Origin of the sequence: Limnohabitans sp. 2KL-3, assembly GCF_001269405.1 — a bacterium.
In the GTDB taxonomy this organism is placed as follows: domain Bacteria; phylum Pseudomonadota; class Gammaproteobacteria; order Burkholderiales; family Burkholderiaceae_C; genus Limnohabitans_A.
The window spans coordinates 1-230,686 of the sequence record NZ_CXON01000003.1; the positions used below are offsets into that span (position 1 = coordinate 1).

198 protein-coding genes, 1 tRNA gene and 1 other RNA gene (1 of these 200 cut by a window edge) are annotated in these 230,686 nt (G+C 58.6%); 89 read left to right on the plus strand and 111 right to left on the minus strand.

The window, feature by feature from the left end:
• Positions 1–259: transposase (locus AMM41_RS04765; protein WP_194944613.1), on the minus strand; the 259-nt coding region annotated here is incomplete at its 3' end.
• A gap of 328 nt (positions 260–587) precedes the next feature.
• On the opposite strand from AMM41_RS04765, the gene AMM41_RS04770 reads away from it, so the two are divergent.
• From AMM41_RS04770 to AMM41_RS04780, 3 genes are all read left to right on the plus strand, one after another.
• Complete coding sequence (locus tag AMM41_RS04770; RefSeq protein WP_194944614.1) at positions 588–1,628, plus strand: S1C family serine protease; 1,041 nt, start codon at positions 588–590, stop codon at positions 1,626–1,628.
• A gap of 270 nt (positions 1,629–1,898) precedes the next feature.
• Entirely contained in the window at positions 1,899–3,587 is a 1,689-nt protein-coding gene (locus AMM41_RS04775; RefSeq protein ID WP_089953747.1) for an N-acyl-D-amino-acid deacylase family protein, read from the plus strand.
• A gap of 11 nt (positions 3,588–3,598) precedes the next feature.
• Entirely contained in the window at positions 3,599–4,564 is a 966-nt protein-coding gene (locus AMM41_RS04780; protein ID WP_089953750.1) for a Bug family tripartite tricarboxylate transporter substrate binding protein, read from the plus strand.
• A 373-nt stretch (positions 4,565–4,937) separates the two neighbouring features.
• Here the strand turns inward: AMM41_RS04780 and AMM41_RS04785 are convergent, their stop codons facing one another.
• Entirely contained in the window at positions 4,938–6,137 is a 1,200-nt protein-coding gene (locus AMM41_RS04785) for a CaiB/BaiF CoA transferase family protein (RefSeq protein WP_089953752.1), read from the minus strand.
• Positions 6,138–6,339: 202 nt separating this feature from the next.
• On the opposite strand from AMM41_RS04785, the gene AMM41_RS04790 reads away from it, so the two are divergent.
• From AMM41_RS04790 to AMM41_RS04800, 3 genes are read left to right on the plus strand one after another with little or no spacing between them, the layout of a single operon-like run.
• Entirely contained in the window at positions 6,340–6,933 is a 594-nt protein-coding gene (locus AMM41_RS04790) for a lysophospholipid acyltransferase family protein (RefSeq protein WP_089953755.1), read from the plus strand.
• 6 nt (positions 6,934–6,939) lie between these two features.
• Positions 6,940–8,853 carry a PhoX family protein gene (locus tag AMM41_RS04795; RefSeq protein ID WP_089953757.1) on the plus strand — a complete coding sequence of 638 codons (1,914 nt, stop codon included), beginning with the start codon at positions 6,940–6,942 and terminating at the stop codon, positions 8,851–8,853.
• A gap of 26 nt (positions 8,854–8,879) precedes the next feature.
• Entirely contained in the window at positions 8,880–9,872 is a 993-nt protein-coding gene (locus tag AMM41_RS04800; protein ID WP_089953760.1) for a glycerophosphodiester phosphodiesterase, read from the plus strand.
• An 891-nt stretch (positions 9,873–10,763) separates the two neighbouring features.
• Here AMM41_RS04800 and AMM41_RS04805 read toward each other — a convergent pair.
• From AMM41_RS04805 to AMM41_RS04820, 4 genes are all read right to left on the minus strand, one after another.
• The gene (locus AMM41_RS04805; RefSeq protein WP_089953763.1) at positions 10,764–11,516 is read right to left on the minus strand and encodes a 2OG-Fe dioxygenase family protein; all 753 of its coding nucleotides are present in this window, start codon (positions 11,514–11,516) and stop codon (positions 10,764–10,766) included.
• Positions 11,517–11,607: 91 nt separating this feature from the next.
• Entirely contained in the window at positions 11,608–12,627 is a 1,020-nt protein-coding gene (locus AMM41_RS04810; protein WP_089955184.1) for a methionine synthase, read from the minus strand.
• Between the two features lie 26 nt (positions 12,628–12,653).
• Positions 12,654–13,673 (minus strand): LLM class flavin-dependent oxidoreductase, encoded by a 1,020-nt coding sequence (locus AMM41_RS04815; RefSeq protein ID WP_194944615.1) that lies wholly within the window; start codon positions 13,671–13,673, stop codon positions 12,654–12,656.
• Positions 13,674–13,714: 41 nt separating this feature from the next.
• Positions 13,715–15,430: a long-chain fatty acid--CoA ligase gene (locus tag AMM41_RS04820; protein ID WP_089953765.1), complete on the minus strand. Its 1,716-nt coding sequence runs from the start codon at positions 15,428–15,430 to the stop codon at positions 13,715–13,717.
• Positions 15,431–15,620: 190 nt separating this feature from the next.
• Here AMM41_RS04820 and AMM41_RS04825 point away from each other — a divergent pair, with 190 nt between their 5' ends.
• Complete coding sequence (locus AMM41_RS04825; protein WP_089953768.1) at positions 15,621–16,241, plus strand: response regulator; 621 nt, start codon at positions 15,621–15,623, stop codon at positions 16,239–16,241.
• Between the two features lie 37 nt (positions 16,242–16,278).
• On the opposite strand, the gene AMM41_RS04830 is transcribed toward AMM41_RS04825, so the two are convergent.
• Genes AMM41_RS04830 through AMM41_RS04845 form a run of 4 tightly spaced genes read right to left on the minus strand, consistent with a single transcriptional unit; the run spans position 16,279 to position 19,979 of the window.
• Positions 16,279–16,584 carry a YciI family protein gene (locus AMM41_RS04830; protein WP_089953770.1) on the minus strand — a complete coding sequence of 102 codons (306 nt, stop codon included), beginning with the start codon at positions 16,582–16,584 and terminating at the stop codon, positions 16,279–16,281.
• A gap of 42 nt (positions 16,585–16,626) precedes the next feature.
• On the minus strand, positions 16,627–17,523 hold the full coding sequence (locus tag AMM41_RS04835; protein ID WP_089953773.1) for a dioxygenase family protein: 897 nt from the start codon (positions 17,521–17,523) through the stop codon (positions 16,627–16,629).
• Entirely contained in the window at positions 17,520–19,151 is a 1,632-nt protein-coding gene (locus tag AMM41_RS04840; RefSeq protein WP_089953775.1) for a class I adenylate-forming enzyme family protein, read from the minus strand. The genes AMM41_RS04835 and AMM41_RS04840 overlap by 4 nt, the downstream gene beginning before the upstream one ends.
• Positions 19,152–19,169: 18 nt before the next feature.
• Positions 19,170–19,979 (minus strand): citryl-CoA lyase, encoded by an 810-nt coding sequence (locus AMM41_RS04845; RefSeq protein ID WP_089953778.1) that lies wholly within the window; start codon positions 19,977–19,979, stop codon positions 19,170–19,172.
• 214 nt (positions 19,980–20,193) lie between these two features.
• Between AMM41_RS04845 and AMM41_RS04850 the strand changes: the two genes are divergently transcribed.
• The 7 genes from AMM41_RS04850 (at position 20,194) to AMM41_RS04875 (ending at position 26,902) form a co-directional block, all read left to right on the plus strand.
• Positions 20,194–21,387 (plus strand): amino acid ABC transporter substrate-binding protein, encoded by a 1,194-nt coding sequence (locus AMM41_RS04850; protein WP_089953781.1) that lies wholly within the window; start codon positions 20,194–20,196, stop codon positions 21,385–21,387.
• A gap of 1 nt (position 21,388) precedes the next feature.
• Positions 21,389–22,240, plus strand: coding sequence for a branched-chain amino acid ABC transporter permease (locus AMM41_RS04855; RefSeq protein ID WP_089953783.1), 852 nt, complete (start codon positions 21,389–21,391; stop codon positions 22,238–22,240).
• Positions 22,233–24,017, plus strand: coding sequence for a branched-chain amino acid ABC transporter ATP-binding protein/permease (locus AMM41_RS04860; RefSeq protein WP_089953786.1), 1,785 nt, complete (start codon positions 22,233–22,235; stop codon positions 24,015–24,017). The genes AMM41_RS04855 and AMM41_RS04860 overlap by 8 nt, the downstream gene beginning before the upstream one ends.
• Before the next feature lie 2 nt (positions 24,018–24,019).
• Positions 24,020–24,724: an ABC transporter ATP-binding protein gene (locus AMM41_RS04865; RefSeq protein WP_089953789.1), complete on the plus strand. Its 705-nt coding sequence runs from the start codon at positions 24,020–24,022 to the stop codon at positions 24,722–24,724.
• Between the two features lie 80 nt (positions 24,725–24,804).
• On the plus strand, positions 24,805–25,032 hold the full coding sequence (locus AMM41_RS21750; RefSeq protein WP_194944616.1) for a hypothetical protein: 228 nt from the start codon (positions 24,805–24,807) through the stop codon (positions 25,030–25,032).
• Positions 25,033–25,223: 191 nt separating this feature from the next.
• Positions 25,224–26,588, plus strand: coding sequence for an acyclic terpene utilization AtuA family protein (locus tag AMM41_RS04870; RefSeq protein WP_089953795.1), 1,365 nt, complete (start codon positions 25,224–25,226; stop codon positions 26,586–26,588).
• Positions 26,585–26,902 (plus strand): AtuA-related protein, encoded by a 318-nt coding sequence (locus AMM41_RS04875; protein ID WP_089953798.1) that lies wholly within the window; start codon positions 26,585–26,587, stop codon positions 26,900–26,902. The genes AMM41_RS04870 and AMM41_RS04875 overlap by 4 nt, the downstream gene beginning before the upstream one ends.
• 100 nt (positions 26,903–27,002) lie before the next feature.
• On the opposite strand, the gene AMM41_RS04880 is transcribed toward AMM41_RS04875, so the two are convergent.
• The 10 genes from AMM41_RS04880 to AMM41_RS04925 all read right to left on the minus strand — a co-directional run bounded on the left by AMM41_RS04880 (position 27,003) and on the right by AMM41_RS04925 (position 38,959).
• Complete coding sequence (locus tag AMM41_RS04880) at positions 27,003–28,064, minus strand: LacI family DNA-binding transcriptional regulator (protein ID WP_228769102.1); 1,062 nt, start codon at positions 28,062–28,064, stop codon at positions 27,003–27,005.
• 43 nt (positions 28,065–28,107) lie between these two features.
• Positions 28,108–29,004: a glycoside hydrolase family 16 protein gene (locus tag AMM41_RS04885; RefSeq protein ID WP_194944617.1), complete on the minus strand. Its 897-nt coding sequence runs from the start codon at positions 29,002–29,004 to the stop codon at positions 28,108–28,110.
• A complete protein-coding gene (locus AMM41_RS04890; protein WP_089953803.1) occupies positions 28,988–30,073 on the minus strand; it encodes a hypothetical protein in 1,086 nt (361 codons plus the stop codon). Before AMM41_RS04890 ends, AMM41_RS04885 begins: the two co-directional genes overlap by 17 nt.
• Positions 30,074–30,345: 272 nt before the next feature.
• Positions 30,346–31,128, minus strand: coding sequence for a hypothetical protein (locus tag AMM41_RS21755; protein ID WP_194944618.1), 783 nt, complete (start codon positions 31,126–31,128; stop codon positions 30,346–30,348).
• Between the two features lie 124 nt (positions 31,129–31,252).
• Positions 31,253–33,511, minus strand: a complete 2,259-nt coding sequence (locus AMM41_RS04900; protein ID WP_194944619.1) for a glycosyl hydrolase — start codon at positions 33,509–33,511, stop codon at positions 31,253–31,255.
• An 18-nt stretch (positions 33,512–33,529) separates the two neighbouring features.
• A complete protein-coding gene (locus AMM41_RS04905; protein ID WP_089953810.1) occupies positions 33,530–34,612 on the minus strand; it encodes an ABC transporter ATP-binding protein in 1,083 nt (360 codons plus the stop codon).
• Positions 34,599–35,939, minus strand: coding sequence for a GH1 family beta-glucosidase (locus AMM41_RS04910; protein WP_089955194.1), 1,341 nt, complete (start codon positions 35,937–35,939; stop codon positions 34,599–34,601). Before AMM41_RS04910 ends, AMM41_RS04905 begins: the two co-directional genes overlap by 14 nt.
• 13 nt (positions 35,940–35,952) lie before the next feature.
• Positions 35,953–36,612: a carbohydrate ABC transporter permease gene (locus AMM41_RS04915; protein WP_228769103.1), complete on the minus strand. Its 660-nt coding sequence runs from the start codon at positions 36,610–36,612 to the stop codon at positions 35,953–35,955.
• 182 nt (positions 36,613–36,794) lie between these two features.
• Positions 36,795–37,718: a carbohydrate ABC transporter permease gene (locus AMM41_RS04920; RefSeq protein WP_089953812.1), complete on the minus strand. Its 924-nt coding sequence runs from the start codon at positions 37,716–37,718 to the stop codon at positions 36,795–36,797.
• A complete protein-coding gene (locus tag AMM41_RS04925) occupies positions 37,718–38,959 on the minus strand; it encodes an ABC transporter substrate-binding protein (protein WP_089953815.1) in 1,242 nt (413 codons plus the stop codon). The genes AMM41_RS04920 and AMM41_RS04925 overlap by 1 nt, the downstream gene beginning before the upstream one ends.
• Positions 38,960–39,147: 188 nt before the next feature.
• On the opposite strand from AMM41_RS04925, the gene AMM41_RS04930 reads away from it, so the two are divergent.
• On the plus strand, positions 39,148–39,363 hold the full coding sequence (locus tag AMM41_RS04930; protein WP_089953818.1) for a hypothetical protein: 216 nt from the start codon (positions 39,148–39,150) through the stop codon (positions 39,361–39,363).
• Positions 39,364–39,571: 208 nt separating this feature from the next.
• Here AMM41_RS04930 and AMM41_RS04935 read toward each other — a convergent pair whose 3' ends face one another.
• From AMM41_RS04935 to AMM41_RS04945, 3 genes are all read right to left on the minus strand, one after another.
• Positions 39,572–40,537 (minus strand): Bug family tripartite tricarboxylate transporter substrate binding protein, encoded by a 966-nt coding sequence (locus tag AMM41_RS04935; RefSeq protein WP_089953820.1) that lies wholly within the window; start codon positions 40,535–40,537, stop codon positions 39,572–39,574.
• A 78-nt stretch (positions 40,538–40,615) separates the two neighbouring features.
• Positions 40,616–41,590 carry a quinone oxidoreductase family protein gene (locus AMM41_RS04940; RefSeq protein WP_089953823.1) on the minus strand — a complete coding sequence of 325 codons (975 nt, stop codon included), beginning with the start codon at positions 41,588–41,590 and terminating at the stop codon, positions 40,616–40,618.
• 10 nt (positions 41,591–41,600) lie between these two features.
• Positions 41,601–42,572, minus strand: coding sequence for a Bug family tripartite tricarboxylate transporter substrate binding protein (locus AMM41_RS04945; RefSeq protein WP_089953825.1), 972 nt, complete (start codon positions 42,570–42,572; stop codon positions 41,601–41,603).
• A gap of 316 nt (positions 42,573–42,888) precedes the next feature.
• Here AMM41_RS04945 and AMM41_RS04950 point away from each other — a divergent pair, with 316 nt between their 5' ends.
• Entirely contained in the window at positions 42,889–43,155 is a 267-nt protein-coding gene (locus tag AMM41_RS04950; RefSeq protein WP_089953827.1) for a hypothetical protein, read from the plus strand.
• Between the two features lie 318 nt (positions 43,156–43,473).
• On the opposite strand, the gene AMM41_RS04955 is transcribed toward AMM41_RS04950, so the two are convergent.
• From AMM41_RS04955 to uvrB, 10 genes are all read right to left on the minus strand, one after another.
• Positions 43,474–43,548, minus strand: a tRNA-Val gene (locus AMM41_RS04955).
• 81 nt (positions 43,549–43,629) lie between these two features.
• A complete protein-coding gene (gene dnaQ / locus AMM41_RS04960; protein WP_089953830.1) occupies positions 43,630–44,340 on the minus strand; it encodes a DNA polymerase III subunit epsilon in 711 nt (236 codons plus the stop codon).
• A 16-nt stretch (positions 44,341–44,356) separates the two neighbouring features.
• The gene (fdx, locus tag AMM41_RS04965) at positions 44,357–44,695 is read right to left on the minus strand and encodes an ISC system 2Fe-2S type ferredoxin (RefSeq protein WP_089953833.1); all 339 of its coding nucleotides are present in this window, start codon (positions 44,693–44,695) and stop codon (positions 44,357–44,359) included.
• Positions 44,696–44,726: 31 nt separating this feature from the next.
• On the minus strand, positions 44,727–46,592 hold the full coding sequence (hscA, locus tag AMM41_RS04970) for a Fe-S protein assembly chaperone HscA (protein ID WP_089953836.1): 1,866 nt from the start codon (positions 46,590–46,592) through the stop codon (positions 44,727–44,729).
• Between the two features lie 58 nt (positions 46,593–46,650).
• A complete protein-coding gene (gene hscB / locus AMM41_RS04975; protein WP_194944644.1) occupies positions 46,651–47,166 on the minus strand; it encodes a Fe-S protein assembly co-chaperone HscB in 516 nt (171 codons plus the stop codon).
• 24 nt (positions 47,167–47,190) lie between these two features.
• Positions 47,191–47,514 (minus strand): iron-sulfur cluster assembly protein IscA, encoded by a 324-nt coding sequence (iscA, locus tag AMM41_RS04980; protein ID WP_019425275.1) that lies wholly within the window; start codon positions 47,512–47,514, stop codon positions 47,191–47,193.
• A 1-nt stretch (position 47,515) separates the two neighbouring features.
• On the minus strand, positions 47,516–47,902 hold the full coding sequence (gene iscU, locus AMM41_RS04985) for a Fe-S cluster assembly scaffold IscU (protein ID WP_062405706.1): 387 nt from the start codon (positions 47,900–47,902) through the stop codon (positions 47,516–47,518).
• A gap of 32 nt (positions 47,903–47,934) precedes the next feature.
• The gene (locus tag AMM41_RS04990; RefSeq protein WP_089953841.1) at positions 47,935–49,152 is read right to left on the minus strand and encodes an IscS subfamily cysteine desulfurase; all 1,218 of its coding nucleotides are present in this window, start codon (positions 49,150–49,152) and stop codon (positions 47,935–47,937) included.
• A gap of 20 nt (positions 49,153–49,172) precedes the next feature.
• Positions 49,173–49,709, minus strand: coding sequence for a Fe-S cluster assembly transcriptional regulator IscR (iscR, locus tag AMM41_RS04995; RefSeq protein WP_089953845.1), 537 nt, complete (start codon positions 49,707–49,709; stop codon positions 49,173–49,175).
• A gap of 112 nt (positions 49,710–49,821) precedes the next feature.
• Positions 49,822–51,939 carry an excinuclease ABC subunit UvrB gene (uvrB, locus tag AMM41_RS05000; RefSeq protein ID WP_304438324.1) on the minus strand — a complete coding sequence of 706 codons (2,118 nt, stop codon included), beginning with the start codon at positions 51,937–51,939 and terminating at the stop codon, positions 49,822–49,824.
• A gap of 128 nt (positions 51,940–52,067) precedes the next feature.
• On the opposite strand from uvrB, the gene AMM41_RS05005 reads away from it, so the two are divergent.
• The 3 genes from AMM41_RS05005 to rsxB all read left to right on the plus strand — a co-directional run bounded on the left by AMM41_RS05005 (position 52,068) and on the right by rsxB (position 55,783).
• Positions 52,068–53,264 (plus strand): amino acid aminotransferase, encoded by a 1,197-nt coding sequence (locus AMM41_RS05005; RefSeq protein ID WP_089953851.1) that lies wholly within the window; start codon positions 52,068–52,070, stop codon positions 53,262–53,264.
• 165 nt (positions 53,265–53,429) lie between these two features.
• Positions 53,430–55,088 (plus strand): polyhydroxyalkanoate depolymerase, encoded by a 1,659-nt coding sequence (phaZ, locus tag AMM41_RS05010; protein WP_089953853.1) that lies wholly within the window; start codon positions 53,430–53,432, stop codon positions 55,086–55,088.
• Positions 55,089–55,093: 5 nt separating this feature from the next.
• Positions 55,094–55,783: an electron transport complex subunit RsxB gene (gene rsxB, locus AMM41_RS05015; RefSeq protein ID WP_089953855.1), complete on the plus strand. Its 690-nt coding sequence runs from the start codon at positions 55,094–55,096 to the stop codon at positions 55,781–55,783.
• A 121-nt stretch (positions 55,784–55,904) separates the two neighbouring features.
• Here the strand turns inward: rsxB and AMM41_RS05020 are convergent, their stop codons facing one another.
• From AMM41_RS05020 to scpA, 9 genes are all read right to left on the minus strand, one after another.
• Entirely contained in the window at positions 55,905–56,387 is a 483-nt protein-coding gene (locus AMM41_RS05020; RefSeq protein WP_089953858.1) for a VOC family protein, read from the minus strand.
• Positions 56,388–58,436, minus strand: coding sequence for an acetyl-CoA carboxylase biotin carboxylase subunit (locus AMM41_RS05025; RefSeq protein ID WP_089953861.1), 2,049 nt, complete (start codon positions 58,434–58,436; stop codon positions 56,388–56,390).
• 81 nt (positions 58,437–58,517) lie between these two features.
• Entirely contained in the window at positions 58,518–60,050 is a 1,533-nt protein-coding gene (locus AMM41_RS05030; protein ID WP_089953864.1) for an acyl-CoA carboxylase subunit beta, read from the minus strand.
• A gap of 18 nt (positions 60,051–60,068) precedes the next feature.
• On the minus strand, positions 60,069–61,091 hold the full coding sequence (gene meaB / locus AMM41_RS05035; RefSeq protein WP_228769104.1) for a methylmalonyl Co-A mutase-associated GTPase MeaB: 1,023 nt from the start codon (positions 61,089–61,091) through the stop codon (positions 60,069–60,071).
• Between the two features lies 1 nt (position 61,092).
• Positions 61,093–61,806 (minus strand): DUF5677 domain-containing protein, encoded by a 714-nt coding sequence (locus AMM41_RS05040; RefSeq protein WP_089953869.1) that lies wholly within the window; start codon positions 61,804–61,806, stop codon positions 61,093–61,095.
• Complete coding sequence (locus AMM41_RS05045; protein WP_089953872.1) at positions 61,803–62,207, minus strand: type II toxin-antitoxin system tRNA(fMet)-specific endonuclease VapC; 405 nt, start codon at positions 62,205–62,207, stop codon at positions 61,803–61,805. Before AMM41_RS05045 ends, AMM41_RS05040 begins: the two co-directional genes overlap by 4 nt.
• Positions 62,207–62,461 carry an antitoxin gene (locus tag AMM41_RS05050; protein ID WP_089953875.1) on the minus strand — a complete coding sequence of 85 codons (255 nt, stop codon included), beginning with the start codon at positions 62,459–62,461 and terminating at the stop codon, positions 62,207–62,209. The genes AMM41_RS05045 and AMM41_RS05050 overlap by 1 nt, the downstream gene beginning before the upstream one ends.
• Positions 62,458–62,841 carry a hypothetical protein gene (locus AMM41_RS05055; protein ID WP_089953877.1) on the minus strand — a complete coding sequence of 128 codons (384 nt, stop codon included), beginning with the start codon at positions 62,839–62,841 and terminating at the stop codon, positions 62,458–62,460. The genes AMM41_RS05050 and AMM41_RS05055 overlap by 4 nt, the downstream gene beginning before the upstream one ends.
• A gap of 51 nt (positions 62,842–62,892) precedes the next feature.
• The gene (gene scpA / locus AMM41_RS05060; protein WP_089953880.1) at positions 62,893–65,070 is read right to left on the minus strand and encodes a methylmalonyl-CoA mutase; all 2,178 of its coding nucleotides are present in this window, start codon (positions 65,068–65,070) and stop codon (positions 62,893–62,895) included.
• A gap of 186 nt (positions 65,071–65,256) precedes the next feature.
• Here scpA and AMM41_RS05065 point away from each other — a divergent pair, with 186 nt between their 5' ends.
• Positions 65,257–65,892, plus strand: a complete 636-nt coding sequence (locus tag AMM41_RS05065) for a GntR family transcriptional regulator (protein ID WP_089953883.1) — start codon at positions 65,257–65,259, stop codon at positions 65,890–65,892.
• A 175-nt stretch (positions 65,893–66,067) separates the two neighbouring features.
• Here the strand turns inward: AMM41_RS05065 and dusA are convergent, their stop codons facing one another.
• The 6 genes from dusA to AMM41_RS05095 all read right to left on the minus strand — a co-directional run bounded on the left by dusA (position 66,068) and on the right by AMM41_RS05095 (position 71,707).
• On the minus strand, positions 66,068–67,096 hold the full coding sequence (gene dusA / locus AMM41_RS05070) for a tRNA dihydrouridine(20/20a) synthase DusA (protein WP_089955205.1): 1,029 nt from the start codon (positions 67,094–67,096) through the stop codon (positions 66,068–66,070).
• A gap of 372 nt (positions 67,097–67,468) precedes the next feature.
• Positions 67,469–67,612 carry a transposase gene (locus tag AMM41_RS21760; RefSeq protein ID WP_146186236.1) on the minus strand — a complete coding sequence of 48 codons (144 nt, stop codon included), beginning with the start codon at positions 67,610–67,612 and terminating at the stop codon, positions 67,469–67,471.
• Between the two features lie 205 nt (positions 67,613–67,817).
• On the minus strand, positions 67,818–69,146 hold the full coding sequence (locus AMM41_RS05080) for a TRAP transporter large permease (protein WP_089953888.1): 1,329 nt from the start codon (positions 69,144–69,146) through the stop codon (positions 67,818–67,820).
• Positions 69,143–69,709 carry a TRAP transporter small permease subunit gene (locus AMM41_RS05085; protein ID WP_089953890.1) on the minus strand — a complete coding sequence of 189 codons (567 nt, stop codon included), beginning with the start codon at positions 69,707–69,709 and terminating at the stop codon, positions 69,143–69,145. The genes AMM41_RS05080 and AMM41_RS05085 overlap by 4 nt, the downstream gene beginning before the upstream one ends.
• Before the next feature lie 90 nt (positions 69,710–69,799).
• Positions 69,800–70,870: a C4-dicarboxylate TRAP transporter substrate-binding protein gene (locus AMM41_RS05090; protein ID WP_089953893.1), complete on the minus strand. Its 1,071-nt coding sequence runs from the start codon at positions 70,868–70,870 to the stop codon at positions 69,800–69,802.
• Between the two features lie 84 nt (positions 70,871–70,954).
• Positions 70,955–71,707, minus strand: coding sequence for a TetR/AcrR family transcriptional regulator (locus AMM41_RS05095; RefSeq protein WP_228769106.1), 753 nt, complete (start codon positions 71,705–71,707; stop codon positions 70,955–70,957).
• Between the two features lie 86 nt (positions 71,708–71,793).
• On the opposite strand from AMM41_RS05095, the gene AMM41_RS05100 reads away from it, so the two are divergent.
• The 4 genes from AMM41_RS05100 to AMM41_RS05115 are packed head-to-tail and all read left to right on the plus strand — an operon-like array spanning position 71,794 to position 76,366.
• A complete protein-coding gene (locus tag AMM41_RS05100; protein ID WP_089953899.1) occupies positions 71,794–72,462 on the plus strand; it encodes a CoxG family protein in 669 nt (222 codons plus the stop codon).
• 49 nt (positions 72,463–72,511) lie between these two features.
• A complete protein-coding gene (locus AMM41_RS05105; protein WP_089953901.1) occupies positions 72,512–73,387 on the plus strand; it encodes an FAD binding domain-containing protein in 876 nt (291 codons plus the stop codon).
• A gap of 19 nt (positions 73,388–73,406) precedes the next feature.
• A complete protein-coding gene (locus tag AMM41_RS05110) occupies positions 73,407–73,919 on the plus strand; it encodes a (2Fe-2S)-binding protein (protein ID WP_089953903.1) in 513 nt (170 codons plus the stop codon).
• Positions 73,916–76,366, plus strand: coding sequence for a xanthine dehydrogenase family protein molybdopterin-binding subunit (locus AMM41_RS05115; RefSeq protein ID WP_199233454.1), 2,451 nt, complete (start codon positions 73,916–73,918; stop codon positions 76,364–76,366). The genes AMM41_RS05110 and AMM41_RS05115 overlap by 4 nt, the downstream gene beginning before the upstream one ends.
• A gap of 214 nt (positions 76,367–76,580) precedes the next feature.
• On the opposite strand, the gene AMM41_RS21765 is transcribed toward AMM41_RS05115, so the two are convergent.
• On the minus strand, positions 76,581–76,799 hold the full coding sequence (locus AMM41_RS21765; RefSeq protein WP_146186235.1) for a hypothetical protein: 219 nt from the start codon (positions 76,797–76,799) through the stop codon (positions 76,581–76,583).
• A gap of 299 nt (positions 76,800–77,098) precedes the next feature.
• On the opposite strand from AMM41_RS21765, the gene AMM41_RS05120 reads away from it, so the two are divergent.
• Both AMM41_RS05120 and AMM41_RS05125 read left to right on the plus strand, forming a co-directional pair.
• Positions 77,099–77,518, plus strand: coding sequence for an NfeD family protein (locus AMM41_RS05120; protein ID WP_089955213.1), 420 nt, complete (start codon positions 77,099–77,101; stop codon positions 77,516–77,518).
• A gap of 36 nt (positions 77,519–77,554) precedes the next feature.
• The gene (locus AMM41_RS05125) at positions 77,555–78,472 is read left to right on the plus strand and encodes an SPFH domain-containing protein (protein ID WP_089953906.1); all 918 of its coding nucleotides are present in this window, start codon (positions 77,555–77,557) and stop codon (positions 78,470–78,472) included.
• A 105-nt stretch (positions 78,473–78,577) separates the two neighbouring features.
• Here the strand turns inward: AMM41_RS05125 and phbB are convergent, their stop codons facing one another.
• From phbB to AMM41_RS05140, 3 genes are all read right to left on the minus strand, one after another.
• Entirely contained in the window at positions 78,578–79,315 is a 738-nt protein-coding gene (gene phbB, locus AMM41_RS05130) for an acetoacetyl-CoA reductase (protein WP_089953908.1), read from the minus strand.
• A 117-nt stretch (positions 79,316–79,432) separates the two neighbouring features.
• A complete protein-coding gene (locus tag AMM41_RS05135; protein ID WP_089953910.1) occupies positions 79,433–80,614 on the minus strand; it encodes an acetyl-CoA C-acetyltransferase in 1,182 nt (393 codons plus the stop codon).
• 24 nt (positions 80,615–80,638) lie between these two features.
• The gene (locus tag AMM41_RS05140; RefSeq protein ID WP_089953913.1) at positions 80,639–82,357 is read right to left on the minus strand and encodes a PHA/PHB synthase family protein; all 1,719 of its coding nucleotides are present in this window, start codon (positions 82,355–82,357) and stop codon (positions 80,639–80,641) included.
• 91 nt (positions 82,358–82,448) lie between these two features.
• Between AMM41_RS05140 and AMM41_RS05145 the strand changes: the two genes are divergently transcribed.
• Complete coding sequence (locus AMM41_RS05145; RefSeq protein WP_089955218.1) at positions 82,449–82,754, plus strand: hypothetical protein; 306 nt, start codon at positions 82,449–82,451, stop codon at positions 82,752–82,754.
• Here AMM41_RS05145 and pgeF read toward each other — a convergent pair.
• A complete protein-coding gene (pgeF, locus tag AMM41_RS05150) occupies positions 82,668–83,510 on the minus strand; it encodes a peptidoglycan editing factor PgeF (protein WP_368664961.1) in 843 nt (280 codons plus the stop codon). The genes AMM41_RS05145 and pgeF overlap by 87 nt on opposite strands.
• On the opposite strand from pgeF, the gene aat reads away from it, so the two are divergent.
• Genes aat through AMM41_RS05165 form a run of 3 tightly spaced genes read left to right on the plus strand, consistent with a single transcriptional unit; the run spans position 83,509 to position 85,842 of the window.
• Positions 83,509–84,276: a leucyl/phenylalanyl-tRNA--protein transferase gene (gene aat, locus AMM41_RS05155; protein WP_089953917.1), complete on the plus strand. Its 768-nt coding sequence runs from the start codon at positions 83,509–83,511 to the stop codon at positions 84,274–84,276. The genes pgeF and aat overlap by 2 nt on opposite strands.
• Positions 84,273–85,010, plus strand: coding sequence for an arginyltransferase (locus tag AMM41_RS05160; RefSeq protein ID WP_089953919.1), 738 nt, complete (start codon positions 84,273–84,275; stop codon positions 85,008–85,010). Before aat ends, AMM41_RS05160 begins: the two co-directional genes overlap by 4 nt.
• A gap of 52 nt (positions 85,011–85,062) precedes the next feature.
• Positions 85,063–85,842 (plus strand): IclR family transcriptional regulator, encoded by a 780-nt coding sequence (locus AMM41_RS05165; RefSeq protein WP_089953922.1) that lies wholly within the window; start codon positions 85,063–85,065, stop codon positions 85,840–85,842.
• Positions 85,843–85,882: 40 nt separating this feature from the next.
• Here the strand turns inward: AMM41_RS05165 and AMM41_RS05170 are convergent, their stop codons facing one another.
• The 6 genes from AMM41_RS05170 to AMM41_RS05195 all read right to left on the minus strand — a co-directional run bounded on the left by AMM41_RS05170 (position 85,883) and on the right by AMM41_RS05195 (position 93,117).
• Positions 85,883–87,004 (minus strand): serine hydrolase, encoded by a 1,122-nt coding sequence (locus tag AMM41_RS05170; protein WP_194944620.1) that lies wholly within the window; start codon positions 87,002–87,004, stop codon positions 85,883–85,885.
• 125 nt (positions 87,005–87,129) lie between these two features.
• On the minus strand, positions 87,130–88,668 hold the full coding sequence (locus AMM41_RS05175; protein WP_089953925.1) for a 2-isopropylmalate synthase: 1,539 nt from the start codon (positions 88,666–88,668) through the stop codon (positions 87,130–87,132).
• 198 nt (positions 88,669–88,866) lie between these two features.
• Positions 88,867–89,688: a CDP-diacylglycerol--serine O-phosphatidyltransferase gene (gene pssA / locus AMM41_RS05180; protein ID WP_089953928.1), complete on the minus strand. Its 822-nt coding sequence runs from the start codon at positions 89,686–89,688 to the stop codon at positions 88,867–88,869.
• Between the two features lie 115 nt (positions 89,689–89,803).
• Positions 89,804–90,820 (minus strand): ketol-acid reductoisomerase, encoded by a 1,017-nt coding sequence (gene ilvC, locus AMM41_RS05185; RefSeq protein WP_019425312.1) that lies wholly within the window; start codon positions 90,818–90,820, stop codon positions 89,804–89,806.
• Positions 90,821–90,859: 39 nt separating this feature from the next.
• Positions 90,860–91,351 carry an acetolactate synthase small subunit gene (ilvN, locus tag AMM41_RS05190; protein ID WP_089953931.1) on the minus strand — a complete coding sequence of 164 codons (492 nt, stop codon included), beginning with the start codon at positions 91,349–91,351 and terminating at the stop codon, positions 90,860–90,862.
• Between the two features lie 2 nt (positions 91,352–91,353).
• The gene (locus AMM41_RS05195) at positions 91,354–93,117 is read right to left on the minus strand and encodes an acetolactate synthase 3 catalytic subunit (RefSeq protein WP_089953934.1); all 1,764 of its coding nucleotides are present in this window, start codon (positions 93,115–93,117) and stop codon (positions 91,354–91,356) included.
• A gap of 304 nt (positions 93,118–93,421) precedes the next feature.
• Here AMM41_RS05195 and AMM41_RS05200 point away from each other — a divergent pair, with 304 nt between their 5' ends.
• The 6 genes from AMM41_RS05200 to AMM41_RS05225 all read left to right on the plus strand — a co-directional run bounded on the left by AMM41_RS05200 (position 93,422) and on the right by AMM41_RS05225 (position 96,792).
• Positions 93,422–93,988 (plus strand): RNA polymerase sigma factor, encoded by a 567-nt coding sequence (locus AMM41_RS05200; protein ID WP_089953937.1) that lies wholly within the window; start codon positions 93,422–93,424, stop codon positions 93,986–93,988.
• Entirely contained in the window at positions 93,985–94,431 is a 447-nt protein-coding gene (locus AMM41_RS05205) for a DUF3619 family protein (RefSeq protein ID WP_089953940.1), read from the plus strand. Before AMM41_RS05200 ends, AMM41_RS05205 begins: the two co-directional genes overlap by 4 nt.
• Before the next feature lie 184 nt (positions 94,432–94,615).
• On the plus strand, positions 94,616–95,116 hold the full coding sequence (locus tag AMM41_RS05210) for a DUF3106 domain-containing protein (protein ID WP_158273214.1): 501 nt from the start codon (positions 94,616–94,618) through the stop codon (positions 95,114–95,116).
• Between the two features lie 90 nt (positions 95,117–95,206).
• A complete protein-coding gene (locus AMM41_RS05215) occupies positions 95,207–95,776 on the plus strand; it encodes an RDD family protein (RefSeq protein ID WP_089953945.1) in 570 nt (189 codons plus the stop codon).
• A 6-nt stretch (positions 95,777–95,782) separates the two neighbouring features.
• Complete coding sequence (locus tag AMM41_RS05220; protein ID WP_089953948.1) at positions 95,783–96,187, plus strand: diacylglycerol kinase; 405 nt, start codon at positions 95,783–95,785, stop codon at positions 96,185–96,187.
• Positions 96,184–96,792, plus strand: a complete 609-nt coding sequence (locus AMM41_RS05225; RefSeq protein ID WP_089953951.1) for an LOG family protein — start codon at positions 96,184–96,186, stop codon at positions 96,790–96,792. The genes AMM41_RS05220 and AMM41_RS05225 overlap by 4 nt, the downstream gene beginning before the upstream one ends.
• Before the next feature lie 94 nt (positions 96,793–96,886).
• Here AMM41_RS05225 and AMM41_RS05230 read toward each other — a convergent pair whose 3' ends face one another.
• Together AMM41_RS05230 and AMM41_RS05235 are read right to left on the minus strand one after the other, a co-directional pair.
• On the minus strand, positions 96,887–97,225 hold the full coding sequence (locus tag AMM41_RS05230) for a P-II family nitrogen regulator (protein ID WP_089953953.1): 339 nt from the start codon (positions 97,223–97,225) through the stop codon (positions 96,887–96,889).
• A gap of 35 nt (positions 97,226–97,260) precedes the next feature.
• Positions 97,261–98,934: an NAD+ synthase gene (locus tag AMM41_RS05235; protein ID WP_089953956.1), complete on the minus strand. Its 1,674-nt coding sequence runs from the start codon at positions 98,932–98,934 to the stop codon at positions 97,261–97,263.
• Positions 98,935–98,938: 4 nt separating this feature from the next.
• Here AMM41_RS05235 and AMM41_RS05240 point away from each other — a divergent pair, with 4 nt between their 5' ends.
• The 3 genes from AMM41_RS05240 (at position 98,939) to AMM41_RS05250 (ending at position 101,011) form a co-directional block, all read left to right on the plus strand.
• Positions 98,939–100,138: a GNAT family N-acetyltransferase gene (locus AMM41_RS05240; RefSeq protein WP_228769108.1), complete on the plus strand. Its 1,200-nt coding sequence runs from the start codon at positions 98,939–98,941 to the stop codon at positions 100,136–100,138.
• 256 nt (positions 100,139–100,394) lie between these two features.
• The gene (locus AMM41_RS05245) at positions 100,395–100,721 is read left to right on the plus strand and encodes a type II toxin-antitoxin system RelE/ParE family toxin (RefSeq protein ID WP_089953960.1); all 327 of its coding nucleotides are present in this window, start codon (positions 100,395–100,397) and stop codon (positions 100,719–100,721) included.
• Positions 100,718–101,011, plus strand: coding sequence for an addiction module antidote protein (locus AMM41_RS05250; RefSeq protein WP_089953964.1), 294 nt, complete (start codon positions 100,718–100,720; stop codon positions 101,009–101,011). Before AMM41_RS05245 ends, AMM41_RS05250 begins: the two co-directional genes overlap by 4 nt.
• A gap of 77 nt (positions 101,012–101,088) precedes the next feature.
• Here the strand turns inward: AMM41_RS05250 and ppa are convergent, their stop codons facing one another.
• Positions 101,089–101,619, minus strand: coding sequence for an inorganic diphosphatase (ppa, locus tag AMM41_RS05255; protein WP_062405772.1), 531 nt, complete (start codon positions 101,617–101,619; stop codon positions 101,089–101,091).
• Between the two features lie 202 nt (positions 101,620–101,821).
• Here ppa and AMM41_RS05260 point away from each other — a divergent pair, with 202 nt between their 5' ends.
• The 4 genes from AMM41_RS05260 to glp all read left to right on the plus strand — a co-directional run bounded on the left by AMM41_RS05260 (position 101,822) and on the right by glp (position 106,598).
• Positions 101,822–103,255, plus strand: coding sequence for an aldehyde dehydrogenase family protein (locus tag AMM41_RS05260; RefSeq protein WP_089953967.1), 1,434 nt, complete (start codon positions 101,822–101,824; stop codon positions 103,253–103,255).
• Between the two features lie 223 nt (positions 103,256–103,478).
• Positions 103,479–104,627 carry a GTP 3',8-cyclase MoaA gene (gene moaA / locus AMM41_RS05265; RefSeq protein WP_089953971.1) on the plus strand — a complete coding sequence of 383 codons (1,149 nt, stop codon included), beginning with the start codon at positions 103,479–103,481 and terminating at the stop codon, positions 104,625–104,627.
• Positions 104,628–104,632: 5 nt separating this feature from the next.
• On the plus strand, positions 104,633–105,256 hold the full coding sequence (gene mobA, locus AMM41_RS05270) for a molybdenum cofactor guanylyltransferase MobA (RefSeq protein WP_089953975.1): 624 nt from the start codon (positions 104,633–104,635) through the stop codon (positions 105,254–105,256).
• 16 nt (positions 105,257–105,272) lie between these two features.
• Positions 105,273–106,598, plus strand: a complete 1,326-nt coding sequence (gene glp, locus AMM41_RS05275) for a molybdopterin molybdotransferase MoeA (RefSeq protein ID WP_228769109.1) — start codon at positions 105,273–105,275, stop codon at positions 106,596–106,598.
• An 89-nt stretch (positions 106,599–106,687) separates the two neighbouring features.
• Here the strand turns inward: glp and AMM41_RS05280 are convergent, their stop codons facing one another.
• From AMM41_RS05280 to AMM41_RS05295, 4 genes are all read right to left on the minus strand, one after another.
• On the minus strand, positions 106,688–109,771 hold the full coding sequence (locus AMM41_RS05280; protein ID WP_089953981.1) for an efflux RND transporter permease subunit: 3,084 nt from the start codon (positions 109,769–109,771) through the stop codon (positions 106,688–106,690).
• Positions 109,758–111,155: an efflux RND transporter periplasmic adaptor subunit gene (locus AMM41_RS05285; RefSeq protein ID WP_089953986.1), complete on the minus strand. Its 1,398-nt coding sequence runs from the start codon at positions 111,153–111,155 to the stop codon at positions 109,758–109,760. The genes AMM41_RS05280 and AMM41_RS05285 overlap by 14 nt, the downstream gene beginning before the upstream one ends.
• 139 nt (positions 111,156–111,294) lie before the next feature.
• The gene (gene rnhA, locus AMM41_RS05290; RefSeq protein WP_089955233.1) at positions 111,295–111,741 is read right to left on the minus strand and encodes a ribonuclease HI; all 447 of its coding nucleotides are present in this window, start codon (positions 111,739–111,741) and stop codon (positions 111,295–111,297) included.
• Positions 111,728–112,567, minus strand: coding sequence for a class I SAM-dependent methyltransferase (locus AMM41_RS05295; RefSeq protein WP_089953990.1), 840 nt, complete (start codon positions 112,565–112,567; stop codon positions 111,728–111,730). Before AMM41_RS05295 ends, rnhA begins: the two co-directional genes overlap by 14 nt.
• Between AMM41_RS05295 and gloB the strand changes: the two genes are divergently transcribed.
• Positions 112,566–113,339: a hydroxyacylglutathione hydrolase gene (gene gloB / locus AMM41_RS05300; RefSeq protein WP_089953993.1), complete on the plus strand. Its 774-nt coding sequence runs from the start codon at positions 112,566–112,568 to the stop codon at positions 113,337–113,339. The two genes, AMM41_RS05295 and gloB, sit on opposite strands and share 2 nt — an antisense overlap.
• The gene (locus AMM41_RS05305) at positions 113,336–114,898 is read left to right on the plus strand and encodes a transglycosylase SLT domain-containing protein (RefSeq protein ID WP_089953997.1); all 1,563 of its coding nucleotides are present in this window, start codon (positions 113,336–113,338) and stop codon (positions 114,896–114,898) included. Before gloB ends, AMM41_RS05305 begins: the two co-directional genes overlap by 4 nt.
• 23 nt (positions 114,899–114,921) lie before the next feature.
• On the opposite strand, the gene AMM41_RS05310 is transcribed toward AMM41_RS05305, so the two are convergent.
• The 4 genes from AMM41_RS05310 to dnaX all read right to left on the minus strand — a co-directional run bounded on the left by AMM41_RS05310 (position 114,922) and on the right by dnaX (position 119,217).
• The gene (locus tag AMM41_RS05310; RefSeq protein ID WP_228769110.1) at positions 114,922–115,971 is read right to left on the minus strand and encodes an ABC transporter substrate-binding protein; all 1,050 of its coding nucleotides are present in this window, start codon (positions 115,969–115,971) and stop codon (positions 114,922–114,924) included.
• A gap of 99 nt (positions 115,972–116,070) precedes the next feature.
• Positions 116,071–116,661: a recombination mediator RecR gene (gene recR / locus AMM41_RS05315; RefSeq protein ID WP_089954004.1), complete on the minus strand. Its 591-nt coding sequence runs from the start codon at positions 116,659–116,661 to the stop codon at positions 116,071–116,073.
• 17 nt (positions 116,662–116,678) lie between these two features.
• Positions 116,679–117,002, minus strand: a complete 324-nt coding sequence (locus AMM41_RS05320) for a YbaB/EbfC family nucleoid-associated protein (protein WP_089954010.1) — start codon at positions 117,000–117,002, stop codon at positions 116,679–116,681.
• Positions 117,003–117,045: 43 nt separating this feature from the next.
• Positions 117,046–119,217 carry a DNA polymerase III subunit gamma/tau gene (gene dnaX, locus AMM41_RS05325; protein WP_089954013.1) on the minus strand — a complete coding sequence of 724 codons (2,172 nt, stop codon included), beginning with the start codon at positions 119,215–119,217 and terminating at the stop codon, positions 117,046–117,048.
• A gap of 99 nt (positions 119,218–119,316) precedes the next feature.
• Here dnaX and ffs point away from each other — a divergent pair.
• Positions 119,317–119,413, plus strand: an RNA gene (ffs, locus tag AMM41_RS05330) — signal recognition particle sRNA small type.
• 594 nt (positions 119,414–120,007) lie between these two features.
• Here ffs and AMM41_RS05335 read toward each other — a convergent pair.
• From AMM41_RS05335 to AMM41_RS05400, 12 genes are all read right to left on the minus strand, one after another.
• Positions 120,008–121,693, minus strand: coding sequence for a ShlB/FhaC/HecB family hemolysin secretion/activation protein (locus tag AMM41_RS05335; protein ID WP_194944621.1), 1,686 nt, complete (start codon positions 121,691–121,693; stop codon positions 120,008–120,010).
• A gap of 11 nt (positions 121,694–121,704) precedes the next feature.
• Positions 121,705–122,481 carry a type II secretion system protein gene (locus tag AMM41_RS05340; RefSeq protein WP_089954022.1) on the minus strand — a complete coding sequence of 259 codons (777 nt, stop codon included), beginning with the start codon at positions 122,479–122,481 and terminating at the stop codon, positions 121,705–121,707.
• Complete coding sequence (locus AMM41_RS21770; RefSeq protein WP_194944622.1) at positions 122,478–124,199, minus strand: tetratricopeptide repeat protein; 1,722 nt, start codon at positions 124,197–124,199, stop codon at positions 122,478–122,480. Before AMM41_RS21770 ends, AMM41_RS05340 begins: the two co-directional genes overlap by 4 nt.
• Positions 124,196–125,044, minus strand: a complete 849-nt coding sequence (locus AMM41_RS05360; RefSeq protein ID WP_194944623.1) for an ExeA family protein — start codon at positions 125,042–125,044, stop codon at positions 124,196–124,198. The genes AMM41_RS21770 and AMM41_RS05360 overlap by 4 nt, the downstream gene beginning before the upstream one ends.
• Positions 125,045–125,050: 6 nt before the next feature.
• Entirely contained in the window at positions 125,051–126,529 is a 1,479-nt protein-coding gene (locus tag AMM41_RS05365) for a type II secretion system protein GspD (protein ID WP_089954045.1), read from the minus strand.
• The gene (locus tag AMM41_RS05370) at positions 126,526–126,969 is read right to left on the minus strand and encodes a hypothetical protein (protein ID WP_089954050.1); all 444 of its coding nucleotides are present in this window, start codon (positions 126,967–126,969) and stop codon (positions 126,526–126,528) included. The genes AMM41_RS05365 and AMM41_RS05370 overlap by 4 nt, the downstream gene beginning before the upstream one ends.
• On the minus strand, positions 126,966–127,400 hold the full coding sequence (locus tag AMM41_RS05375; protein ID WP_089954056.1) for a hypothetical protein: 435 nt from the start codon (positions 127,398–127,400) through the stop codon (positions 126,966–126,968). The genes AMM41_RS05370 and AMM41_RS05375 overlap by 4 nt, the downstream gene beginning before the upstream one ends.
• Before the next feature lie 17 nt (positions 127,401–127,417).
• Complete coding sequence (locus tag AMM41_RS05380) at positions 127,418–128,974, minus strand: type II secretion system protein (protein ID WP_089954061.1); 1,557 nt, start codon at positions 128,972–128,974, stop codon at positions 127,418–127,420.
• Positions 128,971–130,182 (minus strand): type II secretion system F family protein, encoded by a 1,212-nt coding sequence (locus AMM41_RS05385; RefSeq protein WP_089954065.1) that lies wholly within the window; start codon positions 130,180–130,182, stop codon positions 128,971–128,973. The genes AMM41_RS05380 and AMM41_RS05385 overlap by 4 nt, the downstream gene beginning before the upstream one ends.
• Positions 130,179–131,816, minus strand: coding sequence for a GspE/PulE family protein (locus AMM41_RS05390; RefSeq protein ID WP_089954070.1), 1,638 nt, complete (start codon positions 131,814–131,816; stop codon positions 130,179–130,181). Before AMM41_RS05390 ends, AMM41_RS05385 begins: the two co-directional genes overlap by 4 nt.
• A complete protein-coding gene (locus tag AMM41_RS05395) occupies positions 131,813–133,384 on the minus strand; it encodes a hypothetical protein (protein ID WP_089954075.1) in 1,572 nt (523 codons plus the stop codon). The genes AMM41_RS05390 and AMM41_RS05395 overlap by 4 nt, the downstream gene beginning before the upstream one ends.
• Positions 133,385–133,495: 111 nt before the next feature.
• Entirely contained in the window at positions 133,496–134,359 is an 864-nt protein-coding gene (locus AMM41_RS05400; protein WP_194944624.1) for a type II secretion system protein, read from the minus strand.
• Positions 134,360–134,500: 141 nt separating this feature from the next.
• On the opposite strand from AMM41_RS05400, the gene AMM41_RS05405 reads away from it, so the two are divergent.
• From AMM41_RS05405 to AMM41_RS05430, 6 genes are all read left to right on the plus strand, one after another.
• Positions 134,501–135,361: a hypothetical protein gene (locus AMM41_RS05405; RefSeq protein ID WP_089954081.1), complete on the plus strand. Its 861-nt coding sequence runs from the start codon at positions 134,501–134,503 to the stop codon at positions 135,359–135,361.
• Positions 135,362–135,439: 78 nt separating this feature from the next.
• The gene (locus AMM41_RS05410; protein WP_089954084.1) at positions 135,440–136,270 is read left to right on the plus strand and encodes a SapC family protein; all 831 of its coding nucleotides are present in this window, start codon (positions 135,440–135,442) and stop codon (positions 136,268–136,270) included.
• An 85-nt stretch (positions 136,271–136,355) separates the two neighbouring features.
• Positions 136,356–158,807 (plus strand): leukotoxin LktA family filamentous adhesin, encoded by a 22,452-nt coding sequence (locus AMM41_RS05415; RefSeq protein ID WP_089954089.1) that lies wholly within the window; start codon positions 136,356–136,358, stop codon positions 158,805–158,807.
• Positions 158,808–158,819: 12 nt separating this feature from the next.
• The gene (locus tag AMM41_RS05420; protein ID WP_089954093.1) at positions 158,820–159,257 is read left to right on the plus strand and encodes a hypothetical protein; all 438 of its coding nucleotides are present in this window, start codon (positions 158,820–158,822) and stop codon (positions 159,255–159,257) included.
• A 23-nt stretch (positions 159,258–159,280) separates the two neighbouring features.
• Positions 159,281–160,108 (plus strand): peptidylprolyl isomerase, encoded by an 828-nt coding sequence (locus AMM41_RS05425; protein WP_108377330.1) that lies wholly within the window; start codon positions 159,281–159,283, stop codon positions 160,106–160,108.
• 27 nt (positions 160,109–160,135) lie between these two features.
• Positions 160,136–160,819 carry a response regulator gene (locus AMM41_RS05430; RefSeq protein ID WP_089954102.1) on the plus strand — a complete coding sequence of 228 codons (684 nt, stop codon included), beginning with the start codon at positions 160,136–160,138 and terminating at the stop codon, positions 160,817–160,819.
• Here AMM41_RS05430 and AMM41_RS05435 read toward each other — a convergent pair.
• From AMM41_RS05435 to AMM41_RS05445, 3 genes are all read right to left on the minus strand, one after another.
• Positions 160,778–163,015 carry an ATP-binding protein gene (locus AMM41_RS05435; RefSeq protein WP_089954106.1) on the minus strand — a complete coding sequence of 746 codons (2,238 nt, stop codon included), beginning with the start codon at positions 163,013–163,015 and terminating at the stop codon, positions 160,778–160,780. The two genes, AMM41_RS05430 and AMM41_RS05435, sit on opposite strands and share 42 nt — an antisense overlap.
• A gap of 189 nt (positions 163,016–163,204) precedes the next feature.
• A complete protein-coding gene (locus tag AMM41_RS05440) occupies positions 163,205–163,498 on the minus strand; it encodes a hypothetical protein (RefSeq protein ID WP_089954113.1) in 294 nt (97 codons plus the stop codon).
• Between the two features lie 68 nt (positions 163,499–163,566).
• Positions 163,567–164,892, minus strand: a complete 1,326-nt coding sequence (locus tag AMM41_RS05445) for a TIGR03862 family flavoprotein (protein ID WP_089955236.1) — start codon at positions 164,890–164,892, stop codon at positions 163,567–163,569.
• A 101-nt stretch (positions 164,893–164,993) separates the two neighbouring features.
• On the opposite strand from AMM41_RS05445, the gene trxA reads away from it, so the two are divergent.
• The 5 genes from trxA (at position 164,994) to AMM41_RS05470 (ending at position 170,443) form a co-directional block, all read left to right on the plus strand.
• Entirely contained in the window at positions 164,994–165,326 is a 333-nt protein-coding gene (gene trxA / locus AMM41_RS05450; protein WP_089954116.1) for a thioredoxin TrxA, read from the plus strand.
• A 250-nt stretch (positions 165,327–165,576) separates the two neighbouring features.
• Positions 165,577–166,839, plus strand: coding sequence for a transcription termination factor Rho (rho, locus tag AMM41_RS05455; RefSeq protein WP_089954120.1), 1,263 nt, complete (start codon positions 165,577–165,579; stop codon positions 166,837–166,839).
• Between the two features lie 85 nt (positions 166,840–166,924).
• Entirely contained in the window at positions 166,925–167,188 is a 264-nt protein-coding gene (locus tag AMM41_RS05460; RefSeq protein WP_019425345.1) for a type B 50S ribosomal protein L31, read from the plus strand.
• 140 nt (positions 167,189–167,328) lie between these two features.
• Positions 167,329–169,083 carry a hypothetical protein gene (locus tag AMM41_RS05465; RefSeq protein WP_089954123.1) on the plus strand — a complete coding sequence of 585 codons (1,755 nt, stop codon included), beginning with the start codon at positions 167,329–167,331 and terminating at the stop codon, positions 169,081–169,083.
• 4 nt (positions 169,084–169,087) lie between these two features.
• Positions 169,088–170,443, plus strand: coding sequence for an MATE family efflux transporter (locus AMM41_RS05470; RefSeq protein ID WP_089954126.1), 1,356 nt, complete (start codon positions 169,088–169,090; stop codon positions 170,441–170,443).
• Here AMM41_RS05470 and AMM41_RS05475 read toward each other — a convergent pair.
• Positions 170,428–171,525: a magnesium transporter CorA family protein gene (locus tag AMM41_RS05475; RefSeq protein WP_089955240.1), complete on the minus strand. Its 1,098-nt coding sequence runs from the start codon at positions 171,523–171,525 to the stop codon at positions 170,428–170,430. The genes AMM41_RS05470 and AMM41_RS05475 overlap by 16 nt on opposite strands.
• Positions 171,526–171,674: 149 nt before the next feature.
• Here AMM41_RS05475 and ppk2 point away from each other — a divergent pair, with 149 nt between their 5' ends.
• Positions 171,675–172,583 carry a polyphosphate kinase 2 gene (ppk2, locus tag AMM41_RS05480; RefSeq protein ID WP_089954129.1) on the plus strand — a complete coding sequence of 303 codons (909 nt, stop codon included), beginning with the start codon at positions 171,675–171,677 and terminating at the stop codon, positions 172,581–172,583.
• A gap of 16 nt (positions 172,584–172,599) precedes the next feature.
• On the opposite strand, the gene asd is transcribed toward ppk2, so the two are convergent.
• The gene (gene asd / locus AMM41_RS05485; protein WP_228769111.1) at positions 172,600–173,478 is read right to left on the minus strand and encodes an archaetidylserine decarboxylase; all 879 of its coding nucleotides are present in this window, start codon (positions 173,476–173,478) and stop codon (positions 172,600–172,602) included.
• 53 nt (positions 173,479–173,531) lie between these two features.
• Between asd and AMM41_RS05490 the strand changes: the two genes are divergently transcribed.
• Entirely contained in the window at positions 173,532–175,163 is a 1,632-nt protein-coding gene (locus AMM41_RS05490) for an aminotransferase class III-fold pyridoxal phosphate-dependent enzyme (RefSeq protein WP_228769112.1), read from the plus strand.
• Between the two features lie 44 nt (positions 175,164–175,207).
• Here the strand turns inward: AMM41_RS05490 and AMM41_RS05495 are convergent, their stop codons facing one another.
• Entirely contained in the window at positions 175,208–175,816 is a 609-nt protein-coding gene (locus AMM41_RS05495; protein WP_089954137.1) for a hypothetical protein, read from the minus strand.
• A 146-nt stretch (positions 175,817–175,962) separates the two neighbouring features.
• On the opposite strand from AMM41_RS05495, the gene AMM41_RS05500 reads away from it, so the two are divergent.
• Positions 175,963–177,165 carry a glycosyltransferase family 4 protein gene (locus AMM41_RS05500; RefSeq protein WP_089954143.1) on the plus strand — a complete coding sequence of 401 codons (1,203 nt, stop codon included), beginning with the start codon at positions 175,963–175,965 and terminating at the stop codon, positions 177,163–177,165.
• A gap of 1 nt (position 177,166) precedes the next feature.
• On the opposite strand, the gene lplT is transcribed toward AMM41_RS05500, so the two are convergent.
• From lplT to AMM41_RS05550, 10 genes are all read right to left on the minus strand, one after another.
• Positions 177,167–178,393 carry a lysophospholipid transporter LplT gene (gene lplT / locus AMM41_RS05505; protein WP_089954146.1) on the minus strand — a complete coding sequence of 409 codons (1,227 nt, stop codon included), beginning with the start codon at positions 178,391–178,393 and terminating at the stop codon, positions 177,167–177,169.
• Complete coding sequence (locus tag AMM41_RS05510) at positions 178,386–179,846, minus strand: UDP-glucose dehydrogenase family protein (protein WP_089954150.1); 1,461 nt, start codon at positions 179,844–179,846, stop codon at positions 178,386–178,388. The genes lplT and AMM41_RS05510 overlap by 8 nt, the downstream gene beginning before the upstream one ends.
• A gap of 758 nt (positions 179,847–180,604) precedes the next feature.
• The gene (gene phoR, locus AMM41_RS05515; RefSeq protein ID WP_089954152.1) at positions 180,605–181,954 is read right to left on the minus strand and encodes a phosphate regulon sensor histidine kinase PhoR; all 1,350 of its coding nucleotides are present in this window, start codon (positions 181,952–181,954) and stop codon (positions 180,605–180,607) included.
• A gap of 3 nt (positions 181,955–181,957) precedes the next feature.
• Positions 181,958–182,653, minus strand: coding sequence for a phosphate regulon transcriptional regulator PhoB (phoB, locus tag AMM41_RS05520; protein WP_089954154.1), 696 nt, complete (start codon positions 182,651–182,653; stop codon positions 181,958–181,960).
• Positions 182,650–183,348, minus strand: a complete 699-nt coding sequence (phoU, locus tag AMM41_RS05525) for a phosphate signaling complex protein PhoU (protein ID WP_089954157.1) — start codon at positions 183,346–183,348, stop codon at positions 182,650–182,652. Before phoU ends, phoB begins: the two co-directional genes overlap by 4 nt.
• Before the next feature lie 13 nt (positions 183,349–183,361).
• A complete protein-coding gene (gene pstB, locus AMM41_RS05530) occupies positions 183,362–184,135 on the minus strand; it encodes a phosphate ABC transporter ATP-binding protein PstB (protein WP_089954159.1) in 774 nt (257 codons plus the stop codon).
• Positions 184,136–184,189: 54 nt separating this feature from the next.
• A complete protein-coding gene (pstA, locus tag AMM41_RS05535) occupies positions 184,190–185,044 on the minus strand; it encodes a phosphate ABC transporter permease PstA (RefSeq protein WP_089955248.1) in 855 nt (284 codons plus the stop codon).
• A gap of 7 nt (positions 185,045–185,051) precedes the next feature.
• On the minus strand, positions 185,052–186,041 hold the full coding sequence (gene pstC / locus AMM41_RS05540; protein WP_089954161.1) for a phosphate ABC transporter permease subunit PstC: 990 nt from the start codon (positions 186,039–186,041) through the stop codon (positions 185,052–185,054).
• Positions 186,042–186,120: 79 nt separating this feature from the next.
• Complete coding sequence (pstS, locus tag AMM41_RS05545; protein ID WP_089954165.1) at positions 186,121–187,140, minus strand: phosphate ABC transporter substrate-binding protein PstS; 1,020 nt, start codon at positions 187,138–187,140, stop codon at positions 186,121–186,123.
• A gap of 239 nt (positions 187,141–187,379) precedes the next feature.
• Positions 187,380–187,688, minus strand: coding sequence for a hypothetical protein (locus AMM41_RS05550; RefSeq protein ID WP_228769113.1), 309 nt, complete (start codon positions 187,686–187,688; stop codon positions 187,380–187,382).
• A 128-nt stretch (positions 187,689–187,816) separates the two neighbouring features.
• Between AMM41_RS05550 and AMM41_RS05555 the strand changes: the two genes are divergently transcribed.
• Positions 187,817–189,781: a PhoX family protein gene (locus AMM41_RS05555; RefSeq protein ID WP_228769114.1), complete on the plus strand. Its 1,965-nt coding sequence runs from the start codon at positions 187,817–187,819 to the stop codon at positions 189,779–189,781.
• Positions 189,782–190,117: 336 nt separating this feature from the next.
• Here the strand turns inward: AMM41_RS05555 and AMM41_RS05560 are convergent, their stop codons facing one another.
• Complete coding sequence (locus AMM41_RS05560; protein WP_089954172.1) at positions 190,118–191,236, minus strand: glycosyltransferase; 1,119 nt, start codon at positions 191,234–191,236, stop codon at positions 190,118–190,120.
• A 166-nt stretch (positions 191,237–191,402) separates the two neighbouring features.
• Between AMM41_RS05560 and AMM41_RS05565 the strand changes: the two genes are divergently transcribed.
• The 3 genes from AMM41_RS05565 to AMM41_RS05575 all read left to right on the plus strand — a co-directional run bounded on the left by AMM41_RS05565 (position 191,403) and on the right by AMM41_RS05575 (position 192,937).
• The gene (locus tag AMM41_RS05565) at positions 191,403–191,678 is read left to right on the plus strand and encodes a hypothetical protein (protein WP_089954175.1); all 276 of its coding nucleotides are present in this window, start codon (positions 191,403–191,405) and stop codon (positions 191,676–191,678) included.
• Positions 191,679–191,712: 34 nt separating this feature from the next.
• Complete coding sequence (locus AMM41_RS05570; RefSeq protein WP_089954180.1) at positions 191,713–192,342, plus strand: ParA family protein; 630 nt, start codon at positions 191,713–191,715, stop codon at positions 192,340–192,342.
• Between the two features lie 67 nt (positions 192,343–192,409).
• Entirely contained in the window at positions 192,410–192,937 is a 528-nt protein-coding gene (locus AMM41_RS05575) for a TlpA family protein disulfide reductase (RefSeq protein ID WP_194944625.1), read from the plus strand.
• Positions 192,938–192,955: 18 nt separating this feature from the next.
• Here the strand turns inward: AMM41_RS05575 and AMM41_RS05580 are convergent, their stop codons facing one another.
• A complete protein-coding gene (locus tag AMM41_RS05580) occupies positions 192,956–195,181 on the minus strand; it encodes a PhoX family protein (RefSeq protein WP_089954188.1) in 2,226 nt (741 codons plus the stop codon).
• A gap of 215 nt (positions 195,182–195,396) precedes the next feature.
• Between AMM41_RS05580 and AMM41_RS05585 the strand changes: the two genes are divergently transcribed.
• The 5 genes from AMM41_RS05585 to AMM41_RS05605 all read left to right on the plus strand — a co-directional run bounded on the left by AMM41_RS05585 (position 195,397) and on the right by AMM41_RS05605 (position 200,438).
• Positions 195,397–196,440 (plus strand): ArsJ-associated glyceraldehyde-3-phosphate dehydrogenase, encoded by a 1,044-nt coding sequence (locus AMM41_RS05585; protein ID WP_089954192.1) that lies wholly within the window; start codon positions 195,397–195,399, stop codon positions 196,438–196,440.
• A gap of 1 nt (position 196,441) precedes the next feature.
• Entirely contained in the window at positions 196,442–197,692 is a 1,251-nt protein-coding gene (gene arsJ, locus AMM41_RS05590; RefSeq protein WP_089954196.1) for an organoarsenical effux MFS transporter ArsJ, read from the plus strand.
• A 23-nt stretch (positions 197,693–197,715) separates the two neighbouring features.
• Positions 197,716–198,048, plus strand: a complete 333-nt coding sequence (locus AMM41_RS05595) for an ArsR/SmtB family transcription factor (protein ID WP_089955257.1) — start codon at positions 197,716–197,718, stop codon at positions 198,046–198,048.
• A gap of 134 nt (positions 198,049–198,182) precedes the next feature.
• Entirely contained in the window at positions 198,183–199,685 is a 1,503-nt protein-coding gene (locus tag AMM41_RS05600) for a Ppx/GppA phosphatase family protein (RefSeq protein ID WP_089954201.1), read from the plus strand.
• A 168-nt stretch (positions 199,686–199,853) separates the two neighbouring features.
• Positions 199,854–200,438 carry a hypothetical protein gene (locus tag AMM41_RS05605; protein WP_228769115.1) on the plus strand — a complete coding sequence of 195 codons (585 nt, stop codon included), beginning with the start codon at positions 199,854–199,856 and terminating at the stop codon, positions 200,436–200,438.
• Between the two features lie 4 nt (positions 200,439–200,442).
• On the opposite strand, the gene AMM41_RS05610 is transcribed toward AMM41_RS05605, so the two are convergent.
• The 5 genes from AMM41_RS05610 to AMM41_RS05630 all read right to left on the minus strand — a co-directional run bounded on the left by AMM41_RS05610 (position 200,443) and on the right by AMM41_RS05630 (position 205,642).
• A complete protein-coding gene (locus tag AMM41_RS05610; protein WP_089954205.1) occupies positions 200,443–200,913 on the minus strand; it encodes a SixA phosphatase family protein in 471 nt (156 codons plus the stop codon).
• Positions 200,910–202,994 (minus strand): polyphosphate kinase 1, encoded by a 2,085-nt coding sequence (ppk1, locus tag AMM41_RS05615; RefSeq protein WP_089954209.1) that lies wholly within the window; start codon positions 202,992–202,994, stop codon positions 200,910–200,912. Before ppk1 ends, AMM41_RS05610 begins: the two co-directional genes overlap by 4 nt.
• Before the next feature lie 217 nt (positions 202,995–203,211).
• Positions 203,212–204,153: a UDP-2,3-diacylglucosamine diphosphatase gene (locus AMM41_RS05620; protein WP_228769116.1), complete on the minus strand. Its 942-nt coding sequence runs from the start codon at positions 204,151–204,153 to the stop codon at positions 203,212–203,214.
• On the minus strand, positions 204,153–204,998 hold the full coding sequence (locus tag AMM41_RS05625) for a GNAT family N-acetyltransferase (RefSeq protein ID WP_089954213.1): 846 nt from the start codon (positions 204,996–204,998) through the stop codon (positions 204,153–204,155). Before AMM41_RS05625 ends, AMM41_RS05620 begins: the two co-directional genes overlap by 1 nt.
• Before the next feature lie 68 nt (positions 204,999–205,066).
• A complete protein-coding gene (locus tag AMM41_RS05630) occupies positions 205,067–205,642 on the minus strand; it encodes an HD domain-containing protein (RefSeq protein WP_089954218.1) in 576 nt (191 codons plus the stop codon).
• A 110-nt stretch (positions 205,643–205,752) separates the two neighbouring features.
• Here AMM41_RS05630 and phnC point away from each other — a divergent pair, with 110 nt between their 5' ends.
• From phnC to AMM41_RS05670, 8 genes are all read left to right on the plus strand, one after another.
• Positions 205,753–206,598 (plus strand): phosphonate ABC transporter ATP-binding protein, encoded by an 846-nt coding sequence (gene phnC / locus AMM41_RS05635; RefSeq protein WP_089954225.1) that lies wholly within the window; start codon positions 205,753–205,755, stop codon positions 206,596–206,598.
• A gap of 24 nt (positions 206,599–206,622) precedes the next feature.
• Positions 206,623–207,573, plus strand: a complete 951-nt coding sequence (phnD, locus tag AMM41_RS05640; protein ID WP_089954229.1) for a phosphonate ABC transporter substrate-binding protein — start codon at positions 206,623–206,625, stop codon at positions 207,571–207,573.
• 2 nt (positions 207,574–207,575) lie between these two features.
• Positions 207,576–208,397, plus strand: coding sequence for a phosphonate ABC transporter, permease protein PhnE (phnE, locus tag AMM41_RS05645; RefSeq protein ID WP_089954233.1), 822 nt, complete (start codon positions 207,576–207,578; stop codon positions 208,395–208,397).
• The gene (locus tag AMM41_RS05650; RefSeq protein ID WP_089954238.1) at positions 208,373–209,464 is read left to right on the plus strand and encodes an iron-containing alcohol dehydrogenase; all 1,092 of its coding nucleotides are present in this window, start codon (positions 208,373–208,375) and stop codon (positions 209,462–209,464) included. The genes phnE and AMM41_RS05650 overlap by 25 nt, the downstream gene beginning before the upstream one ends.
• Positions 209,461–210,576 (plus strand): TIGR03364 family FAD-dependent oxidoreductase, encoded by a 1,116-nt coding sequence (locus AMM41_RS05655; protein WP_089954241.1) that lies wholly within the window; start codon positions 209,461–209,463, stop codon positions 210,574–210,576. Before AMM41_RS05650 ends, AMM41_RS05655 begins: the two co-directional genes overlap by 4 nt.
• Positions 210,573–211,394: a phosphonoacetaldehyde hydrolase gene (gene phnX / locus AMM41_RS05660; protein WP_089954244.1), complete on the plus strand. Its 822-nt coding sequence runs from the start codon at positions 210,573–210,575 to the stop codon at positions 211,392–211,394. The genes AMM41_RS05655 and phnX overlap by 4 nt, the downstream gene beginning before the upstream one ends.
• A 6-nt stretch (positions 211,395–211,400) precedes the next feature.
• Entirely contained in the window at positions 211,401–212,285 is an 885-nt protein-coding gene (locus tag AMM41_RS05665; RefSeq protein WP_089954248.1) for an NUDIX hydrolase, read from the plus strand.
• Positions 212,286–212,383: 98 nt separating this feature from the next.
• Positions 212,384–212,686, plus strand: a complete 303-nt coding sequence (locus AMM41_RS05670; RefSeq protein WP_089955267.1) for an antibiotic biosynthesis monooxygenase family protein — start codon at positions 212,384–212,386, stop codon at positions 212,684–212,686.
• Positions 212,687–212,694: 8 nt separating this feature from the next.
• On the opposite strand, the gene AMM41_RS05675 is transcribed toward AMM41_RS05670, so the two are convergent.
• Positions 212,695–213,132, minus strand: coding sequence for a MarR family winged helix-turn-helix transcriptional regulator (locus AMM41_RS05675; RefSeq protein WP_089955270.1), 438 nt, complete (start codon positions 213,130–213,132; stop codon positions 212,695–212,697).
• Positions 213,133–213,230: 98 nt separating this feature from the next.
• Between AMM41_RS05675 and AMM41_RS05680 the strand changes: the two genes are divergently transcribed.
• The 6 genes from AMM41_RS05680 (at position 213,231) to AMM41_RS05705 (ending at position 218,132) form a co-directional block, all read left to right on the plus strand.
• Positions 213,231–213,926 (plus strand): fumarylacetoacetate hydrolase family protein, encoded by a 696-nt coding sequence (locus AMM41_RS05680; RefSeq protein WP_089954252.1) that lies wholly within the window; start codon positions 213,231–213,233, stop codon positions 213,924–213,926.
• 204 nt (positions 213,927–214,130) lie between these two features.
• Positions 214,131–215,162, plus strand: coding sequence for a TRAP transporter substrate-binding protein (locus AMM41_RS05685; protein WP_089954256.1), 1,032 nt, complete (start codon positions 214,131–214,133; stop codon positions 215,160–215,162).
• Positions 215,163–215,298: 136 nt separating this feature from the next.
• The gene (locus tag AMM41_RS05690; protein WP_089954260.1) at positions 215,299–215,787 is read left to right on the plus strand and encodes a TRAP transporter small permease; all 489 of its coding nucleotides are present in this window, start codon (positions 215,299–215,301) and stop codon (positions 215,785–215,787) included.
• Positions 215,784–217,100 (plus strand): TRAP transporter large permease, encoded by a 1,317-nt coding sequence (locus AMM41_RS05695; RefSeq protein ID WP_089954264.1) that lies wholly within the window; start codon positions 215,784–215,786, stop codon positions 217,098–217,100. Before AMM41_RS05690 ends, AMM41_RS05695 begins: the two co-directional genes overlap by 4 nt.
• A 114-nt stretch (positions 217,101–217,214) precedes the next feature.
• Positions 217,215–217,763 (plus strand): NUDIX hydrolase, encoded by a 549-nt coding sequence (locus AMM41_RS05700; protein WP_089954268.1) that lies wholly within the window; start codon positions 217,215–217,217, stop codon positions 217,761–217,763.
• Positions 217,764–217,844: 81 nt separating this feature from the next.
• The gene (locus AMM41_RS05705; protein WP_089954272.1) at positions 217,845–218,132 is read left to right on the plus strand and encodes a hypothetical protein; all 288 of its coding nucleotides are present in this window, start codon (positions 217,845–217,847) and stop codon (positions 218,130–218,132) included.
• A 182-nt stretch (positions 218,133–218,314) separates the two neighbouring features.
• On the opposite strand, the gene AMM41_RS05710 is transcribed toward AMM41_RS05705, so the two are convergent.
• Entirely contained in the window at positions 218,315–219,973 is a 1,659-nt protein-coding gene (locus AMM41_RS05710; protein ID WP_089954279.1) for an acyl-CoA synthetase, read from the minus strand.
• A 136-nt stretch (positions 219,974–220,109) separates the two neighbouring features.
• On the opposite strand from AMM41_RS05710, the gene dnaG reads away from it, so the two are divergent.
• Entirely contained in the window at positions 220,110–222,206 is a 2,097-nt protein-coding gene (gene dnaG, locus AMM41_RS05715) for a DNA primase (protein WP_089954284.1), read from the plus strand.
• Positions 222,207–222,281: 75 nt separating this feature from the next.
• Here the strand turns inward: dnaG and cysE are convergent, their stop codons facing one another.
• Both cysE and AMM41_RS05725 read right to left on the minus strand, forming a co-directional pair.
• Positions 222,282–223,049, minus strand: coding sequence for a serine O-acetyltransferase (gene cysE, locus AMM41_RS05720; RefSeq protein WP_089954288.1), 768 nt, complete (start codon positions 223,047–223,049; stop codon positions 222,282–222,284).
• Positions 223,050–223,060: 11 nt separating this feature from the next.
• Positions 223,061–223,792, minus strand: coding sequence for an RNA methyltransferase (locus tag AMM41_RS05725; protein ID WP_089954291.1), 732 nt, complete (start codon positions 223,790–223,792; stop codon positions 223,061–223,063).
• 98 nt (positions 223,793–223,890) lie between these two features.
• Here AMM41_RS05725 and AMM41_RS05730 point away from each other — a divergent pair, with 98 nt between their 5' ends.
• The 3 genes from AMM41_RS05730 to AMM41_RS05740 all read left to right on the plus strand — a co-directional run bounded on the left by AMM41_RS05730 (position 223,891) and on the right by AMM41_RS05740 (position 225,501).
• Complete coding sequence (locus tag AMM41_RS05730; protein WP_089954295.1) at positions 223,891–224,121, plus strand: addiction module protein; 231 nt, start codon at positions 223,891–223,893, stop codon at positions 224,119–224,121.
• 12 nt (positions 224,122–224,133) lie between these two features.
• Positions 224,134–224,322, plus strand: coding sequence for a hypothetical protein (locus AMM41_RS22180; RefSeq protein WP_228769117.1), 189 nt, complete (start codon positions 224,134–224,136; stop codon positions 224,320–224,322).
• Between the two features lie 216 nt (positions 224,323–224,538).
• On the plus strand, positions 224,539–225,501 hold the full coding sequence (locus AMM41_RS05740; protein WP_089954299.1) for an inositol monophosphatase family protein: 963 nt from the start codon (positions 224,539–224,541) through the stop codon (positions 225,499–225,501).
• Positions 225,502–225,583: 82 nt separating this feature from the next.
• Here AMM41_RS05740 and AMM41_RS05745 read toward each other — a convergent pair whose 3' ends face one another.
• Together AMM41_RS05745 and AMM41_RS05750 are read right to left on the minus strand one after the other, a co-directional pair.
• Complete coding sequence (locus tag AMM41_RS05745; protein WP_089954303.1) at positions 225,584–226,915, minus strand: hemolysin family protein; 1,332 nt, start codon at positions 226,913–226,915, stop codon at positions 225,584–225,586.
• 103 nt (positions 226,916–227,018) lie between these two features.
• Complete coding sequence (locus AMM41_RS05750) at positions 227,019–227,366, minus strand: rhodanese-like domain-containing protein (RefSeq protein WP_089954307.1); 348 nt, start codon at positions 227,364–227,366, stop codon at positions 227,019–227,021.
• Positions 227,367–227,617: 251 nt separating this feature from the next.
• Here AMM41_RS05750 and mutS point away from each other — a divergent pair, with 251 nt between their 5' ends.
• Entirely contained in the window at positions 227,618–230,278 is a 2,661-nt protein-coding gene (mutS, locus tag AMM41_RS05755; RefSeq protein ID WP_089955272.1) for a DNA mismatch repair protein MutS, read from the plus strand.
• 12 nt (positions 230,279–230,290) lie between these two features.
• Positions 230,291–230,686, plus strand: partial view of a proteasome-type protease gene (locus AMM41_RS05760; protein ID WP_089954311.1) — the 5' end (the start) only. The gene runs 432 nt beyond the window's last position; only the first 396 of its 828 coding nucleotides appear in the window; it begins with the start codon at positions 230,291–230,293; its stop codon lies beyond the right edge, outside the window.

The following is a 230,686-nucleotide window of genomic DNA, read 5'->3' on the forward strand; positions in this document are numbered from 1 at the left end:
GCGGGATGATTGGAACACTGGTGGTCTGAGCAGATGCGGGCGGTGTGCTTGGGAAATGTGGGACATGTGAGGCGTGTTGGCGGTGCTTTTGGAGCCAGCGGCGCAGTACGTTGGCATTCATGCCGTGGGCTGCCGCGATGGCACTGACGGATGCGCCGGGGAGTTGGCAGGAGGCCACCAATTCAGACTTGAACTGAGTGCTGTAGATGCGACGCGTGCGCGAAGGCGTTGAAGGGGTAGGAGTGTCTTGATTCATCATCGTGTCCACGTTGTTGTTGTGTGGCCAGGATGTTGCCGGGATGGCATTTGAATCTCAAGATGGGTTCACCGGACGCTTACGCTCCTACAAGGGAAGGCCCTGCTTTTGTGAGCGCCCCTTCATTTTGTGGGAGCCCCGCCCTCGGGGCGATGGGTGGTGGTCTGCGAGGCTTTTCGCGGCGGGGGCGTCGCTCCTACAAGGGAAGGCCCTGCTTAAGCGTTCGTGCCAACATCATTGGGCAAAGTAGGCTCCCAGGACATGGGGTTAAGGGGCACAGCCCACAATCAGGTGGCGCTGCTTGAGCGCACCTTTTTTCAAGGGGATGACCATGCGCCACCCGTTTGTCATGGCTTTGTGTGCCTGTCTGTTGTCTTGCAACTTGGGCTGGGCGCAAGCTGCCGGGCAGACGGCTTCGGCACACAACAGTACCGACCACACCCACCAAGCCTTGCCGCCCGAGCCACTGCAGCGGGTGCTGCAGTCGGTGGTCACCGTGCAAAGCCGAAGCCACGCGCAGGCCAACACCAGCCGCACCCTGGGTCAGCGCCGCGAAGGCTCGGGCGTGGTGATCGGCCCCGACCTGGTGCTGACCATCGGCTATCTGCTGCTCGAAGCCGAAAGCGTGGACCTGATCGACCACCAGGGCCGCCGCATTCCAGGGCAAGTGCGGGCGGTGGACAACCTCAGTGGTCTGGGCCTGATCCGCGCCTTGGTGCCACTGCGCCTGGAATCGGTGCCGCTGGGCGACTCGGACAGCCTGCCCACCCCCGGCAAGCTCTGGACCCTGGGTCAAAACGAAACCGCCCCGACGGCCCTGGAACTGGTCTCCAGAAAGGTCTTTGCGGGCGGCTGGGAATATTTGCTGGAAGCGCCTTTGATGACGATGCCAGCAGTGAACAACTGGAGTGGTTCCGGTCTGTTTGATGATCAGGGCCGACTGGTGGGCATTGGCTCTTTGTTGGTGCAAGACGTCTACGGCGACCAAGTGCCGCTGCCGGGCAATTTGTTTGTGCCGGTGAACCTGCTCAAAGACCCCCTGCCCGACTTGCTGCGCAGCGGCAAGCGTCCTGGCCCCGGCACGCCTTGGCTGGGCATCACCAGCCAGCGCCTGCCCAGCGGCGGCTTGGCCGTTTTGCGCGTCTCGCCAGGCAGTCCCGCAGCGCTGGCGGGCATTGCCGTGGGCGACACCTTGCTGGCCCTGCAAGGCCAAACGCTGCAGGACTTGCCCGACTTTTATCGCCGCCTGCGGGCCTTGGGGCCTGCAGGCAGCCCCTTGACCCTCACGGTGCGCAACAAGGGCCAAAGCCGCGATGTGGATTTGCTCAGCACCGACCGTGCAACAGCTTTGAAACGACCCAGCGGAATTTAACGGCGTTTGGGGTTTGAAAGCCCTGCATTTTTTTGGGGCCACCATTTTGGGGGGCTTCGCATTTTGTGGGAGCCCCGCCATCGGGGCGATGGGTGGTGGTCTGCGAGGCTTTTCGCGACGGGGGCGTCGCTCCTGCAGGGACCATGCCTTGCGTCTGGAAAACCCTGATATCCACTGCGCGACAGGCTCAGGCGAGCAACTGCCTATAGTCCCCAAAACGTTGGGCATCCCCCACACGTCTGGCTTTCACTGCAGCAAGGTTTTTGACAGATGCACGATTTGATCATCCGCAACGCTCAGGTTTATGACGGCTCCGGTGCGCCCCCGGTGCAAGCCGATGTGGCCGTCTCGCAAGGCCGCATCACCCACATCGGCACCGTCGAAGGTCCGGCACAGGAAACCGTCGATGCCCAAGGCCTGGCTTTGATGCCCGGCATCGTGGACCTGCACACCCACTACGACGCGCAGGTCACCTGGGACCGAACCATGTCGCCTTCTCCCGCACTGGGCGTGACCACGGCGGTGATTGGCAATTGCGGTTTTGGCATCGCGCCCTGCCCTGCGCCGCTGCGCGAGACCATGCTGAAAAACTTGTCGGTGGTCGAAGGCATGGACTTGCAATCCTTGCTCACCGGTGTGGACTGGCAGTTTGAATCCTTTGGCCAATACATGGACCAGCTGCGCCGCATCGGCCCTTACGTCAACACCGCCGTGTTCGCAGGCCACTCGGTCATCCGCACCGCCGTGATGGGTGCAGACGGCTCTGCCCAGGTCGATCCCACAGAGGATCAACTGCAGACCATGCAAGCCTTGGTGCGCGATGCCATGGACCACGGTGCCATTGGGTTTGCGTCTTCGTTTTCGCCCAACCACAGCGGCTTTGGCGGGATTCCCATGCCTTCGACCATTGCCTCCGAAAATGAGCTGCGGGCTTTGGCCGGTGTGCTGGGCGAAAAAAACAAGGGCGTGTTCATGATGGCCACTGGCACCCGCGCCAGCCCCGACGTGATGGAGTCCATCGTGCAAGACACGGGCCGACCCGGTTACATCTCTACGGTGCTGACCATGTACAACGAGGGCAACCCCGGCTTGGGGGCCACCTATTACGAGCGCTGTGCCCAAGCCCTGGCGCGCGGCCACGAGCTGTATGTGCTGACCAGCTGCCAGCCGCTGTCGTTTGACTTCACCTTGACCGATCCCTATGTGCTGCTGAGCCATGCGGCCTTTGATGCGGTGAAGACCGCAACGCCAGACCAATTGCCAGCGCTGTACCGATCGCCCGAATTCCGCGAAGCCTTTCGCCAGAACCTGCGCCAGCCCAAGGCGGGCATTTTGTTTCTGGGCAACTGGCGGCACATCGAAGTGGGCCAAACCGTGCGCCCAGAAAACCAGGCGCTCGAAGGCGTGAGCATCCAGGCCCTGGCCGACCAGCGCGGCCTGGACCCGGTGGATGTGTTCTTTGACCTGGCCCTGTCCGAAGACTTGGGCACGCATTTTGTGGGCAAGTTTTTCAACAACAACGACGACGGCGTGGTCCCCTCGCTCAAACACCCGGCCAGCGTCATCACGCTGTCGGACGCGGGCGCCCACCTCACCTACATGTGCGACGCAGGCTTTGGCCTGTACTTTCTGGCGCACTGGGTGCGCGACACCGGCCACTTCACCTTGGCCGAAGGCGTTCGCCGCCTGACCAGCGAACCTGCAGACCGCTTTCGCATTCCCGACCGAGGCCGTTTGCAAGTGGGCCTGCCTGCCGATTTGCTGCTGTTCGACCCGGCCACCGTGGGCATCTCCAAACCCTTGCCACGCCAGGACTTGCCTGGTGGCGGCACGCGCATGGTGCGCGAAGCCACAGGCGTGCATGGCGTCTGGGTCAATGGCGTGAAAGTACACGACGGTCAGGACTATGTGGACCATCCACACGGGCCAGGCCAAGTGCTCGACCAATTCAATTCATAAGGAGTGTGTTCATGTCCATCCAACGTCGTATCTTGACCGGCCTCTTGCTGGCCTTCATGGCCAGCAGCATCTGGGCCCAAAGCTGGCCCAACAAGCCCGTGCGCATGATCATCGCTTTCCCGCCCGGCGGCCCCACCGACCTGGTCTCAAGGGTGCTGGCACAACGCCTGTCTGAACAACTGGGTCAACAAGTCATCGTCGACAACAAGCCCGGCGCGGGTGGCAACCTGGCGGCCGAACTGGCCGCCAGAGCCACACCCGATGGCTACACGATTTTCTACAACACATCGGCCATCGTGATTGGCCCAGCCTTGTACGGCAAAGTGAACTACGACACCCTGAAAGACTTTGCGCCCGTGGCCCTGACGGCCAGCGTGCCCATGGTGCTGGTGGTTAACCCGCAACTTCCAGCGCGCAGCGTCAAGGAGTTTCTGGACCTGGCCAAATCGCGCCCCGGTGCACTGAACTACAGCTCATCCGGCACCGGCACCATCACGCATTTGGCCAGCGCCATGATGTCCACCCAAACCGGCGTGTTGACCCAGCACATCCCCTACAAAGGCAGCGCCCCGGGCTTGGTGGATCTGGCTGCGGGCCAAACGCAATTCATGATCGACACCATCAACACGGTCTTGCCTTATGTGCGTGACAACCGCCTGCGCGGTCTGGCGGTGACCAGCATCAAGCGCTCCAGCCTCTTGCCGGACCTGCCCACGCTGGCTGAATCGGGCATGCCCGGTTTTGATGCCGCCGCCTGGCAAGGCATCGTGGTGCCCACCGGCACCCCGGCCGACATCATTCAAAAGCTCAACACCGAAGTGAACAAGGCGCTGGCCCACCCCGATTTACGCGCCCGCTTGGCCGCACAAGGCGCTGAAATTCTGGGCGGCACGCCCGCCGAATACGCGGCCCACCTGCGCACCGAAATGCCGCGTTGGGCCAAGGCCGTGAAAGACTCGGGCGCCAAAGCCGAGTGACCCTCGGGGCCAGCCAAATACAGGGCATTCCCCCGTAGGAGCGACGCCCCCGTCGCGAAAAGCCTCGCAGACCACCACCCATCGCCCCGAGGGCGGGGCTCCTACAAAATGCAGGGCATTCCCCAGTAGGAGCGACGCCCCCGTCGCGATCAGCCCCGCAGACCACCACCCATCGCCCCGAGGGCGGGCTCTTACAAAATGCAGGGCATTCCCCTGTAGGAGCGACGCCCCCGTCGCGATAAGCCTCGCAGACCACCACCCATCGCCCCGAGGGCGGGGCTCCTACAAAATGCAGGGCATTCCCCTGTAGGAGCGACGCCCTCGTCGCGATAAGCTCCGCAAACCGCCAAGAATCGCCCCGAGGGCAGGGCTCCTACAAAGGGGCGGGTCCCATCGCCAACAGCGCTTGCACCGCCTCTTCGCTCAGACCCGCCTCACGCAGCACCTCGGCGCTGTGCTGGCCCAGACGTGGGGCTGGTTTTTGCACGCGCAATCCAGGCGTACCAGAAAAACTCACGGGCACTCCAATCTCATGCACCCGCCCCTCACTGGGGTGGTCCACTTCCTGCAGCATGCCCACCGCCCGCAAATGCGGGTCCTGCAACAAACTCTCGACATCGTGCATGGGCATGCACGGGATATCGGCCTGATCGAGCAGCGCCATCCAGTGTGCGGTGCTTTGCGTGGCCATGGCATCGGCCACCATGCGGTACAGGTCGTTGATGTGCCGGGTCCTGACCCCAATGCTGCCAAAGCGCGGATCTTGCGTGAACAAATGGCCCTGGCCCAGAAGTTCCAGAAATTTTTGCCAATGGCGGTCGGTGTAAATCAACACGCACAAATGGCCGTCCGTGGTGGGATAAGGCCTGCGCTCTTGCACCAGCAGTCGGGCGTAGCCGGTCGGCCCCAGCGGTGGCTCGAAAGTGGCACCCGCCATGTGCTCGCCCAACACATACTGCGCCATGGTTTCAAACATGGGCACCTCCACCGCCTGCCCCAAGCCCGTTTGGTAACGGGACAGCACCGCCGCCAAAATGGCGTTGCAGGCCATCAGTCCCACAGTGCGATCGGCCAAGGTCAGCGGCACATAACGCGGTGCACCACCACTGGCGCGGCTCATCAAACTGGGCACTGCAGCCACGCCTTGAATCAAGTCGTCGTAGGCCGGTTTGCCCGCGTAGGGGCCTTTTTCGCTGTACCCATAGAGCCCGGCATAAATGATGCGCGGGTTGATGGCCTTGAGGCGCTCATGATCGATGCCCAAGCGCTGCATGGCCTGCGGCCGAATGTTGTAGACCACCACATCGGCGGTTTCCGCCAGTTTAAAAAACGCCGCCAGGCCCTCGGGCTTTTTCAGGTCCAGCACCACGCTGCGTTTGTTTCGGTTGACATGCATGAAACCCGAGCCCATGCCGGGGTTGCGCATGGGTCCAATGCCGCGCACCGTGTCGCCTGTGGGTGGCTCGATTTTCACCACATCGGCGCCCATGTCGGCCATGAGTTGGGTGGCGTAAGGCCCCATCAACACACTGGTCAAGTCCAAAACGCGCAATCCACTCAGGGCACCAGCCATGGATCTTCCTTCACAATGATCGGTTGAAAAAACCAGGCAGTGCACCCCACGCTGCCCCCTTGATTGATCCATGATTATGTCTGCCACAAGCGCCCAGGGCTGTCACGCACAGTGCCACTGCAGCGGCAAAAAACAGACAACCCTCGCCACTTGACGCTCGCGGGTCACCGAAGACCCACAGGCTTGGGCGATACTCCCAAGCATGCAAAGAACCATCTTCACCACTCCGGTCGTCAACACCTTGCTGAGGTGGTTTTCCATCGGTTTTTTACGCCTCAAAGGTTGGCGTGTCGAAGGGGCCTTGCCGCCCGCCGGCCACAAAAGCGTGCTGATTGCGGCACCGCACACCAGCAACTGGGACCTGCCCTACACCCTGATGGTGGCCTTTGCCCTGCGCCTGACCCCTTACTGGATGGGCAAAAAAAGCATTTTTATGTTCCCATTTGGACCCCTCATGCGCTGGCTGGGCGGCATTGCGGTCAACCGCGAACAATCGACCAATTTGGTCGCCGCTTCTGCGCAAGCCCTGGTGCAAGCACAAGGGCCTGTGCAACTGATAGTGCCCCCCGAGGGCACACGCAGCAAAACCCGCTATTGGAAAACCGGCTTTTATTACATTGCCCTGCAAGCGCAAGTGCCCATCGTGCTGGCGTACATGGACTACAGCACCCGCCGCAGTGGCCTCGGGCCCGTGTTCACCCCAACGGGGGATGTGGAGGCCGACATGGCGAGCATCAAAGCCTTTTATGCGCCATTCAAAGGCAAAAACCCTGACCAATTCAACAGCAAGGAGTAAAGCATCATGGCCAAAGACTTCAGCACCCTGGAAGACAGCAACCGCTCGACCAACCCCGACATCCACCAGGTGATTGCCGCCTCGCGCCGCCGTTTCTTGCAAGGCGGTGCGGCCGTGACGCTGGCCTCAGTGTTGGCCCCCTTGGCCGGATGTGCGGCCTTGGGCCAGGGGCAGCCCAAACTCGGCTTCAAAGGCATCCCGGTGGGCATGGGCGACCGGCTGGTCGTGCCCGAGGGCTATGTGGCCAGCGCCCTGGCCGCCTGGGGTGAACCGGTGGGGATTGCGGGCAACATGCCCGCCTTCAAGATGGACGGCTCCAACACCGCCGACGAACAAGCCGCACAAATGGGCATGCACCACGACGGGCTGGCCTACTTTGCGCTGGACGGCTCGCGCCGAGGCCTGCTGGCCATCAACCACGAATACACCGACGATGGCTTGCTGCATGTGGGCGGCTTCAACGCCATGAACCCCGAGAAAGTGCGCAAATCACAAAACGCGCACGGCCTGTCGGTCATCGAAGTCGAGCTGAAAAACCAGCAGTGGCAGATGGTGCGCCCCTCGCGCTATGCCCGCCGCCTGCCCATGAGCGCCCCTTTCAGCGTGGGCGGCCCAGCCGCTGGCCACCCCCTGATGCGCACGGCTGCCGACCCCGAAGGCCGCACCGTGCTCGGCACCCTGAACAACTGCGCCAGCAGCAAAACCCCATGGGGCACCTACCTGTCGGGCGAAGAAAATTTTGCCTTTTACTTTGGCGGAGCCGACAAGCCCACACCCGACCAAAGCCGCTGGGGTGCCCGCAAAGATGGCTTTTACGCTTGGGACAAACACGATGCCCGTTTCGATCTGAAACAAAACCCCAACGAATACCACCGCTTTGGCTGGGTCGTCGAACTCGACCCCATGGACCCCACCAGCACCCCTGTCAAACGCACCGCACTGGGCCGCGCGGCGCACGAAGGCGCCTGGGTGGGGGTGACGCGCGATGGCCGGGCCGTGGTCTATTCGGGCGAAGACGCCCGCTTTGAATACATCTACAAATTTGTCAGCCGCGACAAAATCGCGCCCGCTGGCAACGGCCTGACACAAGCCCAAGCCAATCGCGAACTGCTGGACCACGGCACCTTGTACGTGGCCCGCTTCGACGCCGATGGCCGGGGCCAATGGCTGCCGCTGGTGCATGGCCAGGGGCCGCTGACGGCCGCCAATGGCTTTGCCGACCAGGGCGAGGTCGTCATCAAGGCCCGCCAGGCCAGCGACCTGTTGGGTGGCACCAAAATGGACCGCCCCGAGTGGCTCACCATCGATCCGGCCAATGGCTGGGTGTATTGCACCCTGACCAACAACAGCCAGCGCGGCACCGCCGGCAAGCCGGGCGTGGACGCGGCCAACCCCCGCGCCAACAACGTCATGGGCCAAATCATCCGCTGGAAAGATGAAGGCGATTTTGACGGCCGCCGCTTCGAATGGAACCTGATGGTGCTCGCGGGCGACCCTGCCAACGAACGCGCCGAAGCCAAAGGCAACATCAAGGGCGACATGTACGCCTGCCCTGACGGCATCACCTTTGACCAGCGCGGCGTGCTCTGGATCCAGACCGACGCCCACGCCACCCAGATGTACCAAGGCGAGTTGGCCCGCATTGGCAACAACCAAATGCTGGCCTGCGACCCCGCCACAGGCGAGACCCGCCGCTTTCTCACCGGCCCCACCAACTGCGAAGTCACAGGCGTGGCCCTGACACCGGACGGCACCACCATGTTCGTGAGCATCCAGCACCCGGGCGAAACCCCTTCTGACCGCAGCGACCCGGCCCAGCCTGCCAAATACTCCAACTGGCCTGACTACGCAGCGGGCGGCCGTCCACGCTCGGCCACGGTGGTCATCCGCAAACTCGATGGTGGTGTGATCGGCACCTGACCCTGTTACACATGCCAAGGCTGAGGATGAATTTCCAACGAATCGGGGGCCGAGCCCTTCTGTGCTGGGCCTTGCTGCTGGCGGGTGTGCCCAGCCTGGCGCAACGCACCGTTGACCTGCAAGGCCACCGAGGGGCACGGGGCCTGCTGGCCGAAAACACCCTGCCCTCCTTTGCTCTGGCGCTGCAAACGGGCGTGAGCACGCTGGAGCTGGACGTGGTGGTCACGCGTGACGATGTGCTGGTCATCAGCCACGACCCGGCCTTGAACCCCGACATCACCCGCGACGCGCAAGGCCAGTTTCTGCGCGACAAAGGCCCCGACATCCGGCAGCTCACGTTTGAACAACTGCAAAGCTACGATGTCGGGCGCATCAAGCCCGGCTCGCGCTACGCCCAGACTTTTTCAGCGCAAAAGGGCCACGACGGCGTGCGCATTCCCCGGCTCAAGGACCTGTTTGCGCTCGTCAACGCCCAGGGCGACACGCAAGTCCAGTTCGCCATCGAAACCAAAATCACGCCACAACGCCCGGACCAAACACCCGACCCCGAGCGCTTTGTGCAGCTGCTGCTGCAGGAGGTGCGTGAGCACGGCCTGCAAGGCCGGGTGCAAATCCTGTCGTTTGACTGGCGCACCCTGCAAGCGGTGCAAAAACTCGCCCCCGGCATGCCCACGGTGTACCTCACCGCGCAGTTGCCCACGCTGGACAACCTGGGCATCCGGTCCGGACAGGCTTCGGCCTGGACGGCAGGCTTTCAACATGCCCAACACGGCTCGGTGCCGCGCATGATCCAAGCTGCAGGCGGCTCGCATTGGTCGTCGTTTTGGCGCGAACTCGATGCACAAAAAGTACGCGAGGCGCAAAGCCTGGGCCTCAAGGTGCTGGCCTGGACGGTGAACGACCGCCAGAGCATGGGCCAGATGCTGGACCTGGGCGTGGACGGCCTGGTGACCGACCGCCCGGACATCGCCGCTGAGCTGCTCAAGGAACGCGGCATCCGCTGGACTAGCCCGCGTTGAAAGGCCGTTGATTGATCCCGGCCCTGTGAAGTTTGAATACCTGCCTTTGTGGGAGCCCTGCCCATGAGGCAATGCCCCGCATTTGTGGAAGCCCTGCCCAGTCGCAGATACTGCGTTTGTGGGAGCCCCGCCCTCGGGGCGATTCTTGGTGGTCTGCGAGGGTGATCGCGACGAGGGCGTCGCTCCTACAGGGGGATACCCAGGATTTTTGCGAGCCCCGCCCAATGGACAGTGACCTGCCTTTGTGAGAGCCCTGCCCAGTGGCAGTTACCTGCCTTTGTGGGAGCCCCGCCCTCGGGGCGATTCTTGGTGGTCTGCGAGGGTGATCGCGACGAGGGCGTCGCTCCTACAGGGGGATACCCAGGATTTTTGCGAGCCCCGCCCAATGGACAGTGACCTGCCTTTGTGGGAGCCCTGCCCTCGGGGCGATTCTTGGTGGTCTGCGACGGTGATCGCGACGAGGGCGTCGCTCCTACAGTGAGATACCCAGGATTTTTGCGAGCCCCGCCCAATGGGCAGTGCCCTCCCTTTGTGAGAGCCCTGCCCAGTGGCAGTTACCTGCCTTTGTGGGAGCCCTGCCAAGTGGCAGATATCTGCGTTTGTGGGAGCCCCGCCCTCGGGGCGATTCTTGGTGGTCTGCGAGGGTGATCGCGACGAGGGCGTCGCTCCTACAGGGGGATACCCAGGATTTTTGCGAGCCCCGCCCAATGGACAGTGACCTGCCTTTGTGAGAGCCCTGCCCAGTGGCAGTTACCTGCCTTTGTGGGAGCCCCGCCCTCAGAGCGATTCTTGGTGGTCTGCGAGGGTGATCGCGACGAGGGCGTCGCTCCTACAGGGGGATGCCTGCGTCGGGGCTGAAGCCATTGACCAACCGCTTTCAGACGTGCTGTTTCATGACCTCGCCACCGGATCGTCCAGAAAACTGCCCGAACGCAAAGTGACCACCAGCGTATCGCGCCAACCGCCCGCCTGCTCAGGCTGAATGGGCGTGGTTTCGTGGATCACGCGGGTGTCGTCCATCAACAGCAAGGACCAAGGCTCGCTCAGGGTAAAGCGCTGACCTCGTGGACTGTCCACATCAAAGACCCGAGTTTCGCCGCCTTTGATGCCATGGCGGCCAATCAAAAACACCGCCACCCAATTGACGCCATCCCGGTGCGCCCCTTCCGGTGTGGGTCGGCCAATGCCATCGGTAGTGTCGATGCGAAATTGGTGCGCCTCGGTGAACCAGGTCTGCGGCCCTTGCGCCGCCGATGCCACACGCGCCAGCCATTGCAGCAAGGCCGACCAGGCCGTTTGTTGCACCACCTCGGCAGCCATGGGGTCGAACCAGCGCTGCATGCCGCCGTGCAAGGCGTTGTAAGACAGCGGCTGCCAGTGAGCGCGATGCGGCACGGGCTGCGAAGCCTGTGCCGTCACTTCAAAACTCGCATGACGCCTGCGGCGATAGCGTCCACCATCTTTGAGGTGCTGATCGGGTGGTAAATCGTTCCAGCTCGACTCCAAAGCCTGCAAGTCCTGCGGCTCGACCCCGGCCAAAGCGCACACAGCGCCAGCCCCCAGGAAGGCGAAACCCTGCGCTTGCAAGGTGGCGTTGAGTTGTTCGGGGGCGGTCAGTGGCGGCGGCAGTGAGTTTTGAGGCATGAAAACGTCCGTGCAATCAGGCAAAGAGTGCAAGCATAACGCCCTCTAGCCCAGCTCAGGGAGGTGAGCTGGGTCTCGCCACTGACTGCGCTCAGGCGTAGCGCTGGCTGGCCAGCTTGGCGCCTTCGGCCAAGGCCTTGAGCTTGGCCTCGGCCACAGCGCGGCTCATCGGGGCCAGGCCGCAGTTGGTGCAAGCAATCAGGCGGTTCTTGGGCACGAACTGCAGGGCACGGCCGATGGTGTCGGCGATTTCTTCGGGCGTTTCAATGACTGGGTTGGCCACATCGATCACGCCCACCATCACATCCTTGCCCTCCAGCAGCTTCATCATCTCCATCGGCACATGTGAGTGCATACACTCCAGGCTGACCTGTTGAATGCTGCTCTTGGCCAAGGCCGGAAAGACTTTTTCGTACTGACGCCACTCATGGCCCAGGGTTTCTTTCCACTTGTTGTTGGCTTCGATGCCGTAGCCGTAGCAAATGTGCACGGCGGTGGTGCAGGTCAGACCCCGGGCGGCCACCTCGAGTGCCTTCACACCCCAGTCGGCCGCATCGTCCATGTAGACGTTGAAGGCGGGCTCGTCGAACTGGATGATGTCCACGCCATCGGCTTGCAGCGCCAGCGCTTCTTGGTTGAGCAACTCGGCAAAGGCCATGGCCATCTTGACCTTGTCGCCGTAAAAGCGGTCGGCCACGGTGTCCACAATCGTCATCGGGCCAGGCAAGGTGAATTTGAGTTTTTTCTTCGTGTGGGCACGGGCGAGTTGGGCTTCAAAAGCGTGCACGCGGCCCTTGAGGCGCAACGGCGCAATGACTTGCGGCACCTGCGCGTCGTAGCGGTTGTTGCGGATGCCCATGGTGACTTTGTTCACAAAGTCGATGCCCTCGACCTGCTCGACAAAACCATGCACAAAGTGCTGACGGGCCTGTTCGCCGTCACCGATCACGTCGAGACCTGCGTCTTCTTGCGCCTTGATCCACAGCAGCGTGGCGTCGGCCTTGGCTTGCTGCAGCTCGGGGCCTTGGGTGGTCCACTGGGGCCAGAGTTTTTCGGTTTCGGCAAGCCAAGCGGGTTTGGGCAAGCTGCCAGCGATTGCGGTGGTGAACATGTCAAAAATCCTGAGGGTTTCAAAAATCAAAGCGTGGAGTTTGCCGCAAGCGCAAATTCTTGGGCGAGCAGTTCATACGATCGGCATTGGGCGGCGGGGTCATGCGTCCAGGTGATGACCACCAGCTCGTCGACCTCCAGACGCGCCGCCAATTGGCGCAGCTTGCGGCCCACCGTGGCGGCCGAGCCGATCAAGGCCCCATCACGCAGGCGTTGGAGTGCGAACTCTTCGGCCGGGCTGTAGTCACGCGCTGCTTCTTCGGGTGGCAACAGCACCCCAATGCGACCCAGGTTGCGGTCCATCTTCCAGCGGGCGCGGCTCTCGAACAGGCGCAGCGCTTCTTCGTCGGTGTCAGCGGCCAGCGCCCAGACACACAAGGCGGCATGAGGCTTGCTCAAGCCTGCACTGGGGCGGAATGTTTCGCGGTAGATCTGCAAGGCTTCGTCTGCGCCATGCCCATCGGTGATGAAGTAAGCAAACGCATACGGCAGACCCAGGTGTGCGGCCAATTGGGCGCCATAGTCGGAGCTGCCCAGCATCCACACCGTGGGCGCGGTGTCCGACTGCGGGTAGGCGAACACGTTGTGCCCCGGGTGGCTGGGTGGCAGGTTGTGGCCACTCACCCAAGCTTGCATTTCCATGGCCTGCTGCGGAAAACGCTCAGAGGCGCTGCGATCGGGGTTGAGCAACTGCGCGGTGCGCCCGTCGCTGCCGGGGGCGCGGCCCACGCCCAGGTCGATGCGACCGGGGGCCAGGGCGTCCAGCACACGGAACTGCTCGGCCACTTTCAGGGGCGCGTAGTGCGGCAGCATCACCCCCGCGCTGCCGATGCGGATGCGCTGGGTGCGGGCGGCAATCGCGGCCATCAAGACCTCGGGGGCACTGCCCACGATGCTGGGGTGGCTGTGGTGCTCACTCACCCAAAAGCGGTCATAACCCCAGGCCTCGGCTTTTTGCGCCAGGTCCAAGGTCTGGCGAATGGTCGCGTCCTGGCCGCGCCCGGTGGCAGCGGCAGACTGGTCAAGGATGGAAAGTCTCAAGCTCATTCGGCAATTTTTCTGGGATGGGCTTTGGCGGCGGGTCGGACTCAGCCCTTTGCAGGTGCGCCCAAAGCGGCCATTTCGGCCTCTTGCAGGGCCCGCCACATGACTTTGCCACTGCCGCTCTTGGGCAGCGCATCGACAAAACTCACAGCGCGGGGCATTTTGTAAACGGCCATGTTCTCACGGCACCAGTCGATGATGTCTTGCTCAGAGACCTTGCCCTTGTGGTCTTGCCGCAAAACCACCACCGCCTTGACCGACTCGCCCCGATAGGCATCGCGGGTGGCGATGATGCAGGCCTCTTGAATGGCCGGATGGCGGAACATCAGGGCCTCGACCTCGGCAGGCCAGACCTTGAAGCCACTGGCGTTGATCATGCGCTTCAAGCGGTCGGTCATGAAGAAATAGCCTTCCTCATCGACCCGGCCCATGTCGCCCGAGCGGAAAAAATGAAACCCATCGCGGTCAAAGAAAGCTGCGGCAGTGGCCTCGGGGCGCTTCCAATAACCCTTGAAAACTTGGGGGCCACAAATCACGATCTCGCCCGACTCGCCTGTTGGCAATTCGGCCAAGGTGTCTGGATCAACGATGCGGGATTCGACACTCATGAAGGGGATGCCCAGGCACTGTTTTTTGGGTGCGTCGGGCGGGTTGGTGTGCGAAGGTGCCGCCGTTTCGGTCAGGCCATAACCCTCCACATAGCGCAGGCCAAACTGGTCCAGCAAACGTTGCGCCACAGCTTCGGGCATGGCGGCACCACCACCGCCGATGTAGGTCAAGCTGTTCAAGTCATAACGGTCCATGTGAGGACTGCCCAGCAGGTCAATCACCATGGTCGGGATGTTGGTCCAGTGGGTGACACGCCATTTGGAGATCAAATGCCCGGCCACATCGCGGTCCCAACGCGGCATGATCACCAAGCTGGCCCCCAACAAAATGCTGGTGTGCATCACACTGACCATGCCGGTGATGTGGAACATGGGTACCACACACAAGGTCACGTTTTCGGGGGTGCCATTGCCCCACAAACCGCTGGACATGGCGTTGTGCATGATGGTGCCATGTGTGTGCATGCAACCCTTGGGCAGACCGGTGGTACCACTGGTGTAGGGCAAGATGGCCAGATCGTCGGGCTTCGCCTGGGGCGGCGGCAGGTCCATCGCAGGCGCTGCCATCAGGTCGGCCCAGGCGTGCACCGGCCCTGAAGTCAAAACGGGCAAGGCCCGGATTGGCAACAACCACGGCCGCCAAGCCTCGGGCATTTCATCGGGCCCGACCGTTGCCGGATCAAAGACATCGGTGAATTGCGTGACCACCAGGTGTTTCAGCCGCTGCTCAGCGGGCAAGGCTTCACTGGCCAGCGCCAGGTCAGGAGCCAAGTCAGCGGTAGTCACAGCGACTTGGGTGTCAGGGTCGGTGATGTAGTGCTTGAGTTCTTCGGCCCGGTTCATCGGGTTGACCGGCACCACCACCGCATCGATGCGCAAAATCGCAAAGTGGGTGATGACCAACTGCGGGCAGTTTTGCATGTCCAGGACCACACGGTCCCCGGCCTGCACCCCCAAAGCCTTGAGCTGCCCGGCCAATTGTTCGGCACTGGCCATCAATTGACGGTAAGTCCAGACCCGCCCCATGAAGACCAGTGCAGCCTTGTCGGGATAACGCAGGGCACTGACTGCCAGGTTCATCCACAAAGACGTGGCGGGCGCGTTGATTCTGGCGGGCAGACGCGCTGGCCAAACGGCAGCATGTGCAGACATTGAAGGTCTCCTTGAGTTGGTGCGCAATGTTAATCGTCACCTTGCGCCGCGCCGCACAGTCCTTTGTCACAGGCGGGACCATCACAGAAATCTGGCCCCACCTCGTTTAAATTGTGTCTATTTGTTTTAAAGTCCGTATTAAAGTACTATTTTTAATCTTGTTTCACACTTTTATCATTAAAATAAAGTCATGCAAACACACCACACGCCCGACACGCCAGAAGACTACTGCGGCACCACCTATGCAGCCAAATTGCTCGGTTTGTCCGTGGGGACCATCCAGACTTTGGTCGAAAAAAACGAGCTGCAGGCTTGGAAAACCCAAGGGGGTCATCGCCGCATCTCCATGCCCTCCATTCGGGACTACCAAAAAAAGCACAACATGCTGATGAGCCCGATTGAAAGCCGTGAATACCGGCTCAGGGTGTTGTTGGTCGAAGACGACCCGGTCACGCGTGACATGGTGCGGGACTTTTGCAACCGTTGCGAAATGCCGGTCGATTGCACCGCCATGTCTTCGGGGCTCGAAGCCCTGATCGACATGGCCAGCATCCAGCCCGATGTCCTGATCGCAGACTTGAACATGCCCGGCGTCGATGGGTTTGAGTTGTTGCGCACCCTCAAACATTCGGCCCAGTTCCAACGCATGACTTGCTTGGTCATTTCTGCCTTGTCACAAGAAGAAATTGCCGCCAAGGGTGGCCTGCCTGAAGGCACCATCTTCATGGCCAAGCCCGTGAACATGCAATGGTTCAATGGCTTCTTCACCGCCCTCATTGCCGGGCGAAAATTTGACCATCACCCTGCCTGATGCCTCAGGCAAGCCTAGCCCCAGGCGACTTTGGGGTTCAACTTGGCTTTGGAAAACCCACCTTTTGAGGCCATAGATTGACAAACGCGTGCACGGCAGTGCTGCCGTAAAGCCCGGCTTTGGTGAAAGGCTCTTGGGCAATCCAGGCGTGCGCAGCGTCTCGGTCGGGAAAATCAATGACCAGCAGGCTGCCCAGCATGGTCTGTCCGTCATCATGGGTCAAAGGCCCGGCAAAGGCGATGCAGTCCGCCATGTCTGACAAATAGGCCTTGTGCTCGGGTCGAACGCGTTGACGCAGTTCGGCACTTTCAGGTTTGTCAATCAAGATGAATGTAAACAACATGGCTTGTTTCTGTCTCGAGAATGAGTGGGGTCAGAAATTCGATCAAGCCAGGGCGTCGGTCATGATGAAGTTGTAATCCAGCGTGAAGAAGTCCCGATCCATGCGTTTGCCGTCCGGTGCCTGTCCTGGCGTTTGGGGTTTGAAGTCGGCAATCAGGGATGGGCGGACGCCAAATACGGCATCGCTGTCCAGGTTCTTGCTGTTGCGGTCAAAAATGTGGGTGATCAGGGGCCGTTGACCCGGGGCCTGAATGCGAAAGTGCAGATGTGCAGGACGCCAGCTTCTGCCGGTGGTGGCTTGGAGCATCTGAATGGCGGTGCCGTCTTGCGGAACGGGATAGTCCACGGGCAACACAGACCAGAAGCTGTAGCGACCATCGGCGCCTGTGGTCAATTGTGCGCGAGCCCAGGGGCCTTTTTCTTCCATGCCGTCTTGCACGTCGTACAAACCCCGATCGTCGGAGTGCCAGACATCGATCACGGCATGGGCCACGGGCTGGCCGTGCATGTCCAGGATCTGCCCTTGTGCATACATGGGCGTACCTGCTGCGCCTGCGCTGATGTCTTCGCCCATGGCAAATTCAGGCGCATTCTCCAGCAAAAAGGGGCCCACCAGCGTGGGTTCTGTGGCGTGTTCAGGGCGGGGGTAGTCTTGCGTCACGGTCAACATGGACAGACCCAAAGCGTCTGAAAAAATCATGAACTCGTTGCGACCAGGAGAACACCATTGGCCTGTCTGCTCAAGAAAATTCATGGTGAAGGCCCACTCCTCAGAAGTGAGTTTGACTTCTTTGGCAAAGCTGTGAATGTGTTTGATCAAAGAGAGCATCAACTCGCGCAATCGCGGGTCGGGCGTTTTGGCATAGCGTGCCAGCACTTCATCTGTGATCAGGTGCAAAGCGTCGTAGCGCTGTTCGGTGGTGTTGGGGGTGTCGCTCATGGTTGAACTTCCTGCAATGAAAAATCGGTGGCTTGTCGGCGCAAGTGGTCTGCGGGTTTGAGTCTGAATTTGGCAATCTTCATGGAGCCAGTGTGGGGCAAGCTCTCGACCATGACGATGTAACGGGGCCGCTTGATGGGCGACAGCTGCAATTGGGCATAGGCATGCACTGCTTCGGGCGTGATAGTGGTGCCAGGGCGAGGCACCACGGCCAACAAAATTTCTTCTTCGCCCAGGTCAGACGCCACACCGATTGATGCGCATTCGAGGATGTCCGGGTGGCTGCCGATGGCCGAATCGATTTCGGCCCCCGAGATGTTTTCGCCGCGGCGGCGGATGATGTCTTTCTTGCGGGTGAAGAAAAACAGAAAATCGTCGGCATCGCGGCGCACCAGATCGCCAGTGAGGAACCAGCCATCCTTGAAGCTGGCCGTTGTCTGTTCGGGGTCTTTGAAGTAGCCCTGCATCAGGGTGGGCGTCTTGACGGCCAGCTCACCCACTTCACCCATGGGCAGATCCTGGCCGTCCTCATCGATCACCCGGACCTGTGGACGCTCAATGGCGGGATCGGGATGGGCAGATATGCAGCCCATGCTGCCCAGTTTGTGAGGTCCCATGAAAGGGTTGCTCAGCACGCCGGGAATTTCGGTCATGCCATAACACTCAATCAGCACTGGCACATGAAAGCGTTGTTGGAAGGTGTCCAGCAAATCGCGGTTCAGCGGTGCCAAAAACATCTTGCGGATGCTGTGTTGTGCGTCAAATTCTTGGATGGGCCTGCGGGCCAGAATGGCCGCTGCGGACATGATCACATTGACTTCGGTGGCGCGGGTTTGGGCGGCCTGTTGCCAGAAGGTGGATGCCGAGAAGCGGCGGATCAAAATCAAAGTGCCACCACACGCCATGGCGCCGCCCAGCGAGTACATCAAGGCATTGATGTGAAACAGGGGCAGCACACACATGAGGCGCTCATCGGGCTGCAGGTACATGCGGTGCACAAACGCTTCGGCCGTGAGCAAATAACTGCGCTGGCTGTGCATCACCCCTTTGGGAAATCCTGTGGTCCCTGAGGTGTAGATGATCATGCAAGTACTGTCGGCGGTGCCTGTGCGCGTGAGCAGGTCTGGGGGACTGCACTGCCACTGCAGCAGCAAGGACATTTCACCGTCGGGCTGGTCTTGCTCGATCACGACTTGCCAGGGCGCAGGGCTCATCAGACAGGTAGCCTCTTGGACTTTGCTCAGTGCTTCGGTCGAGCAGATGACCCCCCGCACGCCTGCGTGTTCAAAAATATATTGGGCTTCACGCGCTTCAAATTCGGGGTTGCAGGGCACCAGGATGGCACCCACGCGTGCGCAGGCGATGAGTAAAACCACCGTCGCTGGATGGTTGTAGGCCATCAGCCCGATGCGGTCACCCGCTTGCACGCCCCTGCCCAACAACCAGCCCACAGCGTGGTCGGCTTGTTCGGCGCATGATTGCCAGGTGGTGACGCTGCCCTGGTACTCCACCATGGGCTGCTCGCTCAATCGGCGAAGTCGTGCCTGAAAGAATTGATCGATCGAGAAGTCATGCGCATCGAATAGGCGCAAGACTTCCAGTGGCGACAAGAGTGTGGGCGTGGCCATGGTGTGTGCTTGCAAAATTCAACGGGCCACGGGTGGGCCGTCGTAAGTCATGGCATGCTCGGCCGCACTGGCGAGTTTGAAGCCGATAGGTCGGGTTTGCTCTTCCAGAATGTGTGCCACCAGAGAGGCGGTGCGGGCCAGCAAGGGGATGCCTTTGAGTGCACCGGCCGGGTAGCCCGCATCCAGCAAGACAGCGGGGATCGCCGCCGACACGTTCATGGGAAAGGGCCGGCCATACACGCCTTCGACTTGAGAGGCGAGCGCCTCGAGAGCACGTACATGCGCACCTGCCACACCCCATTGCCGAGCCAATTCAATCAGTTTGGTCGCGCGTGGATCGCCGAGTTTGTGCACCGGGTGCCCAAAGCCAGGCAGGGCTTGCTTGGCGGTGCGAAAGGCTTGCAGGCGTTCGCGAGCCACAACCTCTAAGGTTTGGCCTTGTTGCGTTGACTGGGCGAGCATTTCGATCAACAGGTGTCCGGCTGTTTCAGAAGCACCCAAGATCACAGGTCCGCAGCCCAGCAGACCTGCAGCCACTGCGCCTTGCACCGACTCGGGTGCTGCCGCCAAGGTCATGCGTGCGGCTTGAACCGAGGGCACCAAGCCGTGTTCGGCCAAGGACACCATGGTGGCATCGGCCACACGCACCAAGTTGTCGCTGGGTGTCTCGCCCGTCAACAAAAACAAAAAATAGGCGGTGAACGATTGCTGGCCAATCACATCGCGGCAGAGGTCTTTGCCGCGCACCACGATCCGGTCCACTTCGGCAATCGCCATGTGTGTGGAGCCCGAGGGCGTGAAGGCGCTGGAGGCGGGGGGTGTGCTCATGGGTGGTGGGCTCTTGTGAATAATCAAACAAACGAATTGGCTTGGTGCGATCTCGCCGCACTTCGGTGCACTGTGAATTGCAGGAGCGCTAGTTCGCAAGCGCGTTGGCGACAGCACGTCAGCGGGTTATTCCCAATGGGCGAATGAGCGCTGGATTCCATAATGGATTTTCAATTTTTGCGATTTTCATCTACACAGTTTTGAGGAATCAAACATGCAAAAGCGGCCTCTTTTGAAAGCACTGGGTTCGTCCTTGTTGCTCGCATCGACTTCGACATGGCTGCATGCGCAGACCAAACCGATCCGGGTGGGCAGCACCTTGTCCTTGACGGGCCCATTGGCAGGGACGGCGGTGATGCACAAAATTGCCGGTGAAATCTTCATAGAACAATTGAATAAGCGTGGCGGCTTGTTGGGCCGCCCCGTCGAATGGGTGGTCAAAGATGACCAATCCAAACCCGACCTCGCACGCACCTTGTATGAGCAGTTGATTTCAGGTGAGAAAGTTGACTTGCTGATGGGGCCCTATGCCACAGCCAACTCGCTGGCGGCCATGGGCGTGGCCCAACGCAACGGCAAAGTCTTGATCACCAATTCGTTTGGTATCCCATCGCTGGCCAAATACGACATGCACTTTCCTGCGTATGTCATGGGCATCGACCCGGGCACCACGGTGCCCAACACCTTGCTCGATGCGATTGCGGCCAGTGGTGCAAAACCGCAATCTGTGGCCATGGTCAGCAGCAAATTCCCCTCGGTGGTTTTTTTATCGGTAGGTGCGCGTGAAGTGTTCAAAAAGCGGGGGCTGCGTGAAGCCTTGTGGCTGGAGTGGGAGTTTGGCAACCGCGACTTTGGGCCGATTGCGTCACGCTTGAAAGAGGCCAATGCCGATGTGGTTTGGATCGGCTCGATCGGAGCAGAAAGCCTTCAGTTGCTCGAGGCGATGAACAAGATCGATTACAAACCAAAGATCCATTTCCATGTCTATCCCACTCCAGGCCCTCTGGCGCAATCACCGCTGGCTGCCAATGCGCTGACCTTGACCACTTTCGAGCAGCATGCGCCCTTCACCAACAACCCGGCTTACGCCGAAGCGATCAAGTTGTACAACGAGCGTGCAGCCAAAGCCAATTTACCCGACACCGTGTTCGAGTTGCAAGCGGCCAACGCGTTCACTGGCTGGCAATTTCTGGAAGCCGGTGTCAAAGGTTCAGGCAGCCTGGAAGACGCCAAAATTTCTGCATGGCTCAAGAAAAACCGCTTGGACACCATCGTGGGCAAAGTCCGATTTGATGGACCTAACAACTATGGCGATGACTTGAACCGGATCAAGCAATTGCAAGGTGGCAAATGGGTCGTGATTCACCCCAAAGACGTTGCTCTGCCTGGCAGCAAGATGAATTTTTAACATGCCCAGCGCTGGGCTTTTACTTCAAGCGCTCGCCTCCGGCGTCTTTCTTGGTGCCCTGTATGGCCTGATCGGTCTGGGCATCGGTTTGGGCTGGGGCTTGCTGCGGCAAATCAACTTGGCGCACTTCGCCTGGGTGTTTTTGTCGGCCTACATCACCTACGAGCTCAAGACCCGGTTGGGCGTTGACCCCTTGATCTCGTTGCTGGTTTTGGTGCCGCTTTTTACCTTATTGGGCATGGGTTTGCAGGCTGTTTTCGCTCGATTTGCCATCACGCCCTTCAACTCATTGCTGGTGACTTTTGGCATCACCGTGTCCGTGGAGGCTTTGCTGCAGTGGATCTGGAGCGCCGATTTTCGCCGCATGGCCTCTGTCTACGATGAGCATAAATTCCGTCTGGGCAGCGTGGTGGTGACCTACTCTGAAGCCTTGACCTTGGCCATGTCTTTGACCGCTGTGGGCCTGGTGTGGTGGATGCTGCACCGCACCGACATGGGCAAGTCTGTGCGTGCCAGTGCCGAGGATCCTGCAATTGCCACGGCTTTTGGCATCAATGCCAAGCGCTTGGCTATTTTGATGGCGGGTTTGTGTGCAGCACTGGCCGCGTGTGCGGGTGTTTGCGTGGCCTTGACTTTCACTTTAGCCCCCTCGCAGATATTTGCTTGGGTGGGTGTGGTGTTTGCGGTGGTCATGATTGGGCGGCTGGGTTCGGCTTTGACGCCCTTGCTCGGTGGCTTGGCCATTGGCATCAGCGAGTCCATGACCCAGGCTTTGATTGCCCCCACTTGGGCACCCTTGGTGGCGTTCACGGTATTGATCCTGATTCTTTTACTCAGGCGTGGTGATGAATAAGATTCAGCGATTTACCCTTTTATTCGTGTTGTTGGTGGTGCTTTTTGCGGCACCTTACATGGGCTTGCCCGTGCACCTGCAGTCCTTGTTGTACGTGATCTTTTTCTGGATGACGCTGGCCACCTCCTGGAACATGCTTTCGGGCTACTCCGGCTATTTTTCATTTGGCCATGGAGCGTTTTTTGGTGTAGGCATGTACGGTATGGCCACGTTGGCCACCAAGGCTGACTGGCCTGTGGTGCCCGCTGCGCTGGGCAGTGGTGTACTGGCCTCGCTGCTGGCATTGGCCATTGGGGCGCTGGTGTTCAATGTGCGCAAAATCCGCGGTGAATCCTTTGCCCTGATCACGTTGGCGGTGGGCTTTGTTTTGGCCACCGTGGTGGTGAACACGCCCATCGATGGTGGCCCAGGTGTGTACCTGATGGGAATCAATTTGCCACAGTGGGGTCCCAAACCGGCCTCCACTTTTTATTACGCCAGTCTGGTACTGACGGTCTTGTGCGTGTTGGCTGCATGGTGGTTGTTCCATGCCCGCGCTGGTTTGGGCTTGCTGGCCATCCACGACGATGAGGACGCCGCTGAGGTCAACGGTGTTCCTACCTTTTGGCTCAAGATGGGTGCTTTTGCCTTGTCGAGTTTCTTTGCCGGCGTCATGGGTGCCATCCATGCTTTGTATGTTTCTTACGTCACGGTGGGCGAGACCTTCAACATCACCGTACCCTTGACCGTAGTGCTCATGAGTGTGCTGGGTGGAAGCCGCCACTGGGCAGGCCCCATGTTGGGCGGCATCTTGATCACACTCTTGCTTCATGCGTTCACTGCCGGTGAAAGTGCGCTGATTGGCAAAGTCATCATTGGCTTGGTGTTAGCGGGCGCAGTGCTGATCATGCCGAGGGGCATTTTAGGCACATGGCAGTTACGCCAGCACAAACGACTGATTCAACGGACCCAAGACTTGTCTGGCGATGTGCATGCGTCAGAACATACCAGCGAAGACAGCTTGGTGATTGAACGTCCTTTATCGCGACCAGCCGACTCGCCAGACCGTCAAAAAGTGCTAGAAGTGCGCGGTCTGAGCAAACACTTTTCTGGCATCCGAGCCTTGAATCAGGTTGACCTCGATTTGTACCGTGGCGAAATTTTGGGGCTGCTCGGACCCAACGGCTCAGGCAAATCCACCTTCATCAACGTGGTCACAGGCCATTACCGCCCCACTGCGGGATCGGTGCTCCTGCGTGGCCAGTCCTGCGCGGGCTGGGCTGCCCACCGCATCCGTCGTCAGGGCTTATCGCGCACCTACCAAATTCCCCGTCCATTCAACGGTTTGACCGTGTTGCAAAACGTCACCCTGGCAGCGCATTACGGCGGCGCACGTTTAACTGACGCACAGGCTCTGGCCGAGGCCCGTGAGTGGATGCTGTTCACCGGCCTGCAAGACAAGGGGGATCATTTTCCGGATGAACTCAATTTGCACCAGCGCAAGTTCTTGGAGTTGGCTCGAGCGCTGGCAGCGCGGCCCCAAGTGCTTTTGCTCGATGAGGTCTTGTCGGGTTTGACACCTTCCGAGATGAGCGCTGCAGTCCAGACCATCCGACGCATCCGTGAGCGTGGCACTTCCATTGTGTTTGTTGAACACGTCATGAGCGCCGTGCTGGCCTTGTCTGATCGGCTGGTGGTGCTCAATCAAGGTGAAGTCATTGCCGAAGGCCATCCGCAGGATGTCATGTCACGCCCCGAGGTGGTCAGGGCTTATCTGGGTGATGAGGCGGCGGTTTAAACATGCTCCAAATAGAACAAATTCAAGTCAATTACGGTGCGGCCCCCGCACTTTGGGATGTGTCCATGCAGGTCAATTCCGGAGAGTTGGTCTCAGTCATTGGGCCCAATGGCGCGGGCAAGACCACATTGATCAATGCCATCATGGGCCTGAGCCCGCTGAAATCCGGCCAGATCGTTTGGGAAGGCCAGACCGTCTCGTCACTGCCGTCGCACCGGCTGTGTGAAAAAGGCTTGGCCTTGGTACCCGAAAGCCGCAGATTGTTCACGGGCATGACGGTGCGGGAAAACCTGGAACTCGGAGCCATGCACCCAGCTGCCCGCGCCGTGCGTGAGCAAACTTTTGAGAAGGTGTGTGAACTTTTTCCAGCCGTCCGCGCCAAGCTGGGCCAAGTTTCCGGGACTTTGTCGGGCGGTCAGCAGCAAATGGTCGCCATTGGCCGGGCCATGATGGCCTTGCCCCGTCTGCTTTTGCTGGACGAGCCCTCTTTGGGCTTGGCCCCCAGCATCGTGGGCGAGATGTTCCGGGCCATCGAAGCCATCCACCAAAGTGGCACGGCCGTGATGCTGGTGGAGCAAAACGTCAGCCGCGCTTTGGCGATTTCTCAGCGCACCTATGTGCTCGAAAACGGTCGCGTGGTCACCTCGGGTGTCTCATCCGAGTTGAGCCGGAGGGACGAAATCCGCAAGGCTTACTTGGGGATTTGATCTGTCGTCTCAACAGGAATTGCTGCCGTTCATGACCAGCGTGTCCCCATCCAAAAGTTGGGCCGAAGGCCCCTACTGATGTGATTGATTTAGCAATGGGCTGTGCACAAGTTGGCGCCAAGGCCAACACGTCAACTGTTTCTTTGGACCAATTCGACAATGAGCGCCAGCACGAAAAAAACTGCAGAAAAAATGCCGATGCCTACAGCGTAATAGCCAGCAGAGAGATTTCTGATCTTGGTGATTTTGAGTTTGTTCATCATTCATTTCCATTCAAGAGAATTCATTATGACCTTGATGTGCGTTGATGTGAATCGTTTTGTTGAGGTCAACGCTCCAAATTCAACCGCCAGGATGGCAAATTTGTCGTGAGTCTTGCACCACACACAAGCGTAGACTTCATTTGATCAATGGTTCAAGCTCAAGGTAGAAATTTAGTTTTACAAGCCCTGCGGACCTTTGCAAAATCATTCAACTTTTCAACACAACAGGTCTTCGAATGCAAGCATTGGCAGTGGGCTGTGGCGCAGGTTTTTCAGGTGATCGTGTTGATGCGGCTATTCCTGTGGTCAAAACGCTGATCGCCCGCGGTGGGCCTGCTGCCTTGATGTTTGAAAATCTGGCAGAGCGTACTTTGGCCCATCAACACCTGATTCGCCGAGCCCATCCCAATTTGGGTTATGAGCCCTTGCTTGAATTGGAGTTGGGGCCCATCCTGGCCGATTGTTTGCATCACCGCATTCCCATCATTGGCAACTTCGGTGCTGCCAATCCGCAGGGTGCAGCCTTGTGCATCCTGAGATTGGCCGAAAAACTGGGCTTGCCCAAACCTCAGATTGCGGTGGTCATGGGCGATGACCTGTCCACACCCGAGGGCCGCGACCTGGTCAAACAGCATTTAGACACCGCCTTTGAAGAAGCTCGTTTTGTCTGCGCCAACGCTTATCTGGGAGCCTTCGAAATTGCAGCAGCCCTCCAACAAGGCGCTCAAATCGTGGTCACGGGCCGTGTAGCCGACCCCTCCTTGTTGCTGGGGCCTGCCATTGCCCACTATCGGTGGCATGAACACGATTGGGACAAACTGGCGGGGGCCACCATGGCCGGGCATCTGCTGGAGTGCGGGGCGCAGGTCACTGGCGGTTACTTTGCCGATCCGGGCAAAAAAGAAGTTCCGGGTCTGGAAAATGTCGGGTTTCCAATTGCAGAGATATTTGCGGATGGCTCCTGTGTGATCAGCAAAGCGGATCACACCGGTGGCTTGGTCGATTGCCGCACCGTCAAAGAACAACTGCTGTACGAAGTGCATGACCCAGCCCAATACATCACCCCCGATGTGGTTGCTGACATCACCCAAGCCAAAGTTGAACAAGTAGGACCTGATCGCGTTCGACTCTCTGGTGTAAAAGGCCATGCCCGAACCAGCACCCTCAAAGTACTGGCCTATTTTGAGGGTGGCTGGCTCGGTGAAGGTGAAATTTCATATGCAGGACCCAACGCCGAAGGGAGGGCTCGGTTGGCCATGCAAGTCATGCAACAACGCATGGGCCTTCAGTTGCCACTGCGCTTTGACTTGATTGGCATCACCAGCATCTTGGGCGATGACGCAGGCAGCATGTTGGCTCAAGCCCCCGTGACCCACTCCATGGATGTCCGTTTGCGGGTCGCATCCAGACACGAATCCCTGCCCATGATTGAGTTGTTGTTGCAAGAGCTGACCGCCCTGTGGACAGGTGGGCCTGCTGGGGGTGGGGGTGTACGGGTCGCCAAACGCCAAAGATTGTCCAATTTGGCCTGCCTGATTCCACGTGAAAAAATTCCTGCCAGTTTTCAATTGATCTCATCTCTGCCCCACATTGCCCTATGACCCACATTGCGCTTTACGACCTGGCCCATGCTCGAACGGGTGACAAAGGCAACCATGCCAACATCAGCTTGATTGCTTACAAGGAGGAAGACTTTGATTGGTTGGTCCATCAGGTCACTGCAGAAAAAGTGGCACTTCATTTCGGGGCTCGCAAGCCCAGTCAAGTGCGCCGCTATGTTTTGCCCAACTTGGGTGCCATGAATTTTGTGCTCGACAACGTGTTGGATGGGGGTGTCAACGACTCTTTGAACCTCGACATGCATGGCAAATCTTTGTCTTTCCACTTGCTGACCCTGCGCATTGAAAAACCTTGAAAATACCTTTCAAAAATACGGAAACGACAAGGTAAAAACTGCGTGATTTTTTAACCAAAGACACCCAAGGATTGGCAACACCAGTGACATCAGCCTCTTTTCAACGCCGATAAATACGGGTTGATTCCCTGATGACCAACTCGGCCTCCACGAGCCTGGGCGGTGATTCGGTTTTATTCAATAAATCAAACATGGCTTTGGCCGCCGAAGTTCCTATTTCATAAACAGACTGCCGCACAGATGTCAGTGGTGGCAAAGTGAATGCCGAGTGTGGCAAATCATCAAATCCAATCAAAGACACATCTTCCGGCACCCTCAAACCTGCGCGATGCAATGCCAACCGAGCACCATAGGCCATTTGGTCGTTGGCAGCCAGAACAGCGGTAAATTGAACCTGCTTTTCCAGCAAAGCGTTCATCGAACGAAAGCCGCCCGTCTCTTGGTAATCGCTGGTGATCACAAGCGCATCGTCCACATCCATGCTGCGATGCCGCAATTCAGAGCGGTAACCTTCAAGCCTCTGCATGGCATCAGGATGATCCATAGGACCTGAAATGAACGCCACACGGCGGTGCCCCAAGGCGTGCAGGTGCCGCACAGCCAAGCTGGCACCTTCGGCGTTGTCAAAGTCAATACTGAACAAATTTGGAGCACTCAAACGCCGCCCAGTGACCACCACAGGAATGTTGGCAGCCATGTCCACCAAGGTTGCGTCAGCCAATTTGCCTGTTAGAACAATGATTCCGTCCACCTTCCGTTCTTGAAGCAAGAACAATCTATTTTTCTCTTCCGCCTCGTTCCAATGGCCACTGACAAACAAAGGCACGTAATGGGCCTTGTGCAACTCGTCCTCGATCCCTCGCAATGCTTCACCATAGTAGGGGCTGTCGATAAACTGGGTCAGAACACCGATGCTCATGGTGCGCCCGCCCGCCAGACTGCGGGCGGCAGGATCAGGTCGAAAATCCAACTCTTCGATGACCGCTTTGACCAAGGCCTGCTTTTCTTCGCTGACTTGAGCCGTTCCATTGAGGATGCGCGAGACGGTACTCGGAGAGACGCCCGCACGCTCGGCCACCATGGTCAAGGTGGCACGGGTTTTGACAGGTGTCGAGCGCAATGAGGCCGAGTGTGGCATGACACGTTTGGATGAAATGCTCATGTTCTTCTGATTCTTTTGTACATTGAAATCAGATTATCGACGGCTAAGGATTTTGCCAGACCTTGACGTAGTCGACCTGCAAGGTCATTGAGGGCAAGTCATTCAAATTCACTGCACCACCTAAATTTCCACCGACTGCGACGTTCAGCAAAATATGGGCTTGTTGATCAAACGGCCACTTGTCAGTGTTGGCATTGCTGGGTTTTTTATAGGAAAAAGTCGGGACATCGTCCACGCCGATGAGAATTTCGTTGACTGTCCAATGCAACTGAAAGCGATGAAATTCACTGCACATGGTGCTCACATTTTGTTTGGCAAATAGTGCCGTGATGCCATAGTTGTTCGATGTGTGCACCGCAGATTGAACTTGGTTAGGCTGAGCCGTGAAAAAAGCCCCGAACCACTCCATGATGTCGATCTCACCTCGGGCAGGCCAATCACCGTTTCGACCCATCATCCAGATCGCAGGCCATGCACCGGCCACACAGGGCACTTTTGCCCTGATTTCATAAAAACCATACGGTGTTGAGTTCAAGGCGTTGTAATAGGCTGCTGTATCGGTTTTGATTCGGGCTGAGGTCGCCAGCAGTCCAAGACCTGTAGGTGCATCCACAGGCACCCCTTGTACAGGCTGAATGGTCAACACCCCATTTGCGGCCATCACGTTGGCAGCATCGCTTGTATAGAACTGTTTTTCGTTGTTACCCCAAACAGTTCCACCCAACAATGGAGACCCCAAGTCATAGGTCCAAGCCGGCCCAGGGGAACCCGGGGTGTCGAAGTCGTCAGACCATTTCAAGACATAACTGTCGGGTTTGGTCAGGGTCAGGGCTGGCGGCGTCATGGACACAGTGTTTCCACCGCCCCCACCGCACGCCACCAAGGCGGCCATCACACCCGTTGCATAACCGCCTTTGAGCCATTTAGAAAGTGTAGACAAGGCCTGCCCCCAGCCAGTTGCCCGACTTCGCAACACGAGAATCGACACCTGTAAACGCGGCATGCGCCGGCATACTCAATGGGGCCAAGCCCTTCTGGCCAAAATTGACCATGCCCGCAAAACCGTAAACCGAGAAACCTGGTTGGATTTCGTAACCGACACCGACCGTGTTGAGCAACATGGTGTTGGATTGGCCCCGTTCCACCGGGTTTTGGGTACTGGCTTTGCCCAGATACACCAGACCTGTATTGACATTCCACTTGGGCGCAAATCTGTAAACTGCCCCCAAGCTGATGTCGGTTGAGCTTGCGCTGTAAGCCTTGTTGGCCACGGCGTCGACGCCATCCACGTTGAACATGCTGTTCCACAAGGCATTTGGCGCAACGTAACCCGTGACCACAGCTTTGTGACCACTCCAACGGTTGTGACGAATACCTGCATAAAGGTCCGTCTTGGCGTTCAACTGGTAACGCGCCATCAACATCACAATGGATTGCTGATTGCCATCCACCACATTGCCTTCGAAGGGGTCAGAAGTGGCCACCCCAATGAATGGACCATGCCCCCAAGAGATGGCTTGACCGTTTTTAGAAGACTGGGCAACGGCATCGACCATCCACGGACCTTTGACAAATTTGGCATGCAGCTCCAACAAAGCAGGTTGACGAACCTTGGCTTTGGAGCTACCTGCATCGTAGGTGGCCTCTAGGTAGACATCCCCCCCTGCCACATCCAACAACGGAGATCCATAGCGTACGGCCTGCGTCAACAAACCATAACCAGCACCACTGGAGGCCCAAGCGTCTGCGATTCCAAGACGCGTTCCATATGGGTAATCGGCCAGACTCCAGCTTCGGGTTGGGAATGCACCCAACTGCACCAGACCATGGTCTTCATGCAGCAGGGTGGCATTTTTTTCGTACACAACGCCCGCAATGTCTGGCTTGCCGTCTCGCCAACGCTGGCTCAACAAACCCTTGACCTTGAAACCACCACCCAGATCGAATTCCTTCGTGCCGATGTAAGGCTGAAACAAAGTCAGGTGACTGCCTGAAGTGCCGTAAGGCACGCCTTGAGCCAGTTCATCGGCCCAAGGACGATGCCTGTCCTCATTGGCATTGAGCTGGCAATTGCTGCACTGATTGGAGGCTCTCGATGTCTCTATCTTTGCAAATCCAGTGAGAGTAAATGGTCCAAAATCAACAGCAAAAACAGAAGTCGTCGTTAATAGCGAGCTTATCGCAATTGCATTTATTGCGCACTTATTCATTTACAAAGCTTTCATAAAATTAAATTTAAAAATATTATTTTATTTGAATCAATCAAATATCATAATATAAATTAATTTTTACTAAATGCAATAGGACCAAGAGTAATCAATGTTTCTGTTGAATCACCTGAAGCCGCATCACTAGGCAAGTTGTTATCTCCAGGCAAAACTTTAACAACAACTTGATTTAAGCTTGATTTAAGATTGGTTAATGAACCAGAATCACATGTAAAACTAGCCAGACTGACTGCATATGTGGTGATATTGTTATTGTTATCTTTATCTCTTAAAGAAATTCTAGACTTGCAGCTGTTTGAATAATTAAATCCTGATGCCGTTCCTCCTTCCAAAAACACAGTCACCTCTTTGTGTGTATTTGCAGCAGATCCGATTTTATCATTACCTAAAGAAATCAATAAATTATCGGTTGCAGAAATATCAACGGAACCTGTAGTGCGAGGTGTAACTTTGTAATAAATGTAACTATCATTGGTCAATGCAGCAAGATGTTTAAAGAGCACACCACCACCGCCAAAAAAGTCGATTGCACCCTGACCAATATCGAACCGGTTGTCAGTTTGCTGAAAAATTCCGAAACCGCCATAACTCCAACCACCACCAGAGCCAATGTGAACCTTACCACCTTGCTTTGTACTGTATTTCAGATCTGGATCATTCGCATCAAAGGGAAGCACTGAATAACCCATTGCGAACAAAACATGCTCGCTCGGTGCCACGACGTTTGCAACCGTGCTCGTGATCCCCCCTCCTCCGCAAGCGACCAATGTCCCAACAATGCCCAGTACGCCCATGCTGAACGATTTGCCGATGTAACCCATACGAAGATTTGCCATGTCAGTCTCCTGTTGAAAAAATGATGAAGCCTGAAAGCGCTTTCTGAAAACGCTTTCACACCAAGATTAAAAAACTCTGCGAACTTCCAATCAACTGGCGTTTACCCTTGGTTTTACAAAAAACTTAACGTTGTACCGTTAACTTTCCGGGCTGAGCCTGAACCGTCACACCATCACTGAACTTGACCGTGCGAGTTTGGGCCTCGGGGTTGAAAACCATGTATGTTTTGCCCTTGTCTGCATGCCTGAATACGGCATAGAAGTGGGTGTCGGCGGTCACACCCAGATCAGGTGGACCCGCAGCTTCCAAAAATGAGAGCCAATGCTGCGCGTGGGTACGTGTATCGCCAAGCTCGACCGATCCCCATTCATCCCACCGGGCTCGGCCCTTGGCAGGCTCAACCAACGCCACATATTTGGCAAACAAGTCTTGCCAGATGTCATGTGGCTTGGCACGCTTGCCTCGACTTTCATAAATCTTGATCTCACGATCAAGCGCTGCCATATTCTTATGCACAAACGTCGGACTTTCGGCCAGATAGGTCGAGCTTGCAGTCAACGGCAACAAGTTGATGCCGTGAATTTGACGAGGTTCGTCTATCCACCATGTGTTGTGCGCGAGCTTGCCGCCAAACAACATGCTCACCTCTGCGTTTTGATATTCCTTGGGCAAAGTCAAACCATGGATGTCAAACCAATAATGGTTGATGGCCTGGATTTCCGTGGTGTACAAGTAAGTGCCTAACTCCACCAATTCTGGTCGCCCTTGTAATGCCCCCCAAAGCATCAAGCCCGCCCAAGCATTGATGGCCTCTGAAGATGACTCTTGGTTGTTGCCGTCGGGCGAAAGCGCTACACCCGAAGCCCATGAGTGGCCTTCATAGGGGTCAAAGTTGCGCAAGTAAGGAAAGTCTTTTCGACCGCGCTCTGCCGTGGCGATGTCGGCCACCAACAAGTCAATCATGCCGCCCCAACGCTCAGACTTGATCCACTGCGGATCACGCAGTCCAATGTCAGCAGCGGCACGAATCCAGTAACCGTAATGAAAGTGGTGGTCGTTCATGTCCTTGACCGCGTCATACTCTTCTGGGTAGCTGACCACGGTACCCAAGGTTGGGCTGTAATGAAAATAAGTGCGCTTGCTTTGCCCTGAAAGCCACTCTTCAAACCTCCCTTTGACCAGCGCCAGCAATTCATCACGCGTTTTTGTATCACCCTGCGCATCTGCCACACCCATCAGTTGACTGATCCGTTGCAGGCCCTTGCCTTGCCAATAGGGTCCTTGTCCAATTTCGAGCATCATCCGACGAGCCCGCCTGGCCTCCTTAGACAGATTGCCAAGAATGGCTTTGCTTTGGACTTCATCCTGAACGCCTGGCCATTGAGGCACAAATCCGGTGTGCCGATAACGCGTTTCAAAATGGTCGCTGGCAAATAATCGAATGTCTCCCCTGATGCTGCCCAAACTGCCCACTGATTTTCCCGGGAGCAACTGATTTTGGTGCCAATGGTGAGGATACAAACCCATTACGCCAGTGCCAGAGGGGCCCTCAAATGTCCGGGTCTTGACTTTGAATCCAGTGACCACTTCACTCTTTTGTCGATCAACGCGGTATTCGGCGCGTGTATCAACAATGTGGCTATATGCTTGAGCCAAAAATTCTCGGATGGTGCTTTCTTGGTCGTTTGGCAAAATGGCCAGTGATGCATATCGACGCTCTACGGGCATTTGCATTTGCCAGGAGGCCCCCGTCTGCACCCATTGCGCACCCGTTGGCGCAAATGCAGCATAGGTCTTGATGGCATCGCGAATCAACAAAACACGCGGATCGGCTGGCCACAGGCGACCCGTCAAAGAACCGGCCAAATCCAAGGACAAATCGCCCTGAGAAATCTGGGCGTAAACGAAAGGACTGCCATGCGCCAATGTGGTCAGCATGGTGCTTTTTTCTGCCTCAAAAGCAATGTCAACAGCCCAATCCGAATGACCAGCCAACAGCGCTGCCTTGGGCTGAAAACCCAATGGGCGGAGCGTGATATCGGCCTTGTGGGGGTAAAGAATCTCGACGTCCTTGCGCTCGGTTGGAACCACTGTTTTTTGTGGAAAACCGACTTCAAGTCCCTGTGCGCTGGCCTTGGCCGTCAAAGGAACCGCATGCAACACCTCTGACCAACGGGTGAACATGACCGACGAATACCACTGATTCGTGGGGGCTGCACGCTCCAGCATGGCTGGTGTGCGAAATGGTGCAGACGGAACAGGGTTGTCTGCTGAACTGACCTGTGCGCGCCAAGCCCCTGAGCCTCGCTGAACAATCTCCGAGGCTTGTGCCATGCTCAGGGTCATACTCAATACAACGCCCACCCACTGATAGAAATTCATGATGTTCAATCCTTTGACTCAGGTCATTCTTCGGCCATCTGACCCAAAAATGAGGGTGCTGGACCAATCCGGCAACAAACCAACGCGTTGACCAAGGTCCCATTTCAGAAGGTCCGGTCTCACCTTGATACGAACAGGCTCCGTCAAGCCCTCGACCTTTGCATAAACCACCATCACATCACCCAAGTTCTCCAGGAACTCGATGACACCGGGAAGTCCCCTGTCTTCGGTCGTCAATTCCATGCATTCGGGTCGAACACCAAGATGAATGCCATTTGCAAGCTCGCCGTGCAGCGCCTTTGCCAGGGTCTGGTCAAGGCGTAATTTTTGCGAACCAACACGCACCTCGAGAGAGGCACTCTCCCATTGATAAGGCAACAGATTGATATTGGGCGTGCCCAAAAACTGCGCCACAAACGTGTTCACCGGGGCACGGTACAAATCCATCGGTGCCCCCACCTGTTCAATTCGCCCCTGATTGAACACAGCAATCCGATGACCCAGGGTCATGGCCTCCGTCTGGTCATGGGTAACGTAGATCATGGTGGTTTTCAAATCGGCGTGAAGCTTGGCCAGCTCGATGCGCATTTGTACGCGCAGCGAAGCATCCAGGTTGGACAAGGGCTCGTCGAACAAAAACACTTTGGGTCTGCGCACAATGGCTCTGCCAATGGCCACACGTTGCCGCTGTCCACCCGACAACTGTTTGGGGTAGCGCTGCAGCAAAGGCGTGAGTTGCAAACGTTCGGCCGTTGCCAGTACCTGTCTCTCGGTTTCACTTTTGGAGGTACCCGACATGCGCAAGCCAAAGCCCATGTTTTGCGCCACCGTCATATGTGGGTACAGCGCATAGCTTTGAAACACCATCGCGGCACCTCGGTCTGCAGGCCCTTTCGCCGAGACATCTTCGCCATCGATGCAGATCTCGCCACGGGTCATGTTTTCCAGTCCAGCAATCATGCGCAACATCGTGGATTTGCCACAACCTGAGGGACCGACAAACACCATGAACTCACCATCATGAACGCGAAGGTCTAAGCCCGGAATAACGACCGTCTCACCAAAATGTTTTGCGACCCCTTTGAGTTCAATTGCTGCCACGGCTTTTCTCACTCAAAAAATGTTGGTACCAAATCGCGCTGTTTTTGAGGGTCCGCTTTTGGGTTTCAAAATCAACATGGACCAGACCAAATCGCTTGGCGTAACCACTGGCCCATTCGAAGTTGTCCAATAAACTCCACGCGAAATAACCACACACAGGAACACCTTGCTCTATTGCCGCGCGAGTTGCAGCAATGTGCTCGCGTACGTAAGCCAGACGTGATTCATCATCGATGACACCCTCTTTGTATTCGTCCTTGAATGCAGCACCGTTTTCGGTGACCATCAGCACCTTGGGTTGGTAATCTTGGTGGAGTCGACACAAGAGTTCAGTCAAGCCTTGTGGATAAACTTCCCATCCCATGTCGGTCACTTGATTTCCGGTGGATGCCACATCCCACGGGTTGCCGCAGGACGAGAAGTTGCGCGTGTAGTAATTCACGCCCAAAAAATCCAGCGATTGCGCGATGGTGGCCATGTCCCCGTCATGCACCACGGGGGCGTCTTCTGCCAGATGATGGATCACGTCTTGCGGATAGGTTGCCCGATAAAGTGCGTCCATGTACAAGCGCAAAATCAAGCCATCGTCGAGTTTCGCCTTGGCGATGTCTTCGGGCGATTCGCTGGCTGGGTAAATGGGTGACAGATTCAGCACTATGCCCATGGGCGTTGACAGCCCTAGCGCTCGCATGGCTTGCAATGCCATGCCATGGCTTAAGAGCAAATGGTGCATGGCTTGCATGGCTTGGGCCCTTGACTGGATACCGGGTGCAAATATGCCTTGCTCATAACCCAAAACGGCAATCACCCAAGGCTCATTGTGTGTGCAGATACTGGCCAAACGAGAACCAAATCGGCGAGCTACCTCGGTCGCATAGCGCGTGAAGTGGCCACAAATTTTGCGGTTGGCCCAACCGCCCTCATCTTGCAAGGCTTGAGGCAAATCCCAGTGGTTCAAGGTCAAGTGCAGCGCCACACCCTGGGCATTCAAGGCATCAATCAACCGTTCATAAAAAGCAAATCCCGCCTCGTTCCATTCTCCCCGTCCATCTGGCTGAACGCGCGGCCATGACATGGAAAATCGGTAGGCATTGACGCCCAATCCGGCAATCAACTCGACATCTTCCTGCCAGCGGTGATAGTGTTCACAAGCCGCATGGCCGTTGCTGCCGTCGGCGATTTTCCCCTTCTGATCACAAAAAGTGTCCCAAATGGATGGCCCTTTGCCATCCGCTTGATGTGCACCTTCTATCTGAAAGGATGACGTGGCAACGCCCCAGATGAAATCGTTGGGAAATTGTTCTCGGGATGGTTTTGGATAAGTCATTTTTTTCAAAGTTTCAGCCGCGCACAGCACCCGCTGTCAGGCCTTCAATTAATCGGCGAGATGAAAAAACAAAAATAATGAGCAATGGAATCACTGCGATGGCAGAACCCGCCATCAAAGCCCCCCATTCGGTGTCCACAGGGCTTTGTACGCTGCGCAGGGCAATTGGAAAGGTGTACATCTCTACCGAGCGCATGACCACCAAAGGGCCAATGAAGTTATTCCATGAAGCGATGAATGCAATCAGACCCAAGGTGCCAAATGCCGGTCCTAGCAAAGGCACCACCACACTCCAGTAAATTCGAAACTCACCACAGTGGTCCATGCGAGCGGCTTCGATGAGTTCTTTTGGTATCGCGGATGCAATGTATTGCCGCATCAAAAAAATGCCCATTGCAGGTGCCGCACCCGGCAAATACAGGGCCCTGGGTTGGTCTATCCAGCTGAGGGCATCCATGATCAAAAACGTTGGAATCATGCCCAAAAAAGAGGGTACCAACATGGTCCCCATGACCAAGCCAAACAACCATTTTTTGTAACGAAACTCATAGACGGCAAAGGCAAATCCCGCCATGGAGCAAAACAGCAGCGTCAGTGCAGTGCTCATCAGGCCCACATACAAGGACCAACCCAAATTGGTCCAAAAAGGAATTTTGGCCATCAGGATTTTCATATTCTCCAGAAAGTGATCACCAAAAAACAAAGGGGGGGGGACGCTGAAAATGTCTGTTTTCGATTGAGTGGCAAAAACAAACATGAAATAAAACGGCCCCAGCATCAGCAGTGCCCCAATAATCAGAAACACCCAACCAACCAGCCCCAGACTGGCCTGGTCGTCACGCATCATGGATTGGCTCATGACTGCCCCTCTTTGCTTTTGAACGCTTTGTTCGTGATGAGCGTCATGAGCAAGATGATCACAAATAACATCCATGAAATCGCGCTGGCCAGACCGAAGTCGTTGAAGTCAAACGCTGTTCTGTACATGTACATGGCAGTCGTCATACCGGCATACTCGCTGCCGCCTTTACCGCCCGTCAAGATAAAGGGCTCTTCGAACAACTGCAGACCTCCAATCACTGTCAAGGTGACACCAAAAAACATGATGGGCTTGAGTTGCGGCAGTGTGATGTAAAAAAACTGCTGCCAATTTTTGGCACCATCCATTCGAGCAGCCTCGTACAAGTCTCTGGGGATGCTTTGCATGGCCGCCACATACAAAATCACGTTAAAGCCCAAATAGCGCCAAAAGACCACTGCAGAGACCACGGGTTTGATGGCTTCAGGACTGCCCAGCCAATCAATGTTTTTTCCAGGCAGCAACAACTCCAATACAGGCCATTGGGCCATCTCAACCAAGGCCGCGTTGACCATGCCGTAGTCAGTAGAAAACAATGTGCTGAACATGATGGCAATGGCCACAGTTGACGTGATGTAGGGCAAGAAATACGCCCCCATGGCTGCATTGCGCCAGCGACCCAATTTTTCATTGATCAAATAGGCCAACGGAATGGCCACCAAATGCTGCGGTAATCCGGAAGCCAATGCCATCCACAAAGTATTGCCCAATGAAGTCCAAACCAAAGGATCTTCGATGGCAAAAATCAGGTTCTCCAAACCCACAAATTCCATCGACCCCAAGCCTTGAACAGGGTCCCACATGTGGAACATGAGAACAAACGAAAAAACGATCGGGAACAAACCAAAGACCAAGAACAGCACCAAGAACGGACTGATCAGCACATAAGGTGCAACATCAGGCTTCAACCAAACTCGCATCAGCGACCTGCCCTTCTTTGCACCAATCGATGCGCATCTTTGAGGGCCTGATCAATGGACTTGTTCTTGTTCAGCACCAAGTCCAATTCAGCATTGACGATTTCTTCGGCCACTGAGTCACTTTTGAACACCATGGTCGGTTTGATCTGTAGCGCTGTTGCTCGCCACTCGGGTCTGGCTTTTTGCCCACCCAAGAAGGCCACAGGTTGGTCAAAAAATGCACCGCTTTGTGCTTCCAACAAGGCCGGGAATGCGTTGTATTTCTCAAACGCCAGCTGTTGTTGTTGACGATCGAGTGTCAAGTACTTGATCAAGTCCCATGCAATGTCTTTGTTTTTGGCGTTTTTGGGAATGGCGTAAAAAGTTCCTCCCCATGACGTGGCAATGCCTTCGGGCAGCACGGTCGAGCGCCACAAACCCGATGTGTTCGGTGCAAGCCAGTTTTGCAAATGTCCGCCCAACCATGCGCCCATCATCTGAACGGTCACATTTCCACGCTTGAGCGACTCTCCCCACTCGTTGGACCACGGGTTGATTTTGGCATCCAGGCCTTGGACCCTGATTTTTTGGGCCATCTCAAATCCACGTTTAAATCGTGCGGAGGTGGAGATCACTGATTGCCCTTTGTCATCAAAATACACCCCGTGACCTTCAGGAATGCCGCTGCGGATGACGATGTCTTTCACATCACGCGCATGTGCCACCAAGTAAGCCCCACTGGCTTTTTTTATCTTTTCGCCACTTTGCACAAAGGCATCCCAAGATTGGGTTAACTCCGATTCTTTGACTTTGGCTTTTTCTAGGATGTCTTTTCTGTAGAACATGGCACCTGGACCAATGTCCGTGGGCATGGCCGTGAGTCCATTTGCGACTGTCCGCCCTTGTGCCAGGGCAAAACCAACCAATTTGGATGCATGCTCTTGCGCCTTGTAAGGCGGTTTATCCAAGTCTTCGAGACCGCCACTTTGAGAAAACCTGCCAAGATATCCGTACTCAATGGTCATGACATCAGGCAATCCCGTTGAAGTTGCCAAAGCCGTGGTCATGGCCGTGTGGTGATCACCGTATTCGCGGCTGACCACCTTGACTTCGACATTGGGGTTTTTCTTTTGCCATTCTTTCAATGCCGCCTTCACGATGTCATCAACCGCCGGATAGGCAGCGACGGTGATCGTCGTTTTCTGCGCATGGGCTGAATGCATCAGGCAAGCGAAAAGCATCATCGAGAGCATTTTTTTCATGGCAACCTTGTATCTTGAAAGCGCTTTCATTTTCAATTTAGCTCATTCAAGTGTCAAGTCATCCAAGGGTATCCACTGATCCTCAAAAATCGAAGTTAAGAAGAATCGGGGGCCTTGAAGAGCATGTTCTGGATTTCTTCGCAAGCAGGCCAGGGAGTTGGTGTCTTTAAACCCACCAATGCGCCACCGTGATCAATCTGCTGAGTACAAAACCATCTCAGCTTGAGATCGCCCGCATCTCCGATGGGGTCAAAGCCTTGATTGCAGCCAAGCTGTTTGTGACCCGATGGATCACAACTGACGCGGCACAGGTGTTGCAGTCCATCTTTCACAAGCACTACAAGCTGCGTCGATCATTGGTGATGACCTCCATCAGAACTGGGGCATGTATTTGGGAAACATGACCATGATCAGCACCATTTTTGATCAGCTGATACACCACGGCACGATATTGGAGTTTGAGCACAATCGCTAGAGGCCCAAGAAGGCGGCAGATTGAGAATAGGACTGCAAAACCAAATGTAAAAAACGGGCAAGCGCCCTCCTGCTGCCAGAAGTTGAGTGCAAATCAATAGGCCAGAGAGTCAGGCTTGACTTTGGATTCCACTGTATTCATTCGGCCTTGATGTTGGCTTCCTTGATGACTTTGCCCCACTTGGCGTGGTCACTCTTGACCTTATCGACAGTCTGCGCGGGGGTCAGAAATTCTGCGTCGCAACCCAGCTGCTTGAATTGCTCTTGCAGATTTTTGTCCTCTCCCGCCTTGAGCAGCGCCTGTGACAGTCGCGTCACAACCTCCGGTGCCATGCCCGCCGGGCCCATCAGTTCAAACCAACCGGTGGAATCAAAACCTTTGTAGCCGAGCTCGTCCATGGTCGGAACATCCGGAAATGCGCCTGAGCGTTTTGGCGAAGTCACTGCCAAGGCACGCACCTTGCCGGACTTGTATGGCCCCACTGCCGCCGTCAATGAAGAAAAGAGCATGGGCACTTGGTTGCCCATCAGGTCAGTCATAGCCGGTGCTCCACCTTTGTAAGGAATATGCAACAGGTTAATGCCGGTAAAACTCTTGAGCAGTTCACCGGAAAAGTGATGCGGACCTGCAATGCCTGAGGTGCCGTAGCTCCATTTTTCCGGTTCCTTTTTTGCAGCGGCCACCACGTCGGACACGCTCTTGAACGGCGAAGAGGGATGCACCACCAAGACGCTTCCAGTGCTGCAAACATGGCCGATGTGGGTGAATGAGTTCAGGTGGTGGTACCCCACTTTGGTCAGGTGTGGCGCAGTGGTGAAGGGCCCGCCATCGGCAAAGTAAAGGGTGTAACCGTCAGGTGGTGCCTTGCTGATGAACTCTGCGGCCACCCCGCCAGCGGTGCCCGGTTTGGGTTCCACAATGATGGCTTGCCCCAGCAGCGGCTCGAGCACCCGCATGAGAGGACGGGCGGCAGCATCAGCAGCGCCGCCAGCGGTGTAGCCCAGCACGACGCGAATGGGTTTGTTGGGGTAACCCTGGGCTTGAGCTTGTGTGACCCCAACAGTGGCAAGGGTCAGCGCAATGGCGGTTATTTGCTTGATCATCCTGTGCTCCGAGTGGTTTGAGGGATAAAAATTTAGCCGTTTGATGAACCAATGCACCGAGTCTGCAAGAGCCGCGGATCAGTCGACTCGGACCACCAGCTTGCCAAGATGCTGGTTTCCCTGCATGCACTGCTGCGCAGCCGGCAGGTCATCGAGCGCGAAAACTTGGTCGACCAACGGCGTCACACGGCCATCGGCCAACATGGGCAGCAGGTCGCGCTCCAGGGCTTGAGCCGCAGCAATGCGGTGAGACATATTGCGCATCTTGTTGGATACACCGAACAGCTGCAAGCGCTTGCTGTGCAGCGCCCCGAGGTCGATGCGCGCGTCAACCTGGCCGTCGACATAGCCCACCATGGCCAGCCGTGCTTGGAAGCCCATGGCTTCGATGCATGCGGCAAAGACACTGCCGCCGACGGTGTTTACCACCAGGTCCACGCCCTGGTTTTGGGTGGCTTGCATGACGGCTGGGACGAAGTCGGGCGCTCGGGTGTGCAACGCAACGTCAAGGCCCAGCGCCTTCAGGCGCTCGAGTTTTTCCAGCGACCCAGAGGTGCCGATCACTCGCGCACCCAGAGCCTTGCCCACCTGCAGCGATGCCACACCCACGCCCGACGAGATGCCAGTCACCAGCATCGTTTCGCCTGCAGCCAAGCGGCCATGCGCCATCAAAGCTTCGTACACCGTGAGGAACACCACCGTTGTGGCGGCCGCCTGTTCCCAGGTCAGGCGCACGGGCGCTGAAAACACTTCCTCGGCATTCATGCAACCGTGTTCGGCAAAAGCGCCGTCGCAGCGGCCCATGACCCGATCACCCAGTTTCCAGCGCGTGACACCTGCGCCCAGCGCCGTCACTTCGCCCGCTGCCTCGAAACCCGCAGGCCGTGCCGTAGCCGCCGTGTGCAGGCCGTGGCCCGCGATGAACTCACCACGGTTGAGAGCAGCCGCTCGGATGCGAATGCCCACCTGACCGGGCCCTGGTTGCGGTACAGGTACGTCTCGCATGTCGAGCGACATTTCTACACCGGCTGTGCGGATCCACCAAGATTTCATGTTGTTTCTCCTATTCGCGTGGAATTTTCGCTTCGCGGATGACGCGCGTCCAGCGATCAATGGCTGCGCGCAGTTCAGCTCCGAAGTCGTCGCCGATGCTCGGCTCCACATCAAAACCTGCGCTGCGCAGTTTGTTCAGCAACTCTGGATCTCGCAGCACCTGCGCAGACGCCAGTTGCAGCCGGGTGATGATGGGTCGCGGAACGGCAGAAGCTGCCACCACGCCGTACCAGACTTCGTAGCGTTGCATGTTCAAGCCCGATTCGACCAGTGTCGGCACATCTGGCGCCTGCGGTGAGCGCTTGTCACCGGTGATGGCCAGTCCGCGCAGTCGGCCTGAGTTGAAGTGCGGCACCATCGGTGACAAGGTCGAGATGATGAAGTCCACCTGTCCTCCCACCGCATCCGCCGTTGCTGGCGCGGACCCTTTGTAGGGTATGTTGGTGAATTTCGCACCAGTCTGGATCGCAATCAGCTGCCCAAACAGGTGAGGGCCGGTGCCAACGCCGGGCGAAGCGTAATTGAGGTTTTTGGTCCGACCCATGGCGATCAGCTCTTGGATCGTCTTTACCCCTAGGCTGGGATGTACCGCAATGGCGGCGGCATTGCTGGCCACCTTGGCGATCGGTACGAAGTCTTTGAGTGAGTCGTAGCGGATCTCCTTGAACATCAGCGGGTTGGTGGCCAAGAACTCGTTGGCGAAAAGCAGCGTGTATCCGTCGGCAGGCGCTCGTACCACCAGTTCGGCACCGATGTTGCCGCTGGCTCCTGGCTTGTTGTCGATCAGCACTGGCTGCCCCAGCAGTGCCGACAACTTCTCTGCGTACGTTCGAGCGGCGACGTCTGCACCACCGCCTGGAGGGAATGGGACCACCAGTTTGATCGGCCGATCGGGCCAATTTTGGGCCGATGCACCCATGGCCATGGTGGCAAGGAGAATCATCAGTCCACGGCGGCTGCGGTGGAAAATTGGATACAACATGGTTGATCTCCTGTGAGCGATTCAGCCCATTACCGGAATTTTCTCGTCTACGGTGTAGAAAAAACTTAAGCGATCAAATCCATTATTGCACCGATTTTGAAATCCCAAGAACCATCTTTCAAGTTGCACATCGGGGTTGTGTTGCCCCTAAGGACTCAAAAATAGTAAGCCCGCAGTGCGTTTTCGTCGGGGTTGCAAGGTCTGGTTGCTGGACACCCTACAAAGCAAACGCAGCGCGTCCACCAGCAAGTTTCTACACTATTGCCAAAATTAGTGATTTTTGTTAATTTGTAGTTTTTTTGCTTGCGGGACACCTATGCGAAATTTGATCGGCTTGTTTTCGGTCGCACTCATCACAATGAGTTCATCTGCTTTTGCCGCCACATGTGATGCACAAGCTGCCGAAAAGAAACTGGTGGGTGCTGCCAAAAACAGCTATGTCACCAAATGTGAAAAAGACGCAGCAGCAACTCTCGCCACTGCCACATCCACATGTGAAGCACAAGCCTCTGAGAAAAAGCTGGCGGGTGCTGCCAAGAACAGCTTCACAAAGAAATGCATCAAGGATGCAACGGGTGGTTGATTTTTAAGGGGCAGACGGGCTTCAAAAAAGCCACGAGCGCTTTTCTTCTTGGCCTCTCTGGGCCGAGTACTGGACTCGCTCGGATACTCGCATTGTTTTTGAAGCAAGGCACAGCGCTTGCTGATTCAGAGCAGGGGCAATAAGCCATGAAGCATCGACACAATGCGAGCGTCACTGCTCAGACATTGAATGCTGGATGCTTGACTGTTCCGTCATCTATCGAAAAAACCGTGCTCCGAAGTGAACCTGAATGCATCACTCTGGAATAAAAAAAGCACCTTGAAAAAAATTTCAAGGTGCTTTTTGATCGGGTGTTTTTGGTGGGCAGTACAAGTTTCGAACTTGTGACCCCTGCAGTGTGAATGCAGTGCTCTACCCCTGAGCTAACCGCCCTACGCCTCTCAGCGAAGAATTCGATTATGGCATAAAAAAATTCGATTACAGAAAACAGGCTTCAAAATTTCAGCAATTTTTTTAAACCGCCGCAAGTTGACGCCATACGGTTTTTCCTCCGCTCGATTTATCAAGCTGGACCAAGACCTCATCGTGCGCGGCCAACTCCTGAACATTGGCGGGCAACACGGGCAAGACATAGGTGCTCAAATCGACCTGCACCACCACAGTCTGCGTATCAGTGGGCGTGTCACCTGCATCGATCAACAATGCCTCTTGCCCCCGAGTCATGTTGATGTAGACATCGGCCAGCAGCTCGGCGTCGAGCAAAGCGCCGTGCAGGGTGCGACCGGAATTATCGACTTCGAGGCGGTCACACAGCGAGTCGAGGCTGTTGCGTTTGCCGGGGAACATTTCCTTGGCCATGGCCAGGGTGTCGATGACGCCGCTGACATAAGCCTTCAAAGGCTTTTTGCCAACGCGTTCGAGTTCCTTGTTCAGAAAGCCAATGTCAAACGCGGCGTTGTGGATGATCAATTCCGCATCGGCCAGGTAATTCAGGATGTCATCGGCCAACTGAGCGAACTTGGGTTTGTCTCGCAAGAACTCGTTGCTGATGCCGTGCACTCTGAGGGCGTCTTCGTGGCTGTCGCGCTCGGGGTTGAAATAAAAATGCAAGTTGTTGCCGGTGAGCTTGCGGGCATACAACTCCACACAACCGAGCTCGATGATGCGGTCGCCGCCCTCGGCTGAGAGGCCGGTGGTTTCGGTGTCCAGAACGATTTGACGCATGGCTTGCAGCTCCGGCTCAGTGCAGTTCTTTGGCGTGGTTGATGGTGTAGCGCGGGATCTCGATGACCAGATCGCTCTTGGCCACAAAGGCCTGGCAGCTCAGGCGCGAGTTGGGCTCCAGGCCCCAAGCGCGGTCAAGCAGGTCTTCTTCGGTTTCTTCCATCTCATTGAGGCTGTTGAAGCCTTCGCGCACCACCACATGGCAGGTGGTGCAGGCGGCGCTCATGTCGCAGGCGTGCTCGATGTTGATGTGGTTGTCGAGCAGCGCTTCACAGATGCTGGTGCCCGCTGGCGCGGTGATCTCGGCACCTTGGGGGCAATACTCGGCGTGGGGCAGGATTTTGATGACGGGCATAAGAGTCTTCTGAATTCAGGACAGGTCGGGCTTACAAGGCCTGGATGTTTTGACCGGCCAGGGCTTTCTGGATGCTGTGGTTCATGCGCTCAGCGGCAAAGGCTTCGGTGCCTTTGGCCAGCGCTTGGGTGCAGTCTTCCAATGCCTTGGCGTCTTGTTCGGTTTGCAAGGCGGCTTGCAATGTGGCCATGAGTGCGTCGATGGCGCTGCGCTCTGACGCTTGCAGCAAATCGCCGTCGGCTGTCAAGGCGCTGCGCGTGGCCAGCAGCATGCGATCGGCATCGACCCGCGCCTCAACCAAGGCACGCGCCTTCATGTCGGCTTGCGCGGTGGTGAAGCTTTCTTGCAGCATGGTGGCGATCTGGTCGTCGCTCAGGCCATACGAGGGCTTGACGTCGATGCGCGCTTCGACACCGCTGATTTGCTCTTTGGCACCCACGTTCAGCAGGCCATCGGCGTCCACCGTGAAGGTCACGCGGATACGGGCGGCGCCTGCGGCCATGGGCGGGATGCCGCGCAGCTCAAAGCGGGCCAGACTGCGGCAGTCTTGCACCAGGTCGCGCTCGCCCTGCACCACATGCAGCGCCAGCGCGGTTTGGCCATCTTGGTAGGTGGTGAAGTCCTGCGCCATGGCGGTGGGAATGGTCTGGTTGCGCGGGATGATGCGCTCGACCAAACCGCCCATGGTTTCGATGCCCAACGACAGCGGGATCACATCGAGCAACAACAATTCGCCTGCGGCGTTGTTGCCTGCCAGCTGGTTGGCCTGAATGGCCGCGCCCAAGGCCACGACTTCGTCGGGGTTGAGGTTGTTGAGCGGGGCTTGACCAAAAAAGTCAGCCACGGCTTGCTGGATTTGCGGCATGCGGGTGGAGCCGCCCACCATGACCACGCCTTGTACATCGTCTTTGGCCAGCTGCGCATCGCGCAGGGCCTTGCGCACGGCGGTGACGCAGCGGGCCGTTAGGGCCTGGGTGGCTTGCTCGAAATCAGCGCGGCTGATTTGCGCCGACAAAGCGCCAGTGGACAGGACCACATCCAGGCTGGCCGTGTCTGCGCTGGTCAAGGCTTCTTTAGCCGCACGGGCTGCCCCCTTGAGCCGGGTTTTGTCTTCGGCCGTAGCGGCTTGCAAGCCGGGCTGCTGGGACATGGCGAAGTCGGCCAAGGCCTGGTCGTAATCGTCACCGCCCAAGGCCGAGTCGCCGCCTGTAGACAGCACTTCAAATACGCCTTGCGTGAGGCGCAAGATGGAAATATCGAAAGTGCCGCCGCCCAAATCGAACACGGCATAGACACCTTCGCTCGCGTTGTCCAGGCCATAGGCAATGGCCGCTGCGGTGGGTTCGTTGATCAGGCGCAGCACATTCAGGCCCGCCAGTTGCGCGGCGTCTTTGGTGGCCTGGCGCTGGGCATCGTCAAAGTAGGCGGGCACGGTGATCACGGCGCCGTACAGGTCGTCGTTGAAGGTGTCTTCGGCGCGGTAACGCAAGGTGGCCAAGATTTCGGCGCTCACCTCGACGGGCGACTTGGGGCCTTGCACCGTCTGGATGGAGAGCATGCCTTGCTCACTGGCAACGAACTCATAAGGCAGTTTGCTGCGGTCGGCGATGTCGTTCAGGCCTCGCCCCATGAAGCGCTTGACCGAAGCGATGGTGTTGACCGGGTCGGAAGCGGCAGACGCCACAGCGTCAAAACCGATCTGGCGGCCCTGGCCCGGCATGAAGCGCACCACCGAAGGCAAGATCACCCGACCATCGTCGTCGGGCAGGCATTCGGACACGCCATTGCGCACCGAAGCCACCAGCGAGTGCGTGGTGCCCAAGTCAATGCCCACCGCGATGCGGCGCTGGTGCGGGTCGGGCGACTGGCCCGGTTCAGAAATCTGCAGTAACGCCATGGTCAATCAGGGATGGTGTTCAAGTCGCCCACCTGCATGAGGCGCTGCGACCCGAGGGTCAAGTCAATCGGTCGAGTTTAGCGTTCACTTCTTGCGTGAAGCGCTCAATGAACATGAGCGCCCTCACCTGCCCCACGGCCTGCGCAGGGTCTTTGGCCACATCCAGCAAATCGCCCAGCGTTTGCTGCACACGGCGCTGCTCGGCAGCCACTTCCTCCGCCAAGGATTCGAGGCCTTGGGCGCTGCCCGTGTCTTCGAGGTTTTCGCGCCATTCCATTTGCTGCATCAAGAATGCGGCGGGCATGGCCGTGTTGTTTTCGGCCTGCACGGGCGCACCTTGTAACTCGCACAAATAGGCGGCACGTTTGAGCGGGTCTTTCAGGCGCTGGTACGCCTCGTTGATGCGCACCGACCACTGCATGGCGATGCGCTGGGCGGCTGCGCCTTCGGCCGCAAAGCGGTCGGGGTGGGCTTCGCGTTGCAAGGCCTTCCAGCGGGCGTCGAGCTGAGCGCGGTCCTGTGCGTACTGCACCGGCACATCAAACAGCTCGAAGTCGTTGGCTTGGAGGGAAATCACGCGCAAAAACTCACACTCGGCTCAAACACGGAACGACTCACCGCAACCGCAACGGTCACGCTCGTTGGGGTTGTTGAAGCGAAAGCCCTCGTTCAGGCCTTCGCGCACAAAGTCGAGTTCGGTGCCGTCGATGTAGGCCAGGCTTTTGGGGTCCACCAGCACCTTGACGCCGTGGCCTTCAAAGACCACGTCTTCCGGGGCGATCTCGTCCACGTACTCGAGCTTGTAGGCCAGGCCCGAGCAGCCCGTGGTCTTGACCCCCAGGCGTACACCAACACCCGAGCCACGTTTGGCCAGGTATCGGGTCACATGCCGAGCTGCGGCAGCAGACAGTGAGATGGCCATGTCAGTTCAGGTGTTTCTTTTTGTAGTCGTCCACTGCAGCCTTGATGGCGTCTTCGGCCAAGATGGAGCAGTGAATCTTGACGGGCGGCAGCGCCAGCTCTTCGGCGATCTGGCTGTTCTTCAGGGCTGCCGCTTCATCCAGCGTCTTGCCCTTGACCCATTCGGTGACGAGTGAGCTGGAGGCGATGGCCGAACCGCAACCGTAGGTCTTGAAGCGTGCGTCTTCGATCACGCCGGTTGTCGGGTTGACCTTGATCTGCAGCTTCATCACGTCGCCGCAAGCCGGTGCACCGACCATGCCGGTGCCCACGCTGTCGTCGCCCTTGTCAAAAGAGCCCACGTTGCGGGGGTTTTCGTAGTGGTCAACCACTTTTTCAGAATATGCCATGGTGTTTTCTCCGTATTCAGGTCAGTGTGAACTCAGTGGGCAGCCCACTGGATGGTGCTCAGATCGATGCCATCTTTGTGCATTTCCCACAGGGGGCTCAAGTCACGCAGCTTGGCCACATTCTCGCGGATGGTCTGGATCGCGTAGTCGATGTCTTCTTCGGTGGTCCAGCGGCCAATCGTCATGCGCAGGCTGCTGTGGGCCAGCTCGTCGCTGCGGCCCAGGGCGCGCAAAACATAGCTGGGCTCCAGGCTGGCCGAGGTGCAGGCCGAACCGGACGACACCGCCAAGCCCTTGATGCCCATGATCAGCGATTCGCCTTCGACGAAGTTGAAGCTCATGTTGATGTTGTGCGGCACACGCTGGGTGGCGTGGCCATTCAAAAACACCTGCTCCATGTCGCTCAGGCCGTTGATCAGGCGGTCGTGCAAGGCGCGGGCTTTGGCGTTGTCTTGCGCCATTTCCAGTTTAGCGATGCGGAACGCTTCGCCCATGCCCACGCACTGGTGGGTGGGCAAGGTGCCCGAGCGCATGCCGCGCTCGTGACCACCGCCATGCATTTGTGCTTCCAGGCGAATGCGCGGTTTGCGGCGTACATACAAAGCGCCGATGCCTTTGGGGCCATAGGTTTTGTGCGAGGCCAAGCTCATCAAGTCGATGGGCAGTTGGGTCATATCGATCTCGACCTTGCCCGTGGCTTGCGCCGCATCGACGTGGAAGACGATGCCTTTTTCGCGGCACAGGTTGCCAATGGCGGTCACGTCCTGGATCACGCCGATTTCGTTGTTCACGAACATCACGCTGATGAGAATGGTATCGGGGCGGATGGCGGCTTTGAGCGCATCCATGTTCAGCAAGCCATCGGCCTGCACATCGAGGTAAGTGACTTCAAAACCCTGGCGCTCGAGCTCACGCATGGTGTCCAGCACGGCTTTGTGCTCGGTCTTGACGGTGATCAGGTGCTTGCCGCGCGACTTGTAAAACTGGGCTGCGCCCTTGATCGCCAGGTTGTTCGATTCGGTGGCACCGCTGGTCCAGACGATTTCGCGGGGGTCGGCACCAATCAGGTCAGCCACTTGCTCGCGGGCGGTTTCAACGGCCGCCTCGGCTTCCCAACCCCAGGCGTGGCTGCGGGATGCTGGGTTGCCAAAGTGCTCACGCAGCCAAGGGATGATAGCGTCCACCACGCGGGGGTCACAGGGATTGGTCGCGCCGTAATCAAGGTAAATGGGGAAATGAGGTGTAGTCATGGTCTGGTCTGCTTCGGTAATCAGGATTTGGCGAACATATTGCCCAAGTCAAAGACCGAGTTGGGCACATTCACACGGATCGGTTGGCTGATGGGCATGGGGGCAATGGCACGCTTGAGGCTGGGCTTGTTTTCAACGACCAAGCCTTTGGCCAATTGATCGTCCACCAGCTTTTGCAGCGACACCGAATCCAGAAATTCCACCATTTTGGAATTGAGGGAAGCCCACAGGTCGTGCGTCATGCAGCGGCCATCGCCGCCGTTGCAATTTTCTTTACCGCCGCAGTGGGTGGCGTCAATCGGCTCGTCAACCGACAAAATGATGTCGGCGACAGTGATTTCGGTGGATTTGCGGCCCAGGGTGTAACCGCCGCCGGGTCCACGGGTGGACTCGACCAGGTTGTGGCGGCGCAGCTTGCCAAACAATTGCTCTAGATAAGACAGTGAAATCTGTTGACGCTGGCTGATGGCGGCCAAGGTCACGGGGCCAGCGTCTTGGCGCAGAGCCAAATCGATCATGGCCGTCACGGCAAAACGGCCTTTGGTGGTTAAACGCATGGCAGACTCCTGAGGTGGGGGGAAGGTCGTCGAAGCCTGACTGATCAGGTTCCCGACTAAACGAGTCAAGTATACCCCAATCCCGATTAAATCACTCGGGTTATAGGGTCATTCAGGCCCGGATCAAAGGCACGATGTTGTCGCCACCGGTTGCACCAAAGGCCTGCTCTTTCAAAATGGTCAACTGGTCCCGCACTTGGGCGGCTTTTTCGAACTCCAGGTTGCGGGCGTGCTCCATCATCTGCTTTTCCAATTGCTTGATGGCCCGGGCAATGTCTTTCTCGCTCATGTCTTCGACTTTGGCTTTTTGCATGGCCGCTTGTTCCAGACGCTCAGCCTCTTTGCCCGATTTTTCGCTGTAGACACCGTCGATCAGGTCTTTCACCTTTTTCACAATGCTCTTGGGCGTGATGCCCATGGCCTCGTTGTGCGCCAATTGCTTAATGCGGCGGCGCTCGGTCTCGCCCATGGCTTTTTTCATGGACTCGGTGATGCGGTCAGCGTACAAAATCGCCCGGCCGTTCAGGTTGCGGGCTGCGCGGCCAATGGTCTGGATCAGGCTGCGCTCGGCCCGCAAAAAGCCTTCTTTGTCGGCATCCAAAATGGCGACCAGCGATACCTCGGGAATGTCCAGGCCTTCGCGCAGCAGGTTGATGCCCACCAGCACATCAAAAGCGCCCAGGCGCAGGTCTCGCAAAATCTCGACCCGCTCCACCGTGTCCACATCGCTGTGCAGGTAACGCACCTTCACGCCGTTGTCGCTCAAATATTCGGTCAACTGCTCGGCCATGCGTTTGGTGAGGGTGGTGATCAGCACCCGTTCGTGCTTTTCGACCCGGATGCGGATTTCCTGCAGCACGTCGTCCACCTGGTGCGTAGCGGGACGCACCTCGACCTGCGGGTCCACCAGGCCTGTGGGGCGCACGACTTGCTCGACCACTTTGCCCGAATGCGTCTTTTCATAATCAGCGGGAGTGGCCGAGACGAAGATGCATTGGCGCATGCGTTTTTCAAACTCTTCGAATTTGAGCGGTCGGTTGTCCAGCGCGCTGGGCAGGCGAAAGCCGTATTCGACCAGCGTGGTCTTGCGGGCCTTGTCGCCGTTGTACATGGCATTGAGCTGGCCGATCATCTGGTGGCTTTCGTCCAGAAACATGATCGCGTCGGGTGGCATGTAGTCGGTCAGAGTGCTGGGCGGGTCACCGGGGGCAGCGCCCGACAAATGGCGGGTGTAGTTCTCAATGCCTTTGCAGTGGCCGACTTCGGACAACATTTCCAAATCGAACCGGGTGCGCTGCTCCAGGCGCTGGGCTTCGACCAGCTTGCCCATGCCCAACAATTCTTTGAGGCGCTGGGCCAACTCCAGCTTGATGGTCTCCACCGCCGCCAGCACCTTGTCACGCGGCGTCACATAGTGGCTGGACGGGTAGACCGTGAAGCGCGGAATCTTCTGGCGGATGCGACCGGTGAGCGGGTCAAACAGCTGCAAGCTCTCGATCTCGTCGTCAAACAGCTCAATGCGGATGGCCAGCTCGGAGTGTTCGGCTGGGAAAACGTCGATGGTGTCGCCCCGCACCCGGAACTTGCCGCGTGAAAACTCCATGTCGTTGCGCTGGTACTGCATGCGGATCAGCTGGGCGATCACATCGCGCTGCCCCAGCTTGTCGCCGGTGCGCAGCGTCATGATCATGCGGTGGTAGCTCTCGGGCTCGCCAATGCCGTAGATGGCCGACACCGTGGCCACGATCACCACATCGCGCCGCTCCATGATGCTTTTGGTACACGACAGGCGCATCTGCTCGATGTGCTCGTTGATCGCGCTGTCTTTCTCGATGAACAAATCGCGCTGCGGCACATAGGCCTCGGGCTGGTAATAGTCGTAGTAACTAACGAAATACTCGACGGCGTTCTTGGGGAAAAACTCGCGAAACTCGCTGTACAGCTGCGCCGCCAGTGTCTTGTTGGGCGCGAACACGATGGCCGGACGCCCCAGCTGGGCGATCACATTGGCCATGGTGAAGGTCTTGCCCGAGCCGGTCACGCCCAGCAGGGTCTGGAACACCTCGCCGTCATGGACGCCTTCAACCAGCTGCTCAATGGCCACGGGCTGGTCACCTGCAGGCGGGTAAGGCTGGTAGAGCTCAAACGGAGAGCCCGGGTAGCTGATGAACTTCCCCTCAGCGTACTTGTCCACATCAGACACAACTTCTACAACGGGGGCTTCGGGCACGGTGGTCATCTTTGTAAGGACCGCCTGGCCAAACCAGACGGCGGGGGCCGTTAAAATCAGGGTCAACCCGAAAGCCTAACCGAGGAACGGGTTTTCTGCCACCACTGAACACAATCCAAGGACTTTCCATGTCTCTGTTTTCCGCCGTCGAAATGGCCCCCCGCGACCCGATCCTGGGTCTGAACGAGCAATACAACGCCGACACCAACCCCAACAAAGTGAACCTGGGCGTGGGCGTGTACTTCGACGACAACGGCAAACTGCCCCTGCTGCAATGCGTGCAAGCGGCCGAGAAAACCATGATGGCCACCCCCACCGCCCGTGGCTACCTGCCGATTGACGGCATCGTGGCCTACGACAACGCCGTCAAGGCGCTGGTGTTTGGTGCTGAATCTGACGTGGTCAAGTCCGGTCGCGTGTCCACCGTGCAGGCCATCGGCGGCACGGGCGGCCTGAAAATTGGTGCCGACTTCCTGAAGAAAGTCAGCCCCAATGCGAAAGTGCTGATTTCTGACCCCAGCTGGGAAAACCACCGCGCCATTTTTGTGAACGCGGGCTTTGAAGTCGGCACCTATGCCTACTACGATGCCGAAAAACGCGGCGTGAACTTCGACGGCATGCTGGCCAGCTTGAACGCTGCTGACGAGGGCACCATCGTTGTGCTGCACGCTTGCTGCCACAACCCCACGGGTTATGACATCACCGACGCCCAGTGGGACCAGGTGATTGCGGTGGTGAAGGCCAAGAGCCTGACCGCCTTCCTCGACATGGCTTATCAAGGTTTTGGCCACGGCATTGCCGAAGACGGTGCCGTGATCGGCAAGTTTGTGGCTGCGGGCCTGAACATCTTTGTGTCGACCTCTTTCTCCAAGAGCTTCAGTTTGTACGGCGAGCGCGTGGGCGCCCTGTCGGTGGTGGCTTCTGACAAAGAAGAAGCATCCCGCGTGCTGTCGCAATTGAAAATTGCCATCCGCACCAACTACTCCAACCCACCCATCCACGGCGGCGCGGTGGTGGCGGCTGTGTTGAACAACCCTGAGTTGCGTGCCCAGTGGGAGCAAGAACTGGCCGAAATGCGTATTCGCATCAAGGCGATGCGCCAAAAACTGGTGGACAGCCTCAAAGCAGCGGGTGTTCAGCAAGACATGAGTTTCATCACCAGCCAGATCGGCATGTTCAGCTACTCGGGCCTGACCAAAGACCAGATGGTGCGTCTGCGCAGCGAGTTTGGCGTGTACGGCACCGACACCGGCCGCATGTGCGTGGCCGCGCTCAACAGCAAAAACATCGACTACGTGTGCGCAGCCATCGCCAAAGTCGTCTAAATCCCGCTTTAAGCTGACATTCGGCTTGCAACCGCCCCTGACGGGGCGGTTTCTTTTTGGTCGGTCAAGAAGGTGACTCCCAATTAGGGGGAGTACTCAAAAAATACTGCACAGTCTCCTGTAGTATTGTTGCACCGCACCATTTGTCTCAAGGGAAACTGTCACATGCTTTACCAGATTTTTGAAACACAACGCTCGATCATGGAGCCTTTTTCCGATCTGGCCCAAGCTGCTGCCAAGTTGTTCAGCAACCCCTTGAACCCCATGTCGCAAACGCCTATGGCTCAGCGCACATCGGCAGGCTATGCGCTCATGCATCGGCTGGGCAAAGATTACGAAAAACCAGAATTTGGCATCAGGACCGTCAAGGTCAACCGTGTCGATGTGGCCATCCACGAGCGCATCGAAATCAACAAACCCTTTTGTGAATTGCGCCGTTTCAAGCGCTTTTCTGACGACGCGGCCACATTGACCCAGCTCAAGGCCCAACCAGCGGTGCTGATCGTGGCACCGTTGTCGGGTCACTACGCCACGCTGCTGCGTGACACCGTCAAAACCATGTTGCAAGACCACAAGGTCTACATCACCGACTGGAAAAACGCACGTTTGGTCCCTCTGTCCGATGGTGAGTTCCACCTGGACGACTACATCAACTACGTGCAGGAATTCATTCGTCACCTGCAATCCATTTATGGCAATTGCCACATCGTGAGCGTCTGCCAGCCCACGGTGCCCGTCATGGCCGCCGTCTCTCTCATGGCCAGCCGTGGCGAAAAAACCCCACTGACCATGACCATGATGGGCGGTCCCATCGACGCACGCAAATCACCCACATCGGTGAACAACTTGGCCACCAACAAGAGTTTTGAGTGGTTCGAGAACAACGTGATTTACCGTGTGCCTGCCAACTTCCCGGGTGCGGGTCGCCGTGTGTACCCCGGCTTTTTGCAATACACCGGTTTTGTGGCCATGAACCCCGACCGCCATGCCACCAGCCATTACGACTATTTCAAAGACCTGATCAAAGGCGACGACGCCAGCACCGAAGCACACCGCAAGTTTTACGACGAGTACAACGCGGTGCTCGACATGGATGCCGATTACTACCTTGAAACCATCGCCACCGTGTTCCAGGACTTCAAACTGGTCAACGGCACTTGGGACGTCAAGGGCGTCGATGGCAAAGTTGAACGCGTTCGCCCCCAGGACATCAAGGGCACGGCCCTGATGACCGTTGAAGGCGAGTTGGACGACATCTCGGGCTCAGGCCAAACCCGCGCAGCGCAAGACCTGTGCAGCGGCGTGCCCGCCAGCGAACGTCAGCACCTTGAAGTGCCCGGTGCTGGGCATTACGGCATCTTCAGTGGCCGCCGTTGGCGCGACATTGTGTATCCAGAGCTGGTCAAGTTCATTTCGAGCCATGCACGGCAAACAGCGGTCAAAACCGCTGCGGTCACCGCTTCACCCGCCCCCGTGGCTCCCGAAGCCCTGGCTCAAGCGGACACCCCGCCGCTTGCAGTGGCGCAAGCCAGCGCACCCACCAACGTTGGCGCATCCAATGCGACCCCCGTCTCGCCAGCCAAGCCTGCTGCCAAATCTACGGCCAAGCCCGCAGCCCCTAAGGCAACCGTGGTCAAGGCAAAACCTGCGGTGACCCCATCAGCCCCCTCCGTGGCCAGCAAGCCTGCAGCCAAAGCTTCGGCAAAAACAGCGGCAAAATCACCTGCCAAATCGGCATCGGCTCCGCTGAGCAAGACATCTGGCAAGTCGGCTGCCAGCACTTCGGTCAAAACCACTTGGGTTGACCCTTCAAGCAAAGCCTGAGGCCCATGCCCCACTTAAACCGAACAGCGCCTGAGACCCAGGCGCTTTTCTTATTGCTGAGCGATGCCTTGCCCCAAACGCAGTGCACGCGTTGTGGCTTTCCAGACTGTGCCAGTTATGCGCGGGCCATGGCCGAGGGACAAGCGGCCATCAACCAGTGCCCGCCCGGAGGGCAAGAGGGCATCGAACGGCTGTCTGCACTGACGGGTTTACCCAGCTTGCCCCTCAACCCCGATCACGGCACCGAAGGCCCTCGGCATGTGGCCATCATCGACGAAGCCTGGTGCATCGGCTGCACCTTGTGCATCAAGGCTTGCCCGACCGATGCGATTTTGGGGGCCAACAAGTTGATGCACACCGTGATCGAGCCTTGGTGCACGGGCTGCGAGCTGTGCATCCCGGTGTGCCCGGTGGACTGCATCGCACTGGAGAATGTGACGGGCGCAGATACTGGCTGGGCCGCTTGGTCCGCCGAGCAAGCCGACACATCCCGCACACGTTTTGAATCTCGCCAACGACGCCGGGTTCGTGAAGAAGCCGCACACCACAAGCAATTACAAGCCAAGGCCGAACACAAACTGGCCGATTTGGCCGGACATACCAAGGGCACAGACAACGCGCCCGAATTGGACCGCAAACGCGCCATCATCGAGGCGGCACTCGCCAAAGCAAAAGCCCGCCAAGCGGGAGCTTGACGGGCTTTTGAAGCGCATGTCGGGACTAAAGCCACCGACACCGACCTGCGAGACAGTCTGTTGTAGGTCGCAGGCTTCAGGCGAGACAGGTTTTCAATCGGACCTGATGGTCCGAATCAACTCAATGTGCGTTGGCAGCCAAAGCTGCAAACGCCTTGACCACCTCGGGCGGAGCCTGCACCAACTCGATCAACACGCCCTCCCCGCCAATCGGGAACTCTTCATTCGCTTTGGGGTGTAAAAACGTGATGTCAAAACCGGCTGCACCTTTGCGGATTCCACCGGGCGCAAAACGCACACCTTGGGCCGTAAGCCACTCGACCGCCACCGGCAGGTCGTCAATCCACAAGCCGATGTGGTTCAGGGGGGTGCTGTGCACGGCAGGCTTTTTCTCGGGGTCCAGCGGCTGCATCAAATCGACCTCAACCTTGAAGGGGCCGGTGCCGATGGCGCAGATGTCTTCGTCCACGTTCTCGCGTTCACTTTTGTAGGTGCCCGTCACTTCCAGACCGAACATGTCGACCCAGAGTTTTTGCAGGCGGGTCTTGTCAGGCCCGCCGATGGCGATTTGCTGGACGCCCAGCACTTTGAAAGGGCGCGTCATTTATTCAAACTCCACAATCATCTGGTCCACGGTGAGCGATTCGCCTTTGGCAGCCACCACCTTCTTGACCACACCGTCTTGCGCCGCGAACAGCACGTTTTCCATCTTCATGGCTTCGATCACGGCCACACGCTCACCCGCCTGAACTTTCTGACCCGGCTGCACCGATACGTCCACCAACAGACCGGGCATGGGCGACAACACAAAACGGCTCAAATCCGGTGGCGCTTTGTAAGGCATGAGCTTGTGCAGCTCGGCCATGCGGGGCGACATCACCAACGCTTCGATGCGGGTGCCGTTGTGTTGCACTTGCAGGGCCAGCGGGTTCTTCAAGGTGCCGCGTTCAATTTGTGCCGTGAACGGTTGGCCATTGCAAGTGCCTTCGATGCGGATGTCGTTCAAGCGTGAGTTGCTGGCGATGGCATAGGTTTTGCCATTGACCGTGATGTGCGCTTCACCGTGTTTGCCTGAAAATTCGGCCACATGCACGGGCACATAGCGGTTCTGGCCTGCTTTGCCCAGTTCCACCACGGCATAGTCTTGACCCACTTTGACGTCGTAACCTGGCAGCTGTCCACTCAGGTTGGCGGCACGCTCACGCGACTTGCGTCGCACAAAAGCCGCCAAGGCCGCCAAAAAGTCGTGGTCGTCGTGCGGCACGTCTTCGGCGCGGAAGCCCTGGCTGTACTGCTCGGCAATGAAGCCGGTGTTGAAGTCGCCCGACACAAAACGCGGGTGCGCCAGCAAAGCGGCCTGGAAAGGGATGTTGGAGCTGATGCCGCGAATGACAAAACCATTCAAGGCTTCGCGCATCTTGGCAATGGCGTCGTTGCGGTCCTTGCCGTGCACGATCAGCTTGGCGATCATCGAGTCATAAAACATCGGGATCTCGCCACCGTCTTGCACACCCGTGTCCACGCGCACGCCATACAGGTCGGTGGTGTTGCCTTGGAACATGGTTTGGCGGGGCGTCTGGAAACGCACCAGTCGGCCGGTGGAGGGCAAAAAGTTGCGAAACGGGTCTTCGGCGTTGATGCGGCACTCGATGGACCAACCATTGCGTTGCACGTCTTTTTGCTCGATTGGCAATTTCTCGCCAGCCGCCACGCGGATCATCATCTCGACCAAATCGAGCCCGGTGATGGCTTCGGTGACGGGGTGCTCCACCTGCAAACGGGTGTTCATCTCCAAGAAGTAAAAGCTCTGGTCCTTGCCGACCACAAACTCCACCGTACCGGCCGACTGGTATTTCACCGCCTTGGCCAGTTGCACGGCTTGCTCGCCCATGGCTTTGCGGGTGGCTTCAGAGATGAAAGGCGACGGTGCCTCTTCGATGACTTTTTGGTGGCGGCGCTGGATCGAGCACTCGCGCTCGTTCAGGTACACCACGTTGCCGTGGCTGTCGCCCAACACCTGGATTTCGATGTGGCGGGGTTCTTCGACAAACTTTTCGATGAACACACGGTCATCACCAAAGCTGTTGCGTGCTTCGTTGCGGCACGACGTAAAGCCTTCAAAAGCTTCTTTGTCGTTGAAGGCCACACGCAGGCCTTTGCCACCGCCGCCAGCGGAGGCTTTGATCATGACGGGGTAGCCAATGCCCTTGGCGATCTCAACCGCTTTTTCGGCGGTCTCAATCGCATCGTTCACGCCGGGAATGCAGTTCACGCCCGCAGCACCCGCCAGCTTTTTGGATTCGATTTTGTCGCCCATGGCGGCAATCGAAAAGTGACGTGGGCCGATGAAGGCAATGCCCTCGTCTTCGCAGCGCTTGGAGAACTCGGCGTTCTCGCTCAGGAAACCATAGCCGGGGTGGATCGCTTGTGCGCCAGTGGCCTTGGCGGCGGCGATGATTTTGTCAGCGACCAAATACGACTCGCGCGACGCGGCTGGGCCAATCAACACAGCCTCGTCGGCCAGTTGCACATGGCGGGCTTCTTTGTCGGCTTCGGAATAAACGGCCACGGTTTGGATGCCCATTTTGTGGGCGGTGGCGATGACGCGGCAGGCGATTTCGCCGCGGTTGGCAATCAAAATTTTCTTGAACATATGGAATCCTTTTATCTGTCATCCCGGGCTTGACCCGGGATCCATGGCTGGCGAATCAAGTCCGCCATAACGGGGTGCCGATCAAAGCGGAATGTTCCCGTGCTTGCGCCAGGGGTTCTCGATCTTTTTGTCCTTGAGCATGACCAAAGAACGGCAAATCCGCTTGCGGGTCTCGTGCGGCTGGATCACGTCGTCGATGAAGCCGCGAGCACCTGCCACAAAGGGGTTGGCAAAACGGGCTTTGTATTCGGCTTCTTTGGCGGCCAGCTTTTCGGGGTCACCCTTGTCTTCACGGAAGATGATTTCCACCGCACCCTTGGCACCCATCACCGCGATTTCAGCGTTGGGCCAGGCAAAGTTCACGTCGCCACGCAGGTGTTTGGAGGCCATCACGTCGTACGCACCGCCGTAGGCTTTGCGGGTGATGACGGTGATTTTGGGCACCGTGCATTCGGCATACGCGTACAACAACTTCGCGCCGTGTTTGATGATGCCGCCGTACTCTTGAGAGGTGCCTGGCATGAAGCCGGGCACGTCTACAAAGGTGACCACGGGGATGTTGAACGCGTCGCAAAAACGCACAAAGCGGGCAGCCTTGATCGAGCTCTTGATGTCCAAGCATCCGGCCAAGACCAAAGGCTGGTTGGCCACGATGCCCACGGTTTGGCCTTCCATGCGGGCAAAGCCGATCAGGATGTTCTTGGCGTAGTCGGGTTGCAGCTCAAAGAAGTCACCATCGTCCACGGTCTTGACGATGAGCTCTTTCATGTCATAAGCCTTGTTGGGATTCTCCGGCACGAGGGTGTCCAAGCTCATGTCCATGCGGCCCGATGGGTCACCGCTGGGGCGCACAGGTGCCTTCTCGCGGTTGTTGAGCGGCAAGTAGTTGTACAGGCGGCGCAGCATGAGCAGCGCTTCCACGTCATTCTCAAACGCCATGTCGGCCACGCCGCTTTTGGTGGTGTGTGTCAGGGCGCCGCCCAACTCTTCAGCTGTAACTTCTTCATGCGTCACGGTCTTGACCACTTCGGGGCCTGTCACGAACATGTAAGAAGTGTCCTTGACCATGAAGATGAAGTCGGTCAAAGCAGGCGAATACACCGCGCCACCTGCTGAGGGGCCCATGATCATGCTGATCTGGGGCACCACGCCGCTGGCCATCACGTTGCGCTGGAACACATCGGCATAACCGCCCAAGGACGCCACGCCTTCTTGAATTCGGGCACCGCCCGAATCATTCAGGCCAATCACCGGAGCACCGACCTTCATGGCCTGGTCCATGATCTTGCAGATCTTCTCAGCGTGCGTCTCCGACAAAGCGCCGCCGTACACCGTGAAGTCCTGGCTGAACACAAAAACCAAGCGGCCGTTGATCATGCCGTAGCCGGTGACCACGCCGTCACCGGGGATCTTGTTGTCCTGCATGCCGAAGTCGGTGCAGCGGTGCTCCACGAACATGTCCCACTCTTCGAAGGTGCCTTCGTCCAGAAGCACTTCGATGCGCTCACGCGCGGTGAGCTTGCCTTTGGTGTGCTGCGCGTCAATGCGCTTTTGCCCGCCGCCCAAGCGGGCCGCAGCGCGCTTTTTTTCCAGTTGTTCGATGATGTCTTGCATGGTGGCTCTCTCTTTTCTTCAGGAAGATGGGGTTTCACTCTGCGCCTGGTAAGCGCCGAGCAGTTGACGGGCCGCTGTAGACGCGGCGAGCTGGCCCGCAGCGACTTGTTGGCTGAGTTGGGGCAGCAGCGTTTGCACACGCGGCTGCGCCCGGAAGTTTTGTTTAAGACCGGCGTCAATGCGTTCCCACATCCACGACAGGGCTTGTTGTTGGCGTCGCGTGGCAAAGCGGCCGTTGCGGGTTTGCAGGTCCTTGAACTCGCTGACCGCCGCCCAAAAGCTGTCCACGCCCTGGCCCAGCAAAGCGCTCAACTGCACCACCTTGGGGTGCCACTGGGTGGTGTCGGCATGAGCGTGGCCCGAACCGCCGTGCATGCCCAAGAGCTGCAAGGCGCTGGTGATTTGCAACTCGGCACGGGTGGCCGCGATGGCATCGATGTCGGCCTTGTTTATGACCACCAAATCGGCAATTTCCATCACGCCTTTTTTGATCGCCTGCAAATCGTCACCCGCATTGGGCAGCTGCATCAGCACAAACATGTCGGTCATATTGGCCACCGCGGTTTCGCTCTGGCCCACGCCCACGGTCTCGACGATCACCACGTCGTAGCCAGCGGCCTCGCAGACCAACATGGACTCGCGGGTTTTTTCGGCCACGCCACCCAAGGTGCCGCTGCTGGGGCTGGGGCGGATGTAGGCGCGCTCGTGCACGCTGAGCAACTCCATGCGCGTTTTGTCGCCCAAGATGGAGCCGCCCGACACGGTGCTCGACGGGTCCACCGCCAACACCGCCACGCGGTGACCTTGACCGATGAGGTACAGGCCCAGCGCTTCGATGAAGGTGGACTTACCCACGCCTGGGACACCGCTGATGCCTAAGCGGAAAGATTTCCCGGTGTGCGGCAGCATGGCAGTAAGCAACTCGTCGGCCAAAGCACGGTGGTCGGCGCGGGTCGATTCGAGCAGCGTGATGGCTTTGGCCATGGCGCGACGCTGCACGGGGGCGGTGCCGTGCAGAATGCCTTGAAGGAGATCAACCATATCAAGCATTCGCAGCCTTTAACCTATTCATTACCAAATTCAAATCATGCCCAGCAGATCGAAGCCAGGCTGTCGCGCATTCATAAATTTCTGACTCACAAGAAAAGGGAGATTTTTCATTCGAGAAAAGTCGCTTGTGCAAATAACCCAAATCAGAATGAGCGGGAGGACAGAGCTCTCGATAATAAGAATACGCTGGCAGAGCTTCAAATTCGCTGTCTTTTAATGCGATCTGCGTTAGCAATGTTTCTATTTTGTGGAAATCTTTAGGAAGTGGTTTGCCAAATTTAGCTTTTGCTTCTCTTGCATCCTGAATAGGCTTTGGTTCGTTACCATCTACCTTCAAGCGATCAGGCCACGCTTTGAAAGCATCCATATACCTTGAAATATAAGAATTCAGATCAGTATATCGAAGGTTCTGGAATCCATCATCAAAAAGCACAAGGTATTTAATACGAACAACACACTCCAATAAGCTTCTCAATAAAGTCATTTGGCTACTGGAAGACTTTCCATTGGTATGCAAAGCCTTTAATCCCCGACCAAAATCAAAAGACTGAATTGCCAAACACAAAACCGCTACAGCCTGAGGATCCTTCTTTTTATAACTGTTAAATTTATCTTCCTTGGCAAAGCAGAATTTTTGAAATTGATCCAGCTCGACGCAAAATAATTGAAAAAAATCATTCACGGATGTGTTGTGTTGCGCTGTCATAACACCCAGTTCTCCAACTTCAAGCCCTCAATCCGCTCAAACTCCCGTGTGTTGTTGGTCACGCAAACGGCATCCAAAGCCAAGGCGTGACAGCCAATCAACAAGTCCAACTCACCAATGCTTTTGCCAGTTGAGCGCAGTGAGTGTTGTTGGCGGGCGTAGTGCCACATGGCGTCTTGCGTCCAGGGCAAGACGCGCACTTCGCTCAGGAACAATTCCAGCACCTTGCGGTTGCGCGCTTTTTGATCGCTCTTTTCCACGCCATAAGCCAACTCGGCGGCAACAAGCGCTGACAACACCACACGGTCAGACCCCAGTTCATTCAGGCGCGCCGCAACATTGGGCACGCCACGCTGGATGTAGATCACCATGTTGGTGTCGAGCATGTACAGGGAAGACATCAGTCGAGGCTTTCGATGTCGTCCAGTGGCAAGGTGTGCTCGCGCTCGATTTCTTCAGGCATGCCTTCCCAGCCGCTCAAAATGGCTTGCAAGCGCGTACCCCACTCGCCGGGTTCGTCCTTTTTGGGCCGAAGGATGACGCTGTTGCCCACCTTCTCAATGAACACCTCGGCGGTGTCAAAGCGATAGGCTTTGGGCAGGCGCACCGCTTGGCTGCGGCCTGTGGTGAAAATTTTGGCGGTGTCTGTGATCATGGTGCCGACCTCTTTTTGGTAGATACCAAATCATACCTACCATTTTGAGAATCACCAACCGCTTGTGGTGACTCTGTGGGCACCCACTGGCGTCCTTGTCTTTTGGCCTCTTGATAGGCCAGCCAATCGTCTTGGTTTGATACGCGCTGGGCCTTGAGCTTGGAACGGATGGCCAACTTGGTCGCCGACAGGTGCTCCATGCTTTCTGGCAAAACTTCCCCGTGCCGTGATGGCTGAAACGGCAAGCCGTCTTCTTTGGCTTGCGCCAAAGCCTGCTCCACCGCCGAAACGATGAACTGAGACGGGCTCACACCCAAACGACGAGCGGCCTGTTCCAGCTCAGTTTCGAGCAAGGGTTCAAGTTGAACGGAGTACAGCATGGAGAACCGTTGGAATCTGTAGTCAATACCGTTTCAGGGCATCCGCCAGCATCAAGCCAAAGCCTTCTTGATCTGCTCCAGCACATCCTTGGCGCTGACCGGGATCGGGGTGCCGGGGCCGTAGATGCCTTTGACGCCGGCTTCGTAGAGCATGTCGTAGTCCTGGCGCGGGATCACGCCGCCCACGAACACGATGATGTCGTCTGCGCCCTGCTTTTTGAGCTCGGCAATGATGGCGGGCACCAGAGTTTTGTGGCCTGCGGCGAGCGTGCTCACGCCCACGGCATGCACATCGTTTTCAATCGCCTGGCGGGCGCACTCTTCCGGCGTCTGGAACAGCGGGCCCATGTCCACGTCGTAACCCAAGTCGGCAAACGCGGTGGCCACCACTTTGGCCCCACGGTCGTGGCCGTCCTGGCCGAGTTTGGAAATCATCACGCGGGGGCGGCGGCCTTGCGCTTCGGCAAAGGCTGCGATGTCGGCCTTGAGCTGGTTCCAGTACTCCATGGTGTCGCCCACGTTTTCGCCGTCGTCATAGGCCGCGGCGTACACGCCCGTCACTTTTTGTGTGTCGGCGCGGTGGCGACCAAAGGCTTTTTCCAGCGCGTCGGACACCTCACCCACCGTGGCGCGCAGGCGCACGGCTTGGATGGACAAGTCAAGCAGGTTGCCCTGGCCCGATTCAGCGGCTGCGCTCAGTGCGTCCAGCGCGGCCTGTACCTTGGCGCTGTCACGCGTTGCACGAATCTTGTTCAGGCGTTCGATCTGGCCGTCGCGCACCCGCACGTTGTCGATAGACAGCGTCTCGATCGGGTCTTCTTTGGCCAGCTTGTATTTGTTCACGCCCACGATGACGTCTTTGCCGGAGTCGATGCGGGCCTGCTTTTCAGCGGCCGCCGCTTCGATCTTGAGCTTGGCCCAGCCGCTGCCCACGGCTTTGGTCATGCCGCCCATGGCCTCGACTTCTTCGATGATGGCCCAGGCCTTGTCGGCCATTTCTTGCGTCAGGCTCTCCATCATGTAAGAACCCGCCCAAGGGTCGATCACGTTGGTGATGTGCGTCTCTTCCTGAATGATGAGCTGCGTGTTGCGCGCGATGCGCGAGCTGAATTCGGTGGGCAAGGCAATCGCCTCGTCAAACGAGTTGGTGTGCAGCGATTGGGTGCCGCCAAACACGGCCGCCATGGCCTCGATGGTGGTGCGCACCACATTGTTGTACGGGTCTTGCTCGGTGAGCGACCAGCCCGAGGTCTGGCTGTGCGTGCGCAGCATGAGGCTCTTGGGGTTCTTGGCGTCAAAGCCTTTCATGATGCGGCACCACAGCAGGCGGGCCGCACGCATCTTGGCGATCTCCAAATAGAAGTTCATGCCCACCGCCCAGAAGAAGGACAGGCGACCGGCGAACTCGTCCACGTCCATGCCCTTGGCAATCGCGGTCTTCACATACTCTTTGCCGTCGGCCAAGGTAAAGGCCATTTCCAGCGCTTGGTTGGCACCGGCCTCTTGCATGTGGTAACCCGAGATCGAGATCGAGTTGAACTTGGGCATGTTCTTGGCCGTGTACTCGATGATGTCGCCGATGATCTTCATCGACGGCTCTGGCGGGTAGATGTAGGTGTTGCGCACCATGAACTCTTTCAGAATGTCGTTCTGAATGGTTCCTGAGAGTTTGTCTTGCGAGACGCCCTGCTCTTCGGCCGCCACCACGTAGCCCGCCAGCACGGGCAACACCGCACCGTTCATGGTCATCGAGACCGACACCTTGTCCAGCGGAATCTGGTCAAACAAGATCTTCATGTCCTCGACCGAGTCAATCGCCACACCGGCTTTGCCCACGTCGCCGGTTACACGCGGGTGATCGGAGTCGTAACCGCGGTGCGTGGCCAAGTCAAACGCGACCGACACGCCCTGCCCGCCTGCGGCCAAGGCCTTGCGGTAAAAGGCGTTGGATTCCTCGGCAGTGGAGAAGCCTGCATATTGGCGGATCGTCCAGGGGCGCACGGCGTACATGGTGGCCTGAGGGCCGCGCAAGAAAGGCTCAAAGCCCGGCAGCGTATTGGCGTAAGGCAAGTTGGCTGTGTCTTCGGCGGTGTAGAGCGGCTTGACGACGATGCCGTCGGGCGTCTTCCAGTTCAGGGCGTTCACATCGCCACCGGGGGCTGATTTGACCGCTGCTTTTTGCCAGGCTTCCAGGTTGGAAGCGTTGAATTCAAAGGATTTTGACGACATGGCTCACCACTTTCGAGACAAATATTACTTGTGCTGATTTTGGCAGCTGATGGCTGCCTACCGGCTTACAAGTACTGTGATTCATAATTATTGATGCAGAATATTTTAACCGGCTTACAATTCAGCATCTGAAACGCCTGAAATACTTTGGGCCACGCCCGAACAGCATCCCGTCTAAAACAGCCCATGTCCGCCCTGTCACTCGCCCCCCGCGCCCTGTACGAAGAAGTTGCCGAACTGTTGCGGCAGCGGATTTTTGCGCGCGAACTGGAGCCGGGCAGCTGGATCGACGAGTTGCGCATTGCAGAGGCGCTGGGCATCAGCCGCACCCCGCTGCGCGAAGCGCTCAAGGTGTTGGCGGCCGAAGGCCTGGTGACCATGAAGGTGCGCCGGGGCGCTTATGTGACCGAGGTGAGCGAAAAAGACCTGCGCGATGTGTACCACCTGCTGGCCTTGCTCGAATCGGATGCAGCGCGTGTGGTGGCGCAAAACGCCAGCGCCGAACAAATTGCACAGATCACCTCTTTGCACGCGGACCTGGAAAAAGCCACTCACGACCGAGACCGCTTTTTCGAGATCAATGAAGGTTTTCACATGCTGCTGCTGGAATTGGCCGACAACCGCTGGCGCGACCAGATGGTGGCCGACCTGCGCAAGGTGATGAAGCTCAACCGCCACAGCTCGCTGTTCAAAGAGGGCCGCATGGAGCAATCTCTGGCCGAACACCGCGCCATCGTGCAGGCCTTGACCGAACGCCAGCCCGAGCAAGCGGCCGAGCGCATGTCGGCGCATTTCATGAACGGCTTGCAGGCCGCGCAATGAGCACCCCTCGTCTGTAAAGGGCCCCGAATCCCGACCTGGGTCTTATCAACTGCATGGCGGGCTCCTGAGAAACCGCTCAGCCGTAGGTCGGTGGCTTCAGCCACGACATGGGACATGAGCCGAAGCATGCATCGTCGGAGCTGAAGCTCCGACCTACAGGACACGGCCCAAGCCTTCAATCGTGAATCACCGCCCCCCGCGCCAACGCCGCGCGAGCCAGCTGCCAGACTTCACGCGGTGGCAAAGGCTTGAGTTTGTGGTCGCTCCAGACCTGTCGCCACAAACGCCCACCGCGCTGGCCGTGGTACAGGCCCAACATGTGCCGGGCAATCGCGTACCAAGGGCAGCCGTCTTCGGCAAAGGCACGCTCCATGTAGGTCACCATGGCCTCTTCCACCGCCTCGCGACTGGGCACCTCGTGGGAATCGCCATAAAACGCAGCGTCCCAGCTGCCCAACAGCCAAGGGTTGTAGTACGCCTCGCGTCCGACCATCACGCCATCAGCGTGCTGCAGATGCAGAGCAATCTCTTCGTTGGTCTTGATGCCGCCGTTCACGGCGATCAGCAACCCCGGAAAGTCTTTCTTGAGCTGGTAGGCCAGCTCGTAACGCAGAGGCGGAATCTCACGGTTTTCTTTGGGGCTCAGGCCGTCGAGCCACGCATTGCGGGCGTGCACGATGAAGACTTTGCAACCGGCATCGCTCACGGTGCCTACAAAGTCGCGCACAAAGTCGTAGCTCTCAATGCGGTCAATGCCGATGCGGTGCTTCACCGTCACCGGCACATCCACCACATCGAGCATGGCTTTCAAGCCATCGGCCACGGTGCGCGGCTCGTTCATCAGGCAAGCGCCAAATGCGCCACGCTGCACGCGGTCTGAGGGGCAGCCGCAGTTGAGGTTGATCTCGTCATAACCCCACTCTTGCCCCAGCTTGGCGGCGTGGGCCAAATCGGCCGCGTCGCTGCCGCCCAGTTGGAGGGCCACGGGGTGCTCTTCGGCGTTGAAGCGCAGGTGCCGCTGCACGCTGCCGTGGCGCAAGGCACCGGTGGTCACCATCTCGGTATAAAGCAAGGTGTGGCGGGTCAGCAGGCGGTGGAAAAACCGGCAGTGCCGATCGGTCCAATCCATCATGGGGGCTACACTGAGCCGCCAAGGGCTAAATTGTTGATTGATACCGATTTTATTTTCTATCGAATGCTGCATTTCGGCCATTATTTACATGAAGTGCATACACATTGCACACAAGGTGAACACCAGGAACACAATGTGTTCATCAATCTCTACACACAGATCGCACTCACTCGCAACATTTTCGCAGCTACCCGCTTGAAAATGGAGAGTAAAGGTTAGTCGGCAGGGACTCTCTCGATGTTCAATCTTCGATACCAAACGTGAAACCAAGAACTGGTCAACGGGAATGGCATCAAAAGCAAACCAGATTGCCAGTTCTGGATTTTCTCCCATTCCCAAAGGTGCTGCTGCCAGAGACCTGATTGGAAACCACACCGAAACAATCAAAAAGACCTACGGCAAAACAAAAACGACAAGCCTTGAGATGTTGAAACACGCACTCTGTCACGAACCAAGGCGCGAGCGCCATTGATAAAAGATCGGCTGGATAAAGCCTTCTGAGCAGCAAATGTCTTGGATGGACACGCCTGCTTCGGCTTGCTTGGAGAATCCGATGATCTGCTCACCGGTGAACCGTGTGGTCTGCATATCCGCCATTTTCCAAATTGAGCGGACTTGGCTCCATCGATTTGGAAAGACTCAGCCGGGGGCAGATCAAACCGTCGAGCAGGTGCAATCTAAATATCCTTCGGATCTTGAGATATAAGGTTTTGTCATTGGATTCCAGCTGTTCTGTGACTGCTGCATCCGCCCAGGGGTCTGGCCTGGATGGAGGTTGCTACACAGACACGCCTTAGATCAGCGCCAAGGACAGCCAGGGGAATGCGCAGACCAAGACCAGCACGCCCAACATCGCCCCGAGAAAGGGCATGCATCCGGCAAAGATGCTTTCCACTGAGATATTGGGGTCGTTCAAGGTTGATTTGACCGTGAACACCGAGATGCCGAATGGCGGTGTCAGCAAGCCCATCTCAACGGCAAGCACGGTGATGACGCCAAAATGGATCAGGTCGAAACCGAAGCTCGCTGCAATAGGTGCAGCGACTGGGGTCATGATCAGCAAGATGGAGCTGGAGTCCAAAATCATGCCTAGAAGCAGCACGATCCCGATATACAAGGTCAAAAACCCATAGGGCCCAAGACCCGCGTCACGAACCAGATCACTGATGGCCACAGGCACACCCGCCACACTGAGCATGCGGCTATAAAAGCTGGCCGCCACCAGCAGGATCAAGATGGTGCAAGACACGCTGCCGGTTTCATGCAAAACCTGCCAAAGCTTGCCTTTGCCCAACGAACGTCGCATCAGGGCAATGACCAGCGCACCAAACGCCCCCACACCACCGGCTTCGGTGGGTGTGAAAAAGCCACCGTACAGCCCGCCCAACACCAAGGCCACCAGCGCAGCAATGGGGACCAGTTTAGTGAACATTTGCAGCTTGGTCAGTGTGACTTGAATCTGTCGTCCCCGCAGCAACTGAGATTGCTGCAAAGGATCAAAGACTTGTCCTGGCGTGAATCGCGCCATGAGCATGATCATCATGGCGAAAACCATGGCCAGCAAAAACCCGGGGATCACGCCAGCCACAAACAATTTGCCAATGGATTGTTCGGCCAGCACGCCGTAAATGATCATCAGCAAGCTGGGGGGGATCATCATCCCCAACACAGAGCTTCCAGCCACGGTGCCGGTGGCAAAGGTGGTGCGATAACCGTGTTTGACCATTTCGGGCACGGCCACGCGGGTGAACACCGCAGCCGACGCGATGGAGACCCCTGTGACCGCTGCGAAAACCGTGTTGGCGGCAACAGTGGCCACACCGAGGCCTCCTTGAAGCTTGCGAAGCAAGACTTCCGCGACCGTGAAGGTATCCTTGCCCACGTTGGAAATGCTCACGAGCAGTCCCATCAGCACAAACAGCGGAATGGTCGCAAACACATAGTCGGCTACGCCGTTGTAGGCCGACATGTAAAACAATTTGATGGCCATGTCGAGGTTGTCTCGCACCAGCCAGACGCCAGCAAAACCGACCGCCAGCAAGGCCACACCAATGTGCACGCCAAGAAGAACCAGCATGACCAGCACGCCAATGAGCAAACCGCCCATGCCCAAATCGCTCATACGCCACCTCCCAATGGATCGTCAGCAGGAACTGGGGATCCTGGTTGTTTCAAGATGCCGGGGATGCTCATCAAATAGCACAAAGCACCCACGACAGATCCTGCAACGAGCAGGCCACGGAACGGCCAGGCCGGAACGCTGTAGACGCCCTGCACGCCATAGAACTCGTTGCTTGTCCAAGAGTTGCTGAATTCAGACCAACCAATCCAGGCCAAAGCTGCAAACAATCCAGCACCCACCAAGGCATTGAAGACATTGAGTGCCACGACACCTTTGGCCGAGCGCTTGCCGATCAGGTTGAGCAAAAAGTCACTGCGCGTCATCCGGTTGCTGCAAACGGCAGCGGCCAGTTGAAGAAAAACAATGGAACCGACCGAGCGTGATGAAAACTCAGCCACACCGGTGATGGGGCTGTCCAGAAAATCACGACCGATCACGTCCGCGACCACCAACGCCATGATCAAAAAGATCCAGACGGTCCCGATGGAGGCGAGCAAATTGGCTGGAAACTCCAAGGGATGCCGTTGTGAGGCAGGTGTTTGTGTTTGGGGATCGGCATGCAAGATGGGCTCCTTTGATGGATGACAAGGCAGGCCTGCAGGGCCTTCAGCTGAAAAAAGATCCTGCAGGCATCAACATGGGCGCGTGGGCCGTCAGCGGGCCGCTTTGTCCCAGTCGCGCAGAGGCTTCACACCGCGAGCGCGCAATTCGTCAAAATAGGCGCGAAGCACGGACTTGCCAGCATCGCCTGTGGTCTGCAGCCATGGCGTAACGATGTCGGGCAGGCCGTTGATCCACTTGGCACGCTCAGCGGCTGGAAGATCAGACACCTGCAGGCCTGCGGCGCGCATGGTTTCCATGGCCTTCACAGCGGAATTGGTGACATGCTTGCCGTGGGCGACCGATGTGGCCTTGCCAGCCTTGGTGAAGGCTTCTTGAACTTCCTTGGGCAGTTTGTCAAAGAAGCTTTTGTTAGCTGCAACGCTGCCGAAATACATGGCACCCACATCCACGCGTGTCAAATGCTTGGCCACTTCGTAGACCCGCGCAGGACCAATGCCACTGGCAAAACTCAGGGCACCTTGGGTCACACCTGTTTGAATATTGGTGTAATAAGTGGTCAAAGCGCCCTCAACCGGTGTGGCTCCAGTGTCGCGCATCCAGTTGGCTGATGTGCCTGGTGCATGGATTTTCTTGTTTTGCAGCGAGGCCATGTTGGTCACAGGGAAGTTGGCATAGATGTCGTAGCTGTCAGTAATGAGAGACGACAAGGGCACCATGTTCTGCGCAGTCCAGCTGGCCTTGAGCGCTGGGTGCGTGTCGTTGAGTTTGTCGAAAATGCTGATCAGCATTTCGTGGTTGGTGGTGGCAAACGGCGTGAAATAAGTGACGTTTTGCAAAGGCATGGCTGAGTTTTCCCAGACGGTGCCGACCATGCCCACGTCAACAATGCCGTCCTTGACGGCAGCGCGTGTTTCAGAAAACTTGTAAAGCGTTCCGCCGTAACTCTCACGCCAGCGCACTTCATACTTACCTCCGCCTTCCTTGAGCAGCCGATCAACTTCGGGCTGGAACACCTCTTTCATGGCGTAGGCCCAGATGTTGGTGGTCGGATGACTTGCACCGATGTTGACGTTGATGCGCTGTTGGGCGACTGCATTGCTGGCAGCAGTTGCGCAACCGATCGCGATCAACCCGGAAAGGGCCAACTTGTTGAGTTTCATGCGTTCTCCTTTTGGTTGAATAGCGGCAGTCCATTGCCGCGCGTAAATGCCTTAGCCGGTAGGCTGCAGCGGGGTGAAAAAATTTCATGGATTCCGTTTTCTTGTGCCGGCACTGGTCTTAGAGGCTGCCGAAATATGGGCTTGGCCGAACAATGTTTGACTGGCAATCAAATAGCCCAGCACGCGATCATGGACAAGGGAATGGCTGAAACGTTCGGGGGCTTGATCGTTGGCCACACCCTGACCGTAAATCCAGCGCCGCATCGCGATGTAAAAAAAACCACCGTGTAACCCCATTAACAGTTCCAACTCACGTTCACTGGATTTGGCTCGACTGCTCAAGCCGCGAAAGCGTCTTGTCTCTCGAATCAGGCGAGGGAACAGCCGCTGGCGAAGAAGCGAAAAGAACCTGTCGGTGATGGCGTGATCGGAAAGGCCCGAAAACACCAAGATACGCGTGAACTCACGGTTCAACGCTGAGTTGATGTAATCGTCGTAAAAGCCGGTGAGTTTTTCTTCAGGCGTTTTCTCAGGGTCATCCAGCAAGGCTTCCCATTCGGGATTCCAACGCCCTTCGAAAACCTCCAAGTAAACCCGGTCGATCAAGGCTTGTTTGGTGGGAAAGTAATGGTAAAGAAGCGCATGTGTGACACCGATGCTGCGGCCCAAATCTCGTAGTTGAGCACCGAATCCGTTTTGTGCAAAAAAACCAATGGCACCTTCCAAAATCTGACGCTCACGTTCGGCAACACCCAACCGCCGCCGCATTCGCGGAGGCTCGGGCGCTAACCCGGCAGCGGGGTCAAGCGCCCGCTCAGGGTTTGTCTGTATGGGCATGCTATTTACCGTATGGTCAATTTGGAATAGGATTATTGAACGCATGGTAAACAAAACAACCCCGTGAAAACCCCAAAGATGACCCCATGGAATTGACAGGCGACGTTGTAATTAACGCGACTCGAGCGCGTGTTTGGATGGCACTGAATGATCCAGCTGTCTTGACGGCTTGTATTCCCGGCTGTGAAGCTGTGGAGCAGGTCGGCCCTCTTGAAAAGACCGCTCGCATGATGGTCAAGGTGGGGCCGGTTCGTGCCAAGTTCAGCGGTCGCATTTTGATGAGCGACGTGATCGAGGCCGAAAGTTGCGCCATGACTTTCGAAGGGTCTGGCGGTGCAGCCGGTATGGCCCGGGGTCGCTCGCAAGTCAGTCTCAGTGATGAAGGCGAGAACACACGTGTGCATTACACGGTTCAGGCCTCGGTGGCTGGCAAGCTGGGCTTGGTTGGGGGGCGCATGATCGATGGGGCCGCCAAACAGATGGCGGATCAGTTTTTTAATGCCTTTCAGTTGCACCTTGCGCCGACTCAACCGGATGCCGACAAGCCACTAACAGAGTCACATACGCCTGAAGCGGTCCCAGTGAGCCCCTCGGCCGCCCATACCCCAAGCGCAGATTTGCCCTTGGCTGGAGCGGCTGTTGCGCAGCCACCAACCCGTCCATTGCCAAACGACATGGAGTGGTTGCGCGTGAAATGGTTTGCCTTGGGGGTCTTGGCCACAGCCGTTGGCGTGTGGCTCGGCGCTCAGCTCTGAGGCGGGCCTTGTTTGGCCGATATTGAACACACAAACTGGAAGACCCACCGTGAAATCAGCTGCATTTGATTACGTCAAGCCCGCCGCGATGGCCGAGCTCTTCGAGCTGCTTCAAACCCACGGGGACGACGCCCGAATTTTGGCGGGGGGACAGACCCTGCTGGCCACACTGAACATGCGTTTGTCCGAACCGCAACTGGTGATTGACATCACGGGCCTGAATGAGCTGCGGGGCATTCGCCAAGAGGGCGATCGCCTCTACATTGGCGCACTGACCACGCACACTGACATTGAAAACAGCGCCTTGGTCAGCCTACATGCCCCGATGCTGGCCATGGCTGCACCTCATATTGCTCACCGAGCGATTCGCAACTCGGGAACTTGGGGCGGCTCGATTGCTTATGGGGACCCGGCAGCTGAATGGCCGTGCTGCCTTTGCGCCATGGATGGGCAGATTCACCTGCAAAGCCCCAAGGGCCTTCGCAAGATCTCGGCCACTGATTTTTTCGTAGACCTGTACACGACAGCTCTCGCGCCTGATGAAGTCGTTGTGGGGGCCGATGTGCCTCTGGCGGGTCAGTCGGACTGGTTTGCTTTCGATGAACTGGCAAGACGTCACGGCGATTACGCGGTGGCAGGTCTGGCGGTGGCCGCCCACTTCTCCGGCACGGTGGCCCAGCGTGTGAATCTGGCTTTCCTGGGCATTGGTGCGATTCCTTGGCGTGCACGCCGAACCGAAGCCTTGCTTGTGGGCAAGACGCTGGATTCTGCAACGGTGGAGATTGCGGTGGCTTCGCTCAAAGCCGAGCTCGATCCCCTTCCTGATCTAACCCACAGCCCCGAAACCAAGCGGCACTTGGCCACCGTACTGGCTCGCCGTTTGCTATCGGCTGCGCAGGCCAGCCGCAGCGCGATCGCTGTCTGATTTATTCCGGGAGAAACGCATGGCATCTCTTCAAACACTTCAAGTTGAAGTCAACGGTCAACCGCAAGTGCGCAGCGTGGCACCACGCCAGCACCTGGTCGACTTCATTCGAAACGAACTGGGCCTCAAAGGCTCGCATCTGGGTTGCGAACATGGTGTTTGTGGCGCATGCACCGTGGAGGTGAATGGACGCATCGTGCGCGGTTGCCTGACGCTGGCCGTTCAAACCCAGGGCGGCAAGGTCCGCACGATCGAAGGCCTCAGTGCCGATGGTGATGTGCGTGATCTGCAGGATGCCTTTGTGAGGAACAACGCCTTGCAGTGCGGGTTTTGCACGCCGGGCATGGTGATGGCCGCCAAGGAGTTGCTGGAGGTCAAACCCGATGCGACCCGGGAAGAAGTGCGTGAGTGGATGAGTGGCAACTATTGCCGCTGCACCGGCTACCACGCCATTGTCGATGCCATTTGCGAAACCCTGGCCGAGCGCGCCAAGAACGCGTCCAGCCGTCCTTCCGAAAAGGTGAGCGCATGAACACCATGACACATAACTTGTCGGGCACTGCAGGCCCTGAAGTGGAAGATTCGCCAAAAGTCGACCACGAAGAAAAGCCTTTGCATGCCTTGACTGAGGACCCCCGCTACATTGGACAAAGCGTTGAACGCCCCAGTGCCCGCAAATTGGTTCAAGGTCAAGGCACCTACATCGACGACATTGAATTGCCCCGAATGGCCCATGTCGTGTACTGGCGCAGCCCCGTCGCGCATTGCAAGATCACCCACATCGATGCCACTGCTGCTCGCAGCATGCCCGGGGTGATTCTGGTCGCCGATGGCCATGACCTGGCCAAAATATGCAAGCCATGGGTGGCGGTTCTGGGCCATCTCGCGGGCATGAAATCGGCACCGCAGTATCCACTGGCCCTGGACCGTGCCTGCTGGCAGGGTGAGCCGGTGGTGGCCATCGTTGCAGAAACCCGCGAGCAGGCCGAGGACGCGCTGCAGCTGATCCACGTCGAGATCGAACAATTGCCAGCGGTGGTGGACATGGAGACCGCGCTCGACCCTTCGACGCCACTCATTCATCCGGAGCTGGGCGACAACCTGTGTTTTACCCGCAAGCTGAATGTGGGCCAGGTTGACGAGGCTTTTGCCAATGCCGATGCAGTGGTTGAGACCACTTTTGAATTCGGGCGACACACGGGCGTGACCTTGGAGCCCCGTTGTCAGATTGCCGATTGGAATGTTGCCGATCAGAAGCTCACCGTGTACCACTCATTCCAGGCACCGCACATGATGCAGGACCTGTATGCCAGGCAGTTTGATCTGCCTGAACACGCAGTGCGGGTGATTTGCAAGGACGTGGGCGGCTCTTTTGGCATCAAGGTGCATGCTTATCCAGATGACTTTGCCACGGTGGCCTTGTCGATGATGTGCCGACGCCCGGTCAAGTTTGTGGCCGATCGCATGGAGAGTTTCACCAGCGATATTCACGCGCGTCACCACTTGGTCAAGGCACGCATTGCCGCCAACAAGAGCGGAGAGATCCTCGCTTTCGAGATGAATGACCTGACGGGCATTGGTCCGTATTCCATGTTCCCGCGCACCAGCGCGATCGAGGGCAATCAGGTGGTCAATTTGGTGGGTGGCCCCTACAAACACGCCAACTACCGGGCGCACTTGGACGTGGTGTTTCAGAACAAGACGCCCACTTGCCAGTACCGCGGGGTGGGTCACCCCATCGCCTGCGCAGTGACCGAAGGATTGGTTGACCAAGCGGCGCGGGCCATCGGCATGGACCCGCTGGAGTTTCGCAAGAAGAACGTGATTCCCGACGACGCTTATCCCACCACAGGGGCCAGCGGCATCAAGCTCGAAGTCTTGTCGCATGAGGCCTGCCTGAGCAAAATCGAACAGATGATGGATTACCCACGTCTCAAGGCGGAGATTGCCCAGCTGCGTGAACAAGGCATTTACCGCGGCATTGGCTTTGCGACATTGATTGAGCTCACAAACCCGAGTGCGGCTTTTTATGGGGTGGGTGGCGCGCGCATCGCTTCTCAGGACGGCTGCACCATCCGTCTGGACCCCTCGGGTGCCATCAGCGTGAGCGTGAGTGTGGGCGAACAGGGCCAGGGCAATGACGGCATTTACCGACAGATTTCGGCGGATGGTGTTGGCGTAGATCTTGAAAAAGTGCGACTCATCATGAGCGACACCGATGTCACGCCCTATGGCGGAGGCACATGGGCTTCGCGCGGTGCGGGTGTTGGCGGTGAGGCGGTTTTGCTGGCCTCCCAGGCGCTGCGCGCCAACATCCTCAAGTTGGCCGCTGTCATCCTCAAGCGCAGCGAGGCTGAATTGACCGTGCGCCGTGGCCATGTGGTGGACGCCCAGACGCTGGAGTCGGTGCTGGACTTTGCCGAACTTGGCCGCATTGCCTACTTCCGTTCAGACCTTTTGCCCAATGACTTCACGCCGGAGCTGATGGTGACGCGCCACTATGCTCAGCGCGACTACCCCTTCATCTTCACCAATGGTGTGCAGGCCTCTTATGTTGAAGTGGACCCGGACACCGGCTTTGTCAAGCTGCTCAAACACTGGGCGGTCGAGGATTGCGGTCGTGTTCTGAACCCCAAACTCGTGGACGAGCAGATTCGGGGAGCCATTGTGCAGGGCATCGGCGGAGCCCTTTTTGAAGAGTGCCTGTACGACGATGAGGGGCTGATGCGCAATGCCAACATGGCCGATTACCTGGTGCCCATGAGCGGTGAAATGCCCGACATCGAGGTGGCGCATGTGCAGACACCCACGCGCTCCAGCCAGCTGGGGGCCAAAGGCGCAGGCGAGGCAGGCACTGCGGGTGCACCTGCTGCGGTCATGAACGCGATCAACGACGCCTTGGCGCCGTTCAAGGCGGAGCTCTGGTCGCAACCGATCACGCCTGAGAAAGTGCTGCGCGCCTTGGGTCGAGTGGCCTGAGCGCGCGTCTCTGTGATCCGTATGGGGTTCTTCTGAATGGGCCCCTTATCGGTGACACTCACTACCACACGGCGCACCTGGCACGTCATCAACTCGCTGCGCAGCGCCTCAGCATCGGCCAGCCCCATTTCGCGGGTCATGCACTCCGACTGCATAGTTTCCAAGACTTGTGCAAAGCACGCCCAAACGGCATCGCGTACTGCACCAGGGATCATCACGCTGTTGATGGCCACCAACTTTCGACGTAAAAGATGAATGACGCCACGCCGGATGAAAAATACATGTCTTGTGCTGCGTTGCAGGCAATCTGCACGTGTTCCACCAAGCCACCTTCAGCACCTGCGACCAACATTTCATCTTTCTTTGACGTTAATTCAAATCCAATAAAAATAACAAAAGAAAAATAATCCCCACGAAATTCACTGAAAAACATGTGCCAAAGCATATCTGAGGCATTGGGATCAGCTGGGTCAACAACTGTTTACATGATCAATTAGCCATCAGCCACGCCCACAGATACACGATGATTGCATTCCAGCTTAACAACGCAATTGATCATCAATTAGACACGGAACCCCTAGAGTCCTCACCAATCATGGTTAAGGTTGTCCTTTGAATTTGGGGGCTGATTATCCTTGGCTTGTGACGGACTTGCCCCAGGCGATGGGTGGTCGGCGTATAAAGACAGAAGTTCAAGCCCGACAATACGCGGATGAAGCTGAAGGAGGCGAAATGAGCAATGCAACGATGTGGTGGGTGCTGACCGGCGTGCTGGTGGCGCTGGAGTTGGTAACGGGCACCTTTTACCTGCTGATGCTGGGTCTCGGGTCTGTGGCCGCTGCGCTGGTCGCATTGGCTGGTTATGGCCTGAGCACCCAACTGGTGGCAGCGGCCATCGTCGGCGGCTTGGGGGCTGTGCTGCTGGGCCAATGGCGCATGCGCCAAACCACCACGCCACAAGAAGCCCAAGACCAACACTTGGACTTGGGTGCCACGGTGCAGGTCGATGCTTGGGACGCGCAAGGCACCGCACAAGTCAAACACCGGGGCGCGGCCTGGACCGCGGTGCTGGCCCCGGGCCAGACCGCCACGGCTGGCATTCACCGCATTCAGGCCATGGCGGGCAACCGCCTGGTCCTCGAGAAAATCTGAGCACACCGCTCACTACACCGAAAAGGGAGAAAAACCATGGAAGTCGCTGCCATCCTCGTGATCATCGCGGTCCTGTTCATCATCAAGACCGTCAAGGTCGTGCCGCAACAAGAGGCCTGGGTGGTCGAAAGGCTGGGCAAATTCCACGCCAGTCTGGCCCCGGGCCTGAACTTTGTGGTGCCCTTTGTGGACAACGTGATCCAGAAACACAGCCTGAAAGAAATCCCCCTGGACGTGCCCAGCCAGATCTGCATCACGCGAGACAACACGCAGCTGCAGGTCGACGGCATTTTGTACTTTCAAGTCACCGACCCCAAACTGGCCAGTTACGGCTCGTCCAACTACATCGTGGCCGTGACCCAGCTGGCACAAACCAGCCTGCGCAGCGTGATCGGCAAATTGGAGCTCGACAAGACTTTTGAAGAGCGCGACATCATCAACGCACAGGTGGTGGCTGCCATCGACGAAGCGGCGCTCAACTGGGGCGTGAAGGTGTTGCGTTACGAGATCAAGGACCTGACACCGCCCAAAGAAATTTTGCTGGCCATGCAGTCACAAATCACCGCCGAGCGCGAAAAGCGCGCGCTGATCGCCGCATCCGAAGGCCGCCGTCAGGAGCAGATCAACATCGCGACGGGCGAGCGCGAGGCCTTCATTGCCCGCTCAGAAGGCGAAAAACAAGCCGCCATCAACAAAGCCCAAGGCGATGCCGCCGCCATCACCGAAATGGCCAATGCCACGGCTCAGGCGATTGAGCGAATTGCCACCGCCATCCGCCAGCCCGGAGGCGAACAAGCCGTGCAGCTCAAGGTGGCCGAGCAAGCGGTGCAGGCCTACGCCAAGGTGGCGCAAGACGCCAAGACCACGCTGATCGTGCCGGGCAACATGAGCGAAGTGTCGGGCCTGATCGCCTCGGCCATGCAAATGGTGAGCACGAGCAAACAAGCGGATTAAAGCCGACCGGCATACGCAAAAAACCCGCCGAGGCGGGTTTTTTAGTAGGCACTGCTGGCTTGAATGGTCCAGCTTGGCGTTGCCAAACTGTGCCAGAAACAAGCATCAACCCATGTGCAAACCGCCGTTGACGGCGAAGTCAGCACCGGTGGTGTAGCCACCATCTTCGCTGGCCATCCATGCGATGATGGAGGCGATTTCGCTGGGCTTGCCCAAGCGCTTGACGGGCACGGTGGCAACGATTTTTTCCAGCACATCAGGGCGAATGGCGTTGACCATGTCGGTGCCGATGTAGCCTGGTGACACGGTATTGACCGTGACGCCTTTGGTGGCCAGCTCTTGGGCCAAGGCCATCGAAAAACCGTGCATACCGGCTTTGGCAGCCGAGTAGTTGGTCTGACCGGCCTGACCTTTTTCGCCGTTGACCGAGCTGATGTTGATGATGCGGCCCCAGCCTTTTTCGACCATGTCGGCGACCACTTGCTTGGTCACGTTGAACATGGAGTCCAAGTTGGTGTTCATCACGGCTTGCCAGTCTTCACGCGTCATCTTCAGGAACATTCGGTCCTTGGTGATACCGGCGTTGTTGACCAAGACGTCGATCGGTCCGTGCTCGGCTTTGGCCTTGGAGAAGGCTTCCACGGTAGAGTCCCAGTCACCCACGTTGCCCACCGAGGCGTAAAAGGTGAAGCCCAAGGCTTTTTGCTCGTCCAGCCATTTGGTGAAGTCGCGTGTAGGGCCGCAACCGGCGATGACTTTGAAGCCTTCTTGGTGAAGGCGCTGGCAAATCGCGGTACCGATGCCGCCCATGCCACCTGTGACGTACGCTACTTTTTGACTCATGATTGTCTCCTTGTTATGAGTGAAGTGAAATGAAGTGAAGGCACTCACATCCTTTGGAAGGGCTGCCCTTATACAGCTGGGCAGTGTGCCAATCCAAGGCGGCGGCGTGCCTGGTTTTTAAACGCGTTCGATGGCCAGCGACACGCCCATGCCGCCGCCGATGCACAGCGCGGCCAAACCTTTTTGGGCCTGGGTGCGCTGCATTTCGTGCAACAAAGTCACCAAGATGCGACAACCGGATGCGCCGATGGGGTGACCGATGGCGATCGCACCGCCATTGACGTTGACCTTGGCCGGATCGATGTCCAAGGCCTGGTTCACGGCACAAGCTTGTGCGGCAAAGGCTTCGTTGAGTTCGAACAGGTCAACGTCTTGTGCTTTCCAGCCGGCGCGGGCCAGCGCTTTTTGCGACGCAGGCACAGGGCCCATGCCCATGGTGGCCGGGTCCAGACCGCTGGTGCCAAAAGCGGCAATGCGAGCCAGGGGCTTGAGGCCCAAGGCGGCGGCCTTCTTGGCCGACATGACCATCACGGCGGCCGCGCCGTCATTGATGCCCGAGGCGTTGCCTGCGGTCACGCTGCCGGTCTTGTCAAAGGCAGGGCGCAAGCCAGCCAACACTTCCACCGTGGTTTTCTTGTTGATGAACTCGTCGGTGTTGAACACCAGCGCGTCACCTTTGCGCTGTGGAATCAGCACGTCGACGATTTCGTCCTTGAACTTGCCCGCGTCTTGTGCGGCTGCGGCCTTGCGTTGGCTGCCTGCAGCCAGGGCGTCTTGCATGTCACGGGTGATGCCGTGGGCCTTGGCCACGTTTTCGGCGGTGATGCCCATGTGGTACTGGTTGTACACGTCCCACAAGCCGTCCACGATCATGGTGTCGGTCATCTTCCAATCGCCCATGCGCTGGCCGTCGCGGCTGCCGTTCAACACGTGCGGGCTGGCGCTCATGTTTTCCTGACCACCGGCGATGACGATCTCGCTGTCGCCCCAGGCCACGGCCTGCGCGGCCAGCATCACGGCCTTCAGGCCCGAGCCGCACACGGCGTTGATGGTCAGCGCCGGTGTTTCCTTGGCCACACCGGCTTTCATCATGGCTTGGCGGGCGGGGTTTTGGCCCACGCCTGCGGCCAGCACCTGGCCCATGATGACTTCACCGATGGCGTCCACCGGCAAGCCGCTGCGCTCGAGCAGGCTCTTGATGACGATGCTGCCCAGCTCAGTGGCGGGCGTTTTGGCGAGCGAGCCGCCAAATTTGCCCACGGCGGTGCGGGCTGCTGCAACGATGACGATGTCTTCCATTTTTGTCTCCAATAAAAAAACGAATCAGGCCTTGGCCTTCACATAGCGACCGGGGGCCGCCTCGATGGCTTTGAATTGGCTGGCTTTGCCGTAGGCTTTGGGCGCGGCAATTTGCTTGCCGGCATGGCCTTTGAGCCAGTCTGACCAATCGGTCCACCAGCTGCCGGGCACCTCTTGGGCGCTGGCGATCCAGTCGTTCACATCGGCTGGGAATTTCGTGCCTTCACTCAACCAGTGACTGCGCTTTTTGGCCGCTGGCGGGTTGATCACGCCCGCAATGTGGCCCGAAGCCCCCATCACAAAACGCTTCTTGCCCGGCAACACTTGTGTGCTGGCATAAGCCCCACCAATCGGCACGATGTGGTCTTCGCGAGAACCGTAGATGTAGACAGGCAGATCGACCTTGCCCAGATCGATGGCCTCGCCACACACGGTGACTTTGCCAGGTTGAACCAGCTTGTTTTCGAGGTAAGTGTTGCGCAAATACCAGGCGTAAAACGGGCCAGGCAAATTGGTGGAATCGCTGTTCCAGTACAAGAGGTCAAAAGGCGGCGGTGTCTCACCCTTGAGGTAGTTGCCCACCACATAGTTCCAGACCAGGTCATTCGGGCGCAAAAAGCTGAAAGTGGATGCCAGATCCTGGCCTTTGAGCAAGCCGCCTTGGCCCATTTGCTGCTCGCGGAACTTGACGAAGTTCTCGTCAATGAACACGTCCAGAATGCCGGTGTCGGTGAAGTTGATCAGCGTGGTGAGGAAGGTGGCGCTGGCCACCGGCTTTTCTCCTCGAGCGGCCAACACGGCCAAAGCGGTCGACAAGATGGTGCCTCCCACGCAAAAGCCCAAAGCATTGATTTTGGGCGCACCGGTGATGGCCTGCACCGTGTGGATGGCCTCGATGGCGGCGTGCTCGATGTAGTCGTCCCAGGTCTTTTGCGCCATGGACTCGTCAGGGTTGCGCCAGCTCACCACAAAAGTGCGGTGGCCTTGGCTCACAGCGTAGCGAATCAGCGAATTTTCGGGCTGGAGATCGAGGATGTAGAACTTGTTGATGCAAGGGGGCACCAGCAAAAACGGCTTGTCGTAGACCTTGGCGGTGAGCGGCTTGTATTCGATGAGCTGGAAAAATTCGTTTTCAAAAACGACAGCACCTTCGGTCGTGGCCACGTTCTTGCCCACTTCAAACAGGCTCTCGTCGGTCATCGAGACATGGCCCTGCTGCATGTCGTGCATCAAATTCTGGATGCCCTTGGCGATGCTTTCGCCTTTTGTCTCGATCGCTTTCTTTTGGGCTTCGGCATTAAAGGCCAAAAAGTTGCTTGGGGACGAAGCGGCCACCCACTGCTCAATGGCAAAGCGGATGCGGGTGCGTGTTTTGGCATCGGCGTCCACCGCATCGGCCAAGCCCATCAGGGTGCGGGCATTGAGCAGGTAAGTGGCCGCATTGAACGCTGCCACAGGGTTGGAGGTCCAGGCATCACCCGAAAAACGCCGGTCTTTGACTTGCAAACTGTTGCTCAGGCTTTGATTCCACAAATCTGAGGCGTCTTTGAAATACTGCCCCTGAAGGGCCTGAATCTTTTCCGGAGAGAATTTGAGTGCAGGCGTGTCAGCTTCGGGGACCGGCTTCAAACCTCCCAAGTCGATGGTCTGGAAATGCTGCATGGCCTGACCCCAACTTTGAGACAGTTTTTGCTGAAAATCCTGGTTCATCTGGGCCCAGTCGTTTGGCTTGGATGCACTCATGTTGTCTCCTGATTCAATCGTTTTTTTGAAATGGCTTGAGTACAGTATCTTTCAGTTTGTTGTCACCCAAATTACAAGGCACAAAAAATTTATGTATTTGATCGTTATTGCATGGTTCTATGTCACATTGCTGATGGCTTTGGTCGAGGCTTTTAGTACACAGGGAACTGTTTTGGGTGCCATCATCACCTTCTTGCTGTATGGCTTGTTGCCCATATCGTTGGTGATTTACCTGTTTGGTACCCCACTTCGAAGAAAAGAACGGCTCAAGGCCGAGCAAAACAGGCTGGAGGCCGAATCAAAAATCAACTCATCGGTCCAGCCAGATGCAAGCGGCCATGCGCCCACTTTGGCCGAGGACGCGGCTGTCGCGCCGGTGAGAAAAGAACCGGTCTGAATTGGTGAAGGTGCACCAAGAAGGATGACCATCATTGCCAAAAATTTGTCCAACCCCCAACTGATGCAATCGCTGTCGGGCTAAACCTGCCAAATCGGCCAAGTACTTCCCATTGGGCAAAGGTAAAAAGAATGCGTCGTTCTTGGTCGTTCCCTCTTGAAATGCAGACCGAACCTCTTGCCCCACCTCAAATGCATTCGGGCCAATGCATGGCCCCAGCCAAGCCATCAGCTCGCCATGGTGGCCATGCACGGGCAACTCGGACAACAGCGACTCCAGCACACCTTGGCCATTGACGCCCGCCAAACCACGCCAACCGGCGTGCGCAGCCGCCACCCATTGACCCGAGGCATCACACAGGAGCACAGGCAAGCAATCGGCCACCATGATGGTGCAAGCCAGCTGGTGGTTAGCGGTCCAACAAGCATCCGCTTGCGGCAGATGGACCCCATTTGTCGGCAGCGCCTCTACTTGTGTGCCATGAACTTGGTCCATGAACACGGGGGTTTTCTTGATCTGGTTGGCGAGAAGGTCACGGTTGGCCTGAACCTGCTCGTGAGAGTCCCCCACATGCCCCCCCAGATTCATGCTTCGCCAAGGCCCACTTGAAACGCCACCTTGACGCGTCGTCATGATGGCGCGAACCCCCAACGGGGCAGGCCACTCGGGTTGAATCCAGTCTGAATCAAAAGCATGCATCACAAAATCATAGCGGCTGACGCCGTGCGCATGCCATTTATTGTGTAATGACTGCATGTTGATCGAACCCTCATCGCCCACCCTGCCCTGGGTTCAGCCTGGGGAGCCACTGCCTTGCACCTCGCTGACCTGGGGGCCTTCATCGCCTGCTCCTGGCCTTTTGGCTGCCAGCAGCGATCTGAATGCTGAACGCCTGATCGAAAGTTATTCCAACGGGATTTTTCCATGGTTCAGTGAAGGGCAGCCTGTGTTGTGGTGGAGCCCCGATCCCCGCATGGTGCTTCAGACCCATCAATTTCGCTTTCACCGCTCCTTGCGTCAACGGCTCAAACAACACCTGAAATCACCCCGTTTTGAATTGTGTTTTGACCGAGACTTTGCCGGGGTGATCCACCACTGCTCCAACGCTGTTCGCCCGGGCCAAAAAGGCACCTGGATCTTGCCCTCCATGGTGAGTGCCTACACAGAACTCCACCAACTGGGCTTGGCACACAGCGCAGAGGTTTGGCTTGATGGAACGCTGGTGGCAGGGTTGTATTTTGTGGCGCTGGGCCAAGCCGTATTTGGCGAGTCCATGTTCACCCGCATTGACGATGGCTCCAAAATGGCTTTGGCCCTTTTGGTCAGCGTCGCCTTGGAGCACGGTGTTTTGGCCATTGATTGCCAGCAAAACACCCGTCACCTGGCCTCTTTGGGCGCACACGAAATGTCGCGAGACACCTTCATGACAGGCGTCAGGCAAGCGATGGACCGACCCGGCATTGACTGGGCACAGCAAACTTTATACTGGCACGCGTTGACGGCATTGGACAACCCTAAGTGACCCATCTGAAAGACCTCCCGCTTCAGGCTCTGCAGTTTTATGCCACGGCATCCTATGCTTGCAGTTACCTGCCCGATCGGTCAGCACGTTCACAGGTGGCAACGCCCAGCCATTTGATTCACAACGAGGTTTATTCAGACCTTGTGCAACAAGGCTTTCGGCGCAGCGGATTGTTTACCTACCGTCCTTATTGCGATGGTTGCCAAGCTTGCCAACCCCTGCGTGTGAATGTGGTCACTTTCCAACCAGACCGCAGTCAGCGACGCGCCCTCAAAGCCCACCAGCATTTGAAAGTGCGGGTGCTGGACTTGCATTTTGATGCCGAGCATTACGCCCTGTACTTGCGCTACCAAAATTCGCGTCACATGGGCGGTGGCATGGACCAGGACAGCGTGGATCAATACACCCAGTTCTTGCTTCAAAGTCGCGTCAATTCAAGAATCATCGAGTTTCGCGAACCCGCACCAGAAGGCACTCTGGGCCCTCTGAAAATGATCAGCATTGTCGATGTCCTCAACAATGGCCTCTCCGCCGTTTACACCTTCTACGAACCAGATGACAAAGCGAGCTACGGCACGTATGGCGTTCTTTGGCAAATCCAGCAAGCTGTCGACTTGGGTCTTTCTTATGTTTACTTAGGCTACTGGATCGAAAAAAGTCCCAAAATGAGTTACAAAGCCCGTTTCAAACCGGGCGAATTGCGAGTCCATGGTGAATGGCTGCCCATGCCTTAAAGACTCCCCTTCGATTTCACAGTGTAAAATTCAATCACATCTGCTGTACTCGATGAAAAAAGATCCCACCATTGCCGCTTCGCCCACCATCCAAGTCATCGAACGCATGTTCACCTTGATGGATGTTCTTGCATCCCGAGAAGAGGCGATTTCCCTGAAAGAAATCAGTCAAAAAACTGGACTTCATCCCTCGACCGCGCACCGCATCCTGAACGATTTGGCCACGGGACGTTTTGTTGACCGCCCCGAAGCAGGAAGCTACCGCTTGGGTATGCGTCTGCTGGAATTGGGCAACATGGTCAAAGGTCGGCTCAATGTGAGAGATGCCGCATTGGCACCCATGCGCGAACTGCACAAACTGATTCAGCAACCTGTCAATTTGAGCATGCGACAGGGCGACGAGATTGTTTACATCGAACGCGCCTACAGCGAACGCTCGGGCATGCAAGTTGTTCGTGCCATTGGTGGGCGGGCTCCTTTGCACCTGACCTCTGTGGGCAAACTTTTTCTGGCAGCCGATGACCCTTTGCGGGTTCGCTCTTACGCCACACGCACAGGTTTAGCGGGCCAAACCCGCAACAGCATCACCCAATTGCAGGTTCTGGAAAGAGAATTGACACGCGTCAAACAGTCTGGCTTTGCCCGCGACAACGAAGAGTTGGAGTTGGGTGTGCGCTGCATTGCTGCGGGCATTCATGATGACCAAGGTAAATTGCTGGCCGGTTTGTCCATCTCTGCGCCTGCAGACCGCATCGATGACAGCTGGTTGACGAAACTGCAAGAAACAGCCCGGGAAATCTCCAGCACACTGGGGCACCACGCAGAAGGTTAAACGCCCCGAGTCAGGGCATTGACAAGCCCCTGACGGCTCATCAACCGGGACGGTCCTGCTGCAAGTGTTGACTGGACTGCCAAGAAGACTTGTTTTCGACCCATTTGCGCACACGTTCAGCATCTCCAATGCGACTGAGTTTGCCAGCAGAGTCCAAAAACACCATGATCAACTTGCGCCCTGCCACCTGCGCTTGCATGACCAAGCACTGACCGGCTTCAGAGATATAGCCTGTTTTTTGCAAACCAATGTCCCATTGAGGATTTTTGACCAAGCGATTGGTGTTGTTGTATTGCAAGGTGCGGTTACCCACGGCTACCTCACGTCCGTGCGAAGTCGACAGATCACGCAAAACAGGCTCTTTGTAAGCCGCAGCAACCAAGACCGCCAAATCGCTGGCGCTTGACTGGTTGCGACTGGAAAGACCTGTAGGCTCCACGTAACGGGTATCGGTCATGCCCAAGCTCAGCGCTCGGCTGTTCATACGGGCCACAAACTCACTCAAACCACCCGGAAAAGTCCGACCCAAAGCGTTGGCTGCCCTGTTCTCACTGGACATCAGAGCCAAATGCAGCATTTCACCGCGACTCAATTCAGTACCAACCGCCAAACGCGAGGAGCTTCCTTTTTCTGTGTCCACATCAGCTTGCGTGATGGTGAGCCGCTCAGACATCGGCAGGTTCGCTTCAGAGATGATCAAACCTGTCATCAGCTTGGTCAATGAAGCAATGGGTAAAACGGCATGGTCGTTTTTTCGGTAAAGCACCTCGTGGGTGTCTTGATCCACCACCAAGGCCACACTGGAATTCAAATCCAAGGCATCGGCTGTGGAACGCAAACCTGCCATCTGACCAAAAGATGCCTTGACAGGAACTGCGGCCTGGGCCGACACAAAGCCCCTTTTTACACCACCAGCAGATCGTCCTTTGGCGCTTTGTACAGAACGACCCTTGCCGTTTTGCGCGGAGCGACGTTGCACTGCCTTTTGGGCATGGTTGTTTGACTTTTTACCTTTGGCTGAAGACGCCGTGGAGTTGGACTGTGCATAAACCAAATTGCTGGGTCCGACCCAGCCAATCATCAAACCTGCCACCAAAGCCAGAGAGGAAGCACGCCAGGATGCCAAAGAAAAGGAATTCAAAGAAGCAAATTTCAGCTGCATTTCAGGTCAGGCCATGGTTTATTTTGGGATCAAGTAATAACAGTGTACTCAAATAAAAAAGTCACGCAAGAACAGCAACTTACGTGACCTTCATAAAGTTTAAAATTACCTATTTAGGAGTCATTTTAACCTTGAGCTGCAACCCGATCTGCGGTGCTTTGCAATTTATTCAGCGCACTCAGATAAGCCTTGGCTGAAGCCACAACGATGTCTGGATCCGAGCCGACACCGTTGACCACACGGCCAGAATTTTGCAATCGAACCGTCACTTCGCCTTGACTTTCAGTGGAGCCGCTGATCGCATTGACTGAATACAACACCATTTCAGCACCACTCTGAACGTGCGACTCAATGGCTTTGAGAGACGCATCGACGGGCCCATTGCCATCCGATGAACTGCGAACCTCTTTGCCATTCACTGTGAACACCACTGCCGCATGTGGACGCTCGCCCGTCTCACTGTGCTGAGACATGGAGACAAATCCGAACTGCTCTTTTTCAGTGGTCACACTTTCATCGCTGACCAAGGCCAGAATGTCTTCGTCAAAAATCTCGCTCTTGCGGTCGGCCAATTCCTTGAACTTGGAAAAAGCGTTGTTGATTTCAGTCTCACTGTCCAAAGTGACACCGAGGTCCTGCAAACGCTGTTTGAACGCGTTGCGACCGCTGAGCTTGCCCAGCACGATCTTGTTGGTGGTCCAGCCCACGTCCTCGGCACGCATGATTTCGTAGGTGTCGCGCGCCTTGAGCACGCCATCCTGGTGAATGCCCGAGGCGTGGGCAAAGGCGTTGGCCCCGACCACCGCCTTGTTGGGCTGCACCACAAAACCGGTGGTCTGACTGACCATGCGGCTGGCAGCCACGATGTGGCTGGTGTCAATGCCGATGTCGAGGCCAAAATAGTCTCGCCGTGTCTTGACGGCCATGACCACTTCTTCGAGTGAGCAATTGCCCGCACGCTCGCCCAAGCCATTGATGGTGCACTCGACCTGACGTGCGCCACCAATCTTCACACCCGCCAAGGAGTTGGCCACGGCCATGCCCAAGTCGTTGTGGCAGTGCACGGACCAAATCGCTTTGTCCGAGTTGGGGATGCGCTCGCGCAAGGTGCGGATGAACTCGCCGTACAACTCGGGCACGGCATAACCCACGGTGTCAGGCACGTTGATGGTGGTGGCACCTTCTGAGATCACGGCTTCCAAAATTCGGCACAAAAAGTCCATGTCGCTGCGGTAACCGTCTTCGGGGCTGAACTCGACATCACCCACCAAATTGCGGGCAAAGCGAACCGACTGCTTGGCCTGCTCAAACACCTGGTCGGGTGTCATGCGCAGCTTCTTTTCCATGTGCAGGGGCGACGTGGCAATGAAGGTGTGAATGCGGCCGCTGTTGGCACCTTTGAGCGCCTCGGCCGCACGCGCGATATCGCGGTCATTGGCACGCGACAGGGAACAAATGGTGGAATCCTTGATCGCGTCAGCAATCGCTTTGACCGCCTCAAAATCACCATTGGAGCTGGCGGCAAAACCGGCTTCGATCACGTCCACGCGCAGACGCTCGAGCTGGCGGGCAATGCGCAGTTTCTCGTCGCGGGTCATGGAGGCTCCGGGTGATTGCTCACCATCACGCAAGGTGGTGTCGAAAATAATCAGTTTGTCAGTCATGTTCACTCCTGGTCAAAAACCCGCAAGTCCAAGCAAAAAATGCAAAAGGCCCGATGCGGATGGCATACGGGCCTTTTGGGACAATGTTTGCGTGCGCTACACATCCCGCCCGTGGGGCGCTAGCAGTAGTGCAAACAAAGAAAAGTTCATGCGATTACTTTAGCACAATTCACAGCATCCACTGTCCTGAAGCGGACATCATTGATGCAAGCCACGCTCATCGGGGTCATCGGTGGAGGTGCTGATCATGCTGGTGGGCTGACCTTTGGCTTTGCGCCAGATATAGATCACATAGCCACTCAAACCATACAGCACAAAGATGCCAAATAAAACGGTAGGCGGGTCGATATTCACCGCCGCAATGCCCAAAGCCACCAACACCAAAGTGGCAAAAGGCACGCTCTTTTTCATGTGCATGTCCTTGAAACTGTAAAACGGCACATTGGTCACCATGGTCAAACCCGCAAACAGGCAGACCGCAAACATGCCCCACGCCACGGTTTTAGCGGGTACGGCGTTTTCAAACATGATCCAGACAAAGCCCATGACCAAAGCCGCCGCAGCAGGCGAAGGCAATCCCTGAAAATACCGCTTGTCGACCACCCCCGTGTTCACATTGAAGCGTGCCAGGCGCAGCGCTGCACAGGCGCAATACACAAACGCGGCAATCCAGCCCCAACGCCCCAACTCCTGGAGGGTCCAAACATAGGCAATCAAGGCAGGCGCAGCACCAAACGACACCATGTCGGACAGCGAATCCATCTGCTCGCCAAAGGCGCTTTGGGTGTTGGTCATTCGGGCCACGCGGCCATCCAGGCTGTCGAGCACCATGGCGCTGAAGATGCCCACCGTGGCCAAGTCAAAACGACCATTGATCGCCATGACAATGGCATAAAAACCTGCGAACAGGGCCGCCAAAGTGATCATGTTGGGCAACATGTAAATGCCCTTAGACGGTTTGCGCACAGGCACAACCACCTCGGTGCCTTCGGCACTGTCGTTGTCGTTGAATTTGCTCATCGGTTTTTCCTCTTGCGTTGATTCGGAGCCATCGCTTGTCAGCCAAGTTTAAGGCAGTCCACGCGCCCAAGAAAAAGGCCACCGAAGTGGCCTTTTTCGATCTCGCACAAGACAATCAGTTGCGTGTCTTGTCAACCAGCTTGTTCTTGGCAATCCAAGGCATCATGGCGCGCAATTGTGCGCCCACAACTTCGATGGAGTGCTCGGAAGTCAAGCGACGGCGGGCCGTCATGCTGGGGTAGTTGGTCTTGCCTTCCAAGATGAACATCTTGGCGTATTCACCCGTCTGGATGCGCTTCAAGGCATTGCGCATGGCGACGCGCGACTCTTCGTTGATGACTTCAGGACCTGTCACATACTCGCCGTACTCGGCGTTGTTCGAGATCGAGTAGTTCATGTTGCCGATGCCGCCTTCGTAGATCAAGTCCACGATCAGCTTCAACTCGTGCAAGCACTCGAAGTAAGCCATCTCTGGCGCATAACCGGCTTCCACCAGGGTCTCGTAACCCATCTTGATCAGCTCAACCGCGCCACCGCACAGAACAGCCTGCTCACCGAACAAGTCGGTTTCGGTTTCTTCTTTGAAGTTGGTCTCGATGATGCCGGCCTTGCCGCCACCGTTGGCCATGGCGTAGCTCAGGGCCAAAGCGCGGGCCTTGCCGCTCTTGTCCTGGTGAATCGCCACCAAGTGGGGCACGCCGCCGCCTTGGGTGTAGGTGTTGCGCACGGTGTGGCCTGGGGCCTTGGGTGCCACCATCCACACGTCCAGGTCTTCGCGGGGAACGACCTGGTTGTAGTGCACGTTGAAACCGTGGGCGAAGGCCAAAGAAGCGCCTTGCTTGATGTGAGGTGCCACGTTGTTGTTGTAGACCTCGGCGATCATTTCGTCGGGCAACAAGATCATGACCACGTCAGCGGCTTTGACCGCGTCATTGACTTCCATCACAGTCAAACCGGCTTTGCCGACTTTATCCCACGATGCGCCGCCTTTGCGCAGACCGACAACCACTTTGACGCCGCTGTCGTTCAGGTTCTGAGCATGGGCGTGGCCTTGCGAGCCGTAACCAAGAATGGCAACGGTCTTGCCCTTGATGACGCTCAGATCACAATCTTTGTCGTAAAAAACTTTCACAGGGTTCTCCTTAGGAATAAACAGGTTCAAGAGTTAAGTTTAGACGCGCAGGATGCGCTCGCCGCGCCCGATTCCGCATGCACCCGTGCGCACGGTCTCCAAAATGGCGCTGCGGTCGATCGCCTCCAAAAAGGCGTCGTTCTTGGATTGGTCACCGGTCAGCTCAATGGTGTAGCTCTTGTCGGTGACGTCAATCACGCGGCCGCGAAAGATGTCGGCCATGCGTTTCATTTCTTCGCGCTCCTTGCCCACGGCACGCACCTTCACCAGCATCAGCTCGCGTTCGGTGTAAGCACCTTCGGTCAGGTCAACGACCTTGACCACCTCAATCAGGCGGTTCAAGTGTTTGGTGATTTGCTCAATCACGTCATCCGACCCGGTGGTCTGGATGGTCATGCGCGACAAGCTGGGGTCTTCGGTCGGGGCCACGGTCAAAGACTCGATGTTGTAGCCACGGGCCGAGAACAAGCCCACCACACGGGACAAAGCACCCGCTTCGTTTTCAATCAGTACAGCGATGATGTGTTTCATGATTACAGATCCTCCACGCCCAACAGCATTTCGGTGATGCCTTTGCCGGCCTGCACCATGGGGAACACGTTTTCTGTCGGGTCCGTGCGGATGTCCAGGAAAACCGTGCGGTCCTTGAGTCTGCGGGCTTCACGCAAAGCCGGCTCCACGTCTTCTGGTTTTTCAACCAGGATGCCGACGTGGCCATAGGCCTCGGCCAACTTCACGAAGTTGGGCAATGCATCCATGTAGCTGTGGCTGTAACGACCAGAGTAATCAATTTCCTGCCACTGGCGCACCATGCCCAGGTAACCGTTGTTCAGGGCTACCACTTTGATGGGCGTGTTGTACTGCAAGCAGGTTGAGAGTTCCTGAATGCACATTTGCACCGAGCCTTCACCCGTCACGCAGAACACTTCGCTGTCCGGCTTGGCCAACTTGATGCCCATGGCATAAGGAATGCCCACGCCCATGGTGCCCAAACCACCGGAGTTGATCCAGCGGCGTGGTTCGTTGAACTTGTAGTACTGAGCGGCCCACATCTGATGCTGACCCACGTCCGAGGTGATGTACGCATCGGCGTCCTTGGTCATCTCCCACAAAGTCTCGATGACTTTTTGCGGTTTGATGACCAAACTGTTGCTGTTGTCATACTTCATGCAGTCGCGGCTGCGCCAGCCTTCAACCGTTTCCCACCATTGGGCCAAGGCCTGCTGATCGGGCTTGAGGCCGGAGTCACGGATCATGCCCATGAGTTCAGTCAACACATCTTTCACGTCGCCCACGATCGGCACGTCCACCTTGACGCGCTTGGAGATGCTGGAAGGGTCGATGTCAATGTGGATGATCTTGCGGTCCACCGAAGCGAAGTGCTTGGGGTTGCCGATCACGCGGTCGTCAAACCGTGCACCTACGGCCAACAAAACGTCGCAGTTTTGCATGGCGTTGTTGGCTTCGAGCGTGCCGTGCATGCCCAGCATGCCCAGGAAGCGGCGGTCGGTGGCGGGGAAAGCGCCCAAGCCCATCAAAGTGTTGGTGACTGGCACGTTGAGCATGTCCACCAGGGCACGCAGCTCTGCGCTGGCGTTGCTCAACAACACGCCGCCACCGGTGTAGATGTAAGGGCGCTTGGCCGACATCAACAACTGCAAAGCCTTGCGAATCTGCCCACCGTGGCCCTTGCGCACAGGGTTGTAAGAGCGCATTTCTACCGTCTCGGGGTAGCCCGAGTACAGCGCTTTGTTGAAAGAAACGTCCTTGGGCACGTCCACCACCACGGGGCCAGGACGGCCACTGCGTGCAATGTGGAAAGCCTTTTTCATGACCTCGGCCATGTCCTTGGCGTCTTTGACCAAGAAGTTGTGCTTGACGATGGGACGGGTGATGCCCACGGTATCGCATTCTTGGAAAGCATCCAGACCAATGGCCGCAGTGGGCACTTGGCCACTGATGATGACCATGGGGATGCTGTCCATGTAAGCCGTGGCGATGCCGGTCACGGCATTGGTCAGGCCGGGGCCGGAAGTGACCAAAGCCACCCCGACTTCGCCCGTGGCACGGGCGAAACCATCGGCCGCGTGCACAGCCGCTTGCTCGTGCCGCACCAGGACGTGCTGAATGGTGTCTTGCTTGTAAAAAGCGTCATAAATGTGCAAAACGGCACCGCCGGGGTAACCCCAGATGTACTGAACGTTTTCCGCTTGGAGCGCTTTGACGAGGATTTCTGCGCCGCGCAATTCTTGAGCGCCCGCAGGGGTGTTGGCTGTATCGGCCTTGTTCATTTCCATATTCAACCTTTGTGAATTTCTCTAACGAAAAACCTTGGGTGCCCCTGGGCTCGACTCTTGTGAAGTGGCTTTGGGACTTAAGACCACAGACATGGGCACCAAACTGTAAAAGTGCCGGACGGTGATCCGTTTGCTTTTTTTCAATTGCAATCGCGCATTATCGCATTGATACACGCATGCCTACGCAAAAGTTCTCCCAAAGCTCGTCAAGTGACATAATCTTTCACCCACCAGGGTCAATGCCTGCTCAGTTGACAGGATCAAGAACAGCCCCCACACCTCAAACAGCGACGCTGAAATCACGTTGGCCTCCGATAAAGAACTTGCTGACTTTCTGAAGAACGCAGAAAAAAAAGCATTCAAGCGCGCCTACTATCACGTACGTGATGAAGAAGGTGCTTTGGACATTGTTCAAGACAGCATGATCAAGCTGTGCAGCAGTTATGCGGACAAGCCCCCGAGTGAACTGCCCCTGCTTTTTCAGCGCATTTTGTCCAATACCGTCCTGGATTGGTTCAGACGCCAAAAAACCCGAAAAGCCTTGTTCACCAACATGAACGAACTCGATTCGGATGAAACCGATTCAGGCTTCGATTTGATGGAAGTGGCCAACGGTGCCGAAGACAATCTGGCCACACAAAGTGCAGAGAGCTGGCTGGGCAGAGTGCAAACTCTTGAGCACATTGAATCGGCGGTCATGGCCTTGCCCACGCGTCAACGAGAAGCCTTCCTGCTGCGTTATTGGGAGGAGCTGGATGTTGCAGAAACTGCCGCCGTGATGGGGTGCACCGAAGGCAGCGTCAAAACCCATTGTTCCCGGGCCATCCAGGCCCTGAGTAAAACCTTGTCTGACCAAGGCCTGAAACCATGAAACACCAACAAATCCATCCCGACAACGACATGGACCGACTTGGCCAACAACTGTCGGCCAAGTTAAGCACGGCCTCTTTGGATTTGGGCCATGACATCAGCGAAAGATTGAGAATCGCACGGCAACTCGCTCTGAAGTCACGCCCACCTGTGGTCATCATGCAACGCCGTATGGCCGGCTCGGTTCAAAGCCAAGGCACATTGACCGGCACTCCAGAAGAAGGCCTGAACCTTTGGAGTATTTTTGCTTCCGCTTTGCCAATCTTGGCCTTGGTCTTGGGCCTGTTGGTTCTGCAGGACATGCAATCCGATGATGTGACCTCTGACATTGCCCGCATTGACGCCGCACTGCTGACCGACGAATTACCCCCAGACGCCTACACCGACCCGGGCTTTGTGCAATTTTTAAAGCTCCAATTGGTCCGTACCGCTGCCAATGATTGAACTGTTCACTCACAGGCCCTTTACGCTGCGTGACCTGATTGGGTTGACGATCCTCAGCGGGATATTGTCGAGTCTTTGCATCACGCAATCCTTGGCCCAATCGCCTGCACCCGCCGACGCAAACCCTGCACCGGCAGCTCCGCTCCTCGTCACTGGCGACGTCACATCGGCCAGCAGCCCGGCCATGCCCTCGCCGCCCCCTGTCCTCAAACGCTGGCAAAAATTGAGCGAACGGCAAAAGCAAGCTCTGTCACCCCTGCGAGGCCAGTGGGACACCCTGACCGCGCAACAACGGACCAAGTGGCTGAGCATCAGTGACACATTTTTGCAACTCAGCGATGAAGAGCAAATGACCATGCACGGTCGAATGAGTGAATGGGCACGTCTGAGCCCCAAAGACCGCAATGCTGCCCGATTCAACTTCAACAGCACCCGCTCGTTGTCCATTGATGACAAACGGGCTCAGTGGGAAGCCTACCAATCCCTGCCCGCCCAGGACAAACAACAACTGTCCTCGGGACCCAAGCCACCGGTCAAAAGTGCTGCACGCACGACCCTGCCCACCAACAGCCGACTGGTCAGTCCGCCGGCCATGCCTGTGAACACACCCAAAGGCATTCCGCTGGTGGCACCATCCCAACCCATTGACCCCAAAACACTTCTGCCCAAGCCTGGGTCACAATAAGCGACTGGCTTTGCATTCAAACGGCTTCACAGCCGAATGCACCCAAACCGAGGATCGCCTCGCAACTTACCCCCTGAATCAACAGTTGTCATGACCCACAGCGACCCCGTGTCTTCTCGACCCCTCGCACCAGCGCCCGCACACGAATTTCTCGCCCCATCGCTCAAACGGCGCATGGCCTGCTGGCTCTACGAAGGCATGCTGCTGTTTGGTGTGATGGTCGCATCGGGTTTGGTTTATTTCATTGCCGCATCCTGGATCACCGGCCTGTCGCCGGGGGAGATGAACAGCCAGCCGAAACTCAAATCAGGCTTTCAAGCTACCTGTTTTCTGGTGCTGGGTCTTTACTTCATCTGGATGTGGCGGCGTGGACAAACGCTGGCCATGAAAACATGGCGCATAGAAATTGTGGGCACCGATGGGCGAAGGGTGAGCAACAAAACCGCCTTGAAACGGTACTTGGTCACTTGGATTTGGTTTCTTCCACCGATCATCACCTCCTACGCGCTTCACCTGTCTGTGATCGAACTGAGTGTCATCACCCTGGGATGGGTGGCCATTTGGAGCATCCTCAGCCGCTTTCATCCTCAGCGCCAGTTTTGGCACGACGCTTGGTCCCGCACGCGTCTGATCACTGCGCAGCAAGCTCTCAAATCCTGATGGCCTATGTCCAGCAATAAACCCCAAACGACCGACATCGTCAACCCGCAAAAAGCTCGCACAGGCCTTAACCGCATTCTTCATGCCGGGGGTTACTCCATGCAGGGCCTGCGTGCAGGCTGGGGAGAAACCGCTTTTCGTCAAGAAGCCATTTTGGCCATGGGGCTGGTGCCCTTGGCTTTTTGGCTGGGGCAAAACTGGGTAGAAACCGCCCTGCTGGCCGGTACGATTTTGCTGGTCATGATCGTCGAGTTGCTCAACACCTGTGTCGAATCGGCCATCGACCGCATCGGCCCGGAATGGCACGACCTGTCCAAGCGTGCCAAGGACATGGGCAGTGCTGCGGTGCTGCTCAGCTTGCTGCTGTGCGCTGGCGTTTGGATGGCTGCGCTTTGGCAACGCTTGTCATGACCGAAAACAACACCCCGGCCACCTCGCCCGCCTTTTCGGTCTGCGTTTACTGCGGCTCCAAACCCGGCAACTCGCCTGAATTTGCCCAAATCGCCGTCCAAGTGGGCACCTGGATTGGCCAGCATGGCGGCCAACTTGTTTATGGCGGCGGCCGCAATGGCTTGATGGGCCTGGTCGCCGAAGCCACCCTGGCCGCAGGCGGCACCGTGGTGGGCATCATTCCTACAGCCTTGGTCGAAAAGGAATGGGCGCACCACGGCTGCACCGAACTGCATGTGGTGGACACCATGCATGAGCGCAAACGCCTGATGGCCGACAAAGCCGATGCTTTTCTGGCCTTGCCCGGCGGCATCGGCACTTTTGAAGAATTGTTTGAAGTCTGGACTTGGCGTCAGCTGGGTTACCACGACAAACCCATCGGCATCCTCAACAGCAACGGTTATTACGATGGTTTGATGGCTTTCATTGGCCAAGTGGTCGATCAAGGCTTCATGGGGCATTGGCAGACAGAGCTGGTGTCCGTGAGCACCGAGGCCGAATTGCTGCTGCAAAGTCTGGTGCAAAAAGCGGGCTTTTCTCCACGCGCCAAAGTCGAACTGCTCTGATCGACTTTGAGGGCCCGACAACCATCAGCCTTGACCTCATCACAGCTTCACAGATCGCCCCGTGGCCATTCAAGGCCATGCACCTACAGCCTGATCAGATGGCTGTTTCGTCCTGTTCGCCGGTGCGGATGCGCACCACTCGCTCGACCGAAGTCACAAAAATCTTGCCGTCGCCGATCTTGCCGGTGCGGGCGGCCTTGACAATCGCGTCCACACAGCTGTCCACGTCGTCGTCCTTGACCACCACTTCAACCTTGACCTTGGGCAAAAAGTCGACCACGTATTCGGCACCCCGGTAAAGCTCGGTGTGGCCTTTTTGGCGTCCAAAACCCTTGACTTCGGTCACTGTCAAACCCGTCACGCCGCATTCGGCCAAGGCTTCACGCACTTCTTCCAGCTTGAAGGGTTTGATGACGGCGGTGATCTGTTTCATGAAAAAAATCCTCAAAAAATGGAAAGCACCCGAATTCAGGCGCGGAATTTATTGGTCATAGGATAACGCCAATCTTTGCCAAAACTGCGGTGCGTCACGCGAATGCCCACAGGCGACTGGCGGCGTTTGTACTCGTTGAGCTTGATCAGGTGTGTCACTTTTTCCACATCGGCTCGCTCAAAACCGTCTGCGATCAACGCTTCCACACCCTCGTCGTTTTCCATGTAACGCTGGATGATCGCGTCCAGCACCTCGTAGGCAGGCAGGCTGTCCTGGTCTTTTTGGTCAGGGCGCAGCTCGGCGCTGGGCGGGCGGGTGATGATGCGCTCGGGGATCGGCTGCTTGCCCGTGCAATACGGATCATGAAGGTTGCGCCAGCGGGCCAAGTCGAACACGCGGGTCTTGACCACGTCCTTGATGACCGCAAAACCGCCCGCCATGTCGCCATACAGCGTGCAGTAACCGGTGGCCATCTCGCTCTTGTTGCCGGTGGTCAGCACAATCGCCCCGGTCTTGTTGGACAGCGCCATCAGCAGCGTGCCGCGAATGCGGGCTTGGATGTTTTCTTCGGTCGTGTCTTCTTTCAAGCCCTCAAACTGCGCCGACAGCGCCTGTTTGAAGCCGTCGAACAAGGGCGCAATCGAGATTTCGTCATACCGCACATTGAGGCGCTTGACCATGTCGCGCGAATCGATCCAGCTGATGTCGGCCGTGTAGGGCGAGGGCATCATCACCGCGTGGATCTTGTCGGCCCCGATCGCGTCCACCGCAATCGCCAGCACCAGCGCCGAATCGATGCCGCCCGACAGGCCCAAAATCGCGCCCTTGAAACCGTTTTTACCCAGGTAGTCGCGCACGCCCAACACCAGCGCGTCCCACAACTCGGCATCAGCGCTGGCCATGGGCACCAAGTCCTCGGGTGCGGCGCTCAGCTCCACGCCCTGCTGGCCAAGTGATGCCTGCACCGCCAAGTCGGCCTCGCGAAAGCCCTCGGCCCGCGCCACGGTTTCGCCTTGGGCATTGAGCGCAAACGAGCGGCCTTCAAAAATCACCTCGTCTTGCCCGCCAACCAGGTGCGCATAAATCAGGGGCAAACCGCTGTCGGCCACGCGCTCGCGCATGCGCTGCTCACGCTCCGGGCCTTTGCCCGCATGAAAAGGCGAGGCGTTCAGCACCGCCAGCACCTGCGCCCCAGCTTCACGCGCCAAACGGGCTGGTTCGTCGAACCAGGCGTCTTCGCAAATGAGCAGCCCCACCCGAACCCCCTCGACCTCAAACACCCCCACCCCGTTGCCGGGTGTGAAATAGCGGCGCTCGTCAAACACTTGGTAGTTGGGCAACTCGCGCTTGTCGTAAGCGCAGACGACTTTGCCCTCGCACAGGACGCTCGCACGGTTGTGGCGGCGCGTCACGGCCACGCTGCGGGTGCGCACGCCGCCGCCTTCGGGGTGACCCACCACCACATGCAGGCCCTTTAACCCAGCCAGTTCGCGGGCCACCGTTTTCAGGGCATCATCGCAGGCGTCAATGAAGGCCGGGCGCAGCAGCAGGTCTTCGGCCGCATAGCCGCAAATCGACAGCTCGGGCGTGATCAACAGCCTGGCCCCCTGGGCGTAGGCCGAGGTGGCGGCGTCGATGATTTTGCGGGCATTGCCCGGCATGTCACCAACGACAAAGTTGAGCTGGGCCACACGAATTTGGAGAGTCATACAGGTGCTGGAAAAATTGAGCTTGAATTATGTCACCCGGGTAGAGGATGACCTGAGTGGCATCGCGCCTGCGGCTTGGGACGGCTTGCTCGCCCAGCAAGATGCGCCATCTCCCTTCATGCGGCATGCCTATTTGTCGGCCATGCAGACCAGCGGCTCGGCTGTGCCCGAGACGGGCTGGACACTTCAAGTGCTCAGTTTATGGCGCGACACCCCCACGGGCCTGGCCTTGGCCGCAGCATGCCCCCTCTACCTCAAGACCCATTCGCGCGGCGAGTATGTGTTTGACCACGCCTGGGCCGACGCTTACGAGCGCCATGGCATGAACTATTACCCCAAGGCCCTGGTGGCCTCGCCCTTCACACCCGTGCCTGGCAGCCGTTTGCTGGCCGAGTCCGATGCCACCCGCCAAGCCCTGCTGGCCGCCTTGCTGGAGTTGTGCCAAACCAACGACATCCCCTCGCTGCACATCCTGTTTGGCAGCCCACAAGACTTGCAGGCTTGCGATAAGGCGGGTTTGCTGCAGCGCAGCCAGGTGCAATTCCATTGGCAAAACCAGGGCTGGCGCGACTTTGACGACTTTTTGGGCAGCCTGAACCAGGAAAAGCGCAAAAAAATCCGACAAGAACGCCGCAAAGTGGCTGAGGCAGGCGTCAGCTTTCGCGCCGTACGCGGCCCCGACATGACAGGCGATGACTGGGCCGTGCTGCTGCGCTGCTACCAGCAAACCTATTGGGAACACGGCAACGCCCCCTATTTGAAGCCTGAGTTTTTCGACGCCATGCGCCGTGACATGGCCGCCAATTGGCTGCTTTTTGTGGCCGAACACGAAGGGCAAGCCATCGGCATCAGCCTGATCGGCCTGCACCTGAACGCCGCTGGCCAGCCCGAAGTGGCTTATGGGCGTTATTGGGGAGCGCTCGCACGGGTGGACTGCCTGCACTTTGAGGCCTGTTATTACCAGCCCATCGCGTGGTGCATCGCCAATGGCGTCAAGCGCTTTGAAGGCGGGGCACAAGGTGAGCACAAAATGGCCCGCGCCCTGCTGCCCACGCCCACACACAGCGCCCACTGGCTGGCGCACCCGGCGTTTTCAGAAGCAGTGGCACGCTTTCTGGAGCGGGAAAAAGCGGGGGTGGAGAACTACCTCGAAGCGCTCAATCAGCACTCACCACTCAAACAAACGCAGCAGCCCAACTTGTAGGTCGGCACTTTCATGTCCGACGTGAAGCCTTCTCCGTCATCCCCATGCGCGATGTCGCTCCAACGGAAAATGTCGTACCGCCAAGCCACAACCTGCGCCCCCTTCTGACACATTCTGTCGCCGAGCCCTGAATTTCGAAGACAAGGTCAGTCCAGCGAATGAATCGGCTTGCAGAGGCTTGATCTTTGACGCGTTCAGTGGCTCACTTGATGGCATAAAAACACATCAGGAGGGTAGCTTTAAAGCTACAATTGCCATGTTTCTTTTGAAGCACTACGTCAGTCCCCAGGGAGTGGACCTGTTTGGTTTGTGGTTGGATGAACTGCGAGACAAACAAGCGAGAGCCAGAGTTTCGGCGCGCATGCTCCGGCTGCAAAACGGGAATTTTGGCGATTGCAAGCCTGTTGGGGCGGGTGTTTGGGAGCTGCGGATTGATTGGGGTCCGGGCTACCGCGTCTATTACGCCTTGGCCGATAAAAAAGTCGTCTTGCTGTGCCATGGAGGAGACAAGCGCTCGCAGCAGGCCGATATCGACCAAGCCGTGCAGCGTTGGTTGGAATGGCAAACAAGGAGTTCAACATGAATGAAACCGCAAAACACGATGACTGGCTTTTTCAACAACTCCAAGATGCCGAATTTGCCGCCGAATACCTGAATGCAGCCAATGAGGATGACGATCCCAAGACTTATTTGGCCGCTTTGCGCAAAGTGGTTGAGGCGCGCTGCGGCATGACGGCTTTGGCCGCGCAGACTCAGCTGTCGCGCGAAACGCTTTACCGCACCTTGTCGGCACGGGGTAATCCCACAATCAAAACCTTGGCGGCTGTGCTCAAAGCCACCGGCCTGCGAATCTCCATCGCGCCAGCCCCATAAAAAACGCCTGCACGGCGCAAGCCGGGCAGGCGTTTTGAGGTTCAACGGCCTCTGTCAGAAGCCATTGAGCCAGGCGATCAGGCCTTGTTGTAGTTGGCGATGCCGTCCATCAGTTCTTTGGCGGCGGACTCCACGCCTTCCCAGCCCTTGACCTTGACCCACTTGCCTTTTTCCAGGTCTTTGTAGTGTTCAAAGAAGTGGGCGATTTGCTTGAGTTGCAGCTCGTGCACATCCGACAGGGCCTTGATGTTGGCGTAGATGGGCAGGATCTTTTCGGTGGGCACGGCCAAAATCTTGCCGTCCATGCCGCCTTCGTCTTCCATCAGCAAAATGCCGATGGCGCGGCACGACACCACCACACCTGGGGGCAATGGGAAAGGGGTCATCACCAACACGTCCACCGGGTCGCCATCACCGGCGATGGTCTGGGGCACGTAGCCGTAGTTGGTGGGGTAATGCATGGCGGTGCCCATGAAACGGTCCACAAACAAAGCGCCGGACTCTTTGTCCACTTCGTACTTCACAGGGTCGGAGTTCATCGGGATTTCGATGATGACGTTGAATGCGTCGGGCACTTTGCTGCCGGGGGTGACTTTGTTCAGGGACATGGTGTCTGCTTTTGAAAGTTAAGTGGAAACGAAAAATCCTAGGGATTAACCCCGATTTTACTTTCACAGGGCTTGCGAAAGCTTGGGCACCCACCTTGCCGGGGCTTTCGCCCCTTGCCTTTGTGCAACCGTCAGCGTGTGCTCCTGTGCAGGATGTCTCGTGCGTGATTTCCAAGGCCGCCCCACCACCGACAATGGCGGTATGCAACACAACTTCATCGCCAACCAATCCACCCCTGCCTTGGCCGGCCAAACCATCGACGTGCTGGACCCCTCTGACGGGCAGGTGTTCGAGCAGATCCCGCGCAGCCAAGCGGCCGACATCGACCAGGCCGTGCAAGCGGCGCGGGCCGCTTTCAACGGCCCCTGGGGGCGGCTCACGGGGACGGAGCGCGGACGTTTGCTGATGGCGCTGTCGCGCAAAGTGGCCGAGCACGCGGGCGAATTGGCGGCGCTGGAGCAGCGCGACTGCGGCAAACCCACCAAACAAGCGGCCGCCGACGCGGTGGCCCTGGCGCGTTACTTTGAGTTTTACGCCGGGTCTTGCGACAAGCTGCACGGCGACACCCTGCCCTACCAAAACGGCTACAGCGTCTTGACCTGGCGCGAGCCGCACGGCGTGACGGGCCATGTGATCCCCTGGAATTACCCCATGCAGATTTTTGGCCGCAGCGTGGGCGGTGCCTTGGCGGCAGGAAACGCCTGCGTGGTCAAACCCGCCGAAGACGCGTGCCTGAGCCTGATCCGCGTGGCGCAGTTGGCGGCCGAAGTCGGCTTTCCGGCCGGCGCCTTGAACATCGTCACGGGTTATGGCCACGAGGTGGGTGACGCGCTGGCCCGCCACCCCGGCATCGACCACATCAGCTTCACCGGCAGCCCTCGGGTGGGCACACTCATTCAGCAAGTGGCCGCAGAGCGGCATTGCCCGGTCACCTTGGAGCTGGGCGGCAAAAGCCCCCAAATCATTTTTGACGATGCCGACCTGGACGCAGCCATTCCCGTGGTGGTCAACGCCATCGTGCAGAACTCGGGCCAGACCTGCAGCGCGGGCTCGCGCGTGCTGATCCAGCAAGGCATTTACGAGCCGCTGCTCCAACGCCTGGGTGAAGCTTTCAGCCGCCTGCAAGTGGGCTCAGCCGCGATGAACCTGGATTTGGGGCCCCTGATCCGCGCCAGCCAGTTGGAACGCGTCACCGGCTTTTTGGAGCAAGCCAAGGCGGACGGCATCGCCACCGTGGCGCAAGGCCAGATCGCGCCCGGTGTGCCAGCGGGTGGGTTTTACCAAGCCCCTGTGCTCTTGCGCGACGTGCCGGTGATGCACCGTTTGGCGCAGGAAGAAGTCTTTGGCCCCGTGCTCTCTGCGATGGCTTTTAAAGACGAAGACCACGCCGTCGAGTTGGCCAATGCCACTGAGTTCGGCCTCGTCGCCGGCATCTGGACACGCGACGGCGGACGACAATTCCGCATGGCCAAACGGGTGCGCAGCGGCCAGGTGTTCATCAACAACTACGGCGCGGCGGGTGGGGTGGAGCTGCCCTTTGGCGGCGTCAAGTCATCGGGCTACGGCCGTGAAAAAGGCCTGGAAGCGCTGCTGGGCTTCACCACCCTCAAAACCGTGGCCATCTCACACGGCTGAAACCACCTGGTGATCCGACCCGATGGTGCTTGAATGAACGCTTTTTTGCAGGAGCGGCGCCCCCGCCGCAATAGAGCCTCACGGACCGCGACCCCTCGCCCCGAGGGCGGGGCTCCCACAGGGGTGAAGCTCATGGCGTTTGCATGAACGCTTTTTTGTAGATCTGTCCATCCTTGACCATGCCACCTCCAAGGGGGTGGCGTGTCGGGCACAATCGATGGCTATGTCTGAACGCGTCATTCCGCTGGTTGACCAGCGCCATCCCAGCTTGCCTTTGCCCGCCACCGTGCAAGGCCACAGCCACGACCTGAACCCACTGCCCTTGGACGGCCTGCGCCGCCCCTTGACGGATTTGCGCATCAGCGTGACCGATCGCTGCAATTTCAGGTGCAGTTACTGCATGCCCAAGGAAATCTTTGACAAGGATTACGCCTACCTGCCGCACAGCCATTTGCTGAGCTTTGAAGAAATCACCCGCATCGCCACCGTGTTTGTGGGCCGGGGCGTGCGCAAAATTCGCCTCACGGGCGGTGAGCCCCTGCTGCGCAAAAACATCGAGATCCTGATCAAACAACTGGCCGCACTGCGCACACCCGACGACCAGCCGCTCGATTTGACGCTGACCACCAACGGCTCGCTCTTGGCCCGCAAGGCCCAGAGCCTGAAAGACGCAGGCTTGCAACGCGTGACGGTCAGCCTGGACGGCCTGGACGACGCGGTTTTTCGCAGCATGAACGACGTGGACTTTCCGGTGGCCGATGTGCTGGCCGGGATCGAGGCGGCACGCGCTGCGGGTCTGGGGCCGATCAAGGTCAACATGGTGGTCAAGCGAGGAACCAACGAGCACGAAATTTTGCCCATGGCGCGGCACTTTCAGGGCACGGGCATCGTGCTGCGCTTCATTGAATACATGGACGTGGGCGCGACGAATGGCTGGTGCATGGACGAGGTGCTGCCCAGTGCCGAGGTGATCCGCCTGCTGCAAACCGAGCTGCCGCTGGTGCAGCTCGACCCCTCAGCCCCGGGCGAAACCGCCGAGCGCTGGGGTTACGCCAACGCCCAGGGCGAGCACGACCCGAGTTTGGGCGAAGTGGGTGTGATCAGCAGCGTGACGCAGGCCTTTTGTGGCGACTGCAACCGCGCCCGCCTGTCCACCGAAGGTCGCTTGTACCTGTGCCTGTTTGCCAGCCAAGGCTACGACCTGCGCCAGCTCTTGCGCGACCCCACACAAAGCGACACCACGCTGGCCGCCACGGTGGACGCCATCTGGCGCGGGCGCACCGACCAATACTCGCGTCTGCGCAGCCTGCGCGGGCCGGACACCGCCAGCGGCCCCGGCCGCCGGGTGGAAATGAGCTACATCGGAGGCTGAAGGCCATGAACAACAACGCACCCGGCATCACGGGCCTCATCCTTGCAGGCGGGCGCGGCTCGCGCATGGGCGGCAGCGACAAAGGCCTGCAAAACTTCCACGGCCTGCCACTGGCTTTGCAAACCCTGATGCGCCTTCAGCTGCAAAGCCTGCCACTGCAAGAAGTGCTGATCAACGCCAACCGCAACCTGGCGGCCTACGAATCGCTGGGCGTGCCGGTTTGGCCTGACAGCATCGACGGCTTTGCAGGGCCTCTGGCAGGTTTTCAAACGGGTTTGGAGCGCTGCGAAACGCCGCTCATGCTCACGGTGCCCTGTGACACGCCCTTGTTTCCGCTCGATCTGGTGGAGCGCCTGGTCCACGCCATGAACGCCCAAGACGCCGATCTGGCCATGGCCGCCGCCCCCGAGGCCGATGGCACGGTGCGCCCTCAGCCGGTGTTTTGCCTGCTCAAAACCGATCTGCTCGAAAGTCTGGTCAAGTTCACCCAAGGCGGTGGCCGCAAGATCGACGCCTGGACCGCACAGCACCGCTGCGCCATCGTCCCGTTTGACCTGCCTGGCGACAGCCCACAGGCCTTTGCCAACGCCAATACACTGGCCGAACTGCAGCAACTCGAAGCCCTCTGAATCCCATGGCCACACAATGGCCGCGCCGACCATGACCATGCCCCTGCCCCCCGCACTGTCACCCACACCGTCACTCAGCGAAATCGCCGACCGCCTGCAAGGCTACGACCCGCAAGCCCTGTCGGCCCGCCATGTGAACGACTTTCTGGCCCAGCTGGTCCAGCCCCTGCGCGAACAAGAAACCGTGGCCTTGATGCAGGCCCATGGCCGCATCCTGGCGCAAGACGTGGTCTCACCCATCAGCGTGCCGCCCCATGACAACTCGGCCATGGACGGCTACGCCTTGCGCGGCGCAGAACTGCTGCCCGACCGTCCAACACCCCTCAACGTTGTAGGCACCGCGTTCGCCGGTGCTGCCTGGCAAGGCACGCTGAATGCGGGCGAGTGCGTGCGCATCATGACCGGGGCCATCATGCCCGCTGGACTGGACACCGTGGCGCCGCAAGAGCTGGTGAAGGTGGACGGCGACCAGGTGCAGATTCCGCCCGGCCTGCTGCAAACGGGCGACAACCGCCGCCTTTTGGGCGAGGACCTGATGGCTGGGCAACCCGCCCTGCGTGCGGGCACTCGCCTCGCGCCCGCTGCCTGCGGCTTGCTGGCCAGCCTGGGCTTGCCCAGTGTCAGCGTGTGGCGCAGACCCAAAGTGGCCTATTTTTCAACTGGCGACGAAATCCTGAGCCTGGGCGAAGCGCCCCGCGAAGGCGCGGTGTACGACAGCAACCGCTACACCGTGGCCGGCATGGTACAGGCGCTGGGCTGCGAGCTGATCGACATGGGCGTGGTGCGCGACGAGCCTGCCGCGCTGGAACAAGCTTTTGTGGATGCGGCTGCACAGGCCGACGCCATCATCACCAGCGGCGGCGTGAGCGTGGGCGAGGCCGACCACACCAAGGCCATGATGAAAAAACTGGGCGATGTGGCCTTTTGGCGCATCGCCATGCGCCCGGGCCGCCCCATGGCGGTGGGCCGCATCCAGCGTGGAAACCGCTCAGCGGTACTGTTTGGCCTGCCGGGCAATCCAGTGGCGGTGATGGTCACCTTTGCCGCCTTTGTGCGCCCTGCTCTGCAGCAGCTCATGGGCTGGCAAGCACCTGCCTTGCCCCTGCTCAAAGCCAAAAGCACCGAAGCACTGCGCAAGAAGCCCGGCCGCACCGAATACCAACGCGGCATCGTCAGCACCAACGCGGCGGGCGACTTGCAGGTCAGCATCACCGGCAACCAAGGCTCGGGCGTGCTCAGCTCCATGGTTCAAGCCAACGGCCTGATCGTGTTGGGCCACGCCCAAGGCAACGTGGCCGTGGGCGACGAGGTGGATGTGATGATGTTTGACGGGCACCTTTGAACCGGACGATGCGGCACACATGAAAAAAGCGGCCTTGGCCGCTTTTTTCATGACTCAAACGCCGCACAGCGCGTGCCGCGTCTGTGCGATCAATGCACAGGCACCTCAGGCGGTGCCTCATGCGCCACCGCCTTGTTCGGCCCTGGCACCGATTTGCGGGCCAGCAGCGAGTACATGGTGGGCACCACAAAGATGGCCAGCAAAGTGCCCAAGCTCATGCCACCCACAATCACCCAACCAATTTGCGTGCGGCTCTCCGCGCCCGCACCCGTGGCCAGGGCCAGAGGTACGGCCCCCAATACCATCGCCCCGGTGGTCATCAAAATGGGACGCAAGCGCTGGGCCGAAGCCTTGACCAAGGCCTCTTGCATCGCCATGCCCTGCTCGCGCAACTGGTTGGTGAATTCCACAATCAAAATGCCGTGTTTGGTGATCAAGCCCACCAGGGTGATCAAGCCAATTTGTGAGTACACGTTGAGTGACCCACCCGTGAACTTGAGCGCCAAGAGCGCCCCGATCATGGACAGCGGTACAGACAGCATGATCACAAACGGATCCACAAAGCTCTCAAACTGCGCCGCCAGCACCAAAAAGATGAAGAACAGTGCCAGCACAAAGACAATCACCAAAGCCCCCTGCGAGCTTTTGAATTCGCGCGAAGTGCCGTTCAGCTCGGTGGTGTAGCCGGGTTTGAGCACCTTGGCCGCGGTTTCATCCATGAACTTGATCGCTTCGCCTAAAGAATAGTCAGGCGACAAGTTGGCCGTGATCGACACCGACCGGCGTTGACCAAAGTGGTTCAACTCGCGCGGAGAGACACTTTCACGCACCTTGACCAGACTCGACAGCGGGACCATGGTGTCGTTGCGGCCGCGCACCTGGATCACGTCGATGTCATCGGGCGTGTTGCGGGCCGACGGCAAGGTTTGCACGATCACGTCGTACTGCTCGGCGTCGCGTTTGTAACGCGTCACCACCCGGCCCCCCAGCATGGTCTCGATGGTTTTGGCCACCACCTCGATGCTCACGCCCAACTCGGCGGCTTTCACGCGATCGACTTCGATGCGCAGCTCGGGCTTGTTCAAACGCAGGTCCACGTCGGGCGACAAGATGCCCGGGTTTTTGGCCACCTCGTCCATCAACTGGCGTGTCAGCTGATTCAAGTTCTGGTAGCTGTCCGAGGTCTGGATCACAAAGTTCAAAGGCCGCTCGCGAAAACCCTGCCCCAAAGAAGGCGGCGTGATCGGAAAGGCATTCACACCGGGCAAGCTGTTGAATTTCCCACCCAATTCACGCGCGATCTCCAGCGTGGTGCGTTGGCGCTCGTCCCAGTCCACCGCACGATAAACCACCGAACCTTGCCCAACCGTGGGGTTGCCGATGTTGGCAAAAATGCGGTCGAACTCGGGATAGGCCTGACCGAACTTCTCCAGCGAACGGGCATAGCGGTCGGTGTATTCCAGTGTGGAGCCATCGGGCGCGTTGACAGTGGCCAAAATCACGCCCCGGTCTTCCAGGGGTGCGAGTTCCTGCTTCATGGTGGGGTAAATGAAGGCAATGCCCACCCCTGAGCCCACCATCACCAACACCACCACCCAACGTGCGCGGGTCAAGATGAAGCCCAACAAACTTTCATACCCGTTGGACAAGGCCGTGAGCCTGCGCTCCATGAAACTGTCAAACCAGCTTGGATTAGGGTTATGGCGCAACAATTTGGCACTCAGCATGGGGGCCAGAGTCAAGGCCACAAAGCCCGACACAATCACCGCCCCTGCCAGGGCCAAGGCAAATTCACCAAACAACTTGCCCGTGCGCCCCGGCGTGAAGGCCAAGGGCGCAAACACGGCGGCCAGCGTCAAGGTCATGGCGATGACGGCAAAACTGATTTCCCGAACGCCCTTGATGGCCGCTGAAAACGGGTCCAAGCCCTCTTCAATGTGCCGGTAAATGTTTTCCAGCACCACAATGGCGTCGTCCACCACCAAACCAATGGCCAACACCAGCGCCAGCAGGGTCAGGGTGTTGATGGTGAAACCGGCCAAAGCCATCATGGCAAACGCCCCAATCAAGCTGACCGGGATGGTGATGATCGGGATGATCGAAGCCCGCAAGGTGCGCAAAAATACAAAAATCACCAAAGCCACCAAGACCACCGCCTCCACAATGGTCTGGAACACGTTCTTGATGGAGCGGTCGATGAAGACCGAGTTGTCGTTGGCCACATCGATCGAGATGTCGCCGGGCAAATCAGCCTGAAGGCGGGGAATCATTTCGCGCACGCCTTTGGACAAATCCAGCGGGTTGGCCGTGGCCTGGCGGATCACGCCGGCAGAAATCGCAGACCGGCCATTCAGGCGCACCACGCTGCGGTCGTTGGCGGCATCTTCCTTGATCTGGGCCACATCGCGCAGCTTGACCGGAAAACCATTCACGCTGCGGATCACGATGTCCCCAAACTGGCTGGGGCGGGTCAGGTCGGTTTGTGACGAGACACTGAATTCACGGTTGCTGGACTCGATGCGACCCGCAGGCAGTTCCAGATTGCTGCGCCGGATGGCGTCTTCCACGTCTTGCGGCGTGAGCTTATAAGACGACAAACGCGCATGGTCCAAGGACACCAGCATGGCGTATTTGCGCTCACCAAAAATACGCACATCGGCCACACCGGTCACGGTCTGCAGGCGCGGCTTGACCACGCGGTTGACCAGGTCGTTGATTTGCAGCGCATTGAGCGTGTCGCTGGAAAAAGCCAGCCAGATCACCGGAAAGGCATCGGCCTCGACCTTGGCAATGACGGGCTCTTCAATGGCCTGAGGCAAACGGTTGCGCACCCGCGACGTGCGGTCACGCACTTCGGCTGCGGCCGTGTCGGCGTCCTTTTCAAGGCGAAAGCGCACCGTGATTTGCGACTGCTCGGCGCGGCTGATGGAGGTGATGACATCCACCGCATCAATGCCCGCAATCGAGTCTTCCAAAGGTTTGGTGACCTGCGACTCGATCACCTCGGCCGAGGCCCCGACATAGCGGGTGGTTACGGTGACGGTGGGCTCGTCGATCTTGGGGTATTCGCGCAGAGACAAGCTTTTGAAGCTCACAGCGCCAATCAGCAAAATCAGCAAGGACATGACCACGGCCAGTACAGGCCGCCGAATGGAGACTTCAGCGAGCTGCATCGTTGCCCCTCAGGCAAGGGTTGGGGCCGGACACCGCCACATTTCGGGCTGCAGACTGACCCGGCTTGGCCGCAGCAGCGGGTCCAGCACTTTGCAAAGCTGCACCAGGTGCAGCTGAAGCTGCAGCGCCAGAAGCCGGTGCCCCTGCAGCGCCCCCTGCTGTTGCAGGGGCACCGTTGGCACCTCCAGGCGCACGGCCAGCGGCAGCACCCGCAGCCCCAGAAGGCCCAGCGCCAGCAGGCGGTTTGCCACCTCCGGGCTGCGACAAGTCGACCACGCGAACAGCTGTACCGTCTTTTTGCAATCGCTGGTGGCCTGCCGTGACCACGGTGTCACCTTCGGCCAAACCTTCCAAAACTTCGACTTTGCCCGGCAAACGCAAGCCCAGCTTCACCGCCACGCGCTCAGACATCAAGGTATCGGGCTTTTCGCCTGCCACCACCTTGACCACAAAGCTGCGTCCTCCCTGAGGGATGACCGCCTCTTCGGGAATCACCAAAGCGTTTTCACGCGAACCAAACACCGCATTGACCCGTGCAAACATGCCGGGACGCAAAGCCTGTTGGCGGTTGTCGATGCAGCCACGCACGCCGACCGACCGGCCATTGGCCTCAATCAAGGGGTCCACCGCCTGCACAATGGCCGTGAAGGGACGTCCGGGCAAAGCATCCACCGTCAGCTGGGCTGTTTGGCCCGCACGGATCTTGGCCTGAAAGCGCTCAGGCAATCGGAAATCCAGCAACACCGCATCCAGGTCCTCGATGTTGACCATGTCCGCGCCGTCTTTCAGGTAATCGCCCACATTGATTTGCTTGAGACCAGCGATGCCATCAAATGGTGCCAGCACCTTCAAACGCTGCAAGGTGGCATCGGCCAAAGACAGTTTGGCGCGAGCCACCTCCAGCGCCGCACCGCTTTCATCGAGCGATCGCTTGCTGATGAAGTTTTGCCCCACCAATTCTTGGTTGCGTTTGTGGTTGGCCTCGGCAATCGACAACTCGGCCCGGGCTTGCGACACCTGTGCCTGCTGCAGTTGGTCCTCAAACTGCACCAAAACCTGGCCCTTGCGCACACGCTGACCATCGTTGAAAAAAATCTGTTTGACACGACCGGCCACTTCGGGGCGCAGCATCACACCCTGACGGGAGCGCAAACTGCCCACCGCTTGGGTTTCGTCCACCAGGAGCTGGGTCTGAACTTTGGCCACTTCCACGGCAGGGGCACGGGCCGCGCCGGCTCCTGGACCTCCGGTGGCCGCCCCCGGCCCCGCCAACGGGGCCACAGGGCTGCTTGCAGCAGGCTTGTTTTGCCACCACCAAGCCGCACCAGACGCTACACAAACCCCGACGAGCGCCAGCAGGGCATATTTTTTCTTGTAAGCCATTCAGATTTCTCTCAGGTTGAATTCACCAAGACTGACAGAATGTAACAGCGGCACCCGCCCTGTCCAAGAGGTCGCGGTTCGGCTGAGGCTCAAGAAAATGGCTTTCTACACCAGCTAGGCCAACGCCAAAGGATTGGCCTCACCGGCCCAAGGCTTTGTCTACGCCGAGGTTGGCGAGTGCATCGGCCCTTTCATTGCCCGGATCGCCCGCATGCCCCTTGACCCAGCGCCAATCAATCCGGTGTCCCGCAGTGGACACGACTGTGTCCAATTTTTGCCACAGGTCGGCATTTTTGACCGGTTGCTTGGCGGCTGTGCGCCATCCCCGTGCTTTCCAGCCTTGAATCCACTCGGTGATGCCTTTGCGCACATATTCGCTGTCCAGGTACAAAGTGACTTGGCAAGGGCGTTTGAGTGCCAACAGGCCCTCAATGACAGCGGTCATCTCCATGCGGTTGTTGGTGGTATTAAGCTCACCACCAAACAACTCCTGCACATGCCGGCCAGCCTGCAAGCGTGCGCCCCAGCCACCCGGGCCAGGATTGCCCTTGCAGGCACCATCGGTATAAATTTCAACGTGGGTCAACACTGTCTTTCGCGGCCGCTTGACGGCCAATGGAGGTATCGGACCGGGCCACTGGCACAGTCGTTGCAGCGGGCGATCGTACCTTGCGCCAAGGGCGAGATTCCAGCAAACGGCCGCCATGGACACGTTTGGTGGCCATCAACAGGTAAACGCCCCCAAAAATGGGCCACCAACGCTCACCCACCCGGTCCATCCAGTCCATGCGCTGCATCCATCGCTCTTGACGCCAAGCCGGTGTCCAGCCTCCAAAACGGCTGACCTGAACCTCAAACCCCAACAAACGCAGCCAATCGCGCAACCGTCGGTAGGCGATCAAAGACTGGCCCAGGCCATGACCCACCCCCTGACGCCGCAAGGCACCTGACTGATGCCAACCCCACAAACTCAAGGGATTGAACCCCGTGATGAGCACATGCCCCTCAGGAATCAACACCCGCTCCACTTCGCGCAAGCAGGCGTGAGGATCGGCTGACCGCTCCAGAGCATGGGGCAAGACCACCAAATCCAGGCTGTCGGCCGACCAAGGCCAAGCGCGACTGTCCAGCCACACATCAGGGCCTTGGGCCAGGGTATCGGTGTTGTGATGAAATGCGGCTTGCGAGGACTCGAACTCGGCATGCGCCTGCCAACGGTGTGGCATTCGGTTGCCCCGCAAGGCTTGCAGGTCAGGCCATCCCAGCTGAACGGCGTGATAGCCAAAGACATCGGCCAAAAGTGCATCGGTTTGGGCCTGTTCCCAGGCCAACAAACGCGCGGCCACCGACGGCCCCAAACTGGACAACCAATCGGCATTTGAATGCTTGCTTTCTATAATCGGACTCTCCATGAAACTCATTGCATTGCCCGCTTTCACCGACAACTATATTTGGTTGTTACACACAGACCACCACGTTCTGGCTGTTGACCCAGGCGATGGTGCGGCTGTGCTGGACTGGCTGGCGGCACACCCCGGGCTGCAACTGGACACGATTTTAGTCACGCACCACCATGCCGACCACACCGGGGGCGTGGCCCAGCTGGTGGCCCAAACGGGTGCCCTGTGCAAAGGACCGGCCATGGAGCGCTTGCCTGTTGAAGCTCAGGGTCTGCAACAAGGCGATGCGTTGGACTGGCATGGCCTGAACTTCCAGGTGATCGATGTGCCCGGCCACACCCTGGGACACATCGCATTTTGGGCGCAACCGCCAGACCAAGACCCTGTGCTGTTTTGTGGCGACACCTTGTTTTCTGGCGGCTGTGGACGGCTGTTTGAAGGCACTCCCGCTCAAATGCTGCAGTCGCTGGACACCCTGGCCGCTTTGCCCTCTGCCACCCGGGTGTGTTGTGCCCACGAATACACCCTGTCCAACTTGAAATTTGCCTTGGCCGTGGAGCCTCACAACACCGACTTGCAGCAATACGTGCAGCGGTGCACCCAACTGCGCCAGCAAGATCTGCCAACTTTGCCATCACACCTGCACACAGAGCGAGCCATCAACCCCTTCCTGCGCAGCCGCGCACCTGATGTGGTCACGGCAGTGCAACAACATGCGCCTCACGCGGTGGACGACATCGCCATTTTTGCGGCCCTTCGTCAATGGAAAAACGACTTCCGATGAACCTCCTCCTATCGCCCCTGAAGGCCCTGGGCCGCCCCGCTGGGGCCTTGATTTTGGGCTTGAGCTTGCTGCTGGCGGGCTGCGCCACCCCCTCGTCAGGCCCCAGATCGAGCTTTCCCAGCGCAACACCTTCGTCACCCTCGACCTCACCCGTCAAACAAGACGCGGCAAATGCCTCCCTCAACGCACCACCCGTGGTGTCGATTGCCCCAGCAGAGCCTGACCGTGCCGTGGTGCTCAAGCCCCAATCACAAATTGGCCTTCAAGCCCCACCCGTTGACGTCTGGGAACGCATTCGCCGTGGTTTTGCCATGCCCGACCTCGACAACGAACTCGTGCGCAACCGCGAACAGTGGTATGCCAGTCGCCCCGACTACATCTTGCGCATGACCGAACGCTCACGCCCCTACCTGTTCCACATCGTGGAGGAACTGGAGCGGCGCAACATGCCCACCGAACTGGCCCTGTTGCCCTTCATTGAATCGGCCTTCAACCCCCAGGCCGTCTCGAGCGCCAAAGCCGCAGGCATGTGGCAGTTCATGCCCGCCACGGGCAAGTACTTTGACCTCAAGCAAAACCTGTTCAGGGATGAGCGTCGCGACGTGCTGGAATCCACCCGTGCGGCCCTCGACTACCTGCAAAAGCTCTACACCCTGTTTGGCGACTGGCATTTGGCTTTGGCCGCTTATAACTGGGGTGAAGGCAGTGTGGGCCGTGCCTTGGCACGCAACCGGGCCCAAGGCAAACCGCTGAGCTACAGCGATCTGAACATGCCCAACGAAACCCGTTATTACGTGCCCAAATTGCAGGCCGTCAAAAACATCGTGGCCCAGCCCGAGGCCTTCAGCACCCAGTTGCCCCTGATCCAGAACCACCCCTTCTTCAAGAGTGTGCCCATTGACCGCGATATCGATGTCGAGGTGGCCGCCAAATTGGCAGGTGTTTCCTTGGAGGACTTCAAAGCCCTCAACCCCGCCATGAGCCGACCGGTGATCCTGGCCGCAGGCACACCCCAAATTTTGCTGCCATGGGACAACGCCACCATCTTTGAGACCAACCTGCAATCACACGCCAACCGCCGACTGTCCACCTGGACCGCATGGCAAGCCCCACGCACCATGAAGGCCGAAGAAGTGGCCACTCAGCTGGGCCTGTCCGCCGAGCAATTGCGCTCGGTCAATGGCATACCACCGCGCATGCTGGTCAAAGCCGGCTCCACCCTGCTGGTACCGCGCCAGGGGAAACTGGACAACGATGTCACCGAACATCTGGCCGACAACGCCCACTTGGCCCTGGCCCCCGAAGTGGTGCTGAGAAAAATCCAGGTCAAAGCCAGAAAAGGCGACTCTTTGGCCAGCCTCGCGGCCAGACACGGTGTCAGCGCCGCCAACGTGGCCGAATGGAACCGGCTCAAACCCCAGGTCAGTCTCAGCAACGGTCAAACACTGACCCTGTTGGTGCCCTCACAAGCGCCACGAAGGGTAGAAAAATCAAGCGCACGAAGTCGACAAACTGGTCCCAAAAAAGGCACAGCGACTGCAAGAAAGTCCCAACGCTGAGACCCCGTCTCCTGTGACACCCCTCATGCAGAAAACCGCACCCGCGATTTAAGGGCAAAGGCGTTGGTGTAAGTTTTTTCAGGCACCACCCGGGCCAAGGCCGAGCCATTGGGCAAACGAGAGTGCGCCCGCCAAGCGTTCATCACCTCCTCGCTGCGCAAGATGCCATCGACCGCATAGGACTCGCGCAGCTTCTCAAAAGCGCTCAAATAAATGGCCCGATCGCCCAACCAATGACCCGCAGGCACGGCCTTCAAGACATCGGTCAAACCCGCAGTCTGCAACCATTTCAAAGCATGGACCACTGCATCACTCAAGGCCTGAACGCGCTCGGGTTGGCGCTGTAGAAAATCTGCCGTGGTCATCAAGCAAGCCCCGGGCACCATGCCCCCAAAAAGCTTGCGGGTCGCGGCCAGACTGCGGGCCTCGAACACCACTCGAACTTCGTTTTTTTGCTCCAACCAATGCATCACCGGATCGGGTTGACACAGGGCATCAATGGCGCCGCTGCGCAAAAACTCCACCACCTGAGGAGCCGACCCCACCGGGACAAACACCACGTCTTCGGGCAACAAACCATGGTTCATGAGCCAATGGCAGGTCATCCAGTAGGTGGCCGAATCCAGAGACGAGACCCCCACACGCAGGCCCCTCAGATCCATCACCGAACGCCAAACCAATCCCGGCCGTGTGCTCACCCCCAAACTCAGCTGAGGTGTTCGCCCCGTTTGCACAAAGGCCTGAAACCCCTGCACTTTTTGCTGCAAGAAAAACAAATGCTCAAACGATCCGGACAGCACATCGGCTTGACCCTGCAACACACTGCTGGCCGCCTTGGCTCCGGACTCATGAACGCTCCACTCCACCGCCACACCCGCCTGCTTGAAATAGCCCAATTGGTCTGCCAAGGTCAAGGGCAAGTGGTAGAGGCTTTGCCCTGCTGCCAAGGCAATTTTGACCCGAGGCAAAAAACGTCCGGGCTCCACATTGGCGGACAAGGCAGCCGGCGCACAGGCCAGCCAAGCCATGGCGCTTGACAGAAACGAACGACGACCCCAGACCGCCTTGGACACAGGCCAGCTCCCTTGAAAACATGCAATGCCCCAAGCTTAAGCAAAGCCCTGTTGACGCGCATCGGGAATGATCCCAAGCGGGTTTTCACGTACGCAAAATCAGCGGCGGTCCACCAAAGCATGGGCAATCGTGCCCAGGTCCACATACTCCAACTCGCTGCCCGCTGGCACGCCCCGGGCCAAGCGCGTGACCTTCAAGCCTTGCTGGCGAATCATCTGCGAAATCACATGGGCCGTGGCTTCGCCTTCAGCCGTGAAGTTGGTGGCCAAAATCACCTCGGTCAAGACCCCGTCGGCCACCCGTTGCTTGAGCTTGGACAAGCCGATGTCGTGCGGGCCAATGCCGTCCAAGGGGCTGAGCTTGCCCATCAACACAAAATACAAACCCCGGTAAGTGCCCGTGCGCTCGATGGCCGACTGATCGGCCGGTGTCTCGATCACGCACAGCAGTGTCCGGTCGCGCGAAGCGTCCAGACAGGTATCGCACAACTCGGCTTCGGTGAAGGTGTGGCAACACGCACAGTGGCGCACGTTTTCAACGGCATGCTGCAAAGCCGCGGCCAAGTGGCGGGCTGTGGCCCGGTCGTTTTGCAGCAGCTGAAAGGCCATGCGCTGGGCCGACTTGATGCCCACCCCCGGCAAGCCCTTGAGGGCTTGAACCAAGGTGGCAAGGGCGTGGGTATCGGCCATGCGGTCGTGTCAATCGGTCAGAAAGGCATTTTCATGCCGGGCGGCAAACCGGCTGTCAATTTGCCCATTTTTTGTTGCGAGACCTCTTCGGCCTGACGCACCGCATCATTAAAAGCAGCGGCCACCAAATCTTCCAGCATGTCTTTGTCATCGGCCAGCAAACTGGGGTCGATCGTCACGCGGCGCACGCTGTGCTTGCAGGTCATCAGCACCTTGACCATGCCCGAGCCCGACTGGCCTTCCACCTCGACAAACGCCAATTCGTCCTGGGCCTTTTTCAGGTTGTCCTGCATGGCCTGCGCCTGTTTCATCAAGCCGGCAAGTTGTCCTTTGTTGAACATGGTGATTCCTTTGAATGGGGGGAGTTGAACAGAAAAAGAAAAGTCAAATCAGCTGAATGCTGCCAGGCACAATTTTCGCGCCAAAGTCACGCACCATGGCCTGCACCAGGGGGTCGTTTTGAATCAGGTCTTGCGCAGCCAGCATTTTTTCGGCCGCCAAAATGGCCAAACGTCGGGCTGGAGTGTCGCTGACCGGTCCGATCTCGACCCCAAGCTGCACATCGCCATGGCCTGCCGCCTGCAAAGCCAACTGCAAACGCTCCTTGCTCACCGCATGGTTCAGCATCTCGTTCTCGACGCGCAATTGCCACCGATCCTGCGTGCGCGACATCAGCTGCGACTGCAAGGCCAGCTCACGCACCAAGGCGGTGATCGCCTCTTGGGCCATCAGGCCCTGCACCACGGCCAGCCACACATCGCCCTCGGGCGTGGGCTGCACCGCCAGCGGTGTCGGCACATCGGCACGGCCCGCCACAGCCGCCATGTCACGCACCGGCAATGACCGCAGACCCGAAACGGGTCTTTGAGCCTGTTCAGCCGCCATCGCGGAGGCCCCTGGCGGTTCATGGCTCAGGCGGTCATCGTGGGCACCGTGCCACTCATCCCAGGGCGGAGACTCATCCTGAGCGTCCTCAGCGTCCTGAGCCATCGCATCCACAGCGTCTTGATAGGCCACGGCAGGGGCCACCGGCTTGACCACCGGATGGGCAACGGGGTGGGGCAGTACAGGCGCTGGCACTGCTGGCACAGGCTCAGGGCGTGCCACCGAAACCGGGGGCGACGCTGTGATTGTTGTCGGAGCGACTGGGGTAACAGGCGTTAAGGCAGGCGTGAATGAAGCCAGTGGGACTGGTGAGGCGAGCGCAGGCACGGGAGCCACGGCAGCTGAAGACGCTGAAGGCGCTGAAGACGCTGCAGGTGCCAAAGCCTTCACCTCGCCCGCAGGACTGGCCAACTCGGGCGCAGCAGACCCCACTGGGGCAGAAACAGGCACAGCGCTCGCCGCCGAAGACCCAGGCAGCGAGACTGCTTGGGGCGCGATCAGACGGGTGTCTTGGGGCTCAATGGCCGGGCGGGGGGGAATTCGTGGGCTTTTTTTTTCAGCCAAACCCGAAGCCGGTTTGAACGCCAACAAACGCAACAGCACCATGGTCAGCGCCGCATACTCGTCCGGGGCCAAGCCCAGCTCGGTGCGCCCATGCAAACACAGGCTGTAAAGCAATTGGGTTTCTTCGGCAGGCATCGCCATGGCCAGCTCGGCCAAACCTTGGGTGTCCGGATCTTCCCCATCGTGCGCCATGCTCGGCACCATCTGCATCACGGCCATGCGTTGCAGCAGCATGGCCATGTCTTCCAGGGTGGCGGCCGCAGACACGCCTTGCAGCCGCAAAGCGTCCACCTGGGTGACCACCGTGGCCCCGTCACCCACCGTCAAAGCGCGAATCAAGTTCAACACATGGCTGCGGTCCACACTGCCCAGCATCTGGCGCACACCGGCCTCTTGCACCAAGCCATTGCCAAAGGCAATCGCCTGATCGGTCAAGCTCAAAGCATCGCGCATGGAGCCGCGTGCTGCCCGCGCCAACAAACGCAAGGCCAAAGGCTCGGCCGTCAAGTGCTCGGCGCTGAGCACACGCGTCAAGTGTTCAAACACCGTCTCGGGCGCCATGGGCCGCAGGTTGAACTGCAAGCAACGTGACAACACCGTCACAGGCACCTTTTGCGGATCGGTGGTGGCCAAGACAAATTTCAGGTATTCGGGCGGCTCTTCCAGCGTCTTCAACATCGCGTTGAAGGCCGTGTTGGTCAGCATGTGCACCTCGTCGATCATGAAGACCTTGAAGCGCCCCTGCACCGGCTTGTAAACCGCTTGCTCGAGCAAACTCTGCACCTCGTCCACCCCCCGGTTCGAGGCGGCGTCCAACTCGGTGTAATCGACAAAACGACCGGCATCAATGTCGCGGCAGGCCTGACAGACACCGCAAGGCTCGGCCGTGATGCCCCCCTGCCCGTCCACGCCCTGACAATTCAAGGACTTGGCCAAAATGCGCGACACCGTGGTCTTGCCCACGCCCCGTGTGCCCGTGAACAGGTAGGCATGGTGCAAGCGCTGTTGCACCAAAGCGTTGGTCAAAGCTTGAACAACATGCTCTTGCCCCACCATTTCGGTGAAATTGCGGGGGCGGTATTTGCGCGCGAGAACAAGATAGGACATGGGGCTTGATTCTATCGGCCCCAAGCGCGCGACCCACACCGTGCAAAAAACAAGGCCACCTGACGCCCGACCCGCCCAAGCTCGCCTACAATCAACCCCGACGGGCCTTCCCGCATGGTGAAGCGGCCAACCGGGTCAGGTGGGGAACCAAGCAGCCCTAACTGTGAATCCAGTGCCGGGGTCAAGGCTCGTCACCTTCTTCTTTTCAATCTGTCGTCCCAGTCGCAGCAAGGTGTTGCATGACAGATACATCCCCACAAAACCCCTGCGTTGCGACGAGTTTTAGCAAACCACGTCCCATCGCCCCGAGGGCGGGGCTCCCACAAAATGCCTCGCCCTATTGATCCGGCCCGATGAAGTTTGCATGAACGCTTTCTTTGTGGGAGCGGCGCCCTCGCCGCGATAGAGCCTCGTAGACCACCACCCATCGCCCCGAGGGCGGGGCTCCCACAAAGCCCCCATCGTTGATCACTGTCCCCAAGGCAAGCCTTCCACTTCAAACTTCTCAGGGCCGGATCAATAAGGGCGAGGCTGCCAGAAAACGCCACACTCAAGGACTTCAATGCCATGTGCTGAAACAAAGTCATCCACATTTTTGAACTTTGAAAACCCTTGCTTACCCCATTGAGTTTTTTAAATATTTGAATACTTTAAAATTGATTTAATATTTTTTTAAATTATTTCAAATAAACCAAATTCAGCTTTCAAAAAACTCGGGTTTTCAAATCAACGGAATCAAAACCAGTTCTGCACAAAGTTATCCACAGGCTTGCTTCCAATCCAGTGTTCCTCAATGGCTGTAAACCAGGCGCAGCAGCAAGCGGCTGGGGGAGGCTTGAGGGGTGGACAGTTGGCGGCTGGCCAGCGCATCCAGGCCCAGGCTGTCGTTGATTTTGACTTGCACGCCCATGCCGGCCGAACGCAAACGGTCGTCTGCCACACGCGTGGGGTCTTGGGCCAGACCTGCATCCCAAAACACATAGGCCTCACCCGATTCGCCACCCCAATCGCGCAAGCTGCGGCGCATTTCCAATTGGGTCGCAGCGCCCCGGTCACCGCTGCCAGCGCCCAAACTGAAACCTCGCACCGAGTCCTGGCCGCCCAAATAAAAGCGGTCCATCGAACTCAGCTCGCCGCTGGGCTTCAAGCGCAGCAGCCCAGCAGCCTTCACACTCCACAAGCCCGCCTCGTCCAGAGCATGACGCCATTGGCCGGTGAACTCGGCATAACGGTAGTTTTGGGTCTCCGAGGCCACATGGAAGGTGCCGCGCAAACCGCCTTTTTGGCGCGGGGTGTCGTACTCGACCGTGCCCAACCAAGACAGTTTGCGGCTTTGCCGATCAAGCAAGGGCACATCGCTGGTGTCCAGGAAAGTTTGGGACCGATGCTTGGACACACCGAGGGTGGTGCCCGCCAGCCAAGGCGCGGCCAACACCCAAGCCCGTGAGACATCCCAGGTCAAGGCGGCCGATTCGCCACGGATGGCCAAATCTGACGAGTCCTTGCCTTTGACCACGCTTTCAGAGCGTGCCAATGAGCCGCTCAAGGTGGTGCGCCAGCCCCCCGTGCCCAGCGGAAAACTCATGGACCCGGTGCCGGTTTTGCCAGCACTCGTGGCCAAGATGGACAGGTCCTGTCGCCCGCCGTAAATGGTGAAGGGCACCACACGCAAACCTGCGGCCAACTGCACCGGCGAGGTGCTGGCCGTGGACCGCTCCACAAAGGCCCACGTCTGCACCCGCTTGCCTTCGTTGACTGCCACGCTCAAATCGGTTTGTCCAAATGCGGCCCCCGCCACCATGTCGGCCGTCGCCGAAAAATCGCTCGCCGTGTTGAACAGCACCAAACGTTCGCGCAAAGCTTCTTGCGTCAACACCGCATTGCGCTCCAGATCAAACCAACGCTTGACCCAGTCCGCTTGCGCCATGCCCGGCTCGGCCACCTTGACCTCGCCCAGACGCCCTTCAACCAACAAAATCCGCAGCACCCCGGTCTGCAAGTCATGCTTGGGCAAAACCGGCACGCCGGTCAGGATGCCCTTGTTCTGGTAGAGCTGCGACACGTCATCGAGCAAAGCCTGAATCTGGCCTGCACCCAAACGCCGCCCCACATAACGCTCGCCCAGCTCCTTCAATTCTTCGGGGGTCAAGAGCTGGGTTTTGGAAAACTGAATCTCGTTGATGAGCACCACCACATCAGACGCTGGGGCGCTCGGCCGAGGCGCTGCCAACGGTGCGGTGGGCGGGGGTTTTTTGGCCGAAGCCGCTTCCTCCATGCGTTTCAAATGGTCTTGCATCAGCAAGTTGGTGGTGTCGCTCAGCGGGTTCAGGATTTGGGCATGGGCCTGGGCGTGCAGCAAACAACCCGCGCCCACGGCCAGCGCAGTGAGCCAAACAGGATACGACCGTTTCAGCCCAGCACATGAGGGCACAACACACGGTGCAAAAGCGCCAGAAGACAGCAACTGGAAAGTCATCACATTCATCCTCAAGGGGGTATTCGGTCAAAAAAAACGACCACGGTGATCCGTTTCAACTCGGTCTCGCCCGAGGCCGTCCACAGGGGGGCAAAGGTCACCAGGTCATCGCTGCGGCGCACCCGGTTCAAATTGGCAGCGGGCCCGTCCGAGCCATCGATCGCGGCGGCCAAACGGCGTGCGGCCACGATGGGCACATCGGTCAACAGCAGCGCGTTGAAGCGGTCTTCGGAGTTGTTGAGGGTGGGGTTGATGTTAAAAACCCCCAAAAACGCAAACCCGCCCACGCCGTGGGCACTGGCCTTGCGGTTGGGTTCGCCCGCAGGCATTTGCCCACCCCATTTGAGTTCGTTGAAGGCCACATTGAACTGGGTGTAGGGGGCCAGCGTCGATGCCGGGCACAACAAACCCAGCGAATAGGTGGTGCTCACGCTGGCCGCAGCCGTCAACTCGGTCGGAATGCCGTAGTCGTAGGCATCGGCATTGAGGGCGCTGACGGTGACCAAAGGTGCATCCATCAAGCCATCGCGGTTGCAGTCACCCGGAAAGCGGCCAAACGTGGTTTTGTATGCGTTCAAATGGGCTTGCAGCACACGCACATGGTTGACAAACTGGACTTGACGGTACTGCTCCACCATCTCTTGGGACTTGAAAGCAATGGTCGTCAACACCCCCAACAAGGCCAACACCACGGCCACCTCCAACAGCGTAAAGCCCCGCTGTTGCCAGCGGGGCCGCCTTGGGGTGGGCATCCTGACGCACACAGGCACGCAAAAAGGCTCGCTCATCCGTTGTCCTTTTGCAGGCGGTTTTGCACCCAAGTTCGTTGCGTCGCCATGTCCGGCCTGTTCACACTCAAGTCCAAAAAGCGGCTGTAGGCCTTGCGGGCCTCGGCTTTTTGCCCCAGCGCTTGGTAGGAATGGCCTTGGTTGAGCCACAACTCGGGCGACAAGGGCAGCAACTGCTGCGCCTTGTCCAGCACCTGAATGGCGCGGGCATGGTCACCACGCTCTTGCAAAGCCACCGACAAATACAAGGCGGCCGTGGGGTGCCTTGGGTTGAGCGTTTGTGCTTTGCCCAAAGCGGTGATGGCCGGCTCCCAACGGCTCAGGCCCATCAAGGCCACCCCCGTCAAGTACTGGGTGCGCCAGTTTTCGCCAATGTACTTTTCCAGCTTGGTCACCCCCTCCAAGGCCCCTTGGTGGTCCCCGCGTGCCAGGCTTTTTTCGACCGACTGAAAATCCACATCGATGGCTTTGGCCGCCGTAGACACCGGACCCGAAGCAGGCAAACGCTCGGCCTCGGTTCGGGTCAACTGGGGTGCATCTGCGGCGGTATCAGCCACGGCGGCTTTGGCGTTTGAGGCGCTGGCCCCGGCTGCCGAGTGGGTCACCACCACCGAAGGTTTCATATGGGCCGCAGACGCCAAATCCGCCGGGTTCAGATTGACAGAGGGCGCTTTGTTTTGGCCACTGGCGGTGTTGACACTGGGGGTGTTTGTACCCGGGTTGTTGTTGAGGTTGTTGGTGCTGGGGTTTTGGCCGATGCTTTTACCTGGCAAAGGTGCAGGGCTCGAAGCGGGCAAAGGCACCGACACGGGCGCGGCCGACACTGCAGGCGTTGGCGTGGTCATGCGCGGCGCGGCGCTGCTCGAAGGTGCGGGCAAAACAGCCGGTGCGGGTGCAGGTGCAGGCAAAGGTGCAGGTGCAGGTGCAGGTGCAGGAGAAACAGTCGGCGCAGCCACCGCCGCGCCCTCACGCGGTGTCGCTGCCAGGCCCAGGGCTTGCTGCCACTGCGCCCAGGTGTTCACGGCCACTGGCACCGACAAGCCCTGCGACAAACTCTGACGGGCTCGCTCCACATCGCCCGGCGCAGGCACAGCCAACACCACCCACAGCTTGACCGCCCCGGTTTGACGGGCCAGCACCACCACCGGCATCTCGCGTGACCAGCGTGTGTACAAATTGGATGCCTGCACCAGGTTTTGCTGATCGCCCAGCAGCAGCAAGGCGGTTTGCGGACTTTCGGTCTGCAAACCCATCAACCACAGGCTAGCGCCCTTATCCCACACACCCCAGTCCCATTGGCGCTCACCGGCACGGTACCAAGCAGGCCAGCCGGGGTTTGAACTGGGCACAGCCCCATTCACAGCCCCTGCATTGGGCGCAGCAATCTGCGGCAGCCCCTGTGCCAAGGTTTGGGGTTGGGTAGGCGGCAGGAACGACGGCTCAGCCGCAGCAGATCGGGCCGCGCCTTCACCCGATGCCCCCCAGGGCAGCCACCGCGACAAGCTTTGGGGCTTGGACGACAGCATGCCCGCCATGATCACCCAAGAGCCCACCAAAGCGATGCTCAACACCACCAAGGCCACCGGCATCCACACCGACCTTTTGGGGGGCACATATTCCCCCGGATAAGCCATTTCAGACAGCCTCGCATCGTGGGCCTGAGCGGCGCTGTGCCGCTGCTGGTCGATTTGCCGAAGGGCTTTGTCCAAGGCGCTCATGACCAGGCTTTCGAAAACTCTTGGCATGCCTGCCGGGCCTGTGACAAACCCACTTTTTGCCGCTTGTCGGCAAAAGTCAGCAGCAAGGCTTTTTCGCACGCATAGTTGATGCGCCGTGGCACCCCCCCGGTGCGCCGATGCAAATGCCACAAAGCCAAGGTGGTGAACTCAAAACGCCCCTGGCTGTGTGTCAAGCGAATGCGGTGGGCAATGTAGGCGTCCATCTCATCGCGGCTCAAGGGCGACAACTTCAGCCACACCCCAATGCGCTCGCGCAATGGCCGCATGGCCCGCAACAACAAAGTCCGCTCCAGCTCAGGCTGGCCCACCAAAATCAAACTGATCAACTTGTGCTTTTCGGTTTCAAGGTTAGACAACAAACGCAGCATCTCCAGCGCCTCGGGGTGCAAGCGGTGCGCCTCGTCGACGATCACCGCATAACGCAAACCCTTGAGGGTGCCCACCATCACCGTTTGCAGCAAGGCCTCGTGCACCTGCGACAGCGACATCTCGGCCGCCGAGGGCGTGTCCGAAAAGCGGGTGTAGATGTCGCGCAAGAGGTCGTGGTGGTCGATGAAGGGGTTGATCAAATAAGCCACCCGCACCTCCGGTGGCAATTGCCGCAGCACCGTGCGCACCACCAAGGTCTTGCCCAGACCAATTTCACCGGTCAACACCGCCATGGTGCCGCTGGTGCAGGCATAGCGAATTTGGTTGCACGCCGTCACATGCTGGCTGTCCGGAAAAAACAGCTCGGTGTCGGGCGTGATCGAGAACGGCACGCCCTCGAAACCCAAAAATCGGTAACAAGGCTCCAGAGGATTGGACGGCACAGCGTTCTCCATTTCCATTCATTGACCCGGCTGAATCGTTGGGGCCAGAAAAATCACCAGCTCTTTGCGCCGACCCGCCTTGTAGGTGCTTTTGAACAAATTGCCAAAAGCAGGCACCTCGCCCAAGCCCGGCACGCGCCGGTTGGTGTCGCTGGTTTCTTCCTGAATCAACCCCCCCAAAATGATCAACTCACCGCTGCGCACCCGCACCATGGTGGTGGCCTCGCTCACATCCAAAATGGGGGCCGTGCTGTCACCGCGTGGCGACACCGCTGTGCCAATCAAGCGCGTCAAGCTGGGGGTGATGTTGAGCATGGCCCAGCCATCGGCCGAAATCTGCGGCGTCACGCTCAAGGTCACGCCCAGGCTCACAGTTTGGGGCTGCTCGTTGACCGTCTCGAGCACGCCGCCCGAGTTTTGCAACACGCGGTTGGACGAACGCACAAAAAACGCCTCGTCCGTGCCCGACTTCACCCGCGCCGTTTGGTTGTTCATGATCCGGATGCGCGGCTGCGAGACCATGCGCACATCGCCTTGCTGGCTCAGCGCATCGAGCAGCGACACATAACTGGCCGGGTTGGTCATGCGCAAAGTCATGGTGCTGGGCAGCGCACTGGTGCCCTGCGGTGCGGTCACCCGGGTGTTGAAGCCAATCGAGTTGTCTCGCCCGGCCACCTGCTGAAAACGAGACCAATCCAGCCCCAGAGCAAAACTGTCGCTCAGCGTCACCTCCACAATGCGCACCTCAATGTCCACCTGGCGGTACATGCCCTCGCGCATCAAACCGATGAAGCGGGTGACCAACTCCACCCGGGCAGGCAAATCGGTCACCATCACCGTGCCGGTCAAACGGTTCACGATCAAGCGGCCCTTGGGCGACAAAAGCGAGCGAATCTGGGTCTCAAACTCCTGCCAAAACGCGGCCCCCTCGCCCCCGCCACCACCGGCGGCACCTGTGCTGCGTTTGGCCTGGATGTAATCGACCTCGTAGGTGCGCGTGATGCTCGAATGCACACGGATCACCCCCTGATCGTCCTCCCACGAATAGCCCAAGCTCGACAGCAAAATGTCAAAGGCCTTGGCCAAAGGCACGTTCTGAAAATCCACCGACACGATGCCGGTGACCTCTGGGTCGGCCACGATGTTCAGGCCATGCGCCTTGGCCAGCAAACCCAGCGCATCGCGCAAAGGCAACTGCCGCGCCTTGAAGGAATACAGCTGGGGCTGACCCGATCCGGCGTCCTGAACGCTGTCAAAGGTCGGCATGCGCTGAGTCAAAGGCAAGGCCGATTCGCTGCTGGGCAGCGAGGCATTCTTTTCTTTCAACTGCTGGTCCACCGGGGCATAGGCCGAAGGCGGAATCGACTCCGAACCCGGCAAGGCCTTGTTCAGGGGCGCACACGCCACCAACGCCGACAAAGACACGGCCAGCAGCACCCAACGGGGCGACGGCAAATGGGAAGAAACAAGCAGGGTCATGTTCGGTTGGAGTTTCATCGCTCAAGCACCTCCACCCAGCGCTTTTGGCGCAGGTCGGGATGGTCAAATTGCACACGTTGGGATTCGATGGCCACCACCTTGAACAGGCCATGGCTCTCGCCCACCGTCAAGGCCTGGCCATTGACCTGGGCCACTTTGCGTGAACCATCGACCAAAATACCGGCCACAAGAGGCACTTCGGGCGGGCCAGGTGGGCGCAAAGCCGTTTGGCCACGCGGGGCGGGCACACGCACCGAAGGCGGCAGCAGCACACTCACCGGCACACGCACCACCTCTTGCGCATCGTTGGCGGGCACCACCACGCCCAAAGCGGGCGGGGCGTCCAGGGCCAGCACGGCGGGCAAGGCCAAGCGCTCGGGGGACAAGCCGTACATCGACAGCCCCCACCCGCCCAAACTCAAAGCCGGAATCAGCAGAAAAGGCAAAAAAGGTTTCATGGACGGTCCAGCACCAAAATGTTGTCGCCCTTGACGCTCACCCTCAGCGCGGGCTCGGCGTTGGCCGTGCCCGGCAAGGCCTCGATCGTCAAAGAGCGCAGAAAAAACTGGCCCTTGCCCACATGGTTGGCCTGCAAGATGTCGTTGAGTCGCTCACTCTCATGGCCCGCAATCGTGGCGCTGGTGTTGATGGTTTCGTGCCGCAAAGCCTGGCCGGGCCGCCAGCCAATGCGGTCAATCAAACTGCGGTAGTTTTCGGCACGCTCGCGGCCCTGGTCGAGTTCTCTGCGGGTTTTCTCCAGCGCCACCTGCTGGGTCTGAGAAAACGCCAAAGCCGCCTGCCCGGTCATGGCCGCATAAATGCCTGCACCCAACAGGCACGAGGCCACGCTCAGCCACAGCACGGTTTTCGAATGAAAGGACAAAGACATGGTGCTTGCGCTCCGGTTCAAGGCAATTGCGTGACAGTGCAAGTCGGCTTGGCCGCCCCTGCCCGGTTGAATTCATTGCTGGCCAGCAGCGTGTGCGTGCCGCTGCACGACACCGTCACCGTCTGCCCGGCTGTGGCCGCGGCCAAAGCATTCAGGTTGCGCCAACGCGTCACCCCATCGTCGGCGGCGGTGGCCGCTGTGGTCAAGGTCGGGTCCACCAACAAGCCGCCCCGGTACCAATAACCGGCCGCCGCACCATCCGCATAGCCCACCGACCCGGTGGGGCTGATGAACGACACGCGCAAATAACGGCTGCGCGGCTCGCTGGTCACGGCCGTGTTGAAGCTGTCCAGGCACACCCCCGTCGAGGTGCTGCCATTGGCAATGTCACCCGACTGCAGCACCGTGTACGCATCGCTCACGGGGTCGCGGTTCATCAGCTCCCAGCGCAGTGTCAGGCCCTGGGCGCTGCCGGTCAAAGGTGCCGAACTCACATAGTTGGCAAAACGCACAAACAGCTGGTTGACCTTGCAAGTCTCGGGCAGCGTGGTGCACACACCGGCCTGGCGCAAACCATCAACCAGTTCACCCAAAGACACCGCCTGCACCCGGCCGTCGTAGTCGTTGGCGTCCGAGGTGGGGCTGTCCACGGCAGGCGTCAAGGGGTTCTCGTACACCCGAAACCCGCGCTCACCCGCAAGGGCTGGAAACACCGTGCCCCGAGCGTCCAAAGTTGGGTCCAGGCCGGTCGTGCCCACCTGCTGAAACAGCGCGTTTTGACGGTCCAGGCGGCGCTGGGCCGGGGGGGCGCGGCGCACGACCACAAAGGCCGCTGCCGAAGAGTTTTCAAACACCGCGTCCACCGTGTCGGCGCTGGTGGTGGCGTAACCCAATGCCGAGTTCCACACAAAATTGCTCTCGTAATCCTTGGCCCAAATGCGTGGCAAGGTCACGTTGATGAAGCTGCGGCGGTACTCGGCGCTGGTGGTGGTCGGGTAGATGCGAATTTTTTGCTCGATGTCCTGCAAGGTGTTGAGGTGGCGGCACAGTTGCGTGCGCACCCCCCCGGTGGACATGTTGGTGTTCACCGCAGGGTCCAGCTGGCTCATGATCGACTTGAACACCCAATTGGCCCCCACTTGCTCCACCGCCGGGTAAAAAGCCGTGGCCGCGTCGTCGCGCAAAGCCGGTTGCACGTCGTAGGCATATGCGGTTTGCCAAGGCGACACCGTGGGCACACCCAGCAATTGCCCCGGCAAAGCACCTGGACGCCCCAGGGCCATCAACTCCAGCGTGGGGCTCAAGGCCACATGGCTGGCCGCCGAGCCAAACCCCCCGGTGTCGGCCTCAGCAAACCGGATCGGCCCGGGCAAACCCATGCCCAGCACCGCTTGGCGCACCAAAGCGTCACGCGCTTGCTGCATGGACAAAGCGTCCTGCCGCGCACTGTCGAGCTTGCCCTGCATGGCCAGCAAGGGAATCAGCATGGCCGCCAGCCCGCCAATCACCATCAGCGCCAGCGCCAACTCGATCAGCAAAAACCCCCGCACAGCAGGTTTCAAGGGTCGGCTCATGGCTGGATTCCTGCAGACGCCCGAGACGCCAAGTCGTACACCGGCCCCAGCATGGTGCTGCCCACCAGCAACAACACCGCCGCCAACACCAACAAGAGCACCGGCTCAAACAAACGCGTGCCGGTTTCAATTTGCTGCTTGAGCTTTTGCGCATAGTGCTCGCTCAGGCGCATGCTTTGCTCGTCCAGCGTGCCCGTGTTTTCACCCAAGCGCACCAGGCTCAGGGCAAAACGCTCAAACACCCGTGTGCTGCCCAAACCCTCGGCCAGCGACTGGCCCCGCGCCGCTTGCGCCCCGATGCGCCCAATGCGACCGCCAAAAAACTGGTTCAGTGGCTGCTGCATCAACACCGTCAGCGTGCGGCTGAGCGTCAGGCCCGCACCGTGCATGGCCGACAGGTGGCTGAAAAACGCGTGGTACACCCGCGCCCGCTCCAACTCGCGCACGCCGGGCAGCCACCAGTACACGGCATGAAACACCGGCTTCATGGCCGGCAGCCTGAGCAGCAACACCAAGAGCAGCAAGGTGCCGCCCAGCACCAGGGGCAGCGAGGCCACATTCGCCTTCATGCCCTCGGCCACCTTCATGACCCACACCGTGGTGGGCGGCAGCTGCACGCGCAAAGACTCAAACAAAGCGGCCATTTTGGGCAAAACCATCAGCAACCAATACAAACCACTCACCACCAACACCGCCAGCACCATGGCCGGATAAATCAAAGCCCGCAGCAGGGCATTGCGCAGCTGGCGCATTTGCTCAAACTGGGCTGCTGCCATGGCCAAAATCGTGCCCAAACGGCCGGTTTCCTGGCCCACCACCACCAACTGGCTGAGCATGGGCGGAAACACCTTGGTCTGGTCCAGCGCCTGCGACAGCGTGTCGCCCCGCTCCACCGAACGCTTGAGGCGCGCGCACAACATGCGCAGCCGCGTGGTCGAGGCGCTGGCCGCCGCCTCGGCCAAGGCCAAACGCAAATCGGCCCCGGCCCGCACATGGCTGGCCATCAGGTGGCAAAACTCGGTCACCGCCGCAGGCTTCAAGGGCCGCAACACCAGGACATTGAGCCAAGTCGGCAAAGACCAGACCCGGTAGGGCTGCAAACCCTGGGCCGACAAAGCGCTCACCAAATCGTTCAAATCGATGTGCTCGCCCGAGCCGCGCACACTCGCGCCCTCGGACGTCATGGCCTGGTACCAATACAGCCTCATGGGGGCAACTCACCAAACACGCGGTTCACCTCGAGCGGGTCGGTCACGCCCACATCCACCAGGCGCTGCGCCCAGGCCCGCATGGGCACAAAGCCGCGTGCGTGCAAGCTGCTGCGCATCTCGGCCTCACCGGCCAATTGGTCAATCAGGCCGCGCAAGGTGTCGTCCACCACCAGCACCTCGCCCACGGCCAAGCGGCCACGGTAGCCGGTGCCGTTGCAGCGCTCGCAACCCACCGCCTTGTAGCGCCCACCGCCCACCGGGGCGCGGCACGCCATGCACAGGCGGCGCACCAGGCGCTGACCAATCACCCCGCGCAAGGTGGCCGACAACAAATACGCCGGCACCCCCAAGTCACGCAAGCGGCTGATGCTGCTCAGCGCATCGTTGGTGTGCAGCGTGGCCGGCACCAAATGCCCGGTTTGTGAGGCCCGCACGGCCATGGTGGCCGTGTCGCCATCGCGAATCTCACCCACCAGCACCACGTCCGGGTCTTGCCGCAAAAAGCCTTTGATGGCCGAAGTGAAGGTCATGCCCGCTTTTTCGTTCAAGCGCACCTGGCGCACCAGCGGCACCTGGTACTCGACCGGGTCTTCAATCGTCATGATGTTGCGCTCCAGCGCATTCACCAGTCGCAAACCGGCATACAAGGTGGTGGTTTTGCCACTGCCGGTGGGGCCAGTCGACAGCACCAGCCCATCGGGCGCACGCATGAGGCGCGTGATTTGTGCCACCTGCTCGGGCCAAAACCCGCACTGGTCCAGCGGCAACACATCGCCGCGCAAAGACAAAATCCGCACCACCAGGTTCTCGCCGTGGGTGGTGGGCATGGACGACACGCGCAAATCAAAGGCCTGGCCCACCACATTCAGGGCAAAACTTCCGTCTTGTGGGCGGCGCGACTCGGCAATGTCCATGCCCGACTCGACCTTCAAGGCCGACGCCACCCGCGCATGCAGGGCATTCGGCAGCACATGGTGCAGGTGCAGCACACCGTCGATGCGGTAAAACAACAACAAGGCAAAACCGCTGGGCGAAAAATGCACATCGCTGGCCCCGCGCTCCACCGCGTCGGCCAAGGCCAAGCGCACCAAGCGCCCGCCGTCCAAGTCGCCCCCCACCCGCGCCAGCTCGTAAGCCAGTTCTTCGGCGCTGGGGTGCGAGGCAAAGTGATACGCCATCTCGATGGCCGAGGCCAAAGCGCCCCGCGCCGACACCCAAAACGCCACCGGCCCCGACACATGGCGGTTCAGGCGCTGCTGGGCATCCAGGTCGGTTGGGTCGTCGACCGCAATTTGCAGCACACCGTCTTGGCTGCGCACCGGCAGCATGCGGTGCTGACGGGCAAAGGCAAACGGCACTTGGGCCAGGGCGTCCGGGTCCACCTGCACCGGGTCAGGCAACCAATAGCTCAGGCCATGCAAGCTGGCCAAGGCGCGGGCCATGTCAAAGTCACTGGCCAGGCGCAACAAGCGCAGCACCTGTGGCGCACCCAAGCCCATGGACTGGCCAATGCGCCGTGTGTAATCCATTTGCTGGGGCGACAGCAAGCCGTTGCTGGCCAACTGCTGCAACAGTTTTTCGTCGTCCAGCGACAAAGCGGCCGTGGCCATGTGGCTGCGGGCGTTGCTCAAAAAGCCCCCGCTGCAATGTTCAAACGCGTCTTTAGACGCGCCCCGGGGGTGCCGGCTGCGGTGTCTTCAAAGGTCAGCTGGGTGTCGGTCAAGCGGCCCATCAGGGTCAGGCGCTCGGCCAGATTTTCGGCCTTGAGCTTGGCGCTGGCATAGCTGCCGGGCACCACAATGTTCAGGTCCACCTGAAAACTCGGCTCACCCGCCACCGGCATGCGCCGCAGCGGCGTGCCCGAGGTAAAGCCGTCCACAAAGCCAGCGGGCTGCAAGCTCACCGCGCCCGGGTCTTTGGCACTGTCTTTTTTGGCCAGCTGTGCCTTGCGGCCGTTGCCCGCACCGGCATTGGCCTGCAACACCGGCTGGCCATCGGCCACTCGCACCCGCTCGGCAGCCGCGCCGTTGCGGGTGATGGTCAAGGACTGCACCTGCACCCCGGCCGGTATTTGGGTGAGCATTTCTTTCAAAAATCGGTCGGCCCGCAAATTGGCGCCCAAGGCGGTCTCGCGCCAGGCGGCCGAACGCAGCGCCATCACGGCCTCGGGCGGGGGCTTGAGCTTTTGCAGCGCCTGCGCCTGCGCCTGCAAACTCAGTTGTTCTTGTTTCAAACCTGCCAGGGTTTGCTGCGCCTGGGTGTGCCACCACAAGCCTGCGCCCAGCAGCACCACACCCAGCAAACTCGCCGTGGCCGCCAAGACCGGGGCCACATGCCAGGCCATCACACGCTGGCGGTAGCCGTTCACAATCAAACTCTCACGGGGCGAAGCAAAAGCCACCCCATACAACTCGGGCTGCAGCAAAACCTCGTTGCCCGGCAGCCCCTGAAACAAAGCCTGCAGCTTGAGCACCAGATCACGCGAACCGTTGCTGGCCCACTCGCCCTCGCTCGCCCACGGGCCATTGCCCAGGCGAATCACATGGCCATGCAGGCCCGAAAACTCCAAAGGCGCGGTGCGCACGGCCGAGTCCAGCCAGGTTTTCCATTTGCTGCCACCCAACTCACCGTTGACCAGGTCGCCCGAGTTCACATTAAAAGACTGCACACGCTGCCAAATGACCCGGCCCTCGCGCACACCCAAGCTGCGCAAGCCGCCCACATGCCACCAGTGCACCAGCACCGCCGCCTGCGTGACCGCGCCCACCAGGGCGGCCACAGCGGCCTCGGCGGTCAGCAAATGGGTCAAAGGCCGCTCGCGTGTGGGCAACAACTCGTGCGCCAACTCGGCATCGTCTTCGAGCATGGCCAGCACATCGACCTCGGCCTCGCCCTGGCGCAACCAATTGACCCGGCTGCGCACCCGAAAGCGTTCGGTGAAAGTACCGCTGTCGGTCAAGTGCCGCTGCACCAGCACCGGCACAAAACGCCGCGACAGGGCACGCAAACGCAGGCGCTCGGTCAGGTTGGCCGGCGAGTCCAGGCTCAGCCGCAAAGACTGCCCGCCTTGCTGCGCCATTTCGTCGATCGCCCCCTGCCCCTGCTGCAGCACCTTGCGGCCACTGAGCACGGCATAGCGAACGGGGTGCGTACCGTAGGCGGTCGCGGTGCGCGACATGCTGACCAACAGGGTTTTCATGAAATGGAGAGGAGCGTGGATGCCGTCGAATTTGGGAAAAAATGGGGGAAAGCACACCCGGGACGTAGGCATCCCAGGGGGCTTTAGAGAAACATTTTCAGATCAAATAGATCAGACAGCGCCACCTTTTGAAGCTGGAATTCGATCAAAGAAATACACCACACTCACCATGTTGTCGCGTGTACCCAAGAGCGTTTCTGGTGAAGTTGTTGCAGATGCAGTCGCATCTGTTTGCCAAAGAGTTGAATAGGTTCCTGTTGCTCCATCACGGGTCAACATGCGCACACGGGTACGGTCTGAACGGGCATCTTGACCATTAATGGCCGTGGACAATCTACGAGCCATCCATTGTGGAACGTTGTGAATCACGATCGCGTTGTAGTCAGCACCAGCGGCCGACTCAGCGCCAGCATCAGTCACTTTTCCGACAAACAAGAAATCTTCATGTACAAGCTTAGCCAACTTGCGGTTGGGTGCGCTGTCACTGATCACACCTGCCAATTTCAAGTCATTCAGCCAAACGTTTGCATTGGTAAGGTTGGTAGCAACGTCAGTCACGGCAGGGGCAGTAGCAACTAGGCCAGCCAATGCACACCCGTCTGTTTCATTGATAGCGCTCACGCCATCGCTAGGGATAGTGGGTTGAAGTACAGAATAAGAATATTCGCTGGCCCGAGCGTTGTTACCAATATCAGTGCGCAAGCTTTTCAACGTTGCATTGGCATCCGCCGCGTAATCAATCACGCCATCCGCATCGCAGTCGCCAGGCATACGGCCTTTGAGCTGCGCGTATTGCTGAATTTGCATTTCAACGGTTTTGACGTCGTTGATCAGCTTGGTGGCTTTGGCCTGATCAATCAGTTCTTGGCCGGTGGTCACGGCGGAAAACAGCAAACCTGCTGCTGCCATCGTGACGGACATCTCGACCAAGGTGAAGCCGCGTTGCTTGCCGGCTGGTTTGAGGTTGCGCTTCATGGAAATTTCCTTGAGGGTTGGGGAAGTGGAATTTGTCGATCCTGTCGATTGACATGGAAATGTTAGCATGCAATCGTAAAATACAACAATCTCATTTGCATCAAATGCTAACATCAATAAATACACAAAAATTATTTTGAAATGAACACCTTGTCTTTGCCTGTGCCTTCCGCTGAGCGCTTCATGGCGCAGGGCGTGCTGCGTGGTGCAGTGGCCGGTGTGGTGGGCATGGCTTGGGCGCTGGTGGCGGGGGCCGCGCCGCCTTTGTCCCCTTCTGAGACTGTTTCAGCCGCACCGCTTTACAGCTGTCCTGGCCCCCTGTTTACCAATGACATCCACCCGGTGCAGGCCCGGGCGCAGGGCTGCACTTTGGCCCAACAAGGCCGCTGGTCTCAGGCCCAAGCCCCTGCCCTGCCTCAGGTTGCGGCAGTGCCTTCAACCCATGCCTTGCCCACTGGCGCTGTTGCCAATACGCCACACATGCCCCCCCCGACGCCCGCGCCCAGCCCTTCCGCCGTTTCATTGGGGTCCTTTGGTGGTTCTGGCTCCTCTGCTGTTTCTGGCTTTTTCGGTGCATTCGACGGTTTACCCACCCCACCCCTGGGGGCGATGCCTGTGGCTGCACCTCAGGTGTCCCAGCTGCCCCTGGCCGCTGCCACGGTGGCAGCCCCCGCCTCTGGCCAGTCCAGCACGGCCCCGTCTGTGGCATCGCCTTTGGTCCTGCGGCCCACGGCCTCAGCAACGGTGTCACACACCGCCTCACCCATTTCAGCACCCCCACCCAGCCCACAAGCCGCTCCAGCCGGGTCCGGTGGCGATGCCCAGCGCCAGCGCGACCGGCATGCCCGCGAGATCGTGTTGGCCGAGTTGGCCAGCACGCAGGCCCGCATCCAGTCTTTGTCGGCCCGGCCGCAGGTCAGTGCCGACGAGGACAACGCCTTGCAACGCCTGCGCCGGGACGAAGAGGCTTTGCGCCGCGAGTTGGCCCGGCGACCGGGGTGAGGCCGAGTTCTCCACCCCTCCCATCGGCCCCCATTTCTCAGACACTTTTTGACCCGAATTTTTTGAAAGCCTTGAACCATGACCGCTGAACTCTCAACTGTGAACAACGACCTGGTGATCTTGCACCGCGAGGCACACGGGCACCTCAAGCTCAACCGCCAGTCGCCCGATTACGGTTTTGCCCGCGATTCGGTCACCGTGGCCCTGACGGTGGCCGAGCTGCCTGCGGCTTGCGCCGAATACCCCTGTGTCATGGCACGCCAGCCCGACGGTGCCCTGAGCCTTTTGGCCGTGACCGGTTTGCAGGCCGGGCACAACCTGTTTGTGGCGGCCGACGGCGCTTGGCAAGGTCAGTACCTGCCCGCCACCTTGGCCACTTGGCCGTTTCGCTTGGTGCGCGAGTCCGACGATGGGCGTTTTTTGGTGGCGGTGCGGCCCGAGGCCCTGAACCCCTCGGTGGGCGACCCGCTCTTCAACGCCGAGGGGCAAGAGCTGCCTTGGCTGCTGGAGCGCTTGCGCCAGCTGACCGAGACCGACGCGGGCATGGGGGCCACCACCGCGCAGCTGGCCCAACTGGATGCGGCCGGTGTTTTGGTTGATCGGTCTTTGCAAGTGATCTTGCCCGATGGCCGCGACCTGGAGTTGCACGGCTTCATGACGGTGGACGAGGCCAGGCTGCAAGGCCTGCCGGCCGACACGGTGCACGCCCTGCACACCAGCGGCGCACTGACACTGGCGTATTTGCATTTGTTGTCGCTGCGCCAGTTCCGCCAGTTGGTGGCCCGCTCGGGCGAGTTGGCCAAACAAGCGGCTTTGCAAGAAGCCCAGCAATTGGCGGCTTTGAACGGCCAGGCGGGGCCTTTGGCTCAGGCCGAGTCGGTCGCTGTGCCTGCCGCCAAAACCACCTGACGGGCTTTTGCCCCTGCCTTGCTGCGTTGTGACTGCCGCATTTCCCTGTTTTTAAAAGCGCCTGTGCGCTTACCGAAAGTTGACCATGTCCAAGCCCGTTTACACACCGCCAGCCTCTGTCAAGTCGGCCAGCAGCTTGCGCCGCCAAGTGGTTCGGGTGGCGCAGTTGCCGCTGGCAGCGGCGGTGTCGCTGGGCGCAGGGGTACCTTGGGCGGTGGCGCAAACCACCAACGGCACGGTCATCACCACCTTGAGCGGCTCGGCCGCCACTCAAACGCTGGTCAACAGCCCGCAAGTGGGGCTCAAAACGGTCACCACCACCACCTTGCGCGATGGCAATGCCTTCAACAACTTCTCGCAGTTTCAGGTGGGCAACGGCGACACCGTCAAGCTGGTGGTGCCCACCGGGGCCAACTGGCTGGTCAACGTGGTGCGTGATGGGCGGGTGCAAGTCGATGGTGTGCTGCAAAGCCGCCTGGGCTCGGACGCGGGCGTGGTGGGCGGCAATTTGTTGTTCATCGACCGGCACGGTTTTGGTGTCGGCCCCAATGGCCGCATCGACACGGGCCGGCTGACTTTTGCCGCGCCCTCCACCACCTTTGTGGATGCCATGCTGGCCTCTGGCCCGGGCTTGTCGGCCAACCAGGTCACGGGCATTTTGTCGGGGCAGTTTGAGCGTTCAAACACCGGCTCGGTGCGCATCGATGGCGAAATCAACGCCCGCGATGGCGTGCAGATCATGGCCGGTCAGGGCCAGGACGCCGCGCAAGCGGTGGTGGTTAACGGTCGTGTCATGGTGGGGGGCCGCGCAGCGGGCTCGGCGGTCAACCTGGGCGATTTGCGCAGTTTGAACCCGGTGGTCGAGCGCGATGGCGTGATCGACATCACCACCCCGGGCGATGTGCTGCTGAACGGCAAACTCTTGGCCGACGCCTCGCACTGGAATCAGGCCGGAGGGGTGCGTGTGGTGGCCGGTGGCAACATCGATTTGGGGGCACAAGCGCTGGTGTCGGCCACGGCCGCACTGGGCAGTGGGGGCCAGGGCGGGCAAGTGAGCTTGTTTGCCCATGGCAGCGCCAGCAACGCGGCCGGAGCCACTTTGGCCGCGCGGGGTGACGGCACCGGTGCCGGGGGTTTCATTGAGCTGTCGGCGGCCAAACAAATCCACCTGAACAGCGTGACCCTGGACGCGGGCAGCGACCAGGGCCCGGCCGGTCTGGCCTACATTGACCCGGAAGACTTGGTGGTTTCGGGCAGCGTGTACACCAACGGGGCCAACCTGTCGCTGGACGCCACCAAAACCTTGAAGGTGAACTCCGGCGTGACGCTGAACACCCGCAAGGTGACGGCAGCGGCAGGCTCGGCCAGCGGCGTGGCCGCAGCCGCCACCGCCATCGGCAACAACCCCTCAACGCCCTCTTTGGGCCACAGCGGCAACATCACTTTGGAGGCCCCGTCGATCACGGTGCAGTCGGGGGCCACGCTGGACGCGTCGGTCATCAACCAAAGCGGCACCACTTACACCGCCGGAGACATCACACTCACGGCCAGCAAGGCCAGCGAATGGGTCACCTTCATCAGCATGGCAGAAGCCAACGCCAGCATCGATGTGGCGGGCACACTGACCGGGCGCAATGTCACGCTGACGGCCTCGATCGAGTCGGCCGCCTCGTTTGGCGGCACCTCGGGGGCCATCCAGCAAGAAGCCGTGAACCTGGCGCTGAGCGAAATGCCGTTTGCAGCCAGTCTGTCTTATGTGCAGGCCAAGGGCAATGCCACCGTCACTTTGCAGCCCACGGCGGTGCTCAGAGCCACCGAAAACATCGCCCTGACGGCCATGGCCGACCGTTCGGTGAGTGTGGAAACCGCCACAGAAGGTTCGGCCAAAGCCAACCTGAGCGCTGGTTTTGCCCGCGTGCTGGGCAACACCACGGTCGACGTCAAAGGCGGGGCCAGCCTGCAAGCCGATGGCGACATCGCTTTGGTGGCCGCCTCCAAGACCACGGTCAGCATGGCCAGTGCGGCAGCGGGTGTGACCGATCCCGACACCGGCGCAGCCAATGTGGCGTCGATTGTGTTTGCAGGATCCACTTCCGAAGTGAACACCACCGTGAATGTGGCGGCGGGGGCCACCCTGCAAAGCGGCGGCGATGTCTTGCTGCAAGCCTTTCATTCGGGTCAGTACGACACCACCGCCGAGGTGACGGTGTATGGCGGGGGCACGGCCGGGGTGGTGGGGGCGCTGTCGCTGCAAAAGTCCACCACCAGCGTGACGATGGACGGGCAGATCACGGCCGACGGCCACGTCAGCATCATGGCCATGAACGCCTCGGCCAAAAACGCGATTTCGGCCACTTCGGCCAACGCCTCTGAAGAAGAGGAAGAAAGCGCTTTGGCCGGATTGCCCACTTCTTTGGAATATTCCAAGGACGATGCAGGCGCTGCGGCCGAAGCAGGTTTGTTGGCCAGCTTCAAGGCCATGGCAGATGAGGTCTCCGGCGGCGCGGACACGGAATCGGGCGGTGCACCGGCCGAATCCAAACCCCCTGCCCTGCGCCTGGCCGGGGCCTTGACCTGGTCGGAATCACACCACACCACCCGCGCCACGGTGGGCGCAGGGGCCATCGTCACCGCCGGGGGCAACGCGGTGGTGGACGCCCAAACCCTGGTGGGCCAGCTGCAAAGCGTGGCCACCGCCGAAGCGACCTCGGACACCAAGGATTCGCAGGGCACCAAGGTCAGTCTGGCCGCCGCTTTCAATTACGGCAACCACAACATGACCACCCGCGCCTTGGTGGGCTCGGGGGCCCAAATTACGGGCAACCATGTGGCCGTGCATGCAGCCACCGACATGCCCGAGTTCTACACCAACGGTTTGCCGCTGGACTGGAGCAGTTTTTCCTCGGCCTATGCCAACATCATGGGCGGCACCGACTTTTTGCTGGACGGCTTCAACACCCGCGTGGGGGCCACGTCTTCGGCCACCAACCTGGCCGCCGCCGGGGCGGTGAACTTGAGCTTCATGAAAAACGACACCCGGGCTTGGGTGGACACGGGGGCCAAGCTGACCACCCGCATCACCGGGGGAGCCGCCTGGACGTATGACGTGAAAGAAGTCGGGTTTGATTCGGACTTGGTGGAAATGCTGATCCCCATCAACACCTACAGCCTGGACAAGGACTTGGGTGTGCTGGGCGACTTTGTCAGCACCACACGGGTCGCCCCCACCGGGCCCGAGGTGGACGAGATCAATTTCACACGCAGCTTCAATGGATCGACGGTGGTCAAAGCCGCCAACCATGTGCAGACCTTGCACCACGCCGGTGGCCCTGCCCCGGCCGCAGGCGCATCGGGCACCTCGGTGGGGGGCACCTTCTCAATGGTGTCGCGCGACAACACGGCCATTGCCGGCATTGCCGACCGGGCCGAAATCAACACCTTCCGGCTGGAAACCACGGCCGAGACCGACGACTGGCTGGTCTCGATTTCGCCCACCTCGGGCCAAGGCGCGGGCGTGGCCGTCAATGGCATCGCGTCTTACAACAAGCTCAAGGAAACCACCCGCGCCTCGGTCAGCCGCGAAGCGTTTGTGAATGCCACCCAAGTGGCGGTGGAAGCGAACGCCTCGTTGGGGGTGATTGCCATGACCGGCGCCGTCTCGCGCAGTGAGAATTCGGGCGTGGGCATTGGCCTGGCCATCAACAGCATCACCGGGGACACCCGCGCCTATGTGGGCGACAACGACGCCGATTCGGGCGGTGCCGACACCACCGAGGGCACGGTGGGGGCCATCGTGGCGGGGGCCATGCGGGTCGAAGCGCGAACCGACGGAAAAATTGTGGCCATGGCGGTGGCCGGGGCCACAGCGGGCGAAAAACCACCCGCCGACAAGCCCGCTCCTCCGAAGAGCACCGGAGAAAACCTGGCCGACAAAACCGCCACCGATTCGGCCGACACCCAAGCACAGCTGGACGGCAGCGATGCCAGCATGGCCCCCGTGGCCGAAGCCAGCGAACCGGCCAAAGGCTCGGGCTCAGACAGTGCCGCTGCCAGTGAACCGGCCGCCAGCAAGCCGCCGAGTTTTGCCATTGCCGGGGCCGGTGCGATTGTCACCAACACCACCGACCTGGACACCACAGCGCTGGTGGACCGCGCCGTGATCAAGGCCGAAGGCGCAGGCACCCTCGGTTTGACGGTGCGGGCGCTGTCCGATCTGACCCAAGTGAGCGTGGCCGGTGGCGGCGCGCTGGCCATGTCCAAAAACGCATCCACCACCTTCAGCGCCGCCATTGCGGGCGCTGTGGCTTTGCAAAAATCGGACGACGACACCACCGCACGCATTGTGGACAGCAGCGTGACCGACTTGGCCGACACCGCCACCAGCTTGAACGTGCAGGCCATCAAGTCGGGCGAGCGCACGGCTGTGGCCACGGGTATTTCGGCCAACCTGTCCAAAGGCAGCAAGACCAGCGTGTCGGTGGTGGGGGCGGCCTCGGTCACCACCACCAACGATGACACCCTGGCATCGATTGAAAACTCCACCGTCACGGGCAATGTGGCCAGCCCCACGGCAACGGGTGTGACCGTGGTGGCCTATGACCGCAGCCGCATTGGCGCGGGGGGTGGTGCCTTGTCGGTGAGCACCGGCAAGGGCTCGGCCGGGGTGGGTGCGGCCGTCTCGATCGTCAATGCCAATGGCAGCACACAGGCGCAGGTGTCCGGGGGTGCGCTCACGCAGGCCCACGACTTGTCGGTGCTGGCTTTGTCCTCGCAAAAAGTGGTAGGCGTGGGCGCGGTGGCGGGGGTGCAGACCAGCAGCGACGCGACTTCGGCGGGCCAACTCATGGGCTCGTTTGTGACCAACCACGTCAGCACCACCGTGAGTGCGGGCGTCAAAAACAGCGCGGTGGTCAACCTGACGGGTGACTTGGTCGTGCAAGGTGGCGGCACGGCCGCCAGCGCCACGGCAACGCTGGACAGCTTGATCGGTGCGGTGCGTGCGTCCGAGGTGATCGACTTCGAGATGAGTTCGGCCAGCAACGGCTACACCAGCGAATTCAAAGACGCGGTGGGCGGCGAAAGTGTGGTGGGCGTGGCGGGCACCCTGAGCGTGACGCTGGGCAACAACGCCTCCAGCCTGGGACTGTCGTATGTACACAACGACATTCAAACCACTTACGGCGCACAGCTCAATGGCAACATCACCGCCACCGGCGGCGTGAGCGTGTCCGCCATCAGCCGGGCCGACATCGTGGGCGTGTCTGCGGGCGTGGGGGCGACCAAAGGCAAGTTTTCGGGCATGGGCTCGGCCAGCGTGAACCTGATGGGTCAGCGCACCCAGGCACAAGTGACCGGCGGCACGGTCACGGCCAGCCAGTTGAGCGTGAACTCCGAGACCAATGGCAACACCTTTGGCCTGGCCGGCAACCTGAGTTTTGCCGTGGGCGGGGGCAATGGCAAGGCCGCAGGCGCTGCCGTGGCCTACACCCAAAACGGCACACGCACCTACACCTCGGGCGGCTCGTCCATCAGCACACGCTCGGCGGGCAATGCCGCCACCATCGACGCCACCACCGTCAACGTGGGTTCGGGCACGGTGCAGGTGCAAGCCAGCAACACCAGCGATGTGATGTCGGTGGCCGCCTCGGGCGCAGCGTCCACGGGCAATGTGGGCTTTGCAGGCACCGTGACCGTGAACGAAACGGCCGATGTGACCGAAGCCCGCATTGGCACGTCCACCGTCACCGGGGGCACGGTGCGTGTGCAAGCCGGTGAAGGCAGTGGTGCCAGCAGCGCCCGCATCCGCTCACTGGCCGGTGGCGTCTCGGCGTCCAAGGGCTATTCGGGCGCTTTAGCCTTGGGCTACAACACCATCGAGAGCACACGCTCAGCGCAAATTTTGTCGTCCACCATCAACGCGGGCACGGCGGTGTCGGTGCTGGCCGACTCGGACGCCAGCATCCAGACTTTGTCGGTGACCTTGGCCGGTGGCAAAGACTATGCGGCTGCAGGTTCGTCCAGCACCAACGTGCTCAATGGCACGACCTTGTCCAACGTGGACAACAGCACCCTCAACGGCTCGGCCACCACATTGACGGTGCACGCCTCGCAAGCGGGCAGCATCGAGTCGCTGGCCGGTGCGGTCACGGGCGGGGGCACCGGGGCCATTGGGGGCTCGGTGGCGGTCAACCACATGGGCAAGGGGCCTGAAGACTTCAAGGTCACGGCACGCCTGAAAGACTCGGTGTTGGTGGCGCCGGTGGCGGTGACCGTTGACGCCAAGCTCGACGGCTCGATCCGCTCGGTGGCCGCCTCGGGCAGCGGTGCGGGCACCACGGCCATCAACGGCAGCGTGACGAGCAACGTGATCGAGTCCGATGTGCAGGCCCTGGTGGTGGGCGGCAGCCAAAACAGCAACGGCGGTGCCTTCAAGGTGCTGGCCGACAACGATGCCGACATCGCGTCCCTGGCGGGCACCATCAGCGGGGCCGGAACGGCCGGCGCTGGCGTGGCCGTGTCGACCAACGAAATTGGCGGCAACGTGACCGCCAGCCTGCAAAGCTACACGCTGCGGGCCACCGGGGCCGTTCAGGTCGATGCCACCTCGTCGGGCAACATTGGATCGATTGCGGCCGGTTTGGCCGGCGGCGGCACCAACGCCTTGGCGGGCTCCAACACGACCAACGCCATCACCTCGCAGGTGCTGGCGCAAATGAGCAGCGTGACGCAGTCGGCGGCGTCCTCGTCTTTGCGGGTCAAGGCACTGGACAGTTCCATCATCAAGTCCTTTGCGGGCACCGTGTCCGGGGGCGGCACGGCTGGGGGCGGCGCGGCCTTTGCGCTCAACTTTTTGGGCCGCACGGCCACCAATGCCGACAGCAGCAAGGGGGTCAAGGCCCAGGTGCTCAACAGCAGCTTGAACTCTGGCGGGGCGGTGCAGGTGCAGGCCCTGTCCTCGGGGTTGATCGAGTCCATGGGCATGGCCGTGGCCGGTGGCGGCAGCGGCGCGGTGTCGGGCTCCAACACCACCAACTTGCTCGAAGACGACATCGTGGCCACTTGGTCTGGCGGCTCGCTCAATGGCACGGCCACGTCGCTCACGGTGCAAGCCGATGACTCGGCCACCGTGCGCACTTTGGCGGGCAATGTGGCGGGCAGCGGCGGGGGCGCGTTTGGTGCGGCCATTGCCGTGAACCAGGTGGGCAGCGCAGTGCAGGCCACGCTGACGGGCATGACCCTGAACGCGGCACCCGCGGTGGTGGTCGATGCCGACATGCGTGGCGAGATCAAGTCGGTGGCGGCCTCGGGGGCTGCATCGAGTGGGGCTTCGGTCAACGGCAGCTTCACGACCAACCAGCTCACGGCCAGCGTGAAAGCCCAGGCCACCAGCGTGACGCAAGCCACCAACGGTGGCGCGTTCACCGTGAGCGCCGACAACGACAGCGACATCTTTTCTTTGGCGGGCACCATCAGCGGATCAGGCGCTGCGGCCATCGGCGCGGCCGTGGCCGTGAACGAAATGGGCGGCGATGTGACCGCCCGGGTGGCCGACAGCACCTTGCGGGCCACAGGCGCTTTGGGGGTCACGGCCACGTCGTCGGGCACCATCAAATCGGTGGCAGCCGGCATGTCAGGCGGCGGCACGGTGGCCCTGGCGGGCTCCAACACCACCAACGCCATCACCTCGCAGGTGTTGGCGCAAGTCAGTGGCGTGACGCAATCGGCGTCTTCGTCGTCGGTGCGGGTCAAGGCGCTGGACAGCTCGGTCATCCAGTCGTTTGCAGGCACGGTGTCCGGGGGCGGCACGGCCGCTGGCGGTGCGGCGTTTGCGCTCAACTTTTTGGGTCGCACGGCCACCAACGCCGACAGCAGCAAAGGGGTCAAGGCCGAGGTGGTCAACAGCAGCATGAGCTCAGGCGGCGCGGTGCAGGTGCAGGCCTTGTCCACCGCCACCATCCAGTCCATGGGCATGGCGGTGGGTGGCAGCGGCAGCGGCGCGGTGACCGGCTCTAACACCACCAACTTGCTTGAAGACGAGATCACAGCCACTTGGTCAGGTGGCTCGCTGTATGGCACGGCCACCTCGCTCACGGTGCAAGCCGACGACGCCGCCACGGTGCGCACTTTTGCAGGCAATGTGTCGGGCAGCGCCGCAGGTGCGTTTGGCGCGGCCATTGCGGTCAACCAAGTGGGCAGTGCGGTGCAGGCCCATTTGTCGGGCATGACCTTGCACGCGGCAGCGGCAGCGGCCGTGGCGGTGGATGCCGACTTGCGCGGCGAAATCAAATCGGTGGCGGCCTCGGGCGCGGCCGATGGCGTGACCTCGGTCAATGGCAGCTTCACCACCAACCAACTCACCGCCAGCGTCAAAGCCCAGGCGGTGAGCGTGACGCAGGTCACCAACGGCGGCGCGTTCAGTGTGACGGCCGACAACGACAGCGATATTTTTTCTCTGGCCGGCACGATCAGCGGCTCGGGCGGAGCGGCCGTGGGCGCGGCGGTGGCGGTCAACGAGATTGGCGGCGATGTGACGGCTCGCGTGGCCAGCAGCACGGTGCGCGCACCCGGTCAGGTCGATGTGCAGGCCACGTCTTCGGGGGTCATCAAATCGGTGGCGGCCGGCATGTCCGGCGGCGGCTCGGTGGCCCTGGCAGGCTCCAACACCACCAACGCCCTCACCTCGACGGTGTTGGCGCAACTGGACAGCACCAATTTGGTGGTCAATGCCAGCGCTGTGAATGTGCTGGCCCGTGACACCTCGAGCATTCAGTCGTTTGCGGGCACCGTGGCGGGCGGCGGCGCGGCCGGGGGTGGCGCAGCTTTGGCCTTGAATTATTTGGGCCGCACGGCGGGCAATGCCGACAGCAGCAAAGTGGTCAAAGCCGAGGTGCTCGCCAGCAATGTACGCGTCGCAGGCCCAGCGGTGGTCAGCGCCTATTCGACCTCGTCCATCGAGTCGATTGGCGTCGCCGCAGGAGCCAGTGGCACAGCCGCCATTTCGGGGTCGAACGCCACGAACTTGCTCGAAGACGAGATCACGGCCAACTGGACAGGCACCAACCTGTCCAGCACCAGCTCACTGACGGTGAGCGCACGACAAGCCTCCAACATCGACTCTCTGGCGGGCAACGTATCGGGCAGCCTGGGTGCAGCCGTGGGGGCTGCTGTGGCGGTCAACCGCATTGGCACCGTGACCCGCGCGAATTTGCTGGGTGAACCCATTGCGCGGTTTTATGCAGGTCAGGGCAATTGGACCTTGAGCGGTGACGACCTGGTGGTGTCCACCGAGAGCGACAACGAAATTGACACGATTGCCGTAGGCATGAGCGCCGGTGCGGCCGGTGTGCAAGGCTCGGTGGCGGTCAGTGTCATCAACGCACAAACCCACACCACCGTGGGGGCTGACGCCACCGTCAGCGACCTGTACTTCACCGATTCGGTCGCCATCACAGCCAACAGCCGGGACCGCATTCGCGCCTTGGCTGGCGCTGTGGGTTTTGGGGCCGCCGGGGTCGGTGCAGCGGGCGGGGTGCTGACCAACATCATCACCAGCAGCACCACTGCGGGCGTGGTCGGTTTGGACACGCACATCAACGCCATGGCCCAAGGCAGTGGCCTGACGGTGCGCCAGTCGAGCCTGGCCAGCGCCCCCAATTTGATGAACATCAACCAGGTGTCAGACTCGGTGATGAACGGAGCCAGCTTTGGCACCCGAACGGTCAAGGGTCTGGCGGTGCAAGCCACCGCCATTCAGCAAATCGGGGCGGTGACAGCGGTCGCTGGCGGCGGTTTTACGGGTGCTGCAGGTGCGGCCATCAATGTGGACCAGATTGGTGGCACCACACGCGCCTACATTGACAAGGCACGCTTCATCCAAGACACAGCGGGCGCGAATGCCGCCCAAAGCCTGGATGTGATGGCGGCCAACCATGCCATGGTGGCCAGCTCGGCCTCGGCCCTGGCCATTGGGGGCGTGGGGGTTTCGGGTTCTTTGGGCACCGAAATTGTGGAGCGCGCCACTCGGGCCGAGATCATCGGTGGCGCACGGGTGTTTGCCAAAGGCGCTGCGGATGTCAAAGCCGTGTCCACCAATTCCGTGGCGCAAATCTCGGTCGGGGCCGCAGGCGGCGCTTCTGCGGGTTTGGCCGGCAGCGGCGATGTGGTGCTGCTCAAGGGCACCACCGAGGCCTTGATCGACAACAGCACCTTGTCGGCCGACACCGTGTCGGTGGTGGCCGATGGCACCAACAGTGCCAATTTGGTGGCCGGCTCCATTGCAGGGGGTGGCGCTTTGGGCGCGGGCCTGAGCTTCACGGTCAATGTGTCGGGCTCGACCGTACGGGCCAAAGTCAACAACACCACCCTCAAGGCCGATGGGGCCGTGGTGATTGACGCCGACAACCGCACCGAATCGTTTGCCGTCAGCGCAGCCGCTGCCGTGGGCGGCTTGGCGGGTGTGGCCGTGGGCGCTGCAGTGACGGTGATGGAGGGTGCCACCGAGGCGGGACTGACCGGCACGTCCACGCTGGGCCGGCGCACCTTGGCTACGGGCTTGGTGGCCTCGTCCAACAATGCGCCAGTGGCGATCACCCTGGCGTCGGACTATGACCAGGTAGGCACGGGCAACCAGACCCAGCTGCGCTTTAGCCTGAACGACTTGAATGGTCGGGTCAATCCGGCTTCGGCCGTGGTCACGGTGTCCGATGGCGAACTCACGGTGACCGCCGTGCGCCAGTCCGACGGCACCTACACCGCCAACGTGGCCAGCCTGGCCGACGGCCCCTTGATGGCCAAGGTGGTGCTGACGGAGAGCGGCACCAGCAAGGCGTCGAGCACGACCTTGTTCAAATCGACCGGCATCAACAGCTCGGAAACCGCCCCGGTGTTGGGCGCTTTGCCGGTGGCAGCCACACGCATTGCCACTTTGTCCAGTTTTGACCAGGTGGATGCCCGCAACGACAGCGCGGTGCGTTTTGTGCTCAAGGGCGACAGCGGGATTCAGCCCACCGGCACAGCCGTGGTCACGGTGGGTGATGGCACACGTTCGGTCACGGCCACACGCAACGCCGACGGCAGTTACACCGCCGATGTGCGCACGCTGGGCGATGGCGTGTTGACGGCGGTGGTGACCACTGGGGTGGGCGAGACCTCGCGGGTGACCCTGAACAAGGCCTCGGGTGCAGGCTCTTTGTCGGTCACGGCCAATGAGACGGTGACGCTGAACCACAATGCCGGGCAAATTGGCGTGGGTGGCGTGGCGGGCATTGGCTCGTCGGCCAACGTGGTGGTGGGCAAGAGCACGGTGGTGGCCAAAGTGGACGCCTCCAGCGTGCGGGTCTCGGGTGCGCTCAATGTCAAGGCCGAGCGCGAGGCCAACATCGACATGATCACGGCCACCGCAGGCGGTGGCGGTTTTGTGGGTGTCAGTGGTGCGGTGGGCGTGTTGGTGTTTGGCAGTGCGCCCGACAGCAATGCCAACAGCGAATTGACCGGCAGCTCCAGTACCCTGGGACAAATTGGCTCGGTCACCCAAGCCAACCGTTCACAAGGCTCGGGCTCGGCCCTGACCACGGCCGAAAGCGATTCGGCCAACAACAGCGGTCGCTACGACACCCAAGGGGCGTATGCAGGGGCCTCGGGCAGCCACCGCACCTCGGCCACCGTGGCCGCGACCACAGTCACGGCCGGCTCACTGACGGTGGCCAGTCTGGACCGCACCTCGGTGGACAACAACGCCGGGGCCGTGGCCTTGGGCGGAGCGGCCGGCATCAGTGCAGGCGTGGCGATCACCCTGCTGGGCGGGGCCAACCACGCGGGGGTGTCGGTGGGCAATATGGCCGTGGCCGGCAACATCGACATTCAGTCGGGCAACCGCACGCCCAGCGAGGGCGTTCCGGCCGTTGAGAGCCGGGCGATTTCGGGCGCGGGCGGTTTTGTGGGCGTGGGCGCCGCGGTGTCGGTGGCGTCCAACACCACGGCCAGCACGGCCAGTTTGGCCGGCACGTCAAGTGCCGGGGGCTCGGTGAATGTGCAGGCGCTGGACCAGGCCTCGATGCGCAGCGAGGCCGTCGGTGCCACTGCCGGTGTGGTGTCAGTCGGGGTGGTCACAGCCACTGCCACGCAGTCGGGCAGCGTGGCGACCACGGTGAGCGGTCAACACAGCGGCACGGGCTGGACGGCGCAAGCCGAACGCAGTGCGACAGCCGCCGCCCAAGCCACGGGGGGCTCGGCCGGTGTGTATGCAGGTTCGGGCGCAGGCGCGACCGCCAGCGACAGTGGCTCGGTCACTTTGACACTGGCCAGCAACACGGTGCTCGACGCGGGCACGGGCGATTTGTCGCTCTTGGCCTTGTCGACGCCCAGCGCAGACGCCTACGCTTTGGGCGTTTCGGTCGGGCGCGGCGTGGGCATGGGGGTGTCGGTGGCGCTGTCCGAGGTGGACACCAACGTGCAGGTGCTGGCCAATGGACCGCTGTCTTTGAGCGGCAAGAACATGCTGGTCAATGCGGTGCTGGGCCACGGCGACTCGAGCGTGACGGCCAAGGCTGTGGCCGGTGGCGGGGGCTTGCTCTTGGGCGCACAAGGCGCCGGGGCCACGGCCAGCAACCAAGGTACAGCCGCCGTGACCTTCAGCAACGGGGCCACTTTGGCAGCCACGGGCGATGTGGCCATCATGGCCAACGACGCCATGCGCATGAACTCGGATTCCACCGGGGTGGGTGTAGGGTTTGTGGGGGCCGGTGTGGCCGTGGCCATGACCGAGAGCAATTCAACCGTCTCGTCCAATGCCAGTGGCTTGGCCGGGCGCGTTCAAGGCACCTTGACGGTGAGCGCACGGGGCGACGAGTTGATCGATGCCGATGCGGTGGCGGGCAGCGGCGGTGTGGTGGCCGGGGCGGGGGCTGATGCCCGCATCAACCATGTTCAAAACGTCAGTGCCACTTTGTCCAGCAGCGGCTCAGGCCTGCTGGTGGATGGCCTCACGGCCGTGACGGCAGAGCGCAAGGTGCGCTTTGACACCCAGGCCTCGACCATCAATGCCTCGGCATTTGGGGGTTCGGGTGCGGTGACCGTGGCGTCTCTGACGGGTTCGGCCACAGCCAAATTGGGCAACAACGCCAAACTGACGGGGGCCCAGTTGCAAATTTTGGCCACCAACGATGTGGAGCGCACGGACCTCACGGCCATCAACGTACAAGGCGGCGGTGGCGGTGTGATTGCCGGTGCGGGTGCCGATGCCAAAACCATCCTGAATGGCAACGCGGTGGCCGAAATCGGGGACGATGTGGTGTTGAACCTGGGCGACAGCGGCAATGGCTTGCTGGAAGTGCGGGCCTACAACCAGTTCCGGGGCTCGTCTTTGGGACGCCTGGACATTGGCGGGGCATTGCCGATTGCTTTGGTGGACACCGAAATCAACTCGATCGCCAACGCCACGGCCAAATTGGGTGCACGCGACAACATTCAGGTGGCCGGTGATGTGCATGTGAACGCCTTGTCCTATGTGGACATTGAGGCCAACACCATCACCAAAACCTATGGCGCAGCGGCCGCAGCGCAAGGCGATGCGCTGGCTTTGGCCAACGTGACCAACCTGGTCAGCGTGGGCACGGGCACCCAAATTGTGGGTGAAAACTCGGTGTCGCTTTTGGCCGGTCAAGACAAGGATTTTTGGCGCAACAAAAACTTTGTCACGGCGCGGGCCGATTTGTTCAACCACTCGGCGATTCCGGTGTCGGTCAACCCCGACGTGCAAGCCACGCTGAACCTGACCAACAACCTGACGCTCGACAGCCAATCGGTTCGCTCGGGTGGCTTGATCCAATTGGGGGGCATCAGCGGCACTTACATCGTGGAGGGCAAGGGCAAGGTCAGCGACTGGACCCGCGAAGTGGGCGAGTTGATGGGTTTGAGCAGCGAGTACGGCAGCTCCAACAAAACCTTGACGGCCAATGTGGCCTTGAAAGGCCTGATTGAGGCGGGCTATGGCAACAAACAAAAACTGGTGATCAACGCCAATGGTTCGGTGGCGTCCAGCGAGGGCAATATCCGCTACAGCATTGGCACCGAAGACTTGGCCGCCACAGGAGCCGCCTACCTGGAAACGCTGTACAACCAGTTGAAAAACTACGGTGACATTCCCGAGGTGAGGGCCTTCGTGGAAGCCGAAATGGCGTTTTATTTGCAAACTCTGCTGCGCGAAGGTTTTGCCACCATCGAGACCGACCCCGATACCGGGGCCACGCAGATCGTGCCGCAAGAAAACGTGCCGGGCACCTTTTTGACCCTGAAAAATATCCGGGCTGGCAGCGGCAACGTGGAGCTGTTTGGCAACAACGTGACCGGCACCGCCACAGTGGTGGCCAGAGCCGACTCTGAAATTTTGATCGACAACAAGAGCCCAATGAACATCCGGGCCAAGGACCTGATCATCGACAGCAGCGGTGGTTTTGCCAAATACAACGGCACTTTCCTCAAGAGCAATGCCGACATTGCCAGCTTCAACCGCGATGTGAAGACGGGCATCAACATCACCGTGGACAGCATCGACACCCGAGGCGGTGGCCCGGCCGAGGCCTTGCCCACCATCAAGATCCTCAACAGCTATGTGTCCACGGGTGTGGTCTCGGCCAACCCGGTCATCGCCACCGCCCCGGATGGCAGCAGCGCCGATTTGCGGCAAGACCAGATGCGTTCGCCCGAAATCCGGGTCAACGGCTTGGCCTACAACAAACTCGGCTCGATCTTGCTGGACAACACTTCGGGCAGCATTTCGGTGATCGCTGAGGATGCGCTGTACACGCCGCGTCTGGATGGCCTGGAAATCACCGTCAATTCGGGCAAGAACTTTGTGCTGTCTTCGCCCACCGTGAGCCAGTCGATTGGGGGCTCACCCGAAAACCTGTATGCGGTGGCCTACAACGATGACCAGCAAAACAAGCTCAACAACATGGGCGTGGTGCGCTGCGGCACGGCCCGCGCCGGCAGCCCTGCCAGCACCAGCTTCTCATCCAATTGTTTGCGCAATGGCACGGGCGGCATTTACGCCAGTGGTGGCATTTTCCTGGGGGCCCGCTACCTCAACATCAATGGCACGATCCAGTCGGGCCAGTCCGACTACGCCGTCACACTGACCGACGCATCAGTGGGTTCAAGGATCAACAGCTGGAAAACAGAATGGCCGAGAAACCGGTCGCGCTCACCGCTGTTGCAAATCAGCGGCCGCCTGAGCACCGACAGCGAGTTGGATGTCACCAAACGCTTTGAAAACGGCACCATCACCCAAACCCAACGCGACAATGAATTGGCCGCCATTGCTGCACGACGCAAAGAACCCATCATCCACTACAACGCGTCCACAGACCGATTGCAAGTGGCCGAAACCAACATCACCGGCGGCTTGGTGGAGATGGTGGGCTCCATCATCAACACCGGTGGTGGTGTGGTCCGGGCGCTCGATGGTTTTGCCCGTTTCAACATCGACAACCAAACGTCTTATGGCCTGGATTTGCTGGGACTGGACACCGGCGGCGATGCGGGCGTGGTGCGCATCACCGACTTGAACCGCCCGGTCTACACGGGCAGCACCCTCACGGGCTACGAGGTCACCACCTACGAACGCAATGTGGCCGGTGTGTTCAAGTCGACCACCACGGCCGGTCGGGGGGCCACGGCCGCCGTTTTGCGTTCGAGCAACTCCACCCTGGCCAGTCCAAACCCCGCGCGTCCGGAACTCTTGGCCACCTTCAATTACAACCCGGTCACCAACAGCACCTATGTCTGGTCTGCGGGCTACGAATACAACCAGGAAAAACGCTACTGGTACCAGAAGTCGTCCATGTTGTGGGGGGCGATCAACCTGAAGGCGATCAACTGGAACAGTGTCGAGACCATCGTCAAAACAGCCTCGGCCATGGCCGAGGGCATTTATGTGACCACGGCCAGTCCGCCCTCTGGCAATTTCTGGATGGGCACGCAAACGATCACCACCGACGCAGAAAAAGAAATTTACAAGCGGCAGTGGAAGAAGTGCGGCTTCATGTGCTTCAAGAAAACCTTCTACGTGGATTACCGCACCGAGGTGGGCAGCAAGGATGTGTTCACCCAAAGGGTGCGTGCCGACCACCCGATTGCCATCGAAATGGTGGGCTACACGAGTGGTTTGATTCAAGTGGCCAGCAAAAAAGACATCCGTTTTTCGGGTGACCTGGTCAACGACGTGGGCTTGGTCTCTTTGACCAGTTCACTGGGCTCGATCGTGCAGCAGAGCGGCGGCACCTCGGTCACGGGCGACGATCTGCGCTTTTACGCCGCCACCGGCATCGGCAGCCAAGGCAGCCCGATCAACGTGATCACCGGCACCGGCTCGTTCACAGCCACCTCCACCAAGGGCAACATCGCCTTTCAGAGCTTGGGCGGTGCCTTGCGCATCAACCAAGTCTCGACCACGGGCAAGATTTGGTTGTTCGGCGACGAGGACATTGTGGGCGTGGACCCCAGCAAGGTGCATGTGTCGGGCAGCAGCATCGAAATTTCGGCGCCGCGCGGGGGCATTGGCAGTTTCAACGCCGATGGCTCGGTCAAGTCCACCCTCAACATCCAGACCGAAAACTCGGCGGGTGGTGGCATCACGGCCACGGCAGCACGCGGCATTGCACTCAAGCAAGCCACGGGCAACCTGTGGGTCAACCAGGTGGCCTCCAGTGGGGGCGATGTGTACATCGAAGCGGGTGGCGACTTGATCGACAACAACCGCAACGAGACCCGCGATGTGCGCACCGAAGAAGAGCTGTTGGCCTTGTGGAAGTCGGCGTCCTTGCAAGGCGCGGATGCCGAGGTCAGCCGCCAGCAAACCCTGCGCAGCGCCCGCAATTCCTTCCGACGTTACTGGGGCTTGCGCAATGCGGTGGTCACCTCGGTCAATCCGAGCACCGGTGCGGTGGTCAGTTACACCGCCGACAGCTACAACCCGGCCACCTATGCCTTCACCTACACCACCGCCGAAAAGCAGCAGCTGAGCCAAAACGGCCTGAGCGCGGCCCAGATCACGGCGCTGGAATCGGCACGCACGCAAGAGCTCAAAGATTTGCATGCGCTGTACGGCACCACCGCTTACCAGACCTCGGACACGCTGATCATTGACCAGATCAATGCGGCCAACGTGGCGGCAGGACGACCTGCGGTGGACGCCATGTCCACCTGGAGCACCGCCGAGTTGAGCAGTCCTCTGCCCAAGGCGATTTTCTCCAAGTCCTCCACCGACACCCAAACGCGCATCGAAGCACCCAACGTGATCGGCAACCGCGTGGTTTTGCGACCCGGTGGAAAAATCGGCCGAGACGATGGCGCGGTCACCATCAATTTGCTCAAGGCCGGTGGCCTGACCACCGAAGACCAGCTGACCATCATGTCGGCCGAGTCGGACGACATGGTGCTGAACAAATCGACCTGGATGCTGACGGTGGTCAAAAAGGACACTTTCGATGTGTTGTCCAACAAGCTGAACCTCACCTCCAACGGTTTTGTGTACCTGGGCTCCGAGTCCACCGATGCTTACCCCAACGGGGGTGATGCCAATCTGGAAAAAGTGGTCGGCAACGGCGAAATCCGCATCAAAGTCAGTGGCTCGGTGCTCAATGCTTCGGGCTCCACCGATTCGGTCATTCAGGGCCACAAGGCCATTTTGGAAGCGGCCACAGGCAGCATCGGCACCAGCCTCAAGCCGGTGACCATGACACTGACTGGCGGGGGCACCCCCAGCAATGCCACCTTGGTGGCACGCGCCCAAGACGGCATCTGGATCACACAGACCGGTGACATGCGGATTGCCGATGTGTATTCACCCGGCTTTGTGGGGCTGACGGCGCAAAACGCCATCATCGATGCGCGTGGCACTGAACGCACACGCTCTTTGGAGGCCGGTGAGGCATCGCTGACCGCACTCAATGGATCGGTGGGCACCTTGGCCAACCCCTTGGTGGTCAAGGCCAGCGCGTCCGGGGGCGTCAATGCCTCGACACCCACGGGCTTTTCGGTGTATTTGCAAGGCGCGGAAACAGGCCTGAGCGTCAAAAACATCAACTCGGGCCTGGACATTGACCTGTATTCGCCGACGGGCAACCTGCAAGCGCGGGGCAACATCAAGGCCATTGGCCGCTTGTCGGTAGAGACCGAGGGCACCGGCGACATCGTCATGGAAAGTGGCTCGATGTTCCAAGCCGTGTCGGGTGATATTTTTGTCGGGGCCGACGATGTGGGCCTGGGTCGGCTGGATGCCGCACGAGCCGTGGTGGTCAACGCCCGGGGGGCGATGACCAACAACAACACCGACACCAGCTTGATCAATGCCACAGGCCGCAGTGTGACGCTGCAAGCGGTGGGCTCGATTGGCACCAGCACCAAGGCCGTGGATGTGTTGCCCAAGGAAGTGACCCGTTTGATCGCCACGTCGAGCACTGGCGATGCCTACCTGAGCGCCAATTCGGGCATCTTGCGCGTGTCGCAAGTGGTGGCCAGTGGCATGGCTTCCTTGAGTTCGGCCTATTCCATCTTTGACGAACGCGGCACCAACGCACAGTCGGTGCAGGGGACGAACATTGCATTGTCTGCCGGGGGTGATCTGGGTCAGTCCAATTTGCCGATGACCTTGAAGACGGCGGCCAACGGCGTGGTCACCCAGGCCAGCGCTTATGGCTCGGTGTACGTGACTTCGCCTTGGGGCGTGTTGACGGTGCAAAACGGTCAGGCCACCACAGGGCAAATCTCCCTCAATGGCAGCGCCTATGGCCTGAACTTGACGGGCACCCTGAGCGCTGCACAAGGCTTGACCCTGAATGCCGGTGCTTATGGTTTGAACCTGGCCTCTACCGCCGACTTGAGCAACCAGGCGGGCAGTGTGGTCATGAAAGGGTCCACCATTGCGATGGCCGACGGGGCCAAGGTCCATGGCGGTCTGGGCACCCTGGTGCTGACGGCCACCGGCGACATCAGCTTGACGGGCCTGAGCTCGGACAATGCCACACGCAGCGCGATTTTGGTCTCCACCACCGCAGGCGCTGTGCGCGATGCGGGTGATGCCAACGCTTATGACCTGAAAGTCACGGCTGCAGGCGGTGGGGTGTCGGTCAGTGCGCTGGGCGATGTGGGCAACGCCGCTTTGGCCTCCTCGGCGGCAGGCCGCTTGCTGGACACCGATGCGTCGGTGCTGCAAATCACGAGCAAAACAGGTGCAGTGACCTTGGCGCAAAACAAGGCCACCACCGATGTCGCCATCACCTCGGCCAAAAACATCGAACTGCTGTCACAAGGCAGTGTGGTGGGCAGCAAGCTGTCGGCTTTGGGCGGCGGCTTGCTGGTGCGCAGCGCTGCAGGCGGTGTGCAACTGAGCAGCGGCACCAGCACGCAAAACCTGGAAGTGACGGCCGCTGGCCTGATCAGCCTGGGGGCCATCACGGTGCCGGGCGACATTTTGATCACCAGCACCACCTCGGGCGGCGTGACGGCGCAGGCCCTGACCGCAGGTCTGGGCATCATCGTGTCTGCGGGCACGGCAGGCAACCTGAGCTTGGGAGCGCTGAAGGCCCAGTCGGGCACCGTGGTCTTGGCAGCTGCAGGCGGCACCCTCTCGGCCACCAGCGCCAGCGCCACTGGCAACATCACCCTGGATGCCACGGGCAACACCAGCGTGGGAACCCTGAGCAGCAGCACCGGCGCGGTGGACGTGGAAGTGACGGCGGGCACCTTGACGACGGGCGCTGTGTCGGGCTCCTCAGCCGTGGCGGTCAAGTCCTCGGGCAACCTGAGCACGGGCGCTCTGACCAGCACCAACGCAGCGATCAACGCGCAGTCAACTGCTGGCTCGGTGGCCTTGGCTTCGGCCAGAGCCAACACAGGTTTGGTGGTCAACGCCAAAAATGACCTGACCATCACGACGTACAGTGTGAGCGCCGGCACGGCAGCCTTGACGGCGGGCACCACCTTCACCGGCACCAGCGGAACAGCCACTGGCCACATCACGCTGGACGCCGTGGGCAACACCAGTGTGGGCGCGGTGAGCAGCAGTGCGGGCACGGTGGACCTGGAAGTGACGTCGGGCACCTTGACGACGGGTGCTGTGTCGGGCCTGACCGGCTTGGTGCTCAAGTCTTCGGGCAACTTGGCCACTGGTGCCTTGACCAGCGCCAACGCGGGCATCAACGCCCAGTCGACAGCGGGCTCGGTGGCCTTGGCCTCGGCCAAAGCCGCATCAAGCCTGGTGGCCAAAGCCGCAAGCACTTTGGCAGTGACCACCTACGCTGTGAGTGGCGGCACTGCAGCCTTGACGGCGGGCACCACCTTCACCGGCACCAGCGGCACAGCCACAGGCAACATCACATTGGACGCCGTGGGCAACACCAGTGTGGGCGCGGTGACCAGCAGTGCGGGCACAGTGGACCTGGAAGTGACGGCGGGCACCTTGACGACGGGTGCTGTGTCGGGCCTGACCGGCTTGGTGCTCAAGTCTTCGGGTAACTTGGCCACAGGCGCCTTGACCAGCGCCAACGCGGGCATCAACGCCCAGTCGACAGCGGGCTCAGTGGCCTTGGCCTCGGCCAAAGCCGCATCAGGCCTGGTGGCCAACGCCAAAACCACCTTGGCGGTCACCACCTACGCTGTCAGTGCAGGCACTGCAAGCTTGACAGCAGGCACCACCTACACCGGCACCAGCGGCACAGCCAGCGGCAACATCACCTTGGACGCTGTGGGCAACACCAGTGTGGGCGCGGTGACCAGCAGTGGTGGCACCGTTGACTTGGAAGTGACCGCAGGCACCTTGACCACCGGTGCGGTGTCGGGAGGCTTGGGCGTGACCCTGAAGTCTTCAGGCAACCTGGGCACAGGCGCATTGACCAGTTTGAGCGGAGGCCTCAACGCCTTGTCAAGCACCGGTTCGGTGGTGATCACCTCGGCCAAGGCAGCCACCAGCTTGGTGGCCAACGCCAAAAATGACCTGAATGTCACGACTTACGCCGTCAGTGGAGGCACTGCTGTTTTGACCGCAGGCACAACGTTCACCGGTACCAGCGGCACAGCCACGGGCCACATCACCTTGGACACCGTGGGCAATGCCAGCGTGGGCGCTGTCAGCAGCAGCCAGGGCACCGTGGATCTGGAAACGACCGCCGGTACCCTGACCACCGGAGCGGTCTCAGGTGTGGCGGGCGTCGTGCTCAAATCCTCGGGCAATCTGAGCACAGGGGCACTGACCAGCACCAACGCAGGCATCAATGCCCAATCGACTGCGGGCTCGGTGGCTTTGGCTTCGGCCAAAGCGGGCACCAGTTTGGTGGCCAATGCCAACGCCGCATTGAACCTGACCACTTACACCGTGAGCGGAGGAACAGCCACCTTGACGGCAGGCACCACCTTCACCGGCACCAGCGGCACGGCCAGCGGCAACATCACCCTCGATGCGGTGGGCATCACCAGTGTGGGCACGGTGACCAGCAGCGCAGGCTCGATCGATCTGGATGTCACAGCGGGCACCCTGACCACGGCTGCAGTCACGGGCTTGACCGGTGTGGTGCTCAAGTCTTCGGGCAACCTGAGCACGGGTGCGCTGACCAGCGCGAACGGGGGCATCCATGCCTTGTCCACCATGGGTTCCGTGGCCTTGGCCTCGGCCAAAGCGGGCAGCAGCCTGGTGGCCAATGCCAAAACCAGTTTGGCCCTGACGACTTACACCGTGAGCGCGGGCTCAGCCACCTTGACCGCAGGCAGCACCTTCACCGGCACCAGCGGCACCGCCAGTGGCAACATCACCCTGGATGCCGTGGGCATCAGCAGTGTGGGCGCAGTGACCAGCAGTGCGGGCACGGTGGACCTGGAGGTCACAGGTGCAGCACTGACCACTGGCGCTGTGTCAGGGGGGGCGGCGGTTTTGCTCAAGTCATCGGGCAACTTGGGCACAGGGGCTTTGACCAGCTTGAACGGCAGCGTCAACACCGAGTCCTTGACAGGTTCGGTGGCGGTGACAGCCGCCAGCGCCAAGACCGGTTTGGTGGCCAAATCGGGCACCACCCTGAACATGACGTCCTTTGCGGTCAGCGCGGGCGCAGCCCAGGTGACGGCGGGCACCGATTTCACGGTCGGCACGGGCACGGCTTATGGCCCGATCACCCTGAACATGACGGGCATCGGCTCGCTGGGCACCTTGACCTCGACCACAGGCGCGATCAGTGCCACCAGCAGCTTGAAAGGCTTGAGCTTCACGACCTTGAAGGCGGGAACAGGCATCACGCTGCGGGCAGCGGCCAATATGGGATTGGGCCTGAACCCGGCCTTTGCCATCATCGGCACCAACTTGGACGCTGGCACAGGGGCGGTGGATGCACAAGCGACCACAGGAAATGTGCAAATTGGCAAACTGATGGCTGCCAGCGCCAGCACGGTCAAGGCACTCAGCGGCAATTTGAAAATCACCACCGTGACCTTGCCAGCCACCATAGGCCTGACGGCCTCTGCAACGGGCACGCGATCTTTGCCCATCGGCTTTTAACAAGACCTTGTCATGATGCTTCAACAACCTCCCCTTTTGCGCAGCTTGGGTCTGCGCTCGTCGGCGCTCGCGGCCGTGGTGCTGGCCTTGTCCTTGAGCAGCTGCGGCCACTTGCAAGAGCTGGGCAGCGTTCGCGGGGGCTATGCCCAAGGCTCTTGGTTGGCGCTGGACGATGCGCACCGGCACACGGTTTCGCCCGGTGTTTTTTTGAACTTGCCGGATGCACCTTACCGAGCCAAATTTGCAGATGAGCGTGGGGTCTACTACCAAGCCTCCAGGGCTTTGCGTTTCAGCACACAAGACGGCGCGGTGATTGAAGTCGATGGCGGGCTGTACATGTTGCATGACAATCCGCTGCAAGCCACCACCTGGTTTTATCCCACGCTGGGAGCTCCGGCCACACCGTACAAAACGCCCCTCAAAGTGACTTTCTTTTCTGCCAAATATTGATGCCCTCTCCGAAGCCTCGCACGATGATTCACCCTTTTTCAAAGCAGCGCCGCACGCCCTGGGCTTTGGCCCTGCTGGCTGTGTGCAGCGGCCATGTGATGGCCCAAACTCCGCCCGAAGTTCAACAAGCTTTGGCGCAACCTTTTGTGTGGGTCAATGAGCAAGCGCAGCCCACGGCCTTGGCCGAAGTGCTGTTTCGCGAGGCCATGGCCAAAGGCACGCCCAGCAGCCCGGCTTTGCGCGAAACCGTGCGCGATGACCTGATTCACCAGGCTTTGATGGCACAAGATGCACGGGCCCAGGGCTTGGACAAAAATCCCTTGGTGCAGGCCCAAATGGCACTGGCCAGCCAAGGCGCTTTGGTCCGTTTGTGGCAGCAAAAAGTCTTGGCAGAAAACCCCATCAGCGACGCCGCCGTGCAACAAGAGTACCAAGCGCAATTGGCGCAATGGGGCTCACAAGAAATGCTGATTGCCCACATCGTGGTGAACGACCAAGACTTGGCCAAGCGCCTGATCTCGCGCATTCAAAAAGGCGAGGCGCTGGCAACCTTGGCTGCCGAATTTTCAATCGATCCAGACAGCAAGGCCCAAGGCGGCTTGGTGGGCTGGGTGGGCATCCAGCAACTGGTGCCCGAAGTGGCGCAGGCCATCCGCCAAATGGCCGCGCAGCAACTGTGGTCTGAGCCTGTGCGCACAGCCCTGGGCTGGCATGTGCTGAACTTGCAGGCCACGCGACCTGTCACCCCCCCACCTCTGGACAAAATCCGGCCGCAGCTGCTGGAGTTGCTCGCGCAAAAAACGTTGGCACTCAAATTGGGCGAATTGAGGCAAAAAGCATCCATCAAATAAGGCCCTCATGTTTTGTATCATCTATGGATGATCACCTCAGCACACAACAGCGTTCCAGACGGCATCACAAGGCAGCTCTTGCTGGTGGAAGACAACCACCTGTTTGCCGAACAAATCACCGATGCCATGCAGGGCCTGCCCGACGATTGGCAGGTTACCGAATTCAGCGAGGGCTTGGTGGCCAAAGATTGGATCGAGCATCAAATCAAAGCCGTTGACTTGGTGTTGGTGGATTTGGGATTGCCCGATGTGAGTGGCATTGAAGTGATTCGCACTTGCCGCGAACGCTTTGCGGACATGCCCATTGTGGTGATCTCGGTGGTGGCATCAGAGTCTGCGGTGCTCACCGCCATCGAGGCTGGCGCCAATGGTTACATCTTGAAAGACGAGTCCATTTCGGAAATCACCGAAGGCATTCAGCAAGTGCTGCAGGGGGTCTATCCTTTGAGCCCCCGACTGGCCCGTTTTTTGTTCAAGCAACTCTCAGCGGCGGGAGAAAAAGCACCCGAGCGCAAAGACATCAAACTCTCGCCCAGAGAGCATGAAACCCTGCAATTGCTGGCCCAAGGGTTGACGTATGACAAGGTGGCCGACAGCATGGGCGTGACCTTGTCGACCGTGCAATCGAATGTGCGCAGCCTTTACAGAAAACTGAACGTCAATTCACAATCACAGGCGGTCAACATGGCCATCAGCTACAAGCTCATTTGAATCAATCCGGTGCTGCTCAGACACACGGGGCACGCGCAGCAAAACCTCCACCCCGGGGTGGTGCTCGATCAATACAAACACTCCGCCCATTTCTCGCGCACGGTAGCGCATATTGCTGATGCCCCGGCCCCGGTCCATGGGTGGCATGAGCCCTCGTCCATCGTCACGCACCGACAGGGTCAGCTGGTCTATCTGGGCATCAAAGTGAGCTGAAAAATACACATGTTGGGCATGTGCATGTTTGTAGGCGTTGTTCAAGGCTTCTTGGACCAGACGCAGCGCTTGCAAAATTTTGCGCGGGGCCAAGGGGGGCAAGTCCTTGAGCTGAACATCCCACTGCAATTGCGGACCGTTGCTGGCAAAGCGCCGCTCAAGTCGGTGGTGCATGTCCACCAAGGCCTCTTGCAAGGTGATGTTGATCTGACCCAAGGTGTCCACCACGAGGTGCAGGTCGGCGGTGATTTCACGCAAGAACTCGGGAAACTCTTCCGGCCGAATGCGGCCTTTTTCGGCCATCATGCGCACACCGGCCAACTGAGATCCAAAACCATCGTGCATGTCCCGAAGCAGTTGCTCGCGTTCCTTGGTGCGCGATTGTTCGATTTGCCGCAACTGCAATTGGTTTCGAATGCGGTCCGACTCTGCTTTGGCCTTGACCACATCGGTCCGGTCAAACAACACACCTTCAAAAAGGAGGGATCCGTCAGGCAAGGTTCTGGACACAGCCTCGCTGTTGACCCAACGCATTTCACGACCCAGAGGAAAAATCGGCCACTCCTTGGGTGTGAACACCCGTTTACTCGAGGAGTTACCAATGAACGCCTCCCACTCGGGCAAAGCTTTTTCATGCAGGATTTCTGCAAACACATTGGGGTCGTTCAACAAATCCTGGCGGTTCAGGCCGGTCAACTCAATGAAGCGTTGGCTCACAAAAATGAAACGACCTTGGGCCTCACCCGGCTTGAACACCAGGGTGTAAGTCCCCACGGGAATGTTTTCAGTGATCTCATAGGCCATGCGCTCGGCGGCCCTGCGCTCGAGCTGCGCCCGGTCCACGCGGGATTGACGCAAGGAGGTGGCCAAACTGCGAATGAGCACCGTGCCCAAGGTGAGCAGCATGGCGCTGTACACATAAGGAAACAAATAGGTTCCTTCGAAATTGGAGGACCCCGCAAAACGACGCCAATCCAAAACGCCAGCGAACACCAAGAGCATGGCCATGGAACTGGTGAAAATTTTGATGGGGCTGCGTGACTGAAATGCCCAAAAAATGGACAGCGTCATCAAGGCGAATCCAATGATCAAAAAGACGATGAACAACAAGGCAATCAAGGGCCGGTTCACCGATGTGAACGCCATCAGCAATGTGCCCGTGATGGAAAAACCCAACATGGCCACCACCATCCAGGTGCGCAACTTGCCAAACAAGGACAACATGGTGAGCAAGGCCATGGGTGTCGCGAAAAACCGCGAGGACACCACAAGCCAGGCAAACACTTCGATGTTGATCCATGGTCGAGTGACCGTCATGTTGAGCAAACCCAACATGTGCGCCAGACAACCCAAGCTGAACCACAGGTAAGCCAGTTCTTTGCTCAAAATGAAATACACCGTCAAAGACAAAAACCCGAACACAGCGCTCACCCAAAAAAGCGCCACCAGAAATTCGGTTTTGAGCCATTGATTGACACGAAATTTTTGGTCGAATAAGCGATCGACCTCACCGACCCGGACGGATGACAAACCACTCACCTGTCGGGCGCTTGCATAGATTTCAACCTCGATCGTGTTGTCACCGGCACGCCAAACGCTGGCGGGGGTGGTCAAAAAGAGGGGCGTGTGCAAACAACGCAGTGCCTCCAATGGCCCTTGCCCACAACTGTTGACAAAAGCGCCATTGATGTAGACCGAACCGGAGAGGCTGAGCTTGGGAATGAGGATGGCCAATGGCCCTTGAGGGGCTTCAGGCAAGTCCAGACTCAGTTTGTACAAAACCCGACTGCCCGATGGCGAAAAATCCTCAGGGGCCAGAACATGGGGCAACACCACACGACGCGGCAAGGACATTCCCGTGAGGAACGCTTGGTCGATGAACCATTCTTGCTGTGTGGCCCCCATGGCTGGCGACGAGGAAAGGCCCAACAACAGCCACAAGCCGAAAACCAAAGTCTTGAAGGCTGCCCCAAGTCTTGACATGACTGGGGCACACGGCCGAGTTTGAAAGGGGGATTCCATGCTCACCATGTTAAAGCCTTGCTGCTTTCCCATCACGCGGTGGACAGGTCTGCTGCAAAAAGCCTGAGCTTGGAAGAAAGGACACCCTTGGAGGGATCTACCGCCGCAGCCCCTGCGGACGGTTGCACGCTGTTCCGTGCTGGACCGGCTTTAGGCCAGACGGCGGCGCAAAGAAGGGAATGCCATTTTGGGGTCTTTGGACACTGCCACGAGCTTGGGGGCCAAAGGCGCTGTGCTGAGCAATTCAGAAACCAAAGCATCGGCATGGGCGTGAGGCCCCGCACGGCTGACCTCGAAATCCAAGCGGGTGCTTTTGGCCATTTGGGCCACAAAGTTTTGCGGATAGTCGCGCACATTGAATCCGCGCAAAGCCATCACCTTCATGAAAGCGTTGGCTGCCTCTTCAACGGCACACTGGTATTCCTTGGTAACTGCTGACGTCATGTCGACCTCGTTCTTGGGATGAAGTTATTCACCCTTGCATAACGCGGTGCAGACCCGGTTGGAATACATCATTTGTGTTTTTTTGTGACTGAATTCGACAAAATCCCATGGGCAGCCTGAACCCCACTGGCCAAACAGGCGGTCAACAAATAACCCCCCGTGGGGGCCTCCCAGTCCAGCATTTCACCTGCGCAATACACATCAGGTCGGGCATTGAGCCGCAAATCAGCCCCCAAGGATGACCATTTGACCCCGCCTGCGGTGCTGATGGCCTCGGCCACGGGTCGAGGGCTTTTGAGCACCACCGGCAGTGCTTTGATGTGTGCAGCCAACGCACCAGACTGTTGCAGCACCTCAGGCGGGCACAGTTCATGAAGCAAACCCATTTTGACGCCATCCAGACCCAAGCGGCTTTTGAGGTGACTGCTCAGGCTGCGACTGCCACGCGGCCATGAAACCTCTTTTTCGACTTGTGCCAAAGTTTTGTCAGGCAAAAGATCCAACATCAATTGGGCGTGCCCACTGGCCAACAGGTCGTCACGCAGCCAAACCGAAGCGGCATAAACCAAGCTGCCCTCCACACCGGTTTGGGTGATGACGAACTCACCTCGGCGCGAAAACCGGTCGGCCGTCGATGCGTCACCGCCCCCCTGCACCGTCAAGGCCACCGATTTGAGAGGATGGCCGGCAAATTTATCCACAAAATGCCGAGTCCACCCTTGTCCTTCGCGCCCCAGCACATCAAAACCGCAGTTGGCAGGCTGCAAATCAGCCACCTCAACACCTTGATCTTGCATCACAGGGACCCAAGCGCCGTCGGACCCCAGCCGTGGCCAACTGGCCCCTCCTAAAGCCAACAGGGTGGCTTGGGCCTGCACTTGCACCGTTTGCGCATCGGTTTGGCGGTGAAAAACCATGCAGTGGTCCTGCCAGCCACGCCAGTGGTGGCGCATGTGAAATTGAACAGGCACACCGCAAGTGGGGTGGCGCAAGCGGTGCAACCAGGCACGCAAGAGCGGAGCGGCCTTCATTTCGGCTGGAAAAACCCGCCCGGAGGTGCCCACAAAAGTGTCTACGCCCAAACCTTTTGCCCAATCACGTACCGCTTGGGCATCGGTGTGTTGGAGCCAAGTTGCAATCTCGTTTTGACGTGCACCAAAACGGGTGCGAAACAGTTCAAAAGGTTCGGAATGGGTCAGGTTCAAGCCCCCTCGACCTGCCAACAAAAATTTACGCCCCACAGAGGGCATGGCGTCAAACAAGTGCACAGACACGCCAGCCTGGGACAAAACCTCGGCCGCCATCAAACCCGCGGGGCCACCGCCCACAATGGCCACCTCGGTTTGCAATACAGGAAAATCGACTGGCTGGGATGTGGGCACTGTGGGAGTCATGGTGGGGATCAAAGAACGCAGCACTGTTGGGCGAAGGCGTCATGTTTCTGTCAAAATAGGCTTAACTTTATCCGCATCTCAATGTTCACAAGGAAAAGGCCATGGCCAGCGATTTGATCAAACACACCACCGACGCCACTTTCGAAGCTGACGTGCTCCAGTCGAGCCAGCCCGTGGTGGTCGACTTTTGGGCCGAATGGTGCGGTCCATGCAAAATGATTGCCCCCATCCTTGACGAAGTGGCCAGCGCCTACGAGGGCAAGCTCCAAATCGCCAAGATGAATGTGGACGACAACCGCGATGTGCCAGCCAAGTTCGGCATTCGGGGCATTCCAACCCTCATGATTTTCAAAGACGGTCAACTTGCCGCCACCAAAGTGGGTGCCATGAGCAAGTCTCAGTTGACCGCTTTCATCGACCAACAATTGGCCTGATGCTGCAGGGGCCAAGCCCCTTGTTCATCTGGTTGAGACCTCACCGGGCCCCATGGGCCCGGTTTTTTTGTTTTTGGACGGGCCTTAAAACCTGTCATAATTTCTCACAGGCATCCCGAACAGGGACCAGCGCCTTGATTGTCGAAAATTCCAGCCCCCAACCCCTGGGCAGTTTTTGGCTCTGAACATTTCCACCCGGTTACCCCGAAAAACGGTCTCCAATCGACCGATTCGCCACAGGCCCATTCCCATGCATTTGAACGAACTCAAGGCACTTCATGTGTCCGAACTCCTGAAGCAAGCCGACACACTCGAAATCGAGAACACCGGTCGCATGCGCAAACAGGAGCTGATGTTTGCCATCATCAAAAAACGCGCTAAAGCTGGTGAACAGGTCTTTGCCGATGGTGTGCTCGAGATATTGCCCGACGGTTTTGGCTTCTTGCGCAGTCCCGACTCGAGCTACACGGCCAGTACCGACGACATCTACATCAGCCCCAGCCAAGTGCGCCGCTTTAACCTGCACACCGGCGACATGATTGAAGGCGAAGTGCGCATCCCCAAAGACGGCGAGCGCTACTTTGCACTGACCAAACTGGACAAGGTCAACGACGACCTGCCCGAGAACAACAAACACAAAGTCATGTTTGAAAACCTGACGCCGCTGTTTCCCAAAGAGCAGATGCGTCTGGAGCGTGACATCAGGGGCGAAGAAAACATCACCGCCCGCGTGATCGACATCATCGCCCCGCTCGGCCGTGGCCAACGCGCCCTGATCGTGGCCCAGCCCAAATCGGGCAAGACGGTGATGATGCAGCAGATCGCCCACGCCATCACCGCCAACTACCCCGATGTGCACCTGATGGTGCTGCTGGTGGACGAGCGCCCGGAAGAAGTGACCGAGATGCAACGCAGCGTGCGCGGCGAAGTGATCTCTTCGACCTTTGACGAACCCGCTTCGCGCCATGTGCACGTGGCCGAAATGGTGATTGAACGTGCCAAGCGCTTGGTCGAGCTGAAAAAAGACGTGGTGATCTTGCTCGACTCGATCACCCGTCTGGCCCGCGCCTACAACAACGTGGTGCCTTCCTCGGGCAAAGTGCTGTCGGGTGGTGTGGATGCCAACGCCCTGCAGCGCCCCAAGCGCTTCTTTGGCGCGGCCCGCAATGTGGAAGAAGGCGGCAGCTTGACCATCATCGCCACTGCATTGGTCGACACCGGCAGCCGCATGGACGAGGTGATTTTTGAAGAATTCAAGGGCACCGGCAACTGCGAGATTCACCTCGAGCGCCGCCTGTATGAAAAGCGCGTGTTCCCGGCCATCAACCTGAACCGCAGTGGCACCCGCCGCGAAGAGCTGCTGCTGCAACCCGAAGTGCTGCAAAAAACCCGCATCTTGCGCCAGTTCATGTACAACATGGACGAAATCGAAGCGATGGAGATGGTCTTGAAGAGCATGAAAGCCACCAAGAACAACTCCGAGTTCTTCGACATGATGCGACGCGGCGGTTGATACCCTATAATCGACAAGTTTTGCGGAAAGTGCACTCAGATAGGCTGAAGTGTGGCTACCGTAGCGAAAGTAAAAGGATTTCCCCATGAAAGACGGCATTCACCCCAACTACCGTGAAGTTTGCTTCCAAGACATGTCCAATGGTTTCAAGTTCGTGACCCGTTCATGCGCTAACACCAAAGAGATGATCAAAATGGAAGACGGCCGCGAGTTGCCTTGGTACAAGCTGGATACGACCAGTGAGTCGCACCCCTTCTACACAGGCACACAAAAGTCGGTGGACAACATGGGCGGCCGCGTGGAGAAATTCCGCAACCGTTTCGGCAAAACCACCACCATCGCCAAGTAATTCAATTGGCTTGTCCCACAAAGGGCAGTCCGGGCAACCGGCCTGCCCTTTTTGTTGGGTGATCCACAGCGCCCAACTTGCCCATGGGCATGTCACAGGTGACAGTCCCACCGCCCCATCCCTGATATCTTGATTCAGACGTGAACCACACCACCCCCGCCATCGTTGCACAAAGTGCCGTGCGCAGATTGCCGCGCCTGGCCTTGCTGTTGCTGTGCGCCGCTTATGTGCTGCCTGGTTTTTTGGGGCGCACGCCATGGAAAGCCCAAGACATTGAGGCCTTTGGGTACATGCTTCAATTGGTTCAACCGGCCATGGGCGAAGCCACTTCTTGGTTCAAACCCACCTTGCTGGGCCAAACCGACCCGCAACTGGCCTTGCTGCCTTATTGGTTGGGGGCCAGTTTTTTGCGTTGGGCCCCTGCCGGCTGGGAGGATGTGTTTGCACGCCTGCCTTTTGTCGCCATGCTGGGCCTGACCTTGGCGGCCACTTGGTACGCGGTGTATGCCTTGGCCAGAGCCCCTGCAGCACAACCGGTGGCTTTTGCTTTTGGAGGTGAGGCCAAGCCCACAGATTACGCGCGAGCTTTGGCCGATGGGGGTTTGCTGGCCTTGTTGGCCTGCCTGGGTTTGGCCCGTCTGGCCCATGAAACCACACCGGCCTTGAGCCAGCTGTGTTGTGCCGCCTTGATCTTTGTGGCCTTGTCTACTTTGCCGCGTTACCGCTTGGCCAGTGGTGTGGCCATGGGCGTGGGCATGTTGGGCTTGACGCTGTCTGGCGCTCCCAGCTTGGCCTTGTTCTTGGGGATTGGGGGTTCAGTCCTGCGTGCAGCGGCGCAAGCAGATCCGACACAACAACGCATGCGGGTGCTGGATTTGGGTTTGCTGGCCTTGATCTGCCTGTTGTGCATCACGACCGCTGGGGTCTTGGACTTGTGGCGTTGGCGCGTGGTGGCGCACAACATGGTCGATGTGCACATTTTGGCCAAGCTTTTGCTGTGGTTCACTTGGCCGGCCTGGCCTTTGGCGATTTGGTCCTTGTGGCGTTGGCGTGGGCAATTGGCCCGTGGTTGGCGGCACCCCCACCTGGCCCTGCCCTTGTGGTTTGTGGCGGTGACCATCACGGCAACCTGGTTGACGGGTTTGACCGACCGTGCATTGCTGGTCGCCCTGCCTGCCATTGCCTGCCTGGCTGCGTTTGCATTGCCCACACTCCGGCGCAGTTGGGGGGCTTTGATCGACTGGTTCACCTTGTTGTTTTTTTCGTTTTGCGCCTTGGCCATCTGGGTCGTTTGGGTGGCCATGCAAACGGGCTTTCCTGCAACCCCTGCCGCCAACGTGGCCAAATTGGCACCCGGTTTTGTGAATGCGTTTTCTGGGGTCACCTTCAGCATGGCCTTGTTGGCCACGGGAACCTGGGCCTGGTTGGTCCATTGGCGCATTGGTCACCACCGCGCTGCCATTTGGAAAATCATGGCCTTGCCAGCGGGTGGAGCGGTGTTGTGCTGGTTTTTGCTGATGACACTGTGGCTGCCTTTGCTGAACTACGCCCGCAGCTATGCCCCTTTGGTTGAAAAAGTGACATCCATCACGGGCGAGTCCCACTGTTTGCAATATGCCGGTCTGAGCAAGGCGCAAGGCACAGCATTCCTGTTCCATGGCCAATTCAAGCTGGAGGCAATGCGAGCACCCACGGCCAGCTGCCCCTGGTTGATCATTGACGAGAAAAACCTGCCCTTGATGGCAGACAAAATGGAGCGCTTGGGTTGGGTTCAACATGCCAAAGCCCAAAGACCGGCCGATAAGGATGAACACATCTTGATCTACCGTGCTTCAGCGCCACCTCAAGTCCCACGTCTTGACCCTGCGTTGCAGACCAGCGCACCACAAGACTGAAGCCATGTCCGAATTCAAGACCATCGCACGGCACGCCGGCACCGTGTTGGTGGGGCAACTGGCGGTCATGTCTTTTGGCGTGGCCGACACGGTGATTGCTGGGCGCTACAGCCCACAAGCCTTGGCGGTCTTGTCCCTGGCATCGTCCATTTACATCAGCATTTATGTGGCCCTCAATGGCCTGTTGCAGGCCCTGCTGCCCGTGTGGTCCGAGTTGCACGGTGCAGGCAAAACCCGCGAGCTGGGCCGTTCATTTCGGCAGGCTTTGTACATCACCGCCTTGGCCACTTTGACGGGCATGGCCGGGCTGTGGTTCCCGGACCCTTGGTTGTCTTGGACACAAGTGCCCTTGGAGTTGTGGCCCGATGTGCGTTCGTATTTGCGGATTTTGGCCATCGCTTTGGTGCCCTCTTTGCTGTTCAGGATGTACAGCACCTTGAACCAAAGTTTGGGTTTGCCGCGCTTGGTCACCTGGCTGCAAGCAGGGGCCTTGTGGGTCAAAATTCCTTTGTCGCTGGTGTTCACTTTTGGCCTTGGCCCATGGCCTGGTCTGGGGGTGGTGGGCTGTGCCTGGGCGACCTTGGTGGTCAACAGCTTGATGATGCTCACAGGTCTTTGGCTGCTGCGCACCCAGGACATTTACCAGCCATATGGCTTGTGGCAACGGATCGAAGTGCCGCAGTGGCCCCTGTTGAAACGCTATTTGCAGCTGGGCATTCCTGCTGGTCTGACGGTCATGGTGGAGGTCACCTCGTTCACCATGATGGCGCTGTTCGTGGCCCGACTCGGCGCTGTGGCTTCGGCAGGCCACCAAATTGCGGCCAGCCTGGCCTCGGTGTTGTACATGGTGCCGTTGGCCTTGGGCATTGCCAGCAGCGCCCGCACCGGTTATTGGCTGGGCGCCCAACAAGCAGGCAAAGCACGGCGGGCCACCTATTTGGGGCTGGGGCTGACGGTGGGGGCCGCCTTGGTGTGCGCTGGCGCATTGCTGGCGGGGCGGGACGCGATTGCGCACGCCTTCACCACCGACCCTGTGGTGGCACAAACTGCAACGGTGTGGCTGGGCTGGGTGGCCCTCTACCATCTGGCCGACGCGGTGCAGGCCACCAGCGTGTTTTTGCTGCGTTGCTACCGCATCACCGTGGCACCCTTGGTCATCTACACCGCCTTGCTCTGGGGTGCAGGACTCATGGGAGGCTACCTTTGGGCCTATCAGGACTCCGCCCTGGGCCTGAGCTGGACCCCTCGCCCTTCAGTAGACACCTTCTGGATCACCAGCACCATGGCCTTGGCCACCGTCTCGGTGCTGTTTGGGGGCTTGGTGTGGCGTGTGGCGCGTGCCCCTCATCGCCCGATGTAACGCTGACGCCGAAAAACCCAGGCCAAAGTCAGTGCCACAGCGATCATGAGCACCTCGGTCCACCACACCCCACCTTCGGCATGCAGCGCAGGAAAGTTTTCAAAATTCATGCCGAAAAACCCGGTGATCAAGTTCAATGGCAAAAAAATGGCCGTCAACACCGTCAAGGTTCGCATGACCTCGTTGGTGCGGTTGCTTTGCACATTGAAGTGCATCTGAACAGCGGTTTCGGCACTTTGCTCCAGTCGCCCCACATGGTGGACCACGCGCTCAATGTGTTCCAGCACATCGCGACTTCTGACCTTCAACATCTCGAGACTTTGGGTGGGGTACTGCAGATCTTCTGGCCATGAGCTCAACGCGGCAATCCAATCCTGAATGGCGGCGCGTTGGTCCTCGCACACTTCCTCAAGGTAGTGCAGGCTCAAACGCGCATTGAGCAAGGCCGACCAGTCGTTGAAATGTGCATGCGGGTCCAGCAAACGGGCCTGCCAGTGGTCCAGTTGGCGCGTGAGTTCGCGACGCAAATCCAGGTAAGCATCGACCACATGGCTGACCATGCGCAGCATCAAGTCAGCGGGATTGGCAGGCAAACGGTGTGCCGCTTGTGCGGGGGGCAAGCTGCTGGCCGTCAACAATCGGGCTGCAAAGTGCGAGAGCACTGCACAGTCCACCGGGTGCACAGAAATCACCAAGCGATCGAGCCACAAAAAAGCCACGGGACTGGTGTCTATCTTTCTCAAAATACCCGGTCCACCCATGGTGTTCTCCTGGTGCAAGATGACCCCCGGTTTGGACAAATCGGTTTCAGTTCGCCCTCTGGCCAATCGCCTGAACACCAACAAGTCGTAATCCGCGGTGTAGTCGTAATGCGAAGGCAGTTGGTTGTTCAAGAGGTCTTGCACATGCAACTCATGCAGGCTGACGCCCAAGCAATCCACCACCGTTTTTTGAAGCTGGCCTTGCAACAATTCGAATTCGCGTCTAGAAAAAGCCATCCACACAAAACCCTGTGTTGGCAAAGTTGCGGGGATGGTGTTGGACTCGTGCACCTCGTGCGAGGCCATGGTGAAAACGCGCATGTTCATTCCTTGCCACAGACCCTCTGTCGCATGGCTTGGCATTGTTGGACAGCGTCATGAAAGTGTCATGACAGAAATGACGCCAAACCGTCATCAAACATTCACGAGCTTGGGTGATATTGAAAGTTTCAAATACTTTGGGCCACCCCATGAGCAAAGACGAGTCCATTCAAGAATCACAAATGCGTCAACTGCGCGAAGACCTGTTGGACAGCCTCGATGAAGAGTTGGAGTTGGAACTCGACGACCGCTGGGGCGAGCAATCGGGGGGAAACCCTTTGGCCAGCAGCGAACGAACCCGCTACTTTCGCGAGCTTTTACGCCTGCAATCCGAATTGGTGATGCTGCAAGACTGGGTGGTCAAAACCGGCCACCGCATGGTGATCTTGTTTGAAGGTCGGGACGCTGCAGGCAAAGGCGGCGTGATCAAACGGATCACGCAACGCCTGAACCCCCGGGTGTGCCGCGTGGCCGCCCTGCCCGCCCCCAACGACCGCGAAAAAACACAGTGGTACTTTCAGCGTTACATCTCGCACCTGCCTGCAGCGGGTGAAATCGTGCTGTTTGACCGCAGCTGGTACAACCGGGCCGGTGTGGAGCGGGTCATGGGGTTTTGCAACGATGAAGAATACGAAGAGTTCTTTCGCTCGGTGCCCGAGTTTGAAAAAATGCTGGTGCGCAGCGGCATTCAGCTGGTGAAGTATTGGTTTTCCATCACCGATGACGAACAGCATGCACGATTTTTAGGCCGCATCCATGACCCGCTGAAACAATGGAAACTCAGCCCCATGGATCTGGAAAGCCGCCGCCGCTGGGAAGACTACACCCGCGCCAAAGAGACCATGATCGAGCGCACACATATTCCGCAGGCCCCGTGGTGGGTGGTGCAAGCCGTGGACAAGAAAAAAGCCCGCCTCAACTGCATCGACCACCTGCTGAGCCAAGTGCCCTACCACGAGGTGGAACACCCCCAGGTCATGCTGCCCGGGCGTGTGCGCAACCCGGACTACATTCGCCACCCGGTTCCCGAAGACATGGTGGTGCCCGAAAAGTACTGACACCTGCTCAAACAGCTCAAGCCTTGGTCAACAAGGGTTCACCCATTTTGATGCGCATGCCCGGGGTGAGCCCATCGGCCCAATCAAAACCGGCCGGCACAAACACCAAAATGGTGGAGCCGTGCTCGAACCAGCCCATCTCCTGGCCTTTGGCATAGTCGGCTTGACAAGGGATTTCGTTGGGGCCTTTGTAGCGCAAATTCAACAGCACATCGACCGCATGCAAGCGCATGCTCGCCACCAACACTGCGGCAACGGGCACGATCAAAAATGGCTCACCCGATTGGGCCAGCATGTGCAGCACGGCCCGTTCGTTTTTGCAAAACAGTTGTGCCACCCGCTTCAGCGCCACTGGATTGACGTTCCAGGTGTCACCCGAGATGTAGGTCACATGCTGAAGTTGCACATGGTGCGGCGCATGGAATCGGTGGTACATGCTGCTGGTCAAGCGCAAGGTCAGGAACTTGCCGCCTTCCAGTGCCTCGGGCCAATCACGGCACGCAGCACCATCGCCCAACAAGGTTTGCAAGCGGTAAGGAAAACCTTTGGCCTGAAAAACTTGTCCCTCGGTGATGACGCCACAAGCCCCCACGATGGCGTCACAAGGTGAAGTCAAGACTTTTGGATCAGGGTCCACAGGCCGCAAGCCGGGCTTGAGCTCACGGGTAAAACAAGCGTGCAGGCTGTCAAATTTTTGCTGCTTGGCTTCACTTAAATCAAGGTCACTGAACCAGCGCCAAACGGCCATGGAAGCCTTGACCACGAATGGGTTTTTGATCTGACTCCAGCGCCCCATGAAATGGGTCAAAGCGATGCGTGGAATGCGGTTGGTGAGCAAGAAATTCAAGTCCTCTTGCAGCAGTGTTTGTTGGAACAGCTTGCGAATCTTCATCATGTTGTCACTCAAATTGAATAAAAAGAAATTTCATTGACACAAGGAAATTGACTGTGAACTCCACTTGGATCAGTTTGGGATTGCTGGCTGCTTGGGCTCCTGCGCTTCGACGGCGCATACAGCTTTCCAGAGCCAAACACCGCTCTTTGGCCGGCCACTCGCGCATGGCCAAACGCCTGGCCCGTTGGCTGCCCGGCTACAGCTTTGACGAGAGCACTTTTTTTGGCTGCGATGGCGCACCTGCCGACATCCAGGCCCTGCGACGGGCGGCCTTCATGGCCTTGGCGCAAACCCTTCAAACACGGCACAGCCAGAGCATTGCCGCCACGGTCAGTGCCCGAGACAACATCTCGGATATGCAATTCATCACGGCCTACCGGGTGCCCTTTCAATTCAGCCCCATGGTGCAAAAGCATCTGAAAGTGGGTTCGTTTTTGGAGTCGGCCCAAGGCGTTCAAGTGACCGACCTGGACGGACAGGTGTTTTACGATTTGACCGGCTCGTATGGCGTCAATGTGTTCGGTGCCGACTTTTACAAAAAAACCATGGCCGATGGTCTGGCCAAAACACAGGCCTTGGGGCCAGTGCTGGGCTCTTACCACCCCGTGGTGGCCAGCAATGCACAACGCCTCAAAGCCATTTCGGGCCTGGACGAGGTGTCGTTCCACATGTCGGGCACCGAGGCCGTGATGCAAGCGGTGCGACTGGCCCGCTACCACACAGGCCGCCCATACATCGTGCGCTTTTGCGGTGCCTACCATGGCTGGTGGGAAGATGTCCAACCCGGGCCAGGCAACCCCATGCCACCGCGTGAGACTTACACCCTGAGCGACATGAACGAGCGCAGTTTGGCGGTGCTGCGAAGCCGCAAAGACATCGCATGTGTGTTGATCAACCCATTGCAGGCGCTGCACACCAACGCCAATGCACCTGGAGATTCGACCTTGGTGGACAGCAGCCGACGCGCCGCCTATGACCGAGAGGCTTACACCACCTGGCTCAAAGCCTTGCGGCAAGTGTGTACCGACAAAGGCATTGTGCTGATTTTTGACGAGGTGTTTTTGGGCTTTCGCCTGGCCGCCGGTGGTGCACAAGCCTACTTTGGCGTCAAGGCCGACATGGTCACTTATGGCAAAACACTGGGGGGTGGCTTTCCGGTGGGTGTGGTGTGTGGGCAGCACCCATGGATGCGCCGATTTGATGAAAAACGACCCGCCGACATTTGTTTTGCACGCGGCACCTTCAACGCACACCCGGTGGTGATGGGGGCCATGTCGGCCTTTCTGGACCAACTCGAAACGCCTGAAATTCAAGCCATCTACCAAGGTGTCGATGCGCTTTGGAATGCGCGTGCACAGCACTTCAACGCAACCATGCAAGAACATGGCTTGCCCTTGCAAGCAGCCAACATGTCCAGTGTCTGGACCTTGTTTTACACCCAGGCGAGTCGCTACAACTGGATGCTGCAGTACTACCTCAGGCTTGAAGGTTTGGCACTGAGCTGGGTGGGCACGGGTCGCTTGATCTTCAGCCTCAACTACAGTGATGCCGACTTTGAAGCTGTGCTGGAGCGGTTTGTGCGGGCAGCTCGACAAATGCAACAAGACGGTTGGTGGTGGCAAGATGATCAGCTCACCAACCGATCGATCCGCCGCCGCATTTTGAAAGAGACCTTCAAACGCTGAAAGCTTGCACCCGTCAGTCATGTGAAGCTGACGGGTGTGCTGAATCAGCGGCTGACCTGAGCATCCTGATGCGCAAAGCGTTGGCCTCGCAGCAAGTGCAAAGGTGCTTTGTGGTAGAGGTAAATGTCGTGAAATGGATCGGTCAGGATTTTGGTCATCCAGACCAGCCCAGTTTGGGCGTCTTGCAAAATAAACAAATGCAAAGTGCGAAACAGCAAAGCACCTGCGCCCAAATACAACCAGGCATATCCCACCGCACGCAAAAAGCCATAAAAATCTTCATGCATTGGCAAGAGGCCAAAAAGACCGGGATTCAAGAAAATCATCAAAGGCAAAAGTGCCCAGACACTGAGCAAGACCACCTTGCGCCGGAGGTTGTAGCCGACCTTGATGTCTTCTTTGAACGCCTGTGTCGCTTGATTCACTTCGTCATAGCCCAAGGGTTCAAAAAAGAAATGGCCTGCTTGTCGTGATGTCATGGACACCAGCCAAGCCAACAAGGCCGCCAAGGGAGGGTCAATGAACAACAGGACATAGGCCACCACAAACGCCATGGCACTTAGAAAATGCAAGGACTGGTTGATGCGGCAGTGGTGGTAATAACGGTGATCGTCCCAGCGCTGAATCCGCAAAGCTTCAAAAAAATCTTTCACACAAAACCTCCAAAAGTGGTGTTCGTATCATGAAGAAGTCATGTGAAAAAACAGTGACATGCCCTCACACCAAGGCCTAGATCTCCGCTCAAAAGCACCCGCTTGTTTGTCATCAAGTTGTTAAATCAACACGGCAACATGGGTTCATGGAACATGCATCGACCGAACACTTGCTGGTGGAAAACTTTGAGCCCGAAAATTCGGCATTGCGAATTGCTGTGGTCACCGAAACCTGGCCACCCGAAGTCAATGGCGTGGCACTGACGCTGTCCAAGCTGATCGTGCAGTTGAGTCAACGTCAACACACCATCCAACTCATTCGCCCCCGGCAGGACAAGCATGACACCGCTTCACAGCAAACAGCTTGGTCTGAAATTTTGTTGCGCGGTTTGCCCATCCCGCACTACCCACAGCTCAAATTGGGATTTCCCAGCAAAAAGCAGCTGATCAAGGCGTGGACCATCAAACGGCCCGACCTGGTGCACATCGCCACAGAAGGCCCTTTGGGATGGTCAGCCCTTCGAGCAGCCAAGGTGTTGCGACTGCCCGTGACCTCGGATTTCAGAACCAACTTTCACAGTTACAGCAGGCACTACGGCGTGGGTTGGTTGAGCAAACCCATCGTGTCTTATTTGCGGAAGTTCCACAACCGCACCCTGTGCACCATGGTGCCCACCATGGCCTTGCAGGCGCAACTGGCGGCATCGGGTTTCGAGAATTTGAGTGTTGTGGCGCGGGGTGTCGACACACTGGTGTTTCACCCGGGTCAGCGCAGCATGGCACAAAGGGCTGCATGGCAAGTGCAAGACGACACGGTGGTCCTGCTGTCGGTGGGTCGGTTGGCTGCAGAAAAGAACCTGGACCTGATTGTGAACACTTACCAGTCGCTCAAGCAAAGTGGCCGAAAAGTCAAAATGATTTTTGCGGGCGATGGCCCTTACCGTGCGAAACTTCAAATCGACTGCCCGGAGGCGGTGTTCATGGGCATGTGCAGTCATGCGCAGTTGGCCGTGGCTTACGCCAGTTCAGATTTGTTTTTATTCCCCAGCCTGACCGAGACATTTGGCAATGTGACGCTGGAAGCACTGGCCAGTGGCACGCCCGTTTTGGCTTTTGACTGTGCAGCTGCCACAGAACTCATCCGGCACGAACACAATGGGTGGCTGGTGCCCGGTGAAGACCCGCAGCGCTATGTGTTGAAAGCGTTGGACATCACCCGCAGCAGCGCCACATTGCGCAAAGCGAGACAACACACGGCCGCCAGCGTGGCCCCTTGGGACTGGCATCAAATTGCCGACCAGGTTGAGACCATCTTCCGCTCGGTTGTGACCGCGCACAACCCGGTGTGACTCAAGTTTTGGGGTTCCTGCTTTTCCACGGCATGACCGCGGCCAACAAAGGCAGGCTGAACAGCAGCATGATGGGCAACAAGGGTACATCCCAGGCCAGCAGTGCGCTGTAGGCACCCAACATGATCAACACACTCAGGTTTTCATTGAAGCCCTGAACGGCAATCGAGCGCCCCGACTTCATGATTTTGATCCCCCGGTGCTGCAGCAAAGCATTCATGGGCACCAGCAACATGCCGCCTGCCCATCCCGCCAACAGCAGCATGATCACGGCCAGCCACAAGACCTGGGTGAGCGCCATGCAGGGCAGTAACGCAGCCAACACCCAACCCCAAGGCAATGCCCGCCTTGCATTGAAAATCTGGCAAGTCGCGGCTGCCATGGCTGCCCCACCCATCACCCCCAAGGCCACCACGGCTTGCAAATAGGCCCCTTGCTGCAAGGTCAATCCCGCATTTTTTTGCGCCCAAACCAGCACGGCAAACTGCAGCACCGCGCCCACACCCCAACACAAGGTGGTGACATACAAAGACATGCCTCCCAAAGGGTCGGACCACAACTGCCGTTGATGATGCCAAAACGCGGACCAGCGCATCGCAGACCAGGTCAGTGGCTGACAAGGCTGCACTTGGGCCGTGCCCACACCGATGTTGAACAAGGCGGAAATGCCGTACACCACAGCCACCCATGCGAAGGCACCCCAAACCTGTGTCGATACGCCCAAAGGCGATTCAAATCCGTGCAAAGGCACAAAATCGGGCACCTCGACCAAAGTGTATACATGGATCATCGCCCCACCCAAGGCCACACCCAGCATCACCGACATCACCACAGACACTTCCAGCCAAGCATTGGCCTTGACCAGCAAGCGTGGCGATACCGTCTCGCAAACCCAACCGTACTTGGCGGGTGCATACAAGGCTGCGGCCAATCCCGTCAATGCAAAAGCATAAAGGGGATGCACACCCGAAACCAACAAAATCACACCCACCAGTTTCAATGCGTTCATGGCGGCCATCAACCGGCTTTTGGGAAAAGCATCGGCCAACGGACCCGCTATCGCAGCCAACAACACATACGCCAAGGTGAATGAAAACTTGAGCAAGGGAGCCCACCAAGGTGGATAGCCTTGCTCATGCAAAAAATACACCCCCAAGATCATGAAGGCGTTGTCAGCCAGGCCGCTGGCAAATTGCGCCAGGATCAAAAAGAAAAAACCTTTAGGCATGCACTGTCGTGCAGGACGGCGGTGGGTTCTCAAGCATGGGCTTGAAAAGAGGTGCCTGACTGCGATCAAACCTCAGACCTTGAACCAAGGCATTGCGACGGCCCACCCCTTGGTAGGCCATGCCCAATGCCAGCAAAGCCTGTGGGTTGTAAAGGTTGCGGCCATCCACAATAAAAGGCGTTCGCATGAGTGCCTTCATGGCTTCAAAGTCAGGGTTGTGAAAATTCTTCCACTCGGTCAAAACCAACAAAGCATCGGCTCCTTGCAAAGCCTGCAGATCGCTTGGAACAATTTCGAAACGTTGGAGCAGTTCGGGGTCTTGCGCAAAGTCCTCGCGCAGCGCCTTCATGGCTTCGATGCTGGCCACAGGGTCATAAGCGGTGACCTGTGCGCCCCGCATCAACAATTCGCGAATCACCACCCGGCTGGGCGCTTCGCGCATGTCATCGGTGTTGGGCTTGAAGGCCAAGCCCCACAATGCAATTTTCAGACCCGACAAATCCTCGCCCGCATGCTGCACCAGGCGATCCACCAAAATCCGTTTCTGACGTTCATTGACACTTTCTGTCGCACTGACCACGGCCATGTCATGGCCATGCAACTTGGCGGTGCTGACCAAAGCCTGTGTGTCTTTTGGAAAACAACTTCCCCCATAGCCACACCCGGCATACAAAAAGCCGTAACCAATGCGTTCATCAGCCCCCATGCCGCGTCGGATCTGGTCCACATCGGCGCCCAACTCATCGGCCAAATTGGCAATCTCGTTCATGAATGAAATGCGGGCTGCCAGCATCGCGTTGGCAGCGTATTTGGTCAATTCAGCGCTGCGCACATCCATCCACACCGTGCGGGCATGGTGGCGGTTAAAACTGGCATACAAATCGCCCATCATGCGCTGGCTGCGGGCATGGTGGGGACCCTCATCCAAACCGACCACAATCCGGTCTGGCCGCATGAAATCGTCAATGGCCGCACCTTCTTTGAGGAACTCAGGATTGGACACCACGTCGAACAGGTCGTGTGGCATGCCGCGCTGCGTCAGCTCATGCGCAATCGCTGAACGAACTTGGTCAGCCGTGCCTACGGGCACGGTAGATTTGTTGACCACCAATTTGAAACTTTTCAAGTGACGCCCCACCATGGACGCGACCGACAGCACATGACCCAAATCGGCAGAACCGTCTTCAGATGGTGGTGTGCCCACAGCGATGAACAGCACATCCCCATGGTCAATGGCATCCACAGCATCGCTGGTGAAACGGATGCGCCCATCGGCTTGATTTTTGTTCAGCAAGGCTTTGAGGCCGGGCTCAAAAATGGGCACATCGCCCTCTTGCAGGGTGCGGATTTTCTCAGCATCCTTGTCCAAACATACCACTTTGAAACCCAGGTCCGAGAGGCACCCCCCAGTGACCAAACCCACATAACCCGAACCGATGACCGTGACTCGCATTGCAGCACCTCCTATGGGGGAGATGATTGACACACAGCGTGAAACGTCAAAGTCAGTTTTGCGTCTTTTGAATGACAAAGCGCAGGGCTAGTTTCACTGATTGAACGGCCCTGCGATCAGTGCACGAGGCCCGCTGCTTGGGTGATGGGTGAAGGTCTGCAAGACTTGATCGCGACGAGGGCGTCGCTCCTACAGGGGGCTGCCTGCATTTTGTAGGAGCCCCGCCCTCGGGGCGATTCTGGGTGGTTTGCGATGCCTGATCGCGACGGGGGCGTCGCTCCTACAGGGGGGTGCCTGCATTTTGTGGGAGCCCTGCCCTCGGGGCGATCGGTGGTGGTCTGCGAGGCTGATCGCGACGGGGGCGTCGCTCCTACAGGGGGCTTCCTGCATTTTGTAGGAGCCCCGCCCTCGGGGCGATTTGTTGTGGTCTGCGAGGCCTGATCGCGACGGGGGCGTCGCTCCTACAAGAAGCTGCCTGCATTTTGTAGGAGCCCCGCCCTCGGGGCGATCGGTGGTGGTCTGCGAGGCTGATCGCGACGGGGGCGTCGCTCCTACAGGGGGCTGCCTGCATTTTGTAGGAGCCCCGCCCTCGGGGCGATGGGTGGTGGTCTGCGAGGCTTGATCGCGACGGGGGCGTCGCTCCTACAGGGGGCTTTCTGCATTTTGTGGGAGCCCCGCCCTCGGGGCGATTTTGGGTGGTCTGCGAGGCTTGATCGCGGCAATGGCACCGATTCACCCAAAAAGCGTTGCTGCAAACATCACCGAACCGGATCCAAAGCAGTCAATGCCACAACCCGACTGGCCGGGAAAAACAACATGAAGGTCGAGCCCTTGCCCAATTGACTTTCAATGCGCAATTCACCGCCATGCCGTTGCGCCACATGCTTGGCAATGGCCAAGCCCAAGCCGGTGCCACCGGTCTCGCGTGAGCGGCTGCGGTCAACCCTGTAAAAGCGCTCAGAAAGCCTTGGCAAATGCTCAGCGGCAATGCCAGGACCCGTGTCGGTGACACGAAACACCACACCATCCGGCACCCTGAACCAGCCTGCACTCACACGCCCACCGGCCGGCGTGTAGCGCACGCCATTGCTCACCAAATTGGACACCGCGCTGAAAAGTTCTGTGCGCACGCCCAGCAAATTCCACTCAATGGGTTTGCTGAAGTCAAGTTCGTGCACGGGTCCTCGTTCATCACCCTCCTGGCCAGACAAAACAGCCGACAAAGAGGCCGCATCACAAGCCACTTGCGACATCAGATCACTCAGAGACACCGTCTCGTGGGTTCCTGGAGGCAAACTGCCTTCGAGTTGCGACAAAGTCAGCAAATCAGCCACCAGACTTTGCATGCGTGAGGCCTGCACAGACATCAATTGCAAATACGTTTGCTGTTCATCCGGGGCCAAGGGAATGGTCATGAGTGTCTCAACAAAACCGCTCAAGACTGTCAGGGGTGTGCGAATTTCATGGGACACATTGGCCACAAAATCACGCCGCATGGCATCGGCCAAGCTGACCAAGGTGATGTCTCGGCTCAAGAGCAAGTGCTGACCTTCGCCGTATTGGTGCAACTGAATCGACAGCTTGGGCATTTGCGTCAAGGATGACGAGCGACCGTCGATGATGACTTCACTGTCATGCTCTTCCTGCGCGAAGTACTTGGAAAAAGTCGGGTCGCGCAGCAAATGAACGATGTGCTGCTGCACATCGCGCTTGGCATCGAGCCCCAAGTGGTTAGAGGCCGTGGCATTGCACCATTCGATGCGCCCTTCGTTGTCCAGCAAAGTCACCCCATTGGGTGAGGCCTGAATGGCTTGCAAAAAGTACTGCAAGCGCTGTTCACTGGTGCGCAGTTGTTTGTCGTGTTGACGCAGTTGGCGTTGAATGCGTTGAACAATCTCACCCCAAACACCGCCCCACGCCAACTCATCACGCCAGTTGGGTCGAGACAACCACAACTCCAAACGCTCGGCTTTCCAAATCTGCACGAACACCACGCCGAGCAGCACCAACACCGCCATGCACAGTGCCCAAGTCAGTCCTCCAAAAAACCAAACCGGTGTGACCAACAGACCCAACAGGGCCAAAAGTTCAATGACAGAAATCAGCATCACTCACACCGCAGGCGCAGCTGTCAAACGGTAACCCGCTCCACGCACAGTCTCGATCATGCTGCCCGCATCCCCCAAGGACTCTCGCAGACGCTTGACGTGGACGTCGACCGTGCGCTCTTCTATGTAAACATGGTCACCCCAGACCTTGTCCAGCAACATGCCACGGGTGTGCACACGTTCAGGATGACGCATCATGTATTGCAACAACTTGAACTCGGTGGGTCCAATCTTGAGAGGTTTCTCCTGCCAACTCACCCTGTAGGTGTCGGCATCGAGTTGCAAATCCCCCACCTTCACGGCCCCACCCGCAGACTCGGGCACACGACGGCGCAACACCGCACGGATGCGAGCGAGCAGCTCACGCGGCGAAAAGGGTTTGACGATGTAATCGTCTGCACCCGCATCCAAGCCCGCCACCCGATCAGACTCATCCCCTCTTGCAGTCAGCATCAAGATGGGCACGGACTTGGTTCGTGCAGCGGCACGCCAGCGCCGAGCCAAAGTCAGACCACTTTCGCCAGGCAGCATCCAATCGAGCAAGATGACATCGGGCAAGATTTCATCGAGCTCTTTTTGGGCTGACTCGGCGTCCATGGCCCACACAGGCTGAAAGCCGTTGTGCCGAAGGTTGACCGAGATTAACTCAGCAATCGACGATTCGTCCTCAACAATGAGGATCCTGGGCAGGGTTCTCATCGCACCGCTTTTTCAATCTCGGTCAAGGCCGTGTGCCGCACATCGGCCCCCTTGACCACATAAATCACAAACTCGGCAATGTTTTTGGCATGGTCACCAATGCGCTCAATGGCTTTGGCCACAAACAGCAAGTCCAGGCTGGCCGAAATGGTGCGAGGGTCTTCCATCATGTAGGTGACCAGCTTGCGCAAAAATCCATTGAACTCAGCGTCAATCAGGTCGTCTTCTTTCAAAATCACCAAGGCCGTGTTCACATCCAGGCGAGCAAAAGCATCCAAGGCTTTGCGCAACAAACCTGAGGCCAGGTCAGAGGCCACACGCAGTTCTGACGATGGCAAGTTGCGTGGGCTGCCTTGTGCCAAAATTTGTTTGACCATGCGGGCAATGCGGTCCGCTTCGTCGCCGGCTCGCTCCAGATTGCCCGTGATTTTGGAGATCGCCATCAGCAGGCGCAAATCGCGTGCCGTGGGCTGCCTGCGGGCAATGATGGAGGCCAACTCGGCATCGATCTCCACCTCCAGTTTGTTGACTTGTTTTTCAGCCGCAATGACCTGATCGGCCACTTCTACACTGAATTGCGCCAGCGCATACACCGCATGGCGGGTCTGAGACTCCACCAAGCCGCCCAACTCCAGAACGCGCGACGACACGTTGGTCAGGTCAGCGTCAAATTGACTCGAAATGTGCTTTTCCATGGTTTTCCCCTGATCAGCCGAAACGGCCAGTGATGTAGTCTTCGGTTTCCTGGCGTGCAGGCTTCATGAAAATTTGCTCGGTCTGACCAAACTCCACCAATTCACCCAGGTACATGTAGGCGGTGAAGTCGGACACGCGTGCAGCTTGCTGCATGTTGTGCGTCACGATGGCCACCGTGTAGTCTTTCTTCAACTCGCTGACCAATTCCTCGACCTTGGCCGTCGAGATGGGGTCCAAAGCCGAAGTTGGCTCGTCCAACAAAATGACTTTGGGCTTGACCGCCACCGTGCGGGCAATGCACAGGCGTTGCTGCTGACCACCCGACAAAGACAAACCACTTTGGCCCAGTTTGTCTTTGACTTCATTCCAAATGGCGGCCTTGGTGAGGGCCGACTCCACACGTTCGTCCATGTCGGCGCGGCTGAGCTTTTCGTACAAACGCACACCAAAAGCGATGTTGTCGTAGATCGACATGGGGAAAGGTGTGGGCTTTTGGAAGACCATGCCGATTTGGGCGCGAAGCAAGTTCAAGTCTTGGCCTTTGTCCAGAATGTTCTGGCCATAAAACTTGATTTCGCCTTCAGCGCGTTGACCCGGATAAAGGCTGTACATGCGATTGAGCGTGCGCAGCAAGGTGGATTTGCCGCAACCCGATGGGCCAATGAAGGCGGTCACGCGGTGCTCTGCAATGTTGAGGTTGACGTTTTTCAGGCCTTTGAATTTGCCGTAATAAAAGTCAAGGTTGCGCACTTCCAGCGCGTTTTGAGTCGGTGTCTTGTCAGGCATGGAGATTCCTGTGAATGCAAAATGAAGAAGCTGAGGTGTTTGGGCCAAACGGCATCACGCCGACTGTTTGTCCCTGAAAAACACGCGTGCCAGAATGTTGAGCACCAACACAGCCAAGGTGACGAGCAATGCCCCAGCCCAAGCCAGTCGAATCCAGTTGTCATAGGGACTCATGGCGAACTGGAAAATCACCACCGGCAAGTTGGCCATGGGCTTGCTCATGTCGGCATTGAAGAATTGGTTGTTCAGCGCCGTGAACAACAAAGGAGCTGTTTCACCGCTGATGCGGGCCACGGCCAGCAACAAGCCCGTGATCACACCACTCTTGGCCGCACGCAGCGTGACGGACAAGGACACTTTCCAGCGTGGAGCACCCAGGGCAAATGCCGCCTCGCGCAGACTGCCGGGCACCAAACGCAGCATGTTCTCGGTGGTGCGCATGACCACAGGCACGGCAATCAGCGTCAGGGCCAAACTGCCTGCGTAGCCCGAAAAGGTGCCCAAAGTGGCCACCGCAATCGCGTACACAAACAAGCCAATCACGATGGATGGAGCCGACAGCATGATGTCGGTCACAAAACGGGTCAGCTCGGCGGTTTTGCTTTGGTCGCCGTATTCGGTGAGATAAATCCCCGCCAAAATGCCCACAGGCGTGGCCACCAACACGGTGAGTCCCACCATCAACAAACTGCCCACAATGGCATTGCGCAAACCACCGCCCTCGGTACCGGGTGCCGGCGTGTCCTGCGTCAGCAAGTTCAGGTCCAGTGCGGCAAAGCCGTTTGAAAACAGCACCACCAAAATCCACAACAACACCGCCAGACCCAAAGCCATGGCGATCATGGATGTCACCATACCCCAGGCATTGGCCAATCGGCGGCGGCGATACAAGGCTTGATTCATGTTCATGGCCATGTCAGAACCCCTTGGCTTTTTCAGCCCGGTTGATCATGATTTTAGCGGCGGCCAAAACCACGAAGGTGATCACGAACAGCAAAAAGCCGAGCGCAAACAAAGAAGAAATATGGAAGTCTGCGGCCTCACCAAACTCGTTGGCCAAGGTCGAAGCAATGGACGTGCCGGGTGAGAACAACGATGTTGGCATGCGGTTGGCATTGCCAATCACAAAGGTCACCGCCATGGTCTCACCCAAGGCGCGACCGAGACCCAACATGATCCCGCCAATCACGCCTTTTTGGGTGTAAGGCAGAACGATCTTGCGCACCACTTCCCATGTCGTGCAACCCAGGCCATAGGCCGATTCACGCAAAATGGGCGGCGTGATTTCGAACACGTCGCGCATCACGGCAGCCACAAAAGGCAAGACCATGAAGGCCAGCACAATGCCAGCCGCCAAAATGCCCATGCCGTTGGGGGCCCCTCCAAACAGGAAGCCGATCAGGGGCATGCCCCCCAGCACATCGCGCAGCGGCACCTGGATGTAATCGGCAAACAAAGGCGCAAACACAAACAGACCAAACATGCCGTAAATGATGGACGGCACGGCCGCCAACAACTCAATGGCCGTGCCCAAAGGGCGACGCAACCACACAGGACAAGTTTCCGTCAGAAAAACCGCAATGCCAAAAGCCAATGGCACCGCCAACAACATGGCAATCCCTGCACTGGCCAACGTGCCGACAATCGCGATCGCGGCACCGAACTCTTCGTTGATGATGTCCCATTCGACATACCAGATGAAACGCGCACCAAACTTGGCAAATGTGGGCCACGCATTGATGAACAAGGACACGATGATCCCGGCCAACGCCACCAGAACCAAAAGCGAGAAAAGCTGTGTCAAGCGGTGAAACAACGCGTCTTGCAGGCGCTGGCTCTTGACCACGGCCAACATGTGGCTGGTTCTGTCTGCGCTGGAAAGGGGGGTTTGCATGTCTTGACCCATCAAACAAAGAGCATCTAATTAAACAAGAAATCCGTCGGTCACCGAATGACAACCGACGGACAGCAGACCGGAGCCTGGATTACTTCTGGATTTGCGACCAGACTTTGGAACGGATCTGGTCGGTCAAGCTGTCAGGCAATGCGACGTAGTCCAAATCTGCGGCCATTTTCTTGCCATTCTTGAAAGACCAGTCAAAGAACTTCAGGGCTTCGGCCGATGCGGCTTTGTCGGCTGGGTTCTTGTACATCAAGATGAAAGAAGCCGTGCTGACGGGCCAGCTGTTGGCACCCTTGGCATTGACCATGGACACACCCATGCCTGGCACGCTGAACCAGTCGGCGCTGGCAGCGGCTGCAGCAAACGTCAAATCGTCTGGGCTTACGTACTTGCCGTCGGCGTTCTGGATTTGCATGAAGTTCATCTTGTTCTTTTTGACGTAGGCATATTCCACATAACCCAAAGAACCCTTGACGCGGTTCACGTTGGCCGCAACACCTTCGTTGCCTTTGCCACCGACCGAGGTGGGCGCTGGCCATTTGACTGCAGCGCCCTTGCCCACCTTGTCAGCCCACTCTTTGCTCACGGCTGTCAGGTAGTCGGTCCAGTTGAAAGTGGTGCCCGAACCATCGGCGCGGTGCACGATGGTGATGGTTTCGTTGGGCAAGTTTTTGCCAGGGTTCAAAGCAACAAACTTGGGGTCATTCCACTTACTGATCTTGCCCAGGAACATCTCGGCCATCACTGGGCCAGTCACGCGCAATTCGCCGGGTTTGAAGCCGTCCAAGTTGATCACGGGCACCGTGCCGCCAATGATGGCAGGGAACTGGACCATGCCGTCTTTGTCAAGCTCTTCACCTTTGACGGGCGCATCGGTTGCGCCGAAAGTCACCGTCTTGGCGCGGATTTGCTTGATGCCACCCGAAGAACCAATGGACTGGTAATTCATGCCTGTACCTGTGGCGGCCTTGTAGCCTTCAGCCCACTTGGCGTAAATGGGGAAAGGGAATGTGGCACCAGCGCCCGTGATGTCGGCAGCAAAGCTGGCCGCAGCGATGGCGCTCAGGCCAACGGCAGCCACAAAAGATTTCAGTTTCAACATATCAACTCCTGGTTGAGGGTGCGAGTTCAAAGTGACCTGAGCCGGTTGATCTCAGGGACTGACATCACTTTAACGGTCAATTGTGACATTCTTGTGTCAAACAAACCCTTCTTACAAGGTGTTTTTAAATCACTGCCGACCCCTTGACTCCATGGGGGGTCAAACACACACAAAAGGGCGACCCCTGCAGTGCAGCGGCCGCCCGATTCGCTGGATGTCAGTTTGATGTCAGCTCGACGTCAGTATTTCAAGTTGATCTGATAGATGACCGTCGTGCCGCTGATCTCATGGCCCACCACCAGCAGGGGCTTGCCATGGGGTGACTTGTCTGCTGTCACCAGGTGCAAACCCTCCTGACGGTGATTGTCAACAATGTTGTCCTTTTTTTCGAAACTGCCATCGCCATTTTTTCTGGCAACCCCGAATGCTCCCGCGGCGGGTTTAGCCACATGACGTTGGTGCGCTCGCGGTTGCGCATGAGCTTTGATTTCCTGCGCCGAGAGTTCGGGATCATCCAACTGCATAAAACGATCAAGTGAGTGAATCATCGACGCGATAAAGTTGACTTAGCGGATAACTGTCCATTCACTTGCAGAAAAATTTGAGGTGTCATGACTTCTTCATATTGACCCGCAAAGATACAAGCCTCTCAACAGGAATTTCTGGAGCTTGCATCATGGATATTAAGTCGATTGACAGTGAAGATTTGCCAACCAACATCTCGCAAAACGAGCACTTCCAATCCGTTGTGAATCGTGCAGTGGGCCGTCGTGGCTTCCTGAAATTTGGCAGTGGCGCTGCGGTTGCAGCTTTCTTGGCTGGCCCTCTCGCTGGATGCGGCGGCACCGACACCCCCACAGCTTCATTATTGGGTTTCAAAGCCGTCGCAGCCAACGGCCTTGACACTGTGACAGTGGCTGAAGGCTACACGGCCACCACTTTTGTGCCTTGGGGCACACCTTTGTTCTCTACAGGTGCTGGCTCGACTTGGAGCGGTACTGGCAGCGAAACTGCAGCTGACCAAGCACGCCAAGTTGGTGACAACCACGACGGCATCCACTTTTTCGCGATTGATGGCACATCCAGCACAGAAGGTCTGCTGGTCATGAACCATGAATACAACACGACACTGTCACCAACATTTACAGATTACCTGACCTTGTTTGGCCCAACGCCAGCCCCTGCCAACACACTGGAGCGCGTGAACAAAGCCATCAACTCATGGGGCTGCTCTGTCATTCACATCAAGAAAGACAATGCCAATAAGTGGAACGTGGTCAAGGACTCCGCCTACAACCGTCGCATCACCGCGGCCACACCCATGCAACTGACAGGCCCCGCCGCAGGCGATGCCAAGCTCCAGACCAGCGTGGACACCACAGGCACCGAAGTGCTGGGCACCTTCAACAACTGCGGCAACGGCTTCACGCCTTGGGGCACTTATTTGACGTGTGAAGAAAACTTCAACAACAATTTTGGCACCACCGTTGCACCCACTGAAGATGGACGCAATGTGTCCATGAAGCGCTATGGCATCACGGCAGGCACATCAGGCTACGCATGGGAAACACAAATCGATCGTTTCGACTACAAGAAAGAACCTAACGAATCCAACCGTCACGGCTGGATCGTTGAAATTGACCCCTTTGATGCCACTTCAAAGCCCAAAAAACGCACCGCACTGGGTCGTTTCAAGCACGAAAACGCCGCCTATGCTTTCACCAAAGACAAGCGCGTTGTGGTGTACATGGGCGATGACCAAGTCAACGACTACATCTACAAATTTATTTCAACTGAAAAGTATGTTGAAGGCAATCAACGCGCCAACGCCAACTTGTTAGACAGCGGCAAGCTCTATGTGGCCAAATTTGGCAACGGCGTAACGGCTGGCGACTTCATGGGCACAGGCGAATGGGTGGAGCTGAAACTCAGCAACATTCCTGGCTCTTACACCGCCTACACCTTTGCCAACCAAGCAGATGTTTTGATCAACGCCCGTTTGGCTGGTGATGCCGTCGGCGCCACCAAAATGGACCGCCCTGAGTGGGTCACGGTGCACCCAACGTCTGGCGAGGTCTATGTCACGCTGACCAACAACTCAGGCCGCACCACTGCAGATGAAGCCAACCCACGAACCAGCAACATCTACGGTCAAATCGTTCGCTGGCGTGAGACGGGGGGTGACGCAGCGGCCATGACCTTCGACTGGGATATCTTTGTGTTGGCTGGTAACCCCACAGTGCCTGGCAACCCTGGCACAACGAAAGCAGGCTCTAGCAATGTGACCGCTGACAACACCTTCAACAGCCCAGATGGCTTGGGATTTGACAAGTTCGGCCGCCTTTGGATCCAGACCGACGGCAACCACACCGGCTTAGGTAACTACGCCAACCAAGGCAATAATTCCATGCTGGCGGCAGACCCTGTGAGCAAAGAAATTCGCCGTTTCCTGGTGGGCCCAAAGCAGTGCGAGGTGACAGGTTTGGCGTTCACCCCTGACAGCAAAACCTTGTTCATCAACATCCAGCACCCTGGCGAAAACGGCAACGGTGGAAGTACTTGGCCAGATGGCGGCACCAACATGCCACGATCTGCCACAGTGATCATCACTAAAAATGATGGTGGCGTGATTGGTACCTGATCCTAGGGACAGCTAGCAAAACCCAAAGGCTCCGCTTTTGCGGAGCCTTTGGATGTATTTTTCGAGCTTTAATGCGGCTGTTTTAAAAGAAGCAACTGATTCATGGATCATGCAAACCATGAGCCTGTGGTGGCTCATTCATTGACGTGGCAGTCCTCGACGGTTTAACAAAGCATGGTGGAGACCGAGTTGAGTTAACCCCAACGATCTGGAACCCTTCTTCAGTTCGAAACCAACAGCTGGGCGATTCAGCGCTGGCCACACGCGCTAATGTGCCAGGTCATGATCGTGTTTTTCGTATGTGCACTGGTTAAGCACCTACCCCATAATGCCATCTCAACCCGCCTTGATCGCCCCCAAGGCATCGACCACTTCGAACACCGCCTGGTTGTTCATTTGTTGAACATGGCGATGGTATTTGGGCAGTTCGCTCAACAGCGCATCCACAGCACCCGGCAACTCACTGACCGATGCAATGACCTTACCCAGTTGGTTCTGTTCTACCCAAGTCGTGTTGTAACGCTCTTGGGGCATGGTGGCGGTATTGCGGAAGGTGATGACGGGCAACCCCATGTGAACCGCCTCACTCAAACTGCCCGGGCCAGGCTTGCCCACGAAGTAGTCACTCAGTTGCATCAACTGGTCAATGTCCTTGGTAAAGCCCAACACAAGGTGCAAAGACGAGACCGATTGCGCCGCCATTTTCTGGGCCAAAGCGATGTTGTGCCCCGCCACAAAAATCAGTTGCTGATTTGGCAAAGCCTTGGCAATTTTGAGCATGTCCTTCGAGCCATGACCGCCAAACATCACCAAGCCCGTGGGGCGATGGGGGTCCAGGCCCCATTGAGCGAAACGCTTGGGCTTGTCTACGCATGGCTTGCTGTAGAAGCTGGGGCGCAAAATCATTCCGGATGTCCGAATGATGGCGTCGGCGTCATAACCCAAGCTTGCGGCCTGAGATGCCGCAAACTCTGTCCCGCAGATGATGAACTGGCCTTGGTTGGGCTCTATCCAGAAGTTGGGAGGGTAATCGGCCATGTCCGTTAAAACCGTGACATAGGGCACGCCCGGCCACTCTTCGCGCAAGGCCTCGTACATCACCCTGTTGAAATTGGGTACCAACGAGACCACCAACTGGGGGCGCGTCTTGTGCCAGAACGATTGCATCTTCTTTTTGAGCTTGGGCAAAGTCAGCCGAATCATGGCTTGAAAAAGCTTGAGCTCGGTGGCCAGGCCTCGCGTCCAACCCCGTTTGAGACGCAGGTTGTACAGGTCTTCTGGCGCAAAGCCTGTCAATTTTTGGTAGTACCGGTCAGAGTCAATCACCTCAAACAGGTTCACCAGCGTCACCGCCCAGTCAGGGTGCGCCAGGGCGATGACTTCCTGCAACGCCAGGGCGGCAGAACGGTGCCCGCCTCCGGCATTGAAATATATGAGCTGGACATCATGTGGCATGGCTGTTGAGCTTGCCCGATGCGAATGACATGGGTATGACCAAAGCTCATCCTGTGATCTTGCAGACGGTTTCATGAAACTGAACTTTTACTGCCACACACTCTTCATAAAAATTTCACAAATGAACTAATCGTTGCATTCAAAATTGAATTTTTTGAATTTAACAATGCGCGCCATCAAAAAAGTCCGACAAGTCATTGCACATGACCCCTTGACCCCCACGGCTCAAATTTTTGCCCAGTTGATTTCTTCCCTGGTCGACGAAGTGGATGTCTCGCTCAAGGATCTGTATAAACTGGACACCTCAGATTTCCAACTGGCCATGGACATCTTGCAAGAGTGGCGGCTTGATCGCTATTACATGGGCAAAGCCAAAACATTCGATGTGGCCATGCAAGCATTAGAGATGAACAAACCTCAAGCAAAGAAGTCCGAGGCCTGAGAAATTGCCATTTTTAAAAGTCAGGAATTGATTCATGCGAATTGCTTCATTTGTAGGACAAAAAGGCGGTGTCGGTAAAAGCACTTTGGCCCGTGTTTTGGCCGTGGCAGCGGCCCGTGCACAACACAAAGTGCTGATTGGTGACTTTGATCTGGAGCAACTCACCTGCGTGGAGTGGGGTGCCCTGCGGCTGCGTCATGGCATCGAGCCTGAAATTGAAGCCCGCGCCTTCAACAACATGAAGAAATTGCGCAAAACATTGACAGGTTACGACCTGGTGGTGGTGGACACGCGAGGCTTGGCCGATGAGTTGACCGCCGATGTCAGCCGAGAAAGTGACGTGGTGTTCTTGCCCACGGGCACCTCCATGGACGATCTTCGCCCTACTCTGGCTTTGGCACGCAAGCTGGCCAAAACCCGTTCCGTGAGCAACAAGATCGTCATTGTGTTGTCCAAAACCGGGCGTTCGGAACGCCTGCTCGAACAAGCCGAAGCCACCATTGCCGATGCGGGTTTTGACATGCTCAACGCCGTCTGGCCAGAGCGTGATGGCTTTCAAGCTGACTTGGATGTGGGCCGCGCCGGCAGCGAGTCCAGCAACCCGCACCTCAAAAAAGCGTCTCAGGATGTGGAGCAGGCGCTGCTGACTTTGGCGATGAACTGAACTTGGGCTCACCAGGGCACCATGGGGCACAATCAAGCCCTCCATGATGGCTCCACATGAATTGACAATGGCTTTTCAAACACGCAGACAAGTGACCCTGGGCTTGAGCCTGGGTGCACTTTGGCCTTGGGCCAGTGTTCAGGCCCAAAACCCCTCCGAAGCCGCTCTGGAAGCCGTGGCACCTGCCATGCCACGAGTGGGCGATGTTTTGAAAGTGCCGTCCATACGTTTGCTCACTGGCCAAGACTTTCAACACGACCGCCAACCATTGCTGTTGTATTGGTGGTCCAGCACCTGCCCTTTTTGCGCCCTGCAAAGCCCCAGCATGCAGGGCTTGTGGCAAGCACAAAAAAGCCGGGGCCTGCGCATGCTGGCCTTGTCCATCGACAAAAAACCCGAAGACGCGCAGGCTTACCTGAAAAAACGGGGTTACACCTTCCCCTCGGCTTGGGCAAGCCCCGAGTGGCGCAAACAATTTCCCAAACCCAAGGGCTTGCCCATCACGCTCTTGATGGACAGCCAGCACAAAGTACTGCTGGCTGAAAAGGGCCAAATGTTCGCCGAGGATGTCGAGGCCATTCCTCGCTTGCTTTGAACACTTGGCCCCCGGCCTTTACAGGCCGATCACCCCACCATCTGTGCGGGTGATCACGATGGTCGCCGAACGTGGGCGGCCTTGTGGGCCATAGCCTGCGTTGCCTGGCCAGATGCTTTGGGGCGCCGAGCCCGAAGCCAAAGGCTTGGACAATTCACCAGGATGCTGGATGTTGACAAACAAGGTGCGGCCATCGGCGGTCTCGGTGATCCCGGTGACTTCTGCACCTTGGGGTGCCACCAGAAAACGGCGTAACTTGGCGTCGCCCAAGGCAGCGCCCAAGAATGTTTCCTGAGTGCCGGTTTGTTCAGCGCCCCCCACCACCATCTTGTTTTTCACGGTCACTTTACCGCCGTCGCCCACCTGGCCCGGAATGGCGGCCAGCATCATGCAATTGGTCTCGTCGGTGAAAGCGCCGTCGTCGGTTTGAATCCAGCAAATGCCAGTGGCCTTGCTGAACCACAAGCCGTCGGGCGATGAGAACGAGTTCTTGGCGGTCAGGCCCGACAGGTTGGCATCGCCCGAGTCTTCCTCAGCGCCGAACAAGAAGATGTCCCAGGCAAAGGTCTTGGCCGAAGCTTGGTGGCCAGGCTCTTTGAAGCGGATGATGTGGCCATGCGGGTTGCCCATGCCTTTTTTCCCGTCCATGTCCATGTAGGCACGGGGATTGGCGGGATCGGTTTTGGCGGGCGTGCGGTTGGCCGCGCTGTTGTTGGTCAGCGCAAAGTACACCTCGCCATTGCGGTAGTTGACCGCACCCCACTCCGGACGGTCCATCTTGGTTGCACCCACGGCGTCGGCTGCAAAGCGAGCATTGATGTACACATCGCCCTGATTGGCGAACTTGTAGGCACTGTGGTTGGCAATGCGCGGGTCATCGATGGTCAACTCCAGCCACTCGCCTTGGCCTGTGGCGTCAAAGCGGGCGGCGTACAGCTTGCCTTCGCTCAGGTACTTGTCACCGGCCACCAAGCCACCACCCACATCGCGGGGGTCCCACACCGCGCTGCTCACAAACTTGTAGATGTATTCGTTGCGGGCATCACAACCCATGTAAAACGCCAATGGCTGACCGGCCACAGGCAGGCTGCACACAGCGGCTTCGTGCGCGAAGCGGCCCATGGCCACGCGCTTGGCGGGTGTGGAGTTGGGTGACAAGGGATCGATTTCGACGTTGAAGCCAAAAGTGTTGGCTTCGTTGCGGAAGTCTTTCTCTGCGTTGGCGCCAGTGGCAGCCAAGTTCCAACGGACAAAACGGTCGTCGGTGGTCGAGACGGTGTGCCAGCCCTGGCTTGGCGCTTGTTTGGCGCCTGCTGCTGGAGCCGATGAGGGCACGCCATAGCGCTTGCGTGCGGCCATTTCTTTGGCCGGCAATGCAGCCCCATTGGCCATCGTCTGAAAGTAATAGGCCCAGTTTTCTTCGCAGCCCAAATAAGTGCCCCATGGCGTTTTGCCATGACCGCAGTTGTTCAGAGTGCCACGCGCCATGGCACCCGCCGTGTCCCAGCGGGTGACCATGAAGCTGCGAATCGCCTCAATGTGGGCGCGGGGGCCGCTGATGCGCACAGGCGTTTGTGCGGTGATGCGGCGGTTCAGCGGCGAGTCTTGCTTGATGCGCCAGCCTTGTGGTGTTTTGACGATCTCGACCACCGACACGCCGTGGTGGTTGATCTCTTTGAGCACTTCCAACTCGGGGCGGGTGCCCAAGTCCCAGTCACCAAACTGCGTAAACTTTTTGCCAGCCACGCCATTGGACGTTTGGCCGTTGGGGTGCATGAAATGCGCGTCGGCTGAACTTTCGTGGTTTACACACAGCACGGCGCGGCCGGTTTCCTTTTCGGAATAACGGCCGTTGGCGTCGATGTAATAAATGTCCATGCCATCGTGGTGATCGCCCACGCGACGTGACCAGTCGTCTGCTTCTGTGCCCTTGTTCGAGTAAGCAGCCAAGGCCGAGTCCAGCGCATCGCCTGTGGCATGCAGCACGCTGTATTGGTAGCCGGGCGGCAGCATCACATTGTCAAGCAGGCTTTTTTCGACAGAAGGAAAACCCAGCGCCCGGGGCGCAGCGGCCATGCCCGAAGTCAAAGTGGCGCAACCGGGCAACATGGCCAGACCCGCCAAGCCCAGACCACCACGCAGCAAACCGCGGCGCATCGGGTTTTGCAGGGACTGGTTCAGGACGTCCTGGAAATGGGGGTTGTTTGAGGTGTTGTGAATGGGGTCGTGATCGTGGTGTGACATCGGAACTCCTGGTGATTCAAGGATTGAAGTGTTTTTTTGTGACTGTTTGATGGCTAATCAGCCGCTGTCACGAAATCCGTCTTCACAAATCAATGCAAAAGGTGCTTTGAAACGCCACTGCACATCCCCTCGAAGTCAAAATTTGTCATTTTTTTGTCACACAGACATGGCAAAGTTCGTGCATTGATATTTCCAGAATGATCGAAAGATAGAGCATGAAAGTTGGCATCAACGGAATGGGCCGCATCGGCCGTTTGGCCCTGCGTGCGGCCATGGGCGCTGCAGAGCGCCAGTCAGACGACCCCCGCGCAGGCAATCGCCTGGAGGTGGTGCACCTGAACGAACTCAAGGGCGGTGCAGCGGCCACGGCGCATTTGCTGGCTTTTGACAGCGTGCAGGGCAAGTGGCGCGAGCGCATCGAGGCCGAGGGCGACAGCCAGATCCGCATCGGTGATCGCACCCTGGGCTTTTCGTCCCACGCCAACCCGGCCGATATTCCTTGGGGCGACATGGGGGTGGACTTGGTGCTCGAATGCACCGGTAAATTTTTAACGCCCGAAACCATTCAGGGCCACTTGGACCGGGGCGCCAAGCGCGTGATCGTGGCCGCGCCCGTCAAGGTGGGCGATGTGCTGAACATCGTGGTGGGCGTCAACCACACGCTGTACAACCCGGCCAAAGACCGCATCGTCACGGCCGCATCGTGCACCACCAACTGCCTGGCCCCGGTGGTCAAAGTCGTGCACGAAGCCATTGGCATCAAGCATGGCCAGATCACCACCATCCACGACCCGACCAACACCAACTTGGTGGTCGATGCCCCGCACAAAGACCTGCGCCGCGCACGCAGCGCCATGGTCAGCCTGGCCCCCACGACCACCGGCAGTGCCACCGCCATTGCCCTGATTTACCCCGAACTCAAGGGCAAGCTCAACGGCCACGCGGTGCGTGCGCCGGTGCTGAATGCGTCGCTGACCGACTGCGTGTTCGAGATGAAGCGCGAAACCAGCGCCGAAGAAGTCAACGCCTTGTTTGCCGCCGCAGCCCAAGGCCCGCTGGCAGGCATCTTGGGTTACGAGGAGCGCCCCTTGGTGAGTGTGGATTACGCCCGCGACACACGCAGCTCGATCGTGGACGCGCTGTCCACCCTGGTGACCGATGGCACCCTGCTGAAAATTTATGCTTGGTACGACAACGAGATGGGTTACGCCTGCCGCATGGTGGATCTGGCTTGCCACATGAACGAAGTCGGCATCTGAGATGAACGCCGCTGAACGCCACTATGGCATCGTGACCGCCGCCTATTGGGGCTTTACCCTGACCGACGGCGCATTGCGCATGTTGGTGTTGCTGCACTTTTACAAGCTGGGTTACTCGCCGTTCACGTTGGCGTTTTTGTTCTTGCTGTACGAAGGCGCGGGCGTCTTGGCCAACCTGATCGGCGGCTGGCTGGCCACGCGCTTTGGCATTGCCCGCATGCTCACCGTGGGCTTGGTCACGCAGATCATCGGCTTTGGCTTGCTCTCGGCCCTGCAGCCGGAGTGGACAGCGGCCATGTCGGTGGCTTGGGTGGTTTTGGCGCAAGGCGTGTGCGGTGTAGCCAAAGACCTCACCAAAACCGCCAGCAAATCGGCCATCAAGATCACTCAGGCGCAAGCCAAAGACCAAGGCAACGGGCAACTGTTCAAGTGGGTGGCCTGGTTCACCGGCAGCAAAAACGCCATGAAAGGCTTTGGCTTTTTCCTGGGTGGTTTGCTTTTAGAGACGCTGGGTTTTCAGGGTTCTCTGTGGGCGATGTCGGGGCTATTGGCCCTGGTGCTCGTCGGCGTGGTGAGCAGCTTGCCGCCCATGATGGGCAAGAGCAAACCATCGGGCTCGGCCAAAGAGTTGTTCGCCAAAAACGCGGGCATCAACGCGCTGGCGGCCGCACGCGTGGCTTTGTTTGGGGCGCGTGATGTGTGGTTTGTGGTGGGCGTGCCGGTGTTTCTCTACTCGGTGGGCTGGACCTTCACCATGGTGGGCGGCTTTTTGGCGGCGTGGACCATTGGCTACGGCCTGGTGCAAGCGCTGGCACCACAGATCGTGCGCCGCAGCGCCGATGGCCTGAGCCGAGAAGTGCCCGCTGCGCGTTGGTGGTCGGCGGTGCTCATGCTCATTCCGCTGGGCATTGCCGCGGCCATGTGGCTGCAAGCGCCGCAGTTGCAGTGGTGGGTGGTTGGGGGCCTGAGTTTGTTCGGCTTTGCCTTTGCCATCAATTCGTCGGTGCACAGCTATTTGGTGCTGGCCTATGCAGGCTCTGAAAAAGCGGCCGAAGACGTTGGCTTTTATTACGCCGCCAATGCGCTGGGTCGCTTCATGGGCACGCTGCTGTCGGGCTTGCTCTACCAATGGGGCGGGTTGATGTTTGCGCTCTTGGGCTCGGCTTTGATGCTGCTTTTGTGCTGGTTGGCCACGCTGCGATTGCCCATGGGTTTGCTCACCGACACCCCTGCAGAAAAGGCCGCACCATGAGCCCGGTTTCTTTGTTCAGCGTCATGGACGAAGACGTGGCCGTCAAGGCCTTGGCGGCTTTGGCGCAAAGCTCGCGCCTGAAGGTGTTTCGCGCCATCGTGGGCACGGGTCCCGAGGGCATTCAGCCCGGGCAGCTGTCTGCCGCGCTCGACATTCCGGCCAACACGCTGTCGTTTCACCTCAAGGAACTGCACCACGCCGCCTTGGTCAGCGTGCAACGCGAAGGCCGTTTTTTGCGCTACCGCGCCGATCTGGGTGCGATGCAAAGCCTGATGGACTTTTTAACAGCGCACTGCTGCCAAGGTGTGCCTTGTGGCGACGCGATCAATCTGGCTTGTGATTCACGTCAGGGTTAGCTGTTTCCTTGGATGCAATAAAGCCCACAGACGGCCATTGCTTGATGCGTTAACCTGCCCGCACACGGCGTCATCAATTTTTCACAATTCCGTCACATAATCGGCTTTTCGCCCGATAACGCTGGTCATACCGCATGCACACCAAGTCCCTTTACGCCGCCATCGATCTGGGCTCTAACAGTTTTCGCCTAGAAATTGGCCAAATGGATGCTGGTCAATTGCGCCGTGTGGAATACATCAAAGAAACCGTGCGCCAAGGCAATGGACTTGATGCAGAACGCAACTTGACCGAAGATGCCATGGTCCGAGGCTGGGAATGTCTGGCGCGTTTTGCTGAACGCATCGCAGGCTTCAAACCCAGTCAAGTGCGGGCCGTGGCCACACAAACCCTGCGTGAAGCACGCAACCGCGATGTATTTTTGAGCAAAGCCAAGCGCCTATTGGGCTTCCCCATCGAGGTCATCGCGGGACGAGAAGAAGCACGGTTGATTTATTTGGGGGTCTCGCACCTTCTGCCGCAATCCGATGAACGACGTTTGGTGGTGGACATTGGCGGGCGTTCGACCGAAATGATTTTGGGCCAACATGAAAGTGCCAACACCTTAGAGTCATATCGGGTCGGCAGCGTTGGCTGGTCCATGAAGTACTTTGCTGATGGGCTGTGGACTCCGTCGGCTTTCAAAGCCGCAGAGATCGGCGCCAAAGCGGTGCTCGACGAGGCACAAATTCTGTTCAATCGTCAACACTGGGACAAATGCTACGGCTCCTCTGGCACCGTGGGTGCGGTGTCGGATGTGCTGAGCGCAGCAGGTTGGCCCGATGGCAAAGTGACCCGTGAGGGTTTGGCATGGCTCAAAGACAGATTGCTCAAGGCGCAAAAGCAAGACAACTTGCGCATTGAAGGCGTCAAGGAAGACCGCAAACCCGTCATTGGGGGGGGCTTGGCTGTTTTGCAAGCCGTGTTTGATTTGCTGCAAATTGACGAAATGCATGCAGCACAAGGTGCGCTGCGCCACGGTGCTTTGTACGACCTGATCGAGCGCGAAGGCATGCACGATGTGCGTTCATCCATGGTTGATTGGTTGGCACAGCGTTTTGGCACGGACAAACTGCAAGCTGAGCGGGTGTCACGCACTGCCCAACATCTGTTGCAAGCACTGATACCCGAGTCTTCCGACACGACCCTTGCTGAACGCCAACGCTACCTGCAAAAGCTCCATTGGGCATGCCAGTTGCACGAAACCGGCATGCGGATATCGCACAGCGATTACCACAAACATGGCGCCTACATTCTGGACAACACCGATTTGCAGGGCTTCACTCTGGACGAGTTGCACAGGCTCAGCCAGTTGGTGCTGGGACACCGGGGCAAACTGCGCAAGCTGGAATCTGAACTGGAAGACGCCAGCTTTGTCCAGCAACTCATGGCACTGCGCGTCGCCGTCATTTTGTGCCACGCCCGACGCGACCCCGACCTGTCGGGCTTGAACATGGTGTGCGATGTGCAGCGCCGAACCGCGCAATTGAGCATGGACGCAGACTGGGCTGAACTCTGGCCGCAATCAGCCCATTTGCTGCGCGAAGAAACCAGCGCATGGCTCAAAACAGATTGGACGTTTCAAATCAACATGAACTGAAGTTGGGCAACATCAAACCCAAATTGCCCAACATTCAAAAACCGACCCGAACAATGCCGCGAAGGCATTGACGGGCACGCATCAGCCATGCATCCCTTGTTCAGTCATCCATAACGGTATAAACTGTATGCACTGTTAATTTATGAAAGCGACACAGTGATGCAAAACATGACCATGACTGAAACCGGCGACACCACCCCGAAACCCAGCAACGCAGAAAAAGCCATAACCGCTGCTCCAAAAACAAAGCGCACGGCCAAGGCTGTCCCCAAGCAAGCCAGCAGCGCAAAAACTGCCGTCGACCCAAGCACCGCAACCGAAGTTGTCCCCAGCAAACCGATTGCAAAAACTGCAACGCCTGCCCCTGCTGCCCCAAGCAAAGCCAAAACCAAAGCTGTCAGCGCCCCAGTCAAGTCTCAAGCCGTGAAAGCCAAAACTCCCACGCCCAAGGCTCAGACCCAAGCAGAAGCCAAAGACGTCAAGCCCAAGGCCAAAGCCCCGAGTGTTACACCCACCAAACCTGCCAAAGAGAAAAAAGTCAAAGTGGTGCGTGACAGCTTCACGCTGCCCAAAACCGAACTTTTGCAGATTGCAGCCATGAAAAAACGAGCGCTGGCTTTGGGTGTGGATGTCAAAAAGAGTGAACTGATTCGTGCTGGACTTCAAGCGCTCTCGGGTATGTCAGACGCCCCGTTCAAGAAAGCCTTGGCCAGCATTCCCACCATCAAAACAGGTCGTCCTGCCAAAGACTGAAATTTCAAAGTTTGTCAGGACACGTCACAGCGATGAGCAGGGTTTGACTTTGCTCCTCGCGACAGCGGTGACGCAGCCACCAAACCGATGATTTTCGAATGGTGCATGCAGGCTCTGGCATGCCCAAAAGATGGGCCACCAGCCCCCCCATGGCAGGTTGGTGGCCCACCATCAGGACCGGATACTTGGCATCTGGCCATCCGGCGGATTCCAACAAGTCTTGCACACAGGCCCCTGGCGACAAGGCATCACGAACTTTGTATTTGCGCCCTAAATAGCGAACCGTTTGTTCAGCCCTGAGCGCAGGACTCGTCAATATCCGGGTTCCTTGCGGCAACTGCCGCTCCAGCCAATGCGCTGTGCGTTCAGCCTGTTTTTTGCCGCGCGGCGTCAAGGCCCGCAACATGTCGTCCTCTCCTGTTTGCGCTTCATAGGCTTCGGCATGACGCCACACAATCAGATCCATGGTGCTCATCTCCTGTTTTGCGCTGCACCGTAGCGTTGCATGAGGGCGTTTTGTGCGCTGTGCCCTGGAGCCTTCAGACCCACTCGGTGGTACTGACCATCGGCTGCCAAGTCCCAGGCATCACGCGCATCGTGCAGGTAGGCAATCAAGCATTCGTCAATCAAGCGCTGGCGCAGTACAGGATCCAACACAGGCCAAGCCAACTCAATGCGTCGTGTCATGTTGCGGCTCATCCAATCGGCGCTGGACAAGTAAAGCGACTCTTCTTGGTCCGCACAAAAGTAAAAGACGCGTGAATGTTCCAGAAAACGACCGATGACCGAACGCACGCGGATGTTTTCGCTCATGCCTTCCACACCGGCCGGCAACATGCAGGCACCACGCACAATCAAATCGATCTTGGCCCCTTGTTGACCGGCCTCCAACAAAGCCTTGATCAAGGGCACATCGGTCAAGGCATTCATCTTGATCACAATGCGTGCCTGCTGGCCTTGTAAGGCGGCTTTTCCCACATTGGCAATGCGCAACAACATGTCGGTGTGCAATTGAAATGGGGCCACCAGCAAACGCTTCATTTTGGGCAATTCGCTCTGGCTGGCCAAATGTCCGAACAAATGGTCCATGTCCAAGGTCATGGCCGCATCGGCGGTCAAGTAACTGATGTCGGTGTACAAGGCCGCTGTCTTGCGGTTGTAGTTGCCGGTGGACATGTGGCCATAGCGGCGCAAAGATCGCCCTTCCCTGCGGGTGACCAGCAGCATCTTGGCATGGGTTTTGAGACCCACAATGCCATACACCACTTGCGCACCAATGGACTCCAATTGCTCGGCCCAATTGATGTTGGCCTCTTCGTCAAATCGGGCTTTGAGTTCAACCACCGCCGTGACCTCTTTGCCACGTCTGACAGCCTCACGAAGCAAATCCATCATTGTGGTGTCGCTGCCTGCCCGGTAAATGGTTTGTTTGATGGCCAATACCTGGGGGTCCATGACGGCCTCGCGCAAAAAAGCCAAGACCCCATCGAAACTTTCAAACGGCTGATGAATCAGCACATCGCCTGTTTTGAGGCGGTTAAAAATCGAACCGTGTTGCGGCAACTGTGCAGGAAAACTCGCCTTGTAGGGTGGAAACAGCAAATCGGGCGCATTGATCAAGTCGATCAACTGCATCAAGCGCACCAAATTCACAGGGCCGTTGACGCGGTAGACAGCGCGTTCGGGCAATTGAAATTCCTTGCGCAAAAATTCAACCAAGCGTGGTGCACAGTTGGCCGACACTTCCAGACGCACCGCTTGTCCATAGTGACGATGCTGCAAACCCTGTCGCAAAGCCATGCGCAAATTGGCGATTTCGTCTTCGTCGACAGCCAACTCTGAATGGCGTGTCACACGAAACTGTGAAAACTGCCCCACTTCACGCCCATGAAACAAATCAGCCAAGTGGGCCCGAATCACACTGGACAGCAGCACATAGGCGGTACTGCCATCACACACTTTGGCCGGCAAGGGAATCAATCGAGGCAGCACGCGTGGCACTTTGACGATCGCAATTTCATTGGAGCGGCCAAAAGCATCTTTGCCTGACAAGTGAACAATGAAATTCAGCGATTTGTTGGCCACCTGCGGAAAAGGATGTGCCGGGTCAAGCCCCACAGGCACCAGCAAAGGTTGAACCTCTCGCTGAAAATAGCTGTGGACCCAACGCCGCTGTGCCGCATTGCGCTCACCATGGGACAGAATTTGAATGTGCTTGTTCTGCAAGGCAGGCAACAAGGCATCGTTGTAAAGGGCGTATTGGCGTTCAACCATCGCACCGGCCTTTTCGGCTATGGCAGACAAGGTCTGCTCGGTGTACTGGCCTGATTTGAGTTCTTGCAAACTCCCCATCACATGGGGCTCAGCTCGCACCTCAAAAAATTCATCCAAATTGGATGACACGATGCACAAATAGCGCAAGCGCTCCAAAACGGGCACTTCGGGGCGGTGCGCCCAGTCCAGCACGCGCTCATTGAAGGCCAGAATGCTCAGGTCCCTGTCCAGCAAGCCTGAGGGGTCATCGTTCAAATCGCTTGGTTTGGTTGAGTTGGACATGTCTCGTACTTGAATGGTTCAAGTCCATTCTAGGTAAGCGTCAAGTCATTTTGATGACAGTCTGGTGACCCAACGCACAGACCCATTCAAGTTTGATCTGCCCCAAGCGTAAAGGCCATAGAAGGTTTGAAATCTGCCGCCCAAATCTTGTTTTTCTTTCAGATGAACCCTCAACGTTCAACAAAAAATACCCCTGGAATTCTTCTGCCTGTTGTTTTTACATTGCCCGATGGACAGGACCCCCAATGACTTCTTCAGACCATGAGGTGCTGGTCAACACCAGCGCCTGATCGCCCCAGTGAACAATTTCCAAACGTCCATCCATGTGCTCCACCAAAGCCGTGCGACTTTCCACCCAGTCACCGTCATTGCAATACAACACCCCGTTGACCTGGCGAATTTCTGCATGGTGTATGTGACCGCAGACCACACCATCAAAACCCCGACGCTGCGCTTCGTGCGCCACGGCCACTTCGAAATCACTGATGAAATTGACCGCCTTTTTAACCTTGAGTTTTAAATAAGCCGACAAAGACCAGTAACCCAAACCCATGCGGGCCCGAAGACTGTTCAGATGGCGGTTGATTTTCAAGGTCAGCTCATACAACCAATCCCCGACATAGGCCAGCCATTTGGCACACTGAATCACCCCATCAAAATGGTCACCATGCACCACCCACAACTTCATGCCTTTGGCCGTGGTGTGGCAAGTGTCGTGAACCACCTCGACACCTCCAAACGCATGACCAACAAAATGCCGGGCAAATTCATCGTGATTGCCTGGCACATAAATCACACGGCAACCTTTGCGTGCCCGTCGCAAAAGTTTTTGCACCACATCGTTGTGGCTTTGTGGCCAAAACCAGCGTCGTCGCAGTTGCCACCCGTCGACAATGTCCCCAACCAAATAAAGACTCTCGCTGGAGTGGTGTTTTAAAAAATCAAGCAATGCCTCGGCTTGAAACCCTGGGGTTCCAATGTGCAGGTCAGAAATAAAGACCGCCCGATAACGGACATGACCCTGTGGCGTGTCATCGTCATCTGTATCCACTTGCTCAGGCACAGACCATGCTGTTTTTTGGGGCACAAGTTGAGCTTCCGATCCCGCAAAATGGGCTGTCAAATGTGGCATTTTTTGCCCCAGTGAGGTGCCGAACATCACACCATGCCCATCGAAAAATGTTTGCGGTAACGTGCAGGCAAATCGGCCGTGCGCATCATCATCGGCAGGTCTGCGGTGTTGAAGTCGGGATCCCACGCCGGTGCGCCCAAGACTTTGGCACCCAAGCGCAAATACCCTTTGATCAGTGCGGGCGGCTCCACTTGCAAATGGTGTTCCAAGGCCTCAATCGGCAAAGCCAAGCGGGGGCGAACATGGTGTTGAATTTCCGCCAAGTGGGTTTGCCGCAATTGATGCCAAATGCTCGCAGCGGCATTGCCTGTGACCACACCGTTGTGCAACATGGGAATGCTGGCACAACCGATCATGGTGTCCAAACGGTTACGGTCCATGAACTCAAACAAAGCTCCCCACAAAGCCATGATGACCCCGCCGTGGCGATGCTCGGCATGAACGCAACTGCGTCCAAGCTCCACCATGCGCTGACGCATGTCACGAAGTCGGGTCAAATCAAACTCGGTGTCGCTGTAGGTGCTGCCTGCGCGTTTGGCTTGTGCTGGCGTGAGCACACGATAAGTGCCAATGACCTGACCACTCGCAGTGTCTCGCACCAACAGATGTTCACAGTAATCATCAAACAAATCGATGTCATGGCCTGGCAAGGTGTTGGGTAAATTGGCACCCATTTCGTTCGCAAAAACGGAGTACCTCAGACGCTGCGCTTCTCGAACTTCGTCTTGATGTTGCGCCCAACCGACCACAATGGCGCTTTGCATGCGCCGAGGCAAAAAATCAACGTGGGGTGCAATTTGCCCCGGATGAAGTGACCCCCGTGGCATTTGAACTGGCGAGAGTGCAAAAGTGGGATTGGGCAGCTCTTTCATGGTGACAATTCCTTGTTATCAATCCCTTGATGTTGCTCAGGGGTCATGACAAGAAAAAGTAAATGTCGTTAAATTTTCGTGACGCCATGCGACAGCACACGGTCCATTAATTGCACCAACAGGCGGCTGGCCTCGTGTTGGCTCACCCCCAGCTCGTTTTCTTTTTTGCCCATGTCGTCCCAAACCCGCAAAGTCAAAGCATCTTTAAAAAAGGGCTCGGCTTCAAATGCTTCACGCTCTTGTGCAGACATGAGTCCTCCTTGCAAATGGAGACTTCTCACTGAATCAGGCGACAGCTTTTGGGCATAGGTCGTACTGGTGGTCACCCAATAGCGTTTGGCACGCACATGCAAGCGCACAGGCTCCGATACCGCCCTGCCAAAAATGGGCTCAAGCAAAGCAGCACCCGCATTTTCATGAAAGTCATCCTCCCCTCGCAAGGTCGGTGTGCCTTCACTGCTGACCCCAAGATGTCCAACGTCATGCAAAAAACTGGCCAGCTGCAAGGCCGGTGAAGCCCCAGCCTTTGCGGCCAGCTGGGCGCATTGCCACGCATGGGCCCATTGTGTGACGGGTTCGCCCGAGTATTGGCGATCACCGCCATTCCAATAAAGTGCAAGGATGGATTCAGTACAGGCGTTCATCCTTTGAAATATGCGTGGTTTGGATGTCAAGGCGATGACAGTCACACACTGACATGCAAGCGTCATATTTTCTTCACCAGTTCGTCACGCAGAACCATCAAGATGACAGGATGCATCAAGAACCTGCCGCCATTCGCGTCATCAACGCCAGCAAATCCTTCAATTCCCAGCGCAAGGCACTCAACGCCATCCATTTGACCATCGACCCAGGTCAATGCGTGGGCCTGCTGGGTGCGTCGGGTTCAGGCAAATCCACTTTGCTGCGCAGTTTGTGCGGCCTTGAGCGACTCGATGGCTTGGACAGCGAAGTTCAACTTTGGGGGAAGAGTCTTCAAAAGTCAGGAAAGCTCAGTCCTGATGTGCGTCAATTGCGAACACAGCTGGGCATTATTTTCCAGCAATTCAATCTGGTCGGACGCATGGATTTGTTGACCAACGTGATGACCGGTTTGCTGCCCCACATGCCCTTGTACAGATGCCTGTTGGGTCAATTCAGCACAGAAGAACGATTCAAGGCCTTGCAGGCTTTGCACGCGGTGGGCTTGGCTGACCAAGCCATGCAACGTGCATCCACCCTTTCAGGGGGGCAGCAGCAACGGGCCGCCATTGCACGGGCCTTGGTTCAAGGTGCCCGCATTTTGCTGGCCGATGAACCCGTGGCCTCATTGGACCCGGAATCCACACGCCGTGTGATGGACTTGCTGCGTCAATTGCAGCGCGAGCAAGGCATGACCCTGGTCATCAGCTTGCACAACGTGAATTTGGCTCGTCAGTACTGCGACCGGATCATTGCGCTGCGCGAGGGTTGCCTGGTTTATGACGGCCCCCCCATGGGCCTGGACAACCAACGCTTGCGCGATCTGTACGGCACGCATTCCGACGAGTTGTTCATGGACCACACGCCCGAAACATCAGACCCCCTCTTTAACCCGACGCTTCAACTTTTGGCGCATTGATTTTTTCAACCTGAGGACCTCACCATGAAACCTGCACACATCCTGGCCACTGGCCTGATTTCTCTGAGCGCCATCAGCGCTTTCGCACAAGACATCAGCTTTGGCATCATCGCCACCGATTCGGCATCGGCCCAACGCGAGCGCTGGGAGCCCTTCTTCCGTGACATGGAGAAAAAGACCGGCCTGAAAATCCAGTCGTTCTATGCCCCTGACTATGCTGGCGTGATCGAAGCCATGCGCTTCAACAAAATCCAGGTGGCCTGGTACGGCAACAAAGCCGCCATGGAAGCGGTCGACCGCGCCAACGGCGAAGTTTTTGCCCAGCTCATGTACGCCGATGGCAGCTTCGGTTACCACGCCTTGTTGATCACCCACAAGGACAGCCCTTATAAAACGCTGGACGATGTGATCGCCAACGGCAAGAACATCAACTTCGGCATTGGCGACCCCAATTCCACATCGGGCTTTTTGGTGCCCTCGTATTACATCTTTGCCCAGCGCAACATCGAAGCACGCAACACCTTCAAGACCGTGCGCAACGCCAGCCACGGTGCCAACATTCAGGCCACCTTGGCCAAACAAGTGGATGTGGCCACCAACAACACCGAAGACATGGGCAAGCTCGAAACTGCCAAGCCAGATTTGTTCAGCCAGTTGCGCGTGATCTGGAAAAGCCCCTTGATCCCGAGCGACCCCTTTGTCTGGCGCAAGGACATGGACCCCGCCGTCAAAACCAAAATCAAGAATTTTGTTCTGAATTACGCCAAAAACGACCCGGCTGAAAAAGCTGTGCTCAAGAACATCTACAACTACGGCGGTTTCCGCGAATCGACCAACGACCAACTGATTCCGATCCGTCAACTCGAGTTGTTCAAAGACCGTCGCAAGGTCGAGGGCGATGACAAATTGGCCGCTGCCGACAAAGCCAAACAATTGGCCGAGATTGACAAGCAACTGGCTGCTTTGAAGAAGTAAACATGTCCACACTGCCCAACGCCATGGCCAGCGCAGACCTGGCAAAACTACAACAACTGGCCTCGCAAAAAAAGAGCCAGGGCCTGAGCTACTTGGTTTGGCTGGTGGCAGCGGGCGTTCTGGCCTGGGCATGGCAGGGGGCTGAAATACGCCCCCTGGCCTTGATCCGGGATGCGGCGAATATGCGCACCTTTGCCGCAGATTTTTTCCCGCCCGATTTCAAAGACTGGCAGATGTACCTGCGCGAGATGGTGATCACACTGCACATCGCCCTGTGGGGCACCGTGCTGGCCATTGTGGCGGCCGTGCCCATGGGCTTGTTGTCTGCGTCCAATGTGGCCCCGGCCTGGGTTTACCAGCCGGTTCGCCGCTTGATGGATGCGTGCCGGGCCACCAATGAAATGGTGTTTGCCATGCTGTTCATCGTGGCTGTGGGTTTGGGGCCTTTTGCCGGGGTGTTGGCTTTGTTTGTGCACACCACGGGGACTTTGTCCAAGTTGTTTTCTGAGGCGGTCGAAGCCATTGACCCGCGTCCGGTGGAAGGTATTCGCGCCACAGGGGCTCACAAACTCGCTGAAATTGCCTACGGTGTGATCCCCCAGGTGATGCCCCTGTGGCTGTCGTATTCGCTGTACCGCTTTGAGTCGAATGTGCGCTCCGCTTCGGTGGTGGGCATGGTTGGCGCAGGTGGCATTGGCGTGATTTTGTTTGAGGTGATCCGCAGCTTTGAGTACGCCCAGACTTGCGCCGTCTTGCTGATGCTGATTGTCACCGTCTCTCTCATTGACATGGGGTCATCATGGCTTCGACAGCGATTCATTTGACGTGGTTCAACCCGGTTCAGCTCGAATGGGGCCCGGACCTTTTGCGCACTCACCGACCCGATCAACCGTTTTTTGTACTGGCCGATCCACACGCCATTCCTTTGGCCATGGAGGCCGATTTAAAAAGGCACTGGGGTGAACTGTGTCTGGGTTGGATCTGGCAGCGCTCTGCCCAAAGCAGCATCACGGCAGCACTTGAACTGTGCCGGCAGCTTTGGCCTTTATGGGCCACGCAGCCGGACACTGCCTTGCTGGCCATCGGTGGTGGTACCACGCTGGACCTGGCCAAGTTGGCCCGCTTTGAACTGCAAGACCTGAGCTTGGCTCCAGCGGTTTGGCGGTCCAACAAGCTGCCTGCCGATCACCGCAGACACGCCCTGTGGTGCGCGCCGACCACATCCGGCACGGGCAGCGAGGTCACACCTTGGGCCACGCTGTGGGACCTCGATGCCCAACCTGCGGTCAAACGCTCATGGGCCAGCAGCCAGGGCTTTGCCGACCAAGCCTGGATTGACCCGAATCTGACCTTGTCTTGCCCCGAAGGCCTGACCCGGGACACCGCCTTGGACACCCTGGCGCACGCGCTCGAATCGATCTGGAACCACCACGCCAATGCGATCACACGCCCCTTGGCCGTGCGTTCGGCGCGAATGGTTTTGCAAACTCTGCCTGCGCTGCTGAAGAACCCACACAACACAGATTTGCGCGAACAGATGAGCCAAGCCTCTTTGTTGGCTGCTTTGGCCATGTCGCAAACCCAAACGGCCTTGGCCCACGCCTTGTCCTATGACTTGACATTGAATGAAAACCTGCCCCATGGACACGCTTGTGCAGTATGGCTGCCCATGGTTCTGGACATGGCAGCCGCCATCAGTCCCCAAGTGCAGGGTGACCTGGCAACCATCTTTGATGGCCCAGCCAATCAGGCATCAGAAACATTGTCTGCCTGGCTGCAAAGCCTGGGCATCGTGCCACGCGATCTGCGCAGCACCCCGGCCGGTCTTGAGCAACTCCATCAGGCTCTTGGCTCATCACGAGGCCGCAATTTTGTAGGAAGTACAGCATGAACAGCGACGTGATCATTGTGGGCAGTGGCATCGTGGGCCTGGCTTGTGCCTGGGCGGCTTTGCAACAAGGCAAAAGCGTGCGCGTCATCGACCGCGACCCTTTTTGTGTAGGGGCTTCGATTCGCAACTTTGGCTTTGTCACCGTGACCGGTCAAGGCCGAGGCGACACCTGGCGACGCGCACGGCGCTCACGCGATGTGTGGGCCTCTGTGGCCCCACAAGCGGGCATTGCCATTGAACACCAGGGCTTGTATGTGCTGGCCCAACGTCCACAAGCCAAAGTGGTCTTGCAGGAATTGTGTAAACAAGCCGAAGGCCAGGACCTGCAATGGCTCGAAGGTCAAGCCCTGCAAGACCAGGCCCCCCAGTTTGTCATGAACCATTTGCAGGGGGCCCTGTACAGCCCTCACGAGCTGCGCATCGAAGCACGCAGCGCCATTGAAAAACTGCGTTTGTGGCTGGCCACACAAGGGGTGGTGTTTCAGATGGGTCAGCATGTGCAAGAGGTCATCTCTGGTGCTGTCTTCACCAACGGCCAATGGTTGCAGGCCGAGCGCATCATGGTTTGCCCCGGCCCTGACATGCGAAGCCTGTTTCCCGAGGCCTTCAGCCAAAACCACACCCAGCTGTGCCAGCTGCAAATGCTGCGGGTTCAGCCGCCAGATGGTTACAAACTCGGTGCCGGCGTCATGAGTGATTTGAGCTTGGTCCGTTACCGGGGTTACTGCGAGTTGCCCGGATCTCAATTGCTGCTTGATCAGCTGCGCATCGAGGCAAGCCAAGAGCTGGCCCACGGCATACACCTGATCGTCGTGCAAAGCCACGACGGCTCGCTGGTGGTGGGCGACTCACACCACTACGGTCAAGCCATGCGCCCTTTTGCCTCACGCGAAGTGGAGGACCTGATCCTTCATGAAATGCAACGCCTGCTGTGCTTGGGCCACTACCAAGTGACCGAACGCTGGACGGGCATTTATCCCAGTGCCTCGCAAGACAGCCTGGTGCGTGAGGTTTTGCCCGGTGTACAACTCGTCAGCGTGACCAGCGGCACCGGCATGAGCACCTCTTTTGGCTTGGCTGAAGAAATCATTCAAAACTGGAGCACGTCATGAACCCTGCCCAAGATCACAAAATCCAAGGCCTCGTGCTGGACTGGGCAGGCACCATCGTCGACTTTGGCAGCCTGGCCCCCATGGGCGCTTTTGTCGAGTTGTTTGCTCGTCACCACATGGAAATCACCATCGCCGAGGCCCGTGTGCCCATGGGCTTGCCCAAAATTGAGCACATCGCCGCCTTGGGGCGCATGCCAGCCATCGCAGCCCAATGGCAAGCCTTGCACGGCAGGTCTTTTGGCCAAGAAGATGCACAGCAACTGCTCAACGAGTTTGAACCCATGAGTGCCAAGGCTGCCCTGGACCGAAGCAGTTTCATCCCGGGGTTCTTGTCGGCTTATCATGCGCTGACAGCCCAAGGCTTGGCTTTTGCCACGACCACGGGTTACACCCGAAAAATCATGACCCCTTTGATTGAGATCGCCCGAGCCCAGGGGTTCGCACCCGCCTTGGTGGTTTGCTGCGACGATGTGGCCCGCAGCCGACCTGACCCCATGGGCATGCAAGCATGTTTGCAGGCCATGGGTTTACAAGGGCAAGCCGCCCACGTCATCAAGGTCGATGACACTGCGCCCGGTCTGGCCGAAGGTTTGGCCGCTGGCAGCTGGACGGTGGGTGTGGCCATCAGTGGCAACGCACTGGGCTGGACGCATGAGCACTGGGAACTGGCCAGTCACACTGACCAAGCCCATGCCAGGGCACAGGCCAGTGCCGTGCTGCAAGCGGCCGGAGCACATGAAGTGATCGACAGCGTAGCCGATTTGCCCTTGGCGATTGCCCGCATTGAGCAACGCATGGCACTGGGCGAAAGCCCTTGAATTGGCATGTCCAGCGTCACCCGTCCTGAGCAAGCCTTTTGGGCCCGTTTGAGCGGTCCGCAGCAAACCTGGCTTGCAGGCCAATTGCAGGCCCAACAGCCACCGCCCCCTGAGGGTGTCAGGTGGTCATGTGACGGCGTGAATCTGGGTTGGGTTTTGTTTGAACGCGCCCAGGACATGGTGGCCATGCTGCCCGGTTGCACCATGGTCCGTGGGCAGCTGCACTGGCAAACCTCAATGGATCAGCCCTTGCAGCGCAGCCAAGCCTTGCAAAATTTTTTGCGCCATCAAGCCGATTGCGGCAAATTGACGGGCTGGCGTGATGAATTTTTTGCTTGGTGGCCAGACACCCCCGCCTGGCCACCTGCATTGAGCGTGCCACCGTTTCTGTGTGTTGAGCGAGCTGGCTTCAGGCATCTGGGCATGATGAGCCATGCCGTTCACATGCACGGTTTTTTGCCCCAAGGTGATCTGTGGTGTGGCCGCCGATCGGCCAGCAAAGCCACCGACCCAGGCTTGTTGGACAACATCGCTGCAGGGGGTTTAACGGCCGGAGAAAGTCCTTTGACCACCGCACTACGCGAGTTGGCAGAAGAGGCCAGCTTGTATTTGCCAGACCCAAGCCGCTTGCGCTCTTGTGGGGCCATTCGCACCCAACGACTTGAGCCCCAAGGCTGGCACGACGAACAACTGTTGGTTTACGCCCTGCACTTGTCTGATCAAGAGATTCCCACAAATGCCGATGGCGAAGTGCAGGAATTTTTGCTCTTGAGCCCCTGCGAAGTGGTCTCGCGCATGCAATCCGGACAATTCACGGTTGACGCTTGCGCCTCACTGGCCCAGTGTCTCAGCCCCTGTTTGAACGTGCCTGAAGCTGCCCCAAACGATTGAATCGCCTCGTTGACACGCAACGCATCACTGCCTCACAAGTGACGCTTGTCGAAACGACATTGGGGTATGGTCATGTTTTTTTGAACCTGCAAGTCACCATGATCCTCGAACTCGCCGACATCCGCATTCACCCTGGCCAACAAACCGCATTTGAAAAAGCCATTGAACTGGGCCTGAACACCGTGGCCTCACGGGCCAAGGGTTTCAGAGGGGCCAAGGTCAACCGTGGCATTGAAAGCCCAGAGCGTTTTGTGCTGCAAATTTTTTGGGACACCCTGGAAGACCACACGGTTGGTTTTCGTGAATCGCCGCTGTTCACTGAATGGCGTGCCATCGTTGGGCCCTTCTTTGCAGCGCCTCCGCATGTGGAGCACTTCGAGCTGACCTTCGCCTCGGCTTGAACTGACCCTCAGGCCGCCTGATGGCCTTGCACCAGACGCGAGAGCAAATGCACAAACTGGCTTTGCTCCTGCGTGGTCAAGGGGGCCAGAATTTTCTCTTGCACCCGGGCCACATCACTTTGGATATTGGCCATAGCCTGCACCCCCAGCGGCGTGACCACCAGCAGCTTGCGCCTGCGGTCAGACCGATCGGCCTCACGCACCACCCAACCCTTGGCTTCCAGACGACCGATCACAGAACCCGAAGTGGCGGGATCAAACGCCACCCGCTTGGCCAAGCTCACTTGGTCAATGCCCGGGCTGTCGAGCAGGGCATTCAAAATGGCAAATTGCACAGGTGTGATGTCGGCGCTGGCCAATTGCTCGGCAAATATGGCCACTGCAATTTGCTGAGCTCGCCGGATCAAGTGTCCCGGCGTGGTCTGCAGGTCAATGCTTTGAATCATGTGGGTGTCGTGTTGCGGATGTTCCACGGGCGTGGAAAGGGTGCCATTTTCAGACATTCCGATTAACATCTGATTTTCATTTTTCAAGAAAGCGACCCATGAGTTTTGTATTTTCACCCATGCCTGTGGTCTCGGTGCCTGTGCTCGGGCAAGTTGAACGTTTTCCAGTGCACCGCATTTACTGTGTGGGCCGCAATTATGAAGAGCACGCCAAAGAGATGGGTTTCACCGGGCGTGAGCCACCGTTCTTCTTTCTCAAACCTGCCGACAGCTTGGTCGTGGTGGAATCCGGGCAAACAGGTGTGATGCCCTACCCCAGCCTCACCCAAAACCTGCACCACGAAATCGAGCTGGTGGTGGCCATTGGCAAAGGCGGGCGCAACATTTCAGCCGCCGATGCAGCCCAGCACATTTACGGTTATGCCGTGGGCCTGGACATGACGCGCCGCGACTTGCAAAACGACATGAAAAAACAGGGCCGCCCTTGGTGCATCGGCAAGGCCTTTGACCACTCGGCCCCCATTGGCCCCATTACCACCATCGCCCAGGCCGGTGATGTCAACAACGCCGAGATCAGCCTGCAGGTCAACGGGTCCGATCGCCAGCGCAGCAATGTGGCCAAACTGATTTGGAACGTGGCCGAAACCATTGAACACCTGTCTGCCGCTTGGGAACTGCAGCCCGGCGATCTGATTTACACCGGCACCCCCGAAGGCGTTGCAGCCGTGGTGGCAGGTGATGTATTGGTCGGCCAAGTGGCGGGACTGGGCAGCCTTGAGATTGCCATTTCCTAAATGACAAAACTAAAAACCTAAAAGTCAGTACTTACCCTTAAACACGGGCACAGCACTTGCAAGATAATTCATATCGAAAAATCGATTGGGCCAATTGCATGCACTAAAGTGTGATCATCACCCAAAAACAATGCTTCATTAACCGACCGCTTGGTTGGTTAATGGTTTATCATCCATTTCCCAACCAACTTGCCGGAGACTTTAATGAAAAATATATTGCCAAAAACTGCGCTGGCTGTAGGCCTGATGGCCATCGGCTTTGGCGTTCACGCCCAGACCATCACCCTGAAGGTGCACCACTTTTTGGGCCCACAAACCATACAGCACACCACCATGCTGGGTGATTGGTGCAAAAACATTGCTCGCGATTCCAAAGACCGTCTGAAATGCGAAATTTTCCCGGCCATGCAACTGGGTGGCACACCCGTGCAGTTGTACGAACAAGCCCGTGATGGTGTGGTCGACGTGGCATGGACTTTGCAGGCTTTCACACCCAAATTGGCCAAACTTGAAGTGTTTGAATTGCCATTCATGATGACCAACGCAGAGGCTACCAGCCGCGCCGCTTGGGACTATGCCCAAAAGTATGCCCAGGATGACTTCAAAGACGTGAAGATGCTGGCCGTCCACGTCCACGGTCCAGGCAACATCTACACCAAGAACAAAGCCGTGACCACCATGGCCGACCTCAAGGGTCTGAAAGTGCGTGCGCCCACCCGCCAAGTCAACAAGATGGTCGCGGTGATGGGTGCCACGCCTGTGGCCATGCCGGTGCCTCAAGTGCCCGAAGCCTTGTCCAAAGGTGTGATTGACGGTGCCGTGATCCCTTACGAAGTTGCGCCCGGCCTGAAGGTCAACGAATTGACCAACTTCACAGCTGAAACCGACCGCAGCTACAACGCCCTGTACACCACAGTGTTTGTGGTGCCCATGAACAAAGCCAAATACGACTCGCTGCCTGCCGACCTGAAGGCTGTGATCGACAAAAACTCTGGCCGCGAGTTCTCTGCTTTCTTGGGCAAAACCCAAGCGGGTCACGATGCTGTTGGCAAGAAAGTCTTTGAAGCTTCGGCCAACCAGAAAATCAGCATCATCCCCAAAACTGAACTGGAAAAATGGAAGAAAGCCACTGACTCTCTGGACGACGCTTGGGTGGCCGAGATGACTGGCAAAGGCATGGATGGCAAAGGCATGCTGCAGTCCGCCACCGACTTGATCAAGCAATACACCAAGTAATCGGCTTTGCCGTTGTACACAAGAGCAGGGCCTACCCTGCTCTTGTTTTTTGACTGAACTGTTGTTTTCACTGAGCCTTTTAGTCGCCCTGGCGACTGTCGACAATCCCTGATTTCCGCAGCGCGGACCCTTCACCATGTTTTCAAACTTACTAGAGCGGACCGCCCGACTCTGTAGCATCTTGGGCGGACTGGTCATGACCGGCTTGATGCTCATGACCTGCTACAGCCTGATCAGCCGCAATTTTTTTGACTCTGCCCTGATTGGTGACTTCGAGTTGACCGGCGTGGGCGCAGGTGCTGCCATTGCGCTTTTCATGCCCCTGTGCCAACTCAAACGTGAAAACATCATCGTGGACTTTTTCACAGCCAAATGCAGCGATGGCTTCAATCACGGGCTGGACCGCATGGGCGATGTCTTGATGGCGGTTATTTTTGGTCTGTTGTCATGGCGATGTGCCCTGGGTGCGATCAATGCCAAAGAAACCATGGGGGCTTCCATGCTGCTGGGCTTTCCTGACTGGATTGTCTTCACCAGCATGTGCATTCCATTTGGCATCACGGCCCTGATCGCACTCATGCAAGCGCTCTCCCAACTTCAACATCACGAGGAGGCGACAGCATGACTCCCATTCAATTGGCCTTGATGATTTTCGGCATCATGCTGCTGCTCATGGTGGTGCGCGTGCCCATCGCAGGTGCGATGTTCCTGGCAGGCACTTCGGGTTTCATCTTGCAAGCCGGCGTCCAGCCTTTTTTGAATTTCTTGAACAATTTGGCATTCGCCCGATTGGCCAACTACGACCTGTCGGTGATTCCCCTGTTCATCTTGATGGGCCACTTTGCGACGCAAGGCGGCATCAGCAAAGCGCTGTTTCAGTTCGCAGCGGCGGTCATGGGACGTTTCAAAGGTGGTTTGGCCATGGGCGCGGTGTTGGCATGTGGCGCATTCGGAGCCATCTGTGGGTCATCGGTGGCCACCGCAGCCACCATCACAGGCGTGGCATTGCCTGAAATGAAGCGCCATGGCTATTCTGGCCGCTTGGCCACAGGCACATTGGCTGCAGGTGGCACCTTGGGCATCTTGATTCCGCCATCGGTCCCCCTGGTCATCTACGCCATCTTGACCGAACAAAACATCGCCAAGCTGTTTGCCGCCGCAATGATGCCGGGCATCATCGCCATGGTCGGTTACATGATCGCCATCGCCATCTATGTTCGCTTGGTTCCAGGTCAAGCCCCCGATCAGGAAGAACGCGAACGACTGACTTTGGAGTCGCTCAAGGGCATCTTGCCAATTGCCACCATTTTTGTGATCGTCTTTGGCGGCATCTACACAGGCTTTTTCACGCCCACCGAGGGTGCTGCCGTAGGCGCAGCCTCCACATTCTTGGCGGCTTTGCTCAAGCAAGAATTGACCTGGAAAAAGTTCATCCAGTGCTTCCACTCTACGGCGATCAGCTCGGGCATGATCTTCTTGATCTTCATGGGTGCCGATGTGATGAACGCGGCTTTGGCGCGCACCCAAGTGCCCGCGCAATTGGCCGAAATGGTGGTGGCCATGAACTTTGCCCCGCTGATGGTGGTGGCGGGCATCTTGCTGCTCTATGTGGTGCTGGGCGCGGTGATGGACGAGCTGTCCATGTTGCTTTTGACCATCCCAATCTTCTTCCCCATCATCATGAAGCTCGACTTCGGCATGACACCCGAGTACACCGCCATCTGGTTTGGCATCATGGTGCTGATGACGGTGGGCTTTGGCATGTTGGCTCCGCCTGTAGGCCTGAACGTGTATGTGGTCAACGGCATGGCCAAAGACGTGCCGCTGAGCGAAAGCTACAAAGGCATCATGCCCTTCCTGATCAGCGACACCATCCGCACCTTGCTGCTGCTGTTCTTTCCGGGTATTTCATTGTTTTTGATCAAGTACCTGACTTGATGCCCCCCAAAAACAACGAAGCCCCTCAGGCCTATCGCCTGGGGGGCTTTTTCATTGATGGACTGGTTAGACTCTATCCAACTTGTTCTTTCAGCCCCCACACCAAACCCCCTCATGATGTTTGACCGCACCATCCGACATTGCCGCCAATGTGGCGCTCTGGTTGCACGCCGCCTGCCCGATGACGGCGACACCAAAGAGCGTGCCATCTGCACTGTTTGCCACACAGTGCACTACGAAAACCCCCTGAACGTGGTGGGCACAGTGCCCCATTGGGGCGACCAGGTGCTGTTGTGCAAGCGCAACATCGAACCACGCAAAGGCAAGTGGACCTTGCCTGCAGGCTTCATGGAACTGGGTGAATCCACATCACAAGGCGCGGCCCGCGAGACCACCGAAGAAGCCGGGGCGCAATTCATCATGGAAGATCTGTTCACGGTGATGAGCGTTCCGCGTGTGGGTCAGGTGCACTTGTATTACCGTGCCCGCTTGACCAGCGACGTGTTCGACCCCGGTCACGAAACCATGGAAGCCCGACTGTTCAAAGAAGACGAAATTCCTTGGGACGAATTGGCTTTCCGCACCGTCAAGGAAACGCTAGAACACTACTTTGCGGACCGCAAAGCGGGGCGGTTTGGCACCCATGCGTTTGATATTGCTTAAATGATCGAATGGATCTCCAAAAATAGCCAAGAGACATCGATAATACAAAGGTATTGTTATTAGACATTTTGGAGGCTTCACATGATCAAAACCATCACTTTTCTTTCGGGCATTCTTTTGGCTGTCACGGCCATGGCACAAACAGCCGCTCCAGCCACAGCCCCGGCCATACCGGTGACATCGGCCCCGACACCCGCAGTGATCGCCACGCCCGCAGTGACGTCCACACCTGCAGCCGCACAAACACCCGCGCCAGTCCAAGCCGCTGCCCCCAAAGCACAAGCGCCAGCCAAGAAAAAGGCGGCCAAAAAATCGGGCAAAAACAGCAAAAAGAACAAGAAAGCGAAAAAGAAAAGCAAGATGCAGTGATGCACGCCATGGCGGCTTTGGGGGCCTGGCCCCAAGAATCGCCCTCACCACAAAGGCCACCTCGCGGTGGCCTTTGCATTTTTGGACGCCTTCATCTCAAGGCTTCGCTCCTTGCGCGAACGGTCTGCTCGCTGCGTTCCTCAGCGCTCAAGCGGCCCAGATCAAAAACCGGCTAAAACGCTTCACACGTCAATCGCGGCTGCCGATCCCGCCTGCTTGCGCAACTCAAACTTCTGAATCTTGCCTGTGCTGGTCTTGGGCAGTTCACCAAACACCACAGCCCGCGGCACCTTGAAGCCCGCCAGGTGTTGCTTGCAATGCGCCACGATCTGCTCGGCTGTGACCTGGGCGTCGGCTTTCAGCTCCACAAACGCGCAAGGCGTCTCGCCCCAGCGGGCATCGGGCTTGGCCACCACGGCGGCGGCCAGCACCGCGGGGTGGCGGTACAGCACGTCTTCCACCTCGATCGATGAAATGTTCTCGCCGCCCGAGATGATGATGTCTTTGCTGCGGTCCTTGATCTTGAAGTAACCGTCTGGGTACTGCACGGCCAAGTCGCCGCTGTGGAACCAGCCACCCGCAAAGGCCTCTTGCGTGGCCTTGGGGTTTTTCAAGTACCCCTTCATGGTGATGTTGCCCTTGAACATGATCTCGCCCATGGTCTCGCCGTCTTGCGGCACGGGTTGCATGGTTTCGGGGTCCAGCACGCGCACATCGCGCTGCAGGTGGTAACGCACGCCCTGGCGGGCGTTCAGCCGGGCCCGATCACCAATGTCCAGCGCGTCCCATTCGGGGTGCTTGGGGCACACGGTAGCGGGGCCATAGACCTCAGTCAGGCCATACACATGGGTCAAGTCAAAACCCATTTGCTCCATGCCTTCGATCATCGAAGCCGGGGGCGCTGCGCCCGCCACCATGGCCTTGATGCCAGCAGGCACGCCCGCCTTCATGGCAGTCGGAGCATTCACCAGCAGGCCGTGCACGATGGGCGCACCGCAGTAATGCGTGACGCCATGGTCGCGCATGGCGTCGAACATGGCCTGCGCGTCCACCTTGCGCAGGCACACGTTCACGCCCGCACGCGCCGCCACCGTCCAGGGGAAGCACCAGCCATTGCAATGGAACATGGGCAGCGTCCACAAATACGCCGCGTGCTTGGGCATGTCCCATTCCAGAATGTTCGAGATCGCATTGGTGGCCGCGCCCCGGTGGTGGTAGACCACCCCCTTGGGGTTGCCGGTGGTGCCGCTGGTGTAGTTCAACGCAATCGCGTCCCACTCGTTGGCGGGCAGGCTCCACGCAAAGTCAGCGTCTCCGCGGGCCACAAAGGCTTCATAAGTGACCGCGCCCAGTTTTTCGGTTGGGCCTGTGTAAAGCGCGTCTTCCACATCGATCACCAGCACAGGCCGTGTGGACTGGCGCAACGCCAGGGCTTTTTTCATCACACCCGCAAACTCCGGGTCCACGATCACCGCCTTGGCCTCGCCGTGGTCCAGCATGAAGGCCACCGTCTCCGGGTCCAGTCGGGTGTTGAGGGCGTTGAGCACGGCCCCGGCCATGGGAATGCCGAAGTGCGCCTCCACCATGGGCGGCGTGTTGGGCAGCATCACGGCCACCGTGTCGTTCTTGCCAATGCCCGCCTGCGCCAGCGCACTGGCCAGCTGGCGGGTGCGGCGGTAAGTGGTGGCCCAGTCCTGCCGTAAATCACCGTGCACGATGGCCAAGCGGGTCGGGTAGACCTCGGCCGTGCGCTCAATGAAACTCAAGGGCGAGATCGGGGCATGGTTGGCGGAGGTCTGGGGCAAATCCTGGTCAAAGATGCTGACTTGGGTATCGGTCATGAAAAGGTCCTGTTTCGGCTGACGTTCAAATGTTCAACAGTTTGCCTGACCCGGGGCTGAAAGCCATGCTGGTTTGCCCCGAAACAAGTGTTTCGGCCCGACGGAATGGCGGCTTCAGATCGGCGAAAATACCCGGATGGCCATCCCCCAGTCTTTCATCCAGGAGTTGCTGTCCCGCGTCGACGTGGTCGACATCGTGGGCAAGTACGTGCAGCTCAAGAAAGGCGGCGCCAACTTCATGGGCCTATGCCCGTTCCATGGCGAAAAATCCCCCAGCTTCAGTGTCAGCCCCACCAAGCAGTTTTTCCACTGCTTTGGCTGCGGCAAAAACGGCAATGCCATCGGCTTTTTGATGGAACACGCGGGCATGACCTTCATCGAGGCGGTGAAGGACCTGGCCCAGCAAACCGGCATGATGGTGCCCGAAGAGCAGCAGTCACCCGAAGACCGCGCCAAAGCCGCCGCCGCCAAGGCCAAACAAGACAGCCTGAGCGATGTGCTGGAAAAAGCAGGCGAGGCTTACCGCGACCAGCTCAAAATCACGCCACACGCCATCGACTACCTCAAGGGCCGGGGCCTGTCGGGCCAGATCGCCAAGCGCTTTGGCCTGGGCTACGCACCCGAAGGCTGGCGCTCGCTGGCCAGCATCTTCCCCAAATACGACGACCCGCTCTTGGCCGAATCGGGCCTGGTGATCGTGAACGAAGAAGACGACAAGCGTTACGACCGTTTTCGCGACCGGATCATGTTCCCCATCCGCAACATCAAGGGCGAATGCATCGGCTTTGGCGGGCGGGTGATCGGCAGCGGCACCCCCAAATACCTGAACTCGCCTGAGACCCCGGTGTTCCACAAAGGCCGCGAGCTGTATGGCCTGTACGAAGCCCGCGAAGCCCTGCACAGCGCAGGCTATGTGCTCGTGACCGAAGGCTACATGGACGTGGTGGCACTGGCGCAACTCGGCTTTGCCAACGCCGTGGCCACGCTGGGCACAGCCTGCACGCCCGACCATGTGCAAAAGCTGTTCCGCTTCACCGACTCGGTCGTCTTCAGTTTTGACGGCGACAGCGCAGGCCGACGCGCCGCCCGCAAGGCGCTGGACGGTGCCCTGCCCTACGCCACCGATGTGCGCAGCATCAAGTTCTTGTTTTTACCCGCCGAGCACGACCCCGACAGCTATGTGCGCGAATTTGGCCAAGACGCCTTTGCCGAGCAGATCAAACAGGCCATGCCGCTGTCTCGCTTTTTGATCGAGGCCGCCAGCGTCGACTGCGACCTGCAGACCGCCGAAGGCCGCGCCCGACTGTCCAGTCAGGCCCGTCCACTGTGGCAGCTGCTGCCCGAAGGCGCGCTCAAGCAGCAACTGCTGTCAGAGCTGGCGCAACTCATTCAGCTGGAAACGGCAGGTCTTGAAAAACTATGGGGTCAACAAGCGGCCAGTGACCAACGCTTTGCCCCTGCTGCCCGCAGTGCCACGCCCTCGCTGCAACAAGCCAACGCGGCCTTTAGCCAAGCTGCGGCCAGCAGCGATGACTACCCCCAGTTTGAGCCTCACTATGGCGAGCCAACCGCCTGGCCCAGCGACCCTGGGCAACACCCTGCACCCGCTGGCAGCTATGGGGGGCCAAGTGGCTACGGTCATGCCGGGGCTGGCGGCAACAACTGGCCACGCAAAAATCCCAACTGGACACCCGGCTTCAAGGGCAACAGCCGCTTCAAGCGTGATCAGCCGCCCGTCTACACCGGCCCCCGCACCCCACCGGCCAGCCGCGCCGACCATGCCGCCCGCCTGCTGCTGGGCAATATGGCGCTCTGGGAAACCTTGGCCGGAGAAGACCACGCCATGCTCTGTGCACAGCCTGCGCCGCATGGCCCCTTGTTTGCCTGGCTCGAATCACAGTTTCATGAGCAAGGGGCTTTGGGCTGGTCGGCCTTGCAAGCCGAAATGCAGGGCCAATCCTTTGCAGACGATGCCCGGCGTTGGACAGCCCAAGACCATCTGGGGGTCACACCGGGCAGCGAAGAGGCCCCACCACCCGACCCGAAAGAAGCCCGACAAGAGCTGCGACGCCTGCTCAACATGATGCTGATTGACCGCCTCAAGCAGCTCGAAACCGAAGCCCTGACACAGGCCAGCACCGGCCAAGACCCCGAAGCCCAGCAACGCTGGCGCAGCCTGCACGAACGGCGCAAAGCGCTGATGGCCACAGCGGCGGCACCCAACGAATCTTGAGCAGTCCAAACTCAAGGTGGTGTTTTGGGAAGACCCTCGCAACGAGAGCGTCGCGCCGACAAGGCTTGACCGAACTTACTTGTCCAGCAAACGGTTGAGTTTTTCAGCCTCAAAACTTTCGCCGGTGGCGGCATCGCCTGGCATGGGCAGCTGCTGCTGGGCACACAACTGTTCCAGGGCTTTCCAGATCATCGCAATCTGGTGTTCTTGCCCCGCCGCATTGTTGATCAAGCCACGCAAAGCCTGGCTCACCGGGTCATCGTCTTGGGTGATGCCATAAGCCGTGAACTTGCGGTCTGTGCTCGACACATCAGCGCTTTCGCCCGCTTTGGACGGGATGATGCGAGCCGGAATGCCCACCGCTGTGGCCCCGGCGGGCACCGGCTTGATCACCACGGCGTTGCTGCCAATCTTGGCCCCGTCACCCACCTCAAAACCGCCCAACACCTTGGCCCCGGCACTGACCACCACGTCTTTGCCCAAAGTGGGGTGGCGCTTGGCACCTTTGTAGAGCGATGTGCCGCCCAAGGTCACGCCTTGGTAAATTGTGCAACCGTCGCCAATTTCGGCCGTCTCACCCACCACCACACCCATGGCGTGGTCAAAAAAAACACGCTCACCAATCTTGGCACCCGGATGAATTTCGATGCCGGTCAGGCCTCGGGCCAGATGCGAAATAAAACGCCCCAACCACTTAAACCCGTTGTTCCAGCACCAATGCGCCCGGCGGTGCAACACCAAAGCGTGCAAGCCCGGGTAACAGGTCAGAACTTCCCAAGAAGTGCGTGCAGCGGGGTCCCGGTCAAGGATGCATTGGATGTCGGAGCGAAGGCGTGAAAACATAGGCTTGGAGTCTATCGCTTGGCGCTGGCGTTTTGGATCATCGCCTTGGCCACCCCGCGCAGGATGTGGATTTCTTCCGGGCTCAAATCAGCCCGATTGAACAGCTGGTTCAGCCGGGGCATGAGCTTTTTGGGCGCGGCCGGGTCCAAAAAACCGATATCGGTCAGCGCCTGCTCCCAATGCGAGAGCATGCCCGCCACCTGCTGGGCATCGGCCTTGTCAGCCGGTGCAATGACATCCTGCACCGGAAAACCGCCCAAAGCCTCGCGCCAGTCGTAAGCCACCACCTGAATGGCCGAGCCCAAGTTGAGGGAGCCGAACTGGGGATTGGTCGGAATCGACAGCGCCACATGGCAACGGTAAACGTCTTCGTTTTTCATGCCAAAGCGCTCGGAGCCAAACAAAAAGGCCACCGACTGCTCGGGCGCACCAGGCTTGGTCAATTCAGCAAAGTGCTCTCGGGGGGCTCGGGTGGGGGGGCCAAAATCACGCGGCGTCATGGCCGTCGCGCACAGATGCGTCACGCCGTCGAGTGCCTCGTCCAGCGTCTGGACCACCCGGGCTTTGTCGAGCACATCATTGGCCCCGCTGGCCCGCTGGATGGTTTCCTCCTTGCGCAGCACATTGGCCCAGCGCGGTTTGACCAGCACCAGCTCGTCAAAACCCATCACTTTCATGGCCCGGGCAGCGGCGCCCACATTGCCAGCATGGCTGGTTTCTATCAGGATAAATCGCGTTTTCATGCCCCGATTGTCCACGCTCCCATGCACTGAACTCGGTGCTTCTCGTCAAGCTTCGTTTTGCTAAACTGATCTGATCGAACAGACTTGCAGGAAAACCCATGAAATTTGACCACCTGAAAGACTTGCCCAAGGCGGAAAGCTTGCTGGCCATGGAAATTTTGTGGCAGTCCTTGTCTCAAAACCCCACCGAAGACCTGACCCCCCCCTGGCACCAACAGGTACTTGCCGCACGATTGGAACGCCTGAAGTCAGGACAGGAAAGCTGCCTGCCTTGGGATCAAGCCAAAGAGCGCTTGCGCACCCTGACTCGCCAAACCCCAAGCCACTGAGCCAGGCAAGCCATGAATGGTTGCGAGTCCATCGAGATCACGCAAGCGGCACAGGACGATTTGTTGGCGGCTTACTGGTTTTACGAGCACCAGCAAGCTGGCATAGGCGCTTACTTTTTAAACAGCTTGTGCGCTGACATTGACGCCTTGCAGATCAGTGCCGGTGTTCATATCAAAGTTCAACCCAGCGGCGCGTTTTGAAGCTTGGGAAGCCGCTTTCCCTTTGCCATTTGCTATTTGCTTGCGGGCAAAAAAGCCACTGTATTGGCCGTGCTGGACACCCGCCGTTCACCAGAGTGGCTGCGCGAACGTCAAAGCTTATGACGCACCAGCGACGGCTTGCTGGGCTTTTCATGAGAAAATGCGCCCCTTGTCGCCGCGATCGTGCGTGCGTTAAACCCGTTCTTCACACAATTCATGTCGTCCAATCTCCACCCCATGCTCAACGTGGCCATCAAGGCTGCGCGCGCCGCTGGCGCCATCATCAACCGTGCCGCGCTCGACGTTGAAGCGGTTCGCATCTCGCAAAAACAGGTCAATGACTTCGTCACCGAAGTCGACCACGCCAGCGAAAAAGTCATCATCGAAACCCTGCTGACCGCCTACCCCGACCACGGTATCCTGGCCGAAGAGTCGGGCAGCACGCATGGCAACCCGCTCGCTGACCACATTTGGATCATCGACCCCCTGGACGGCACGACCAACTTCATCCACGGCTTCCCCGTTTACTGCGTGAGCATTGCCCTGCAAGTGCGCGGCAAAATCGAGCAAGCCGTCATTTACGACCCCACCCGCAACGACCTTTTCACCGCCACCAAAGGCCGTGGCGCGTTCATGAACGACCGCCGACTGCGCGTGAGCAAGCGCATCCGCTTGCAGGAATGCATCATCTCCACAGGGTTCCCCTTCCGCAAGGGCGACAACTTCAACCAGTACCTGCGCATGATGGGCGACGTGATGCAACGCACCGCTGGTCTGCGCCGCCCCGGTTCTGCCGCACTCGACCTGGCTTACGTGGCCGCAGGCTTCACCGACGGTTTCTTTGAAACCGGCCTCTCGCCTTGGGACGTGGCTGCGGGCTCGCTGCTGGTGACCGAAGCCGGTGGCCTGATCGGCAACTTCACGGGCGAGTCCGACTTTTTGGAACAAAAAGAATGCCTGGCCGGTGCGCCCCGCATTTACGGCCAGCTGGTCACCATCTTGGGCAAGTACAGCAAATTTGCCAGCGCGGGCGACAAAGCCAACGTGCGCACCGCCGTGGACACCCTGAGCCGTGAGCGCACAGGCGACACGCACAACCCGGACGCCGAAGGCGCTGCCGATGCCCCCGGCGAAAGCACTGAAGCGGCCAGCGACGAGCGCAAAGACGCACCGTTTTAAGAACGCGACTGACGCATCAACCCGCGTCTTCAGTCCAAAAAAAAGCACCCTCAGTGGGTGCTTTTTTGTGCCTGACAGCCGATCAGTTGCCGGCCGTTGACTCGTCGCCTGAATCGCCCTCGGGGGGTGGCAAGCGAACGGCCAGCACCTTGTCAATGGCGCGGCCATCCATGTCCACAATCTCCAGTTTCCAGCCTTCCCACTGCACCGAATCGGCCACCTTGGGCAAGGTGCCGGTCAGCAGCATGATCATGCCGCTCAGTGTGTGGTAGCGCCCACGCTGTTCTTCGGGCACCTCTTGCAGGCCCAGGCGGTCCTTGAGTTCAGGCACTGGAATATGGCCGTCGAGCAACCAACTGCCATCGTCACGCTGCACGGCCCATGAAGTCTCGGGATCACGCGGCTGAAACTCACCGGTGATCGCCTCAATCAGGTCTTGCAAGGTGATGATGCCCTGCACCTCACCGTACTCGTCGATGACAAAGGCCATGTGCACATCAGACAGCCTGAAGTTATCGAGCAGCTCCATGCCAGTGATGGTCTCAGGCACGTACAAAGCGCTTTGCAAATTCTGCTCACGCAGGGCCTGCAACTGCTGGGGATCTTTGAGCGCACGGGCCAACCATTGACGTGCATTGATCACACCCAAGATGTTTTCGATGCCGTTTTGAACCACAGGAAAGCGAGCGTGGTCAGAATCTTCAATGCGCTTGAGGTTCTCTTCAAAGGAGTCGTCTACATCCAGGCACACGATGTCGGCACGCGGCACCATGAGCGAGCCGATTTGCCGGTCATCCAGCCGGAACACATTGCGCACCATGGTGTGTTCGTGCGACTCGATCACACCTGCCGAAGTTCCCTCAACCAGCATCGCGTGGATCTCTTCCTCGGTCACGGGCGTGCCCTTGGTTTCTTTGACGCCCATCAAACGCAGCAAGCCCCGGGTGGAAGCCGACAGCAAAATCACGAAAGGCTTGGTCGCCAGCGCCAGAAAGTTGATGGGCCTGGCCACCAGGCGGGCAAAGGTTTCGGGGTAAGACTGTCCAATGCGCTTGGGCACCAACTCGCCCACCACAATCGAGAAATAGGTGATCGTCAACACCACAATGCCGGTGGCGGCGAAGCTGGCATAGGCATCGGGCACCCCCAAAGACACCAGCCACATGGCCATCGGTGCGGCCAAAGCAGCCTCACCCACGATACCGTTCAAGACACCGATGGAGGTGATGCCGATCTGGATGGTGGACAAAAAACGCGTGGGATCTTCCCCCAGTTTGACAGCCGCTGCCGCGCCGCTGTCGCCCTCATCAATCAGCTTCTGAAGCCGGGCTTTGCGGGCCGTGACCAAGGCAATCTCGGACATGGCAAACACCCCGTTCAAGCAGATGAGGGCAAAAAGTATCGCTATTTCCATACAAGGGGTTCGAGCGAACCCTGAAAGTTGAGTAATCGCTATTGTAAAGAGATGTGTTTTTAAAGCCCACAGCCCCGTTTTCTACCCCGGCCCCCCATGGCCATCACTTCAAGAAGTTGGCCCAAACGCCGATGTTGTGCACGTTTTGATAACCATGCTTTTTGAGCAGCATCCGGGCCATGCCGCTGCGGGTGCCGCTGGCGCAGGCCAGCACCACCGGGGCTGTACGCGGAATTTCAGCAAGCCGCGAGCCCAACTCCTGCAACGGAATGTTCAGGGTACCGGGGGCATTGGCGTGGGCAAATTCGGACACCGAGCGCACATCGACCAAGGTGGCACCTTGCTGTTTCAAGGTTGGCAGCATGGCCACGACCCGACGCGCGTTCCACCATTTGTAGCCAAACCACAGGGCCAGGGCCATGATGGGCCAGTAGTTTTTCAAAAATTCCATGGACTCCTTCTTTTTCAATCTGGCGGCATCTTAACCAACACAACACCGCCCCAAACACAGACACAAGGCAAGGCTGCCTGAGGACCGCAAGCCACGGCAGGTCTCCCTATAAAATCTTGAGTCTTTCGAGGTTTGTTTGGCTTTTCGCGTGCTTTTTGCTCTGCGCTCAGGCCTGCAAGTTTCAAGCTGAAACACCCTCACCTCACCTCACCAACACCCGGCGACTGATCCTGAAGTCGGCCCAGCCCTTGATGCCAAAAGACATTTCCCCTGCAAATGGACCCGCCGACTACGCTGGCCACACGCCCATGATGGCCCAGTACCTGGGCATCAAGGCGGAGTTTCCAGACACCCTGGTGTTCTACCGCATGGGCGACTTTTATGAGCTGTTCTTTGCTGACGCCGAAAAAGCCGCTGGCCTGCTGGACATCACCTTGACGCGCCGGGGCCAGTCGGCGGGTCAGCCCGTGCTCATGGCGGGCGTGCCCTTCCATTCGGTTGAAACGTATTTGGCCCGGCTCATCAAGCTGGGCGAATCGGTGGCCCTGTGCGAACAGGTCGGCGACGTGGCCACGGCCAAAGGCCCGGTCGAGCGCAAAGTGGTGCGCGTGGTGACCCCTGGCACCCTCACCGACACCGAGCTGCTGTCCGACAAAAGCGAAGCCATCTTGCTGGCCGTGCACCAAGCGGGCAAAAACCGCTGCGGCTTGGCTTGGCTGAGCGTCACCCAAGGTGTGGTGCACCTGGCCGAATGTGCGCAGGACGAGCTGGCCGATTGGGTGGACCGCATCGCGCCCAGTGAACTGCTGGCCAGCGCGGGCATGACACCCACGTTTGAGCAAAAACTGCGCGGCCTCAAAACCGCAGGCCGGGGCAGCTGGGCATTGGCCATGCGGCCCGATTTTCAGTTTGACGCGGGCTTGGGCCAGCGCAAGCTGCTGGAGCAACTGCAAGCCGCGTCGCTGGCCGCCTGGAGCGCCGACACGCTGGCCGACGCGCACGCCGCCGCTGCGGCCCTGCTCACTTACGCCGAACACACCCAAGGCCGCAGCCTGCCGCATGTGCAGCGGGTGCAGGTGCAGCGCTCTGACGCGCTGATTGACCTGCCCGCCAGCACCCGCCGCAACCTGGAGCTGACCCAAACCCTGCGCGGCGAAAGCGCTGCCGATTCGCCCACCCTGTTTGCCCTGCTCGACACCTGCATGACCGGCATGGGCAGCCGCCTGCTCAAAAGCTGGCTGCTCAGCCCACCGCGCGAGCGCCAAGCCGCGAGGGACCGCCTGCAAGCCCAAGCCGTGCTGCGCGGCGACAGCGGCGCAGGCGCTTGGAGCAGCCTGCGCGAACAGCTCAAAGGCGCGAGCGACGTGGAGCGCATCACCGCCCGCACCGCGTTGCGCCAAGTGCGCCCCCGCGAGCTGGTGGCCCTGCGCCATGCGCTGGCGCGTGCGGCCTCGCTGTCCACGCAACTGCAAGCCCTTCAGCCCGAGCCCGGCAGTTTGCTGGCCGGTATGGCCCGCTGGCTGACCCCGCCCACAAACTGCGCCGAGCTGTTGCAAATGGCCCTGCTCGAAGAGCCCGCCGCGCTGGTGCGCGATGGCGGCGTGATCGCCGACGGCCTGGACGCCGAGCTGGACGAGTTGCGCGGCATCCAGACCAATTGCGATGCATTTTTGCTCGACCTGGAAACCCGCGAAAAAGAGCGCACGGGCATTGCCAACCTGCGCGTGCAGTTCAACAAGGTGCACGGCTTTTACATCGAAGTCACGCAAGGGCAACTCGACAAAGTGCCTGACGACTACCGCCGCCGCCAGACCCTGAAAAACGCCGAGCGCTTCATCACGCCCGAGCTCAAGACTTTTGAAGACAAAGCCCTTTCGGCGCAAGAGCGCGCCTTGGCCCGCGAGAAGTGGCTCTACGAAGGCCTGCTCGACCAACTGCAACCCTTTGTGCCCGCGCTCACCGCTTTGGCGCAGGCCATGGCCAGCCTGGACGTGCTGTGCGCCCTGACCGAGCGCTCTTTGACGCTCAATTGGTGCGCCCCGGAGTTCACCAAAGAGCCTTGCATCGAAATCCGCCAAGGCCGCCACCCGGTGGTCGAGGCGCGGCTGGCCCAGATGTCGGGCGCCAGCTTCATCGCCAATGACACGGTGCTGGGGCCACGCCAGCGCTTGCAAATCATCACCGGCCCCAATATGGGCGGCAAATCGACCTACATGCGCCAGGTGGCACTGATCGTGCTCTTGGCCAGCATCGGCAGCCATGTGCCCGCCAGCCGCTGTCGCCTGGGACCGATCGACGCCATTCACACGCGCATCGGTGCGGCCGACGACCTGGCCAACGCCCAATCGACCTTCATGCTGGAGATGACCGAGGCCGCGCAAATTCTGCACAGCGCCACGCCCCACAGCCTGGTGCTGATGGACGAGATCGGGCGCGGCACCTCCACCTTTGACGGCTTGGCATTGGCCAGCGGCATCGCCACGCACCTGCACAACAAGACTCAGGCCTTTGCCCTGTTTGCCACGCACTACTTCGAGCTGACCGAGTTCCCGGCCACGCACACGGCCGCCGTCAACATGCATGTGAGCGCCGCCGAATCGGGCGCGTCGATTGTGTTCTTGCACGAGCTGCAAGCCGGCCCGGCCAGCAAGAGCTACGGCGTGCAAGTGGCGCGGCTGGCCGGCATGCCCGCCGCCGTGCTCAACCACGCCCGTCATGCGCTGAGCGCGTTGGAGGCCGGAGCCAATGAAAGCCGTCAACAGGTGGACCTGTTCGCCGCCCCCCCCGAATCCGAAGCCACCGGACCCAGCCCCATCGAAGTGGCGCTGGCCCAAATCAATCCCGATGCGCTCAGCCCCCGCGAAGCGCTCGAGGCCCTGTATGCCTTGCAGCGCTTGCTGCCCAAACATTAAAGAGAAGAAACCATGACCTATTGTGTTGCCGTCAAAACCCGCGCCGGACTGGTGTTCCTGTCCGACTCCCGCACCAATGCAGGCCTGGACCAGATCAGCACCTTCCGCAAAATGATCGTCTATGAAAAAGCGGGCGACCGCTTCATGACGCTGTTGTCAGCGGGCAACCTGAGCATCTCACAGTCGGTGCGCGAGGTGCTGCAGATCGAAAAATTGGTCGAGCCCGGGCAAGACGAACCCCTGACCATCTGGAACGCCAAAAGCATGTTCGACGCCACCCGCGTGCTGGGCGCGGCCGTGCGCCGCGTGTACGAGCGCGATGCCGCCGCCCTTCGCGCGTCGGGCGTGGAGTTCAACGTGTCCATGATCTTTGGCGGCCAAATCGGCGGCGAAGGCATGCGCCTGTTC

Bases quoted from the DNA above. Each gene is read 5' to 3' on its own strand.
- AMM41_RS04825 (WP_089953768.1), top strand. From the start codon at position 15,621: ATGCAAACACACCACACGCCCGACACGCCAGAAGACTACTGCGGCACC.
- AMM41_RS05595 (WP_089955257.1), top strand. From the start codon at position 197,716: ATGGACGAAGACGTGGCCGTCAAGGCCTTGGCGGCTTTGGCGCAAAGC.
- AMM41_RS04855 (WP_089953783.1), top strand. From the start codon at position 21,389: ATGCCCAGCGCTGGGCTTTTACTTCAAGCGCTCGCCTCCGGCGTCTTT.
- AMM41_RS05100 (WP_089953899.1), top strand. From the start codon at position 71,794: ATGGAATTGACAGGCGACGTTGTAATTAACGCGACTCGAGCGCGTGTT.
- AMM41_RS05005 (WP_089953851.1), top strand. From the start codon at position 52,068: ATGTCTCTGTTTTCCGCCGTCGAAATGGCCCCCCGCGACCCGATCCTG.
- AMM41_RS05405 (WP_089954081.1), top strand. From the start codon at position 134,501: ATGAACACCTTGTCTTTGCCTGTGCCTTCCGCTGAGCGCTTCATGGCG.
- dnaQ (WP_089953830.1), bottom strand. From the start codon at position 44,340: ATGCGTCAAATCGTTCTGGACACCGAAACCACCGGCCTCTCAGCCGAG.
- AMM41_RS05335 (WP_194944621.1), bottom strand. From the start codon at position 121,693: ATGACTTTCCAGTTGCTGTCTTCTGGCGCTTTTGCACCGTGTGTTGTG.
- AMM41_RS05395 (WP_089954075.1), bottom strand. From the start codon at position 133,384: ATGAAAACCCTGTTGGTCAGCATGTCGCGCACCGCGACCGCCTACGGT.
- AMM41_RS05500 (WP_089954143.1), top strand. From the start codon at position 175,963: ATGGAACATGCATCGACCGAACACTTGCTGGTGGAAAACTTTGAGCCC.
- AMM41_RS05285 (WP_089953986.1), bottom strand. From the start codon at position 111,155: ATGGCTTACAAGAAAAAATATGCCCTGCTGGCGCTCGTCGGGGTTTGT.
- AMM41_RS05205 (WP_089953940.1), top strand. From the start codon at position 93,985: ATGAAACACCAACAAATCCATCCCGACAACGACATGGACCGACTTGGC.
- dnaG (WP_089954284.1), top strand. From the start codon at position 220,110: ATGGCCATCCCCCAGTCTTTCATCCAGGAGTTGCTGTCCCGCGTCGAC.
- AMM41_RS04770 (WP_194944614.1), top strand. From the start codon at position 588: ATGCGCCACCCGTTTGTCATGGCTTTGTGTGCCTGTCTGTTGTCTTGC.
- gloB (WP_089953993.1), top strand. From the start codon at position 112,566: ATGAAACTCATTGCATTGCCCGCTTTCACCGACAACTATATTTGGTTG.
- recR (WP_089954004.1), bottom strand. From the start codon at position 116,661: ATGGCCGATACCCACGCCCTTGCCACCTTGGTTCAAGCCCTCAAGGGC.
- asd (WP_228769111.1), bottom strand. From the start codon at position 173,478: ATGATGAAGATTCGCAAGCTGTTCCAACAAACACTGCTGCAAGAGGAC.
- AMM41_RS05440 (WP_089954113.1), bottom strand. From the start codon at position 163,498: ATGACGTCAGCAGTTACCAAGGAATACCAGTGTGCCGTTGAAGAGGCA.
- AMM41_RS05045 (WP_089953872.1), bottom strand. From the start codon at position 62,207: ATGTCTTCCCTGTACATGCTCGACACCAACATGGTGATCTACATCCAG.
- dnaX (WP_089954013.1), bottom strand. From the start codon at position 119,217: ATGTCCTATCTTGTTCTCGCGCGCAAATACCGCCCCCGCAATTTCACC.
- AMM41_RS05630 (WP_089954218.1), bottom strand. From the start codon at position 205,642: ATGAACGCCTGTACTGAATCCATCCTTGCACTTTATTGGAATGGCGGT.
- AMM41_RS04925 (WP_089953815.1), bottom strand. From the start codon at position 38,959: ATGAAAAAAATGCTCTCGATGATGCTTTTCGCTTGCCTGATGCATTCA.
- AMM41_RS05680 (WP_089954252.1), top strand. From the start codon at position 213,231: ATGAGTTTTGTATTTTCACCCATGCCTGTGGTCTCGGTGCCTGTGCTC.
- AMM41_RS05650 (WP_089954238.1), top strand. From the start codon at position 208,373: ATGGCTTCGACAGCGATTCATTTGACGTGGTTCAACCCGGTTCAGCTC.
- AMM41_RS05600 (WP_089954201.1), top strand. From the start codon at position 198,183: ATGCACACCAAGTCCCTTTACGCCGCCATCGATCTGGGCTCTAACAGT.
- AMM41_RS05025 (WP_089953861.1), bottom strand. From the start codon at position 58,436: ATGTTCAAGAAAATTTTGATTGCCAACCGCGGCGAAATCGCCTGCCGC.
- AMM41_RS04800 (WP_089953760.1), top strand. From the start codon at position 8,880: ATGAATTTCCAACGAATCGGGGGCCGAGCCCTTCTGTGCTGGGCCTTG.
- AMM41_RS05665 (WP_089954248.1), top strand. From the start codon at position 211,401: ATGTCCAGCGTCACCCGTCCTGAGCAAGCCTTTTGGGCCCGTTTGAGC.
- AMM41_RS05040 (WP_089953869.1), bottom strand. From the start codon at position 61,806: ATGACAGCGCAACACAACACATCCGTGAATGATTTTTTTCAATTATTT.
- AMM41_RS04780 (WP_089953750.1), top strand. From the start codon at position 3,599: ATGTCCATCCAACGTCGTATCTTGACCGGCCTCTTGCTGGCCTTCATG.
- AMM41_RS04795 (WP_089953757.1), top strand. From the start codon at position 6,940: ATGGCCAAAGACTTCAGCACCCTGGAAGACAGCAACCGCTCGACCAAC.
- AMM41_RS05570 (WP_089954180.1), top strand. From the start codon at position 191,713: ATGCGAATTGCTTCATTTGTAGGACAAAAAGGCGGTGTCGGTAAAAGC.
- AMM41_RS05580 (WP_089954188.1), bottom strand. From the start codon at position 195,181: ATGTCACACCACGATCACGACCCCATTCACAACACCTCAAACAACCCC.
- AMM41_RS05700 (WP_089954268.1), top strand. From the start codon at position 217,215: ATGATGTTTGACCGCACCATCCGACATTGCCGCCAATGTGGCGCTCTG.
- AMM41_RS04865 (WP_089953789.1), top strand. From the start codon at position 24,020: ATGCTCCAAATAGAACAAATTCAAGTCAATTACGGTGCGGCCCCCGCA.
- AMM41_RS21760 (WP_146186236.1), bottom strand. From the start codon at position 67,612: ATGCAGACCACACGGTTCACCGGTGAGCAGATCATCGGATTCTCCAAG.
- AMM41_RS04990 (WP_089953841.1), bottom strand. From the start codon at position 49,152: ATGACTACACCTCATTTCCCCATTTACCTTGATTACGGCGCGACCAAT.
- AMM41_RS04915 (WP_228769103.1), bottom strand. From the start codon at position 36,612: ATGAAAATCCTGATGGCCAAAATTCCTTTTTGGACCAATTTGGGTTGG.
- AMM41_RS04935 (WP_089953820.1), bottom strand. From the start codon at position 40,537: ATGATCAAGCAAATAACCGCCATTGCGCTGACCCTTGCCACTGTTGGG.
- AMM41_RS05575 (WP_194944625.1), top strand. From the start codon at position 192,410: ATGGCTTTTCAAACACGCAGACAAGTGACCCTGGGCTTGAGCCTGGGT.
- AMM41_RS05460 (WP_019425345.1), top strand. From the start codon at position 166,925: ATGAAAGACGGCATTCACCCCAACTACCGTGAAGTTTGCTTCCAAGAC.
- AMM41_RS05280 (WP_089953981.1), bottom strand. From the start codon at position 109,771: ATGCAGCTCGCTGAAGTCTCCATTCGGCGGCCTGTACTGGCCGTGGTC.
- ppk1 (WP_089954209.1), bottom strand. From the start codon at position 202,994: ATGTCCAACTCAACCAAACCAAGCGATTTGAACGATGACCCCTCAGGC.
- AMM41_RS05655 (WP_089954241.1), top strand. From the start codon at position 209,461: ATGAACAGCGACGTGATCATTGTGGGCAGTGGCATCGTGGGCCTGGCT.
- AMM41_RS05170 (WP_194944620.1), bottom strand. From the start codon at position 87,004: ATGCAGCTGAAATTTGCTTCTTTGAATTCCTTTTCTTTGGCATCCTGG.
- AMM41_RS04785 (WP_089953752.1), bottom strand. From the start codon at position 6,137: ATGGCTGGTGCCCTGAGTGGATTGCGCGTTTTGGACTTGACCAGTGTG.
- AMM41_RS04875 (WP_089953798.1), top strand. From the start codon at position 26,585: ATGACCCACATTGCGCTTTACGACCTGGCCCATGCTCGAACGGGTGAC.
- ilvN (WP_089953931.1), bottom strand. From the start codon at position 91,351: ATGAAACACATCATCGCTGTACTGATTGAAAACGAAGCGGGTGCTTTG.
- ppk2 (WP_089954129.1), top strand. From the start codon at position 171,675: ATGAGCAAAGACGAGTCCATTCAAGAATCACAAATGCGTCAACTGCGC.
- AMM41_RS05410 (WP_089954084.1), top strand. From the start codon at position 135,440: ATGACCGCTGAACTCTCAACTGTGAACAACGACCTGGTGATCTTGCAC.
- pstA (WP_089955248.1), bottom strand. From the start codon at position 185,044: ATGAACATGAATCAAGCCTTGTATCGCCGCCGCCGATTGGCCAATGCC.
- hscA (WP_089953836.1), bottom strand. From the start codon at position 46,592: ATGGCGTTACTGCAGATTTCTGAACCGGGCCAGTCGCCCGACCCGCAC.
- AMM41_RS05750 (WP_089954307.1), bottom strand. From the start codon at position 227,366: ATGGAATTTTTGAAAAACTACTGGCCCATCATGGCCCTGGCCCTGTGG.
- AMM41_RS05120 (WP_089955213.1), top strand. From the start codon at position 77,099: ATGAGCAATGCAACGATGTGGTGGGTGCTGACCGGCGTGCTGGTGGCG.
- AMM41_RS05020 (WP_089953858.1), bottom strand. From the start codon at position 56,387: ATGACGCGCCCTTTCAAAGTGCTGGGCGTCCAGCAAATCGCCATCGGC.
- AMM41_RS05125 (WP_089953906.1), top strand. From the start codon at position 77,555: ATGGAAGTCGCTGCCATCCTCGTGATCATCGCGGTCCTGTTCATCATC.
- AMM41_RS05475 (WP_089955240.1), bottom strand. From the start codon at position 171,525: ATGCGCGTTTTCACCATGGCCTCGCACGAGGTGCACGAGTCCAACACC.
- rho (WP_089954120.1), top strand. From the start codon at position 165,577: ATGCATTTGAACGAACTCAAGGCACTTCATGTGTCCGAACTCCTGAAG.
- pgeF (WP_368664961.1), bottom strand. From the start codon at position 83,510: ATGCAGTCATTACACAATAAATGGCATGCGCACGGCGTCAGCCGCTAT.
- AMM41_RS05135 (WP_089953910.1), bottom strand. From the start codon at position 80,614: ATGGAAGACATCGTCATCGTTGCAGCAGCCCGCACCGCCGTGGGCAAA.
- AMM41_RS05560 (WP_089954172.1), bottom strand. From the start codon at position 191,236: ATGCCACATGATGTCCAGCTCATATATTTCAATGCCGGAGGCGGGCAC.
- AMM41_RS05670 (WP_089955267.1), top strand. From the start codon at position 212,384: ATGATCCTCGAACTCGCCGACATCCGCATTCACCCTGGCCAACAAACC.
- AMM41_RS05175 (WP_089953925.1), bottom strand. From the start codon at position 88,668: ATGACTGACAAACTGATTATTTTCGACACCACCTTGCGTGATGGTGAG.
- AMM41_RS04860 (WP_089953786.1), top strand. From the start codon at position 22,233: ATGAATAAGATTCAGCGATTTACCCTTTTATTCGTGTTGTTGGTGGTG.
- AMM41_RS05050 (WP_089953875.1), bottom strand. From the start codon at position 62,461: ATGATCACAGACACCGCCAAAATTTTCACCACAGGCCGCAGCCAAGCG.
- AMM41_RS05610 (WP_089954205.1), bottom strand. From the start codon at position 200,913: ATGAGCACCATGGATCTGATTGTGTGGCGTCATGCCGAAGCCTATGAA.
- AMM41_RS05245 (WP_089953960.1), top strand. From the start codon at position 100,395: ATGTTTCTTTTGAAGCACTACGTCAGTCCCCAGGGAGTGGACCTGTTT.
- AMM41_RS05695 (WP_089954264.1), top strand. From the start codon at position 215,784: ATGACTCCCATTCAATTGGCCTTGATGATTTTCGGCATCATGCTGCTG.
- AMM41_RS05115 (WP_199233454.1), top strand. From the start codon at position 73,916: ATGAACACCATGACACATAACTTGTCGGGCACTGCAGGCCCTGAAGTG.
- AMM41_RS05360 (WP_194944623.1), bottom strand. From the start codon at position 125,044: ATGGAGAACGCTGTGCCGTCCAATCCTCTGGAGCCTTGTTACCGATTT.
- phnD (WP_089954229.1), top strand. From the start codon at position 206,623: ATGAAACCTGCACACATCCTGGCCACTGGCCTGATTTCTCTGAGCGCC.
- AMM41_RS04950 (WP_089953827.1), top strand. From the start codon at position 42,889: ATGCGAAATTTGATCGGCTTGTTTTCGGTCGCACTCATCACAATGAGT.
- phnX (WP_089954244.1), top strand. From the start codon at position 210,573: ATGAACCCTGCCCAAGATCACAAAATCCAAGGCCTCGTGCTGGACTGG.
- AMM41_RS05145 (WP_089955218.1), top strand. From the start codon at position 82,449: ATGTATTTGATCGTTATTGCATGGTTCTATGTCACATTGCTGATGGCT.
- lplT (WP_089954146.1), bottom strand. From the start codon at position 178,393: ATGCCTAAAGGTTTTTTCTTTTTGATCCTGGCGCAATTTGCCAGCGGC.
- AMM41_RS05165 (WP_089953922.1), top strand. From the start codon at position 85,063: ATGAAAAAAGATCCCACCATTGCCGCTTCGCCCACCATCCAAGTCATC.
- AMM41_RS05420 (WP_089954093.1), top strand. From the start codon at position 158,820: ATGATGCTTCAACAACCTCCCCTTTTGCGCAGCTTGGGTCTGCGCTCG.
- AMM41_RS05725 (WP_089954291.1), bottom strand. From the start codon at position 223,792: ATGAAAACGCGATTTATCCTGATAGAAACCAGCCATGCTGGCAATGTG.
- mobA (WP_089953975.1), top strand. From the start codon at position 104,633: ATGAACAACAACGCACCCGGCATCACGGGCCTCATCCTTGCAGGCGGG.
- rsxB (WP_089953855.1), top strand. From the start codon at position 55,094: ATGCCCCACTTAAACCGAACAGCGCCTGAGACCCAGGCGCTTTTCTTA.
- ppa (WP_062405772.1), bottom strand. From the start codon at position 101,619: ATGTCCCTGAACAAAGTCACCCCCGGCAGCAAAGTGCCCGACGCATTC.
- phoR (WP_089954152.1), bottom strand. From the start codon at position 181,954: ATGCTGATTTCTGTCATTGAACTTTTGGCCCTGTTGGGTCTGTTGGTC.
- AMM41_RS05375 (WP_089954056.1), bottom strand. From the start codon at position 127,400: ATGTCTTTGTCCTTTCATTCGAAAACCGTGCTGTGGCTGAGCGTGGCC.
- AMM41_RS04810 (WP_089955184.1), bottom strand. From the start codon at position 12,627: ATGTTCACCACCGCAATCGCTGGCAGCTTGCCCAAACCCGCTTGGCTT.
- AMM41_RS05110 (WP_089953903.1), top strand. From the start codon at position 73,407: ATGGCATCTCTTCAAACACTTCAAGTTGAAGTCAACGGTCAACCGCAA.
- pssA (WP_089953928.1), bottom strand. From the start codon at position 89,688: ATGAGCAAATTCAACGACAACGACAGTGCCGAAGGCACCGAGGTGGTT.
- phnC (WP_089954225.1), top strand. From the start codon at position 205,753: ATGCATCAAGAACCTGCCGCCATTCGCGTCATCAACGCCAGCAAATCC.
- cysE (WP_089954288.1), bottom strand. From the start codon at position 223,049: ATGTTTTCACGCCTTCGCTCCGACATCCAATGCATCCTTGACCGGGAC.
- AMM41_RS05425 (WP_108377330.1), top strand. From the start codon at position 159,281: ATGATTCACCCTTTTTCAAAGCAGCGCCGCACGCCCTGGGCTTTGGCC.
- AMM41_RS05730 (WP_089954295.1), top strand. From the start codon at position 223,891: ATGAAATTTGACCACCTGAAAGACTTGCCCAAGGCGGAAAGCTTGCTG.
- AMM41_RS04805 (WP_089953763.1), bottom strand. From the start codon at position 11,516: ATGCCTCAAAACTCACTGCCGCCGCCACTGACCGCCCCCGAACAACTC.
- AMM41_RS05295 (WP_089953990.1), bottom strand. From the start codon at position 112,567: ATGGAGAGTCCGATTATAGAAAGCAAGCATTCAAATGCCGATTGGTTG.
- AMM41_RS05745 (WP_089954303.1), bottom strand. From the start codon at position 226,915: ATGGAAATAGCGATACTTTTTGCCCTCATCTGCTTGAACGGGGTGTTT.
- AMM41_RS05305 (WP_089953997.1), top strand. From the start codon at position 113,336: ATGAACCTCCTCCTATCGCCCCTGAAGGCCCTGGGCCGCCCCGCTGGG.
- trxA (WP_089954116.1), top strand. From the start codon at position 164,994: ATGGCCAGCGATTTGATCAAACACACCACCGACGCCACTTTCGAAGCT.
- AMM41_RS05320 (WP_089954010.1), bottom strand. From the start codon at position 117,002: ATGTTCAACAAAGGACAACTTGCCGGCTTGATGAAACAGGCGCAGGCC.
- AMM41_RS05195 (WP_089953934.1), bottom strand. From the start codon at position 93,117: ATGGAAATGAACAAGGCCGATACAGCCAACACCCCTGCGGGCGCTCAA.
- AMM41_RS05090 (WP_089953893.1), bottom strand. From the start codon at position 70,870: ATGAAACTCAACAAGTTGGCCCTTTCCGGGTTGATCGCGATCGGTTGC.
- AMM41_RS05710 (WP_089954279.1), bottom strand. From the start codon at position 219,973: ATGACCGATACCCAAGTCAGCATCTTTGACCAGGATTTGCCCCAGACC.
- AMM41_RS05605 (WP_228769115.1), top strand. From the start codon at position 199,854: ATGACCATGACTGAAACCGGCGACACCACCCCGAAACCCAGCAACGCA.
- AMM41_RS05415 (WP_089954089.1), top strand. From the start codon at position 136,356: ATGTCCAAGCCCGTTTACACACCGCCAGCCTCTGTCAAGTCGGCCAGC.
- AMM41_RS05400 (WP_194944624.1), bottom strand. From the start codon at position 134,359: ATGAAGCGCAACCTCAAACCAGCCGGCAAGCAACGCGGCTTCACCTTG.
- AMM41_RS04945 (WP_089953825.1), bottom strand. From the start codon at position 42,572: ATGTTGTATCCAATTTTCCACCGCAGCCGCCGTGGACTGATGATTCTC.
- AMM41_RS05235 (WP_089953956.1), bottom strand. From the start codon at position 98,934: ATGACTCTCCAAATTCGTGTGGCCCAGCTCAACTTTGTCGTTGGTGAC.
- AMM41_RS04815 (WP_194944615.1), bottom strand. From the start codon at position 13,673: ATGAGCTTGAGACTTTCCATCCTTGACCAGTCTGCCGCTGCCACCGGG.
- AMM41_RS05210 (WP_158273214.1), top strand. From the start codon at position 94,616: ATGCCCTCGCCGCCCCCTGTCCTCAAACGCTGGCAAAAATTGAGCGAA.
- AMM41_RS04940 (WP_089953823.1), bottom strand. From the start codon at position 41,590: ATGAAATCTTGGTGGATCCGCACAGCCGGTGTAGAAATGTCGCTCGAC.
- AMM41_RS05215 (WP_089953945.1), top strand. From the start codon at position 95,207: ATGACCCACAGCGACCCCGTGTCTTCTCGACCCCTCGCACCAGCGCCC.
- AMM41_RS05565 (WP_089954175.1), top strand. From the start codon at position 191,403: ATGCGCGCCATCAAAAAAGTCCGACAAGTCATTGCACATGACCCCTTG.
- phbB (WP_089953908.1), bottom strand. From the start codon at position 79,315: ATGAGTCAAAAAGTAGCGTACGTCACAGGTGGCATGGGCGGCATCGGT.
- AMM41_RS05065 (WP_089953883.1), top strand. From the start codon at position 65,257: ATGTCCGCCCTGTCACTCGCCCCCCGCGCCCTGTACGAAGAAGTTGCC.
- aat (WP_089953917.1), top strand. From the start codon at position 83,509: ATGTTGATCGAACCCTCATCGCCCACCCTGCCCTGGGTTCAGCCTGGG.
- AMM41_RS04870 (WP_089953795.1), top strand. From the start codon at position 25,224: ATGCAAGCATTGGCAGTGGGCTGTGGCGCAGGTTTTTCAGGTGATCGT.
- phoB (WP_089954154.1), bottom strand. From the start codon at position 182,653: ATGAGAACCCTGCCCAGGATCCTCATTGTTGAGGACGAATCGTCGATT.
- AMM41_RS05685 (WP_089954256.1), top strand. From the start codon at position 214,131: ATGAAAAATATATTGCCAAAAACTGCGCTGGCTGTAGGCCTGATGGCC.
- scpA (WP_089953880.1), bottom strand. From the start codon at position 65,070: ATGTCGTCAAAATCCTTTGAATTCAACGCTTCCAACCTGGAAGCCTGG.
- AMM41_RS05510 (WP_089954150.1), bottom strand. From the start codon at position 179,846: ATGCGAGTCACGGTCATCGGTTCGGGTTATGTGGGTTTGGTCACTGGG.
- AMM41_RS04835 (WP_089953773.1), bottom strand. From the start codon at position 17,523: ATGAGCGACACCCCCAACACCACCGAACAGCGCTACGACGCTTTGCAC.
- AMM41_RS05365 (WP_089954045.1), bottom strand. From the start codon at position 126,529: ATGAAACTCCAACCGAACATGACCCTGCTTGTTTCTTCCCATTTGCCG.
- iscR (WP_089953845.1), bottom strand. From the start codon at position 49,709: ATGCGTTTAACCACCAAAGGCCGTTTTGCCGTGACGGCCATGATCGAT.
- AMM41_RS04775 (WP_089953747.1), top strand. From the start codon at position 1,899: ATGCACGATTTGATCATCCGCAACGCTCAGGTTTATGACGGCTCCGGT.
- AMM41_RS05705 (WP_089954272.1), top strand. From the start codon at position 217,845: ATGATCAAAACCATCACTTTTCTTTCGGGCATTCTTTTGGCTGTCACG.
- AMM41_RS04910 (WP_089955194.1), bottom strand. From the start codon at position 35,939: ATGACTTATCCAAAACCATCCCGAGAACAATTTCCCAACGATTTCATC.
- AMM41_RS04920 (WP_089953812.1), bottom strand. From the start codon at position 37,718: ATGCGAGTTTGGTTGAAGCCTGATGTTGCACCTTATGTGCTGATCAGT.
- AMM41_RS05220 (WP_089953948.1), top strand. From the start codon at position 95,783: ATGTCCAGCAATAAACCCCAAACGACCGACATCGTCAACCCGCAAAAA.
- AMM41_RS05370 (WP_089954050.1), bottom strand. From the start codon at position 126,969: ATGAAACCTTTTTTGCCTTTTCTGCTGATTCCGGCTTTGAGTTTGGGC.
- phnE (WP_089954233.1), top strand. From the start codon at position 207,576: ATGTCCACACTGCCCAACGCCATGGCCAGCGCAGACCTGGCAAAACTA.
- AMM41_RS05430 (WP_089954102.1), top strand. From the start codon at position 160,136: ATGATCACCTCAGCACACAACAGCGTTCCAGACGGCATCACAAGGCAG.
- AMM41_RS05690 (WP_089954260.1), top strand. From the start codon at position 215,299: ATGTTTTCAAACTTACTAGAGCGGACCGCCCGACTCTGTAGCATCTTG.
- AMM41_RS05385 (WP_089954065.1), bottom strand. From the start codon at position 130,182: ATGAGGCTGTATTGGTACCAGGCCATGACGTCCGAGGGCGCGAGTGTG.
- AMM41_RS05445 (WP_089955236.1), bottom strand. From the start codon at position 164,892: ATGACTCCCACAGTGCCCACATCCCAGCCAGTCGATTTTCCTGTATTG.
- AMM41_RS05340 (WP_089954022.1), bottom strand. From the start codon at position 122,481: ATGAGCGAGCCTTTTTGCGTGCCTGTGTGCGTCAGGATGCCCACCCCA.
- AMM41_RS05030 (WP_089953864.1), bottom strand. From the start codon at position 60,050: ATGCAAGACATCATCGAACAACTGGAAAAAAAGCGCGCTGCGGCCCGC.
- moaA (WP_089953971.1), top strand. From the start codon at position 103,479: ATGTCTGAACGCGTCATTCCGCTGGTTGACCAGCGCCATCCCAGCTTG.
- AMM41_RS04900 (WP_194944619.1), bottom strand. From the start codon at position 33,511: ATGAATTTCTATCAGTGGGTGGGCGTTGTATTGAGTATGACCCTGAGC.
- AMM41_RS05435 (WP_089954106.1), bottom strand. From the start codon at position 163,015: ATGTCAAGACTTGGGGCAGCCTTCAAGACTTTGGTTTTCGGCTTGTGG.
- meaB (WP_228769104.1), bottom strand. From the start codon at position 61,091: ATGGTTGATCTCCTTCAAGGCATTCTGCACGGCACCGCCCCCGTGCAG.
- AMM41_RS05740 (WP_089954299.1), top strand. From the start codon at position 224,539: ATGTCGTCCAATCTCCACCCCATGCTCAACGTGGCCATCAAGGCTGCG.
- AMM41_RS05140 (WP_089953913.1), bottom strand. From the start codon at position 82,357: ATGAGTGCATCCAAGCCAAACGACTGGGCCCAGATGAACCAGGATTTT.
- AMM41_RS04790 (WP_089953755.1), top strand. From the start codon at position 6,340: ATGCAAAGAACCATCTTCACCACTCCGGTCGTCAACACCTTGCTGAGG.
- AMM41_RS05080 (WP_089953888.1), bottom strand. From the start codon at position 69,146: ATGAGCGATTTGGGCATGGGCGGTTTGCTCATTGGCGTGCTGGTCATG.
- fdx (WP_089953833.1), bottom strand. From the start codon at position 44,695: ATGCCCGTCATCAAAATCCTGCCCCACGCCGAGTATTGCCCCCAAGGT.
- AMM41_RS05225 (WP_089953951.1), top strand. From the start codon at position 96,184: ATGACCGAAAACAACACCCCGGCCACCTCGCCCGCCTTTTCGGTCTGC.
- AMM41_RS22180 (WP_228769117.1), top strand. From the start codon at position 224,134: ATGAATGGTTGCGAGTCCATCGAGATCACGCAAGCGGCACAGGACGAT.
- AMM41_RS21770 (WP_194944622.1), bottom strand. From the start codon at position 124,199: ATGAGCGCCTTGGACAAAGCCCTTCGGCAAATCGACCAGCAGCGGCAC.
- AMM41_RS05625 (WP_089954213.1), bottom strand. From the start codon at position 204,998: ATGAAAGAGCTGCCCAATCCCACTTTTGCACTCTCGCCAGTTCAAATG.
- AMM41_RS05675 (WP_089955270.1), bottom strand. From the start codon at position 213,132: ATGATTCAAAGCATTGACCTGCAGACCACGCCGGGACACTTGATCCGG.
- AMM41_RS21755 (WP_194944618.1), bottom strand. From the start codon at position 31,128: ATGGCAAATCTTCGTATGGGTTACATCGGCAAATCGTTCAGCATGGGC.
- AMM41_RS04845 (WP_089953778.1), bottom strand. From the start codon at position 19,979: ATGAGCACACCCCCCGCCTCCAGCGCCTTCACGCCCTCGGGCTCCACA.
- phoU (WP_089954157.1), bottom strand. From the start codon at position 183,348: ATGGAAAAGCACATTTCGAGTCAATTTGACGCTGACCTGACCAACGTG.
- mutS (WP_089955272.1), top strand. From the start codon at position 227,618: ATGCCAAAAGACATTTCCCCTGCAAATGGACCCGCCGACTACGCTGGC.
- AMM41_RS05095 (WP_228769106.1), bottom strand. From the start codon at position 71,707: ATGCCCATACAGACAAACCCTGAGCGGGCGCTTGACCCCGCTGCCGGG.
- arsJ (WP_089954196.1), top strand. From the start codon at position 196,442: ATGAACGCCGCTGAACGCCACTATGGCATCGTGACCGCCGCCTATTGG.
- AMM41_RS05550 (WP_228769113.1), bottom strand. From the start codon at position 187,688: ATGATTCACTCACTTGATCGTTTTATGCAGTTGGATGATCCCGAACTC.
- AMM41_RS05555 (WP_228769114.1), top strand. From the start codon at position 187,817: ATGGATATTAAGTCGATTGACAGTGAAGATTTGCCAACCAACATCTCG.
- AMM41_RS05260 (WP_089953967.1), top strand. From the start codon at position 101,822: ATGCAACACAACTTCATCGCCAACCAATCCACCCCTGCCTTGGCCGGC.
- AMM41_RS21765 (WP_146186235.1), bottom strand. From the start codon at position 76,799: ATGTTTTTCAGTGAATTTCGTGGGGATTATTTTTCTTTTGTTATTTTT.
- AMM41_RS05230 (WP_089953953.1), bottom strand. From the start codon at position 97,225: ATGAAACAGATCACCGCCGTCATCAAACCCTTCAAGCTGGAAGAAGTG.
- pstB (WP_089954159.1), bottom strand. From the start codon at position 184,135: ATGCCTGACAAGACACCGACTCAAAACGCGCTGGAAGTGCGCAACCTT.
- phaZ (WP_089953853.1), top strand. From the start codon at position 53,430: ATGCTTTACCAGATTTTTGAAACACAACGCTCGATCATGGAGCCTTTT.
- AMM41_RS05380 (WP_089954061.1), bottom strand. From the start codon at position 128,974: ATGAGCCGACCCTTGAAACCTGCTGTGCGGGGGTTTTTGCTGATCGAG.
- AMM41_RS04850 (WP_089953781.1), top strand. From the start codon at position 20,194: ATGCAAAAGCGGCCTCTTTTGAAAGCACTGGGTTCGTCCTTGTTGCTC.
- AMM41_RS05470 (WP_089954126.1), top strand. From the start codon at position 169,088: ATGTCCGAATTCAAGACCATCGCACGGCACGCCGGCACCGTGTTGGTG.
- AMM41_RS05250 (WP_089953964.1), top strand. From the start codon at position 100,718: ATGAATGAAACCGCAAAACACGATGACTGGCTTTTTCAACAACTCCAA.
- AMM41_RS04820 (WP_089953765.1), bottom strand. From the start codon at position 15,430: ATGTCTGCACATGCTGCCGTTTGGCCAGCGCGTCTGCCCGCCAGAATC.
- AMM41_RS04840 (WP_089953775.1), bottom strand. From the start codon at position 19,151: ATGGCCACGCCCACACTCTTGTCGCCACTGGAAGTCTTGCGCCTATTC.
- AMM41_RS04830 (WP_089953770.1), bottom strand. From the start codon at position 16,584: ATGTTGTTTACATTCATCTTGATTGACAAACCTGAAAGTGCCGAACTG.
- iscU (WP_062405706.1), bottom strand. From the start codon at position 47,902: ATGGCATATTCTGAAAAAGTGGTTGACCACTACGAAAACCCCCGCAAC.
- AMM41_RS05620 (WP_228769116.1), bottom strand. From the start codon at position 204,153: ATGTTCGGCACCTCACTGGGGCAAAAAATGCCACATTTGACAGCCCAT.
- AMM41_RS04880 (WP_228769102.1), bottom strand. From the start codon at position 28,064: ATGAGCATTTCATCCAAACGTGTCATGCCACACTCGGCCTCATTGCGC.
- pstS (WP_089954165.1), bottom strand. From the start codon at position 187,140: ATGTTGAAACTGAAATCTTTTGTGGCTGCCGTTGGCCTGAGCGCCATC.
- pstC (WP_089954161.1), bottom strand. From the start codon at position 186,041: ATGGGTCAAGACATGCAAACCCCCCTTTCCAGCGCAGACAGAACCAGC.
- iscA (WP_019425275.1), bottom strand. From the start codon at position 47,514: ATGGCCATCTCACTGTCTGCTGCCGCAGCTCGGCATGTGACCCGATAC.
- glp (WP_228769109.1), top strand. From the start codon at position 105,273: ATGGCCGCGCCGACCATGACCATGCCCCTGCCCCCCGCACTGTCACCC.
- dusA (WP_089955205.1), bottom strand. From the start codon at position 67,096: ATGCAGCATTCGATAGAAAATAAAATCGGTATCAATCAACAATTTAGC.
- AMM41_RS05585 (WP_089954192.1), top strand. From the start codon at position 195,397: ATGAAAGTTGGCATCAACGGAATGGGCCGCATCGGCCGTTTGGCCCTG.
- AMM41_RS05055 (WP_089953877.1), bottom strand. From the start codon at position 62,841: ATGCTGTACTCCGTTCAACTTGAACCCTTGCTCGAAACTGAGCTGGAA.